Genomic DNA, 223,693 nt, shown 5'->3' on the forward strand with positions numbered 1-223,693 from the left:
ACCTCAACATAGCCTACCTGAGCACCCAGATAGGGTTCAACACCGTTGACATAATCGCCCTGGGAATACTCTTCACGTCCTTCGCGATGAAGTGCGGTTCCGTGCCGACCCACCACTGGGTTCCAGACGCATACACGGAGGTCCCGTCCGGCATCAACCCCACGCTCCTGGTGGCGACCTACGCGAGCCTCTACGCCCTCTTCAGGGTGAGTTTCAGCCTCTTCGGAAAGGTCAGCTCGGGGATGAGCAGCGTCGGCTGGATAATGTGCGTCCTCGGAGTGCTCACCATGTTCATCGGCGTTACGATGGCCCTCGTCCAGAAGGACGTCAAGAGGCTCATGAGCTACCACGCGATTTCGCAGACCGGCTACATGCTCCTCGGCGTTGGCGTTGGCTTAGCCGTCCTCAACGACCCGGCAAAGCTGGCAGCCTTCGGAAGGGACGCGATGGCCGGAGGCATCTTCCACATCATCAACCACATCATCTACAAGAGCCTCCTCCTCATGACCGCGGGAGCGCTGTTCTACGTCACCGGAACGAGGAACCTCAACGAGATGGGCGGCTTGGCGAGGAAGATGCCCTACACCACGATAGCCTTCATAGTAGGTGCCGCGGCAATATCCGGAATACCGCCCTTCAACGGCTTCGCGAGCAAATTCCTCATCTACGAGACGTCCTACCAGCTGAGCCCGATATTCGCGATATTCGCAATGGTCACGAGCGTACTGACGCTGGCTTCGTTCGTCAAGGTCTTTGCCTCGGCCTTCCTCGGACCGCCGGTCAAGAAGTACGAGGCGGTAAAGGAGGTTCCAAGGAGCATGGTAGTGGCAATGCTCATCCTGGCGGCGCTGTGTTTACTCTTCGGTCTGTTCCCGAACGTCGTGCTGGACAAGCTGGTCTACCCGGCGGTTGACGCACTGCTGAAGCTGGGCAGCTACCAGACGTGGGGTGGTATACCATGACGTGGATTGAGAGCCTTACGCTGAACTCCCCGTCGGGATTCTGGAACCCGATAGTCTGGCTGGCCCTCCTCATCGTCTTCGCGGTCATCGGCTACGTAATCTACTCCCGCGGAAACAGGAGCTACAAGCCGAACACCGACCAGGTGAAGCCCTTCCTGAGCGGCAACGAGGTTGAGGACGTGGAGGAAATCCGCGTAAGGGCCGGCGACATATACTGGGGTTTCATCGAGGCGCTGAAGGGCTACTACAACGTGCTCATGAGAATGCACAGCGGAGACCTCAGGGACTACATCCTGTGGTACCTCGGACTCGGTGCCATAATCCTGTTCATCCTCGTGGGGGGTGTGTGAATGGGGAAGCTGACCAACTTTAAACGCTCCCTCTGGGTTTTCCATGCCTCTGGAGGGAGCTGTAACGCCTGCGATATCGAGATCATAGCCGCGTTAACACCGCGCTACGACGTGGAGCGCTTTGGAATCAAGCTCGTCGGAAGCCCAAGGCACGCGGATGTCCTCCTCGTGACCGGGGCCATTCCAAGGGACTTCGCCGACAAGCTGAGGCGCATATACGAGCAGATGGCCGACCCGAAGGCGGTAGTGGTGGTTGGAAACTGCGGAACCAGCGGGGGAGTGTTCTACGACTCCTACAACATAGCCGGCCCGATAGACGAGATAATCCCGGTGGACGTCTACGTTCCCGGCTGCCCCCCGAGGCCCGAGGCGATAATAGACGGCGTTGTAAAGGCCTGGCTCAAGCTGGAGAAGCTGGAAAAGGAGCTGGAGGGGAAGAAAGAATGATGGAACCAATGAGCGCGGAAGAGGTCCTCAAGAGGCTCCAGGAGACGCTCGGGGAGGCCCTGCTATCCCACGAGATCAGGGAGTACACGATGGGCGTCAGGAGGAAGAGGACGTACCAAGAGCTCTGGATAGAGATAGACCCGAAGGCCTTCAGGAGAGCCGTCGAAGTCATGTTCGAGCTTGACTACCCGCACCTGCACTTCATAACCGGAGAGGATGACGGAGGCGACTCCCTGAGGATGGTCTACTCCTTCGGCCTGTTCTGGGCCATTCCCTGGGGGGAGCTCAGCGTCACCATGCGCTTCAACCTTCCGAAGGATAACCTAGTCCTGCCGACGATAACCGACCTGATGCCCGGGGCGGAGACCAACGAGCGCGAGATCAGGGAGATGCTCGGCGTTGAATTCGAGGGCCTGAAGAACAAGAGGCACCTCTTCCTGCCCGACGACTGGCCGGAGGGCAAGTATCCCTGGAGGAAGGACGAGTACGGCGTGGAGGACATGGTGAAACACACCCACAAGAGCGTGAACGAGATAAGGAGGGGTGAGTGATGGCGAAAACCCAGTACTACGTCCCGGTCGGCCCAATCCACCCGGCGCTGAAGGAGCCGATAAGGGTCGAGGCCAAGGTCGAGGGCGAGAGGATAGTCGATGTGGACGTCAAGAGGGGCTTTGCCCACAGGGGAATAGAGTACATGGGCATGAAGAGGAACGCCATACAAACCCTCTACCTCTCGGAGAGGATATGCGGAATCTGTTCGATATCACACCCCTATGCCTTCGTCATAGGAAGCGAGAAGGCCCTGGGAATAGAGGCCCCGCCGAGGGCCCAGTACATAAGGACGATAATAGCAGAGCTGGAGAGGATTCACAGCCACATACTATGGCTCGGTGTCGTGGCGCACGAGATGGGCTTCGACTCCCTCCTGTTCTGGACGTGGAAGGGCAGGGAAAAGGTCCTCGACATCCTCGAGCTCCTGACGGGGAACAGGATAAACTACTCCGTCTTCATGATAGGCGGCGTCAGGAGGGACATAACGGAGAGCCAGGCAAAGGCCGTAAGGGACATGATAAACTACTACAGGATATTCACGGAGGAAATGAAGGACGTCTTCCTGGCGGACCCCGTCTACAAGGCCAGGACGCGGGGAGTGGCACAGCTCTCAAGGGACATGGCGAAAAAGCTCAACGTATGCGGGCCCGTTGCCAGGGCGGCCGGACTGAGGATGGACGTCAGGCAGGACACCCCGTACGACGCCTACGCCGACATCGGGGTCAGGGCGGTGGTTCCCCAGGACATAGTCGGCGAGGCCAGGGGCGATGCCTACGACATCACCCTCGTCAGGATATACGAGATAGAGCAGAGCCTCGACATAATCGAGTTCTGCCTGGATAACATGCCAGAGGGCAAGTTGATGGCCATTCCGAACTACGTGGCGCTTCTGGCAAAGATAAGGAGGAGTGAGGGAGAAGCGATAGGAATGCACGAGGCACCGCGCGGTGAGGTCGTCCACTACTTCAAGTACGGGAACAAGCGTGACGGCCCGCTCGTCTGGAAGGTGGTAGCCCCGAGTTACAACAACATCAACACGTGGGGACCGCTCCTCCTCGGTGCCGAAGTGGCGGACATACCGATAGTCGTCGCGTACATAGACCCGTGCATGTGCTGCAACGACAGGCTCGCGGTGGTAAGGGACGAGAACGGCAGGCTAATCGACCCAGCGACGCTGCACCTGAAGGCGGTTGAAAAAACAAGAAAGCTTAGGGAAGAGCTGGGGGTGAGAGAATGAACGGCAGCATCGTCCATGAGGGGTGCATGGGGACAGCGACCACCCCAAAGGCTCGCATCTATCTCGCGTCCGGAGGACGCACTTTAAGGGCGAGCAAATGGACAACGGGCAGTATTGAGGCACCCACCAGCGGAAAAGCCAGTTTTGGAGTTAGTAACGTTCCGCCATCCGTCAAGGACGTTCGAACGACAGTGAGAACGGCGCTTGCGCAAGCAAGGGCTGAGGGGGTGAGGGCATGACCCCCGAAACGTTGCTGTACGCCCTCACGTTTCCCATACTGGGAGTTTTCCTCGGACTGGTCTACAAGGGTGTAGACAGGCGCGTCTCGGCCAGGCTGACCTCCAGGATAGGGCCGCCCATAAGGCAGCCGTTCTGGGACGTCGGCAAGCTGCTCCTGAAGGAGACCGTCGTTCCCAAGAACGCGGTGGCATGGATATTCAACGCGATGCCCATAGTCTCATTCGCGGCCTCAATGACCCTGCTCCTGTACATACCCTTCGGAGTGCTCAAAGCTCCGCTCGAGGGCTACGGAGACCTCGTCGTCATCCTGTACCTGCTGACCCTCCAGTCGCTGGCAATGGCCATAGGCGGCTTTGCATCGGGAAGCCCGTTCTCCTCGGTGGGTGCGCAGAGGGAAATGGTGCTCATGATGAGCTACGAGATGCCGCTGGCGACGGTCATAGTCGGCTTCGCCGTGCTCTACAAGAGCTTCTCACTGACGACCATAGCGAGCACACCGGTGTGGGGCGTCGCGGGTCCGCTCGCGGCCATGGGCGTGCTGCTGCTCTTCGTTGCCCTGCTCGTCGTCACGCCGGCCGAGCTGGCGAAACTGCCCTTCGATATAGCCGAGGCCGAGACGGAGATATGTGAGGGTATGCTCGCGGAGTACAGCGGGAGGAACCTCGCACTGTTCTACCTCTCGGACGCGGTCAGGGGCTTCGCCATGGCGGCGCTGGAGGTGGTGCTGTTCTTCCCGTTCACGCTGACGAGCATCCTCAACCTGAACCTAACGGGAACGCCCTACTACGTCGTCGAAGCCCTGTGGTTCCTCTTCAAGGTCATGGTAATCTACCTGCTGGCGATAACGCTGGTCAGGACATCGTTCGCAAGGTTCAGGATAGAGCAGGCGTCGAGAATATTCTGGGTCTACGTCAACATAATCGCCCTCGTCGGGCTCGCGCTGGTATGGCTGGGGGTGTGATGCATGGTAAACAAGATGATGTTCGTCCTCCTCAAGCAGCTCGTCAAGAAGCCGGCCACGAACCCATTCCCGGTCAAGCACGCGCCAGCGAACGTCACGGCTTTAATAGAGAAGGTCCAGAAGGGAGAGGTCCAGATAAACCCGCCCGTCCCGGTTCCCGAAGGGTTCAGGGGAAAGCTCGTCTACGACCCGGAGAGGTGCATAGGGTGCAGGCTCTGCATAATGGTCTGTCCCGCTGATGCTATGGAGTGGATACCCGAGCTCAAGAAGATACGGCACTATGTCTCGCGCTGCATGTTCTGCGCCCTCTGCGTTGACGTCTGTCCGGGCAAGAAGTTCCCTGGAGAGGAGAAGGCCGTCAAGGCGCTGAGAATGAGCGAGGAGTTCCTGATAGCGGACTACGACAAGTACAGCGACAACCTGATAGAGGAGCCTCCCGAGGCGAAAGAGATGCTCAAAAAAGAGGCCGAAAGCACGGCCCAGGTCGAGGAAAAAGCTTGAATTATCTTCTCTTTTTCAATTCTTCGTACCTCTCCAGGAGCATCTCGTAGTGTCCCCGCTCAACGTCGGCCAGTTTGGAGTAGAGCTCCCTCAGCCGCTCGTCGTCGACCCTCTCCGCGAGCAGCTTGTAGGATTCGTGGGCTATCAGCTCGCTCTCCATGGCAGCCTTCAAAACCTCCTCCAGCTGGTCGGCCCTCTCGAACTCCTCGAGGACCGGAAGAACCTCGAGCGGGGGGAGGTCGCTCCTCGGGGCGTTCCCGTAGGCCTCCCTGAACCGGGCCTCAAGCTCGGCGGCGTGGTTCAGCGAGTCCTCGGCCAGCTTCTCGAAGGTCCTCACCAGCTCCTCCCCGAGACCCAGGTCCCGGGCGCGTCTCGCGAGCTCGCGGTAGAATTCCGCCTCCTCCCTCTCACCCTCTACCCAGTACGCAAGGGCGTCCTTGTAACTCAACTTTGAAAGGGCCTCAACGACCTCGTGAACGTCGTACATTCCCATCCCCCCGTACGGGTAACACACGGGGCCTAATAAGTTTTAGGTTCATCTAACGAGCCATATCGCTAGGAACATGATGATGTAGGCTATCACGCTGATGACAATGTGGACCCTTATCCATGTCTCCCTGCGCTTCGAGAGGAATATCAGTGCCCCGCTGAGCATGGCCAGGCTCATGAGGGCAAAGGCAGCGTAACCCAGCGTATAATGGTCCAGGCTAACCACCGGGAACACCCACCGGGAATATGTACAGCGGAACGCCCCCGGCGCCTACTATCTCGGCAACCTGGTCATCGTAGAAGGCCCCAACCGCGACGGTTCCGAGGTTCAGAGCGGTCGCCTGGAGGTAGATGTTCTGGCCTATGTGCCCGGCCTCCATGTGGACGTACCTGACGCCCCTTTCACCGTAGTAGGAGGTCGTCCTGGAGTAGTACGCCACCAGGACGATGTCCACCGCCGCCCTCCCGACCCAAGACTGGTCCAGCGCGGCCTTCTGGAGGGCCTTCCTCCAGTCCCCCTTCCTCACCAGGATCAGCGTGTGGTTGAAGGGGTCGTAGCGGTAGATTCCCCCTTCGAGGCCCTCAACGTTTCCTACCACGACGTAAACCTCGAAGGGATAGGTCGCCCCTGCACTCGGGGCCGAGCGGTACTTCCTCGGGTCCGTTATTCCCTGAGCCGCCCACAGGAGCTGGGAAAGCTGCTCAATGGTCAGGGGCTCGTTCCTGTACGAGCGGATGCTCCTCCGCTTTGCTATGGCCTCCTCAACGCTCATCTCCCCAGTCAGCCTCGGCTCGGGAAGAACAACAACCTCACCGGAGATTCTCTCACCCCCCTCCCTCCAAATAACGTAGGGCTTGACGAAAAGAAGAACCGAGGAAACCACGACCAAGGCGATAACCAGGTACGAAACTCGCTTGACGTCCATGTTTATGAATTTGACTTCATCCTATTTTAGCCTTCACTCGACCACCTCGAAGCGGAGGAGCTCGCCCCTCCTCACCAGCCCGATGCCGGCCTTCTTCCCGAGGACCTCAACCACGAGGGTGTAATCCGGGTCGCTCAGGTTCACCCCGAGGCCAAAGCGCTCGACCACCAGGGAGCCGAGGCCAATCTCAAGCTCCCTCGCTGAGAGCTTCTTATTCCCACGAACCTTGGCGCGCACCGCGAAGGTTCCCTCTATTTTCTCCGCCAGTTGGAGGACGGCCCCTTCAATCTCCTCCTTCTTGGCTGGAACGATGAGGTCGAGGGGGACGACCCTCTGTATAGCCTGCGTCTCAAAGTTCCTCAGCCGTTCGAGGGCTTCGCCCTTCGACAGGGGTGTTTCGGCCAGGAGAACGCCCTTCCAGTCCGTTCCCCGGACCCGGACCTTCCCCAGCGCCCATTCCAGTTCAAGTATCCCATCACCCTCGCGCCCCCCTGGGGTCGTAACGAGAAGAATCGTCATCTCCGCTCACCGATGGACAAGTTTTTATATTTCGCGTTCCTAAACTATGCGGTGAGTTAAAATGGAAGCCGGTGGCCTTAAGCTTTATCCCTACCAGTCATACGAAGTTTACGGTCTTTCTCGAAACCCCTTCGAGCAGCTTGCGAGCGAGGGAATAGCCGACGTCGAGAGCATTCACGTCTATCAGGAGATAGACATGCGCCTTCAGATGATAATCTCCGAGGTTATCGGAAACAAGAGCTCGATAGCCATGAGCATCGTCGGCCCCCTCGGAATGGGCAAGACCCAGAGGCTCAAGACCATAGCCAAGGCCATAGAGGAGAACCGTGGGAAGGCCATATACGTCAAGGTTGACACGAACGACATCCTCAAGCTCACGCGCGACATCTTCTACGCCCTCAAACCGCCGAAGAGCAGAACGAACATATTCCTCGAGAACCTCTCAAGGAAGCTCGGGTTCATAGACAGGCTCGAGAAGATGCTGAGCAGCAGGGACGAGTACAAGAGCAGGGACATAGCCGAGCTTTTGACCGAGCAGATGGGCAAGTATCCATACTGCGCCCTTCTCCTGGACGAGCTGGAGAACATGCAGACCGCGAGCGAGAGGGAGAAGATACAGTTCTTCGAGATGCTCAGGCACTTCATCAGCAACATGCCCCAGGGATGCGTGGTTGCATTCGCCTGCGTTCCCGAGGCCTACGATGAGTACACGAAGATATTCCCGGCTTTCTTCATGCGCCTGCACTACGAGTTCAAGCTCAGACCGATGAGCATAGACGAGGCATACGAGCTGGTGAAAAAGAGACTCAACAGGGTCAGGATAAAGGACACGGACAACCCGCTCTACCCGTTCACGGAGGAGGCGGTAAAACTCATCCACGAGCTCGGAAAGGGCAACCCCAGGCAGATTCTCCGCCTGCTCCACTACGTTCTGAGCGAAGCCGCGAAGCACAAGTTCGACCCGATAGACGACTACGTGGTGACAACCATCCTCGAGGAGCCGAAGAGCCTTGAGGAGTACCTCACGAGGATTCCGAAGGAGTACAAGGACTTGGTGGAGGCGATAGTCTACGAGTTCAACGGCGGACCGGTGAGCTACATCCAGATAGCCAAGGTCGTCAAGAGGCCTGGAATACAAGTCTACGACCAGCTCAACGAGCTCATAAGGCTGGGGTTCCTGGTTGGAGACCCCAAGGGCAACTACAAGGTCCCCGAGTACGTGAGGAAGTTCCTCGAGGAGAGCGAAGAGGCCGAAGAAGGCGAAGAGTGATAGTCCATGCCGAACTACGACGTTCATCTCCTGAGCGGCATAGTTACCTATCCGCTCGCCGTTTTTATCGCGTTCATGATCCGGGACTACGCCGGAATCCCTTTCGTCCTCAGCACAGCGGCGATGGTCATAGGCTACGCTCTCTACGTCCTCGGCAGCGATCTGCCGGACATGGATCATCCCAACGCGCTGATACACCGTGGGACGAAGCCGATAGTGGCGGTGGCCGTGGGGAGCGCGGTCTTCGTACAGAGCGTTGACTCCGTGCACCTCGGCGAACCCTGGCTCAACATCACAGCGGCTTGGGGAATCGGGGCGCTGGCCGCTTTCGTGGCCTGGTTTGCCTTCACATGGATTATGCCAAGACACAGGGGAATAGTCCACTCACTGCTCTTCGCGGCGGTATACGGCCTCCTGGGCTACGCCCTCGTTGAGTTTGGCCTCGGAATGAGCACGGGGGAGGCCCTCTTCGTCGGTTTCGCGGCATTCAGCGGATACACCCTCCACCTGCTCCTCGACAGGGAGGTTTCCCTCCTTTAACCCACCACTTTTTGTCCCGAATTGGCACATGATTGTCCCGCAATGTTTTTAAGTGTCCAACCCAAGGTTAGGAACCGGAGGTGAGAGAGATGTTCAGCCTGGGAGGATTCTCACGCGGAGGCGAATACGAAAACAAGACCTGGGACGTGCTCATCATCGGTGCAGGTCCGGCGGGATTCACCGCGGCGATATACGCGGCGCGCTTCGGCCTTGAGACCCTGATACTCAGCAAGGACCTCGGAGGAAACATGGCCCTCACGGACCTGATAGAGAACTACCCCGGCTTTCCGGAGGGAATCAGCGGCTCCGAACTGACCAACAGGATGCACGAGCAGGTCAAGAAGCTCGGCGTTGAGGTCATCTTCGACGAGGTTGAGCGCATAGACCCGACGGAGTGCGCCTACTACGAGGGGCCGTGCAAGTTTGCCATCAAGACCAAGAACGGCAAAGAGTACAAGGCGAAGACCATAATCATAACCGTCGGCGCCGCGCCGAGAAAGCTCCACGTGCCCGGGGAGGAGGAATTCACCGGAAGGGGCGTTTCCTACTGCGCGACCTGCGACGGCCCGCTCTTCAAGGGCAAGAAGGTTGTCGTCGTCGGCGGCGGAAACACCGCACTTCAGGAGGCGCTCTACCTCAAGAGCATAGGCGTCGACGTCACGCTCGTTCACAGGCGCGACAAGTTCAGGGCCGACAAGATACTCCAGGACAGGTTCAAGGAGAGCGGCATTCCGGCGATACTCAACACCGTCGTGACCGAGATCAAGGGCGACGGCAAGGTCGAGGCCGTGAAGCTCAGGAACCGCGTGACCGGCGAGGAGACCGAGATGCCCGTTGACGGCGTCTTCATATTCATCGGCTACGAACCCAAGACAGACTTCGTCAAGCACCTCGGAATAACCGACGAGTACGGCTACATACCGGTCGATATGTACATGCGCACGAAGGTGAAGGGCATCTTTGCCGCGGGGGACATAACCAACGTCTTCAAGCAGATCGCGGTAGCTGTAGGTCAGGGAGCGATAGCGGCAAACTCCGCCAAGGAGCTCCTCGAGGAGTGGAACTCAAAGGTCGTGGAGTGATTTTCCACTACCTCTCGTTCTTTTCTCTCGGCGTTTTTCGGACTGCAGTTTTGGGAATCGAGGTATTCCCCGATTCTCTCGAAAATTCTTCGGTCAAAGATGTTCATTGATGAACATAGGGTTATATAGGATAAACCCCATCCCCCATCGGTGATGCACATGGTGGTTAGACCGAACGTTAAAGAACTCCCCGGACCCAAGGCCAAGGAGGTTATTGAGAAGAACTTTGAGGCCCTCGCAGTTACTACACAGGACCCGGAGACCCTCCCGATAGTCATCGACCACGGAGATGGAATCCTCGTTTACGACGTTGATGGAAACACCTTCTACGACTTCGGAAGCGGTGTCGGCGTTCTCAACGTCGGACACGCCCACCCGAGGGTCGTCAAGGCCGTTAAGAGGCAGGCCGAGAAGTTCACCCACTTCGCTCTGAACGACTTCTTTTACGAGAACGCCATAGTACTCGCCAACAAGCTCGCCGAGCTTGCCCCGGGCGACTTCCCGAAGAAAGTGGTTTACCAGAACAGCGGTGCAGAGGCCAACGAGGCCATGATGAAGCTCGTCAAGTACGGCACCGGAAGGAAGAGGTTCATCGCCTTCTACCACGCCTTCCACGGAAGGAGCCAGGCCGTTCTCAGCCTCACCGCCAGCAAGTGGGTTCAGCAGGACAGGTTCTTTCCGACCATGCCTGGAGTCGAGCACATACCCTACCCGAACCCCTACAGGAACCCCTGGCACATAGACGGTTACGCCGAGCCGGACGAGCTCGTCAACCGCGTTATCGAGTTCATCGAGGAGTACGTCTTCAGGCACGTCCCGCCCCACGAGGTCGGAGCCATAGTCTTCGAGCCGATACAGGGTGAGGGCGGCTACGTCGTCCCGCCGAAGAACTTCTTCAAGGAGCTCAAGAAGCTCGCCGACAACTACGGGATACTCCTCGCCGACGACGAGGTTCAGATGGGCGTCGGAAGGACCGGAAAGTTCTGGGCCATCGAGCACTTCGACGTTGCACCGGACACCATCCAGTTCGGTAAGGCCATAGGCGGCGGAATCCCCTTAGCGGGTGTCGTCCACAGAGCCGATATTGCCTTTGACAAGCCGGGCAGGCACGCCTCGACCTTCGGCGGCAACCCTGTTGCAATAGCGGCCGGAATAGAGGTCGTCGAGATAGTCAAGGAGCTCCTCCCGCACGTTCAGGAGGTTGGAGACTACCTCCACAAGCGCCTCGAGGAGCTTCTCGAGAAGTACGAGGTCATCGGAGACGCCAGAGGTCTCGGACTTGCCCAGGCGGTCGAGATCGTCAAGAGCAAGGACACCAAGGAGAAGAACCCCAAGCTCAGGGATGCCATCGTCAAGGAGGCCGTCAAGCGCGGGCTCATACTCCTCGGCTGCGGCGACAACAGCATAAGGTTCATACCGCCGCTGACCATCAAGGAGGAGGAGATAGACGTCGCGATGGAGATATTCGAGGAGAGCCTCAAGGCCGCTCTCCAGTGATCTCCTCCCTTTTCTCATCCATTTCCTATCAACCTCCCCAAAGTCGCGATCCCGAAAAGTCAAGTTTTTAAAGTTATAACTTGAAATTCTCTCGGTGGTGAACATGGTGGACCTGACCGAGATGCTCGAACCCTACGGTCACTACGTGCTCGGGGGCGCTGTGGTCATTTTCCTCGCGTACGTCTGGGCAAAGAGAAAGGAGTACCAGGCACCGGCGACGATAGCCCTCTCGGCCATCCTAGCGGCGGTCGTGGCGATAGCAACGAACCTGGTAAAGGTTCCAACACCTGCCACGGGAGGCTACATCAACTTCGGAGACACGATGGTCATGTTCTCGGCAATGGTGTTCGGCCCGGTCGTGGGTGTCTTCGCCGGAGGCGTCGGCTCGGCCCTCGGTGACATCATGGGCGGCTACGCGGGATGGGCCCCGATAACGCTAGTGGTTAAGGGCCTCGAGGGTCTTGCAATCGGATACATCGCCAGAAGGAGCGATAACGTCTCGACGATGGTCATAGCGGGCATCGTCGGCGGCATTATAATGGTCTCCGGCTACTTCCTCTTCGAGGCGTACATGTTCGGAGTCCCCGCGGCGCTCACCGAGGTGCCAGGAAACATACTCCAAGCCGTTACGGGAATACTCGTGGGCACGGGACTGGCAACGATAATAAAGAAGAGGTATCCGGAGGTCGTCGATTTAATTTAGACTTCCAGCCTCTTCAATTCTTCCCACATTTCGCTTTCCTTCAGGAGAGGCTCGACGGAGATTCTCCTGGATGCCCTCTTCATCTGCCCCAGGTATTTCGAATCGGCGACGACCGCGTCGTAGCCCAGTTCCTCGATTTTGTATATCCTCAGCCTGCAGTCCCTGAGCATTCCAGCAGCGTACTCGAGGAAGCCAGGTCCGACGAGGAGTATGTCGGGTTCGAGCCCTTCCGCCTGGAGCTCCTCAATGGCCCTGCCGAGGATGTCCTTGATCTCGTTAATTCCCTGCATCCCTAGCTCCCTCCACGATTTTTACTCCACTCGAAGTTCCAATCCTCGTTGCGCCGGCCTCTATCATCGCCAGGGCCTGCTCGTAGGTTCTGATACCCCCAGCAGCCTTGACCCCCATCTCCGGGCCGACGACCTTTCTCATGAGCCTGACGTCCTCAACGGTGGCACCGCCGGTTCCAAAGCCGGTGGATGTCTTAACGAAGTCCGCTCCAGCTTCTTTCGCCAGCTCACAGGCCTTTACCTTCTCCTCCTCGGTGAGGTAGCAGGTCTCTATGATCACCTTGACCTTCGCGCCCCTCTCGTGGGCAACCTTGACGACCTCGGCTATGTCCCGCCTGACGTAATCGTAATCGCCGTCCTTGAGGGCGCCGATGTTGATGACCATGTCCAGCTCATCCGCGCCGTCCTCCAGGGCCTTTCTAGCCTCTGCGACCTTCACCTCAGTCGGGGTCGCCCCGAGGGGGAAGCCTATGACGCTGGCAACCTTCACGTCGGCGTTCTTCCCGCTCAGGTAGTCCTTGGCGAGCTTGACCCGGTAGGGGTTGACGCAGACCGCGTAGAACCCGTACTCTATCGCCTCATCGCAGAGCTTCTTAATATCATCGGCGGTAGCATAGGGTTTGAGGTTCGTATGGTCAATATACTTGGCGACATCGATGTGATCACCCATAATCATCACCAATAACTACTTTCCCTGAAGGTATTTAGACTTTTTCTCCTCAAAAATGGGCAAATTATCGGAAAATCTGCAGAGTTTCATTGAATCTTCGCCGATTTGTTGGCAAAGTCTGCCATGGGATGAAGAAACCACATCATCGTGTGGAATCTCCAAGCCGCTTCAGGAACTCAACGAACCTCTCCGCAACAGCTTCATCGTCCAGGATGGGCTTCTCGTTCCCGGCGGCTATGCGTTCAAGAACCTCAACGGCGTTGTCCCAGTTCTCCTCAAGGCCCCTCCCCTTCGGAATCGGATTCCTCAGAACGTGCCATCTCCCAGTTGGCGGGTCGTAGAACAGCACCCTGGGGATGTAGTCCAAGTCCATGAACGTGTTGTCCAGGCTGAGCTCTATCCGGAGGCCATCGACCTCGACGAAGCCATCCTCACGCAGCAGTTTCTTCCAGTCCATGGGGGAAGGTTGGAGGGGGAGTTTAAAAGCTCATCTCCTCCCCGCGAAGGCAGCCAGCAACGCCAGCAGAACCACAACTCCAGGTCCGCATATTCCGCCGGATTCCCTGGGGGACGTTTGCGAGCCCGATGGTGGAGCCGTCGCCGTCGGGCCAAAGTACGCAGTTCCGTTCGGGAGGGCGTGCTCTGAGACCGTCCTCGAAAAGCACTTCACGAGAAGCGGATCCTTGCTCTCGTGGTACGGTATCCAGGCGTAGCTTCCGTTTTCGGTCTCGTACCACCCTATCTTCGAGTTGTGGCCGGCAAAGCCCCACTCAACAGTTTTGGCTATCTCGTCGACGTCTCCTTCATCCATTTTGACGACACCGCCCTCAATCAGCCACTCCAGCTCCGCCCGGATGGCCTTCGAGGCGTTCAACGCTCCGGGATCAACTCCGGGGACGAATTCCCCTCCCCCAATACTCTGGACAAAGGTCAGCTTCGGGTCGCATGTAATCCCGAAGGCCCCGAGGAAGTCCTTGAGGGCGGCTTCAATCTCCACATCCCCCTTGTTAACGGCAACAACGTCCACCCTCATAATCCCGGCGCGGATGACGGATGACGGATCAAGGCCATGCTCCCTTAGGCAGGACTCAAAGGCAGGGTTGGGCTTCCAGGTGCAGAGGCCGTTGACGCAGCCGCAGCTCGTCAGCGAGAGGCAGTCGTACCAAGGCTTGTAAACGCAGGGCGTCACTATCTCCCGGGCTTCCTCTTTGGGGGCGCAGACTTCCCCGGAGCAGCCTCCCGTGGCACAGTCGGCGTCGGAGGTGCACTCGTTGCCCATTACAGGAGTCAGCGCTATCGTGACCCCGCTTCTAACGAACGTGGTGTTGTCCCTGGTTTTCCACCCATCGGCAATGAGCCTCTCCACAGCGTCGGAGGTCAGGAAAATCGACGCGTTGAGCGCCGCGCGTGAGATGTTATAAGACTTCCACTCCAGAGGGATTCCAACCCTCACGTGGAGGCCGTCGCTTTCGTTCCAGACGAGGACGTAAAGCCTCCTATCGTAGTGGGAGCGGAAGACGAAGGTACCGTTTTCAGGGAGAACGTAATGGACAACCTTAAAGCGCCAGAGCTCGTAGGTTATCCCGGGCTTGTTCAGAACGACTTCGACCGCGTAGGAATCTGCCGGGGTCATGCATGCCCTCACAATGGGGGTCACCGTGAACATCAGAAGGATTATGAAAGCCATGATCCTCTTCATTTTTCTCACCGAATGGACTACGACGGCCAAATATATACGCCTATTCATCGCTTCGGCTCGGATTGAAGCTAAAACCTTTATATGCCCTGCCGGGAATATCACCCGAGGTGATTGAGATGGAGAATCCCTTTGAGATAACCGGAGTCGTTGCCAGGGAGATACTCGACAGCAGGGGAAACCCAACGGTCGAGGTTGAGGTTTACACGCCGATAAGCATGGGACGCGCTGCAGTCCCGAGCGGGGCCTCAACCGGCACCCACGAGGCCCTGGAGCTCCGCGACGGCGGGAAGCGCTACCTCGGCAAGGGCGTTAGAAGGGCCGTCGAAAACGTCAACAAGATAATCGCACCCGAGATAGTTGGTATGGACGTCACCTGGCAGAGGGACATAGACAGCCTCATGCTCGAGCTTGACGGTACCGAGAACAAGAGCAACCTCGGCGCGAACGCTATTCTGGGCGTTTCTCTGGCAGTCGCCAAGGCCGCCGCCAATGCACTCGGCCTCCCGCTCTACCAGTACATCGGCGGAACCAACGCCTACGTCATGCCCGTTCCGATGAGCAACGTCATCAACGGCGGAGTACATGCTGGCAACGAGCTCGACTTCCAGGAGTTCATGATAATGCCCGTTGGGGCCGGCTCCTTCAGGGAAGCCATAATGTGGGTTTCAGAGACCTACCACGTTCTCAAGGGAGTTATCGCCGATAAGTACGGCAAAGACGCCGTTAACGTTGGCGACGAGGGCGGCTTCGCCCCGCCGCTGAAGGAGCCCCACGAGCCGCTTGAACTCCTCATAAAGGCCATCGAGGAGGCCGGATACAAGCCGGGAGACGAGATTGCCTTCGCCATGGACCCGGCCTCAAGCGAGTTCTTCCACCCGGACATCGGCAAGTACGTCGTCAACGGCAAGGAGTACACCAACGCCGAGCTCCTCGAGCTCTACAAGGAGCTCGTCTCAAGCTACCCGATAGTCTCCATCGAGGACCCGTTCCACGAGGGCGACTGGGAAGGCTTCGTCATGATAACCAAGGAACTCGGAGGCAAGATACAGATAGTCGGCGACGACCTCTTCGTCACCAACCCGAAGAGAATAAGGAAAGGCATAGAAATGGGCGCAGCGAACGCGCTCCTCCTTAAGGTGAACCAGATTGGAACCCTCAGCGAGGCCATCGATGCCGCCTACACGGCTTTCCGCGCCGGCTACGGCGTCGTCGTCTCCCACCGCTCGGGTGAGACCGAGGATTCAACCATAGCCGACCTGGCGGTTGCCCTCAACGCCGGCCAGATAAAGACCGGTGCTCCAGCCAGGAGCGACAGGAACGCCAAGTACAACCAGCTCATAAGAATTGAAGAGGAGCTCGAGGGAATAGCGGTCTATCCGGGCAGGAAGTTCCGCAACCCCTTCCTCTGATTTCTTTTCTTTAATTTTGGTGGAGCCGATGGAGTTCAAGCCGGAGAAGCTCATAAGGCCCAGGCCGTTCCTCATTCTGGCTGAGTTATTCCTTCTGCTGGCGGCATTCGCCGCCACCGAGTCCTACAACGCCTCGATAGCCTGCCTCGGCGCTTCCACGGTTCTGTACTACGTAGGCATGACCGAGCTCGTGAGGGGAAGGCTCGGAAGGTGGGCGGTGAAGCGCTTCACGGTAGCGTATCTCCTCAGGGCGCTCTCGTGGGTTCTTATGCTCGCCTCGGCGGCCTACACCTACTCGGCGGCCATAGAGAACATCTTCCCCTTCGGCCCGCAGGAGTTCGTGATAACCTCCGTGGTGGCGCTCGTGGGAGCGGGAATAAACTACCTCGCGGTCGGGATAAGGAACAGCGTGCTCTGGAAGATTGAGGGGCTGAAGATGAGCCTCTGGATGTCGAGGCTGAACTCGATAGTGCTGTTCCTCATGGCGGCGGTTCCGTTTCTGCCGGCACTCGCCAAGGCCGGCGAGGTAACCTGGCTCTTGGCAGTCCTAGCGGCCCCGATACTCGGTTCCTTCACGGTTCTCGCGATACTCGGAAAGCTGTTCTACCTCAGGTTCCTCCTGACCTTCGAGGAAACAGAAACGTCCAGTCAGGGTTTTAAGCGGGAGGGCGGACTCCCGAAGTGGGAGGGAGACTGAATGACCAAAAAACTCAAAATTTACATTCCCGGTATCAAATTCCCCCCGCAGGACCGGGGGGTTTCACCCCCCACGTCCTTGCTAACCCCCTCCCCCCGAACGTGGGGCTTCGCCCCACATAAATCGGGAAACCACGTTTCCCAAACCCTTCCTTCTCCTTTAAACACCGGAGGGGGGCAAAGCCCCCTACAACCCCCTTTCTGAGGTGAGTTAAATGAAAAAGCTCAAAATCTACATTCCAGGCATCAAATTCCCCTCAATCTCTCTCACCGGTAACTACTGCGCGCTGAACTGCGCCCACTGCGGAAAACACTACCTTGAGAGCATGAGAAAGCCCACCAGAAAGAATCTGGTTGACTATTGCCTCAGCCTAGAGAGGGAGGGCTACACCGGATGCCTGCTGAGCGGTGGAATGGATTCGAGGCTCAAGGTTCCCATCGACAGGTACGCGGATGAAATCAGGGAGATAAAGCGAAGAACGAGCCTCAAGCTCAACGCCCACGTGGGGTTCATAGACGAGAACGATCTGGAGTGGGTCAGGTACGTCGATGTCGTCTCCCTCGACTTCGTGGGCGATAACGACGTCATAAGGCGCGTTTACAAGATAGACAAAACCGTCGAGGACTACCTGAGAATCCTAGACCTGCTCACGGGGGCGGGCGTCAGGGTGGCCCCCCACATAACCATAGGCCTCGACTTCGGCAGAATCGGCTGGGAGTACAGGGCGATAGACCTGCTGATGGAGTATCCGATAGACGTCCTCGTGCTGGACGTACTCATACCGACGAAGGGGACGGAGATGGAGAACGTTCCAAAGCCGGGCGTTGGGGATAGTCTGAAGGTCGTGAAATACGCCAGGGAGCGCTTCGACGGGGAGCTGAGCATAGGCTGCATGCGCCCGCTGGGCAGGTGGCGGGTTGACTTCGACAGGGGAGCGATTCTAGCCGGCGTTGACAGGCTGACGAATCCCCCCAGAAAAGTCATCGAATGGGCAAAGAGTGTGAGGGACGTTGAAATAATCTACGAGTGCTGCGTCATGTAGGGCGCCACGATAGTGGGCTCAGGAAACCTCGCATCATCATAAAATCAGAAAGGAGAACGTCAATCATCGCCCCGGGACTTCATAGTTCCTCCTTAACCGTAACGAAGGACACCATGGTTACGGTCTGTCCAACGCCCTTTATCTCTCTGAGCCGGTCCACGACTATCTTTCCAACTTCCTCCGAGCTTGGAGCACGGACTTTTATGAGGAGGTCCCACTCACCGGCTATTATGTGGACTTCGTAAACTCCCTCAAGGGCCGCTATCCTCTCAGCCACTTCCCTCTGGCTTAAACCGGAATCCGGCTCGTATCGGGCAAGTATGAACGCAGTGGTTCCAAGGTTGAGCTTCTTGTAGTTGGGTTTCACGGTGAACTTCTCTATCACGCCCTCCTCCACCAGCTTCTTGATGCGGTAGTGGACGGTCGTCCTGGGTATCCCCAGCTTTTTGCTCAGGCTCGCTATGTTCTCCCTGGCGTTCTCTTTGAGCTCCCTCAACAACCTCAAATCCGTGCCATCCAATGAAGCTACCATCGCGACCCCCTTCGTCATTCGTTCAATTATAACTGTTAACTTTGGAACGATAGCCTTATTTAAGGTTTTCCTTTAGCCACTCAGCGAAAGCCTTAAGGGCACGTCCCCTGTGCGATATGAGGTTCTTCTCATCTGTTGTCATTTCGGCGAAAGTCTCCTCGAATCCCAGAGGTTTGAATATCGGATCGAAGCCGAAGCCGCCACTTCCCCTCGGCTCGGCCGTTATCTCTCCATCAACCCTGCCGGTGAAGAGGTGGGCCTCGCCGTCCCAGTAGGCGATGACGCTTTTGAAGTGGGCCTTCCTGTTCTCGAGGCCCTCCATCAGCTTGAGTATTCCGTCTATTCCCAGCGTCCTGTAGACGTAGGCGGAGTAGACACCGGGAAAGCCGTCAAAGGCGTCTATGAAGAGACCGGAGTCGTCCAGGAAGAAGGGACCCTCAATCTTCCCGCTCAGCCATTCAACGCCGAAGAGGGCGACTTCCTCAAGCGTATCCGCCTGTATCTCGGGGTACTCCATCCTGAGCTGATAAACCTCAACGCCGAGGGGTTCGAAGTACTTCCTCGCCTCCTCAACCTTTCCGGGGTTAGAAGTGATAAAAGCCAGCCTCATGGAATCACCGAGGGGAAGTGGAAAAGAGAAATAAAAAGGTTTCAGTCGAACTTGTAGCCTATCCTCTCAACGAGCTCCCTGCGCTCCCTCTTGAGATCCTCATCCTCGATCCTGTTGGCGGCCTTCCCATCAACGACTCCGAGGACGCTCCTTCCCAGCTCGGTTTCAGCTATTATCACCTGGAAGGGGTTCTCGCTGGCGCCGTAGACCATCGCAACGGCCGGGTGGTTCTTGACGGCGTTGAGAACGTTTATCGGGAAGGCGTTCTTCATGAGTATCACGAAGACGTGGCCGGCACCGATCTTAAGGGCGTTTTTGGCTGCCAGCTTCTCAAGCTCCTCGTCGTTGCCCGTGAAGCGCGTCAGCTGCGGTTTGGCCTCGTTCATTGCCACACCGAACTTTATGCCCGGAACCGTCGTCAGAAGCGTCTTGGCGAGGTCGTCAACCGTGAAGATAGAGAAGTTTCCCTGGCCGATTATCACCTCGACCCCTTCGGGCTTCTCGATATCCACAACATCTATCTTTACCATGTTCACCACCGGAAGGGTTTAATATCCAATGATGATATAACCTTTTCGTGCGGCGGCATGGTGAGGTGAAATGGGCGAACCCATTATGGACGAGCTCGAATTCCTCGTTGAAATCCTCGAGAAACATCCCCTCGACAGCCTCAAAAAAATCGCCGAGGAGGAGGGTATAGACTACTACAGGCTTAAGAGGCTGTACGACAAGTACTACGGAAAGTACCTCACCGTGAGTGCGTTCATCAGCCTCAAGCGCCTTGGACTGCGAACCTACGTCGGATTCCTAACTGTTCCGTCGGACAGGCTCCTCGAAGTGGGCCTTCGAATGAGCCAGAATCCATTCGTTGGCTACATGAACCCGGCCTATGGATTCAAAAACGGCCTTTCGGTGATATTCTACACCCCCGACGACCAGAGGGACAGGATAGAGGAGTTCCTGTCCCAGTACTCGGAAGACTACGAGTACTACGAGGCCAGGGCATACCCGTACGACGGCGACGACAACTTTGGAGACTGGGATCTGAGCTACGATTACGCCATTCTGCTCGACATACTCAAGTGGGACTCAAGGATGCCCATAACCGAGATGGCACGGAACCTCGGAAAGAGCAGGCCCACCGTTAGATACATGATAAACAGGCTGAAGGAGGAGGGCATACTCCTCGACTTCGCGCCGGTGATAGACATGAACGTCCACGACAGGGCAGTCATAGGACTCACGAAAGAACTGGACGAGAAGGTTCTGGAGAGATTCAACGAGTACGAAATAATGGTGGGAGTCCTCCCCGGATACGGATACATTCTGGAGTGGTTCTTCTCCTCCAAGGAGGACCTGGGAAGCAAAGTTCTCGAGTTCAGCGCCCACGTCGAGAAGCTCCTCATAGAGTACTTCGACGAGACCTTCAAGGAGCTCAACGATAGAAACGCCAGGACCAGATATGCCAGGATGGTTAAAAAGGATGGGAGTGGCTACCGCTCCATGCTTGACTTCTAAAAGGCTATCTGACAGTATTCCAGGCCGTCTATCTCCCCACTCGCCTGGTACTCCAGCGCCCTGCAGTCGTGGCATATGTACTTAAACGGGCAGGTCCTGCAGGCATCGATATCGTCCTTCGTCATCTTCCAGAAGGCCTTGAGCCTCTTCTTCCTGAGCACCTTTTTGATCCCCAGTTCCTTCATGTCCCCAACGACGTAGTTCCTCAGCAGCGGGCACGGGAGGGCGTAGCCCTCGGCGGTTATCGCCATGGTGCCCGCGAGGCAGTCGTGGTACTTCTCAACGCTCGGGTTGAGTATCCTCTTGACCTCGATGACGTTGAAGTCCAGTCTCCTCGCCGAGCCCGGGAAAAGCACGTCAACGTAGATTTCTCCGGGGAAGGTGGTCTTGAGGCCCCTAAGTTCATCCAGGTGTGAGCCCTGCACCATCACCAGCGCCCCGTGGAGCCAGCTGTGGGCCTCAAGCTGGTGGAGGTTCTCGGGCGAGTACTCGAACTCGGCTATGAAACGAACACCCTCAATGGGTTCGATTGAATCCACGTCCTCAAGCCTAACGACGGCGTAAACCTCGGGAACACCTATTTCAGCCGCGTACGAGGCAACGCTGGTCAGGTATTCGACCCTGTCGTAGTTTGTGAGCCACAGCTCCTTTCCACCGATCTCCCTGAACTCCATTATCAGCTCCTTAACTCGCTCTGGACTCAGCGGCTCGCGGCGGAGCAGGAAGGAGTTGTTTCCTATGCAGCCTATGGAGCGGGGTATCCCACCCACTTCCGAGAATCTCCCCCTGCCGGCGCCGAGTTGAACGATGAGGCGCTCAAGCTTCCCGTTGTGAGCCCTGTGACTCCAAGGAGGCTTACCGATGGAAACTATGTTGAGGGCGGTCCCCACATCAACGGCATGAGACGCATCGTAAGCTACCTTCTCCATTTAGCCCTCACCATAGGAAGAAACGCCGGAATCGTATATATACTTTTTCTATTCCGATTTTGCACACTACTGGCAGTAGTCTGCAAAAAATGGAAAAATCCACGTGGCTTATTTCTCGGGCACCACCCTGTCACCCTCTATCCAAAAGGTCCCTTCGTCGGTAATCTCCCTCTTCCAGACGGGAACACGACGCTTCACCTCGTCTATGGCCCAACTGCACGCTTCGAATGCCTCCTTCCTGTGCCTCCCGCTGGCGATGATGAGTATCGTGTCCTCGCCGACCTCAAGCTCGCCGTAGCGGTGCCATATCAGCATGTCTAGGATGGGGAACCTCTCAAGGGCCTCCTTTCGAATCCTTTCCATCTCCGCCTCAGCCATCTCCTCGTATGCCTCGTATACGAGCTTCCTCACCCGCCTTCCGTGGCTTTCGTTCCTCACCCTTCCCAGGAAGAAGACGTAGCCCCCGGCCTCCGGGACGGCGATGTGTCCCAATGCCTCATTCAGGTCAAAGGCATCCTTGGTCATCCTAACCTTCATCCTCATCCCCCTAGAGACTAGGCCCAACCAAATTAAAAGCTGCCGGGTTAACGAAAAGGTTTAAGTGACCTCGATTCCAGGAACTGTGGGTGGTTGAAATGAAAAAATATGCCCTCATTCTCATTCTGATCCTGGTCACAGGACTCATGGCCGGCTGCCTTGGGGGCAACGGCTCAACGACATCGAGTCCGACGACGTCTCAGCAAACGGAGCACACTCCGTCCACGACCACAACGAGGAGCGTCTCCTCAACCACAACGACCCAGTCGCCGACGGGGACCCCCAGGGAGATCACGACGGACGAGCTCCTCGCGGGAGTTTCTGGGATAAGGCAGTTCACCTACACGGCCAACGCCGAGGTGTCCATGCTCGTCATCGTGAAGCAGGGAAACCTTACCCAGAGGGACAACGTGACGCTCGCGATAGAGGAAACCGGTTACATGGACTTTGAATCGTGGAGCGCCTGGATAAACACCACGACCATCAGCGTTCCAGACAACGCCTCCACGAACACGTCCAGAATCGTGGTCAACAACGTCACGTACATCATGACCCCGATGGGATGGGTAAAGGCCACCGATCCGGCGACTGCAGAGTTCATGTGGAGGTACAACTTGGTGAGCCTCGCGAGGGAGTACCTCAAGAGAACCCCGGACGAGAGGGAGAACGGAGAGAAGCTCGTGCTCAGATACTACCTGAACGACCAGGAGGTGGCCCCACTGGCCATGATGTACTTCGCCGCGACCCAGGACACCCAGATAAGCGTGAAGAACGGTGTCCTTGAGCTCTACTTCGACGGTGCCAACCTGATCGGGGGGAGGATAAGCTTCTCGGTCAGCACGAAGACCTCGATAGACGATCCGACGATAGGGAAGATGACGATAACCCAGGACGGTTCGTGGAGCGAGACAATAACCATAACGTCGGTGAACGAAAAGAGAAAGGTCACGGAGCCCTCTACCTGAGCTCAACGACGTCGAAGGTGTTGAAGGCCAAGTCAACTATGAGCAGCTTGTTGAGGAGCGGCTCGCCGATCCCGGTGAGCAGCTTCACAACCTCCATCGCCTGAATCGTTCCGATGACTCCAGCGGTCGCGCCGAGTATCGGGAACTTTCCGCTCTTTTCCCCCACATTTGGAAATATTTCCCTCAGGCTCTTCGTGAACCCAGGCACCACGGTGGTGACCTGCCCGAAGGTTCCCTCGACCGCGCCGTGAACCAGGGGGATTCTGGCCTTTTGGGCGTAATCATCGAGCAGGAACCTCGTTTCGAAGTTGTCGAGGCAGTCAACGATGACGTCAACGCCGTCCAGGACTTTTTCGATGTTCTCCGCCGTTAACCGACCAACGAAGGTCTTTATCCGTATGTCCGGGTTGAAGCGCTCCAGCTTCCACTTTGCGGAGATGGGCTTCGGGTTCTTTCCAATGTCCTCCTCCCAGTGGAGTATCTGCCTGTTGAGGTTGCTCAGCTCAGGCTTTTGCTCGTCCACGAGGAGGATGGTGCCTATCCCCGCCGCCGCCAGGTAATACGCCACCGGGCTCCCAAGGCCGCCGACGCCAACGACGGCTACCTTTGAGGCCTTAAGCTTCTCCTGGCCCTCCTCTCCAAAAATCATTATCTGCCTGTCGTAGCGCTCAAGCTCCCTATCGCTCAGCATCTCAACCACCACTCACCGGTGGAAACAAGGCCACCACATCTCCATCCTGCAACACGTCATCAAAACCCACGTAGCGGCCGTTTCGGGAGACGTTGACGTCCGCCAGGTCGTCATCTTCGGCGAAGACCTCCGTCCTGAGAACCGGGTGCCTCTCCTTCAGCAACTCTATGAGCTCCCTGACCGTTATGCCATTCGGAGCTTCCAGCTCCTCCTCCCCAGTACCAACGATGGAGCGGAATCTGGCGAAATAGCGAACCTTAATCCTCATGCACACCACCGAAAAGGGTTGGAGGGGAAGTTAAAAAGGATTGCTGGACGGCTCCCCTACCACGGCACGCTCTTCCAGCCCATTCTGTAGGCGAAGTAGTTTGCGCCCCAGTGGATGAAGGGCGAGACGACGAGGAGGAAGATTATCTGGCCAGAGCTCAGGGTCTTGACAGGATAGGCAAGTGCAAGGGCAGCTATGAGGAAACCCAGCTGATCCAGGCCTATGGCCGGGGCCCCGCGCGGCAGGTTCGCGCGTCTCTTGAGGAAGCTCCCGATTAAATCTCCCAGGAGGGCACCGAGGGCCAGGAGGAACGCAAGAAGGGCTGCCGTTTTCAGGTTTCCGTAAAAGTCCGGGGTTAAGAAGTACTGGACGAGTCCCGTCAGCGTGCCGCACGCCAAGCCTCCGAAGAAGCCCCTCCACGTCTTTCCGTCGCCAAGAATTCTCCGTCCATCGCGCCAGTTCCTGCCACCGTCTATCGGCAGCCCTCCCCCAAGCAACACCGGCGAACCGTTGGCAACGTAGGCGGGCAGTATGTACCAGAAGGCCCACAGGAGAGATGAGAGTGACGCCGTCATAATTTCACCCGATTTGATTATTGAAAGCCGGTTTTAAAACTAGCGATTTTCACCGGATTCGAGGCAGTTGAGCAGCCTCTCCAAGACCTCCTCGTCCTCGTGCTCGATGAGGAACCTAATAATCCTCTCGGCGAGCGCGTTCCTCCTCATCACTAACGTGATGCTCTCACGTATTGACTCCGCCTCCTCGCCTTCTTCGCCTTCGAGCTCCTTCAAAGCCCTCTCGAGGTTGGCCCTTGTCTGCTGTATGTCCTCCATTATCTTCCCGTAGTAGGCGGCCTGGCGCCATTCCCTCAGAAGCTTGGTGGCGCGGAAGTAGGCCTTCTTGTCGCCGGGCTTTTTGATCCTCACAACGAGCCCTATGCGCTCCATGAACTTGAGGGCGGTGCTCACGTGGGAGAGGGAATATCCAGTCGCCTCGGCGATCTCACCCAGGCTCATCGGTTCCCTAGCCAGAAAGAGAACCCCGTATATGTAACCGTAAAGCTCGTTGAAACCGAACCTTCTCGCGGCCCCTGCAAAATGATCCATGATTATCCTCTTAGCCTCATCCACACCCATGACCAACACCTCGATTTATACCATCGCCGAAACGGAGTATACCAATCAACTGACAAAAGGTTTTTAAGGTTTCGCATATTTAAAACTTTCGGAAGTTTCCGAAAGTTGGGGGAGAAAGCATGAAACTGCTGAGGGGCGCCGCGAGAGTCATCGTGAGGTACAGGGTGGCCTTTGCGCTAATCGCCATATTTCTGCTAGTCGTTTCGATATACGGCATCCAGAACCTCCGCTTTGAGAGCGACCTCAGAACCATGCTGCCCGAGAACCATCCTGCCATAACCGACTACACGACCCTCCAGAACGAGTTTCAGAGCGGCGACAGCACGCTGATAGTCGTCAAGGTGGACTCGATAGAACCCGGCGGCGTCTACGACATCCGCGACCCGAAGGTCATAGAGGCCGTTTACGAGCTCGAGCAGAGGCTCCGGCAAAGGGAGTACGTAACGGACACCATGAGCATCGCCGACATCTACATGCAGGTTCTCGGAAGGCTTCCAAAGACAGAGGAGGAGGCAAAGTTCGTCCTCGACATGCTCCCGCCGGAGGAGAGGTACCAGCTCGTCAGCAGGGACTACACGACGACAATAATAGCCGTGACGATAAGCAGGGAGAAGAAAACGGAGACCCTGGTGAGGGCCTACAAGGGCATAGAGGAGGACATAAACGACGTCAAGTTCCCGAAAAACGTTGAAGTCATCCAGACGGGGAACATCGGCATAACCTACCGCATACTGGAACTCCTCCAGAGCGACCTCAACAAGACGATGGCCATCTCCTTCATCCTCGTCATAGCCCTGCTCCTGTACTTCTACCGCTCTCCCGTCAAGGCCGTCATTCCGCTCATCCCACTCATCTTCGGTGTCACGATGACGCTCGGCTTCATGGGGCTGATGAACATCCCCCTCGATCTGGCCACGACCACAATAGGCGCGATGCTCATTGGAATGGGAATAGACTACGGAATCCACGTAACCAACCGCTATTACGAGGAGCGCGGCAAGGGAAGGAGCATAGAAGAAGCGGCCGAGGAAGCGGTCGCAGAGACCGGAAAAGCCCTCCTCGGTGCGGCGCTTACCACCATAGCGGGCTTCGCCGCGATGTACCTTTCCAGCCTTCCGATGCTCCACCACCTGGCCACCGCGCTGATTCTCGGTTTAAGTTTAGCCGCACTCAACGCCGTCGTGATAACCCCCGCCGTCATAATCCTCGAAGAGGACATCATGAAGAAACTGAAGGGACACTACGTGGTTCCGGAGGTTCGCTCGCACTCCGGCCTCGTGGGGAAGGTATTCCATAACCTCGGAGAGACCATCAGGAAAAAGCCGGTTGCATTTCTCGCGGCGGTGTTCCTGATAACCCTCTTCTTCGGCTACGGGATAACCCAGGTAACCACTGAGGTCAGACTCGAGAAGTTCGTCCCCAAGGGAATGCCGGAGATAGAGGCCCTCATGGACATCAGGAGTGACTTCGGCGGCCAGGACGAGCTGTACGTCCTGGTCAAGGCCAACGACGTCAGGAACCCCGCCATCGTCAGGGGCATCTACCGCTTTGAGAATCAGGTAAAAGCGGACTCATACTACAACGGCGTCTTCGACTCGGAGAGCATCGCCGACGTCGTGCATCGCGAGTACGGGTACATCCCAAACGAGGAGGGGAAGATAAAGGAGGCGCTCGGTGACTACCAGGGCGTCAGCATGGTCTCCAGCGACTACTCGATGACCATCGTCAAGTTCAAGGGGGACTTCGGGGGAGAGAGCATGGACGACTTCAGGAGGATAATGCGCTATTTCGAGGAGGAAACCGTGAGGGCGCAGGATACCGAGTTTCCACCGGGCACGAGGCTCTCTCTCACGGGGGACATATACCTGAACTACGTCCTCGACCAGCTCACGAAGGTCGAGATAAACCGCATCTCGATGTACGGAACCGTTTTCGTGGTGTTGATAGTGCTCCTCCTCTTCAGGCGGCCCAAGGTTTCGATGGCGATGATAACACCGATGTTCCTAGGCGCCCTCTGGACGGTTGGATTTATGGGCTGGGCCGGGATACCGTTCACTCAGAGTCTGGCCGGAGTCATCTCAATGATAGTCGGCCTGGGCGTTGACTACGGCATGCACCTCACCCACCGCTTCCTCGAAGAGATGAACGAGGGCAACCCCAGGCCGATAGTCACGTCGGTTGAGAGCGTCGGGCCGGGCATACTGGCCGGCGCCCTGACAACGGCCGGCGGCTTTCTAGCTTTGCTCGCCGGTGAGCTGCCGACCATACACGACTTTGGAACGACACTCGCCTTTGGAATATTCGCATCCATGTTTGCCGCTTACCTCGTAACCCCTGCGCTGCTGCAGGTCTTTTATGGAAGGAACATCGGAGGTGGTAGGGAATGAAAAAGATTGGACTGATCCTCGGACTGATGCTCATCACCGCAATGCTATCCGGGGGCGTGAGCGCATCAACCGGAAGTCCCCTCTTCGAGGGCTACCTGAGCAAGGGTGAGGCGATTCTCGTCGGCCCGCTGATAGTGACCCTCACGGACACCCAGAAGGACTACGGGAGCGGTGACTACTACGCCTTCCTCATGATAATGAAGGATGGAAGGATACTCAACGCTGAGTACAAGACGATACTCGTGCCCGATCCGCAGAAGATAAGAAGGCTTCTCCTCGATCCGGAGTTCCTCCTGGCTATGGCCGAAACCCAGGGCTACGACGTGACACAGTGCGAGCAGTACGTGAACAACACTGCCGAGTTTAACGCCTGTCTGATCTCAACGGCCTACGGATTCTACCAGTGGCTCAACTCGGCATCCCCGAAGGAGATAGGGGAGGCTGTCGTGAAGACAATAGAGGAGCACCCCGAACTTGGGATAAGCAAGGAAGACATCCTGATGGAGATAATGTACCCCAAGGTAACCCCCGTCAGGGAGGGGGAGACGGTAGAGGTCAACGTTGACAACCGAACGGTCTACGTGACGGTCAACGAGGTCTATCCGAACGGGGTCAGGATAAGCATGAGTGGGCCCCCCGAGTGGAGGGCAGCGACCGCCCCTGGAATGATAATCTCGAGCGTTGAGATGCCGAGCACGGTTCAGCCAGGTGATACTGTCACGATCAAGGTCCATCTGAGGAACGAGGGCGCCCTGAAGGTGCGCTACATCAACGTCTTCGTCACGCCCACGCCAATGAGCTTCAACGACAGCTCCTCAATAGCGAGCGCGGTCTCGATGGCCCTCAGCCAGAGCGGGGTGTCGCAGAGCGTCTTCTATCCTGAGGGAAGCGCCGTGCAGTACATCGAGTACCTCGAGGGCAAGGAGAATGCAACGATGACCTTCAGGATAAAGATAAACCCCAACGCCGACGTTGGAACGTACCCGCTCTACGTGGGGGTCATCTATTTCACCGGCCTGGGGGCGAACATGCGCATGGTGCAGAGCTACAACTTCGTGGCGCTCACAGTCAAGAAGCCCAGAGAAGCTTTCATCGAGATAACCAAGGTCGAGACCGAACCCATGGAGATAAGCCCCGGGGACACCTTCACCGTGCGCTTTACCCTTGAGAACACCGGGGCGGAGCCCGTTAAGGCCCTCAGCCTTAAGATAAGCTCCTATAAGGTGCCGGTCCAGGGCGAGATAAAGAACGTCGACCTCTCGGCGCTCTCGCAGCTCCCAATCCAGGGAAGCGAGCAGCTTACCGGAAGCCTCCAAGATGCGCTCAATCAGATAATGGCCCAGCTCGCCAAGCAGAACATAGAGGCCTTCCTGCCCATCGGGGAGGACAACGTGAAATATGTAGCCCAACTTCAGCCGGGGGGGAGGGTCACCCTCGAGTTCAGAATCAAGGCCAACGACAGGCTGGAGAACGGCATATACCCGCTCAGGATAGAGCTGAAGTACCTGACGGAGCCGAACGAGAAGGAGATAACCGACGAGAGGCTGGTCGGAATAGACGTGACCGGAAGGGCCCAGCTGATACTCTCAAAGGTCTCAACGTCGCCCGGCAAGATAATCCCCGGGACGGACAACGTCGAGGTCGACTTCCAGGTGGACAACGTCGGAACCGGGACTGCAAGGACGATAATAGTCAAACCCATGCCGCAGTGGCCCTTCTCGCTCAGCGAGAGCAGCGAGCAGGTCATCGGTCTGGGAAGCCTGGGAAAAGGCGACTCCGCCCAGTCATCCTTCAAGATAAACGTCGCCGAGAACGCCAGTTCGGGAACCTACGAGATACCCCTGCTCGTGACCTACACCAACGACCTCGGCATGGCGAAGAACATAACCCTCAAGGTCCCGATTATAATCGGCTCCAAGCCCAACATCGAGGTCGTCAGCGTGCGCTTCGACCCGGAACCGCTCCAGGGGGAGACGGTCAACGTCTACGTCAAGCTGAAGAACACAGGCGGTGAGAAGGCCACCAGCGTGCTCATCGAGGGAGTCGTGAAGGCCGACCAGCCATTCACGCTGGACAAGAGAACCGACTACGTCGGAGATCTCGCCCCTGGGGCAACCGGCGAGGGCGTGATCGTCCTGAGGATAGACGGAAACGCTATTCCAAAGGACTACAACATCCAGCTTCGCATAAGGGCCGTGGGCGATCCAACTCAGGGTGACGACAACGTCTACGTCTTCGAGAGAACCGTGACCGTTACGGTGGAGAAGAACACGAAGACGAGGACTAACCTCAGGAACCTCGCGATAGTCATCGGCGCCCTGGTCGTCATAGCGGTGGTCTACACATACAGGAAGAGGTCGGGATGACCCCAGCGGACGTTGGAAACCTTTAAACGCATTTCGAAGAATGAAACATTATGGTGAAAAGAATGAACTGGAAGCTGGTGATACTCGGGGTCGTGCTGATACTCATCGTCTGGATTGGATACGTGGTCTACGCCGCAGTGACGGCCCATCCCACGGTCCACGCCACCTGGGGCTACGTGGACGAGAAGACGACCGAAATATGGGTCGAGGCAAAGCTCAGCAAGCCACTGCTCGTTCCTGCTGAGATAGAGAACCTGAGCCTGAGCTTCATGGGGATACCCGTTGCCAGGGTCGCGAGGTTCGACTACGGGGCAACGAGAACCGACGTAAACATGGCGATAGTCATAGACAACGGAAATCTGGTGCGCTCCCTCGTGGCCTACCTGGACAACGGCCAGACCGGCGATGTCGAGCTCAAACTCAAGGGGAGCCTCCTCAAGGTTATCCCAATCAACGCCGACATAAAGCAGGTCATCAGCGAGGACATCCTCGCGTACCTCAACTTCACCGCAGACAGCAAGGAACTCGCGGGTGGACTCGTCAAGAGCCCCGCACTGGTCGAGACAACCTTCGACTGGGCCGGTGAGCAGGACGGGAAGGCAGTCCTAATAGCCCACATGAAGTTCTACAACCCCAACTCCTACAGGATTCCGATAGGGAACGTGAGCTTCGACATGTACGCCAACGACGTGAAAATCGGCTACGGAAAAACCGTCGAGACCGTGGTTCTCCCGCCCAAGGGCTACGCTACGCTGGACGTAGAGACCTTCATAGAGGAGGACGCCCTCCCAGAGGTCTGGGCCACCCACGTAAAGAACGGTGAGGTCAGCAAGGTCAGGGCGGACATATACCTGGACATCACCGTCCTCGGCAGGGAGTACAGCATCAAGCTGGCAAGCTACGAGGAGACCGTGCAGACCGACATCATGGGCGGCATCAACGACATGCTGGAGAGCCTCCTCTCCGGATGAAGGTTTTTAAGGCCCCCATCTTTTCCATTTCTGGTGAGAGAAATGAACGTGAGAGAGATTCACAAGTTCCTCAACGAGATGTGGGAGAGCATGTTCACCCTCAACGAGGAGCTTAAGCTCGAGCTCCCGAAGGAGGGCTTCAGGGTAGAGGACGTTGAGGAGGCCTTCGGTGCCTACATCTTCCTGGACGGCGAGTGGAGGCTAATGAAGTACCCCCACCCGGCCTTCGAGATAAAGCCCCAGATTGAGGTTGGCGCGACGCCGGAGAGCTACTACTTCGTGGTTGCGGTTCCGAAGGAGAGGATAAACGAGAACTTCGTCGGCCTGTTCATCGAGCTCTTTCCGAGGAGCTTCATATACGGCGCCCAGGACTTTCTCAGCGATGTATACAACTGGAGGCGCGACGGAAGGGTCTCCCCGAGGGAGATACTCGAGAAGATTGAAGCCAGCGATGAGAAGCTCTTCCAGTTCGAGGCGAACTTCGGCAGCGTCGAGGCGCTGAAGCGAGGGCTCATGAGACTCATAGAGACCGGCAAGCGCTTCGAAATCTTCGATCTCTGAGGTGTCCCCATGTACGCCGAGGCTTTCCCCGAGGAGCTGAGGGAGTACTACCGGAGGCTCTTCGGGGGCGAGGCTGAGGAGATCATGTCCTCGCTCAGAACGCCGGTGGAGAAGTACTACATCCGCGTGAACACGCTGAAGACGAGCAGGGGAAAGCTCATGGCGATACTCAGAAGGGAGGGCCTCAAGCCGAAGCGAAGCCCCTACCTGAAGGAGGGCATATACTTCGAGCGCGAGGGCCCGAACTTCCCCGATGACTACGAGCCCGGTCTACCGGTCGTCCGCGCCAACAAGTTCGCGAGCGAGAGCGTCTACCAGGGTGCGATGCTCTACGCTCCCGGCGTTCTCCAGGCGGACAAAAAAATCAAGCCCGGCGACGAGGTGGAGATACGCGACCCGAGGGGGCTTCTGGTTGGAATAGGCGTCGCCAGAATGAGCGCCAAGGAGATGATAATATCCACACGGGGTTTAGCTGTTGAGGTCACCCTGCCGAAGTTCAAGCTCCCCAGTCTGAGCGAGCTGGAGTCCTTCAAGGAGGGCCTCTTCTACGCCCAGAGCCTGCCGTCCATGGTGGTCGCCCACGTTCTGGAGCCGAGCGAGGAGGAGCTGATAGTGGACATGGCAGCCGCCCCCGGCGGAAAGACGAGCCACATAGCCCAGCTGATGCAGAACAGGGGCGAGATAATAGCGATGGACAAGTCCAAGAACAGGCTGAAAAAGATGGAGGAGGAACTGAAGAGGCTCGGCGTGAAGACCGTCAAGCCCATCCACATGGACTCACGGAAGCTCCCGGAGTTGGGAATCGAGGCGGACAAGATACTCCTCGACGCACCGTGCACGGCTCTGGGTATACGGCCGAAGCTCTGGGAGAGCAGGACGCCGAAGGACATAGAAGCCACCGCGCGCTACCAGAGGCACTTCATCAACGCCGCCATAAAATCTCTCAGGAGGGGCGGCGTTCTCGTCTACTCGACCTGCACGCTGAGTTATGAAGAGAACGAGGCCAACGTGAAGTACATTCTCGGCAAAGGTTTAAAGCTCGAAGAGCAGAGCATCTTTATAGGTTCGAGCGGTATGGGCATAGATGAGGTTCAGAGGTTCTATCCGAACAGGCACCTGACCCAGGGCTTCTTCATAGCCAGGTTCAGGAAGGTGTAGGCATGGACTGGAAGAAGTACTCCCTCCTGGGCCTCGGCCTGCTCATAATAATCTTCCTAGTCTGGTGGGCAGGATTAGAGGACGTCATCGAGATACTGAAGGGCGCGAGACTGGAGTACTTCGTGCTGGCAATTCTGGCCTACGTCGCGGCCGTCATCATGTGGGCGCTGCGCTGGCGCGTCCTGCTAAAGAGCCTCGGCATAGAGGCACCCTTCAGGACCATAGTGGCCGGTCTCTTCGTCGGAGTCTTCATAAACAACGTGACCCCCGGCGCCAGGGGCGGCGGCGAGCCTGTTAGGATGTACTACATCTCGAAACACACGAAGCAACCCTACGGCCACGTTTTTGCCACGATAATGATGGACAGGATAATGGACGTCATCCCGGTCGTAGTCATGCTCCTCCTCTCGACGGTCTACGTCTACAACCTCGGTTCGTTCTCGCTCACGCTGACACTCCTCCTCCTGGATATCTTCTTCGCCATAATAACCCTCGCCACCGTTGGAATACTCCTGAGCGAGAAGAAGACCAAGGGCATTCTCTACTGGTTCTATCGCCTCTTCGGGAGGATAATGCCCAAGAAGGCCGCCAAGTACGAGGAGAAGTTCGTCCATGCCGTCGAGGTTAGCGTTCCCCAGTTCCAGGAGAACTTCAAGCTCCTGATGAGGCACAAGGTGGCCTTCACGCTGTCGCTGATTTACTCATTCGCCTTCTGGTTCCTCGTTCTGCTCCGCTCCTACTTCATTTTCATCAGCATAAACAGCCCGATAAAGCTCCTCGACGTCATGGTCGTCCAGATGATAGGCATCGTCGTCGGGATGTTCATGATAATCCCGGGCGGAGCGGGAATAATAGAGGCCATAAACTCGGCAGTTTACGTTCTCCTGGGGATAAACAAGGAGATAGCGGTGACCGCGACGCTGCTGGAGAGGCTGATATCCTACTGGGCGCCGACGGCGATAGGGGCAGGCATAATGACACACTTCGGCATCAAGGTGAGCCAGGACAAAAAGAGGCTGGAAGCGGAGGACGACAAGGATATAAACGATGAACCCCAATAACGGGTTTGACGGTGTACATCATGGACTGGAAAAAAGCAGTTTTTTTCATCGGAGCGCTCATAGTCATAGGCGCCCTCATCAACTGGGCGGGAGCCCAGGGAATAGCCGAAATCCTCCGGGATTCGGACATTGAGTACTTCCTCCTCGCCATCCTCGTTTACGTTCTCACACTCGTTGCCTGGGCGCTGCGCTGGAAGGTTCTCCTCAAGGGGCTCGGGATAAAGGCCCCATTCAGGGCGGTTTTCTCGGCCATATTCGTCGGTATGTTCTTCAACAACATCAGTCCCGGCGCCAAGGGGCTGGGCGAGTTCATAAGGGTTTACTACCTCGCGAAGAGAGTGAAGAGCCCCTACGGCCCGATGACGGCGAGCGTTATGATGGACAGGATTCTTGACCTCGTTCCCATCGCCGTGATGATGGTCGCCGCGACCTTCCACGTCTACCGACTCGGCGAGACCGGCCTTACAATCCTCATAATAGTCCTCGATGCGGTTCTCATAGCCTTCTCCGCCCTCGTGATATGGCTCCTCATGAGCGAGACCAAGGCCCCCGGGGCAGTCTGGTGGATCTACAGGCTCTACCACAGGATATCCACGAGAAGGGCCGAGAAACGCAAGGCCTCCTTCCGGAACATTGCAGAGGTCACCATCCCGAGGCTCCAGTCGGACTTCAGAATTCTCTCACAGGACAAGATGGCGACCGCCGTGGCGCTCTTCCACTCCTTCGTGTACTGGGGGCTGACGATACTCCGCTACTACCTCGTCTTTCTGGCCATAAAATACCCGATAGCCCCGATGGACATAACCGTCGTCCTGGTAGTGTCCATGGTCGTCGGGATGTTCGCGATAGTGCCCGGAGGGGCCGGAATAATCGAGGCCGTTAACTCAGCGGTCTTCATAGCCCTCGGAATAAACCCTGAACACGCGGTCACCGGGGTCCTCCTGGAGAGGCTCATATCCTACTGGGGCCCAACGGTCATAGGCTCCTTCGTGACCGCCGGCTACGAGGCCGAGATTCCAGAGGAGGAGCTCCCACTCCCGGCCCCGGATGAGGGAACCCTGAAGAAGAAAATGGAAGAGAAGGGGGAAAGCGAAACATGAAGTTCGGGATAGTTGCCAGAAGGGACAAGAAGGCCGCACTCAAGCTCGCATACCGCGTCTACGATTTCCTAAAGGTCAGCGGGTACGACGTCTGCGTGGACAGCGAGACCCACAGGCACCTCCCGGAGTTCCAGGAGGAGGACGTCTGCCCGCTCGAGGACTTCGACGTGGACTTCATCATCGTCATCGGCGGCGATGGAACGATACTGAGGGTGGAGCACAGAACCAAGAAGGACATACCGATACTGGGCATCAACATGGGCACCCTGGGATTCCTCACGGAAGTGGAGCCCCACGAGGCCTTCTTCGCCCTCAGTAAGCTCCTTGAAGGGGATTATCACTTGGACGAGCGCATAAAGCTCAGGACCTACCTGAATGGGAGAAACATCGTTCCCGACGCTCTGAACGAGGTCGCGGTTCTGACGGGAATCCCCGGCAAGATAATCCACCTCAAGTACTACATAGACGGCGGCCTTGCCGACGAGATAAGGGCCGACGGACTGATAGTCTCGACGCCGACGGGCTCCACGGGCTACGCCATGAGCGTCGGTGGCCCTTTCGTTGACCCCCGGCTGGATGTGATGGTTATCGCACCAATAGCGCCGATAGCCCTCAGCTCGCGGCCAATGATAGTGCCCTCGTACAGCAGGATAGACATCAAGAACATAGCCCTCACGAGGGAGATAATCCTCGCCATAGACGGACAGTTCTACACCTACCTGGAACCGGGAACCGAGATAACAGTGAGGCTCTCCCCAAGAAAGGCCAAGTTCGTGAGGTTCACGAGGGAGGTGTACCCAAAGTACACGATGAAGATCAAGAGGAAGTTCTGATGAGCTCCTTCAGGTCCTTTACGGGAGCAAATTCTCTTTTCAGCATCATAAGCTCCCTATCCCCAACGGTTGACTGATCCACTATAAGGAGCACCGTCGAGCCGGCCTCCACCGCGTAGTCCCTGAGCGTCGAGAGGAACCGGAACACGGAGTGGAAGTCGTTGTAGAGTATCAGAACCTCAAGGCAGTCTATGACGACCAGCCTCCCCCCGCTCTGCAGGAACTTCACCGCGCTGTCCAGGATTACGTGGAGCTTCGTGGGGCCGACGCCGCTTTCACTAGCCTGGGTTATCCAGAGGGCCTGGACACGGTCGCAGAACTCTTTGTACTTCCAAGGGCTTCTTGTCACCACTAGCGCCGGAACCTCGCAACTTCCGAGAAACTCAAAGATCTCATCGCGTTCCCCTAGGTACAGAAAGCCTCCAGGAGGAAGGTTTCCGTCGCGGATTTCTCCGGACGGAAGGGGAAATATCCTCCGCTCAACACTACGGATGTAGTTTATGATGCCGTACGCGACCCCAACTATCGAGAAGAAGTAGAGCGCTCCCTCTAGCGGCGCGAAGGATTCCGGATTGGCAGCGAAGTCGTCAGCCACATCCATAAGTCGCCCGATGGATGCCAGGAGAAGGGAGAAGGCAGTGACGACCAGAAAACGGTTCAATGGCTCCTCGTAGCGGTTGATCCGCCTGAGGGCATAGAACGCTGCATAGCCTATCACCAAAAGGAGAATGACGTCCGAGATGAAGACCAGCGGGGGCACCATCAGCCCCATACAACATCCACCTCGTCGGTTCTGAACTTCTGCTTGACCACGGTGTCGTTGAGCGAGAAGCGCACCCCGCCGAGGTACATTCTCAGGCCGGTGTAGGCTATCATCGCGCCGTTGTCCCTGCAGAGGTCGTAGGGAGGAACGAAGAAGTCTATGCCCCTGTCCTCTGTCATGGCCTTCAGCATCTCGCGGAGGCGGTTGTTGGCCGCGACGCCGCCGACTAGAACGACCTCGTCCTTGCCCGTGTGGGCCACCGCCCTCTCCGTCACCTCAACGAGTGCCGAAAAGGCAGTCTCCTGGAAGGAGTACGCCAGATCCTCCACGCGGTACTTCCCGGTCCGGTACTTCCGAACCGCCTCCGTCAGTATCCCCGAGAAGCTCAAATCCATTCCCTTAACCGCATAGGGAAGCTCTATGTACCGCCCTCCCCTGAGGGCGAGCTTCTCAATCTTCGGCCCACCTGGAAAGCCTATTCCCAGCTCCCTCGCGAAGGTGTCTATCGCGTTTCCTATGCCTATGTCGAGGGTCTCGCCGAAGACGCGGTAGCGGCCGCCTTCAAGAGCGAGAACCTGCGTGTTGCCACCGCTGACGTAGAGACCAACGGGGTCCCTAACGCCGAACATCTTGGTTATCTCCACGTGGGCGATGCAGTGGTTAACGCCGACTATGGGCTTCCGGTACTTTATCGCAAGCGCCCTTGCGGCTGTCGCGACGACGCGGAGGCAGGGGCCAAGCCCTGGTCCCTGGGAGAACGCTATAACGTCAACGTCCTCCATGCCTATCCCGGCCTCGTCAAGGGCCTTGCTCAGGAGGGGCTTTAGGAGTCTAGAGTGATGCTCCGCCGCCTCCTTGGGGTGTATCCCCCCCTTTTCCGTCGTGAGAGTGTGGAATACGTTGGCCAGAACCTCTTTCTCGGTAACGATGCCTATGCCGAGTGTATGAGCAGTACCTTCCAAGCCTAGGGCTATCATCGTGATACGCTCCGGGAAGGTGTATAAAAAGTTGCCGGGCTACTCACTGGGGCGGTGAATCTTCTCCTCGAAGGTCACGAAGTCGGTCCACGATGCGTGGGCGAGGAAGCCGGCCTCGAGCCTGGGACTGTCCCCGCTGAAGGCGTCCCTCCTGTAAGAACTGCCCACGACCTCTCCGACGAACCAGGTGTGGTCCCCGTAGGTTCTCTCATCCACCAGCCTGCACTCAAGGTTGGCCAGGGCGTTTCCAATGCTCGGGGTTTCAATGGCCTTTGACGGGACCAGTTCTATGGAGGTTTCCCTCAGCTTTGAAGGGCCGTGCCTCGTCCCGACTATCCAGACGTCATCGAGCATCTCCAGATCCGGGACGCTTATCACGAACTCCCGGTGCTTCTTAATCAACCCCCAGGTGTACCTCTCGGGTGCCACCGCCACGCCGACCATGAAGGGCTCGGCGGAAACTATCGTGACCCAGTCAGCGGCCATGACGTTTGCTTCCTCACCCCTGCCGGCCACCACCAGATAGGTTCTCATCGGATAGAGGAGCCTGTAAGGCCTCATGGCATCACCAAAAATGAATCCGACTTCATGTTATAAAAAAGATGAGGCTCAGCACCTCGCGAGCCAGGCGAGGGCTTTGGCGGCCCGCTCGGGGGTCGGGAAGTTCTTGACCCCATGCCCCTCCAGCAGCTGGACCCCGTCCCTTACGAGCTCTCCGGCCATGAAGTTGACGATGACCGGCTTGTCGCAGTCGGCCTCGATTACCGCCCGGGCTATCTCCTCGCTGGGCAGGAATATGGGCGGCACGCAGATGACGAGGAGGGAATCCACGTTCCCATCCCTGCAAACGACCTCGATGGTTTTCCTGTACCTCTCGTAGTCGGCATCCGCTATCAGGTCTATCGGGTTCTTCACCGAGCACTGGGGCGGGAGGAAGGAGCGGAGTTCATTGACGGTTTCATCGCTCAGCCTGGCCATCTCAAGGCCCAATCTTTCGAGCTTGTCCGTTGCGAGAACGCCCGGGCCGCCAGAGTTGGTGATGACCACCACGCGCTTTCCGGCTTTGGAATACATCTCGAAGGCCTTCGCGGCATCGAAGAGTTCCTCCATCTCCTCAACCTCGATGGCGCCGGCCTGCTTGAAGGCCGCGCGGTAAATCTCGTAGCTCCCCGCGAGCGAGCCGGTGTGAGAAGCGGCCGCCCTGGCCCCGCCAGCGCTCTTGCCGGCCTTGAGGATTATGACGGGCTTTCTTTTAGTGGCATAGCGGAGCGCCTTCAAAAACCGCCGGCCATCTTTAACTCCCTCGATGTAGAGCGCTATCGCCTTCGTGTTCTCGTCGTCGGCGAAGTACTTCAAAAAGTCGCTCTCGTTCAAATCGGATGCGTTTCCATAGGAAACGAAGGCCGAAAAGCCGATGCCCTCGTCGTTGCCCATCGCCAAAGCCGCCCCTCCAAAGGCACCGCTCTGGCTGATGAGGGTCAGCCCTCCGAGCCTAACGCGAACCTCAAAGGAGCCGAAGAACTTCCCGTGGACACCGAAGATGCCGGCGCAGTTCGGTCCGATGATTCTGACGCTGTGCTTTCTCGCCTTTTCAACCAGCTCGCGCTCAAGATCAGCGTTCCCAACCTCCGAGAAGCCGGCGCTTATGACGACGGCGCCCTTGATTAGAGGGCCGATATCATCAATGAGCCCCGGCACGAACTTTGCCGGAATCGCGATTATGGCGGTATCAACGGGTTCCTCAAGCCCCCCACGGATTTCGAAGGTTCTCCCTGCGACCTCGACGGTTCCACCCTTCGGGTTGACCGGGATTATCTTTCCCTCGAAGCCGCCCTCGACGATGTTTCTTAGGATTTCGTACGCTATGGCCCCCTTTTTGAACGAGCCGAACACCGCGACGCTGGAAGGATAAAAGAAGAAGTCCATTCACTCACCTCCACCCTCATCTTCCTCAGGGGACTCCTGCTCCTCAGATTCGGGGGAAGGCTCTTCCTCCCCGGGCTCCTCAGGCTCGGTCTCCGTTTCTTCCTTGGTCCCCCGTCTCTTCACTACGATGAGGACGGCCACCACAACGAGGACAGCCGCGATTCCGTAGGCGTAGAACCGGTAGGTTGACTTCTTCTCGGTTACAGTTATTATGATGGTGTGGTCCGGAGCGACAACGTAGCTGCCGCCCACGACGGAGATGCTGTCGAATGCACCGGGGAGCTTCACCATCGCCTTCCATATCTTTTCAGAAGACGTCTCCTTGTAGGCAACCTCCGGCCTGGCGATGCCTATAACCACCAGGGAGCCGTTTTCCTGGCGGGTGTCGATGCTCATTATGTTCATCGTGGCCTTGAAGCTCGCGAGGAGCTGGCTGATTATCACGGGGGTCGCGTTGGCGCCAGTGAAGGTCGCGTTGAACTGGACGTAGCCCTCGTGGGGGTCGTACTGAAGGGATATCTCCTTCCTGGTGGCGTTTAGGAACCTAACGTACGAGTATACGCGGGTGTAGAGCTCTATCAGGGGGATAAAGTCCCCGTTGTTCCACACGGCAACGTTGTCGCTCAGGTCGTCCGGAACGGGAGCGAGGTTGGCTATCTCGTAGTCCTGCGGGAGGATGAGGGTGAGCCTGTTCCATGTGTAGTCGAAGACGTGGCCCTTGTACACGAAGTCCAGGTTTCCGGTAGCGGGACACCGGAGCGTCTTTCCATCGCTGACGAGGAAGTTCGTAACCGCGAAGGTCACGACGGCGGACCAGTTGTCAAGGACCTTAACAGGCCCCCCAGACGGGAGGTATATTGTGCTGCTTACGTTGGCCGCTTCGTATCTCTTCTCAAGGTTGTCCTTCATGTTGTCGTAGACCAGCTCCTTCACAAAGCTCTTGAACTCCTCGTTGGCTGCGGTTGTGTTGTTGGAGGCCAAATAGTCGAAGTAGGCCCTGTAATGCGGATCTGTGAGAACCACGTACATCTTGAACGTCCCGAGCCACGTCGAGGTGTTCTCAATGACAACTGGAGCAACCTTGATGGTCATGTCTATCTTGAAGAGAGGCTGGGCGTTGCCTGCGGCCCCGACCTCACCGGCGAGCGGAGTGAGGAGAAGAACGATGAGTATGAGCGCCACGAATCGCCTCATTCAATCACCTCCACGGGAATCTTCCACCGGCGATAAAAAAGCTTATTGGTTCCTCCGCCTAAGTTTTCCCCCATGGGGAGAAAATACCGAAAAGTGGTCGTCGGCGGAACCTTCGACAGACTCCACCTCGGCCATAAAGCCCTGCTGAGGAAGGCCTTCGAGGTTGGGAAGTACGTCTACATCGGCCTCACCTCCGACGAGATGATACGTGAGAAGCCGTACGCGGATAAAATCCTCCCGTACGAGCTACGGCTCAAGGATTTAATCAAGTTCTTCGAGGTAAACGGCTACTCCAACTACCGTGTGATTAAGATACACACTGCCATCGGCTTCGCAGACGATATGAAGAGCTTAGAAGCCATAGTCGTGAGCGAGGAGACCTACAAGGGCGCGCTCATTGTGAACAGGGCAAGGGAAGAGAAGGGTCTAAGACCCCTCAAGATAGTCACCATAGGCCTCGTGAGGAGCTCCCTCGGACCCAAAATCAGCTCATCACTCATAAGGGCCGGCCTGATAGACCCATTCGGAAGGCCGCTCTCCAGTGGAAACGAAACCCCGGAGGGAAAGGCGTTTAAGGGACAAAAACGTAACACCTACGGTGATACCTATGGAGAAACTGAAGGAGCCGATTATAGCGATTAACTTCAAAACCTACGCCCAGGCCACGGGTGAAGGGGCCCTGAGGATAGCCAAGGCCGCGGAGAAGGTCTGGAGAGAGACGGGCATAACCATAGTTGTTGCGCCACAGCTGGCCGACCTCTACAGGATAGTCCAGGAGGTCGAGATCCCGGTCTTCGCCCAGCACATCGACCCGATAACGCCGGGAAGCCACACCGGCCACGTTCTGCCGGAGGCCGTGAAGGAGGCTGGAGCCGTTGGAACGCTCCTCAACCACTCCGAGAACAGGATGATTTTAGCGGATTTGGAGGCCAGCATAAGGCGTGCTGAGGAAGTTGGGCTGATGACGATGGTCTGCTCCAACAATCCGGCAGTTTCAGCGGCGGTGGCAGCACTCGGGCCGGACTACGTTGCCGTTGAACCGCCTGAGCTCATAGGCACCGGCATTCCCGTCAGCAAGGCCAAGCCCGAAGTTATCACCGACACCGTCGAGCTGGTTAAGAGGGTCAATCCGGACGTCAAGGTTCTCACGGGCGCGGGAATAAGCACAGGTGAGGACGTCAAGAAGGCCCTTGAGCTCGGAAGCGTCGGAGTCCTCCTCGCAAGCGGTGTAACCAAGGCCAAAGACCCGGAGAAGGCGATAAGGGATCTAGTGTCGCTGATTCTCTGAGCCTTTTCTAACTTTTAAGCCCGGGGAGGCTTAAGATTTATAAGCTCGGACTCGGCTTTTCTATCGGGCAGCCCCGTGGTGTAGCGGCCAAGCATGCGGGACTTTGGATCCCGCGACCCGGGTTCGAATCCCGGCGGGGCTACCATAGAAACTTTTGCCAAGCAAAAGTTTCATCAAAGTTGGTAGCTCCTTTTGAAAGGCTGATTCCAGGTGATTTTTTTCTTTGAGTGGCTGTCTTGGAAGTGAGAACTTTCCTAGTTGTTTCCTAATTGAGGGTTTAACTTTAAAATCAACGCCTCTTGGGCGTCAAGAGAGAATAAACCCCATTTCAATAGACTTTTTCAGAGCGTTCTCGCCTGAAAATAGACATTTGACGTATAAAATCAGTCTGTATGGGGCGTTCTTTATGAGGAGTTACATGCTTTTGGTCAAGCTTTGCGCAAGCAAAGGTTGCTAGGGGTTAATGCCCCCACACCCCCAGAAACTTCACGAAGGCGAAGTTTGACCAAGTTGGTGATTCTTTTGTGAAGTGCTCTTTTGAGAGGTTTGCCTTTTTGAGTGTGCGGTTTTTAGTGAAGAATTCCTTTGAAAATGCCTTATTAAAGTGGGTTTACTTCCCCGCGCTCCGTTGGAGCGTTTTTAGAGTCAAACCCGCGTTTTCGAGGGGCTTTGAATCGTGAATTCCTGCTTGAAAATGCCTGTTGAGATTGCAAGCCTTTTCTCAGTTGGCTTTTTGGGAGGAATCGCAAACTTTGATGAAACTTTGCTAGGCAAAGTTTCTAGAAAGCAAACTCCTCCACGCTGAACTCTTCCATGACCCTCTCGAAGTCCGTCTCTGGAGCGTAGGTAAAGCCGCACGTGGTGCACTTCAAAACTCCGTTCTCCTCACTTAGCGGTGAGAAGCAGACGGGACAGCGGTACTCCTCACGGCTCAGCCCCTCGTAAACCTCGTCCTTCATGACGAGCAGGTTCAGCTCGGCCTCCCAGTCCTCGTGGAGCATCCCCCAGTAGGGAGTCTCCACAGGATAGAAGTCCTCAAGAATAAGGGCGTTTATTCCGATGCCCCTAATTCCAGGGGGGAGCTTGCCGGTTGGCTCTATGCTCACCACGTACTGGTCGTAGAACTCGATTCTCTCGGCCCTAACCGTCAGGCCGCGGGAGAGCCTTGAGCGGAGGGGAATCACCTGAAGGAAGAGGCTCTCCTTGTCAACGTCCCAGCTCGCGCTTATTGAAACGCTCCCCTTCGTGAAGAACTGAGTTATGTACCTATCATCGCGCTCCTCGCCGGCGAGGTGAAAGCCCAGCTTGCCCATGGCCCTTCCGAGGAAGTTCGGCCTTGGAAGCTTCCGATAGTTCACCAGATACTCACCTATCCAGCCGGCCAAGGGCATAGAATAGCCTATGAACGCCTGCCTCTGAACCCGCAGGTAGGCCACGCTGGGCAGTAATTTGAACCCTGAGTTCATCCCCATCAAAGAAAGAGCGACGTAATGATATATATGATTAACGGAAAGGCTAAGAACCGAAGAACTCGTCGAGGCTTATGCCCTTCTTTTTCTTCTTCATGGCCGCCTTTTCCTTCTTGACTGCTTTTTCAAACCCCTGTGAGGGCTTTATCTTCTTTTCAGAGCGCTTGGAGGTCTTCTTGGATTCCTTCTTTTTCTCGGTCTTAGCACTCTTCTTGAGTTTCCCGTTTGCCCTCAGCTCGTCGAGGTAGCCGTTCCTCCCGTTGGATTTGCCCGTCCTTTCCTTTATCATCTTCTCGCATACATCGGCTGAAAAGCCCATCAGGGTTCTCTGCCGCTCGGGGAAGACGTTCTCGAAGAGGGACTTTATGTCCTTCTCGGTCAGGCATATCCTCTGCCTCGTGTAGTCTAGGACGCTGTACTTCGTAACGAGCATCTTGGCGGTCGGAAGGTACTTCTCTATGGCGCCTTTGCTGACGGTAAGGACTATTTTACCGCCGCACTTGGGACACTTGCCGGTCAGCGGAGGCCTTCTGTATTTGGTGTTGCACTTCACACAGCGGAACTCCTGCCGAGTGAAGCTCCTCAGGTTGCCCCTCAAGTCCGGAACGAGGTGGGAGTTGATTATCGTCTCGGCCACGTGGTGCTCATCAACCGCCCTTATGCGTTCCGCCAGGGCCAACTGGCGCTCCACCTTCTCGACCATATCGCCGAGCTGTTTGTACAGGCTCATCTTCGGGCCGAGGCCGATGTCGTCCGTGTCGTGGGTAAACTTCAGGCCCTCGTACATCTCCGGCTTGCCTAGCCTGTCCTCCACACGCTCGATGAACTTAATCTCCTTCGGGGACTTCATCTCATAGGTGGCGCCGTAGAATTCCAGTGGATAGTAGCGGACGACGTCCATGTTGTGAACCTCACTGTCAACCTCGCGCGGGTCGAGACGGGTGGTGACGACCAGCGGCGCGTCCATCTTGCCGCCGCGCTTCTCAGGGAGGTAGTACTTGCTGAAGTTGAGCAGGGCATCGAGGAGGAGCATCACGGCATCTTCGTCGCCGTCGCAGTTCCTCCTCTTCGCCGCGTGATAATACGGGTGTGCATAACCTACGAGGACGTCGGAGAAGCCTATTATCCTGCCTATGATTCCAGCGGAGGTATGTGGAGCCAAACCGATAACGAGATGGCCGACGAGGTCTTCCATCTTCTCGGCGTTGTAGAACCTCGGCAGGCCGTAGAACTTCTCCAGGAGGTCGTCTATGAAGCGGGCCACCTTGAGGAGGTACCTTCCAGCCTCGTAGGGCAGTATGACGTCCTGAACGCGGAGCTCGAGTATCTGGTCGTCCCTCTCCAGGGGCTTGCCCTCGAAGTCGTGGGTGTAGCCGAGTTCGCGGAGCTTTTCAACGCTCGTGCCTATCTCCTTTGGCTTGAAGTGGGTTATCGGGGCGTCGGTGGCGTCGAAACGAATGGTGCCGTCTTTAAAGACGTAGACGTCGTTTTTAGCCCTCAGCAGGCCCTTCTCCAGGGGCTCGGCCATCTTGTAGCCCGAGGTCATACCCTGGACGCCCTTGAGCTTGTCGATGCCGTAGACCTTGACGTTCTCCATCGCCGCGCGGAGAAGTTCGGAGGGCTTTATGGTCCTCCTCGCGTAGGGCTTCAGCTCCATGCCGCACTTGGGACAGCGGAAGTCGAAGTTCTCGGCCTCGTCCTGGGAGTAGTCGACGTTGCACTTGGCACAGTGCCAGAGGAGTTCCTTCCTCGTTCCACAGCGCGGGCAGATGTGCTCCGGCCCGATGTGGCCGCAACTAGGGCACTTGAAGAAGGCTATCTCCACGCTCGTTACCTTTCCTTCCTCGGCGGCCTTCTTGATGTCCCTGCTCGAGCCGCCGGCGAGACCGATCGGGAAGAGAACCTGAACGGGCGGCTTCATCTTCCTCTCCTTGGCCTTCTCGGGCCGGCCCATGCGAGCTCCGATCCAGCTTATCCCCCTGTCACGGAGCTTTATCCGGTTGTTTTCGTTGATGATGTCTATGGTGGTGTGGAAGGGCTTCGCCTTGAACTCCCATTCGAGGTTGCCGAGAGGCGTGAGCAGGGCGGCACTCCACGGATAATCGACCACTATAACCTTCTTCCTGTCCCCAGTTCTCTCAAGCCTGTGGGGGAGGCCGAGAAGTTCAAGGTAGCGTTTGATTCTGGCGTCGTTCTCCAAAACTATTTTTCTCGCGAACTTGTTCTTCATGTGCTCGTCCCACTCGATCTGAGCACCGACCAGAGCCCTCTGGAGCTCCTCAACTTCCTCTGGCCCCAGGGTGTTCCAGTAGAGGGTGTAATAAGGGTGAAGGGGAACATCGAGAACCTTTGATATGTGTATGGCATCCTCGACGCTCGGCCTCACGCGGAGCGGGTCCCTCAGGAGGTTCCCGAGAAAGTCCGGATCGAGTTCGATGTATTCCGCGGCCTCCTCGATGGCGTCGCGCGGATTGTCTTCAAAGGGCCTGAGCTCAACCTCGTAGGTCTCGGCCATCGCCCTGGCGAACTCCTGGATCCACCATTCCTCGGCATAGTTGGCCGGGAGAAGCGTCTGGTTGTTCTCCACGAAGTCTCCAAAGTTGACCAGCGCGTCGCCAACGTAGAGTATCTCCTCGATTTTATCCCTTATTCTAAGGGCGGTCTGGTAATCGTCCACCCTTATCACGCTTCCGTCCTTGAGCTTGACTATGGGCCCCTCAACCGTCGTTGCGGGCGTCACTATACACCCCTTGCCCGGCCTTTCCGTCTTCATCTGAGTTCCAATCGCTATGAACTCGTCGAGGACGAGCATGGTGGCGGGATTGACGCTCCAGGTGGCGAATCCACTGACGCGAGAGCGGCCATATCTGAGCCTGAAGCCGCCGTTCCTCGACGGCTCGGCGAAGAGCGGCCTTCCACCGATTATCTCCTTCGTGTACTTTTTGTTGGGGGCTATGTTTGCCCTAAAGCGCTCATAGAGTTCGTAGTAGAAGCCCTTCTCAACTTTCTCCTCAATCCCTTCCTTTGCACCGAAATCCTCGGCCTTGGACTCTGTGGGCTTGGAATCCTCCGCCTTCTTGCCCTTCTCCTTGGCCTCGACGAACTCCTTTATCCAGTCCCAGCCGTCAACACCCATCTTGTCTATGTACTTGACGAGCTTCTTCGCCTTCTGAAGGACACCCTCGGCCAAGACGAGAATCGCACCGCCGCGAAGGTGGTTGGTCTCAACGCCAGGGACGTCCCTGTGGGAAACCTCAACTTTATCGGTCTCTTCGCCGGTTATCTCGATGGGAATGTTCTTCATGGCCAGCCTTACTTCATCCGCTTCCGGATGGTACTGCAGCCTCGTAACGGCGCGGTGATAGAGGTCTATCTCCTCTACCATCCTCTCTATGTGCTTCTCGCTGGGCTTGAAGCGGTCGAGGCCGAGCTTTTTGCGAACGTAATCCCCAACGAGGACGCTTAAAGCTTGAGCGGTTCCACCCGAACTCCTTATCGGGCCAGCGTAGTAGAGGGCCAGGTATTCGCTGTTGTCGGCCCACTCGTTGCGCTTGATTTTAACATCGGCTATTCCCTCCAGGGGGGCGGAAACGATACCCTCCGTGAGTATCGCGAGTGCCGTTCTCACCGCCTGCTCAGCATAGCGCTCCTTGCTCCCAAGGTCGCCGAACTTTCCGTCTATAATCTCATCAACGACCTTGAGGGCCGCAAGCTCCTTTCCGTACTCCTTGACGAGGACGCGTATCCTCTCGGCCACACCCTTCGGGCCGACGAGGCTCTCAACACGGCCGGCCATGTCGGTCGCCTGGGGCACTTCGACCTCGAGGCTGGGGTCCTTTCCCTGCTCGCGGGCCTTTCTCGCTATCTCGTAGGCCCTGTCTATCTCGCGCTGGAGGGATTCGAAGTAAGCCTTCATTTCAGGGGAATGTATCTCGCCCATCTCAGACACCCTCACAGTACTGGTCGAACCTTATGACCGCCCTCAGCCTGGCGGTCTCGATGTCGATTATCGGAACCCTCGCCGGTGTTGGGACTATGTTCACCATCTTCTGGAACTCGGTCTGGGCCTGCCAGGTGCCGGTGTTTATCAGAAAAACGCCGTTGTACATCTTGTACTGCATAACGTGGACGTGACCGGCCTGGAAGAGGTCGGGGACGGACTCTATGACGAGGGTATCCTCGGAGTCTGGAGCGATTGGAACCTTCTCACCGAAGGTCGGTGCGAGGTGCCTCAGCTTCAGCAGGTCGAGCATCGCCTCGGCCGGCCTGTGGTGGCTCCTGTTCGGGATGAAGTTGACGACGTCCTCGATTCCCCTTCCGTGGGCTATGAGGAAATCCCTTCCGTGGAGCCGTATCACGGCGGGGTTGCTTATTATGACAGCGTTCTTGAGCTTGAGAAGGGGTCTGGCGTATTCTTCGTAGAAGCCCGGCTGTGGGATGGCGGTTCTGGCGGCGTCGTGGTTGCCGGGACCGATGAACATGGTTATGTGATCTGGCACGTTGCTCAGCAGATTCGCGAGCGCCTCGTACTGGTCGAAGATGTCAGGAATTGCCAGCTCGTTGTACTGGCCGGGGTAGATACCAATGCCATCGACAACGTCACCCGCGATCACCATGTACTTTATTCTGCTCACGAACTCCTCCTCGGCCTTGTTATTGACATCGCCGTTGAGCCACTCGAGGAAGCGCATGAAAGCCTTCTCGCAGAACTTGTTTGAGCCTACGTGGATGTCGCTGAGAAGAACGGCGTAGACCTTCTCCTCGAGGGGCGGCTTCTCCCGCTTGAACTTGGGAACGTCGGGGAGGAATATCTTGTTGGCGAAGAATATGCCCCTACCGGAGTAGCGTCCACGGAAGGCTATAACAGCGTCAGGCATTATCTGGAAGAACTTCTTGCTCTCCTCGTTGTTGCGGTTTATAAAGACCTTGATGACGCCCGTGTTGTCCTCCACCTCGAACATGTAGCCCTTCGCAGTCTCACGCTTGCTGTTAACGAGGCCGATGATGGTTACCTCGTCCTCGCCCCTAACGTAGCCCAGCTTGGCTATGTCTATCACACCGCCAATCTCGGGGTTCTCGCGGAGGATTCTGCGCATCTTCTTGAGCCTGCTCCTGAAGTAGTCGGAGTAGACCTTGATTATGACTTCTCCCTCTTTACCCGCGGCGTTCTTGGCCTTTGGGAGGGCGAACTTAACGTTCTTCACGTCGAACGTTACCTCGTACTCGTCGGGAATCTCCTTTGCCCTGTAGTGGAAACCGTCTCTTGGAGAGAGCTTGAGATCTGCGTAAACGGAGTAGCTCTTCTCTTCCTCAGGGACCTCTTCACCCACGTACGCTATGGGAACACCGTAATCACCGTAGACTATCTTAGGCTTGACGCCGTTTCCATTTTCTTCCCCGTTCACGTAGCCGTTATCGTAGCCGTTGCCGTTCTCGGCCGGAACTTCCTCAACGGTAGTCTCACCTTCCATGGGAAGGACTTCCTCCGGAGCCTCGGAAGAAGTGGCCCCCTCAATCCCGGTTTCAGATTTAAAGCTCTCAACGGCCTCTTCCGTCTCAGCATCTCCAGTGGAAATGGAACTCTCCCCCTCAGAAAAACTGCCTTCTTCCCCCTCCAATGCAGGAATTTCAGATGTTTTCTCGCCGCTTTCAGTGGGAGTTCCAGTGGAAATGAACGTCTGGGAAGCATCGCTCGAAGAAGGAACGAATTCCGCCGTTTGGGTTGTTGAGGCAATCAAACCGCTGGATTCACCGGGAACAGACGTTTCCACAGGAGTTTCGCTAGCAGGAGGAACCTCCGGGGAGATGTGTTCTTCAACGGTGGGCGACTCCACGGCCAAAGACTCTGCGGGGCTTTCCATTGGAGGGGCACCCTTCTGCGACAGAAAATCTTTTGCCAGTGCGGAGTCTATCACGAAGGTTCCCTTTGCCTTTGCAAACTTTATGAGCTCCGCGAGCGTGAAGTCTCTCTTATAGGCATCGACGAGAAGGTAGTAAGCCGAAGGGGTGATTAGATAGTTATTGGACATCAGATCCTCGATCAGACCCATCAGAGCAGCCTCCTCTGGCGGGACATGCTCACGGTGAGCACGGTCTGAAGTTGGTGGTCATGACGGTATATGTTCTTAACCTTATAAGGGGTTACGTTCAGGCGAATCTCCTTGGTCCTTCCATAGCGGCCCTTGCTGACGACCTTGGCGTTGATGATGCCGAGCATGTCGAGCTCGTTTATCAGGTCACTCACGCGCCTCTGGGTTAGGGGTTCGAGGTCTATGTGATCGCAGAGGGATTTGTAAACCGAGTAAACGTCACCGGTGTTGGCCGGAAGCTCGCCGTTCTCGTCGAGGAGAACTATGGCGTAGAGGAGAACCTTCGAGTGGAGCGGGAGGGTCTTGATAACTTCCTCCATGGTATCCTGCTCTATCTTCTCCTGCGCCTTCCAGACGTGCCTCTCCGTGACCTTGCTTGCACCCTCGCGCTCGGCTATCTCACCGGCAACGCGGAGAAGGTCAAGGGCGCGCCGAGCATCGCCGTGCTCCCTCGCGGCCAAAGCCGCACAGAGGGGAACGACTCCGTCGTCCAGAACGCCCTCGTTGAACGCGCTCTCGGCACGCTGCATGAGTATGTCCCTGAGCTGATTGGCGTCGTATGGCGGGAAGACAACCTCCTCCTCGCTCAAGCTCGAGAGAACGCGCGCATCGAGGTACTCCTTGAACTTGAGGTCGTTGGAGATGCCTATTATGCTCACTTTGGCAAGGTGAAGCTCCGTGTTTATCCTCGTGAGGGAATACAGTATATCGTCGCCGCTCTTTTTGATGAGCTTGTCTATCTCGTCCAGAACTATTATGACGAAGCGCTCCTTGGCATCTATAACCTCTTTGAGCTTGGCGTAGACCTCGTCCGTCGGCCAGCCGACGAGGGGAACCTCGACACCGCTCTCGAGCTTGAAGTAGTTCACGATGTTGGCCAGAACGCGGTACTGGGTGTCAACTATCTCGCAGTTGACGTATATGACATCCACGGGGACGTTATATTTCTGGGATATCTTTTTGAGCTCCTCAGTCACGAACTTGATGGTTACGGTCTTACCGGTTCCGGTCTTCCCGTAGACAAAAACGTTGGAGGGGGTCTCACCGCGGAGAACGGGAACCAGGATATGAGCAAGGTTCTCGATCTGCTCACGCCTGTGAGGAAGCTCCTTAGGCGTGTAACTGTGCCTGAGAACCTCCTTATTCTTAAAGATCTTCTTGGCGTGAAGGTACTTCTCAAAGATTGAATCGAGGTAATTGTCGTCCATAGGAACCACCCACTCCACTGGAAATCCAGCCCCATCGCTGATTTTTATTCAGGTAATCTGCAATTTGTTGAATATGTGATAATTTTAAGATTTACAGTTGTCAACCAGCCAATTTAATCGAAGAGATCTTGAATGTCAAACATGTGCTCCAGAGGAAGCACCGGATGCAGAGGAAAGCATAGATAATCGAGCCAAGGGGTTTATATGCCTTGTTGAACAGGAGAATGTAAAAAGCCGAGGAGAAAATAGAAGAGATAATCAAAGAAAAGAAGGCAAAATCACTCTTCCCCGTCCGCAGGCTCCTCTTCCATAGCTTCAAGAACGGCGTCGAGAAGCTCCTTCGCGTCCTTCTCCGCGAGTCCAACCTTGACCGTGAGGAACTCCATGAGCTGCTCGTAGGTGTAACCCTTCTGAATCCTCTCAAGGAGCATGAGGACTATGCGGTCAAACATCCTGTCAACGAACTCCTCTTCGAGGCCTAGGGCGGAAACTCCGGAGAGAAGGCCAACCGCGAGGGCCGTCAGAGCGTCGTTGAACTCGTCCTTGCCGAGGGTCTTCTTGTCCAGATCAACCCGGATGTTAACTACATCGTTCGGCCTCCCGAGGCTGAACTTCATCATGTATATCCTGTCGTTCAGCTCAAGAAGCGTGTGGTAAACGTAGAGCCTGTCCTCGTCGTTCATGCCGTAGGTCTCAAGACTCGTCGGTATCACAAGGTGAACGAACTCGTCCGAGAACATAACCACTAGAGTGAACGGCATCTTCGGATGCTCGGCCACGTACATCGACTTGTCAACCGCCTTAACCTCCCACGGAAGGTCAACTATGTCGGCGGCATCCTCGCTGCCCGACCTAAGCCACTCAAGAACCTGGGTTTCAATATCAGTCACACAAATCACCTCAAGGTTCTAAATGAGAAAGAGTTAATAAAGGTATCGGCAATGAAAGATTCAAACATCGGGCTCAGAGGTTCTAAAAACGTATACATCGATACTCGAACATTTTAGATGTTGGAAAGAAAAATCCCAAAGAGGATCAGAAATAGCCAACGTCCTTTCCCTGCTCCTCCATCTCTTTCTTGACCGCAAACACCTCGTTGAGAAGGTTTTTGGCGTCCTCAACGCTCATGCCGACCTTAACTGTGAGGAACCTCATGAGCTCATCCCTGTTGGCGCCGCGTTCAACCCTCTCCAGCACCATCCCAACGATGCGGTCAAAGAGTTCCTTCGCAAAGGCCTCCTCCAGACCCAGGGCCGAAACCGCGGACATCAGACCTATGAGGAGCGCGGTCAGTGCATCGTTGAACTCCGCCTTGCCGAGGGTCTTCTTGTCCAGGTCAACGCGGAGGTAAACGTCATCGTCCATGCCCGAGAGAGTGAACTTCATGAGGTTCACCTGGTCGTTGAGACGAAGGAGGGTATGATACACCCTAAGTTTCTCGTCCTTCGTCATGGAGAAAGTTTCGAGGCCCAGAGGGACGAGCAGATGGATAAAGTCCTCCGAAAACGTCACCAGCAGCGAGAACGGCATCCTCGGGTGCTCCGCCACGTACATGCCGGACCCCATCCTTCGGATGGACCACGGGAGGTCAACTATGTCCTCGGCAGTATCGTTGCCTGCCTTGAGCCACTCCAGAACGAGGTTTTCGATCTCCTCCATGCGAACCACCAGTAGAAATTGGGCAAAGGGGTTAATAACGTTACACTCGAAACAGGTTTCCACCGGAAGCGAAGGGGTTTTCAGCACACTTCTGTACTCCGAAAGTTTCCATTTGTAAACGAACAGATGAACCCATTCGTCCACTTCCACTGAAAGGAGAATGAACATGAATGAACATCAAAAAGCATACATCATAGCCCATGAAAGGGCATTTTGGGAAAACATCAATGTTAACATTACGGCAAAAAGATTAACGAAATTAACCCCCAGGGAGTTTCGTTTCCTGTGGAGCGGGGTTATTGCTACTCCCCAATACTGCTTGTACTTTTGGTGAAACTCTCCCGTCTTCTCTACAACTTCTAATATTTATACATTTTCATGAACAATGTTCATAAAAAAGATGCAATTTAAAGTAGTGATGAAAGATAGTTCAGTAAGTCACCAACACTCTTTAAAAATTGTGAATTTGCTCTTTGTAATCTGCCTTATAAATCCCCCTTTCCATATCCATTGGCCTCAAATCCGTCCATAGTCAAAACTGGGTTCCAGTGGAAATGAAACTCTGGGGGGTCATTCAGATGGACATCGAAAAAGACCTCTGTTTCCACTGGAAAAATGAGTCCATCCGTGGATGTACTGGGACATGGGTGATAATTTTTTAAAGCAGGTGTCATAGTGTACACCATGATTCCGGTACCGCTCGTGCGAAGACTTCTCAGGATGAAGGTCAAGGTCAGCAGGAACCGGCTTCTCCAAATAGCGGCGCTTGTGCTCCTGCTGGCGATCATTTTTGCTTTCCTGTTCATGTATTTCGAGAACGTGGGATTTTATACAGCTTTTTACTGGGCGGTCATAACGATGGCCACAATCGGCTATGGGGATATAACGCCCCAGACCGAGGCCGGCCGCGCCGTGGCGATGGTCGCTGCCGTTGCCGGAATCTCGACTTTTACGGCCCTCGTTTCCATTCTGGCTGAATACTTCATTTCATCGTCTCTAAGGAGGATGATGGGCATGCACAGCGTTAGATATTCTGGACACTACGTGATAATCGGCCGCGGGAGCAGCATCCCGAGCTGCGTGGGTGAGCTCATGTCCGCGATTTCCAATGGAGAGGTAGAGATGAGGCCCATAGTGGTGGTCTTTCCCGACGAGAGCGAGAGGAAGAAGGTTGAGCTTCCAGAGGAAGTGGAGGTCCTCATAGGCGACCCCACGAATCCGGAAACGCTGGAACGCGCCCACGTGAGGGAGGCGTCCTACGTCATCCTCGCCCTGGAGGACGACTCGAAGTCCGTCTTCACGACCCTCATGGTGAAGCGCATGTCTAAAGCGAAGGTCTTCGTCGAGGCCCTCCGCGGGGAGAGCATGGAGCTGCTCAAAGGTGCTGGGGCCGACAGGGTGATACTCAGCAGGAGTCTCGCGGGGAGACTTCTCGCAAGCTCCGTTTTCGAGCCCGAGGTGGTGGACGTCATAGACGATCTTACCACGGCTGCCGGCGGCTACGATATCTCCGTTCTGGAGCGCAGAGACCTGTGGGGCATTCCCTACGTCGAGGCCATGAAGCGCCTCCACGACGAGGGCTACTTCCTCCTCGGTTACTACAAGGAAAAGCCCGTTCTCAATCCTGCACTGAATGAGGAGATTCCCGAAGGGTCCAAACTGATCGTCATAAAGCCCGGCTCTTCCAGTGGAAAAAGGTGATGGTATTGCCCCATCACTCTTGCTTCCGGATTGTGTATCCAGTCTAGATTGAAACGACCAAGTGGGGGCGCGAATTTGCACTATTTCCCAATACTCGGCAGTTTTGTCCTCCGCTCCACGGGAAAGAAAAGTATATAACCCTTCGGCTTTTTACCCCTATGAAAGGTAGCCGTAGCGGGTGAGTGAGATGCCAAGGAAGAAGGCTGAGGATGAAATAAAAGAGCTCGAAGAGTTTGAGGAGCTCGATGTCGTTGAGGAGTCCCCGTCAAGCTCAACCAAGAAAAAGAAGGAGAAGGAAATAAAGACCCTTGAAGACCTCCCAGGCGTTGGTCCTGCCACTGCCGAAAAGCTTCGCGAGGCCGGCTACGACAGCATCGAGGCCATAGCCGTTGCCTCCCCAATGGAGCTCAAGGAGATAGCGGGAATAAGTGAGGGTGCAGCGCTCAAGATAATCCAGGCCGCTAGAGAGGCCGCCAACATAGGAACCTTCATGCGAGCAGACGAGTACATGGAGAAGCGCAGAACCATAGGCAGGATTTCCACTGGAAGCAAGAGCCTCGACAAACTCGTTGGCGGCGGAGTCGAGACGCAGGCCATAACCGAGGTCTTCGGTGAGTTCGGTTCCGGAAAGACCCAGCTGGCGCACACCCTTGCGGTGATGGTTCAGCTCCCAGAGGAAGAGGGCGGCCTTCACGGTTCGGTCATATGGATAGACACCGAGAACACCTTCAGGCCCGAGAGGGTAAGACAGATCGCCGAGAACCGCGGCCTCGACCCCGAGGAGACGCTCAAGAACATCTACGTGGCGAGGGCCTTCAACAGCAACCACCAGATGCTCCTCATCGAGAAGGCCGAGGAGATAATCAAGGAGAAGGCCGAGACCGATAGGCCGGTAAAGCTTCTGGTCGTCGATTCGCTCATGGCCCACTTCAGGAGCGAGTACGTCGGCAGGGGAACCCTCGCCGAGAGGCAGCAGAAGCTGGCCAAGCACCTCTCTGACCTGCACAGGATAGCTGACCTCTACGACATAGCTGTCTTCGTTACCAACCAGGTGCAGGCTAAGCCCGATGCCTTCTTCGGCGACCCCACGAGGCCCGTTGGTGGCCACATCCTAGCCCACAGTGCAACCCTAAGAATCTACCTGAGGAAGGGCAAGGCCGGCAAGCGCGTAGCCAGGCTCATAGACAGCCCCCACCTCCCAGAGGGTGAGGCAATCTTTAGGATAACCGACAAGGGCATCGAGGACTGAGTTAGCTTTTTAACCCCTCTTCTTTACCCCATTTCATGTCAAAGGTTGAGGCCGTTCAGAACCCCTCCCGCGATGAACTCATGAGGATGGTCGATTCCGCCCTGTCGTCCGAGGCAATGCTGACGATATTTGCCCGCTGCAGGGTGCACTACGATGGAAGGGCCAAGAGCGAGCTCGGCTCCGGAGACAGGGTGATAATAATCAAGCCCGATGGCGCTTTTCTCATCCACCAGAGCAAGAAGCGGGAACCCGTCAACTGGCAGCCGCCTGGGAGCTTCGTAACGGTTGGGGAGCGCGATGGCGTAATCATCCTCCGCTCCGTGAGGAGGAAGCCGAAGGAGACCCTCGAGGTCGAGCTTGAGGAGGTCTATCTGGTCTCCCTGTTCAAGGCCGAGGACTACGAGGAGCTTGCTTTGACAGGCAGCGAGGCAGAGATGGCGGAGATGATATTTGGAAACCCCGAACTCATCGAGCCTGGCTTCAAGCCTCTCTTCAGGGAAAAGCAGATCGGCCACGGCATAGTGGACATCCTCGGACGCGACAGGGACGGCAACCTCGTCGTCCTCGAGCTGAAGCGCAGAAAGGCAGACCTGCATGCCGTCAGCCAGCTTAAGCGCTACGTTGAGGCCCTGAGCAGGGAGCATGGGAACGTTAGAGGGATACTCGTTGCCCCGTCCCTGACCTCCGGTGCAAAGAAACTCCTCGAAAAGGAGGGCCTTGAGTTCAGGAAGGTTCAGCCACCGAAGAGGGAAAAGCTCGGAAAAGGTCGGCAGAAAACCCTGTTTTAGCCTATGTCCATCTCCTGCGGCAGCATCTCACGGACTCTGACCACCAGCACCGTGTTCCTTTTCCTCACTTCAACTATTCTGCCGAGGCCGAGGAGCCTCACCTGCGCCCGGCACACGGTCACTTCCCTCTCGTCGCTCTCCTCCCATGGGATCCTCTGCTCCATGCTCTCCAGGCGGAGTATCTCCGCGAGAAGCCCCTCCGTGCCCACCGTGACATCCTGGAAGGTCTCGTAGGTGAGGAAGATCCTTCCGAGCTCGCGGGCCCTTTCGAGCGCGATAACGTTCCTCGCGCTCCTTATCTCCAGGGTCTTGTACGGGCTCCTCAAAAGCTCATCGAGAACCCGTCTCGCGATTCCGGCGAGAGTTATCGCCTCCATACTCTCACCTCACAGGTAGATGCTCTCGTACTGCTTCTCGGCCTTTCTCCTGGCCTGCTCCATCTGCTCGTGCATCTTCCTCAGCTGGGCCTCTATCATCTCCGCCTCCTTGAGCAGGGGCTCCGTTGAGACCTCTATCGGCGTCAGCTTCTTCAGAACCTCTATGACGTTCGCAGCTGCCCTCGGGTCGGGTCTGTCCCCGAAGGTCTCTCCCAACAGCACGTAGGCGTCGAGTTTTTCCTTGCTTGCCTCCCAAAGGAGCTTTCCACTCATTCCCATTATCGAACCGTACTGGAGGATTTTTACTCCCAGATTCTCGAGCTCCCTGTTCAGCTCTTCCTTGGCCCCAACTCCCCAGACGTCCATCTTCTCCTTGAAGAGGCCTATGCCTATGCCTCCGAGGGATACGATCTTGTCGGCCCTCATGTCCTTGAGGTACCTCACGAGCTCCCGGGCTATCTCGCTCACCAGGGTGGGCGGGACGTAGATGTCCGCCACGGCGAGTATTATGTTGTCCTTCCCGTAGAACCTGAGAGGAGGGTTGGGCTTTCCGTCGAGTATCAGCGCCATGGGCGGGATGAACGGGCTCTCCACGTAGCCTATCATCTCCATTCCAAGCTCCTTCGCTAGGAAGTTCGCCGCTATGTGGCCGACCAGGCCTATCCCGGGGTAGCCCTCTATCAGGATGGGGTTCTTTATCTCCGGGAGCACTATTTTCACCGGTCCCCCGTTGTCCATGCTCTCACCCCCACGAAAGGATTTAATTCCAAAAGGTTATTAAATTTTTGCCCTCTACCGGACGGTGCTCCCCTTCAGTTCCGCCTTTATCTTCCACTCGTACCAGATGAAGCCTCCGATTATCCAACCTACCATAAACGTCACAAACCAGCCGGCTGAGGGTCTAACTCCCGAACCCAGAAGATGGAACATGAGGAAAGTCCCCACGAACCAGCCGATGATGCCCGCGAACGTCCAGGATACGAGCCATCTGCCGAGACCGGCCGGCATTTCAAATCCCCGTATGCCCCTTGGTCTTCATCGCCTTAAGCTTTATTCCGAGTTTCATTTCCACTGGAAAAGCAACCCTTAAATAACTCGGGCTTTATTTTTACAGGGTGATGTCTATGGTGAAGATTGGTATCATTGGTGGTTCGGGCGTTTACGGCGTCTTCGAGCCGAAAGAGACAGTCAAGGTCCACACCCCCTACGGCAGGCCTTCGGCTCCAGTGGAAATCGGCGAAATCGAGGGCGTTGAGGTTGCCTTCATACCCCGCCACGGCAAGAACCACGAGTTCCCGCCGCATGAAGTGCCATACAGGGCGAACATCTGGGCTCTCCATGAGCTCGGCGTTGAGCGCGTAATAGGCGTTACCGCCGTTGGCTCGCTCCGCGAGGAGTACAAGCCCGGTGACATAGTGGTAACCGACCAGTTCATAGACTTCACGAAGAAGAGGGACTACACCTTCTACAACGGGCCCAGGGTTGCCCACGTTTCCATGGCCGACCCCTTCTGCCCTGAGATGAGGAAGATATTCTACGAGACCGCCAAGGATCTCGGCTTCCCTGTCCACGAGAAGGGCACCTACGTCTGCATCGAGGGGCCGCGCTTTTCCACGAGGGCAGAGAGCTTCATGTTCAGGCAGTACGCCCACATAATCGGAATGACGCTCGTCCCGGAGATAAACCTCGCCAGGGAGCTGGGTATGTGCTACGCGAACATCGCGACGGTTACGGACTACGACGTCTGGGCCGACAAGCCGGTAGATGCTCAAGAGGTCCTCAAGGTCATGGCCGAGAACAACTACAAGGTCCAGGAACTGCTCAAGAAGGCCATCCCGCTCATTCCTGAGGAGAGGAAGTGCGGCTGCGCCGACGTGCTGAAGAGCATGTTCGTCTGATTCCTTTTCTCCGACACCTTTTTAACTTCCAGGGGAAACACACCTTCTTAAAAGGTGATGCTCATGAGCATTCTCATCAAAAACGGGCGCGTTATCTACGGCGAGAACTTTGAGGTCGTTGAGGCCGACCTTCTCATAGAAGGAAACCGCATCGTCAAGGTTGCCAAGGAGGTAACTGAAGCCGCAGACACCGTCATCGATGCCAAGGGAAAGGTGGTTTCTCCAGGCTTCGTGAACCTGCACACCCACTCCCCGATGGGCCTCTTCCGCGGTCTCGCCGACGATCTGCCCCTCATGGACTGGCTCCAGAACCACATATGGCCGCGTGAGGCAAAGCTCACGAGGGAATACACCAAGGTTGGAGCCTACCTCGGCGCGCTGGAGATGATAAAGACCGGAACGACGGCTTTTCTCGACATGTATTTCTTCATGGATGCCGTTGCCGAAGTCGTGGAGGAATCCGGCCTCAGGGGCTACCTCTCCTATGGGATGATAGACCTCGGGGACCCCGAGAAGACCGAGAAGGAGATAAAAGAGGCCCTTCGCACGATGGAGTTCATAGAGAAGCTCGGCTCCGACAGGGTTCACTTCGTCTTTGGCCCTCATGCCCCCTACACCTGCTCGATAGCCCTGCTCAAGGAGGTCAGGAAGCTGGCGAACGAGCACGGAAAGCTTATCACCATTCACGTGAGCGAGACGATGGCGGAGATAGGCCAGATAACCGAGCGCTACGGAAAGAGCCCTGTAGTTCTACTTGATGAAATCGGCTTCTTCGGGAGTGATGTAATCATAGCCCATGGCGTCTGGCTCGACAGCAGGGACATACAGATTCTCGCGAGGCACGGCGTCACCGTCGCCCACAACCCGGCCAGCAACATGAAGCTCGCGAGCGGGGTGATGCCCCTCCAGAGGCTCCTAAACGCGGGCGTAAACGTCGGCCTCGGTACCGATGGTGCCGCCAGCAACAACAACCTCGATATGCTCGACGAGATGAAGCTTGCCGCTCTCATTCACAAGGTTCACAACCTCGACCCGACGGTGGCGGACGCCAAGACGGTCTTCAGGATGGCCACAGTAAACGGTGCCAAAGCCCTGCGCCTCAACGCCGGCGTCATAAAGGAGGGCTACCTGGCGGATGTAGCAATCATCGACTTTAACCAGCCCCACCTCCGCCCCGTGAACAACGTGGTCAGCCACCTCGTCTACTCGGCCAGCGGAAACGACGTCGAGACAACGATAGTGGACGGAAAAATCCTCATGCTCGACCGCGAGGTCCTCACGCTCGACGAGGAGAAAATCCTTGACGAGGCCGAAAAAACGATAGAGAAGCTGGCTTAGCTCAGAGGCTGGCCAGCCAGTCTGGGTTTACCTCAACGGGCCTTTCCTTTTCCACCCACACCCTGAGCTTTCTGTACATGGCTGCCCCAGCGACACCTGAGATTACGTTCGACAGGCCCGTTATGAGGCCGTCGATCAGGCCCGCCAGCAGGGCCCCAGTAAAGCCCCTGGCAACGAGGGAGGTCATGAAAACAAGCCCTCCGGCCGCGGCCCCGATGCCAACGATAACAGCTCCCATCATGGCCCCGAAGACGAAGACCTCCTTGGCGTTGTCCAGGGCGGTTCCGATTATTCCCAGTCCCTCCCCGAAATCCTTGGTCCATATGTACGCTGGAATCATCATGGTGATTATCCCCATCAGGAAGATCGCCGGGGGCAGTCCAAGCAGTCCCGCTATCACGTACCTCGTTGTTCCGGAGAGCGCGTAGTACGCCAGTATCGCGGGGAAGAGCATGAGACCGCCGACTATGAGGATGACGATTCCGTAAACGATGCCCACCAAGAGGGCCAGTATTCCCCCGGTTATGGACTCCTTAATGAGAGCCAACTCCTCGAAGGGTATGTCCTTTTTGTGGTAGTAGAAGGCCTTGGTGGGATAGTATATTACGGTGAGCCTGATGAGCAGGGCAATGAGGACGAGGAGAGCCGCAATGCCAAGGTTTAGATTGGGACTGTAATCCACAGGCCTCATATCAGTGTTGAATCCTGAGATGGCCAAGAGCACACCAGCTATCCCTGACGCCGTAACAGGATACCTCCATATCTTCCCGTCCTCGGAGATGGATGCAATGGTTTCCCCCAGCGCCTCGAACGCCCTCATTCCACCACCACAGTTCATAGGCTTCACTCGTATTTAACTGTTACTGTTTTAAGTTGTATGTTGTGAAAAGCTTGCTTAGTAATTGCTCGCGCAAGGGTTAAATTCCTCCCGAGTAATCCTTGGAACGGTGAGTCCGATGGTCTCCTTCGAGATTGCCCGTGGGGACATAACCCACTTCCCGGCTGAGGCTATAGTCAACGCCGCCAACCGCTATCTGGAACACGGCGGGGGCGTCGCCTACGCCATAGCTAAAGCGGCCGCTGGGAACGCCCGCGAGTACATCAGGATAAGTAAGGAAGCCATGAGGGAGCAGCTCGGAAAAAGCTCCATCGAGCACGGGGAGGTAGTTGTGACTCCTGCGATGAGGCTTGAGGAGTACGGAATCAGGTACGTCATCCACACGGTCGGGCCCTACTGCGGTGGCGTCTGGGACGATGATAAGAAAGAAAAGCTCAGAAAGGCAATTCTCGGTGCGCTGAGAAAGGCCGACGAGCTCGGCATCAAAACGATAGCGTTTCCGGCCATAAGCGCCGGCATCTACGGCTGTCCCCTCGAGGAAGTTGTTAGGACGTTCAAGGAGACGGTCGAGGAGTTCTCAAAGGAAGCTAAGGGCGTGGAGAAGGTCTATCTCGTGCTGTACTCCGGGAGGGATTACAGAACCGCAGTTGAAACCCTCGGCTTGCACTAGCACTTTAAACGTTATGTGGTGGAAAAATATATAACCCTGCAAGTTGAAACTTTGCTGGGACGTGCGATGTCGTGCGAAAAGATTGAGGAACTCATCAGGAGACTCGCTCTTGGATTTGTCACGCTATTCTTGGCTGGTTTTTTGGTTCTATACTATGCCATCAGAAAACTGATCTGTGCATCAACTGATCTATGTTCTCCGAGTCCTTGGCCAAGAACGTCGGACATAAGCAGTATTGACATGCTCGTTATGATCTTCGTCGTTTCCGTTGTTTTCTTTTCCGGCCTCTGGTATCTCTCGTCCAACAGAACGGAAAAATCTGATAGGAAATAGCGGGTGCATCGTCTATGGAACGTGAGAATAGTATGAGTGGAGGGAACAATCCTTCCCTTTCCCCTTGGCTGCCTTTCCTTATACTCTTCCGGCTCGGTTTTCGCTTCGTCACGCTCCTCGATCCCATCATCGGCATAGTGCTTTTCTACAACGCTCCCCTCTTGCTGCATCTTCCCAGATTCGTCGCCTTGGGTTACCCGCTCCTCATGGGCATCGCTGAGGTTTATCTTACGGTGGTTCTCAAGAGGGGGAAGTTTCCAGTCAGGCTACTTCTGGCGTATTTCATCATAGCCGTCGTCTTTGAGTTCCCCGCCGTCGTCATTGAGTCCTCCTACGTGGCGATTGAGAGTGGGGCAAGCGGGATTCTCATATTTGTCCTGATGTGGTACATCACGGCTCCCCTCGGCCTGCTCCTCGTCCTGACCTCGTATCGCTCATGGAAAACCCCTTAACCTTTGAGTCTGAAATTTCTCCGGTGGTGCTCATGCGCATTGAAGACGTTTACATCTGGGACATAAACGCCAAGTGGCTTGGGATTACGCCTTACCAGCTCATGGAAAATGCCGGCGCTGGAGTTGCCAGAACGATTGAGGAAAAGTTTGGGAAGGGCCTCAAGATAGCCGTCTTCTCCGGAACTGGCAACAACGGCGGCGACGGCTTCGTCGTTGCAAGACATCTCAGCTTCGAGAACGAGGTCACGCTCTTCCTCGTGGGGGACGAGGCAAAGATTAGGAGCGAGGAAGCCAGGCACAACTGGGAAATTCTAAAGGGTCTCGACTTCGTGAAAATCAAGGTTCTGAAGGACTCGGCCTACATAAAAGAGCTCGACCTGAGCGGTTACGACGTCATCGTTGACGCCCTTCTTGGGGCAGGCACAAAGGGCGAACCAAGGGAGCCGATACGCTCCGCGATAGATAAGATTAACGAATACGCGGGAAGGGCGAAGATAGTCAGCGTCGATCTGCCGAGCGGCTACCCCAGTGCCGTTCGCGTTAAGGCCGACTTCGCGGTGACCTTCCAGTGGGACAAGGAGGAGTACAAGGGCTTTGAAAGGATAATCGCCAAAATCGGCTATCCGAAGGAGCTCTACCACCTCGTCGGGCCCGGTGATGCCAAGTTCGCGCTCAGGAAGAAGGGCGAGCACAAGGGTCAGAACGGTAAGTTGCTCGTCATCGGCGGCAGTGAGGACTACTACGGCGCCCCATATCTCGCTTCCAAGGCCGCAAGCTACCTCGTCGATTTGGTTTATCTGGCAATGCCCTCTGAACCAGCGGAGAGAATAAGTGACCCCGATTTAATCCTCAGACCTATTGAAGGGAGGAACTTCTCGCCGGATCACGTCCATGAACTCCTGAGCATGGCTGAAAAGGCCGACGCCGTCGTTATCGGCCCCGGAATCGGCCTCGCCGAGGAGACGAAGGAGTTCGTGAGGGAATTCATAAAACGCTGCGAAAAGCCGATGGTCATGGACGCCGACGGCCTAAAGGCGGTGGCAGAAGATTTGAGCGTTCTCGATGGGAAGACCTTCGTCTTAACTCCGCACGCGGGCGAGTTCGGGATTCTCTTTGACGTGAAGCCCGAGGGTTCGCTCATGGAGAAGGCCAAGGTGGTGACGGAAAAGGCCGGCGAGGTCGGCGGCGTTATCCTTCTCAAAGGTGCCTACGACATCATCAGCGACGGAAGGACCTGGAAATACAACAGAACGGGGAACCGGGGCATGACCACCGGTGGAACCGGCGATGTCCTGGCAGGCCTCGTTGGCGCCCTGCTTGCGCTCGGCAACGAACCGCTCAGGGCCGCTTCAGTTGGTGCCTTCCTCAACGGCCTCGCCGGCGATATGGTGAAGGAGGAACTCGGCGAGAACTTCACGGCGTTGGAGGTTGCGAAGAAAGTTCCACATGCTGTTAAGTGGGTGATGGAGTTCTGAGGTGGTACGATGATAGGCCGCCTTTTGAAGGCCTTCCTTTTTATTTCTGTTTCTTGAATTGATGCTAGCAAGAACGAAACCTGTGTTCAACTTAAAACCACCGATGAAACTACATCACTGCTGATGTTAGAGGTAATATTGAATGGTAAGCAAAAAACAAAAATTCAGTCTGTTTGGGTAAGCTTGAATTCAAGATCAAACTCAACGCTGTCACTCATGGCAACGTTGTTGATATTTATGCCATATGAAGTCCAGTTTTCATCCCATCCTAAAATGAAGCCACTTCCCTTAAATGTAATCTCCATAAGTAGAGTTACATTCTCTCCAGGTCCAAGCACAATCCCTGTGGGGATGTAGGTGTTGTTGGGGATTGAGTAGGTAGAGCTGTAATCCGTGAATTGCTTAGAAAGGATTGTCCGCTCGTACCATTGATGCTCTCCATCGTCGTTCTCATCAACATAGACAGAAATCGATAGTTGATCCCATAATTCTCCATCCCCATAGTCTGAGGAATGCTTGTAATGCGTATACCTTTCCGTTACCTGCTCACCTTCTACATCTCCGTTCTCAATCTCGGGTTCGAGGAGACCGTTTTCGTGGCTAACTATGTTCAGAAACTTGAACGAAAGATTTCCAGGCAAAGTACCGCTGTTTTTTAGTTTGAATTTCCACGTTACTTTATCTCCGGGTGCCATGTTCGATACTTCAAAATGTATCACATTGGGATCGTCTACCCAGTGAGTTCCATTCCATACTTTCAAATCAAGAGTTCCGGCCGCGATAACGTTTCCTGAGCTGGTTTCTGTGTCACTAAAAACTGAGAACGTTCCTGCTCCTCCAAGAATACTGATGGCCAACACCGCTACAATAACCACCACGAGTGGAAATCTCCTCATAGGATATTCCTCCATAGGCTATATGTTATAGATCCGCCTTTTGTATTTACACACTTTTATTGACCAGCATGGTATATTTAACTTGTGTAATAAAAATCCGTAACAAACTTTCGAAACAAAGTTACGGTGTTGAGACTTAAAGATGCCAGAAGAACTTAGAACTCAACCAGCTCCTTTACCTTCTCTGCCTTTTCACAGAGCTCACAGCTCTGGAGGAAAACCAGCATGTTGAGGAGGTGGAAGAGTTCTATCTCTGTCAGGTCGATGCCCGCCTGGGATATCCTCTTAATCACCGGCTGGGAATTTAGTTCTATCTCGTTTAGAACATCCTTGGCAAGCTTCTTGAGCTTCTCCCGGTCCCCTATTTTGAATCCAGCCTTTTCCAGAACATCGACCAGCTTTTCGGCTTCCACCTGGAGGTAGGCCTGCCTGAACTCCTCGATGCTCTCGTCTGGGTCCGCCTTTATGAGGAACAGCCTGGCGCTCCTCGCGTAAACCCGCTCGTTCCCATGGACCTCAAGCTCTTCCACGAGGCCGGCGTTCTCCAGAATCTTTATGTGCCGGTATATCGTTGTCCTGTCCTTCCCTATGGCGTCGCTGAGCTCGTTGATGGTCATGGGGTGCTCTCTAAGCAGTTGAAGAATTTTAAAGCGGGTTTCATCGGAGAGCACCCTTACCCTTTCCGGCTCGGTTATTATGAGGACTTCCTTCACTCAATACTCCTCCAGCTTGTCCTGGGGAGTCTCTCCCTCTTCGACGATCTTCTTGCCGGCAGCCACCATGTCTATGCTGTGCACCACGCCGCCGAACTCCTCGATGGTCCTGACTATCTCGTCGTAGTCGAGGTTGTCGCCGACCATCGTTATCTTAACGTTCTCGGTTTCCTTGTCTATCTCGACGAGGGTTATGTTGACGCCGTCAACGCCCTCGAGCTCGCTTAGTCCGAGCGCCAGCTCCGTCACCATGGGCTGGTGCGGCTTAAGCACGTCCAGCACTAGAAGTCGTATACCCTTCGCCATATCCCATCGCTTCTCCTTTCGGCGTCATTTTTTAAGTATTTCTCCCAGCTTCTTGAGGAGCTCTAGGGTCTCCTCGTCCCGACCCATCCTGGCCATGGCCAGCCACTCGATGGCGTGGATGATGTCCTCGTTGGAGAAGTCCTTGAGGGCCTCTTCGTTGGCCTCTATCTCCTTCGATATCTCCGTCTTGTACTCGTGCTCCTTTGCCAGGAGGCTGTCCATGACGTCGAGCAGCTCCTCACCGTCGAACTCGTAGCCAAGGGCCTTGAATATCTCCAGCTTTATCTTGAGCCTTGAGCGGGCGAAGTAGCGGAGCTCCTCGTCTCCGAGGTACATGTTGATGTAGAACGCATCGGCCGTTCTTCCATAGTACTTCTCCACAAGGTTGCCCTTCATCTCCGTCCTCTTGACCTCGACCAGGCCGGCCTCCTTGAGCTTCTCGATGTGGTGGTATATCGTCTGGGGCGTCTTCCCCAGTATCTCGCTCAGCTGGGAGATGGTCATCTCCTTGTTGCGGAGCAGCCCGAGTATCTTCCTCCTCGTGTCCTCAAGCATCAGCTTTATAACTTCCGGGTCTGTTATGACCTTAACCTTCGCCATTTCCACCACCCAATTTAAACGTTCTAATGCCTCTTTTAACGTTATGGCATATAACCCTTTTGCTTCCCGCTACCTTTATATACGTAAAGGTCATGGTTCATTAGGGCCGTAGCTGGACAAAATATCCAGCACCCGGATGTACCCATCTGTGGAGGAAGGCTTAAATATGGGCTCCCGAAAAACCTTCGGAGGTGGACAAGATGGAGGCTCCAAGGCTCGATTTCCTGTTTTACCCAAGGAGTGTCGCTGTCATCGGGGCGTCAAACGTCCCCGGAAAGATAGGGAACTCGATAATGCGCTCGATAACGCTCAACTTCAGCGGAAAGGTCTACGCCGTCAACGTCAAGGGCGGTGAGGTCGAGGTCAACGGGAAGAAGTTCCCGGTTTACAGGAGCATTAAGGAGATACCGGACGAGGTTGACGTCGCGGTCATAGCGGTTCCGGCCAGGTTCGTTCCTGATGTCATAGATGAGTGCGGCGAGAAGGGGGTTAAGAGCGCCGTCGTCATCTCGGCGGGCTTTAAAGAGGCCGGAAGGGTCGAACTCGAGGAGGAGCTCGTCAGGCGCGCCAGAAAGTGGGGAATCCGCGTCGTTGGTCCGAACTGCCTCGGCGTTACGAATCTCGAGAACGGCTTCGACTGCAACTTTAACCCGCCGGAGAGGCAGGCCAGGCCGCCCTTCGGGAAGGTCGCCTTCATGAGCCAGAGCGGTGCCTTCGGCGCTGCAATCCTCGACTGGGCCGCCAGCCACAAGATAGGCATGAGCAAGTTCATCAGCCTCGGCAACATGGCAGACCTGGACGAGAGCGACTTCATAGCCTATCTCGGCGAGGATGAGAAGACCGGCGTCATCACCGGCTACATCGAGGGCGTCAAGGACGGAAGGAAGTTCTTCAACGTTGCCAAGGAGGTCACGCTCAAGAAGCCCATAATCATCCTCAAGGCGGGAAGGACGGAGGCCGGCGCCAAGGCTGCCGCAAGCCACACCGGTTCACTCGCGGGTTCCTTCAAGATATACGAGGCCGCCTTTGAGCAGACCGGCGTCCTGAGCGCCAAGAGCATGCGCCAGCTCTTCAACTACGCGAAGGTTCTCGCCATGCAGAAGCCGGCGAAGGGCAACAGGGTCGCGATAGTCACCAACGGCGGCGGTGCAGGAGTCATGATGAGCGACGGCCTGCTCGAGAAGGGAATGAAGCTCGCCGAGCTGAGCGATGAGACCAACCGGAAGTTCAGGGAGGCCATAGAGAGGGGTGAGCTTCCGGAGCACATGAGCTACAAGAACCCCATCGACATCATCGGCGACGCCCCGTCGAGCCGCTATGAGATAGCGATGCGCTACGCGCTGGAGGATGAAAACGTTGACGTCCTCGTCGTCATAGCGCTCTTCCAGAGCCCGGCCCTCGATGAGGGAATCGTCGAGGCGATGGCCAGGATGCAGGAGTACGGCAAGCCGATAGTCTTCGTGGCCCCAGGTGGAGACTACCCGCACAAGATGGCCAGGAACATTGAGCTCAAGGGCGTTCCCGTCTACGAGACCGTCGAGGACGGCGTCGATGCGGTCTATGCCCTCGTCAAGTACGGCGAGTGGCTGAGGGAGAACGGGAAGCTCTGATTCTTCTTAGCCTTTTCTCCCGTTTTCGCTATCTCTGACTACAATTCTCGTGATGGAATCCTTTGACCTTAACATTCGAAAGGTTAATTAACCCCTTCCTTCGAGTTACTATGGGCGGTTCGATGAGACTACTCCCTTTGGTACTCGTGCCGTTGCCTCTGATCCCCTTGGTCAGTGCCGGGCTGTACTACGGGGGAGAAAGCTTCAAGTACTCCACCAGCTTCATCGTGGAGAACGTTTCCGCTGTTACACTCCCGGGAGGAACTGCATGGGTGGAGGACAAGCACATCCGTATTTTTGAGGTACGAATCCTTCCCAGGAACCAGAGCCAGCTCATAGGCCTTACCATGAACCTTTCGTCCTCAGGGAGGATCTACTGGGTTGACTGCATCGTGAGCCAAGCGGCGGGGAACTACACATCACCGGCGATTCTGTACCGCACTTCCGAGGGCTACACGGCCTCGTGCGACTTCAGGAGTGTGTGGGGTGAACTGACCGATATTCTTCCAGTTGACCCGTCCTACCTTCGTTTCTTCAAGGGGAATGAGTTTAACGTTTCCTTGAAATTCATTGTGGGTGAAAACGCCTCAGTTCGCGTGGAGGGACTTAAAGCCTTCCTGTACCGCTCGAAGGAGCCAACGAATTTCGTTGTACTGGAAACCCCCGACGGCTACGAGCTGAAGATCGAGCCTGTGAAGTTCTCATCCTTTGTCATTCGGGCTTCCTTCAGAGAAGATGCCGTCCTGAGTTTTCTCGGAAGCAACGATGACTCCGACGGCATGAACCTCACGTTCCAGCGCTGCAACTGGAGCGACTACGGCGGTGTTATCGTACAGTTCATCTCCGATGATCCGCGCGTTCCTTACAAAGGCCGCCATTTACTGGTTGATACCTTTGACTGCTCAGAGATTGTTCAATCTCAAATTCCGGATTTCAAGAGAAGATGGGCGGTCTTTGATGGAATACACGTTCGGAAACTGGATGACGTCAGGAGTGTGTTCTTCGCGGGCACCCTTTACGATCCGCCGACCGGAAGGGAGGAACTGAGGTACTGGGGTGTTTGGCTTGGCCTTTCCCTTCTCATAGGGCTTGCAATAGGCATCGGCGTTGGATGGGTTCTCTGGAAAAGGCGGTGATTTGAAACCATCCAAAAACTTTAAATCCCCTTCTTCCCTTTCTCTTCCCATGCCCGGTGATTGCTTTTGGCCTTGGTGAAGCCTTGCTCTTCTGCCCCGGCTTAGCCTTGGGTTTCGTTTCCACTGGAAATGGAGGTGTTTTGAATGGACGACGCGTTTAAGGTCACCCCATGGGACGTTGAGGGAATGGTAGACTACGCGAAGCTGATAGAAGAATTCGGAACAAGCCCGCTGACGGATGAACTGCTTGAGAAAACTGCCAGGCTGACCACGAGTGAACTGCCCATCTACTTCAGGAGGAGGTTCTTCTTCTCCCACAGGGACTACGACAAGGTTCTGGAGGATTATGAGAACGGTAAGGGCTTCTTCCTCTACACGGGGAGGGGTCCGAGCGGCCCGATGCACATAGGCCACATCATTCCGTTCTTCGCCACCAAGTGGCTCCAGGAGAAGTTCGGCGTCAACCTCTACGTCCAGATAACCGACGACGAGAAGTTCCTCTTCAAGGAGAGGCTCACCTTCGACGACACGAAGAGATGGGCCTACGACAACATCCTCGACATCATAGCGGTCGGCTTCGACCCGGACAAGACCTTCATCTTCCAGGACAGCGAGTTCACAAAGATTTACGAGATGGCGATACCGATAGCGAAGAAGATAAACTACTCGATGGCCAAAGCGGTCTTCGGCTTCACCGAGCAGAGCAAGATCGGAATGATTTTCTACCCGGCGATTCAGGCAGCCCCGACATTCTTCGAGAGGAAGCGCTGTTTAATCCCGGCGGCAATTGATCAGGACCCATACTGGAGGCTCCAGAGGGACTTCGCCGAGAGCCTTGGTTATTACAAGACGGCGGCGATTCACTCCAAGTTCGTGCCCGGTTTGATGGGCCTCGAGGGCAAGATGAGCGCCTCAAAGCCAGAGACTGCAGTCTACCTCACCGACGACCCGGAGGAGGCCGGCAAGAAGATATGGAAGTACGCCCTCACCGGTGGGAGGGCCACCGCGAAGGAGCAGCGTGAGAAGGGTGGCGAACCGGAGAAGTGCGTCGTCTTCAAGTGGTTCGAGATATTCTTCGAGCCCGACGACAAGAAGCTCATGGAACGCTACCACGCATGCAAGAGCGGTGAGCTCCTCTGCGGCCAGTGCAAGCGCGAGCTGATCGAGCGCGTTCAGGCCTTCCTAAAGGAGCACCAGAAGAAGCGTAAAGAGGCCGAGAAGAAGGTCGAGAAGTTCAAGTACACCGGTGAGCTGGCGAGGGAGCAGTGGGAGAAGAGCATTCCCGAGCCGCTGAAGGGCTGAACTGGATTTTTAATCCATTTTCTCGAAACTTTTTTATACCTCCGGATGTTAACTTTTACTGGTGGGTTAAAGGTGAGAAAGACCCTTCTCGCCGTCTTGATAATCCTCGTGGTTCTCGTGAGCGGCTGCCTTGGAGGGGAGGCAACTACCGGCACTACCCCAACCGGATCGGCCTCGAGTACAGTCTCGTCCGTCCAATCCTCTGGCCCCCAGTACAAGGCTCCTCCTCTGAGGTTCATCTATCCCGAAGAACCGGCCAACGTAAACATGAGTCTTGAAGACCTGATTGAACTTCTCCAGGAGAACAGGATTGAATTGTCCAATAAACGGCATTCGGTTGTGTCCTACTCCCAGTATGGAAACATCAGCGTGAACTATACGGATGGCGTCTTCAGGGGCAGATACGACTTCGTCCTCACGAATTTCACGTCGGGACCGCTTTATCTTGCTGTCTTCGTCACCCCGAAGGACCCAATAACCCTCAACGTCACCATCGAAGGCGTTCCTTTGGATTTCTCAAGGATGAATGCTTACAGGTGGGTCAATGAAGATGGCGTTGGCTTTAAGATTTACGAGGTGAACGTCTCGACGAACCTCAGCGAGCTCCATGGAGTTGCCCACTACGAGTTCCGCTACCTTGAGAACGAGGACTACCTGCGTGAGATGTGGAGGAAGAACGTTCTCATTGGAACCGACTTCTCTTGGTGGGAGTTCGCCTCGAAGAACGCGACCATAACGGTAATCCCAACGTTCCCAGAGAACACGGTTTTTGTGCTGTCAGAGTGGGGCATAGTCCGTTCGGGCATGAAGGTCGTTTACAGCGGTTCCCTTAAGCCCTATGAGGGATTCACGCTCTACATTCCAGACATGGAGTGGAAGAGCTTTCACTGGAACGGGGTAAACTTCACCGTCTATTTCACTAGGGGAATATACAGCGATGAGGGTTTTGATTTGGTTAAGAAGGAGTTCACATTCGCCATGGGGCTGTACAGCAACCTGACGGGAGTTCTTCCCCTTGAGAGATTCGATGCCGTCTTTTTCCCCGGTTTGCAGAGGATGATGTACAAACGCTTCAGGAGAAAGCCTCTGGGGATGGACGTGGGGCACGTTATACTCGTGGAATGCCTCGTTGACATGAAAGACTCCGCGGTAAACTATGCCTCTCTAATTTTCCACGAACTCGCCCACGAGTGGGCCGGCTATTACGCGTCCTTCGGCCACTTCAACGAACCGCTGGCAACTTTTATGCAGATGGAGGCGTACGGAAGGTGGAACCCCGAGGACTACGTCTCATGGCTGAACCAAAACGAGTACACGACGCTGGAATACGGGGGTAGTGCGCCCTTCTACGATGTGGTGAATGACCCGAGGAAGTATCCCGGCTCATTCGTCATCCTCTACTGGAAGGGTGCCTTCGTGATCCGCTCCCTCAAGTTCATCCTGGGCGATGAAAAGTTCTCGGAAGGCCTTAGACAGCTCTTTGAGGAATGCCACGCCGCCCAGTGTAACGTCACATCGTTTGAAGAGATATTCGAGAACGTTTCTGGCGAAGATCTCGGCTGGTTCTTCGATGAGTGGTTCAACTCCACGCTCTTCCCGGACTACAACATCACAAACCTGAGCCTCTCACAGGCAGGGGACGGTTACAACCTGACCTTCACCATAGTTGACGCCAGCAACTTCGCGATGCCGGTTCCGATTAGGATTGTCATGGAGAACGGGGACTCTCTCGATACCCGGGTGTGGGTTAACAGGACCGCGGAGGTTTCACTCCGCCTCGAAGACCGGCCGGTCAAGATAATAATCGACCCCGAGGAGTTCATTGCGAACATAAATCGGAAGTTCGAGGTGAATGGAATAGCCGTGGAGGTTAACTGAGGTGATGGCATGAAGCGTCTCTTTGTTTTTCTCCTTGTTTTTATGGTTCTTGCGAGCGGCTGTCTCGACGGGAATACTTCAACGGGCACGCCTTCAAGCACTCCACCTGAAGTTGAAACCACTTCAACGACTTCTGTGAGGCAGGTTCCTCCTGTGGAATTCCTCTACCCGGAGAAGCCCGAGATCGTTAACCTGACGCTGGAAGATGCAACTGAGTTTTTCCAGGAAAGGTATTCGCGCGTTTCCTACTCCCAGTTCGGCAACATAACTGTCAACTACTCGGGTGGTGTCTTCACTGGAGTTTACCGCTTTGTGCTCACGAACTTCACGGACAGGACGCTCTACTTGGCCGTGCTTAAGACTGCAGATGAGCCGATAAAACTGAACATAACCATCGAGGGTGTTCCCCTAAACCTTTCCCGCGTTGACAGGTATATCCTGTTTGATGAAGGGGTTGGGATAGAGTTCTACGCTGTTAACGTCTCCACGAACTTGACGACCCTCAGAGGGGTTGCGCGCTACGAGCTCCGCCATCTGGGAAACGAGGTGTACATATCCCAAATGGCAAGTCGGGGTATTGACTTTGGAACCGACTTTTCGTGCTGGAGTTTTGCCTCAAAAAACGCGAGTATTACCGTGACTCTCAGCTTTCCCAAAGATACCGTCTTCGTACTGTTTAGGAACGGCGTTATCCACTCTGGAATGAAAGTTGTTTACACCTCCCCCCTTCGTCCATACGGGGGTTTTGTGCTGTACCTCCCGGATCTGGAGTGGAAGAGCTTTGAGTGGGACGGGGTCAACTTTACCGTGTACTTTGCTTCCCAGGATTACAGTGAGGCGGGCTTCGGTCTGGTCCAAAAGGAGCTGACCTTTGTGATGGAATTGTACAGCAACCTGACGGGGATTCTTCCGGTTCAAAAGTTCGACGTCTTTTTTGTCCCCAATCTCAATAGAATTTTGTACAAACGCTTTAGATGGGCCTCTGTGGGGACGAATCGTGGGCAGGTCGTACTTGTGGACTGTAGAGTCAATATTGAGGACTCTGCCGTCAACTATGCCTCCCTTCTCTTTCACGAGATTGCCCACCAGTGGGCTGGACATTACGCGTGGTTCGGCTATATCAACGAGCCACTAGCAACTTTCATGCAGATAGAAGCTTACGGAAGGTGGAACCCAGATGAATACCCCTTGTGGCTGAACAACAACGAGTACAGAACTCTCAAATATGGGAATGAAGTGCCCTTCTACGAAGTCCTGAAGGATCGTCACAGGTACTCTTACTACACTTCCTACTACACACTATACTGGAAAGGCGCCTTCGTGATACGCTCGTTGAAGTTCATGCTCGGTGACGAGAAGTTCTCGGAGGCCTTTAGAAAGCTATTTGAAGAGTGTCACACTTCCCCGTGCAACGTCACGGCTTTTGAGGGGATCTTCGAGAACGTAAGCGGGCACGAGCTAGGATGGTTCTTTGAGGAGTGGTTCAACTCGACTCTGGTTCCGAACTACACGGTTGAAAACCTGCAGGTTCTAGAAAGGAACTCCGGCTACAACCTAACCTTCACCATAGCCGATGCCAGCAACTTCACGATGCCGGTTCCGGTCAGGGTTTACCTTGAGAACGGCGATTACGTGGACGAAACCATCTGGGTGAACGGAACGGCAACGGTCGGCGTTGAACTTCCAGAAAGGCCCGTGAAAATAATCATCGACCCGGACGAGATAATGGTCAACGTAAACCGGAAGTTTGAGGTCGAGGGGATAGGGGTGGAGGTGAATTGAAGCGGGTTCTTACGTTCCTTTTCCTCCTTCTCCTCTTTGTTCCTGCCGTCTCGGCTCACTATTACGTCATTCTCGACGAAAACGTGAGCGGCCTGTACCCCTACGTCCGGGAAATTGCCGAGCTTCACAGCGGGACGGTGATCGTTTCGAACTTCTCCAACCTCGACTTTCTAAACTCCGACGACTACGCTCTTCTGGTAGTCAGTTACTCCAGGTTTAATGAGAGCTTTGTTTATTCCCTCTATGACCGCCTGGATTTTGATGGCGACGGCATTTACAACCCTGTAGTCGGTTTCCTGCCGGTTAGAGGCTCCCCCAACGTGGTCCCGCTCATGTACTCGCTCCGGGAGTTCAGACCGGATGGGGCGGTCTTTCTAAGGGCTGGAAAAGTTGATTACGATGAATACCTGAGGCTTTCGGAAAACGCATCCCTCATTTGGGTCGAAGGGCACGGTAGCCCCTTTGGGGTGAACATGGGATCGTGGGGTCTCTGCCCTTCACATCTTGGCAAACCGTCCGGAAAAGTCTTTGTTCTGGAATCCTGCGACGTTGGGAAGGTCTGGAAGACGGATGATTCCCTCGTGCTCGCCCTCCTCAGGAAGGGCTCCCCCGCCGTGGTGGCATCAATAGACATGGGGGGCGTCTCCTATCTTCCGGAGAGATTTTGGGCCTCAGGATATCCCATTGGAAAGCTCGTCCAGATAAGCAACGCCTACTTCATGAAACTCGGGGTTAAGCCGAAGGCCGTTCTCTTTGGCGATCCAGCACTCGTCCCCGTGAACTCGAGCGAGTATCCCCTCGTGAAAAGCCCTGCAACGGGGTTCTACTCCAAAATATTTCCCCGAATAAACGGCTACATCTACACACCCGGTGAACCTGGCCTGAAGGCGGTTTTCAGAGCCTATAATAACCTTTTCTCGGTAATTGATTTGTGGAGAGGCATATTCACGATGAGGAGTGTTGGGTTCATAGTCCTCGTGATAGCCTTCGCCGTGATTTTTGGCCGCATTCATCCGGGGAAGAAAACGCTGCTCAGGGCGTTGGTCTCGGCAATGGCCTCTTTTCTCCTCCTGGGTGCGGTCATGTACTACCCTCCTCTCAAGGTTTCCCTCCAGATAATATTCTTCTGGACTGCCGTTGCCATCTTCATGGAAAGAAAAGTCCTCTGGGGGCTTCTGACCCTTCTTCTGTCCCCGACGATAATAGCCTTTGTTGCCGTGCTCCTGGGGACGACAACGCCTTCTTACGGGTGCTTTTTGGTATTTGTGTCATTTCTAACCTCACTCGTTGTCCTGGTGCTTCTTTTTGTCTTCGGTAGGCTCTTCCATAGAGTTGTTAATCTCTAAACCCCCACTCCTCCTCGAACTCCTTTTCTTCCTCGATTTCCTCTCCCTTCAACTCGACCCTGAAGGTATCCTCAGCCCGCACGTCCGGCCTCAGTCTTATGTCCAGAATGCCACGGATTATGAACTCGCCGTGGCCGAGGATGACGGTTCCTCCACCGAGGCCATTACCCACCATCTTCGGCGTTATCGTGCCGTAGGAGCCGACCATGATGACTTTCTCCTCGGGGAGCATCCTCTCACGGAACTCGAAGCTCCGGCCCTTCCCCACGATCTTCTCGTACTCGAATCCTTCGGCGCTTATGGCGACCTTAACGGCCCTCGCCTTTGTGAGCGTTGAGTAGACCGTCCCCGCTATGAACTTCCCGTCCCCGCGGTAGTTTACCTGCGCCGAGTCGCTCTCGGTCGCCACTGTTACCGTGCCGGTGCCCCTGACCTTGCCCTCATCGGTGAAGAAGAGCACCACGATGTTTTTGTAGAGCTCATCGGTTATCCTCACGGCGGGAGCCTTTACGAAACCCGTTCCGTCTGAAGAAACGGCCACTTTGAACGGTGAGTCCATGAAGGGAACCCGCGAGGCCCTTTTCTTCTCCCCCGGGATGAACTTTCTCTCCACGTGGTAGCTCCGGTTCTTTCCGCTCCCGACCCAGTATCCCCTCATCTCAAGCGTTCCCGTCTCGAATTCAATCTCCTCCGGAAACGTTACCCCCGAGTTGGAGAATCCCACCAGGCTCGCGAAGTTCTCGGCGCGCCGGTATTCCCTACGCCTCCTGAGCAGGGAGTAGGCACCGAGGGACATCATCAGCAGGAAGAAGACGAAGAAGCCCAGTATGAACAGCCTCCCCTCTGGAACGTTGATGAGCATGTATATCAGCGGCAGCGTGAAGAGCACTATGAAAATCACAAGGAAAACGAAGACGAGAGTGCTTCCCCTCTCCTTGAGGACGACGAGCTTCATGGGTTTCACCGTTGAGGGTTTAGACAAAGTGGTTTATTACCCTTCCCGCGAGCGGTTTATAACCGAATCCCCGAACTATTCTTGGGTGCTCAAGATGATTCGCCTTCCATTCCGTGATGGCTTTTACGAGCTGAGGCCGAGCAAGATAATCTGCCTCGGCAGGAACTACGCTGAGCACGCAAAGGAACTCGGCCATGAGGTTCCGAAAGAGCCGGTGATTTTTCTCAAACCGCCGAGCTCCCTGATAAGCCCAAAAGAGGCCATAATCCTGCCGAGGAAGAGCAAGGAGGTCCACCACGAGGTTGAGCTGGCGGTGATAATAGGCAAACGCGGGAGGAGAATTCCAAGGGAGAGGGCAATGGATTACGTCCTCGGCTACACGATTCTGCTGGACATAACGGCTAGAGACCTGCAGTGGGAGGCCAAGCGAAAGGGCCTCCCCTGGACTGTCTCGAAGGGCTTCGACACCTTCGCCCCGGTTGGCCCGAGGGTGGTTGACAAACGTGAGCTGGACGTGAGCGACCTAGAGCTGGGCTTGAGGGTCAACGGCGAAATAAGGCAGCTCGCGAGGACGAGCGAGATGATATTCAAAATCCCGGAGATAATCGAGTACGTTTCGGGCATAATGACCCTCGAACCCGGCGATATAATAGCGACGGGAACCCCGGCCGGAGTCGGCCCTCTGAGGCACGGGGATAGGGTTGAGGCGTGGATAGATGGCATAGGAACGCTGGAGGAGGACGTCCTGGCCGAGGACTCGATACTGTGCTGAGAAACTTTTTTAAGTTTTCCTTATTTGACTATCTTCGGTGGTTCCATGAAGGGGACGCGTTGGGCGGTTGTCTTCCTGCTGATTCTCTCCGTTGTAGCCGCCGGTTGCCTGGACAACAACTTCGTTTACGTCAAGGGGAAGAGCGTTCCTGCAGGTGAGGCCAGGGAGTGGCCCTTCAAGGGTCCGGCCAATCTGACCGTAAAGTTGACCTCAAACCTTCCGGTGGAGGTGAAGGTGGTCTCGGCCGATGGGGAGGTTTTGGAGGATTTTGGAACCGTCAGGGAAGTAAACGAGGTCGTTGGGCTTCCAGATGGCAAGTGGAAGGTCGTGGTGAGGAACCCTGGCAACGAGACCGTGGTCATTGACGTGACGCTGAAGACATGAGCCTTCGTTTTTCTCGTTGCTTCTCCTAAATCGCTTCAGTCTTTTCAAGTTTCAACTAACCATCGTTCGGTGGATTAAACGGCCCAGTAAACACCCTTCGAGCCTCTAATGTCGTAATGTGCGTCAGTGCCCATTTGTTCATCTTCTTGATGAATTTTTATTCATGCTGAGACTAAAAACGGCATAAAGGCCTGTTTTAACTCGTTTCTGGTTTTAAATCCACGTTCTTGATATTTACAGGGCTGAAAAACTTTATATTTCAGAACGGGCCAATTTCCCAGGAATGCACATTCCCGAAGAACATGGACATGAATGCTCATAACTGTACAGGAGGTTAGGAGATGGCGGATGCCAACTGGAAGGTTGGAGAAGCGAGCTGGAAGCGTAAGGATTCGGACGAGACCTACCGCGAAGTGACGCCCGCCGCCATAATTCTCGGCGTCATCTGGGGCGCCTTCATGGCCGCCAGCTTCACCTACGCGGGAATGATAATGGGCTTCACCTCCGGCGGCTCGGCCATAGCTGCCATCGTCGGCTGGGGAGTCCTCAGGGGAATCCTCAAGAAGGGAACCGTCGTCGAGAACAACATCGTCCAGACCATAGCCTCTGCAGTCAACATCTCCGTTTCGGGAGTCATCTTCACCATCCCGGCGCTCTACATCATGGGCCTGCACCAGGAGATAAACACCACGTACTTCTTCCTCGCCACCGCGGCCGGAGCGATACTGGGAATCACCTTCATAATTCCGCTGAGAAAGCAGATGATCGAGATCGACAGGCTTCGCTTCCCGACCGGAACTGCCGTTGCCACCGTCCTCAAGACCCCTGGAAGCGGAATCGAGAAGGCCAGGCTGCTCTTCCTCGGCATGGCTGTCAGCGCGGCCGTCTACCTCGTCCAGCAGTTCCCGGTGCTCGGCCTCCCGGAGATAATTCCCGAATACGTTGACCTCGGTGCCATACTCCACCTCCCCGAGTGGGTCAGCCTTGCCATGGCCCTCTCGCTGATGGTCTTCGGAATGGGCCTCATCACCGGAAGGAACGGTCTCATAGTCCTCGCCGGTGGAATACTTTCCTACTACATCATCACGCCCATAGTTAAGACCCTCGGCTGGCTCCCGAGCGACGTCACCGGCGGAGCGATCAGCGGCTTCGTCTACGCCAACATGACCAGACCGCTCGGTATCGGAATGCTCCTCGGCGGCTCGATAGCGGGCCTCATACTCTCGATGCCCGTCATCATAGTCGCCCTCAGGAGCATAGCCAACGCGAGCAAGCTCGGAACCGGCAGGAACGAGGAGCTCCCGATAAAGTATCTCTACGCCGGAATAACCCTTGCCTTCCTCCTCCTGCTGGTCACCACCTACCAGCTGGGTAACCTTGGTATCGGCAGGAGCCTGCTCACGGCCCTCGTCGGCGTCGCCTGGATATTCGTGGCGGCCCTGCTCGTCGCCATGTCCACCGGAATGACCGACTGGAGCCCGGTTTCCGGTCTCTCCCTCGTGTCGGTCATGATACTCCTCTACCTCACCGGCAAGCAGGTCCCGCTCACCATACTCCTCGGAGCCACCGTCGGTGTCGCCATCTCCGGCGCCGCCGACATGATGCAGGACCTCAAGACCGGCCACCTCGTCGGTGGTATTCCCTCCAGGCAGCAGAAGGTTGAGCTCCTCACCGCCTGGATAGGTCCGATAATAGCCCTCACCGTCGTCGGCCTCATCTGGAAGGCCTACGGAATCGGAAACGAGACCGTTCCTGCCCCGCAGGCCATGGCCCTCAAGTCCATGGTCGATGCGATCCTCGGTGGCAACGTCCCGGTGGACAAGTTCATCGCGGGAGGAATCCTCGGCTTCGCCCTCTCCATGAGCGGAATACCGGGACTCGGAGTCCTCGTCGGTCTGTCGATGTACCTGCCGATGCTCTACATTCTGCCCTACGGACTCGGCTGTATCGTCCACGAGATAGCCAAGAGGAAGAAGGGCAACGAGTTCATAACCGAGAAGGTGCTCCCGATCGCGGCCGGACTGATGGTCGGAGAGGCGGCTATGACGCTCCTCTTCGCGGTCCTGACCGTCATGGGAGTGCTCCACCCGTGAGGTGATGGAGATGAAGAAGCTCGTTGGAAACGTCCTGCTCACGGTAGGCCTCGTTGCCGGCGCGATAACCGCCGCCAGGATGCCGCCCATGTGGGGCGGCTTGGCCGTTTCCCTGGCCGTCATGGGGGCTGGAATAGTCCTCAGGCGCCAGGGAGCCAAGGAAGAGCTCCACAGGGCGGCCCAGAGCGGAACCGGCGGTGTCAGGGAGCTCGAGAGACTCCTCACCGATGCCATCGGTAGAATCGAGAAGATAATGGACGCCCCCGCCGAGAAGGTCACGGCCGAGCTGACGAAGATACTCGAGGAGCTCGACGAGTTCGCCGAGAAGGCGCAGCCCCTCAGGATAGAGGGACTCATGACCTACGGAACCATCATGAGCGTCTTCAGCAAGGGCGAGAGAGCCCTCAACAGGGCCTGGAGTGCCTTCGCGGACGGCTACGAAGAAGAGGGAAGGAGATACCTCCGCTACGGCTACGACGACCTCAAGGAGACCCTCAGCGCGGTCAAGGCGCTGAAGGTCTGAACTCTGTTTTCCCTCTTTCTTTCAAAGTTTTTCAGCCTCCCATGAGTTTGTGGTTTTGTGGCAAAAGTCTTAAATAGTTATAGGCCGAGTATAATACCATGCCAATAACTTTCGTTGATAGGGAAAGCGAGCTCTCCTTCATGAAGGAGCTCTGGGAAAACGACAACTCCCTCCTCCCGATATACGGGCGGAGGAGGGTGGGGAAGACCCGCTTGGTAAAGGAGTTCATCAAAGATAAGCCGGCCGTATATCACCTTGCCAGAAACAGCACCTACCTCGACAACCTGAGGGACTTCGCGGGGGCGGTCCTTGAGAAGTACCCGAGCCCTTATCTGACTCCTGAGTCGTTCTCGAGCTTTGCGGACGTTTTCAGGTACCTGGGAGAGAAGGGGAAGATTTTGGTTGTGATAGACGAGTTTCCCTACCTCATTCAGTCCGACAAGAGGGTTCTCAGTGAGTTCCAGTACATAGTCGACGAGGTCGTGAGGGCTTCCAAGCTTCACCTGATCCTCGTCGGTTCGAGCGTTGGCATGATGGAGGAGTACGTCCTGAGTCAGAGGAGCCCCCTCTACGGCAGAAGGGACGGCCAGATAAGGCTCGAACCCCTCGACTTTTTCAGCTCCTGGAAGCTCCTTGGAGTTGACTTGGAGGAAGTGGTGAGGATATACGGCGTAACCGGAGGGATTCCGGCCTATCTAGTCCTCTTCAACCGCTTTGATGACGTTAAGAGGCTCGCGTTCAGCAAGCAGGGCTTCCTCTACGCTGAGGGGGATTTCCTCCTTTCGAGCGAGCTGAGGGAACCGAGGGTCTACAAGCTCATCCTGAAGGCAATAGCCGAGGGAAAGACTCGTTTCAACGAGATAAGCACCTTCACGGGGATACCGCGCTCGAACCTCTTCAAGTACATCGGAGTCCTTGAGAGGCTGGGCTTTTTGAGGAGGGAAACGCCAGTAACTGCCCCTCCGAAGACCAGGAACACTCGTTATAAAATAGCCGACAACTACATCCGCTTTTACTTCCGCTTCGTGGAGAGGTACAGGGACGAGGTGGAGCTTGAGAGTCTTGACTTCTGGGGGGAGTTCCTCGAAGGGTACAACTCCTACCTTGGCGGGATATTCGAAGATGTCGCGAGGCAGTTTTTGATCGAACTCAACAGGGCTGGAAGACTGCCGTTCCGATTCATGAAAATCGGGCGCTGGTGGCATAAGAACGAGGAAATTGATCTGGTGGCACTGAACGAGCGGGAGAAGAAGGCTCTCTTCGTAGAGGTGAAGTGGAAATGCCTGAGCGAGGAGGGAGTGCGGCGAGTTTTAAAGGGTCTGGAAAGGAAGGCAGAACTCGTTGGACTGGAAGGCTGGGAGAAGAACTATGGAATAGTGGCGAAGAAAATCGAAGATAAGGGGGGACTCATGAAAAACGGCCTCCTCGCGTGGGATTTAAGCGATTTTGCCGAGTTGCTCCCTTAGTTCCTCATTCTATCACGTAGGCATGAACCATGAGTCCGCCGTGGCCGATGAGGCGGTGATGTTTGATTTCAAAGCCGTTCTCGGTTATCGCTTTCTCTATCGCCCTTTTCTCCGTCGTTATGAAGACGCCGCGCTTCTCAAGAACCTTGGCGAGCTCGCTGAAAAAGTCCATGTAGAGCCTCGGAATGGCGCTTTTGCGACCTATTTTCAGCCCGTAGGGGAGGTTGCTGACGGCAAAGTCGACACTATCGACGTACTCGCTCAGCCTGGTGGCGTCGCCGAGTATGAATTCTATCCGCTCCAGAACCCCTGCGGAGAGGGCGTTCATCTCGGCCCCGCGCAGGTGTTTTCTATACTTCTCCAGGCCAATTATCCTTCCAGCGTAGCCCCTCAGGGCCAGCTCTATAGGAATCGTGCCGCTCCCGCAGAATGGGTCGATGAACGGGCTGCCGTCCGGCTTCGCCAGCTCAATCAGCGCGTTGGCTATGCTGGCCTTTAGGTGCGCTGGGTGGTCGTAAACGCGCCAAGGCCTCTTGTGGAGCGAGCTGTCGCCGGTTGTGTCAACCCCGAGGAAGAAAACCTCCCCTATCAGTTCGGCCCGAAATATGACCGCAGGATGGTCGAGGTTCACTCTTGGAGTTCCAAAGCGTTCCAAACGCTCGAATATCGCCTTGCCGACGGTCTTGGATACATCGATGCTTGTAATCCTGTGCTCGCCCTTTCGGAAGCTCCTCACGGCGAAGCTCTCGCTAACCTTGACGTACCGCTCCACCGGGAGTCCAGATACGAACTCCTCTATCCTCTTCAACGCCCTCTCGGGCTCTTCTTCACCTATCCCCTCAAACCTCCCGCTCGCTATCTCGACTATTACCCGGTGAAGGAGCCTCGAACGCTCGTTCAGGTAGGTTGAAACGCTCAGCTCCCTCTTCCGTCCCTTTTCGTCGGTGTAAAATGCCTCGCCGATCTCGGCGAGAACCCTGCCCTCGACACCGAGCGGCTTCTCCTCCACCCGAAACGGAACTCCAAGGCCCGAGAGCAGGCTCTCAAGTTCGGCCCTCGCTAAGTCCTCAATCCCCTGCGAAGTCGTCAGCAAAAGCCTCATACCTCATCACTCCATTATCACAACTACGCCCTTCCACTTCTTCCCGAAGCACTCGCTCGCCAGAACGTGCTTGCCGGTAAGCCTCTCGAGGAGCTTTATCCCCCCGTTGCACTTCTTGAAGCCCGTCGCTATTCCGACGGTAAAGCCCTCTATCTCACGTATCCCAACGCGCTTCCGGTTGTCGAGCTTTTCTCTCAGCTCGTCGCCGTACTTCCAGAGTATCCTTCTCGGATCGAGGAGGAGGTCCCTCTCTATTCCATCAAGAACGTCCTCAAAGTCCCAGGTAAAGTCCTCCCCTCCTTTTTCTTCCTTCCCGAAGAGGGTAAAGCGACCCGTCTGCCACTCCCTCAGGAACCACCTTGCCGTCTCTTCGATGTCAACCTCGCCTCCGGCCTTTATCAGCCCTCTTCTCTCGCCTATCATCCTCAGAATCTCCTCCTCGCTCTCGAATTTATCTATTCCGAACTTTTCTGTGAGGGCTTCTTTTCTGGTCTCAAGAATCCTGCTTATGAGCTTTAACGCGGGTTTGACGGGTTCGTCTATTTTGTCGGCCGGGAAGCCTCCTTTGATTACCAGCTCGTCGAAATCGTCTATTGGAACAACACCTGGCGAATCCAGGAGCCATATCTTCTTGCTGAGCCTTATCAGCTGCTTTCCCTTTGTGTAGCCCGGTATGGGGGCAGTGCCAACGGCCTTCTTGCCCTTTAGCGTGTTGATTATCGTGCTCTTGCCGACGTTGGGGTAGCCTATGAGTGCAACCTTAACCTTCTCCCTCTCGTCGAGCAGGGGTTTTGCGAGCTTCCTTATTTCCCTCCTCAGGATTCCAGTTCCCTTTCTCTCGCGGGCCGATATAAAGACGACCGGAAGGTCACTCTTCCTCTTGTATTCCTCCGCCCATTCCTTCGGCACTAAATCCGCTTTGTTCATGACTATGAGGAGCGGTTTGCCCTCCTCTTGGACGAGCCTCTCGAGCTTTCTGTTCCTCGTCCCGATCGGGTCCCTCGCGTCAACTACCTCAACGATGAGGTCGGCCTCGTCAACTACCTCCCTCACTATCCTCCACGCTTTCCTCTGCTTCATCTCTCACCACCGTTATCTCGAAGATTACAGTTCCACCGTCTGTATACGGCGGCCCGGGATCGAGGCACTGAACGTACGCTTTCTCTCCCCTGCCAAGGCCTAGTTCGCTGGGCTTAATACCCTTTCGCAGGGCGACTATGTATGGGAGCAGGGATGCAAAGGCGTGGGTGCAAATCGCATCGGTCTCATCGAGTTTGACGCTGGGCCCCTCTATGACGATTCTGTCCCCCAGGTTAAAAACGGGACATTTTCCCCGGATTTCTATTACAGCAATCTCTAACCGCTCCATACTTCTCACCGAAACCTAAATAAAGATTGAAGTTCAAAAAACTATTCGACATAAGAAGCTGGTTATGATAACGATTGATGGTGGTGCTCAACGTGTCCGAGGATATTGAGGCGAAAATCCGCCGTCTTAGAGAGCTGGGTAAAGCCAGCGTAGAGCCTGAGGCCCCCAAAACGGCCAAGCCCCCTGTCAAGAAACCTCCCAAGAAGCCCCGCCCCGTGGGCAGCATAAGGGAGAGGGAAAGGAAGAGACGCATTCTCATTGGTGCATCGATAGTCATAATCGTGATTTTAATAATCTCTATAGGCGCTTACATCTACATGGAGAACCGCGCCGCCGAGCAGCTCACCCAGGCTAAGAACAAAAAGCTCGCGGAGGTTAACTACTACTTCAAACCCGGGAGCGAGCTTATGAACACGACGTTTGGAAAGAACGCCCGGGACGATTTGATCAGAAAGATAAACGCGGCCCAGACTGTGGATGAGGTCGAATCAATAGACGTTAAAGCCGCATACCAGAGCGCCTGGAATCAGTATCAGGCTTACCTTGAGGAGCAGCACCGCCTTGAAATGGAGAGGCAGCTCAACCAGACCAAGAAGGAGAAGATAAGCCAGATTGAGGCACAGTTCAGCCAGCTCCTCGCGATGCCGCTGCCGGACAGCCTCAAGAAGAAGGTGGTTGATTCGATGAACAGCCTCGAGGAGCAGGTCATGAGCGCCACCAGCGAGCAGCAGGTCGAGGCTGTCAACGCGGATCCGTACCTTCTCGAGCTCTGGAGGGAGTACTACTACTACATCATCGACATAATCCCGACCCAGAACGTCATCCTGGAGAAGGACAACGTCAAGAAGATAGTCAGCAAATCCGACGCAAAGGCCGTCCTGGGCGGAATACTGGACTACAAGGAGCTGATACAGTACAGGGTCTACAAGGTTGAGTTCGTTGACATCGCCCTCGTCCTCTCAAGGGACAAGATAAACGGTGCCTTCCTTGCTCCGGGCGATGAGATCATGATATTCGCCAAGAACGCGACCAACGCGCCATTCAGGGAGATAGTGAACGAGGGTTACGTTGAGCTAGTCCTCCTCCCGACGGAGGCCGGAACGATTTCCGTCAACGAGGCTCAGAGCCAGACAAGCTCATCGAGCACCAGCTCATCAACCCAGTACTCCGAGCAGCACGACACCCAGTACACGCCGGGAGATGCGTCCATAACCAACGGCCAGGCGATAAGCGACATCTACTCCAACTCTCAAACCGCCAGCCAGAGCGCCTCCGCCAGCTACACTTACAACGTCGATCTGACGGAGATACTCAAGGCGATAGCGGCCGGAAAGATACAGGCCAGCGAGGACGTCAAGGAGCAGCTCAGGGCCTACGGCTGGGAGATAGTTGACCTTGAGAAGGAATCCGGAATGCTCGTGCTCGACCCGAACACCCAGTTCCTGGTCATAGTAAGGGTTCCCTCAATATTCGTGCCCGACATACTCTCCAACCAGCAGTACATTTACATCGCTAAAGTTGCCACCTGAGGTGATAGCAATGAAACGCCTCGCAGCATCTCTCTTTATTCTTTTGTTAGCTTCATCTCTGGTTAGTGCAGCAACCTATCGCCTTCCCGGCGATACCTACAACAACATAGGTATCATGGGGCAGGTCATGATAAATCTGAACGTTACCATGGTGAACACTGCCCCCTTCCCCAAGTTCATAGTGGTGAACCCGCGTTACGATTTCACCGTCTACAGGCTGGACAACAGCGAGACCATGAATGCCGTACTCGTTGGAGACACGGTTCTCCATAACATATCAAACGTTAAGAAGACCACCCTCAACTACTACACGGGCTTCTGGATAATGCCCTACGAAACCGTTGTCGTCAACTTCAAGATAACCTCTCACTACTCGTACATAGTCCCGACCATGGACTACGAAACGGTCTGCGGAGATACCGCTAAAATAACCACCGTTGAGTACAACGGGAGTAGCGTTAGCGGCGTGATAGAGGATCTGGATGATATTGGAATAATAAGCTGCGGGGTTATGTATCCTCAGCTCGTAAACACCCCCAAGGTTCTCTACCTGAGGAGCATGTTCCCAATGGTTGATGCCCACATCAAGATCCTCCAGTACGAGGGTGACGTTACCTTCCGCCTTACAAACGTTCCCAACGAGGCGGGAATCTTCAACACGTTCTTCGCCGCCTCGATACCTGTCATATTCGATGGTGCCAGCATGACAGACTTCACCCCCAACTATACAATGACGTACAGGGACTACATGGAGGAGTTCGTGTGGGAATACAAGGGTCTCAATCCGCCCCAGAAGAGCCAGCCGCAGCCGCTTCCAACGATGCCTGGAATGTTCCAGCTTTCGAGCAGTTTAATCAGTGGTGTTTCCGTTGGGATTCCCGAGATCAACCCGCCCAAGCAGGCAGGTTTCGACTTCCCCGTGTGGATAATATTCATGGGTAAGGGTGTTGATATAACCTATCACGTCAGCTGGAAGAATGAGGGGCGGTGAGCGTTGGTGCCGGATGAGAAGAAAAAGAAGAAGGAGAGCATCTCATGGATTGATGAGATACTGAGCGGGGAGGACGACCTCCTTGAGAACGTCCTCAAGGAGGATAAAAAGAAGGAGGAAGAGGAGGAGCACCTCCCCTTTGTGAAGGAGGAGGGGGGCGTTGATTTAGAGGAGATCCTCAGCAGGCCCTCTCCAGAGGAGGCCATCACTAACAGGCCCACCGGTGCCGATATTCTTGGAGAGATACTCACCAAGGAGGAAGAGGTCCCCAAGGAGGAGCCAAAACCCGCCCCCAAGCCCAAACCGCCCTCAACCCTTCAGGATATCCTCGGTTCATCTGTTCGTGCGGAGGAGACGACCTACGCGGGGAAGGCCGAGGTTCTGGATGCCTACGGAAACGTCCGCATCCTCCGCGTTAAGGGCGAACCCGTCCCCATATACGAGATCCGCCTTCCCAAGCTAAGCCGCGAGGAGGAGGAGCTCTTCAAGAGGATCAAGGACAGGGCGATAACCGAACTCCAGATAGACCCCTCTGCCTTTCCAGACTTGGAGGAGCGCAGGCGCGTCTTCATGAACGCCGTCAGGAGGATGATAAAGGACGAGGCTCCCCACTTCTCAGAGGGCAGGGTCGAGGTCCTCACCGAGATGATAGTCCAGTCCATGATAGGCTACGGCAAGCTCGATCCCCTCGTCCGCGACGACAACCTCGAGGAAATCATGGTCATAGGTACAGGCAGGCCCGTTTACGTCTGGCACAGGCGCTTCAACATGTGTAAGACCAACATAGTCTTCCCCGAGGAGAAGGAGATACTCAACATCATCGAGAGGATAGCGAGGGAAGTAGGCAGGAGAATCGACCAGCAGAGCCCGCTCCTGGATGCACGCCTTCCGGACGGAAGCCGTGTCAACGCAACCATCCCACCGATCAGCCTTGACGGCCCCACCATAACCATCCGTAAGTTCAAGAAGGACCCGCTCACGATAATCGACCTCATCAAGTACGGAACCATGAACACCGAGATAGCTGCCCTGCTGTGGATATTCGTGGATGGCCTGGGCGTCAAGCCCGCGAACGTTCTCGTTGCGGGAGGTACGGGTTCCGGTAAGACCACCACGCTCAACTCCCTTGCCATGTTCATTCCGCCGAGCGAGCGCGTGATAACGATAGAGGACACGGCCGAGCTTCAGCTCCCGGTTGAGCACTGGATCAGGCTCGAGACGAGGCCGCCCAACGTCGAGGGCAAGGGCGAGATAACCATGGACGACCTCGTTAAGAACACCCTCCGTATGCGTCCCGACAGAATCATCGTTGGTGAGGTTCGTGGTCCAGAGGCCAGAACTATGTTCACTGCAATGAACACTGGTCACGACGGCTGTATGGGAACCATACACTCAAACAGCGCGAGGGAAACCATAGTCCGTCTGGAGAGCCCGCCGATGAGCGTTCCCAGGATAATGATACCCGCGCTGGACATCATCATAATGCAGGTCAGGTTCCACAGCCGGAAGAAGGGAACCATAAGGCGCATCACCGAGATAGCCGAGATCTCGGGCATCGAGGCCGAGAGCGTTCAGCTCAACAAGCTCTACAAGTACGACCCGGCCAAGGATGAGCTGATCCCGACAGGAGTTCCGAGCAGGACTCTAAATACTCTAGCTCACCATACGGGTATGAGCATATCCGAGCTTGAGTTCGAGAAGGAGAAGCGCAAGATAATCCTTGACTGGATGATAGAACAGGGCATCAGGAGCATTGATAAGGTTGGCCACTACATAAGGCAGTTCTACATAGACGAGGAGGCGTTGCTGAAGAAGATTCAGGCCGAGAGCAGCATTGAAACCAGCAAGCAGGTTAAGAATCTGATCTAAGGGTGATAATCGTGGGCGTCGTTAAAGCCATCACCGACTTTTTGGAGCGCCTAGGGGGAAAGACGGTAGAGGTTGCCGAGAAACCCATAAGGAGAATCCCCCAGGGCAAAAGTGTTCAGGAGAGACTCCGGGCGCTCAAAGAACTGCAGAAGGAAATCGAGAAGGAGAGGGCAGAGGAAGAAAAGGAGAAGGAGATAGAGGAGATTCTGGAGTGGAGGAAGAAGGAGATCCAGAAGCCCTTCTCCGAGAGGCTTGCGGAGACGGTGCTCCGCTACTTCAAGGGACCGGTTCAATCACTCACGAACTCCCTCAAGGGCCTCGACCAGGAGCTCTACCGGGCGAGCATACTGATGCCCCAGGAGAAGTACGTCGCACTGATGCTGGCGGTGGCCGTGTTTGCGGGCATCTTTGGATTCCTGTTCGCGTACCTTCTATACATTCCCCTCGATATGTCAGCCCTCGTTGGATTCCTCGGCTTTGTGGGCGGCTTCATGTACATGAGGTACTACCCGCGAATGGTGTGGAAGCGCAGGGTTGTTGAAGTTGAGAGGGCGATGCCCTATGCCCTGAGGCACATGGCTTCTCTCCTCAGCGCCGGTGTTGGTATATCCGAGGCCCTGCTATCCGTTGCCCGCGCCGATTACGGCGTTATATCCGAGGAGTTTGAGCTCATCCTGAGGGATATGAGGACGGGTTCCTCCTTTGAGGATGCCCTCACCAAGTTTGATGAAAAGATGGGCTCCGAGAACGTCAGCCGTGTCGTCAAACAGATACTCAGGGCGATAAAGTTCGGTGGAAACCTCTCCGAGATACTCTACAAGCTGGCCGAGGACTTCGCCTTTGAGTACAGGATGAAGCTCATAGAGTACGTCCAGAGGGTCAACGGTATAGCGTTCATCTACATGTTCATGACAATAGTCATGCCTACCATGTTCGTCGTTGGAATACTCGCCGGCTCAGTGATGGCACAGCAGCTCGTACTGCCCCCGGAGACCCTCGCGGTTATACTGCTGTTCGCCTTCCCGGCGCTGTCGTTCATAGTGGTCAACATGATTAAGAAGGGAGAGCCGAGGTGACAATGATGGCGGGAGGATTGTCAGGAGCATTGATTCAGATCATTGAGAGGATGGTTCCCAAGCGGTGGATGAGGCGCTATGAGGTGTTCATATACTCCTCGGGAATAAACTTCCTCGCCGCCGAGTACCTCATCGTCTCCCTGCTGGTCGGAATAATCGGTGCCGTACTCGTTGATATGTTCTCCACAGCCGTCTACGCCGTCATAACCTTCTTGGCCCTCTTTGGAGCAATGGCCTTTGGTTACCCCTACTGGAGGATCAGTAAGCGTATTGAAGAGATGGAAAAGATGCTCCCGGATGCCTTCTTCTATCTGGCCAGCTCGCTCAGGGCGGGTATCTCTTTCTCGGAGGCCCTAGAGGAGTTGACAACAGCCAAATTCGGTTCGCTAACTGATGAGTTCAAGAAAACCGTCGCCGAGATAAAGAAGGGTCGTCCAACCGTTGAAGCCCTCAGGGCCTTTGCGATAAGGAACAGAAAGTCTCCCGTCATCTACCGTTCGATGATGATCATCATCGAGGCCCTCGAGAGGGGTGCCCCGATGAGCGACGTTCTTGTCTTCGTTGGAAACGATGTCAGGGAGATACTCAGGATAAAGCAGGAGAGGAAGGCCTCAACGGGCATGCAGGTGATGTTCTTCATAATTACCAGCGGCTTTATCGGACCCCTTATACTCGGCATAGTCGCCCAGGTAATGCTGGCTATGAGCACCGGCAACGTGGAGTTCCCGGTGGAGACCGTGAGGACCATACTGCTGGGATTCGTTGCCCTCCAAGCGATAGTTTCGGGCCTTGGAATTGGCGTTATAAGAGAAGGGAAATACTCAGCAGGCATAAAGTACAGCCTGCTGCTCGTAATAATGGGAGTGGCAGTATTCCAGGGAGCCTCAGGCCTCAACCTCGCCGTCTGAGGCCTCTTCTTTGGCTTTCTGAATGTCCACTATTTCTACCTCGAAGACGAGGGTCTTCCCGGCCAGCGGGTGGTTGAAGTCAAGGGTGACGTTCTCCTCACCGACTTTGGCTATCTTAGCGATTCCCGAGTCGGTCATGACGTACATGCCCTCGATGGGCTCTATGCCGACGTTTGAGAACTCCGTCTTTGCCACCTCAATGACGAGCTCCGGGTTGGGCATGCCGTAGGCCTTCTCCGGTGGTATCGTGACCGTCTTCTTCTCCCCAAGCTCCATGCCGACAAGGGCCTCGTCAAGGCCAGGGATTATCTCGCCAACGCCGACGTTGACACCAAGGGGACCGTACTCCCTCTCTTCCACGTATATCTCGTTCTCCTTGGCAATGTCCTCGTAACTGGTATCAAAAACTTCGCCGTTCTCGAACTTTCCGACGTAGTGAAACACCACAAAATCTCCAGTTTCAATCTTCATTTCCTTCAACTCCAAAATTCTCTTCAGGTGGGGCTTGACCCGGCGGTTTATAAAGGTTTGTACAAAAGTGGGAAAGAACGCTCATTCCTCGGGGAGTATGTAGTAAACGTAGTGCGGCCTGTTGGTCACCTCGTCTATGAACACGACCGTTCCCGTCTTGGGCGGCTTGATGTAGTGAACCTCTCCTTTTCTGGTGGTTATCGCCGCAAAGGCATCCCCCGTCCTCACCCGGTTCCCAACGTTCGCTATCAGGGTTTTCGTGTATCCTTCGACGGGAAGGATTAGCAGTTCATCGTCCCTCTTCAAATATATCCGTGTTCTTCCATCGGGAAGGACCAGGATGGCATCGGCAAGCATCTTGCCCTCCATTCTGTCAACGTAGAGGTAGAACCTGTCGTAAACTTCCTTCGCCAGGAATTTGGCCCTTTTGATATCAATGAAGTCCGGAACGCTCTCGTCCCTTTTCAGCCAGACCTCAACGTTCCCGCTGATGACCACGCAGTCTTTTTTAACCTTCCTTCCCTCAAGGCACTCCTCGGGAGGAGCCTCAACGTAGAGCCTTGGAACCCTCTCCACTTTCATCACCTGACCTTTACCTAGGGGTAAAAGTTTTTAAACCTGCCCTCTCTAAAACCCCTGATGGAAATGTCCACCAGGGTAAAATTACTGGTCCTCTCTGGACTGCTGTTTTCACTGATGGCCCTGATGGTCAACTACAGCGCGGCCACATCGGAGACCTCGAGGGGCAGCCCCGCCCAGTGGGCAGGTGTTCTCGTGATGATCCTCGCGATAGTTGGCCTGTTCGTTATCGTTGGTGTATTTCTGGGATGGAAGGACCCCTTTCAGAGACTTGATTCGGGCGGCCTCGCCCTTTTCGTCAGGTATATCATGCTGGCCCTGGGATTTTCCGGCCTTGTTCTCGTGATGTATCTGATTCGGGAAAATACGGCCGTAAAAATCCCCTCCAACAACAGTACTGCCTTAAACGCTTCCGTGAACGGTTCCGCGCCCGTTCAGACTTCTAGTCACTACAACGGCACCCAACTGGCCCCGACCAGGCAGTCCCTCCCCTCCCAGTACCTCCTCTATGCCGTCCTGCTCATTGTGATAGTGGTCTTTGCATACCTCGCCGTGATCCAGTACAGGACGTACCTGCGGAAGAAGGAACGCAAGGAGATGAAGCTCCGGGCCGAGCTCTTCGACAGGAAACTCGACGAACTCGGCCTTGAGATGTTTGAGAGCCCAAGGGAGGCCATTGTGGGTATATACAAGAACGCCGTTCTCTGGCTTGAGTACCTCGGGATGCCGTACCAGGAGAGCTGGACGCACTGGGAGCACGCGAAGCATGTTAAATACATGCACGATGCCTTCGTCAAGCTGACACGGCTCTTCGAAAAGGCCAAATACGCCCCCGAGAAAATAACATGGGATGATGCCCGGAGGGCCCTCGAGGTTTACCGCGAGATGAGGAGGGGCGTGAATGAGGTTTAACCGGTACGTGCTCGCGATAGCCGTGATACCGCTGCTAGTGGCCATAGTTGCCGGCTCCTATCTGGTTAGATGGCTCGCCGTTCTGGTGCTGGGCGCCCTTCTGGCCTTTCTCCTCTTTGGATTTGATATACATGTTCCCCTCCCCAGGAGGGAGAAACTGGAGAGGGTCGAGAGAAAAACCGACGTTGAGAGGGTTGTGACACTCATAGAGCGCGCCAAGAGGGGAAGGGTTGCACGCTCCCTCCTTGAGGAGAAGATAGCGGAAATATACGCTACCCTCTCCGAGGACTACAATCAAACGTTTCATTCGCTCACTTCCGAGCCGAACGAGGCCATTCAAGCCCTCCGTTCGGAGGGAGACTTTCTCGATAACCTTGAAAAGGCCTTAAAAATTGTGGAGGAGGATCTCTATGAAGATAGAGGAGGTAAGCTCCAAGGGTAACGCCGTTCTTGAGGAGGTCAAGAAGGCGATAGTCGGAAAGGACGAGGTGCTGAGGCTCATACTGACGACGATTTTGGCGGATGGCCACATACTCCTGGAAGACCTGCCCGGATTGGCCAAGACGCTCATGGCGAAGAGCTTCGCCACCGCGATGGGGGTGAGGTTCAAGCGCGTCCAGTTCACACCCGACCTTCTCCCCAGCGACATCCTCGGCGTCAGCATCTTCAACCAGAAAACGCTCGAGTTCGAGTTCAAAAAGGGCCCCGTCTTCACGAACATACTCCTCGCCGACGAGATAAACCGTGCCCCGCCCAAGACCCAGAGCGCTCTCCTAGAGGCCATGCAGGAGAGGCAGGTCACCGTCGAGGGCAACACGTACGAACTTGAGAGGCCGTTCATAGTCTTCGCCACTCAGAACCCAATAGAGCAGGAGGGTACTTATCCGCTTCCGGAGGCCCAGCTGGACAGGTTCCTCGTCAGGCTCCGCGTCGGTTATCCGAGCAAGAAAGAGGAGATAGAGATACTTCGCAGAAGGATGGCGAGGAAGAAGGAGGAGGTGGATATAACACCGATCCTGACCCCAGAGGAAGTCGTAGAGATGCAAAGGGCCATAGAGGACGTCTACGTCAGCGACGCAATCCTGGAGTACATAACCGAGATAGTCTTAGCCACGAGGGAGGACAAGAAGGAGATAGAGGTTGGGGCCTCGCCCAGGGGGAGCCTCGCCCTTCTCAAGCTCTCCAGAGCCTATGCCGCCCTAGAGGGTAGGGACTACGTCATCCCAGACGACATAAAGGCCGTCGCCGTTCCGGCGCTGAGCCACAGGCTCATCCTCAAGAGGGAGCTCTGGTACACGAAGGTCAGCCAGGAGAGCATAATGGCGAAGCTCCTTGAGCGCGTTCCAGTTCCCAAGTTTGAGTGAGGTGAAAAGGTGCAGGCCCAACCCCCGCTCTACGGGCACTCCGTTCCGGTTGAGGAGAGGGAGGAGCCCACGGGCAAAATGTACCCAACGGAGAAGGCAGAGGAGATACTCCTCGCCCTCTGGCTAATCGTCATGCTGGCCTTTCTCCTCCTGCGGTGGGAGCTCGTGTACCTGACGCTCCCGATAATATGGCTCCTCTTCGTGGCGGTGTTCTTCTTCAAACCGACCCTCAACGTTGAGATAGAGCGTGTAATCCCCCACAATCGCTTCCTTGAGGGAACCGAGCTGGAGATAATCCTTAGAATTAAATCGCACGAGAGGATACCTACCCTGAAGATCACAGAGGACATCCCGCCGGGCCTGGAGCTCGTGGAAGGGCAGAAAGAGCACGTTCTGTCGCTCAAACCCGGGGAGGAACGGGAGATACGGTACAGGGTTCGCGTTAAGAGGGGAATTCACGAGTTCAACTGGGTGAGGCTGAGCTACCGCGACCCCTTCGGCTTCTTCAAGGTTGACAAGGCGGTGGAGGTTTACAGCGAGATAGTGGGCGTTCCGATAATCACGGACGTCCCGACGCCGTACTCCACCAAGGGAACGAAGATAACCGTCGGCCCGCTCCCATCGCCGAGGGTGGGGGAGGGTGTTGAGTTCCACGCCGTCAGGGAGTATCAGCCGGGCGACCCTCTCAAGATAATCAACTGGAAGGCCACCGCCAGAACCGGCAGGATAATGGCCAACGAGTACGAGAGCGAGCGCAAGGTCGACGTCGTCTTCATAGTGGACGCCTCTTACACGGGGGATCTCGTCTTTGACCACCTCGTCCGTGCCGCGGCTTCCCTCATGCTCAACGCACTCAACAACGGCACGAGCTTCGGACTCCTACTGTCCGAGGAGGTCCCGCTCTGGATTCGAGTTGACTACGGTAAGAGGCACTTCTTCAAGTGCATCGACTTCCTGAGCACGGCCAAACCCGACAAGAACAACATGATAACCTACCAGGTCGAACACCTCATAAAGGCGCGCTTTCCGGCCAAAGCTCAGCTGCTGTACTTCTCCCCCCTCCTGACCGAGGAGAGCAGGGACGCCCTCAGGATAATGGCCCAGTACGGCTACAACGTCGTCGTCATAAGTCCCAACCCTTACACGGCGGTTGAGCCTAAGAACCGAGAGGAGGAGCTTGCGCTGAAGCTGCTGATGCTCCAGAGGCGCGCGATGCTCATGAAAATGTCCGCCTACGGTATCATCATCGACTGGGATGTCAGAAAACCCCTGGAGGCTGCGATAGCAGAGGTGGTGGGTCTATGAAGGTGAGGAGAAGGCTCTACTCCCTCATACCCCTGGTTCCACTCTTCGTCCTGCTCGGAACCCTCGATCCCAGAACCCTCCTCCTAATCCCGCTGGCCCTCATGGCGATCCAGTGGTACTTCGTCGGCACGCTATTTCTCCTGGCAACGGCGGCTTTCCTCATCTACACGAGGACGGGGGGTCTCTACGGCCTCGCTGTGATGGCGCTCGCCATCCTCGCCCTTGAAATGGGCTACCTCGACAGGGAGCGTGCCCCGAGGGAGCACTACCTCATTCTCCTCGCAGCGGTTGCGATGTCCTTCCCAACATACCTGCTGATGTCGACGCTCTCCCCCGCGCTCCCGAGGCTGGAGGTGACGGCCCTGGCGGCGCTGCTCCTGGTGGTGCTCTACCTCTTCGCCAGGCTCGCAACCTCTTAAACGCTCCAGCTTCCGGTTTTTTTCAGAACTTCCCTCGCCCTCTCCAGGCCCCGTCTCACACAGTCTTCGAGCGCCGCGCCTCTGGAGTACATCGCAAGAAATCCTCCCGCAAAGGCATCCCCCGCACCGGTGGGGTCGACTATCTCGTGGGGGGATATCGGAAGCGCTGGGAACTCCCTGAAATCACCGTCGTAGACGAGAACCCCCCTCTCGCCACGCGTTACCACGACCACCTTCGCTCCCCATTCGTACAGTACCTCAGCGGCTCTCTTCACGTCCCGGGCCTTGGTTATCGTTAAAGCCTCCCTCTCGTTTGGAAAGAGAACCTCGACCCGCGATGCTATCTCCCTCATGAGCTCGGTTCTCTTGGCGTAGTCCTCGATGTAGGTCGGGTTGAAGTCCAGGCTTATCCTCTTGCCCTCCAGCCTTTTCAGGGCCTTGAGCTGTTCCTCTGGTGGAATCGGGGCTATGTGAAAGATTTTGGCGTTCATGTACTCCTCTGGAATCTGGGTCTCCCCCATGTTACGGGCGACGCCCATGTCAACTGGAGCATCCACGGTTCCGTTCTCGTGGTAAATCATGTATATGTGAATCGTCCTGCCGGGCAGGATTTGAACGCCCCTCACGTCCAGAACGGAGGCGAGCTTTTCGAGCCATTCCCTGGGAAAATCCTCTCCAACTTTGGTTATCAGGCCAACCCTCGCGCCGGCCAAAGCTGCCGAAGTAGCCACGGCCGCGGCCGCACCACCGGGGTAGAGTATCTCATCCCTCCCCGGAAACCGAATGTGGTCTATCGAGACGTGGCCCAGTACAGCCAGGTCGAGTTCCATAGTCATCACCAGCACTCGTTCTTTCACGGACTTACGCTTCCCCCTTTAAGCCGTTTCCGGTGGAAGTAACAGACTTCTACCCTCCCGTTTAGATGAGCATCGAAAAGATTAAAAGCGGATGCCTGAAAGTTCTATCAAAAACAAGGGGTGGTTTCGATGGAAAGCGTCTTCCAGAACGAGACCGTCAGGGAGATACTCACGAGGTACAGGCGCATCTGGGCAATAGGCCACGCCCAGAGCGTCCTCGGCTGGGACATGGAGGTCAACATGCCGCGGGAGGGCATCCTCGAGAGGAGCGTCGCCCAGGGCGAGCTTTCCGTTCTCAGCCAGGAATTCCTCCTCAAGCCGGAGTTCATCGAGCTCGTCGAGAAGGCCAAGGGAATCGAGGATCTCAACGAGTACGAGCGCGGTGTCGTCAGGGTTCTTGACAGGAACATAAGGATAAGCCGCTCTTTCCCACCTGAGTTCCTCAGGGAGATGAGCGAGGTCACGAGCCAGGCAACGAAGGCCTGGGAGGAGGCGAAGAGAAGCGACGACTACTCCAAGTTTGAGCCGTGGCTCGACAGAATCATAGACCTCGCGAAGCGCGCCGCCGACTACCTCGGCTACGAGGACGAGCCCTACGATGCCCTGCTCGACCTCTTCGAGGAGGGAACCACGACAAAGGACGTCACAAGGATGTTCGACAAGCTCGAGAAGGAGCTCAAGCCTCTCCTCGAGAAGATAATGGAAGAGGGGAAAGTTCCCCAGAGCCACCCGCTTGAGAAGGAAACCTATGAGCAGGCCCAGATGGAGAAGGTGAACCGCTGGATACTCGAGAAGTTCGGCTTTCCACTCGGCGTTCGCTCAAGGCTCGACGTTTCGGCCCATCCCTTCACGACTGAGTTCGGAATAAGGGACGTCAGGATAACCACGCGCTACGAGGGCTACGACTTCAGGATGACCGTCCTCAGCACGGTCCACGAGTTCGGACATGCGCTCTACGAGCTCCAGCAGGACGAGAGATTCATGTTCAGTCCCATAGTCGGGGGCGTCTCCCTCGGAATCCACGAGAGCCAGAGCCGCTTCTGGGAGAACATCGTCGGCCGCTCAAGGGAGTTCGCGGGCCTCATCTATCCAACCCTTCGGGAGAACCTGCCCTTCATGTCCAAGTACACACCCGAAGACGTCTACCTGTACTTCAACATGGTGCGCCCGGACTTCATAAGGACCGAGGCCGACGTCGTTACCTACAACTTCCACATACTCCTCCGCTTCAAGCTCGAGAGGATGATGCTCAACGAGGGAGTCAAGGCCAAAGAGTTGCCGGAACTCTGGAACGACGAGATGGAGAACCTCCTCGGCATAAGGCCGAAAACCTACCGCGAGGGAATCCTGCAGGATATCCACTGGGCCCACGGAACGGTCGGTTACTTCCCGACCTACAGCATCGGAACACTCCTCTCGGCCCAGCTCTACTACCACATGAAGCGCGACCTCAACGTGGAGGAGCTGATAAGCGAGGGCAACTTCGGACCCATAAAGGACTGGCTCCGCGAGAGGATTCACAGGCACGGAAGCATATACCCACCCAAGGAGCTCCTTCAGAGGGCCATCGGTGAGGAGCTGAACCCGGACTACTTCATAAGGTGGGTGAAGGAGAGGTATCTGTGAGGTTTCTTTTTATTCACACCCTCATTTTCTTCCCGCTTTGGCGCCAATGAGCGCCCCAATCAAAAGCCCTATCCCCAAAATCGCCGGCAGCCTCCATGAAACTCCTGATTGGGCACTTGGCTCATTCTCTACTGGTCCGGGCCTGTTGCTTTCCCAATTTCCACCGTATAGGCTCAGGGCTATCAGAGCATAGGCATCGCCGTCAAATGTCATGGATTCTCTGGGGCCCGCGAGTTCGAGAAATTCGAGGGCCTCTTTGGTGCCCTCGTCCCTGCCAGCCATGTGGAGCCATATCAGGGCTATAGCCGTCGAGTAAACGTCATGATTCCAGGAACCGTCCAAGTGCGGGTTTTCAATCACCGCGTAGTTATCCCCATCCTTGAAATGGAAAACCGTCTTTTCTGCATACCCGCTCCCAATGAATTCTATATAGTTCTCCAGAAGCTCCGGATAGAACCTCATCTCCCCTTTGAAGAAGCCGGACTCGTTTTCGAGAAGGGCTTTCCCTGAGAGTATCAGGAAGGTACTTCCCCGGTCGGGAATTCCCAGGCTGACGTTTATCTCGGCCATTCTTCCGGTCCCATTCCAGGTTTTCTCCACTTCCCAGCCGTTTACTGTGTAAACCCTCTCCTCAACCGTGTAGTTGGTAATCCCCCTAAAGCTCAGCCTCAGCGTTGCGTTTCCGAGGTACTGCGTCCTTTCGAGAAGGGAGGCGATGAAATCGAGCGTCCCCTTCGGCGGTCTCATGTTCTCCTCCCTCAGGAAGAGCAACGGCAGGACTATGCTCTCGTAGGGGGGCCTAATATCGCGGTAGGGCATGGGAAAGATGAAACCCGTGAAGGTGTTGTCCAGATACGGGCTCACAAGCCTCTCCGGTGTTAGCCTCTCCTCCAGCCATCTCCACTCTTCCGAGACGTTGTGACCGAGTCTTGAGAGGGCGGCGATTGCATAAGCCGTGGCAACGATGCTCGGCGACTCATTGACTGCGTTGAGTCCCGTCTGCTCCCAGAACAGGTAGACCGTGCTCCCCCAGTGGTTCCCGCTCTCGTTCTTCAGGAGGAATTGGGCTGCCTTTTCTATCTCCATGGAATCGGGACTTTCACCCGCCTCAAGGAGAGCTAAAATCGCCAGTCCGGTTCCAGCCGATCTGGAGAGCTCCCAGTAAAACCACTCCGAATCTGGCTCTGGGTAGTCGTCAGTTATTATCGCCGGAAAGGAACCGTCCTCGCTCTGCTTTGACTTTATCCATTCAACCAGTCCCCTGAACTCCGTCGAGTTCCTTGGATAGCCGCTCCGCGCGAGGGCTATGACCTTGAGGCATGCAAGATAAAACGTCTCATTTTCCCTGAAGGCATCCCATCCGGAAACGCTTCCGGTGTTCCATGCATGGTTCAGGGTTCGGAGCTGGTATTCGTTTATGTAGTGCTCCGCATCTCTTCCCATTAATGAACTGGCTCCTGCGGGTGGCAATATGAAACCGATTATGAAAACCAGAAGGATAATGAGGAGGAGCTTCTTTCTCATATCTCACACCATGTTAAAATGGGAGAAGGGACTTTAACTTTTTGGTTGGGTAGTCATTCAATGGGCTCCCCAATCCACCCAACTGGCTCGACCTCTATTGCCGCCACCCCGTACTTTCCCTCCTTCTCCTCCGAATAAAAGCGGCGGTACACCTTAACGCCCTCTTCGATGCTCTCAACGCCGGGAAGGACGTTCTCAAGGCCCTCCTTCTCCAGCATCTCCCTGAAGGAGGAGTAAACCCTCACGTCCTTCACCACACACATCAGCTTGTTCTCGAAGATTATCGTGTCCCCTGGCCTAATTCCCTGCCTCTTCTCGTCGTACAGGCGCCCCTCGACCCTCTTCCTGCCCTCGGCTATAGCCCTGAGGTACTCCTCCTGAAGTCCCATCCTCCACGTTGCCATGGAACCACCTCACAGGAGGGTTCTGACTATGGCCGGGCTTATCTTTATCAGCCTTGCGAGGAGCTTTGGCCTCTTAAGGATTGCCTTCGCGGTCTTCACGTGGTCATCGAAGTCGGCCTGGCCCTCTATGACCTCCCTCGCCTCCGGACTTCCGAGGACCTCGAAGACCTTCTCGATGTCATCCTGGCTCAGGCCCAGAAAGACCTTTCTAAACTTGAGCCCGAAGCTTACCTGCTTCTTGACGAAGGAGCAGCCCTTCTCGTAGTCCTTGAGCCTTCCATCGAGAAGTGCCCTTCTGAGGACGTGGGCGCAGTACATTCCGTAGACTATTCCTCCAGCGGTGGTCGGCTTTATCTGCAGCGCCGCGTCGCCCACGAGCGCAACGTTGCCCCTGACCCAGGGTTTCTTTACGCCGAAGCCGACGCTTCCAGCTTTGAACTCGACTATCGAAGTTGGCTTCAGCATCCTTATCTTCAGGAACCTGTGGAAGGCATCGAGACTCCCGAACGTCCCAACCCTGGCAACTCTCTCGCTCACCGGGGCCACCCAGAAGAAGAACTCGGGGTTTATCTCCCTGTTCACCCAGACCTCGACGAAGTCGGGATTGAATTCTCCCACCACTTCAGCCTCGTAGCCGCTCAGGAATTCACCTTTCGTCTGAACCCCTATCGCCTTGGCTACGGTGCTGTTCACGCCGTCGGCGCCGATGTAGAAGTCCGCCTCGATCTCGATCCTCTCGCCGAGCCTCTGGAGGACGGCCTTTCCATCCCTGAAGGCAAGAAACGTGGTCGCCATGTAGTAGTCCACGCCCTTTCCCACGGCCCTCTCGGCCAGCCACCTCTCAAGGGCCTTCCTGTCCACGAGATACGCTTGAGGCGATTTTCTCCCTATCTCGAAGCTCTGTATCCGCGAGTAGAAAACCGCCCCACGGAGCTTGTTCAAAACTGCACTCTCCGGAAGGCCGAGCCTCTCATAGTTCTCGGCCCCTATTATGCCTGTGCAGGCCTTACCCCCGAAGGAGCCCTTTCTCTCCACAACGGCTACCCTGAAATCCCTCGCGAGCAGGTTGGCGAGGTAGTTGCCAACCGGTCCTCCGCCGATGATAAGAACGTCGTACCTCATTCTCACCCACCGAGGGGAGTGCGTTTTAAAACCTAAAAACCTAACCTTTCCGGTGATAGCATGAAAGTGCTCGTGACGGGATTTGAGCCCTTCGGCGGCGAGGAGATAAACCCCTCCTGGGAGGCCGTTTCGGGGCTTCCGGATGAGATCGAGGGGGCGGAGATAATAAAGCGCCAGCTCCCGGTGACATTCAACGGTGTCAGAAAGATTCTCCAGAAGTTGATCGTCGATGAGAAGCCGGATATCGTAATCCTAACCGGTCAGGCCGGCGGGAGGCCGAACATAACCGTCGAGAGGGTTGCGATAAACGTCATGGATTCAACGAAACCAGACAACGAGGGCTTTGCCCCGGAGGACGAGCCCGTCTTTGAGGGTGCTCCGGCTGCATACTTCGCAACACTCCCGATAAAGGCCATCGTGGAGGCTTTGAGGGAGGCAAAAATCCCAGCTGGAATTTCCAACACCGCGGGAACCTATGTCTGCAACGCGGCCATGTTCACAGCACTCCACACGATAGCCGTGGCTGGGATGGAGACCAGGGCTGGCTTCATCCACGTTCCCTTCAGCCATGAGCAGGCCTTGGAAAAGCCGAGGCCTTCAATGGCCGTTGAAACGATAAGGAAGGCCTTTGAGGTCGCCATCAGAACCTCCCTGAGGGGCTGATAAGCTTTTTAAATGGCCCCTCCAACCTTTCTACAGAACCCTTAGAGGGTGAGGCCTATTCTAATCCTCGGAGTAGACATAATAAGCGAGAGCCCCAAAAGGTTTGCCGTCGTGAGCTGGTTCAACGGCAGGCTTGAGAGAAAGGGTGAGTTCACCCTCTACCGTCTTATCCGCTTCATCCAGTCCAAGAGACCGGATATAGTGGCCATGGACAGCGTCACCGAGCTCGGCGACGACCTCAGGAAGTTCCTCCGGGCCCTCCCGAGCGGGACGAAGCTCGTCCAGGTAACCGGCCGCCCGGGTGAGCAGAGAACCCTTCAGAGCCTCGCGAGGGAGCACGGGATAAGGGTAACCGACAGGTTCGACCCCTACGAGGAGGCCAAGCTTTCCGCCCTGCTGGCCAGCAAAGGAGTCGGCTACGAGGTTCTTGCCTTCGAAGACGAGGTGATAATCAAGGTAACCCGGGGGAGAAGCCACGGCAAGGGCGGCTGGAGCCAGGACAGGTACAGGAAGCGCGTTCACAACCTCGTTCGCGATAAGGTGAGGGAGATAGAGGACAGACTGCGGAGGGCGGACATACCCTTCGACCTTGAGGCCGAGGAGAAGGACTACGGCTTGGCCAAGGGGGAGTTCAAGGTCTACGCCCGCAGGGAAGAGCTGGCTGGACTTATAAAGCCCATGCGCGGCGGGGACGTCGAGGTGAGGATTCAGCCGGTTGAAAGGGCCGAGCTCGGCTTCGCCCCCCTGAAGGGCGAAGAGGCCATACGCGAGAGGAGGAGCATCATAGTGGGCATAGACCCGGGGATAACGGTCGGCATAGCGGCCATAGACCTGAACGGGAGGATAGTCGCCCTCCACAGTGAGAGGAACATGCCGGTCGGCGAGGTCTTCCGGTTCATAAGCGACGTCGGGCATCCGGTTATCGTTGCTACCGATGTAAACCCTGCCCCGGGATTCGTCGAAAAAATTGCCCGCTCCTTCAAGGCCAACCTTTTCGTCCCCAGGGAGAGCCTCCGCGTTGAGGAGAAGAACGAGCTCCTGCGGAACCTGGGGATAAGCGTTGACGACGACCATCAGCGCGACGCTTTAGCCGCCGCCTACAAGGCCTACCTTCGCCTGAAGCCCAAGCTTGAGCACGTTGACGCCAAGCTCCGCGAGGCGGGACTCACGAGAAAGGCCGACGAGGTTAAAGCTTTGGTCATTCAGGGCTACAACCTCGGAGAGGCCATGCAGCGCGTTACACTGCATGAGAGGCCGAAGGAGGAAGGAGAAGCACCCGAGGAGCGGCCGAGTGTTGATGTTAGGCCTTACATAAGGCGCATCCGCGAGCTGGAGAGGAAGATAGAGTTCCTTGAGAGGGAAAATGAAGAGCTGAGGGAGGTTATAAAGGAGCAGAAGAGGGTAATCGGCCGGCTTGAGAGAAAGCTGGTTGACTACGACGAGGAGATCCGGAGGAAAGTTCTCCGCGAGAGGGAGCTGGAGGCGAAGGTGAAGCGCATAGAAATCCTTGAGAAGCAGCTCCGTGAAGCTAAGGCCGTCATAGAGCGCCTGAGCAAGGACTTGGTTCAGGTGAAGAGGATGAACGTTGTGGAGATACGTGGCAGCGCGGTTCCCCTCAAGGTCATGAACGTCCTCAGCTGGCGCGAGCTCCAGAGGCTGGAACGTGAAATAGGAATCAAGCGGGGGGACGTTCTCTTCGTCGTAAACCCCGCTGGGGCGGGTAGAGGTATAGCGGAGGAGCTGGTTGGGAAAGGAATACGCGCCCTCATCACCGAGAAGCCCCTTCCGGGGCCGGTCAAGGAAGTCCTCCGAGAGGCTCACCTACCATTCTTCACGAGCGAGGAGCTGGACGTCAAGAGGGTTGACGAGTTCGCCGTCGTTGAGAGGGAGACCCTTGAAAGGGCAATCGATGAGCTGCTGGCGAAATGGGAGGAGGAAGACCGCGAGAGGGAGGCAGAGAGGCTCCTCCGCCTCGTGGAGGAGTACAGGATAGAGCGCATGAAGGAGCTGAGGAGAAAGGCCGAGGAGGAAGCCAAAGCGGAGCATCGAAAGGCTTAAGTAGTTTGAAAATCGCCCAGGACTGGTGGTAGATATAAACCGGGAAGAGCGTGTTGTTCTGGTATCATTATTCGTGCTTCTCATCGGGTTTTTAACCGGCCTCTATTACCGAAGGGTTGACCACATACTGAGGACTTCGTGGATGATAGCCTACCTTCTCGCCCTCCTGTGGCTTCCCCGAAAGTACAAACGGCCGGAGGGGACCCTCGGGGCCCTTCTCAGCCCCTTCTACAACGAGGGTATCACTGCCATAACATCGATTTTCCTTGCCGTTCATGCATCCCTCGTAAACGTTCCGTTCACAAACGTGGACCTTTTCAACGTCTCCTGCCGGAACGTGGACATGATAAGCCACTCCCTGGGGGGACTCGTCCTCTGGCTCTTCCTCGTGAGCATCCTCAGGGAGCTTTTCAGTGAGATGCCGTGGAGAAAGATGCTCCTCTACTCCTTCGCGCTCCTGCTGGTAATCGGGGTGGGCTGGGAAATAGCGGAGTGGTTTGGAAGCCACTTCACGGAGGGCATACTGAAGGAGACGATACCGAACAAGATAAGGGACGTCCTGATGGAACAGCTGGGTGCCCTCTTCGGGCTCTGGATGGTCACGAAGAAGGGCTATCCATTCAGTCCTCCGCGGAAATGAGTGATAGCGCTTCCTTCAGGGCCCTCAAATACTCCCCGGTTTCCTTCGCTCCCCTCTCCGTTATTCTAACGGCCGTTCGAGGTCTGTCTGCGATAACCTTGTAAATCTCGATGTAGCCCGCCTTTTCGAGGGCCTTAAGGTGCGAATCAAGATTGCCCGGCGTTACCTCCAGAACCTTCAAGAGGTCCCGGAAGAGAACCCTCCCCCGCGGGAGCAGATAGAGCATCACCCCTAACCTAATCGGATTTCCAAGTGTATGGTTCCTGCTCAGCTCTCTGAGGGCCTCCATGGTATCACCGCTCTATTGCCATGAAGGCTGAGTGGAGGTACCAGAGGGTTGTGAGGCTGAAGCCCAGGGAGATTCCAAAGGCCGCCAGTACAGTTGCGTTGGAGACTGTGCTGTAGGCTAAGGGTATGAGGAGTGCCGGTATCCCAAAGGCTGGGATCATTTCCCTCTCCCTCGTAAGGGCGAACATTCCTCCCACGGAGAACGAGATGAACGTGAGAAGGGCAACACCTATCTCGGTATCGACAGGCTTGTTGAGGGCCAGCGGCACCACGATCCACCCGAGAAGTACGCCCGTAATCCATATCCCCATTATCACCGCTCCTTCCTTCCAGGAACTCCCCGATATTCCCGCCAGTCTGACGTACCTCTTCCACACGTTGCCCGTGAACTTCATGGCAACTATAAACGCCACCGGCCAGTATATCAGGTTGAACTGCCACGGTAAATTTAGTACACCCATCATGACGTAGTAGAGGCTCATGATGGCCAGCCACACCCCAAAGTTCATTGCTCCGTACATCTTTCCCGCCGCTATGAGCTTGCCCTCCACCCTCTCGAGGACTTCCCTCAGCTCCTTAACCTCTTCCATGCGTCTCACCGATTAAGAATAGAACCCCCGGCTATTTATACCGTGGGGTTTCTCTGAGTTTCAGAATTAGGGACAACTGGGAAATGCTTATCCGACTCTAAAGGTCAGTCCCTTCTCCCTCGCCTTCCTCTCGACCTGCAGGCGGAACTGACAGGCCTTGCATATCTCTCCCGTCGTTGGCTGGCCGCATATCTTGCAGCGGTTCAGCTCGCTCGTTCTCTTCGTGTAGGTCTTCGCTATGAGTGGGAAGAGCTTGTCGTAGCTCCTCAGTATCTGGTACTTGGTTCCGGGGTGTTCCTCCTCCATCTCGTTTATCCAGTCCCTTATCTCCGCTCGGAAGGCCTCGACCGCGTAGGGACACTCGCTGAGGTCAACCTCTATATCGTTGAGAACTGCATACAGGACTATCTCCTTCTCCGGAATCTCTCGGAGAGGCTTTATCCTGGGAACCAGCTCCGGATGGATTTCCTCGTAGTAGGGACCGGTTCTTCCCAGCCGGGCTATGTCACCGCGCAGGATGTTCATTATGAACATCTGCACCTCGTCGTCGAGGTTATGGCCGACAGCTAACTTATCCGCGTCAACGTCTTTTGCGGCGTAGTTGAGTAGCCAGCGCCTCCAGACGCCGCAGTAGGAGCAGGCCCCGACACGCTCGCCCTTTTCAAAGCTCCCCATTATCTCAACCGTCTCGTCTAGGGTGAAGCCGATGTATTCCTTGAAGGAATAAATCCTGTGCTCTATGCCCAGCCTTTCCGCGTTTCTCTTGGCTATCTCCACGCTCGGAGGTCTGTACCCTGCTATCCCCTCGTCGATCGTTATCGCGACCAGCTCGAAGGGAAATTTCTCGCGGAGCTTCGCCAGGAGATGCATCAGGACTACACTGTCCTTTCCGCCGCTCACTCCCACGGCTATCCTCTCGCCCTTTTCTATGAGCCGGTACTTCTTGACGGTCTCCTTGAACTTCTTCTCCACCATCTCGTTGAAGTGTTTCTTACAGTAATACCTTCCCGTGTAGCGCGCGTGATAAACTGCAGGTCTGTTGCACTTAGAGCACTTCATGGGCTCACCGATGAAAGGTCGGGACATCGTTTAAAAAGGTTGGTTCCTTAAACTAACTGAGTGGGGCGTATGGAGAATGAGATTATCAAAACCGGGATTGATGAGCTGGATACCATGCTCGGGGGCGGCCTCCTCGACGACAGCCTAGTCCTCGTCATCTACGACACGAACTCCTTCGGCTGGGTGCTGGGGGTTGAAATCTTCAGGAGCCTCGTCAGCAGGAACGGCTTCGGCGTTGTCACCAACTACTCATTCCCTCTTAGCCTGTTGCAGAAGTACGGCAAGATGCTCGGTTTTGACGTGAGAAAGCTCGGTGAGTCGAGGGATATGGCGATAATTGACGTTTTCAGTGCCGTCAATGGCATAGCCGCCGACCTGCCCTTCGTGTATTCTCCAGGGGAGATCGATGCCAGCACGTACCTTCCAAAGATGGTTTCGGTGTACTACGAGATACTCCAAGAAATCGGCGAGAGGAAACCCATTGGGCTCACGATAACCCTCGACGGCTTCGCGTACCTCTTCGGGGAGGAGTCCACGATGAAGCTTCTCCAGAAGAACTTGGTGATGAAAGAGTCCGCCCGAGTCGCGGAAAGGAGAAAGAGACCCGTCAACATCTTCCTCCTCAATCAGGATAGGGTCTCAAAGCGCTTTATATCGTGGATATCGCAGTACGCGGAGCATATAATAGAGTTCAGCCACAGGGAGGCACCAGGAGTCGAGAAGATGGTAGTGAGAAAGTCTCTGCTGCCAGATTTTGAACCGTGCACCGCTGAGTTCCGCTTCTCAAAGGGAAAAATAAGGATAGTCCCGGAGAGGCTGGAGATTTAGCTCAACCGACCAGATTCGCCAGCGCGGGCCACAGGTTGAGCGCCAGCAGGAACAGGCCGACGCCTATCGTGAAGTACCTCACCGGCTTGGCTACCCTCTCCGGCAGATACGCCTTAACCACGTCGTCCAGCATCCTGCCTCCGTCGAGGGGCACCAGCGGGAAGAGGTTCATCAGGCCGATTCCGATGTTGAGCACGTATATCCAGTAGAACGTGAAGAACAGCGGAAGTACTATGTTCTCGTAACCGATTTTTGATACCACATGCTGGGCGGGATAGATGCCGATGTAGCCCTTCTCCGGATCCTCAGGATGCGCACCGAGCTTCAGCTGGAGGTTCAGTTCCTCTCCGTTTCGTAGAACCGTAAGCGTCACGACTTGACCGGGTTTGGTCGTGTTCATGAAGTTGATGAAGCTATCCATGTCCCTTATCTGCTGCCCGTCCATTGCGATTATGATGTCTCCCTGCTGGAGAATGCCGAACGCTGGACCATCCTCCAAAACCCCAGAAACGAGGATCCCTGCGGGCTGAAGAACGGGTGTTATTGCGAAGTTTATTATTAGGAGGGCTATAAGGGCTGTTGCGACGTTCGCGAGGGAACCGGCGCCGTAAACCCTCAGTCTCGAGCGGAGAGGGGCTTTCTCAAGTTCCTCCTCGTCCGGCTCGACGAAGGCACCAGGTATCACCGCGAGGAGAACCAAGCCCACCGATTTTAGTGGCAGGTCTTCGGCCCTGGCTACTATTCCGTGGCTCAGCTCATGAACCACCATGACAACGGCGAGGGCTATGAGGCCGTACCAGAGGGGTATTGTGACACCGGGGATGACTAACTGAACCCCGGACTGCTCGCCGCCGGTTTGGATGGTTCTCATTGCAGTCTTAAGAAGGGCGTAGAATACGTAGGCCATTCCAGCGAATCCAAGGACTATTCCAACGTCCGCATAAACCTTCCAGAAGCGCTTGGCTTTCCCTGCGAGGCTGTCTATGAGCCCGAGTAGCCTCTTGGTTCTCCACATTGCGATGAACAGGTCAACGGTCAGGCCCTCTTCCTTCTCCTCCCTTCTACCGAAGAGGGCGTAGAGGATCATCCAGAATGCGGCGATGCCAATGATGACTATGAGGAGTGTGCTATTCATTTTCAACACCCTTCTTCTGCTGGGCTAACTTCATTAGATGGTCTTATAAACGTTAGCGAACAACCATGTGGCGATGGAGGGCCTCAAGATAACCTTCGTTTACGATGTAGTCTATCCCTGGGTCAAGGGGGGAGTCGAGAAGAGGATTTACGAGCTCGCGGTGAGGTTAGCTAAATCTCATGAGGTTCACGTCTACGGTTACCGGCACTGGGAAGGGAGCGCTGAAATCGAGCGGGATGGGATTTACTATCACGGTACCGTTCGAGTTGGCAAACTCTACGTGGGTTCGAGGCGTTCAATTATTCCCCCAATGCGCCACGCGGTTTCACTCCTTTCTCAGCTTAAGGGTGAGCGCTTTGACGTCATAGACTGCCAGGCAAGTCCATACCTCCCCGCCTATTCTCTCAGGACTCTTGGTTTGGAGAATGTCTTCATAACATGGCATGAGTTCTGGGGGGACTATTGGTTTGAGTACCTTGGAGAGGCAGGCTTTTTGGGAAAAACCCTTGAGAAGGGTCTCTTCTCCTTTGAACGGCACATCTCAGTATCCCAGAAGACGAGGCTTGACCTCCTGAGTGCCGGCCTGAGAAGGCCCGTTTTTCTGGTCCCAAACGGGGTAGACTACGGCTTCATACGTTCCGTCAGACCTTCAGAGCTTGAGTCAGACTTCGTTTTCATCGGTAGACTGATTCCAGAGAAGGGCGTTGATTTTCTGTTGCGCTCCCTTGCGTTGCTCAAACGCGAGTTCCCGGACTTCAGGGGGATTATAGCGGGCGACGGTCCCGAGAGGAAAAAACTTGAGTTCCTCGCGAGAGAGCTTGGGATCGAGAAAAACGTTACTTTTACGGGCTTTCTCAGGGATTACGCCGACGTTATTGCACTTATGAAGGCCTCGAAGGTCTTCGCTTTCCCCTCACGGAGGGAAGGGTTCGGCATAGTCGTCATTGAAGCTATGGCATCGGAAGTTCCCGTCGTCACTGGGGAGCATCCCATGAACGCCTCGGTCCATCTTGTAGAGGACGGCAAAACAGGTTTCGTGGTGCCTCTCGACGAAGAACTCTTTGCTCGAGCCCTCTTGTTAGCTTATGACAATTCGAAAAAGCTTGGCTCCGTAGCAGGAGAAAGGGCCAGACGCTACGACTGGGATGAGGTCGTGAGAGTACTCCTTTCGGTTTACAGGGGTGGTTGAATGAAGATCTGCTTAATCGTTAGACATCTGAGTGCTAAAGCTGGGGGGATAGCAGTATACACGCGGAACCTCATCCGTGCCCTTGAGCGAGAGGGGCATGCGATTGAGCTCTCCCCAGAGGAGAGGTTTTCATACCTTCTCTGGCAGTTCCTTAGAGTTCCTCTCTGGCTCGTTCGCTCGAAATGTGACGTCTATCATGCAGTTGGGATTATTGAGGGGATAACACTTCCCCTTTTCAGGCGGAGGGCCGAGAAACGGATAACAATTCACGACATTATTCCCTTGAAGCATCCTAGGAAGGGATTTAAGGGATTATTTGAGCGGTTCTTCATCCGCCTTGGCCTAATCTCTGCAAGAAAATGTGACGTTATCTACGCAGTTTCCCACCTCACAAAGGTTGACCTTGTCCGTTTGGCTGGAATTCCAGAGAATAAAATCAAGGTTGTTCATCAGCCGATAGACGAACGCTTTTTCAGGGAGCCACTGGGAGAAGGAAAGTTCAGGGAACCGGGTAAGTTCATGCTCGGCTACATTTCCAGAATGGACTACCACAAGAGACACGCCCTCCTCGTTGAACTCTTTAAGTGCTGGGATAACCCGAACGCGAGGCTTCTTCTTGCTGGAGCAGGAGAGGAGTTTGAGAGGGTCAGAAAGCTAGCCGAAGGGGACCCGAGAATAAGGCTTCTCGGCTTCGTTCCCGATGAGGAGCTGGTTGAGTTCTACGATTCGCTCGACGTCTACGTCCATACCTCCAAATACGAAGGTTGGGGATTACCAATCGCTGAGGCCCTGGGGCGGGGAAAACCTGTCATAGTTTTTGAGGATGCAGAGATTCCAAGGGAGGTTAAGGATCTTTGCGTTACTGCATCCAATAATTCGTTTTCTGACATCGTTGAAGGCTTATTCTGGAATCGGAAACTCCTGCGGAAACTTTCCAATAGGAGGTGTCTTGGTTGAGAATACTTCTCGTTAGCTCGGGTTATCCCCCTGAAAAGCTAGGGGGGGCAGAATTCTACGTTAAGCACCTCGCTGAGGCACTGGTAGAGAGACACGATGTTCACGTCTTCACTTCCGTTATCCCTGCTGGCAGAACCGACGTCAGAAACGGTGTTGTTCTTCATGGGTCGACTTCCCCACACCCGCTCGATGGCCTCTTTATCTCCAGGAGTTACTCTAATAGACGTATTGCAGTTGAGTTCTTGAATACCCTTAAAGAGGTGGAACCGGATGTTGTCCACTTTCACAATATCTGGGGTTTCAGAAACGGATTTCTGCCAGAGCTTGCCAACTCAGAGGGATATAAAACACTGATTACACTTCATGATTACTGGTTTATCTGCCCAACCAATGTTCTCATGTTTAAAAAGGTTGAACTTTGTTCGGGTCCTGAGTCGGTTAAGTGCTCTGTCTGCTGGAATCACATAGTTTCTTGGCTGGTTTCGAGAAAGTATGGCATTCCATCCGCGCTGGTTAGGGGTTTTATTTCCTCCTTCAATAGACCATCTCACTTCAGGAGGCGTTTGGCCCATCTTATCAATGTTCTGGCCTCAGTGGACTTTTTGATAGCCCCATCGAAGTTTCTGCGGGCGTTCTTTGTGTCCCATGGTGTTCCAGAAGAGAAAGTGATTCACATCCCTAACGGCTATCCTCACACTTCCTTCGAGGGATTCAGGAAGGAGAAAGATACGGATAGTATTGTTTTTGGCTTTGTTGGAGTCCCAAGTTACCAAAAAGGAACGCATGTTGCCATTAAAGCCGTTCGGGCAATTAGAGGTGACTTTGAGTTTAGAATTTACGGGGGTGGTGGAGACCCCGCGTACCTCGAGGAACTGAAGAAACTCTCGCAGGGAGATCGCCGGATAAAGTTCATGGGGAGGTTCTATAGGGTTGCTGAGCCATATTCAAAGATTGATGTCCTTGTATTTCCTTCTCTTTCCTATGAGAACTGTCCTCTGGTGCTCGCAGAATCTGCGTTGAGTGGGACGCCTGTTTTAGCGTCCAACATCGGCGCGATTCCTGAGTTCGTTGTTGATGGTAGGGATGGTTTTCTCTTTGAGCCTGGAAACTGGCGTCAGCTTGCAGGGTTGATGGAGAGGTTCGTTGAGGAGCCTTTCCTTGTTACAGAGCTCGTTCCCAAGTGGAAGCCTAAGGACATGAAAGACCACGTAAGGGATGTGGAAACCCTTTATTCGTGAAGCTCTATAGCCTTTTTTATGGCTTTCTCTATTGTTTTAGCTCCTTTAGAGATGTCAGTTAGCTTTTTTCCGGACTTCTTTGCGTGGACTTTAAGTTTTCTGAGGAGTTTTTTGTTTTCGACAAGATGCGCTAGTACTTCACGGATGGTGTTTGGGTTTCCCGGTTCGACAATAAAGCCGTTCTTCCCATTAACGACAGCATCTACTGCCCCTGCGGCGGTAGTAATAATTACTGGAAGGCCGTAATAGAATGCCTCGTTGACGACGAAGCCCCATGGGTCGTGAAGTGTTGGGAATACAAAAACATCTGAGTTGATGTATAACTGGGCCTTAAGTTCCCCGTCAACGTATCCTGGAAACTCAATGTTCCCGCATTCTTCGGCCTCTTCTTTAAGAGTCTTCTCATAGTCTCCGGACCCTGCGAGCGTTAGTTCTACTTCTTTCATTCCACATAGTGCTCTTATCAGGTGCTTGAACCCTTTCCTTCTCTCAAAGTATCCCAATGCTAGAGCCTGAAGCCGCCAGGTTTTTTTCACGTTCTTTTCTTTCCCCACTAGAGCTTCTGATAGTAATTCCTGGGGATAGTATTGAGTTGTCCCAGGAGCTATTTTATGTGGTTTCACCCCCCTCCTCACGAGGAAGTTTAGGCTTTTTGAGCTGTACACTACGAATGAGTTCCCCATACTATAAAGAAACCTTTTGAGAATCTCGTCAGCCTTTCTAAGGATAAATTTTCTCTCTTCTGTGTATTCGGTATCGAGATGACCGACCCAGAGGACCAAGGGTTTGCAGGCGAGTTTTGTAAACATCACTGAGATAAGAATGAGAGGGTATATATCCACATTGTCCGCTATCACTACAACATCGCTATCTTTTAGTTCCTTAAACAAGCCCCATGGGGCGTTGAGAACGTAGCTTCCGACTTTAATCTCTGGGAGAACTCTCCACCTAAACCTCTTTCCGAGAGGAATGTTCCACAGTCTCTTCGGATCTTTTTTTCTTCCAAATATCACCTTTGTTTTAAACCCTTTTCCGAGCTCATCGAAAAGAAAAATCCTGTAAGGGGCCATCTCGTTGTGGATTATTACGATTCTCATGGAATCGTCTCTCCTGTGTTGCATGGATCAAATTGTCTTCTTTGAATAGCGGGTGTTTTATATATGAATGCATAGTACATCATTGCTCCTAATGTTAGGGGCACAACAAGTAATAGGGTCAATATAGCTCCAATCAGGATTTTTGTTATCCTTTTAATAATTCTTTCGTTATATATAATGTGTATTTTGTTATCTTCTGTTGATAAGTTTATCGTCCATATACTTCCAAACAGAAGGAGTAAGTATCCCGCATGTGGTGTTAGGGGTTCCAATAGTATCAGTATTCTTGACCTGTGCTTGATTATCTCTGATATGTATTTTATTTGTTTTCTAATAGATGGTGTGTCTCTTATTTCTATAAACCTGTGTTTATCAAGTATTTTTGCTTTTTTAATTCTAGTTATTACCTCGGAATTTTTGTAGTATATAAATAGTGTAGCTTCCGGGCCATGTTTTTTGATATGATCAATATCAACAACATGCGAGGATTTGATTATCGGAAACTTATATGGGGCTTTTCCAAGTCTTTGGGTAAACGCATCGCGAATAGCTAACAAGAACGAGTTCGTGAATATTTTAGGGTTCATATATATTGTTGATAATGTAATATTAATAATTCCCCATGACAACAAGGTGTTGAATACATTCTTTGCTTTGTATATATCGTTATGTAATTTTGTAATAACAATGTAATTTCTTAATAGATAATAATTAGCTAAAGGACTTGGAATTATTTTTATGGGGTGATAATACCTAGAGTCAATTCTTGTTATCCTGTATCTTTTTTTGGAGATCCTAGTTGTTAATTCATAATCATCTGCCTTTAAAAACAAATTAAATATTGGTAGTCCGCAGTTTTCTAAGATATCCCTTGGAATACAAAGGTAATGAAGAGGAGACGTTGTTATTTTGGTCTTTTCTTTACTAAATCCGGTAATATTGCCTCCAAACAAATTGGTAGGTATAACAACGGCCTTTTCTTTAGTTGCTTTTTTTAAAATATCCTCTACAAGGGTTATATCTATTGGTTGGGCATCATTGTCTGATAAAATTATATAATCATATCCCTGCGAAAGTGCATATACTGCCCCAATATATTGAGCTCCACTACTTCCGTAATTTTTTTTAAGTTCTATGACAGTAACATCTGGGAATTCCCTTATTATTTTTTCAAATGTTCTATCATTAGATGCATTGTCGATAATAATAATCTCTGGAGATATCGTTTGTTTCTTGAGTAACTCAATTGTTTTTTTAGTTATATTATATTGGTTGTATGTTGGTATTACAATACAGCACATATTTTTTCTTTTCGGGGATTTATAAATCCTCTTGATGTATCCTTTGCACAAATTAAAATCCCACTTTGTGTTCATGGTTTATGCCCCCCTAATAATTTTGTTTTTAATTGTCCTTATTGTGTCAGAGATAGTCTCGTCCATATTCATGTATCTAAATTTTCCAAGTCTTCCGACAGTTATCACGTTTTTGAAGTTGTTAATTAGTTTAGTGTTATACTTTAAATTTTCTAATGTTTCAAAGGTTAATACTGGATAGGTATATGCCTCTTTCCACACATCCCAGTTTATTATATCCTCTTGGGATACTAGTCCTAATGATTCCAAAAACTGAGTGGTCCTATTGACTATTTCTGGATTGGCCATCTTCCACATCTTGGAATCTTTATTGATGTGATACTCTATTGTGATCCAAGTGTTCCCATGGTATTTATTTAATAGGGATGGTTGTTCAAATATTCTCGTAAAGGGATAGTTTTCCTCGTTGAGATATATCCAATTAGCCGGCAATATTGGAAATTCTCTATTTAACTCTAAAAATACTACAATTGAAGATCTAAATATCAGGGGTTTAGGTTTAGCTCCTAATTTTAATAACAATTCATCCAGCGGCATCGAGGATATTAAGATATCACAATCAAGCCTCACGATTTCGTTTGTGTTTTTATTGAGTACTCTTAGTTTATATGCCCCTCCAGTATTGGTTATGCTTAGCACTTCCGAATTAAAAAGTAGTCTTACTTTATTTTTGTGTCTTTGTATTTTTTCAAAAAGAAAATTCGTGATCTCTTTAATCCCATTTTTATGATAAACTTCCCATTCATTAACCCCAAAGAACGTTTTGTCATTGACTCTGAAGGATATCCTTTTAGGGGCCCACTCCGAAGGTATTTGGGTGGGAGAAATTCCCCATAATTTTTTTGTATATTTTTCAAAGAATATTTTATATAATGTATCCCCTACCAATCCGCGCACAAATTCACTAAAATTTGTAGCTTCATGTTTATTGTTAGGACATAGTTTGTACAGTTCTATTAATACCTTCCTTTGCAATTCTTTGGGCAAATTAAGGATACTATCAACTGACAATGGATAATCATAGAACTTTTTGTTCCAGTATGATTTTGCAATTGTTTTAATGTCGTAAAAGCCTCTCTCTTTAAGTTCTTGTTTCATTAGGGATAGTATTAACTCATCATGTGAATGAAATATATGCGGGCCAAAGTCATAAAACTTGTTACCTATGTATCTAGTATTGACAAGTCCTCCAACATGGTTTTTCTTTTCGATGATATGTATATCCCTGAATTCCTGTGGTACTTGCTCTAGTAACGTCCAAGCAGCAGTAAGCCCACTAATTCCCGCTCCAATAATGCATGCATTCATTTTTGCACCCCCCTGTGGTAATATTGGATAGTGGTCCTTAAGCCTTTAATAAGAGATACTTTTGGATTCCATCCCAATGCTTTTTTAGTCTCTGTTATATCTGCATAGAATCTTTCAACTTCATTTGTAGGCGAGTTTTCTTGAATTACAATATTACTGTTTGAGTTTGTTAATCTCACTATTAATTGCGCAAGCCTAATCAAACTTGTGCCATTGCCAGAACCGAGGTTTAAAGTGTATCCATTTATATTGTCGAATCTTTTAATAGCTTGGTCAAATGCAGATACTATGTCGTTAATATACACAAAATCAAGAATTTTGGATTTTCCTTTTATAATCAATGGCTCATTAGAGAGGGCATTTTGGATAAATATTGGGATTACTCTATCTTTATCTCCTGGTCCATATACATTAGCTATCCTAAAAATAATATATTTCAGATTATTTTTCATGCCCAGCTGTTTGATTATAAATTCACCCCATACTTTAGAAGCACCATATATATTGGCAGGGTTAAGGGGATGAGACGTTGATACTGGTAGTCGAAGTGCATTCCCATACACTTCTCTTGATGAAGCAAAAATCATCGGTTTGTGGAACTTATTACATAGGATTGCAACTATCGAGGTTCCTTTGACATTATAATCAAATGTTAGCTCTGGATTGTTATTCGCTTCGTTAACTCTTGAGATTGCAGCCAAGTGAATGACGAGATCAGTATTTTTTATTAATTGGCTCATTAAGTTCTCATTAGTTATATCCCCTATACTGGTTGCTTCTTTTAAAAATCTTGCACTGTCATCATTATTGTAGTATCTCTCAATCTCATTAAAGTTCCATCGATGTATATTGTCTATTATTTGTACTTCATACCCTGACTCTAGAAGGTGAAATGCTAAATATCTGCCTATGAAGCCTAGTCCTCCTGTTATTAATACTTTCATTCTCGGTGCCTCCTTGCTCTGAACCATTCTATGGTTCTCTTCAATCCATCCTCGAGCTTAACCTTCGGTTCCCAGCCGAGCAACTTCTTGGCCTTGGTTATATCCGGACACCTTCTCTGAGGATCGTCCGGAGGTAGTGGGTGGAACTCTATAGGCGAATCAGAGTTTGTTAATCTCTTTATGATGTGAGCCAGTTCAAGGATCGTGATCTCGCGGGGATTTCCCATGTTAACGACTTCGCCCTTAGCATTCTCCGCGATTGCAAGCTTGATCACCCCAGTTATCAAGTCAGTAACGTAGCAGAAGCTCCTCGTCTGATCACCCTCACCGAAGACCGTTATTGGCTTGCCTGCGAGGGCCTGGGTTATGAATCTCGGAACGACCCTACCGTAAATTCCATCGGCTCTCATCCTGGGGCCGTACGTGTTGAATATCCGGACTATTTTAGTATCAACTCCGTATTGCCTGTAGTAAGCCATTGTTACTGCCTCACCAAGTCTCTTGGATTCGTCGTAGCAACTTCTAATGCCTATTGGATTAACGTACCCCCAGTAGCGCTCTGGGGTAGGTACGACCTTTGGCTGACCATAAATCTCGCTCGTTGAGGCAAAAACAAACCTTGCGTTATATCTCCTAGCGAGTTCAAGCATGTTTCTCGTGCCGAGCGTGTTTGAGTCTATAATCTCGAGCGGATAGTGCTCGAACTCAAACGGAGAAGCCCTCGAAGCAAAGTGAAAGATAAAGTCAATCTTCTCATTTATAGTCAAAAGCTTGGAGACGTCGTGCTCTATAAACATGAAGTTCTCATTGCCCTCCAAGTGAGATATGTTCTCCCACAGACCACTTGCAAAGTTATCTACGCAGTAAACCGTTGCTCCCTTCTCTATAAGGGCCTCACAGAGCCAGGAACCTAGGAACCCAGCACTTCCAGTAACAAGCACAGTCTTTCCCCCGAACTCTGCATCCTTGGTTTCCCGGGTTATCTCTTTCACGTCCTCTTTAATCATCCCTACCACCCACCAGCGACAGCAATAACTCTCTGAGTCTCTCACCAACTTCTTCATCTTTCAAGGCAAGTTCAATATTTGCTCTCAGCCAGTCGAAGATATTTCCGATATCATATCTATTTCCTCCAAAGATATACCCATAGATGTCAATTCCATCCTTTACCATAAGCTCAAGGGCATCTGTCAGCTGGATCTCTCCTTTCTTATCGGGCTTGACTTTCTCAAGATACTCAAAAATTTCGGAAGTTAAAATATACCTCCCTAATATGGCAAGATTCGAAGGGGCACTTTTTACATCCGGCTTTTCCACAAGGGACTCTATTTTGAATATCTCTCCCGGCTCAGCCTTGCTCACAATTCCATAAAGTGACACCTTTTCCCAGGGTACTTCTTCCACAGCTATTAACGGGGCGTTGACATTTTCATACATCTCTATGAGTTCTGCTGTACACGATGGGATTGTGATGGTATCCCCTAAAATGAGAGCAAAGGGTTCATCATTGACGAAAGCCTGTGCGTATTTGACTGCATCACCCAGACCTTTTTGATATCTCTGCCTGATGTAATAAATGCTAACATCTTCAAGAATTTCATTCAGTTTTTCAAGGTATGTGTTGTTTACATTATGATCATACTTATCAAAGTGGTCTTCAATAGCCCTCTTGTGCTTTCCAGTGATAATCAAGATTTCTCTAATTCCTGCCGCATAAGCTTCTTCAACAATGTACTGAATCGTGGGTTTTCTTACTACTGGTAGCATTTCTTTTGGCTGGGCCTTTGTTAGGGGTAGCATCCTCGTTCCCAGTCCAGCCGCGGGAATGACGGCTTTTCTGACCCTCACCAGCACACCCCCTCGTAAATTTTCGCGTTCTTCTCTGCGGCTCTCACACGCCTCCCGTCGATTACAATCTTCCCCGAATAATCCAACTCCTCAAACTCCCCCCACTCTGTAACGATGAGAACAAAATCTGTGGCTCTGAGGACGTCCTCGGCGGACTCAGAGTACACAATTTTTTCTCCAACATCAGGGTAGGATTGCTTAAAGTTCTTCATCGCCTGAGGGTCGTAAGCTATAACTTTAGCTCCCTCGTTGAGGAGCTTCTTGATGATGGCATAGGCTCTCGTTTCCCTCACGTCATCCGTGTCCGGCTTGAAGGCCAGTCCCAGGACTCCAACGGCTTTCCCCTTAAGCTCTGGAACGTGCTTCTTGAGGAGTTCGATGAGTTTAAGCGGTTGCCTTTCGTTCACCTCCACGACGGCCTTCAGTATTACCGGCTCTTCACTGATTTCTTCAGCTTTATTGATGAGTGCTTTAACGTCCTTTGGGAAGCAGGAGCCGCCCCAGCCGATTCCAGTTCTAAAGAAGTGCGGACTAATCCGATGGTCGAGACCGACGCCTTCGAAGACTTTCCACGAGTCAATACCGAGCTTCTTACAGATGTTTCCAATCTCGTTGGCAAAACTGATTTTTGTCGCCAGAAAGGCGTTTGAAGCGTACTTAATCATCTCCGCGGTTTTAATGTCGGTGAAGAGTTTCGGCGCGTCTATCGGCTGATAGAGTTCCTCGAGAATCTCTCTCGTCCTCTCGTCCTGAACGCCGATGACGATTCTATCAGGGTTCAGGAAGTCCCTCAATGCAACGCCCTCGCGGAGGAATTCGGGATTCATTGCTAAACCAAAGTCTTTGAAGGCTTTTTTATCGGAGTGCTCTTCCAGAATCGGCTTTACGACTTCCTCGGTTGTGCCTGGCAGAACCGTGCTCTTGACAACGACAACGTGGTAGGAGTCCTTCTCCTTCAAAACCTTCCCGATTTCTTCGGCGGCTTGTTTGACGTAGGTTAGATCAATCGAGCCGTCTTCTCGTGAGGGGGTTCCAACGCAGATGAAAGTGACTTCAGAGTTGAGAATCGCCTCGCGATAATCGTTAGTTGCATGATAGCGCCCGTTAAAATCCTTCATTAGCTTGCCCAAACCTTCCTCGTAGATCGGTGGCTCTGCATTGTTTATCATTTCAATTTTTCTCTCATCAACGTCCACGAAAATAACTTCGTTTCCGAGCTTAACGAATCCCATGCCCGTGACGAGGCCCACATAGCCAGAACCCACAATGGATATCTTCATCAAGTTCCCCCCTAGTTACCTCCTGACGTTGTTTAAGTTGAGATAGATGTTTAAAACACTTGCTACTCCTTGGCTAACTACTGTTGCCATTGCTGCTCCAATTGCTCCATATTGAATTATTAAGAGATAATTAAGAGCAATGTTAAGAACTGCTGTAAACCCTGTTATCTTTGTGAATGTTAGTTCTCTGCCTATGGCATTCATATAACTGCCTAGGAGTGAATTAAGGAACATAAACGGTAGTGCAAACGCTAGGATTCTTAAGATAGGGATACTTGGTAAAAATGTTTTTCCAAAGACTATGATGATCCCCATCTTTGAGAAGACGTAATATCCAGTAGTTCCACCAATTCCCATAAGTGAAAGTATCTGGAAGCTCTTTTTAAACAGTACTCTTAGGGTTTCTCTGTCTTCTTTCCATAGTCTTGCCATTGAAGGCATAGTCGTTGAAACAACGATACTTGGAATAAAAAGGGAGACTTCAATTAGGGTATAAGCCGCGCGGTAAATTCCTGTCTCATAGTCTCCCTTCAGGAGGCTAAGCATCACCATATCTGTGCGATAATAAATCAGTGTAAATAGTCCGATAAGCCAGAAAGGATAAGATTTTTTCAGAAGTTTTCTCCATGTTACTGGATCAAAGCGAAGTGAGATCTTATTAATAAAGTGAAGTCCCCAAATGATCCTAAGGGACTCTCTCATAACGTACCCTCCAAGAAGAGCAATCACGAATGGTGAGAGAGACTTGAGTGTATATATGACCACCCCTCCGACGAAGAATGCCCAAAACCTCTCGATGGTCTTGGCGATTGCATCGTACTTTGTAACCTCGTGGGCATACATTATATTGACAAAAATCCCAGCGATCCAAGTCAACATGGCTTCCGCTCCGGCTAGAACGATAAGAACCTTCATCCACTCCGGCTTTGGGAGGAAAATCGTGAGTCCGACGATTATCAGGAAGTTGATGACTGCCAGAACTATCTTGAATCCGAGGACATCGGGAAGAAGCTCGGGAAGCTTCTCCTTGTCCCTCGCGACCTCCCTCATGAAATAGAACCCGACGCCCAGATCGGAGAATATCCCGAGGAGTCCCACGTAGTAGAAAATGAAGGAGTACTGGCCGAGTCCCTCCGGCCCCAGCGTCCTGCTCAAAAGGACGATTATACCGTACGCTAATATCTTTGAGATTACCTCCGCCCCAAACAGCCATCCCGCGTTCTTTATCAGGCGTAGTTTTAGCGTCTCCGGCATAGCCCTCACTTCCGAAACGGTGCAGGGTTAAAAAGCCTTTTTGGGCGGCAGTTATATCTTCTGCCGAACTTATAAATGCCGCCATATTTATAAGCACTGGGGTACAACGTTGATGAGGTGTTGGCGATGTTCGAGGACATCGATAACTTTGATGAGGCCTTTGAAAAGCTCCTCGAAGAGCTTGAATTCGACCTCTCGAATCCATTTGAGGAAGTCGAAAAGGTTCTGTGCATCGAGCCCCACCCGGACGACTGCGCCATAGGCTTGGGGGGCACGATAAAGAAGCTGACGGATGCTGGGATAGAGGTAGTCTACGTCTGCATGACCGACGGCTCAATGGGGACGCTCGATGATGACCTGAGCTCCCACGAGCTTGCCATCGTGAGAAAGCGCGAGGAAGAAGAGAGTGCGAGGATGCTCGGCGTCAAAAGGATAATCTGGCTTGACTACCGGGACACCGAGCTTCCCTACACGAGGGAGATCAGAAAAGACTTGGTAAAGGTAATCCGCGCCGAGAAACCGGACGCGGTTCTCGCCCCCGACCCCTGGCTCCCCTACGAGGCCCATCCGGACCACAGGAGGACGGGCTTCCTGGCCCTCGACGCCGTGGCCTTCTCCCAGCTTCCCAACTTCGGGAGCACCGACGTGGCGGCCGGCCTGAAACCCCACCAGGTCGAGGTCTTTGGCTTCTACTACACTGCAAAGCCCAATTACTTCATGGACATAACCGACGTCATGGAGCTCAAGCTGAGGGCGATACGGGCCCACAGAAGCCAGTTCACCGATGACGTCTGGGAGAAATGGGAGCCCTTCCTGAGGACGGTGGCCCTCTACTACGGTAAAAAGGCAGGAGTGAAGTACGCCGAGGGGCTGCGCTTCATGCCGGGTATGTTCCTGCACATAACGCCCTTCGCGGAGCTGATTTAACCCAGCTCCATCTTCACCATTATCTCAAGCTCCTTCAGGAACTTTTCTAGGGGCATCGTGTCCAGGCCGAACTGCCTGATGGATTCGTACCTCTTGGGATCGTCCGTGACGAGCAAACTGCCCGTGCAGATTGCCGTTGCCGCGGTAAGGATGTCCTCAAGGTCGAGCATCTTCCCCTTCTGGAGGAGCTGGGCCTCTATCTGGGCCGCTTTGACGAGTATCTCATCGTTCAGGGGAACTATTGTGTAGATGTCCCTCAGTACCTCCAGCTCCCTCTCGACGTTCTTCTTGAGGTACGCCCGAACCGAAAGGTAGCGGTAGAGCGTGATGGCCGAGAGCGAGACGGTGAACTTGGCCAGCGTTATCTCCAGCTGTCTCTTTCTGCCCGCGGTGTGCATCCTGAGGAGCGTCCGGCTGTCGAAGGTTATCTCAGATGGGAGCGGCATGATTCAACTCCCCTTCTTCTTTTCGAGCAGGTTGATGAGCATCTCGGCCTCTTCGTCGTCCATTATGACGTTGTCAACCTTCTTGTCGAGTTCGACGAGGTGCCAGGTCTCTATGAGCTTCTGGAGCACTTCATCGTAGGAGCGAGCGTCAAGCTTGTCTTTGAGGAGCTTTATCTTCTTCCAGGTGCTCTCATCAACTGCTATCGTTTTCATCTCCCAACCCCTCCGTGACGATTCTCCTATATGTCTCCACGCTCTTTCTACGCGGGATTCTCTCCTTGGTTATCAGGTCGACTTCGTAGAGGCCGAAGCGTATCTTGAACCCCATCGCCCACTCGTAGTTGTCCGTCAGCGCCCAGTGGAAGTAGCCTCTGACGTCAGCGCCGTTCTCAATCGCCCTGAACAGTTCCCTCACGTGGCTGACGATGTAGCGGGGTCTCAGTATGTCCTTGGAGTCTGCTATGCCGTTCTCGGTTATGTAGACCGGCTTCCCGTACTCCGCCCCTATCATCGTGGAGTCGTATATACCTTTCGGATAGACTTCCCAGCCGAAGTCGCTGGTCGGGTTGTTGTCGGGCGAGACCCCCATCGGATTTCCGGAATAGCCGTATCCCTCGGCACCCACGAAGCTGACTATCGGCAGCTCCTTGAACTTCGGCTCGACCCACCTAACAACCTCCCTGGTGTAGTAGTTGTTCCCTATCCAGTCGTTCCTGGCCAGGTGGTCTATTTTAACCTCCTCCCAGCTCAGCTCGAGGTCAACCCTGCCGTCGTTGAGGGCGTTGAGGAAGAGCCGGTTGTGGAAGTAGTCATAGTTTTCCGCGGCTTTAACGTCCCGCTCGTCCCTCGGGTTCAGAGGATAGGCGGGAATTATGTTGAGGATTATCCCTACCGGCGCCTTTGAGAACTCCTTTATCGCATCGTAGGCTCTCGCATGGGCGACCATCTGGTGAATTATGACCTTCTTCGCCGCGTTGGGGTTCAGTATCCCGGGCGGCCAGCCGACGTAGGGGGCGAGGTAGCCGAGCTCAACGGTAACCATCGGTTCGTCGAAGGTGGCCCAGAAATCCACCAAATCTGAGAACTTCCAGGCGATGTACGCCGAGAACTTAACGAACTCGACTATGCTTCTCTCGTCAACCCAGCCCCTTGCCCTTGCCCCTTCGAGGTTCCTCCTCACCTCGATGGGGTTATGGAGCCACACGGGGAGGGTCTGGTGGTTGAGCGTCACGAAGGTCGAGAAACCGAGCTTCTTGAGGTTCTTCAGCACTGCCCGGTAGTGGGCGACCTCGGAATGGTTGGCCAGCCCATCGAGCTCCTCCAGGGTTTCCTTCTTGATTTTAACGCGCTTTATCAGGCCGTAGGAGTCCCTCTCAACCTCGGCTTCGACGCCGAAGGTCGGACACGGGAAGATTCTGCTCCACTCTATCGTGAGCTGGTAGGCGTTCAAACCCAGGTCCTTGGCGAGCCTGTGGTCGATTTCGTACAGCTCATAATTGTTTATGCCGTCCTCGGGCAAATCACCGCTGACGAGGTCGTTCTTGATGTTGAAGGGATCGCGGACCCACTGCCACCAGTCGCTCCTCGCGTCTATTCCCCGTCTAAGGGGGTCACCCATCTCAAACTGAAAGGCCGACTGAACGACGCCCCAGTAAAATTCCTTCATCGGTTCCACCTAGGCATTTATAGATTTTGGTGTTTTTATAATTTTCCTACCATCGCCACCGTGACGTTGTGATGCACCGGTCGTGCCCGTCGCTCCTGTTCTCCTGGACTTTTATGTACACTGTGTACCCATCCTGTTCACCAAAAAGCTTATATAGATTTGGCTAGTGTTATAAAATTGACATTGTTTATAATGAGGTGGGAAACTATGAAAAGGCATCTTGCCGTAGCTCTGGTGGCTCTTCTGCTGGTAAGCCTCTGGAGCTTTGCCTCCGTACGCGCTGAGGACTTTCCCCGAAATGAAACGATATACACGGCCAACAGCGCTCCCCCGGCCAGCGCCAATCCCTTCCAGGGCGGCAACATTATCGGCATAGACGGTCTCGTCTTCGAGCCTCTCTTCATGCTGAACTTCATGACTACTGAACTCAAGCCTTGGCTCGCCGAGTACGGGAAGTGGATAGACAGCACCACCTATGAGGTGAAGCTCCGCGAGGGAACGAGGTGGCAGGATGGGAAGCCCTTAACCGCCGAGGACGTGAAGTTCTCCTTCGAGTACTACGAAAAGCTTGGCCTGAAGAAGTTCGAGGGCCTGAGCGAAATCAAGGTCGTTGACGACAGGACCGTCCGCTTTGTCTTCTCAGGCCAGCCCAACGTGTGGGTCTGGGACCAGAACCTCTACTCCGTTCTCATAATACCGAAGCACATCTTCGAGAACCTCGACCCCGAGAAGGTCAAGACCATGACCTTCACGGGCGACGACAAGAAATACCTCGTCGGTTCTGGTGCCTACAAGCTTAAGGAGGTCGTGGAGCAGCAGAAGTCAATCCTCGAGAGGAACGAGGACTGGTGGGGGGCGAAGTACTTCAACAAGCCCGCCGCCAAGTACATCATCCAGCTCTACGTTTCGAGCAACGATCAGGCAGCAAACATGTTCCTCAAGGGAGACCTCGACGTTGCCACCTACTACCTCGACATAGCCGAGCTCAAGAAGCAGAACCCCAACATCGTCAGCTGGCTCGACAAGGAGCCCTACTTCCCGCCGGTCGTTCCGGTGGTTCTCTACTTCAACACCCAGCGCGAGCCCATGAACATGCCCGCCTTCAGGAAGGCCATAGCGATGGCCATCAACCCGGAGCAGATCGTCCAGCAGGGACCGATAAGCGCGGTTCCGGACCAGACCCCGCTCGGACCCATCATGCAGGGCTGGAAGGACAAGATCGGCGCCAAGGACATCATCAACGAGTACGGCTGGAAGTACGGCGACCTCCAGGATGCCATGAAGATACTCGACCAGCTTGGCATCAAGGACACCGACGGTGACGGCATCAGGGAGTACAACGGAAAGCCCGTTGAGCTGCACTTCGTCACCTGCTCTGGCTGTTCCGACTGGATACAGGCGGGCGAGATAATCGCCAACCAGCTCAAGCCCCTCGGAATAAAGGTGGTCATCGACAAGGGTGACTGGACCAACTTCTTCATGCAGAAGCTCAACAGCGGCGACTTCGACCTCGCGCTCCACTGGGCCGGAACCTTCAAGCCCGACCCCTACAGCGTCTACTACAACCTCATGTACTACAAGAACGAAACCGACAAGGGCGGCGCCAACTTCGGCAACTATCACAACGAGAGGGTCAACGAGCTGCTCCAGAAGCTCGCAGCGACGCCCAATCAGGACGAGCAGATAAAGTACCTCAAGGAGCTCACGCAGATATGGCTCCAGGACGTCCCTGCGGTTCCAGTTTACACCGGAACCGTCTTCTACGAGGCTAACACCCAGTACTGGAAGAACTGGCCCAACGAGAAGAACCCCTACGGCGTTCCGATCTTCTGGCCCGGCTTTGGAACCTGGGGTACCGCGCTGGCGATGCTCGGAGTTCAGCCCGCCCAGGCGCCGACCACAACCACTAGCAGCCCGAGCGGAACCACGACTACAACCGGTGGCGGAGGTAGCACCTGCGGTCCGGCCGCCTTGATTCTACTGGCGGCGGTGCCTCTCCTTCTGAGGAGGAGGCGCTGATACCTTTTTCTTCCTTTTGACGATTTATAATCGGGAGGGAAAGCAATGGGGTTCAGGAAGTATCTCGCCAGGAAAACCTTCGTTTACGCGATAACTTTCCTGTTCGCGGTCACGCTTAACTGGCTCCTGCCCAGGCTCATGCCGGGCAACCCTATAGAGGCTATGATAGAATCCAACCTCAACCTCGCCCCCGGCGAGAAGGAGATACTGATTAAATTCTACGAGGAGCTTTACGGGCTCAACGAGCCCCTCTGGAGGCAGTTCGTGAACTTCTGGGTCAGGCTCTTCCACGGGGATTTGGGTTACAGCCTCCTCTACAAGGCCCCCGTGTGGGATTTAATCAGGCATGCCCTTCCCTATGATATCGCCATCCTCCTCCCGGCCATAGCGCTCAGCTGGCTGGTCGGAAACTGGCTGGGCGCGATAGCGGGTAAGAATAAGAGGTACGACCGCTACATGATGCCCATCTTCTACTTCCTTGCGAGCATGCCATACTTCTGGTTCGCCATGCTCCTCGTCTACTTCATCGGGGTCAAGGCCGGCTGGCTCCCCTACCAGGGCGCCTACGACCCCTCCCTGCTCCCTAGCTTCTCGTGGGAGTTCATAAAGAGCTTCATCTCCCACTGGATACTCCCCTTCCTGAGCCTGTTCATAGTCATGATCGGCAGCTGGGCCATAGGAATGCGCAACATGATAATCTACGAGCTTGAGGCAGACTACGTCCGCTACCTTGAGGCGCTCGGCGCGAGCGAGAAGCTGATGACTCGGCATGCCTACAGGAACGCCATCCTGCCCCAGGTTACCGGCCTGGCGCTTCAGCTCGGCCTGATGGTTGCCGGGGCGATAGCGACGGAGATAGTCTTCAACTACCCGGGAATAGGCATACTCCTAATGAACGCGGCGCTGAGCCAGGACTACTTCCTGCTTCAGGGGGCCTTCCTCATGGTCGTGGTCTCGGTTCTCGCGGCGAACTTTGTCATAGACATAGTCTACGCCTTCATCGACCCGCGCGTCAGGACGAGCTACACGGAGGGTTGAAGATGGCCAGGGAGAGCAAGCTCTACAAGTTCAAACTCGCAATGAGGAACAACAAGTTCCGCTTCGGCTTCGGGGTACTCCTGTTCTTCGTGGTATTCGCCATAATCGGCCCCCTGTTCACGGTGTTCTCAAGCGATGGCCTCTACTACGAGACCATACCCGGAACAAACATCACTGTGGCGACGTACTCCACCAAGACCCTTCCGCCGATGACGCGGGAGGTGCTCACGACCTACACCGGCAGGCAGGTGGAGGTTCTCCACATCCTTGGAACGGACAAGCTCGGAAAGGACCTCTATGCTCTCCTCGTCTACGGTCTGAGGACCAGCCTCTGGGTGGCGGTGCTGGCGGCTGTGATTGGAACCGCACTCGGAATCACAATAGGCTTCATCGCGGGCTACAAGGGCGGACTGACCGACGAGCTGCTCATGATGTTCGTCAACATAATGCTGGTCATCCCGTCGATAGTGCTCCTAATACTGGTCGCGGCCTATCTCGAAGCCAGAAGCCCCGAGGTTCAGGCGGTTATCATAGGTCTAACCGGCTGGCCCTGGGTTGCAAGAGCCGTTCGCTCCCAGACCCTCTCGCTGAAGAACCGCGAGTTCGTGAACCTGGCGAGGATAGTCGGCCTAAGCGACCTCAGGATAATCTTCGAGGAGATAATGCCCAACATGATTTCCTACATCTTCATGGTCGGAATCCTGCAGTTCAGCGGCGCGATACTCGCCTCGGCGACGCTCGACTTCATAGGCCTCGGCCCAACGACGGCGGTATCGCTGGGAACGATACTCCAGAAGGCGATAGCCCACAATGCCCTCCAGTTCGGCTGGTGGTGGTGGTTCATCCCGCCCGGGCTGATAATCACCCTCATCATCACGGCGTTGTTTTTCATCAACCTGGGCATGGAAGAGGTGTTCAATCCGAGGCTGAGGAGGGAATGACATGCTCACCGTTGAGAACCTTAAAATTTACTACGTAACCCCCGTCGGTCACGTAAAGGCCGTTGACGGCGTCAGCTTTGATGTCAAGGAGGGGGAGGTCTTCGGCATAGCCGGCGAGAGTGGCTGCGGGAAATCAACCCTCGTGCACTCCCTCATCCTCAGGAAGCCGCCGATGGTTCACATGGGTGGAAAGGCGCTCTTCAAGGGCAGGGACCTGATGAGGCTGAGCGAGGAGGAGGCGAGGAGGATACGATACAGCGAACTCTCAATAATCCCCCAGTACGCGATGAACGCCCTCAACCCGACCAAGAAAATCAGGGACATAGTCTGGGATCTGGCGAGGGAACACGGCCACACGGACAGAGAAGAGGTCGAGACGCTCCTCCGCGAGAGGCTGACGATGGTGAAGCTCAGTCCCAATGTGGCGAACATGTACCCCGTCGAGCTGAGCGGTGGAATGCGCCAGCGCGCCACCATGGTCGTCTCAACGCTCCTCAACCCGGATTTGCTCATAGCTGACGAGATAACCTCTGCCTTGGACGTCACGACCCAGCGCGTCGTCATTGAACTCCTCCATCACTTCATGGAGGAGGGCATAGTCAAGTCGATAATCTTCGTCACCCACGACCTGGCGATACTCGACAAGATAGCCGACAGGATAATGGTGATGTACGCGGGTAAGGTCGTCGAAATAGGCCCCACAGAGGAGATAATCAACAACCCGGTTCATCCATACACCCGGCTTCTCCTCAACTCCCTGCCGAGGATGGGCGTGCAGTACAAGCGGCAGAAGCTGAGTGGCATTCCCGGCTACCCGATAAGCCTGCTCAACCCACCGAAGGGCTGCCGCTTCCACACCCGCTGTCCCTACGCCCTCGAGAAGTGCCCCAGCGAGGAACCGCCGCTCCTGAGCGTTGGCAGGGACCACTACGTTGCCTGTCACGTCGCCGGGGGTGAGGGCCAATGAGTCTCCTCAAGGTCGAGAGGCTGACTAAGATATTCCGCTCCGGTCTCGTCGGCGGCTTTGAAATTCGAGCCGTTGACGACGTCAGCTTCGAGATTAAACCCGGGGAGATAGTTTCCCTGGTCGGCGAGAGCGGGAGCGGAAAGACCACGGTCGGAAAGCTCATCCTCAGGCTGATAAAGCCCACCTCCGGAAGGATACTCTTCGAGGGCCGGGATATAACCGAGCTGAGCAAGAAGCAGCTGAGGAGGGAGTACTACAAGGACGTCCAGGCGGTGTTCCAGGACCCCTTTGCGAGCTTCAATCCCCTCCACGAGATCGACAGGGCCTTTGACCTGGTCTTTCGATCGTTCTTCCCGGACGTTGGTCGGGACGAGCGTGACGAGATGATAAACGACGCGCTGACCCAGGTCGGCCTGAATCCGAGCGAGGTACGCGGCAAGTACCCGCACCAGCTCAGTGGTGGGCAACTGCAGCGCATACTCATAGCCAGGGCCCTCCTCGTGAAGCCGAAACTCCTAATAGCCGACGAGGCGGTTTCAATGCTTGACGCCTCAACGAGGATTGACATCCTCAACCTCCTCGGCGACTTCAGGGACAGGTACGACACCTCGGTTCTCTTCGTCACGCATGACCTGGCGCTCGGCTATTACATCAGCGACTCGACGATAATCATGTACCGCGGAACCATCGTCGAGATGGGGGACACGGAGAAGGTGTTCCACAACCCGCTTCATCCGTATACGCAGATGCTCCTGGAGAGCGTCCCTGATTTGAACGTCAAGTGGGAGTTCAGGGGGATCGAGCCCGAGAAGGAGGAGCGCGGCATCTACGAGATAGCCGGCTGCCGCTACGCGCCGAGGTGTCCGAAGGTTAAGGACGTCTGTTTCAAGGTCCGCCCCGAGCTCCGCGAGGTCGAGAAGAACCACTGGGTCGCCTGTCATCTCTACGGGGGTGGTTGAATGCACGCGACGCTGAGGGAGATACGGAAAACCCCAGAAGGGATACTCACCGCCCAGAGGGCCTTCGAGGACTTCGTAACATCTCACGACTTTCGGTTACCGAGGGAGATAGTTTACACTGGTTGCGGCAGCTCGCACTTCCTGTCGCAGCCGCTGGCCATGGCAACCACCCGCCTCGGGGGCAGGGGGCTCAGCGCCCCCTGCTCCGAACTTCTTTATTCGCGTGAATGGTATCCGATAGGAAACCCTGAACTTCTCGTCGCCATATCGCGCTCTGGCGAGACAACCGAGGCGGTTAAGGCCCTTAACACGCTCGACGTTCCCAGGTTCGCCCTCACCGCCTACGAGAGCACCCTGTCGAGAGAAGCCGACCACGCCCTAATCGTCCCGGCCCACGAGGAGAGCGTCGTCATGACCCACTCCTTCACGGCCTTCTACTTCGCATTCCTGCAGCTTCTCCTCCATTCGTACGGGTGGGAAACCTACGACGCGGAACTCGTCTCATCGCTAACGAAGGAAGTCCTGCGGAGCGAGGACTACATCAGGGAAATCGTTAGCGACTTCGACTTCAGAAACGTCATCTTCCTCGGCTCGGGGATACTCTATCCCGTGGCACTTGAGGCCATGCTGAAGATGAAGGAGATGGCCCTCTTCTGGAGCGAGGCCTATCAGACCTTTGAGGTCAGGCACGGCTTCAAGTCCATAGCAGACGAAGGAACCCTCGTAGTTCTGCTCGTGGACGAGCCCCTCGACTGGCACGAAAAACTCACGGAGGAATTCCAGGGGCAAAAAGCAAGGGTTCTCACCGTTGGAAGGCGCGACACTGGGGCAGATTACTTTATCGAGGTTCCGGAGCTGAGTCCACCGACCAACGTGGTTCTCTACCTGCCTGTTATCCAGCTCCTCGCCTACTACAAGGCCGTTGGGCGCGGACTCAATCCGGACAGGCCGAGGTTTCTGAGCAAGGTGGTGAAGTGGTGATGGTTATGAAGGTTGGGCACGACGGCAGGGTTTACCTTATCGATGGCGAGAGGGTGGTGATCTACGGCGGAACGCTCCAGTTCTTCCGCGTTCCGAGGAGACATTGGCGCGACAGGCTGGAAAAAATGAAGAGGCACGGCCTCAACACCGTCGATACCTACGTCGCCTGGAACTGGCACGAGCCCGCGAAGGGTAATCTCGACTTCACCGGGGAGACGAGCCCGGAGAGAGACCTGGTGGGCTTCCTTGAGCTGGTTCAAGAGATGGAGATGTACGCCATCGTCAGGCCCGGCCCGTACATCTGCGGCGAGTGGAGGAACGGCGGAATCCCCAACTGGCTCATCAACGAGCACCCCGAGATACTCGCCAGGGGGCCGGACGGGGACCTGCCGCGGGACATCTATTATCCACCCATCACGTACCTGCATCCGACTTATTTGGAGGCCGTCTCGGAGTGGTATGATGCGGTCCTGCCGGTAATTCAGGACTACCTCCACACCAACGGCGGGCCTATAATAAGCGTCTCGATCGATGACGAGCCCTCATACTGGGAAACGATATTCCAGCCGTTCCTCACCGATTACAACGATGTCGTCGTTAAACCCGGCGGCTTCTGGGAGGGATGGCTCAGAGAGAACTACTCCCTTGAGACGCTCGCGGAGCGGTACGGGGAAGAAATCTCGGACTACGGTGAGGTTAAACCCCCGACCGACCCATCGGAGCCCCTCACAAAGCTCCTCGACTGGCACCGCTTCAAGATATGGATGACCAACCGCTACGTCGAGACCCTCTACGACCACCTGAGGCGCTACGTTGATGTCCCGATAAGCATACTCGACCCCTACCTCCTCCTGGTGGCGTGGAAACACTTCTACCGCCACGTGAGAGAGAGGAACCTCGATATTCACCTCTGGACGGAGTTCTGGTACTCCTTCTACCGCTCCTTCGACTTCAAAGAGGACAGGCTCGGGCACATCTATTACAAGACCGGAATCTACCGCTTCTACCAGAAAAAACTCGGAACGCCGCCGCTGAGTATAGAGACCCAGGTCTCGCTGGCCCACACAATAGAGCCGGACGAGGCCGAGCTGCTCTACGCCCTTCTTCCGGCCCTCGGAATCCACAACATCAACTACTACCTCTACGCCGGCGGAGAGAATCCCGAAGGCTACGAGTCGCACAACGGAATAAGCTGGGACGTTTACTCGCCGATAGGCCTTGATGGAACTGAGAGACCGCACGTCGAGCCGATTAAATGGCTCGGCGAGTTCCTGAGGGGTAACCCCGGTTTCGTGGAAAGCCGGCTCAAGCCGAGGGTCGCCTTCGGGGGCTACGAACCCTACGAGCCCCTCGCGGTGTGGGGGCTTAGAGGCAACCTCAAGGAGAGCGTCAACCTCAACGAGTACCTCTTCGGCGAGCGTGGGCTTTTGACGCTCCTGGCGATGAGCAACGTGCCTTTCGACGTCCTTGACCTTGAGGAGGCGACCGTCGAGGAGATGTTAGCGTACGACCAGCTATGGGTCTACAGCCTCGATTTCATGGCTAAGGACGTTCAGAACAAGCTGGTAGAGTTCGTTGAGCGAGGCGGAAATCTTGTGGTCCTCCCGATGCTCCCCTATCTTGACGAGAACATGAAGCCGTACTCCGCCCTAGCAGACTATCTCGGCGTTGAGGTTGAGTTTGCAGAGGCGAGGGACAACTTCAGGCTCATCCCCTTCGTCAGCGTCTCCTCGGACGGGATTGACAGGATGGTAACCAGGAATGTTGCTAGGGAAGTCAGGGGTGGAACGCCGGTAGCCTTCGCCAACGGCAAGCCCGTCGGGGCGCTCGTTCGGAAGGGAAGGGGAAGCGCGATAGTGCTCGGCTTCAGGCTCCAGTACTTCAGCAGCCACCACGACCTCCACAGAAAGTTCGTTGATAAACTGCTGGCCCTTCAGGGTGTTACAAGAGATTTTGAGGTCACAGATAGCGACATGATAGCGATTCCCCGGGGGAACTATCTAGTTCTCGCCAATCCGCGCGGCCACAGGGTATTTGGGAAGGTCAGGTACAGAGGAATCGAGGTTCCAAAGCTCATGGATGGAATAGAGATGAAAAAGCGTGGCGTTCTCTTCCTGCCCTTCGGGGTCAGATACGGCGACGTTGAGGTCGTTTACTCCACGGCGACCGTTCTCGGCAGGAACGGCGACGTGCTTCGCCTCCGCAACCATCTCTCCGGCTTAAGTGAGGTGGCGCTGAGAAACGTTGAGGACGTCAGGGTCGTCGGCGGTAAAATCGTGGACGAGTCCCTCTCGGATGGTGTTCTTACCATAGTGGTCGAGCACAGGCCTGGGAACTTTGAGCTGGAGTTCTGACTCCGCTGCCTTCTTCACTATTTTTGGGCAACCGTTTTAAGCCCCTGCGAGAACTTGGGAACGCGATGATGAGTGATGGGCGAACCGATGGATGAGGAAGGAAAGGTGATCTCTGAGCAAACCCTTTTAAGGCCCATCTCCAACCTTTTTCGGGATGATGATTTCAGCCTTGTCTGAGGCTCGTGATGATGGAGTGACGGACTGACCGCGACGTTCCGTTCTGCTTTTTTCGATTAGCCTAACAAAATTGGAAAACCTAATAAGGTTTGGTCCCAACGCCGGTGTGGAAAGGTTTAAATATTGTGTGCATATGCACAAAATTGTGGTGGTACCGTGGAGGAGATATACAGACCTATATGGGTCAGCATCGTTGGCAACGTCCTTCTCGCTGTCCTCAAGCTAACCGTGGGTTTTCTGTATTCGAGCATAGCCCTCATATCCGACGGCGTTCACTCGCTGAGCGACGTTGTCACGAGCGTCATCGGCTACGCGGGAATAAAAATCTCCTCGAAGCCACCCGATAAAAGCCACCCCTTCGGCCACTCACGGTTTGAACCCCTGGTGGCCTTTCTAATCGGGGAGGCGCTGGTGATAGTGGCCTACGAGATAGGCCGCGATGCGGTCTACAGAATCATCCATGGGGGGAGGATAGAGGTAACTTCAACAATGCTTGCGGTTACGGTGATTTCAATCCTAGCGAAGGAGTTCATGTTCCGCTACTCCGTTCACGTTGGAAAAAGGCTCAACAGCCAGATACTTGTTGCGGATGCATACCATCACAGGAGCGACGCCCTGAGCAGCGTTGCGGTTCTTATCGGCCTCGGTACCCAGAGACTCGGCTTTCAGTACGGCGATTCTCTTGCGGGCCTCGTGGTTGCACTATTCCTACTGAAGGTTTCCCTGGATATAATCCTCGAGAACGTCGGCTATCTGACTGGCCAGGCACCGCCTTTTGAGATATGCGAGGAGATAAAGAATCGTGCGTTGGGCGTTCCCAACGTTCTCGGCGTCCACGACCTCCGCGCCCACTACGTTGGCAGCAGACTTCACGTCGAGCTCCACATAGAAGTTCCCCCAGAACTCACGCTGAAAGAGGCCCACGACATCAGTGAGGAGGTTAAGAAGCGGATAGAGGAAATCCCCGAGGTGGAGGTCGCCTTCGTTCACGTGGACATAAAGGGGGTCACCGAATAACTTCCCTCAAATCCCTCAGAAAAGCCTCCAGGTGCTCCCTCTTCACGTGGGGCATCATGACGATTCTGATGTAGCCCCTGTGGGCGCTTATGCCCCAGCCGCGCCTCTTCAGTTCCTCCTCGACTTCCTCAAGATTCTCGGTTCCGAAGGACACTATGTTGAGAACCGGTTCGCGGATGAGGTAAACGCCGGGAATCCGCTTCAATTCGGAGGCGAACCATCTGCTCAGCTCCATCGCGTTCCTGACGACCTCAGTGTAGCCCTCGAAGCCGAGGTGTTTTATCATCGCCCACACGGCTAAAGCGCTTGCACCCGGTCGGGTCCCTGTTATCGTGGCCTGCCACACCTTTCCACCGGCCAGATACGGCGCCGGAACGCTTATCGCCTCTAGAAACTTCTTCTCCCTGAAGATTATTCCTCCCGCGGGGATCGGAACCATCCCCATCTTGTGGGGGTCGATGGTTACGCTCTTCACGCCCTTCAGCCTGAAGTCGAAGTCCGGAATCTCGTAGCCTAAAGCTTTTGCGAAGGGTATCACGAAGCCTCCGAAGGCGGCATCCACGTGAAGGGGAAGGCCGTAGTCCAGAGCCAGGTCGCTTAGGGCCGGGATGTCGTCCACAACGCCGAGGCCCGTTGTGCCGGCTATTCCAACTATCCCAATCGTGTTGTCGGTAATCCTATCCTCGACGTTCCTAACGTTGACGGAATAATCCGGATTCAGCTCCGCCCAGACGAGCTTAACGCCGAGCATCTCGCTCGCCTTCAGGAACGAGAAGTGGGCGCTCTCGGGCAGAATGAGCTCAGGTTTCTCGACGCCCGCCATGTTCCGGAAGGCCCTCACGGCCAGGATATTGGCCTCGGTTCCGCCAGAAACTATGTGCCCGTAGCCCCTCTCCAGGCCGAGCAGGTTTGAAAGCATTCCGATGGCCTCTTCCTCGACCTTCTGGCTTCCGACGTGCAACCCAGGGTCGCCTAGGTTTCTGTCAATGTAGCGCCGGACGACTTCGAGGGCGAAGGGATGGGGGTATGTGCACATCGAACCGAGTATCCTCCCCGAATCAAAGGTAAGATCGGGGGCCGTTTTTTCCTCAAGCTCCACCAGAACCTCTTCCTCGCTCGCGCCTCTCCTCGGGAACATCCTCTCACCAGCCTGGCACTAGTCGTCCGGTATGAATTTAAGCTTTTGCCCTTTTGATGTAGGTCTTAAAGAACAGCGGCGTCGTCAGTGCAGTCAGCATCGAGACCACTATGACGCTGGCGAAGAGGACCTGGTCTATCAGGCCCGTCGTGAGGCCGAAGGTGAGTATGGCCAGCTCCAGGCTTCCCCTTCCGCCCATTCCGATTCCCACGAGGATTGAGTCCTTCCAGCCGAGGTCGAAGAGCCTGCTCCCCAGACCGCAGCCGAGGAGCTTTCCGAGGACGGCGGCTATGTAGAGGGCCGCTATGAGGGCCAGGCTTATGCTCGCCAGCGGCGGGTTGAACATCAGGCCTACGTAGATAAAGAACAGCGGTATGAAGAACTCGGTGAGGACCACCTGGAGGTCTTCGATCAGCTCGTTCAGTTTTATCCTCGTGACCACGAGCGGGTCCTTCCTCTCGCGGAGTCTGCTTATCGTGAGTCCCGCCAGGTAAGCGCCGATTATCTGGTTCAGGCCGACCTTCTCAGCTATGATGGCGAGGGCGAAGGTGAGGATGAGCGTGAAGGTGAAGAAGACGTTCAGGTTCCGGACGATCGAGTAGAACCACTTCGCCCTCTTGAAGACGTACTCCGAGATGAGAAGTGTGGCAGCTATGAAGGCGAATATCTTGACGGTCAGGATTCCGAAGGAGAGGGCATCCAGGCTTCCACCGGCCATCGCGGTTATGATGCCTATCAGGTAGACGGCCATTATGTCGTCGGCGAATGCCGCGCCCATGAGGATCGATGAGACCTCCCTCTTAACGCGCTCCTTAACGAGGATCCCGCTCGTGACCTCTATCGCGGTATTTCCAAGGGTTATTCCCACGAAGATGGCTGCCGTTGTTCCCTTGCCGAAGTACTCGACTGTTAGGAACCCCAGGATGAACGAGGCGGCAACTCCCAGGCTGGCCACGACGATGGCCTTCTTGGTATTCTGAGCTATCGCCGAGAAGTTGCTGGTGAGTCCCATGTAGAGCATCATCATTATCAGGCCGAACCTTGCCAGAACGCCCAGCTCTTCGGTTGGCTCTATGAGGCCCAGGACGAAGGGACCGAGGAGTATTCCCGTCAGCACGTGGGCTATTATCGGGTGTATCTCGACCTTTTCGAAGAGCCACTCGATGCTCTTCGCAACCACCAGGAGAATTGCCAGGGCCAGCAGGAAGTCCACGTCATCCCCTCCTCGCGAGTAGAGCCCCTATCACCCAGAGCGCCATGAGAATTATCGCCAGTATCATGGCTATTCCTGCGGCACCCCTGCTCGTTCCGAAGACTATCGGTATCGGTCCTATCATTATAACCCCGCCGCTCTCCACCTCACCTTCGCCGCCGAGGGCCGAGATGGCGGTTCCAATAAAGACTAGCAAGAATCCGAGCATTATCATTCCCATGCCCGTCATTATGAGCAGGCTTCCCTTGTCCATACGTTGGAGACTTTCCCGTCATCTTTTAAAACTTAACCCAAAGGATTTAAATCCCGGGGAGGGATTCTCTAATATGCTCGTGCTCGTTGACCTCGACGATACCCTGTGCAACACGTGGGAGGCCGGGAAGTATACGATACTCCGTCTCATACCCTTTCTGCTGAAACGGAGGAAGTTTAAGGCTTTCTTCTACATACTCACCGCCCGCTACCGCGAGCTGGAGCAGTCGCGTGAGTTCCACATGATGGACCTGGATAAAATCGTGGAGAACCTCCTGGAGAAGGTCTACGCCAAAATCTCTCCCAAGGAGCTTGAGGAGATGCAGGAGCTCATAGACAGGGTGTTCTTCTCTAACCTTCGGCTCTTCCCGGACGCGGTGCCTTTCCTTGAGGCGCTGAAACGCATGGGTGCCAAGGTGGTCCTCGTGACAGACTCCTCGACCCGGTGGCAGAGAAAGAAGCTCGAATACCTTGGCATAAAGGACTACTTCGACGCCCTCATAATAAGCGGCGAGACCGGCCACAGCAAGCTCGACCCCCACAACTTCCGCCTGGCCAGGCGGCTCTTTCCGCACGAGGACGAGGTTTATATGGTGGGCGACCGGGACGATACCGACATGAGGGGCGGGAAGGAGATAGGCGCGACCACGATACTCGTTGGCAGGGGATACTTCAAGGGGAGGCGCCCCAAGCACGCGGACTACGTGGTAAGGAACCTTATAGAGGCGCTGGAGGTGATAAGGAATGAGCATGAAAAGCGAGCTGAAGCGTAAGTCCCTCCACCTCACAGGCCTGCTGGTTCCGGTCTCTTACCTGCTCTTCGGGCGGGACCTCACGCTCACGTTCATTGGCCTGGCGTTCTTCATCTTCGTTGTGCTCGAACCCTTCAGGATAATCGAGGAGCTGAGGGACAACATAAAGAGGAGGCTCAAGATATACGTGGACAACGACGTCATGGAGCGCATGGAGGTTCTCGAGAAGCAGATCGACGAGATAACCAGGAGCCACGAGCGCTATCGCGTGGCGGCGCACATATACTTTGCCGCGGCGGCCTTCATAGTGGTCTACTTTTTCCCAGCCGAGATAGCCATCGGCGCCATCACTGTCGCCACGGTGGGGGATGCCCTGGCAGCTATAATCGGGAAATCCCTGGGCAGGCACCGATTCAGCAACGGAAAGAGCCTCGAGGGGAGTCTTGCCTACTTCATCTCCGGCGTGCTCATCTTGTACCCCCTGGTCGGTCCCCTTCTGGCGGTTATAGGCTCGTTAACAGGGGCACTGGTTGAGCTCTACGGTTTGCCCCCAGGATCAAATCCCACCAACCAGCTGGACGATAACTTCTCCAATCAGCTGGCGATAGCGGTAGCACTGTACCTTGCGGGCTTTATTCCCGTTTAACTTTTTAAGTAGTCACTTCGAGTGATATCAAGAAAAAGGTTTATATGCTTTTCTTTCCATATCACTGCTAGTGATAACAGGGGTGGTTGCCATGGTGAACTTCATATTTGGGATCCATAACCATCAGCCTCTCGGTAACTTCGGCTGGGTCTTGGAGAGCGCCTACGAGCGCTCCTACCGGCCGTTCATGGAGATACTTGAAGAATACCCGAACATGAAGGTCGCGGTTCACATAAGCGGTCCCCTCCTTGAGTGGTTGGATGAAAACCGACCGGAGTACATTGACCTTCTCCGCTCCCTCGTGAGGAAGGGACAGCTTGAGATAGTCGTCGCCGGCTTTTATGAACCTGTTCTGGCGGCGATTCCGAAGGAAGACAGGATAGAGCAGATTAAGCTCCTCAAGGACTTCGCCAAGAAGCTCGGCTACGATTCAAAGGGCGTCTGGCTAACCGAGCGCGTGTGGCAGCCGGAGCTCGTAAAGAGCCTCCGCCAGGCGGGCATAGAGTACGTGATCGTTGACGATTACCACTTCATGAGTGCCGGGCTGAGCAAGGAAGAGCTCTTCTGGCCGTACTACACGGAGGACGGGGGGGAGGTTATAGCGGTCTTCCCGATAGACGAGAAGCTGCGCTACCTCATTCCCTTCCGTCCCGTTGAGAAAACGATAGAGTACCTTCACTCCCTGGAGGACGGCGATGAGAGCAAGGTTGCCGTTTTCCACGACGACGGCGAGAAGTTCGGCGTCTGGCCGGGCACCTACGAGTGGGTCTATGAGAAGGGCTGGCTCAGGGAGTTCTTCGACCGGATTTCAAGCGATGAGGGGATAGACCTCACCCTTTACTCCGAGTACCTCTCAAGGTTCAAGCCACGGGGCATAGTCTACCTTCCGATAGCTTCCTACTTCGAGATGAGCGAGTGGTCTCTGCCGGCAGCGCAGGCAAAGCTCTTCGTCGAGTTCGTCGAAAAACTCAAGGAGCAGGGCCAGTTTGAGAGGTACCGCGTCTTCGTCAGGGGCGGCATCTGGAAGAACTTTTTCCTCAAGTACCCGGAGAGCAACTACATGCACAAGCGCATGCTCATGGTGAGCAAGCTGGTGAGGGAAAATCCAGAGGCCAGGCGCTTTCTCTTCAGGGCCCAGTGCAACGACGCCTACTGGCACGGCGTCTTCGGCGGCGTCTACCTCCCCCACCTCAGGAGGGCCGTCTGGGAGAACCTCATAAAGGCGAACAGCCACGTGAAGATTGGAACCTTCGTTAGGGACATAGACTTCGACGGACGGGACGAGGTCTTTCTGGAGAACGAAAGCTTCTACGCCGTTTTCAAGCCCGCCTACGGTGGAGCGCTCTTCGAGCTCAGCTCAAAGAAGAGAGCCCTCAACTACAACGACGTTCTCGCGAGGCGCTGGGAGCACTACCACGAGGTTCCCGAGGCGGCCACTCCAGAGGAAGGCGGTGACGAGGGCGTTGCAAGCATACACGAGCTGGGCAAGAGAATCCCCGACGAGATAAAGCGTGAAATGGCCTACGATGACCACTTGAGGGCAATCCTCCAAGACCACTTCCTACATCCCGAGACTACTCTCGATGGGTATCGCCTTGCGAGGTACCTCGAGATGGGCGACTTCGTGAAGGGGGCCTATGACTACGGCACATTTGATGGGGGCATCACCCTCTGGCGCAATGGTAGCGTTTCAGGGGGGCCTGCCCGGGTTGAGAAGTCCTTCAGGCTGGGTGAGGATGGCTTCGCGGTGGACTATACGGTAAAGAGTGATGTCAAGGCACTGTTCGGCGTTGAGCTTAACTTGGCCGTCCACAGTGTCATGGAAGAGCCAGGGGAGTTCGAGGCGGAAAGCTTTGAGGTGAACGACCCCTACGGCATCGGAAGGGTAGGGATAGAGCTTGACAGAAAGGCAAAGGTCTGGAAGTACCCGATAAAGACCCTCAGTCAGAGCGAGGCCGGCTGGGACTTCGTCCAGCAGGGCGTCAGCTACACGGTGCTGTTCCCGGTGGAGGGGGAGCTGAGGTTCAGGCTCTTCTTCCTGGAGCTCTGACTTTCCAACTTTCAAATTTTCTTGACTTCCAAAATTGTTTTAAACCCTTTTTACGAACTTGGGTGGGGGATCGTGGTGATAGAGGACGCCGCTAAAAACGCCGTCATTGGACAGATCATCCTCATGTTCTCCGCCCTATTGGGGGTTGTTTTTGGGTTCTTTCTGTGGCTCTTTGGCTTCGGGATGTTCCTCCTCGGTATGAGCGGTTTCTCGGACGTCTTTGGGGAGCCCAGGATATTCCGCTTCTCCCTCCTGGCGGGTGGTTTGGGCCTTTTCTCCGGGATTCTGCTTCTGAGCGGCCTGCTTAAGGCCGGCCTCGTGGTTCTGGGAATGACGTACCTCTTCGAGATAGCCGCCAACTACCTCCTCTACGTCGAATCGGGGGTTCCTGCTGTTATATGGGGCTACGTTCTGATGCTCATCGGCGTGCCGCTTCTCGCCGTTGGAATCGGGGCGCTCCTCATAATAGCCGGGAGGATAATGGTGATCTACGGCTACCACTCAATCCCCGAGATCTACAGGATAAAGAGAAAAGCCCGGGAGCACGTGGGGCTGGGCTGAGGACATTATTCCTGTAACTTTTGTCCCTCCCCACTTATCTTAAACTCCACCGGCTCCTCCAGCCCCCAGAACCGGCAGAACGAGCACACCTCTCCGCTCGATGGCATTCCGCATATCCTGCACTCCCTCAGCTCCGTTTCCTGGAGCTCGGCCTCGAAAAGCTTCTTTTTTCTTAGGTAACCCTTGACGAAGTTGATTTTGGTGCCTGGTCTCTTTTCCTCCATCTCGTTGAGTATGCCCTTGTACTCGATGGTCGGTGCCCCAACGGCGTGGGGGCATTCCTCGATGTGGTACTCTATGTCGTTCGCCAGGGCGTAGGCGACGACCTCCCTCTCGGTCAGCTCGTAGAGTGGCTTTATCTTCTTCACGAGCTTCCCGTTGAACTGCGCTGGAGTTATCGGCCCCTGCTTGGCGAGGTACTGCGTGTTCCAGTTCATCAGGTTGGCGAAGATGAAGCTCGCCTCGTCGTCGAGGTTGTGCCCTGTGGCGACGGCATCGAAGCCGTTGTCGTAGGCGAACTTGTTGAAGATGTAGCGCTTGGTCAGCCCGCAGTAGGAGCAGGTCGGTCTTCTCGTCCTCACCTCGCCGATGCCCCTTCCGAGGAGTTCCCTGACGCGGACGATGTGGAGGGGAACGCCGAGCTTCTCGCACTGCCTTTTGGCGTACTCCTCGCTCTTCTCGGAGTACTCGCCTATCCCCAGGTTTATGTGAAGGCACTCGATGTCGTAGCCGAGCTTCTTGAGGACGTGGGCGGTGACGGCCGAGTCCTTTCCCCCGCTCACAACGACCAGAATCCTCTCACCGGGCTTTATGAGCTTGTAGCGCTCTATTGTCCGCTTTACCTTCCTCTCGAAGTACTCTGTGAAGTGCTCCGGACAGAGGTACATCCTTGGATAGTGGAGCTTGATGAAGGCCGGCCTCTCGCAGAACTTGCATCTCATCGGCATCTTGGTCACCGGGTTAAAACGGGAGAGTTCGTTATATTAATTTAACCTTGCAGATTCCGTCTACACGGGTTCTAGGCTTGCCCCCTCGTTATCCTCGGGTGATTTAACTATCACCGTCTTTCCGTCGTCATCGGTCCTTATTACGCGTATGAAAGCCTCCTCTAGGAGCGCCACGTACCTTCTGTCCGCGAGGTCGGTGTTTACAAAGTAGAAGGTTTTTCTCGTGGGGTTGCCTATGAAAGCCACCCCCAGGTTGGCGAGGCTTATGATGAAGCGGGGGTTGTTGTTCTGGAGGGGAATGAGCTTCTCTGGGTTCATAACCACGCTGACGGTTCCGGGGTTCTTTGAGTAGTATCCATTGGCCCAGTTGGAGAAGCGACTCAGGAAAATGCCTGGGTCCTTGTGGGGGTCAACCTCGAAGAGCACCTCCCCCCATTCGGAGATTCCTCCGGCCTTTATCCTCTTTATGTGCTGGGGAACGGTAAATCCGGCCAACCTGAGCCACCTGATAACAGGCATGCTCGAGTCTAGGATGTCTATCAAAAGCACCCTCTCCCAGCCGTACGAGTTTCCTATTGCGTAGAACAGCCGGGGATAGGGAGATAACGAAGTATGCTCTATGAGGACGTTTTCGCCCTGCCCAATCCTGCTCAGATACTCAGAGAACCGCATATCCCACCCCTCCGGGGGATTTCAGGAGTTTGGCATCCTTCCCCACTACCTGGATTACGTAGTCAGAATCCTGTTCAAGCCCTTTTTTCAGGTATTCGGACGCTATGTCAACGTTCAGGAAAAGAAAGCTTATCCTTTCCTCGACCGGGAGGTAGAGTCTTGTTATCTTCTCGAAATACCTCTCAAGCTTCGGCGGGTCCGACATGAACGTGAAGGAGAACCTCTCCATCCCTAGGACGATTGTGTGGTTCCTGCTCTCCAGGGGGACCTCCTTGGCGAACTTGGCGTAGATGGCTAGGTGGTGGTCGAAATCCTCTATAACGTCCACGTTCCCCACGACGTTTCCAACCTTGACCGTTCCCTTCTCCTTTATCACGGGGACGTTCTCTATGGGGAGCTCAACGCCCTGAAACCGCAGGTTCTGGATAAAAACGTGGAGGGCATCGCCTATGTCGACTATCAGGGGAGTTATTCCCTGATTAATCCATTCCATGAATATCTCCGCCATGGCCCTCTCGGGATGATCCGTCGAGGAGTACTCAACGAGCACTATACCCTCCTTTATCCTTGGAAGCTGTCTCAATAGGCTCGTCATGGTATCATCTCACGTCTAATCTATTGCACTTCGACTAAATATACTTTTGCCAAGAAAATGGAAATATTTGAGGTTTTTATGGTTTGAGGTCTTCAATCTTTGCCTTCCAGTTGTCAGGCCTTCTGAATTCTTTCTCCGTGTAGAGGCCCTCCTTTTTGAGTATTCCCCTCGCCGCGAGCAGACCTGTAGCGGCGGCGTTCACGATGTCCCTGCTCAGGCCAGCGCCGTCTCCCGCCGCGAAGATGTTCTCAATGCTCGTCTCGAGATCCTCGTTCACCTCGACCTTCATGGCGTAGTACTTGATTTCCGGTGCGTAGAGCAGCGTATGGTCGCTCGCGACACCGGGCAGAACTCTGTCGAGCTTCTCAAGGCCCTCCAGAATGTTGGTGACGACGCGGTGGGGCAGGGCCATTGCTATGTCCCCGGGAGTAACGTGCTTCAGCGTCGGCTCGACGTCGCTCCTCCTTATCCTCTGCCAGGTGCTCCTCCTTCCGCGCCTCAGGTCGCCGAGCCTCTGGAGTATGGGCTTTCCGCCCCCTATCGTCGTCGCCAGCTGGGCTATGCTCCTGCCGTAGGCGGTGGTATCCTCAACCGGCTCGGTCAACTCTATCCTCGTGAGGAATGCGAAGTTCGTGTTGTTGCTCTTCTTCTCGTGCATGGAGTGACCGTTAACGCCAACGTAGCCGTCGTAGCGCTCTTCAACGACGAAGCCATTGGGGTTCGTACAGAAGGTTCTCACGAAGTCGTCATAGGTGTTTGTGTATATGTGGAACTTGGGGTCGTGGTTTATGCTCGTTATCGGATCCATGATTATCGCCGGCACCTCAACGCGAACGCCGACGTCAATAGGCCCGTGCCTGGCCTTAAGGCCTATCCTCTGGGCGACCCCGTGGAACCAGTCGGCCCCGCCGCGGCCGGGTGAAACTATCGTGTACCTGGTTTTTATCTCAAAAACGTCCTTTCCGCGCTTTACCCTCACCCAGCCCTTTCCGAATTCCAGAGCCTTGGTCCAGAGGAGGAACTCCACGCCCCGGCTTTCGAGGTGCTTTTTTATGTCTGCTATGACTTCGGGCGTCCTGTCGGAGCCGATGTGGCGCTGGATTATGGGTATGAACTTAACGCCTGCCTGGGCCGCTTTCTGCTCCCAGTACCTGACTTCCTCCGGGTTGCCCTTGAAGAGGTTTCTCGGCGCTTTGTGGTTCAGGAATATTTGGTCCACTTCCCACACCAGCTGCCACGCGTAGTTCTCGTCACCGGTAAGCTCGCTCAGGTCGCCGCCTATGTCTGGGCGGAGGTTTATCGTGCCGTCGCTGAGACCGCCGGCACCTCCCACGCCGCTCATGATGTGGCAGGGCTGACAACCGATGCAGTAACCCAGATCGTACATCGGACAGATTCTCTGCTCGATGTCTCCGCCCTCGTCAACTATCAGAACCTTAAAATCGCCCCTTTCGACCAGCTCGTAGGCCGCAAAAAGACCCGCCGGGCCGGCACCGATTATGACGACATCGTAGGTTTTTCCAGAAACCATATTTCCCTTGCCGATGTTTATGGGCAATGCCTTAAAAACTTTTTGGCAAATTTTTGGTTAATATGGCCTATTTATGCTCATTTGTTTAACATGATTTTGATTATTATTTTCCCGAAACCTTTAAACAGAATTGAGTAATAAAATCCTTAGTGGGAGCATGATGAGTGACAAATCGAAGAGCGCGAAGGCCAAGAAGATAAAGATAATCCACAGCAAGCGCAGAATGCTCCAGTTGAAGCGAAAGGAGGAGATGAGTCACAACATCCGCTACATCTCGAAGGTTCCGGTTAGGATAGTCATGGACAGGGAGTTCCTCACCTTGCATCCCGAGGACTCGATATCGAAGCTGGTGCAGAACCTCAGGGATGAGGAAAGCTCTGCCGTTGTCGTTGACGAGGAAGGCCGGCTCATGGGATTCATCACAATGAAGGACCTTCTCCACTTCTTCGAGCCGCCGAGGAGGTACTCAATCGTTGGAATAGGTCTTCTCAAGAAGTACTCGATAAGCCATGCCTCTCGCGTTGGGGACATAATGGTCCGCAAGCCCATAACCATTCACGTTGAGGATGACCTCGGACGGGCGATAAAGATAATGATTGAGACGGGAAAGCACCATCTTCCTGTTATTGACGAGAACGGCCACGTTCACGGCGTTCTGGAGGTCAAGGACATAATCCGCCTCATCCGCATAGTCTCGGCTTGAGTTGCTCAAAACTAACGCGGGATGATAATCATGGACGTCTTCCTGGAGCTGGCGCTGATACTCATAGTTGCGAAGCTGTTCGGCTACCTCACCCTGCGATTGGGCTTTCCAGCCGCCCTCGGCCAGCTCATCGGCGGGATTATCATAGGCCCTTCTCTGCTGGGTGTGGTAACGTACGATGAGGGAGTGAAGCTTGTTGCCGAGCTTGGAGTCGTCATGCTGCTCTTTCTGGCTGGCTTGGAGACCGATATTGACGAGTTCAAGAACGTTGGTATCTCCGCGTTCATAGTGGCAATTCTCGGTGTCATGATACCATTCATCCTCGGCTACGTTGGCGCTTTAGCCTGGGGCTATTCGGACATTCAGGCGCTCTTCCTCGGAGGAATCCTCACCGCCACGAGCGTCGGCCTCACGACGAGCATACTGATGGAGATGAAGAAGCTGAGGAGCCGCGTGGGAACGACGATTCTCGCCGCGGCGGTCGTTGATGACGTTCTCGGCATCATAATCCTAACTGTCCTCGTCGCCATGAACACCAAGGGGAGCGTCTATCCGATCGACGTCCTCATAATCCTCGGCGAGGTCACGCTGTTCTTTCTCCTCGGGCTCCTCCTCGGCAGTCCCGCCGTAAAGGAAGCCCTCCGCGTGTCGGAGAGGATAAACCTACCCGAGACTATAACGGCCTTCGCGATAGCCATAATGCTGATCTTCGCCTACATCGCCGAGCAGTTCCAGCTGGCGGGCATAACCGGCGCTTATCTGGCGGGCCTCCTTATAGCGGGAAGTGCCGAGGCCAGAGAGGTTACGGGCAAGACTCTGACCATCGGGTACTCCCTCTTCATTCCCGTTTTCCTCGTCAGCATAGGCGTCGAGACCGACATCCACGTTCTGGCCCACATCGGGGCGTTCGCTGGGCTCTACGCGTTTCTGGCGATAGTCGGAAAGATAGTTGGCTGCGGCATCGGTGGGCTGCTGACCAAGTTCAAGGGTAGGGAAGCCATCCAGATCGGTGTGGGAATGGTCCCGAGGATGGAGGTCGCTCTCATCATGGCCAACATCGCCCTCCGCGAGGGCGTCTTCGACAGGGGGACGTTTTCCATACCCGTAAGCATGGTGATAATAACAACGCTTGTAACTCCATTCTTCCTCAAATGGGCGTTTTCGAGGGAGTGATATGGAGATACTACTCCTGATGGCCCTGATGCTTGCAACGGCGAAACTGGTCGGATACATATTCGAGCGCATCGGTCAGCCCGTGGTTCTCGGCCAGATATTCGGGGGGCTCATTATAGGCATATTCTTTGACACCAACCCGATCATCGGGCAGTTCGCTAACCTCGGCGTTCTGTTGCTCCTCTTCATAGCGGGCCTCGAGAGCGAGCTGGAGGAGTTCAAGCGCGTTGGGCGTCAGAGCATGGTTGTGGCAGGCATCGGGGTTCTGATGGCTTTCATCTTCGGATTCTCCGTTGCCTACTTTTTCGTCCCCCTTCACGAGGCCGTCCTCTACGGCGCCATGATGACCCCGACGAGCGTCAGCATAACGGTGAAGGTGCTCATGGAACTGAGGAGGCTGAACACCCGGGAGGGGACGACGATTCTCGCCGCCGCTGTGGTTGACGACGTTCTTGGAATCCTAATCTTAACCGTGGCCATCTCGATGATAAAGGGTGGGGAGGTCAACTACGCGAGCCTCGCGGAGGTTCTTATTTCCGTTTCCTTCCTTCTCTTCTTCTTCCTGTACTTTGGACCTAGCCTTGCGGACAGGGCGTTCAAGCTGATCTCCCGCATTGACCTCCCGGAGGCGGAGACGGCATTCGCCCTCGTCTTTCTGATAGCCTTCGCCTACCTCGCCGAGCACCTGAACCTCGCCTCAATCCTTGGAGCCTACCTGACCGGTCTCGCCCTCGGCCAGAGCACCAAAAAGAAGGGCATAATGGATCACATGAACGTCCTCGGTTACTCGCTCTTCATACCGCTCTTCTTCGTTGAGGTGGGGATGAGGATTGAGCTGGGCTACATACTTCACGCCGGCCTCTTCGCAGTCCTGTACACCGTGGCGGCGATAACGAGCAAAATCCTCGGATGCGGCGCCGGTGCCAGGATGGTCGGCTTCGACTGGAACTCCTCCCTCAAGATTGGCGTTGGAATGGTGCCCCGCCTGGGTGTGGAGCTCGCCATGCTCGCCGTCGCCATGGCCAGCGGGATAATAGGGCCGGATGCGCTCACCGTGGCAATTCTCATGGTCTTCGTGACGACTGTAATAACGCCGCCGCTCCTCAAGTGGCTCTACTCCAGATGAGATGCACACTTTAGGGCATAGCTTTATAAAACCCTCACCGCAGTGGCGAACATGAGCGAGGCACTCTCTATACTCAGTTCGGCGCTGTTCATGCTCATCATGATAGACCCGAGCGACAAGATACTCCTGATCAGCCTCCTCCGCGAGGACTTTCACATAGAGGACATAAGGACCCTCATCGTGAGGGCGAACCTCATAGGCTTTCTCCTGCTCTTCCTGTTCGCCGTCTCGGGCCAGATAATCCTTCAAGAGGTATTCCACATAGACATCAACGCCCTCCGCGTCGCCGGTGGCTTTGTGCTCTTCAAGATAGGTCTCGAAGCCCTCGAGAGCGGAGGCATGATGACCCTCAAAAAGGAGAAGAATATACTCGCGCTGGCCGCGGTTCCGGTGGCGACGCCGCTGATAGCGGGTCCGGCCGCGATAACGACCGCGATAACCCTGACGGCAGAGAAGGGCCTCTACCACGCCACAGCCGCGATATTTATCGCCATACTGCTGACGGCCCTCGTGATGTTCGTCACGCTGTACGTCATCAAGAACGTGAGCAAGACCACCCTCGGCGTGTTCATCAGGATAATAGGTATGTTCACGATGGCGATCGGTGCCCAGATGATGGTGCAGGGTGTCGTTGGAATATATCTGCTCATGACATCCGCTGGATAAACGTCAAAGTTTCATGGGCTAACCTTTTAACCCCTTCCGCTTTTCCCAGGGAAAGGAGGGTTGGGAATGAAGGTCAGACTTGAGAAGGTTAAGGGAACGCGAGACTTGCTCCCGGAGGAGATGGCCAAGAGGAGATGGGTTTTCGAGAGAATCCGCGAGGTTTTCGAGCGCTATAACTTTCATGAGGTTCTCACCCCGACCTTTGAGTATACAACGCTCTTCCAACTGAGGAGCGGTGAAGAGGTCGTCGAGCAGCTCTACGCCTTCGACGACAAGGGCGGCAGGAACCTCTCGCTCCGCCCGGATATGACGTCGAGCGTGGCCCGTCTCTACGTCAACTCCTTCCAGAACGCCCCCAAGCCGATAAAGTGGTACTACACCGCCAACATGTTCAGGTATGAGGAACCACAGAGCGGCCGCTATAGGGAGTTCTGGCAGGCTGGGGTGGAGCTCCTCGGAAGCGATAAGGTGGAGGCCGATGCAGAGGTTATAGCCCTGTTCGTGGAAAGCTACCTTGCAACCGGCCTTGAAGACTTCACCGTCAACATAGGCGACCGCGTTCTGCTCGACGAGTTCGCCAAGATGCTCGGCGTCGAGGACGACGTTGGTCTCATGAGGCTCATAGACAAGAAGGACAAGATGAGCCGCGAGGACTTCATCGCCGCTCTGAGCGATTTTGGACTTGACGAGGAGGGAATCGAGAAGGTTCTCTCGCTTATCGAGATCAAGGGGAAGCCGGACGAGGTTCTTCCAAAGGCTGAGGAGCTTTTCACGAGCGAGGAGGCAAAGGCGGAAATCAAAAGGCTCTACGGGCTGATTGAGCTCCTCGACGCCTACGGCGTTAAAGAGAAAATCCTCATAGACCTCGGCATAGCGAGGGGCTTCGATTACTACACGAGCATAGTCTTCGAGGCCATAGCCCCCAACGACCTTGGCATTGGGTCGATAGGCGGCGGTGGGAGGTACGACAACCTCATAGAGGTCTTTGGAGGCAAGCCAACACCCGCGACAGGCTTTGCCATAGGCATCGAGAGGCTGATTCCAATCCTCGAGTGGAAGGGCCTCATTCCGAAGCCGAAGCTGAGACCGGACGTTTACGTGATTCCGATTGGAAAGGAGCCGGAGCTCAAAAGGGCCGCCATAGGGATAACCTCCTCCCTCAGAAGGGCCGGGGTCAAGGCCGATTACGAGCTGACCGGAAGGAAGCTGAGGAAGGCCCTCGACTACGCAGGAAAACTCGGCGTCCCGTACGTCGTCCTCGTTGGAAAGAGAGACCTCGCGGAGGGCAAAGTAACAATAAGAGACATGGAGAGCGGTGAGCAGAGGGCAGTAGGAAAGGAGAGGGTCGTTGAGGTTCTCTCCGAGCTGTTGAGAGCCTGACTACCTCTTCACCTCTACCCTGAACTCCCTCGCCTTCTTTTTCATCCTCCACTCCTCGAAGCGACGGACGAAGGGACAGCGGGAGCGCCACTTCAGGTAAGCTTTTCTCAGGGATTCGAGCATTTTTTGCACCCGTTGGGTTTCTGAATGGGACTTTAAATCCTTAGCGGATGCTCTCGAAGTATTCGATGAGTCTCTCAGCCAGCTCCTCCGAGGCAATCATCAGGCTGACCTCGTGGTTCCAGTATAGTGCACTCTCGCTCCAGTTGTGGCTCCCGAGGAAGACCAGCCTTCCGTCGATTACGATAACCTTCGCGTGGAGAGTCGTTTCGGGGGAGTCAAAGGAAACGTCGACGCCGTGAGAGCGCAGGTAGCTGTACGCCTCTTCGTTGCTCTCTATACCGTCTTCCAGCAGTACGTGGACGTCCACACCTCTGTTCTTTGCGGCAACGAGTGCCCGTATGAGATCATTCGCCCAATCAAAACTGTCGTCCGGGTCGTATTTCATGGAGAACATCATGACGTATATGCTGTCGCTTGCCTCTTCTATCGCTCTCAGGACTTCATCGTAGTACTCGCGATCCGTGAGAAGCTTGAACTCTGCTCCGTTTCTCGATTCGTTATCCAGCGCCAGCTGAAGCAGACAGGACGCGTACTTGGCTTTTATGTCTGCAAGTTCCGCCTCTCTCTCGCTTAGAGTCCGGTTCAAGTCGGATAGTCGTTCGGAGCATTCCGACAGGGTTTTGTTCAGCTCTTCGAGGGTCGTCTTGTTTTCCACCGTTACCGTCTGCGTGTAAGTCTCGGTCACGGTCCTGGTTGTGGTCTCCGTTAGCGCGATGGTGTGGTTCTGGGTGTGGGTGACTGCCGTTTGGGTTCCACCGAGGCAGCCCGCGGATAGAACCAGGAAAACAATGAGCAACACAATCCGCTTCATGGCCTCCACAAAAGCAAAAAGAGGAGGGGAATCTTAAAAATTTAATGCCACGTCACGACCCTGTGGGTGACCCTTCCGGCGATGGCGTCCTTCAAAGCCCGCTCCATTATCTCTAGACCCTTTTCAGCGAGCTCCTCGGTTATCACAAGGGGCGGCGTTATCCTGACCACGTTTCCGAACATGCCGTAGCTGGGCAGGATGAGACCGAGTTCGAAGGCGCGCCAGCACACCTTCCCGGTCAGCTCCGGGTCCGGCTTTCCGTCGGGTTTGACTATCTCCGCCCCTATCATCAAACCCTTTCCGCGAACGTCTCCGATTACCTCGTATTCCTCCTGCATCTCCCGCAGGCGTTTCTGAATGAACCCCCCGACGCGCAGGGCGTTTTGGAGGAGGTTCTCCTCCTCGATTATCCTCAGCGTCGCATATGCAGCTGCCGAGATCACCGGGTTCGCGGCGGGGGTTAGGAGCGCGGAGCCGCTCGTCAGGCCTTTCATCAGCTCTCCTTTCCCAATAACACCGCTCAGCCCCATGCCGCTGGCGACGCCCTTGCCGAACGCTAGGAGATCCGGCTCAACGCCGAACCATTCGCTGGCGAACCACTTCCCTGTCCGCCCCATCCCGGTCTGCACCTCATCCATCGCCAGGAGTATTCCATGCTCGTCGAGGAGCTTTTTGAGCTCGACGAAGAAGTTCTCCGGCGGAACAACTATTCCCCCATCGCCCTGGATGGGCTCGGCTATGAGGACGGCGGCCTCGTCGGGGGGGAGCACGTGGGCGAAGATGTAGCCCTCGAGGTAGTCGAGGAAGCGGTTTATCAGTTCGTCCGGCTCGTCGTAGCCGTTTATCCCCCAAACGTTCCTGTACGGGTTCGGATATGGTACCCACACGACGTTGGGAATCAGAGGGGACAGACCGCGCTTCTGGGAGCTCTGGAAGGCTGCTATTGAAGTGGCGCCGTAGGTCTGACCGTGGTAGGCGCCGATGAACGCTATCATCCAGGGCCTTCTCGTGGCGAACCTCGCCACCTGCATGGTCAAGTCCATCGCGTCGCTCCCGCTCATGCCGAAGAGTATCAGCGGCTCTTCCACGGGGGCTTTCTCCGCGAGTATCTCGGCGACCTCTATGGCCCTCTTGCTGTAGGTGTAGCCTATCATCGAGTGCTGTATCTTCTCCACCTGCTCCTGGACCTCCCTCACGAGCTTAGGATGCGCATAGCCGGTCGAGGCGGCCGCGGCGCCGGCGAGGAAGTCTATGAAGACGTTTCCGTCAACGTCCTCTATCAGCGCACCGTATCCCCTCTCCGGAACCACCGGGAAAAGCTTGACCCCCAGGCCGGGCGAGATAACCCTCCCTTCTCTTTCGATGAGCTCCTTCGCTTTTGGTCCTGGAGGCTTAACCACGATTTTTGGATACTCAGAAGTCATTTTCATCGCCTCAAAGAGCTAAAAAGTTGAAAAAAACGAAAGGTCACGGATTGGCCGCGACGAACTCGTCCGTCTTCTTCCTGACGTACCAGGAGAGAACGAGCAGACCTATCAGGTTCGGTATTGCCATGAGTCCGTTCATCATGTCCGAGAAGTTCCAAACGGTTTCCAGCTTGGTCACGGCGCCGATGTAAATGAAGACGACGAAGAGCAGGTTGTAGATGAGGTGCAACTTTGGATAGAGCTTGGCGAATTTCTCCGGGTCCTGCTCGAGCCACTTGGCGAGGTACATGACGTTCTGCCTGCCGTAGAAGGACCAGGCGAGTATCGTCGAGTAGGCGAAGAGGACGATGCCTATTGCGACCATTATCTCGCCAGCATGGCCGAAGGCAGCCGCGAAGGCCGCCTGGGTGAGCGGCGCACCGTTGAGCTCGGGGTTGAGGTAGGCCTCCGTGACGACTATCGAGACACCGGTGAGGGTACAGATGATCAGGGTGTCGATGAACGGACCGAGCATTGCGACGTGGGCCTGCCTTGAGGGGTGGTCGGTCTTAGCTGCCGCATGGGCGAGCGTTGCCGTACCGAGACCTGCCTCGTTGGAGAACAGACCCCTCTTGACACCCCAGAGGATGACCTGACCGATCGCACCGCCGGCCACGGCCTTTCCGGTGAAGGCGTCGTTGATGATAAGGGCGATAGCACTCGGGAGCTTTCCTGCGAACTTTATCCAGACGCCTATGGCGAAGAGGAAGTATACTATTGCCATGAACGGCACGAGCATCTCTGCGACTTCACCGATCCTCTTGATACCGCCTATGACGACTATGAAGGTCAGGACAGCCAGGGCTAGTCCCGTGGCCCACATCGGGATGTTGAAGGCCGTCCTCAGTGCATCGGCAACGGAGTTCGACTGGGTCATGTTACCTATTCCGAAGGCCGCTATGGATGCGAAGAGTGCGAACAGTATCGCCAGCACCTTTCCAAGCGTTGGGTAGGCGTCGTCTTTGAGCAGGAAGAGGCCGAGGATACCGAAGAGTATCGCGACTATTATTGCCCCTATCTGGGTGGCGCCGGCCAGCTTGGTGGCGTCGTAGCCAACGAAGAGTGCGAAGAGCAGGGTGAAGATCGCCGCTATGTACTTGCCGGTCTTTGGTATGTTCTCCATGGCAAAGCCCTTTTCGAGGAAGTTGAAGGTTCCTCCTATCATGGTTCCGTCTGGAAGGGTGTCCCTGAAGGCAACTCCAAGGAGTCCCTCAGAGTACCTCGTGGCCATTCCCACGAGTGCGGTTATCCACATCCAGAACAGGGCTCCGGGGCCACCGAAGTGGATTGCCGTTGCGACACCGGCTATGTTTCCGATACCGACGGTTCCTGAGATAGTTGCCATCAACGCCTGGAACGGGGTGATGTCACCCTTGCCGGTCTTCTTCCTGCCCTCGAAGAGGGTGAACTTGATGGACCAGCCCAAGCGCCTGAACTGTATAACTTTCAGAAACACTGTCAGGAGAATGCCGGTGCCCAACAGCAACACTATCATGGGTATGCCCCAGACTTCCCCATCGAGCCAGTTTATAAAGTCCACGATGGCGCTCATTTTCAACACCTCTCAGGCCAAACATGGGGGTTGATGGTATCCTACCGCGTATACTGCACATAACGTTACTGGCCAGTACATCTATGTGCTTTATCCTTTTAAAGTTTGACTTTGAGGTTGATAAAAGAAAAGTTTTTCACTTTTGAAAAAAATTCGCAGGGCAAAGGCTTATGAGCTTGGGCGCGTTACTGGTAGGGGATGATGAGTCTGGAGCCCCCTGAGTGGTGATGACGTTTCGCGGGGCTGACCGAGATGATACGAGAGCGCCTCTGCCGGGAATACCTGGAGGAAATCGAGCGCCTTGAACGCTCCATCAGGGAGCTGGAGGACGAGATAACGGAGCTCCGCATGCAGCTCAACCTGAAGGTGGACGAGGCCAACCGTCTGGCGATAGAGAACGCGAGTTTGAGGCACAAGCTGGAGATGCAGCGGCGCACCTACAATCGGATGGTCGAGCTGCTGAAGAAGATAAAATTCCCGATAATAATACTGAACGATGAGGAGATCGACGAGGAGTGATACTCTTTTACCCACGTGTGTTCTTGATTGACACCACTGTAAATCGTTGAAGTAAATACAAAGTTTTGTCAGATTGAAAGTAACATTGTTCAGTAACACGGTTACGGTGTTGTTGTTTCTATAAGATTTCATAGGCATACATCATTTTTCGGCAAACTTTGTTATGTTTTCTACAACATTAACGTTTTCCTCGGCATGTAAGAACTTGAAAAAGGTTCGAATAGTTACAAGATACGCAAAGCTTAAATAACATGACAAATTAGTCTAGATAGCGTTAACAATAACATGCCACAATCTGTTTTTGTATAATCCACTTGATTCAAATGTCTTCGATTGCATCTGTGGGGGTGTGTTTGGTATGCGGCGGTCGAAAGTTGAGATAATAGCCGATATCCTCCGCTCCACCAACGGCACCGGTGCCACTAAAACCCAGATCGTCTACAGGGCCAACCTGAACTTCAAGCTTGCGACGGGATACATCAGGTACCTTCTGAAGAAGGGCTATCTCGTGGAGGTCGTCGAAAACAACAGGAGGGTCTACAAAGCCACCGACAAGGGGCAGGCCTTCCTAAGGGAGTTCTTCACGATAGCCCGCGAGCTGGATGATATACTCAGTATAGAAAACGCCGTTTAGGCTCCAATCAGTTCTCAAATCACCTGAACTCTGTTCCGTAACATTGTTCCGTAACTTCACTCCGGAAAAGCGTTTCTTCTTGCTTAAATACTGGAAGGGCAATATTTACTAAGGGCCCTGGTACGAAGGGGGCCCTTCCGGAGGTGTTCGGAAATGAAGATGTTGGCAAGTTTGGTTTTGGTAGGGATTGTTCTGTTTGGCATTGGAGCAGGAACCTGGGCGCAGTTCACCGACACCGAGACAAGTACTGACAACTACATTGCAGCTGGAACCCTTGATTTGGTAGTGGGTGGAGAGAACCCATTATCCACGAGCCTCAACTACACGGACGAGTTTGGCTATGTGTACCCAGGTTGGGAAGACTCTACTTGGTTCTACGTTAAAAACGATGGAAGTATAGACGGTAAGCTATACCTCGATATAAGTTATAGTGACTCACCAGGATTGACCCCAGAGCCAGAGCAGGAATACTATGCCGAACATGGGGGTAGTGATGTAGGAGAACTCTCTCAATATCTCTATGTTGAGATATACTACAGCGACGACACGAACTTTGATGCTTCCAAGCTCGTCTGGAATGGCTATGTTAGCGAATGGCCTGGAGAGAAGGAGCTTGGGGAGCTACCAGCAGGGGAGATTAGGTACATCAAAGTTAAGGCTTCAATAGACAGCGACGTCGGGAACATAATCCAGGGAGACAGCCTTACCGTTAACGTCACCTTCACTCTAAAGCAGGACACTTGATTCCATTTAGTTCTTTACAGGGGTGACCAGCGATGCGGAGCATTGCAGTAACTTTCCTCCTCATCGGCCTGCTGGTTGCAGGGATGGGCTACGGTACATGGGCAGTCTATCACGACGAAGAGACCAGTACGGGAAACTACGTGCAGGCTGGAACTCTTGACTTGGTATTGACTGATAATACATCCTCCGCTGATGGACAATGGAACATTTGGGGGGGTTACCCAGGACAACCAGGATTGACTCAGGGAGATGGGGAAATACGTATCTACAACGTTGGAACCATTCCGGCAGGAAACGTCAGGATATGGTTCACCTTTGAGTGCCACGAGGACGACAATGGGAATCCAAACGATGGCTACAACCCTGGTCCTGAGTCTGACACGAATCTTACTGGGGTCGGATCGTGGCTCAAAGAAATAAAAGTTACTGAGATGAGATATAGTGAAAACAACGGCAGACCAAATATTAACATAGTGTATGACAATGGGAACTCTTGGGACAGTACGTATATACAGGATTTAGACGGTGATGACAGAATAACACTTTACGACCTCTCCCTTCAGGAGATTACTGGGTTATATGCTCCATACCCTAACGGCAATCCCGATAGCAACTCCGGATATACAGCATTTGAAATGAGCTTTAGGATCATTGACACAGGATCAGAGCAGAACTATTGGCAGGGTGATGTCTGCATAATGACAGTCCATGTGAAACTGGAGCAGGAAACATAAACACACAAGAGGAAATAGTACACGAGGTCTGAGGCCGATGAGGTCGCTCTCCATTATCTTTCTTTTTGTTCTCATGGGCTTCCTGCTCTACAGTTCCCTGATGATGGGGGCTAGTCAGAGCGCTCCGCTTGAGTCTCCCCTCGCGGGGGAGAATCGAAACCTGATGAACGCGCAGGGGGCGAACTCAAGGCTCAGCATCCCGAACTTCACCGTGTCGAACTCCTCAAGGATAGTGGCGCTGGCCGAGCGTCTCACGGTGAAGGAAATAAACTACGAAGAGATGCTCGGTGCGATAGAGCTCGCGGCAAAGCTGAGTCTCTTGGCGGTGGCACTTGCGATGTTCCTGTCCCTGGTCTCGACACTGGTGGTGAGATGAAATGAGGAAAATCCTGCTCATCCCTCTCATCATTGCCGTCTTTTCTCTCTACGTTTCCCAGGCGTCTTTTTCCTATTTCTCCGATACCGAGACCATAACCGCTGAACTGGCCGCCGCGATCCCGCCCTCCAGCGTCACCGTCCTGTACGAAAACGCCACCCTCACCTTCTTCTGCCACGTTCCCTGCTGCCATCACTGCGGGGATTCTGGCGCGTCCGATTTGAACGGGGTTATCTCCACGGCCGAGAAAAGTCCCGAGAGCCTGGAGCACGCCCCGCAGTGTTTCAGGAAGGTGTGTAGCAAGGCCGTCCTCGACGGAATTTATATAAAGAACGATGGAAGGGACGTGGTTCTCGAGAAGGTCATCGTCAGGTGGTGGTGCGGCGGAAAGCTTAACTATCTGAAGATAGATACCAGAACGTTCGAGTCCAACTCCACGTCCCCCGCGGAGGTTGAAGTCGGGGTGACGCTGGGGGGCGGGTACCACAGCGTTGAGCTGGGCTTCGAATCAATAATCTCTCCCGTCTTTGAAATAACCTTCATCTTCGACGACCACGTTGAGGAGGTATACTTCATACCGTGCGTCAAGTTCGAGTGGGTGTAGCGGATGAGGGTAAAATACCTCGTGCTCCTAATCCTCCTTGCCCCAGCCCTCCTTCTCCTGCCCAGCCTGAGTAGGCTCGACCTCCTCGTGGTTCTCAGCGGGAGCATGCAGCCCCTCTTCAATCCCGGCGACATGGTTGTAATCGAGAGCGTGAACCCGGACTCGGTGACCGTTGGGGACGTCATAGCCTTCCATCCCCCAAATGCTAAGGACGAGAAAACGCTGGTCACCCACAGGGTCGTTGAGGTGATAACTAACGGGAGCCGCAGGTACTTCCAGACCAAGGGCGACAACAACGAGGACCTCGATCCCTTTCTAGTGCCCTCAGAAAACGTCGTGGGGAAGGCGGTTTTCTCCCTACCATACCTCGGATACCTCACGAGGCACAACCCGAACAGAACCGTCAAGCTTGCCGCGTATATCCTCCTCATAGTTATCCCCGGCCTCGTGGTGCTCTACGGTGAGCTGTCGTACCTGCGGAACTACTCACCGAGAATCGAGAGGATGGAGGAGAGGCTGAAACGCTGGCGAGCTAGGACCGTCGAGGAGGTGCTTCCCCTGAGGGCCGCTGGTATATTCCTCATCTCACTGGTGGCGTTGACCCTGTTGTTTTACCCATCGCTTGAAAGAACCCCCGCGGGCATCGTTAACACCGGTGTGCTCCCGATCCTCCTCCTCAGAAACGACGTGCCCGACTACGTCTACCTTTCTCCGGGAGAAACCTACGATGGAAACTACGAACTGGCTGTTAACTCGGCTCTCCCGGTGATGTGGCTCGTCCGTGCCTATGAGGTCAACCCTTTTATAGTTAAATCGCTAAACGTTATAATATCACTCCTGCTGACGCTCGTAACGTTTCCCCTGTGGGTCAAAGAGTTCCCGGACATAAAAAGCCGGGTAAGGAGGCGGCACCATGGAACTCTGGGAGTATAATCTGCTCTCCATGGTAAAAAGGCGCTGGATTCCTCTAACAGTAATCTTCCTGCTTCTGACGGCTGGTTTTGGCTACGCCTACGGCACGACCCCCACGACGGTCACCACGAAGGCCACCGTTGCAAAGACCCTGTACCGTTGGTCCGGCTGGATTGGTGGAACGGGCGTTGTGAGCAGGCCGAACCAGATATGGGACGTTGGAAAAAGGGTGGAGCTTCCGATATACCCCGTTTCCATAATGCCTGTGGCGGAGATTGCGTTGGGCTTCAACGTGAGCGGAAAGGACGTTAACCTCGAGTTTGAGCGGGAGATGAGGGTCGTTTACTACATCTCCTACGACAAGGAGAGGGTGATTGAGAAAACCTACCTCTCGGTCTCCAACTCCTCGACAGGAGGTTCCTTTACCGATCACCTGCTTTTGAACGTCAGCGACGTTTTCACCCGCATAGAGATTGCCAGAAACATCCTGAAGCTTCCGAGGGAGAGCACCGGTGTTGAGATCATCGGAAAAATCAGGTACTCGGGCACGGTTGACGGAAAGCCGGTGAAGGGATCTCAGGAGTTCAAGGGGAGCATAAGCTTCCCCTACGAGGGCTTCTATAAAATCGAGGGTGATTCGAGGAACGGTACCCAGACGTTCACAAAGACCGTTACGGAGACCCGGGCTGTGAATCAGAGGAAGCGTGCCCTGTTCCTGTCACTGTCAGTACTCTTCGGAGTTCTCGCAGCCGCCACAGTCTTCATCGGCCGGAAGTTCGACCCCGGTGCGTACAGCGTGGAGGAGCTTACGGCCGAGCGGGAGCGGAAAAAGCTCGCCAAGTGGATAAGCTCCGGAAAGCTCCCCAAGAGCCTCCCCGCTAAGAGGATAGAGCTGGCCTCGCTTACCGACCTCGTTGAGGCGGCCATAGACATGAACAAGAGGGTCATCCACGACGCCGAAAAGGGCGTGTACTTTTTCCTGAACGAGGGGGTGCTCTACTACTTCCAGGAAAAGACCTCCGAAGGGGAGAAATGAACTTCAAACGAAAGTCTTTTTTAGCATCACCGTAGGATAGGCTTAGGAGTAAGAAGGTGAGGATTATGAGCATGGACATGACGACCAGGATGTTTAAGGAGGAAGGATGGATTAGAAAGCAGTGCCCGAAGTGCGGGAAGTTCTTCTGGACCCTCGACCCGGACAGGGAGACCTGCGGCGACCCGCCCTGTGACGAGTACGCCTTCATAGGAAAGCCCGGAATACCGAAGAAGTACACCCTCGAGGAGATGCGCGAGAAGTTCCTGAGCTTCTTCGAGAGACACGGCCACGGAAGGGTCAAGCGCTACCCGGTTCTGCCGCGCTGGAGAGATGACGTTCTCCTCGTTGGGGCGAGTATAATGGACTTCCAGCCGTGGGTCATAAGCGGCGAGGCCGACCCGCCGGCCAACCCGCTCACGATAAGCCAGCCCTCGATTCGCTTCACGGACATAGACAACGTTGGAATAACCGGCAGACACTTCACGATATTTGAAATGATGGCCCACCACGCCTTTAACTATCCTGGCAAGCCTATTTACTGGATGGACGAGACGGTGGAGCTGGCCTTCGAGTTCTTCACCAAGGACCTCGGAATGAAAGGCGAGGACATAACCTTCAAGGAGAACCCATGGGCCGGTGGAGGAAACGCCGGACCGGCCTTTGAGGTGCTCTACCGCGGTCTCGAGGTGGCAACGCTCGTTTTCATGCAGTACAAGAAGGCCCCCGAGAACGCGGACCCGAGCCAGGTCGTTGAGATTAAGGGCGACTACTACGTCCCGATGGAGACGAGGGTCGTAGACACCGGCTACGGCCTCGAGAGGCTCGTCTGGATGAGCCAGGGAACGCCGACGGCTTACGATGCCGTCCTCGGCTACGTCGTCGAGCCGCTGAAGAAGGCGGCAGGGATAGATAAAATCGACGAGCGCATCCTCATGGAGAACTCCCGCCTGGCGGGAATGTTTGACATCGAGGACATGGGCGACCTCAAGGTTCTCCGCCAGGAAGTCGCAAGGCGCGTTGGCATAAGCGTCGAGGAGCTGGAGAGGGCCGTCAGACCCTACGAGCTCATCTACGCGATAGCCGACCACACGAAGGCCCTGACCTTCATGCTCGCCGACGGCGTGATTCCCTCCAACGTTAAAGCCGGCTATCTGGCGAGGCTCCTCATAAGGAAGAGCATAAGGCACCTCCGCGAGCTCGGACTGGAGATGCCCTTGGCGGAGATAGTTGCCATGCACATCAAGACCCTCTCCCCGACGTTCCCGGAGTTCAAGGAGATGGAGGAGGTAATCCTCGATATAGTCAACGTCGAGGAGAAGCGCTATCAGGAGACCCTCAGGCGCGGAAGCGACCTCGTGAAACGCGAGATTGCCAAGCTCAAGAAGTCCGGCAGGGACGAGATACCCCTCGAGAAGCTCATCCTGTTCTACGAGAGCCACGGCCTAACCCCTGAGATAGTCGCGGAAGTCGCCAAGGGTGAGGGGATTAAGGTTCACATCCCGGACAACTTCTACACCCTCGTCGCCAAGGACGCCGAGAAGACCGCGAAGGAGGAGGCCGCCAAATACGTCGTTGACTTCGAGCTCGTCAAGGACCTCCCGGACACAAGGACGCTCTACTACGAAGACCCCTTCATGAAGGAGTTCGATGCCGAGGTTCTCAAGGTCATAGACGACTGGGTGGTCCTCAACCAGACTGCCTTCTACCCGGAGGGCGGCGGTCAACCCTGCGACCTCGGTGAGCTGAACGGAGTGAAGGTTCTGGACGTCCAGAAGGTCGGAAAGGTTATTCTCCACAGGGTGGAGAAGCCCGAGGCCTTCAAGGAGGGTCAGACCGTCCACGGGAAGATCGACTGGGACAGGAGAATCCAGCACATGCGCCACCACACCGGAACCCACGTCCTCATGGGGGCTCTGGTTAGGGTTCTCGGCAAGCACGTCTGGCAGGCCGGTTCACAGCTCCACACCGACTGGGCCAGGCTTGATATAAGCCACTACAAGCGCATAAGCGAGGAGGAGCTCAGGGAAATCGAGCGCCTCGCCAACCGCGCCGTCATGGAGAACAGGAAGGTCACCTGGGAGTGGCTCCCGAGGACCGAGGCCGAGATGAAGTACGGCTTCAGGCTCTACCAGGGTGGAGTCGTCCCAGGAAGGGTCATCAGGGTTCTCAAGATCGAGGACTGGGACGTTCAGGCCTGCGGTGGAACGCACCTGCCCAACACAGGCCTAATAGGTCCGATCAAGATTCTGAGAACCGAGCGCATACAGGACGGCGTTGAGAGGATAATCTTCGCCGCCGGAGAGGCCGCGGTTGACTGGATGCAGGAGACCGAGAGGCTCCTCAAGAGAACCGCCGAGACCTTCCGCGTCCCGCCCGAGAAGGTGCCGGAGACTGCCGAGAGGTTCTTCAACGAGTGGAAGGAGGCGAGGAAGGAGGTCGAGAAGCTCAGGAAGGAGCTGGCCAAGCTCCTCGTCTATGAGCTTGAGAGCGAGGCCGAGAAGATCGGTGAGGTTGAGTTCATCGGGGCCGTGGTAGAGGGCACCATGGACGACCTCCGTGAGGCCGCCAACAAGCTCAGGAAGGAGGACAGGGTCATCGTCCTCATCAGCAGGGAGGGCCACTTCGTCGTTGCGGTTGGTGACGGCATCGACCTCAAAGCTGGGGAGCTGGCGAAGATAATAACCTCCGTCGCCGGCGGTGGCGGTGGCGGAAGGAAGGAGCTCGCCCAGGGCAGGATAAAGAACCCGCTCAAGGCCGAGGAAGCTATAGCCGAGTTGAAGAAGAGCCTCGGCTGATTCAAAACTTTTTTGGGTGGTTGGAATCAGGGTGAAGGCCCTAACCAAGGAAGCTGCAGAGATAGCCGGTGAAATGGGGCTCACGGCCGTTCCCGAGTATCGCACGGCCGACGGAACGAGGATAGACCTCGCGATATTGGACGATGGACGGAAGCTTCTCGCCATCGAGTTCGAGAACTCCTACAAGTGGATCCGCCAGAGGCTGCTCTACAACATTGTTAAGGCCTCTCGTGCCGGTTTCTCGGAGCTCTGGGTAGTGTATCCGTTTCAGGTGCCCTCCCTCGGCTGGATAAACGAGTACGCCATGGAGCTCGGCGTCGAGCTGAGAATCCTCGGGCCGGAGGAGTTCAGGGAGAAAATAAGGGGCATCAGAGCCCAGTAGGCTCGTCTATGAAGAAAACATCCACCCCAAACTTTTCTTTTACGACCTCCATCAGGGCCTTGACTCCCAAGGTTTCCGTCTTGTAGTGTCCGGCGACGGCAACGCTTATCCCCAGGTCTAGTGCGGTGAGGTAATCCGCGTGAGTAAATTCGCCGGTTACGAAAAGGTCAACGCCCTTCCTCTTACCCTCTTCGAGTGCAAAGGCTCCGGCGCCGGTTATGGCTCCAACGACCCTTATCTCCCTCTCCCCGAACTCGTAGGTTCTGACGGTCGTGCCGAGCCTCTCGGCCAGAACCTGGGCGACCTTTTCTATGGGCTGCGGCTCCTCGAACTCCCCGAGGAAGCCGATGGTTGTCCCCTTGTACTCTCCAAAGGGCTCCTTCGGCTCAAGACCGAGCAGTTTCAGAAGCTGAACGTTGTTCCCGACCTCGGGATGGGCGTCGAGGGGAACGTGTGCCGCGTAGAGGTTTATGCCTGCGTCAAAGAGCGCCTTCAGGCGCCTGTAATGGATTCCGGTGATGTAACTCAGCCCGCCCCATATCATGCCGTGGTGGACGATGAGCATGTCCGCCCTTCCCCTGGCGGCCCTCTCGATTGTTCTTAGCGTCGTATCGACGGCGAAAGCTACCCTCTCGACTTCCGCCTTCCCCTCCACCTGGAGGCCGTTGCTCGACTTGTCGGGATAGGCGAGGATGTTGAGATATTCATCGAGGAAGGCAACGAGCTCGTCGCGGTTCATGGTTATCACCCGGTTGTATTCGCTACTCCAATATGTCCGGCAAACCCTTTTAAAACCGAGCCTCAACTCCAGCCGAGAGGTGTTGAGATGGGTGAGGATTTCCGAAAGGCCGTCGAGGAGCTCGCGAGGGCCGTCATGAAAGGCGAGATAAAGAGCCGTGAGGAGCTCAACAGGTACAAGATAGCCGTATCCAGGAAGTATCATCTCTCGAAGATTCCCGGTAACTCTGACATCCTCAAGGCCATCCCGGAGGACAGGCGGGAGGAGTTCAGGGACCTGCTTAGGAGAAAGCCGACGAGAACGATAAGCGGCGTCGCCGTGGTTGCCATGATGACCAAGCCCTTCCCGTGTCCCCACGGGCGCTGCATCTACTGTCCCGGGGGACCGAGCGTCGGCTCCCCCCAGAGCTACACCGGAAAAGAACCTTCCGCCCTGAGGGCCGTTCAGAGCGCCTATCATCCATACATCATCATGATGCGTAGGTTAAAGCAGCTCACAGACATAGGGCACGACGTGGACAAGGTGGAGGTCATAATCCAGGGCGGAACCTTCCCGGCCGTTGATCTGGACTACCAAGAGTGGTTCGTCAAGTGCGCCTTCAAGGCGATGAACGACTTCCCGCACTTTAAGGATATCGAGAACCTTGAGGAGAAGCTCGTCAGGCTGATAGTGAAGAAGGATGAGTCCGTCTTTGAGGAGGACCCGAAGTTCAAGGAGGCATGGGAGAAAACCCACTCAAAGCCCTACTACTACCTCGAGGACGAGCAGAGGAAGAACGAGAGGGCCAAGGTCAGGATGGTAGGCCTTACCATCGAAACCCGCCCGGACTGGGCCTTCGAGAGGCACATAGACAGGATGCTGAAGCTCGGAACGACGAGGGTTGAACTTGGAGTGCAGACCATATTCAACTTCATCCACGAGAGAACCAGAAGGGGGCACGGCGTCGAGGAGATAGTTAAAGCCACTCAGCTTCTCCGCGACGCTGGACTGAAAATCAACTACCACATAATGCCCGGCCTGCCCGGAAGCAACTTTGAGAGGGACCTCTACACATTCAAGGCGATTTTCGAGGATCCCCGCTTCCGTCCGGACATGCTGAAGATATATCCAACGCTCGTTACCGCCGATGCTCCCCTCTACCGCTGGTGGAAGGAGGGCAAGTACCGCCCCTACCGTACTGAGGAGGCCGTTGAGCTTCTCGTCGAGGCCTACAAGCTCTTCCCGAAGTGGGTTCGTGTGATGAGGATCCAGCGCGATATACCCGTTCAGCTCATCGTTGATGGGGTGAAGCACTCCAATCTGGGCCAGCTCGTCTTCAACGAACTCGTGAAGAGGGGCATAAGGCCGAGGGAGATCCGCTTTAGGGAAGTCGGCCACATGATGGAGAAGTTTGGAGTCGAACCAGAGGTAGAGCACATCAAACTCCTCCGAGAGGACTATGGGGCGGCTGGAGGCAGGGAGATTTTCCTCAGCTTCGAGGACGTTAAGAACGACATTCTGATAGGCTTCCTCCGCCTCAGAATTCCGAGCGAGAAGGCCCACAGGAGGGAGATAAACTGCTGTCCCTCGGCGATAGTCAGGGAGCTCCACATTTACGGCCCGCTCGTGCCCATTGGGGGAAAGCCCCGCTACGAGTGGCAGCACCGCGGTTACGGAAGGGAACTCCTTGCGGAGGCCGAGAGGATTGCCCGCGAGGAATTCGATGTGAAGAAGATGCTCGTCATCAGCGGTGTCGGCGTCAGGAACTACTACAGAAAGTTCGGCTACCGGAAGAACGGGCCGTACGTGGCAAAGCGGCTCGATAAGGGCTACGCTGACTTCGAAACCCGCGGACACTTCGACGGCCACCTGAACACCTGAAAGGTGTTTCCTTTTTCCTCAACTTCGGCTTATTCCCATCACCCGGTTCGGAGGAAAAAACCTTTTCTCATCAGTAAAACTTTTAAGCACTGATGAACAATTGTGGACTGAGGTGAGCCGGAGTGGCGAAGGGTGGCAGGTCAAGAATATCTTACGAGACGACCTTTAGAGCCAAGGTTCTCATACTGGCGGTCATCTTTGGAATCGTTATATTCATGATAGTGTATTACCCCCTGCTGAGCCATCAGACCAACCCCTGGGGAGTTGCCGCCCCGAAGGGCCAGATAATACTGGCCCAAAACTTTTCAATCAACGGAGTTAACTACACCAATGCCGTGCCCTTCACATCGAAGAACAACGCCCTCGTCCTCAAGGGTAACGACGACGCCGGGGAGACCCTGACGGTCAGCGTTTCCACGCCCGGCTGGTGCGTTGACCTGTGGGTTTGGGGAGGCTCCTCAAAGGGCTGGGTGAGAAAGTACGACTGCGCGAGGGAGTTTCAGATGAGCCAGTACGCCTTCAAGAGACTCCCCACCCATGAGGCGAGGGAGATACTCTACTGGTACCTCGAGCCCGGATACATCCTCGTGTTCCACAAGGACGGGGAGGTTAACAAGTACGAGCTGGTCAACTTCACCGTAACCTACGGCGGGGAAACGGATTGGGGGGCATTCAAAGTGTCCATTGGAAAGTCGTGAGGTGGTATCATGAGGTTGTCCTACGAAACGGCGTTTCGGCTCAAGGTTCTCTTCATAGTCCTCGTTTTTGGGATTCTCATCTTCAGGATAGTTTACTATCCCCTCCTCACCCACAAAGTCGTTCCGTACGGCGTTGCCGCTCCGAAGGGCCAGATACTCCTCCTTGAGAACATAACACTCGGCAACTACACATGGGAGAACGCCGTTGACATGCAGGGACACCTGATACTGAAGGGAAACGATGACTACGGGGACTCCGTGTTCCTTAAGATTCAAACGCCCGGCTGGTGTGCCGACGTTGCCTTCTGGGATGGACAGAAGTTCATCGTGAGCGAGAAGTGCGTGAGGGAGCTGACGATCTCCAAGTACTTCTTCGTGGTAACCCCGGCCTTCTACTGGTACGTCGAGCCCGGATATCACCTAATCTTCTACAAGCCGGAAGGAAACCCGGAGAAGTACGAGCTGATTAACTTCACGGTGACATACGGCGAGAAAATCGACTGGGGCGCCTTCAAGGTCGCCTACGGAAAAAGCTAAAGGGGATTAAACCCCCGTTTCGGCTTCCTTTTTCATTGACCTTGCGCCGAGCGAGATGGCAATGAAGCTCGCCCCGGCGACGATCAGCTCCACCGCGACGAAGATTCCTATGACCCAGGGGCTCCACTCCGGCCAGTTGGCCAGTATCATGGCGCCGATGAAGAAGTCTATGACGCCGGAGAATATGACCAGTCCACCGTTCTGAACCTTGAAGCCCATCAGCACCTTGACGATACCGAAGATGAAGAACGCTCCACCGAGTATGAAGGTCAGTATCTGGGCCGATATCAGCGGCTCCTCGATCATGGTGACGCCCACCGCCAAGTAGAGAACCGCCAGCAGCAGCTGGAATATTCTCGTTCCCCCGGTCTCGCCGCGGCCGAAGAGTCCCGCGAATATGAGCATTATACCGCCGACTATCAGGAACACTCCGAAGACGGCTATGCTGGCGAGCGTTACGAACGGGAGCATTCCCAGACCGACGATACCGAGAACGGTCAACACTATACCGAGGATCAGATACCAGGGCCAGTGGGCCATGACGCTGGCCATCTGCTTCTTGGCCATCTCCTCCTTGTACTCCTCGTACTCCTCCGGGGTCATTGGTTTCTTCTCTCCCTCGACCCCAGAAGGTTCCTTAACTTCATCCATAGGTACTACCTCCAAAACGCTTTTTTGCAAATAAGGTATCCACTTCGAACCCATAAAAACCTTTCGTCGAATAGTTTTCGAAAATATTCCGATGCATTTTTAACCAGATCCCTGAATTGAATTCCATGAGGTTCGAACCGAGACCCTTCATCCAACCGGTGCCCTTCAGGTGTCTCTACTGCCTCGACTGCTGCCGCGGGAGACACGTGTACCTGACGCTGAGGGACATAGAGAGAATAGCGAGGGCCGGCCACGACCCACAGGACTTCGTGACGTTCTCCGTGGAGGGGAATAGAATCCGCTTCGTTCTGGCCGTGAGAGAATGGGACCTCGGCTGCGTCTTCCACGACCCCGAAACCGGGAAGTGCCGGATTCATGAGGTTAACCCGATAATCTGCAGGATATATCCCTTCATGGTTTCGCGCAAACCGCTCGGGGTCGAGGGCGAAAGGCCGTTCCAGTACAAGGGCCAGAGGCTCTGGCTCTACTACGATGCATCCTGTCCCGGGATAAACGCCGACGAGCCGGAGACCCTAATAACCCCAGAGGAGATCGCCGAGCTCGGCCTTGAATTCGAGAGGGAACTCGAGAGAACCGACATGGAGGGCCTCGCGAGGCTCATGGATGAGCTCGAAAGGTAGATATACCATAGGCGGCTATTTGGAAACATGAGGAACTGGAAGCTCCCCCTCCTGCTCGGTTGCTTCATCGTTCAATTGGTCATCAATCTGATTTTCTACGGCTTTCCGGCCATAATGTTCTCGGGGATAGTTCCGGAGTCCCTCTATCCAAAGATTGCTTGGAGTCTGCCCGTTCTCATCATTGTCTACTTTCTCCTGGCGATGGCGTCCCTCTACTACCTGGGAATCTCCCCGAGGCCAAAACGGGGCAGGCTACTCGGCTCGGCGTACTTCGCATTCGGCGCCCTCGGTTCAGCCTGGGTGATACTGCAAACCCTCACCAGTACGGAAACTCCCCTCCTCCCCATAGCCTTCGGCATCTGGTTCGTCTCATCCATCGGGGGAATTGTCTCCCTCTGGCTGCTGGAGGAGAAGGTTCCCGATGCCGTTGCCGCCGCGATAATAGCTTTCCTGGGCATCTCGGCCTTCATCAGTGCCGCAACGGCCCAGTGGGTGGTCACCGACTACTACATCCACGTCCACATGAACGAGAGCATCCCGAGGAACGCCACGATTGTCGTGGAGCACCCGGTTGAGATGCCTCCCCCGAACCTCACCAACTCAAGCTGAGCTAAGCCTTTTAAGGAATGCCTAAGACTCCCAACCGGTGGGTTCATGGAGGGCGAGCTGAGGTATAGGCGGGCCTCGTCCTGGGAGTACGATTTGATCCTTCGCGAGGCCGAGAAGTACGGCGAGCTGGAGCATCACTTCTTTGCGATAGTCGAGGGGAAGTTCCGCGACGTTTACGCCGTTAACGAGAGGGTGTGGGCCGAGATTGAGGGGATGAAGGTCAAGCCCTACGCCTACGGAACCTTTGTCGGCACGATAAAAGTGGACAAAAACCTGGTCGAGAAGTTCTACCCCAACGTCGAGTTCTTCTACTTCGTGAGGGTTGAGAAGAACTACGCGGTTCTCAGCCCGAAGGCGGGCTTCCTCTTCACCACCGGAAAGGACGTGCCGAGAAGCGGTGTGAGAAAATACAACTGGCAGGGAACGAAGAAGCTCGTTATCTACGACGAGAACGGGATCATCCTCGGCATCGGCAGGATAAACCCCGAGAGCAGGAGAAAGTTCATCCTGAACGTCACGGACATAGGGGAGTTCATAAGGAGGAAGCGGTAGCGCTGGTGGTGTGGAGAACAGAAAAAGAAAAAGTTCCCGGTTCTTAGTTCTTGCCGTTGTTGGTTCTCTCGAGCTTCTCCTCCCACGTGAGTATCATGTGGGTGAAGGTCTCGTCCTCTTCCTCTATTCCGCGCTTTATCTCGGAAACGTGGGCGTACTGGGCGCGGAGCTTGTCGAGGATGTAGTCAACGGCCTTCTCCGGGTCGGCGGTGGTTCCGCAGGTGTAGACGTCCAGGGCGGCGTAGCCCTTTTCGGGCCAGGTGTGTATCGAGATGTGGCTCTCGGCGACGATGACCATGCCGCTGACGCCCGTGGGCGAGAACTTAAAGAAATAGCTCGCCTTGACCTCCATTTTACCAACCTTGGCGGCCTCTAGGAATATCTCTCTTATCTTGTCAGCGTTACCGAGGATTTCGGGATCGCAACCTGCGGCCTCAACAACGTAGTGGAACCCGATCGTCTCTATCTCAGCCATGGCTCTCACCTCTTGTTGCTCCTATTACGAACCCTTTTTAAAGTTAAGCCCTAAAGTGGAGAGCTGTGAACGGACCGTTCTGGTGTTGAACTGCTCTTAATTGGCCTGGAATGCATTGAACGGTTATTTCCTGGTCGTTATCGAAATTTTCCGAAAGCTTATGGTGGTTTCCTCCCAAGCCCGATTTGAAGGCTCTTTCATGGATTAAATCCCTTCTCCGCCTCGTTTAATCCTGCTCACCGATGGCCTTTTTTAAGCGTGAACCACTAATTTTAAAACTCATACCTCCAACTAACGACAAGTTTACGAAAACTCACGAAGGGGTGAAGGTATGTCGAAGTCTAAACCGAAGTCCAAGCCCTCCACTAATTCCGTGAGGGCAAAGAAACAGGAAAAACTGAGCTTTCTAGCGCGGATGGAGTACAGGAAGATGATAATGTACCCCCTCGCGGTCTTCGTGATAGCACTGATACTTCTCGCGGTCAACTTTCCAACGCTTGGAATAGACCTCCGCGGCGGTGTGGTCGTCACCGCCTACGGGGTGGATGCGAATCCTGATGAACTCGGCAAGTACATAAGCGATAAAATCGGGGTGGACGTCAGGGTCGAGAGCTTCACAGGCGTGAAAGCCAGCGGTGTCAGGGTTTACGCCCCTATAGGCACCGATCCGCTCAAGATAATCGATGCCATGAAGGATGAGTATCCAAACGCCGAATACACCCACAGCGAGGTGCAGCCCACCTTTGGAGAGATAGCCCAACAGCAGGGAATAAGGGCGCTGGTGTTTGCGTTCCTCGCCATGGCGGTCGTGGTCTTTCTGTTCTTCAGGAACCTCGTGCCGTCCCTCACGATAATATTCTCCGCTCTCTCGGACATGACGATAGCCGTTGCCCTGATGGGCATCTTCGGAATCGAGCTCACCACCGCCACGATAGCGGCCCTGCTCATGCTCATTGGTTACACCGTCGACAGCAACATCCTCCTGACGACTAAGCTCCTCAGGAGAAAGGAGGACTCCATAGACAAAGCCTACCTCTCGGCCGTTTCAACGGGCTTCACCATGAGCACCACTACCCTCGGTGCCCTGCTGATCCTCTGGATAATCTCGACCTCACAGACCATAGACAACATCGCCATAGTCCTCATCTTCGGTCTGCTCGCGGACTTCATGAACACCTGGGTTCTCAACGCGGGCGTGCTCAAGTGGTACCTCACCAGGGAAGCTGCCAGGGGTGGTAAGGCATGAAGAGAAGAACCAAAAAGCTCCTCCGGAACTGGAGGATAATCCTGCTCACGCTCTTCCTCATAGGCTCGATAGCGACCCTTGCGCTCAAACCGCTCACCTTCGGTATAGACATAAGCGGCGGTGTTGCGCTCGTTGCCCAGACGGAACATCCCGTCGACACCAAGACCATGCAGCTCGTCGTCGATTCGCTGCAGAAGAGGCTGAACACCCTCGGTCTGAGGGACATAACAGTTGAGGCTCAGGGGGACCAGATAGTCCTCATCAAAGTTGCCAACGTCACGTCCCCCGAGGAAGCAAACCAGATAAAGAGCGTCATCGAGAGCCAGGGTGTCTTTTACATGGAGTTCACGGGGACGGTTTTCGGAACTGGCAGCGACGTCGAGTACGTTGGCATCTACAAGATAAACCCCGACAACAGCTGGAGCGTTCCCTTCAGAATCTCCAAGAGCGCCGCGGAGGAGTTCGCCGAGCTGGCCTACGGTAAGAAGGGCTGGCCCGTTGACATGTTCCTCGACCCGCCGGTCAACTCCCTGATGGTCGTTCCCGAGAGCGTTTACAAGGCAATGAACAGCTCGGAGTTCAACGCCGAGGCCCCGGAGGCGCCGACGCTCCTGGAGAGGATAGGCAAGGCCTTCAACATAAGCGTCGTCGCCTACGCCAACCAGAGCGCCGACGAGATAGCCAAGCTCGCCCAGGGCAAGGAGAAGATAGTCCTCGTTGACGTTCCAGGGGAGCTTCAGACCGAGCTTGAGGGGATGAACCTCACGGTCAGGTACGTTCCCAGGGCCCAGGGCGAGAGCGACCACGCACTCATAGTCAGGGTTCTCGGTCTCTACGGTCCGTACTCCCTCGGTGAGGGTCTCACGGTTGGAGAGCCCCAGCAGGACGTCCAGATAACCGGAAGCGCACCCGACAGGCTCACGGCCGAGCAGGAAGCCAGCACCATCTACACCGTCCTCAAGAGCGGTTCGCTTCCGGTCAAGCTCAGCGTCGTCGGCATGGAGTTCATCTCCCCGAGGCTCGGTGAGGGCTTCAGGACGCAGGCCGTCTATGCGGGCATAGGCGCGCTGATAACGGTTCTCCTCATCGTCTACTTCCACTACAGGAAGTGGAGGATAGCCATACCGGTTGCCTCCACCAGCCTCTTCGAGGCGATAATCATCCTGGGCTTCGCGGCGCTGATCAAGTGGAACCTCGACCTCCCGAGTATAGCAGGTATCATCGCGGCCATAGGTACCGGTGTCGACCAGCAGATAGTCATAACCGACGAGCTCCTCGGTGGGGAAAAGACCACGAAGATAAGCAGGCGTTCCAGCGTGCTCAAGAGGATGGGAAGGGCGTTCTTCGTCATCTTCGCCTCGGCGGCAACGACGATAGCTGCCATGAGCTTCCTGCTGGTCTACTTCGTCGGAACGCTCAAGGGATTCGCCTTCACGACGATACTGGGCGTGCTCATCGGAATCCTGATAACAAGGCCAGCCTACGCTGAAATAGCCAAATACCTCCTCGGTGAGGACTGATGTTCGTCGTTATAATGGGTGCCGGAAGGGTTGGCTACCTCGTGGCCAAGATGCTGGAGGAGGAGGGACACGACGTCACCATAATAGAGATGGACAAGGAGCGCGCCAAGGAGCTCTCCCTCCTCATCAACGGTCTGGTCATCGAGGGCGATGCCACCGATCCGAAAACGCTTGAGGAGGCCAACATAAAGCAGGCCGACGCCTTCGCGGCTTTGACGGGCAAGGACGATGCCAACCTGCTCGCCTGCATACTGGCGAAGCACCTCAACCCCAAGATCAAGACATCGCTCAGGATAAGCAACCCACAGAACAGGCGCATATTCGAGGAGGTCACCGACCTCAAGCGCTACTTCGACTTCGTGATTTCGCCTGAGGAAATAGCCGCGGAGTACATCAGCAGGAACATAGTCACGCCGGGCTTTGACAGGGTGCTCTTCCCGAAGGAGGGTGCCGAGATAGTCCGCTTCAGCATAAACGGGGACAGCGAGATAGCCGGCAAGCTGGTCAAGGACCTGAAGCTGCCGAGGGACGCGCTCATGGTGGCGGTTTACGACGAGAAGGGCAACCTCATAATTCCGTCAGGCGATACAAAGCTCCCGGAGCGCGGTCAGCTCATAATATTCGCCAAGAACAGCGTTCTGGACGATGTGAAGAAGCTCCTGGAAAAGAAAAAACCTGAGAACGAAAGTTAATATGACATTTTTTTCAACTTTCATGTCCATTTTTGTTCTTTCATCGTCAAATCCTCGGTTTGTGGGCCAAAAACTATTTAAACCGATTAGGGAAGCCAAAGGTGGCGTGAGGATCACCTGTTTTCGGTGTCATTGGGGGGCTAATCATGGAGGACGTCATCAAGCAGATTGTTGATGCAGAGAAGCAGGCCGAGGAGAGGATCGAGAGGGCCAAGGAGGAGGCCAAGGAGATAGTCCTCAAGGCCCGCGAAGAGGCCAAGCTTCTCGAAAAGAGCATAGTTGAAGAGGCCGAGAAAAACGCAGAATCCCTCATCGAGAAGGCCCGCCTCGAGGGCGAGGAGGAGGCCAGGAGAATACTCGAGGAGGGAAACTCCGAGATCGAGGAGCTCAAGGTCAAGGCCACGAACAACTTCGAGAAGGCCATCTCTGCGGGAATAGCACTCGTGAGAGGGAGCTGAAATGTTCAAGCCTGAAGAGATGGTCAGGGTAGAAGTCATTACGCTCAACCGCTACAAGGACAGCCTTCTAACGTATCTCCACGAGAACGGCATGGTTGAAATAAGGGAACTCGACGTCGAGATAGCCCAGAAGGATTCACCCAACGAGTACCACAGGAAGGCCGCCTCGTACAGCATAACCATCTCAAGGCTCGTTGATTTTCTGAAGGCCTACCGAAAGTCCACCGGGGGCGGCATAAAGGAGTTCATCTTTCCGAAGGAGAGGGCGAGGAAGAAGTACAGGTACGAGGGAATCGAGAAGCTCATCAAGGACGTTGAAGACTTTCTCAGCGCCGTCGAGCCGGAGATAAAGGCGGTTGAGGGCAAGATAACCGCCACCCAGACTGAAATCGAGAGGATAAAGGGCGACATAGCGATACTGGAGCTTCTCTCGGCGCTCAACCTTGACGTTTCATACCTCAAATCGACCGACATGCTCGAAATCGTCGTTGGAACCGTTGACAGGAACAAGTTCAAGCCCCTCGTTGAGGAGGTAACCAGGGCCACGGAGAACAGGGCGGTCATAGTTTCCAAGGATCTGAAGGACAAGGTTCTGGCCGTTTTCGTCTTCCTCAAAGCCGACTACGACAGGGCCAACCCGATTCTGGCCAAGTACTCCCTCGAGAGGCTGGAGGTTCCCGAGGGAGAAGGGACCCCGAGGGAGCTCATAGCGGTCTACGAGGAGAAGCTCCGTGCCAAGGAGGAGGAGCTTGAGAGCGCCAAGAAGGACGCGGAGATGCTTGCCGAGAAGTACTACGAGGACGTCGTCTTCTACCAGGAGCTCATGGAGAACGAGCGCGACAAGTCAACCGTGCTGCCGATGCTCGCCAGAACCAACATGACCTTCGCTTTAACCGGCTGGCTTCCAAGGAGCGATGTCCCCAGGGTCCTTGAGGGTATCAAGAGGGTGACCAACGGCACGGCCTACATCAACATCAGGGAGCCGACCGAGGAGGAGCTCGACGAGATTCCGATAAAGCTCAAGAACCCCGGCTGGGCGAGACCCTTCGAGATGCTCACCGAGATGTACGGCGTCCCCAAGTACAACGAGATAGACCCGACGCCGATAATAACCTTCACCTACTCGTTCTTCTTCGGATTCATGCTCACCGACTTCATGTACGGTCTCATAATAGCGATAATAGCCGCGCTCCTCGTCAAGGGACACAAGAAGTTCAACGACGGCACCTACAAGTTCGCCTACACCCTCCTGGTAAGCTCGTTCTTCACGATGGTGATGGGAGTTATCTTTGGCAGCTACTTCGGCAACGCCTTCGACCTCGCGGGATTCACAGTTCCGCGCGTCTGGGACACCTTCCAGGATGCCCTAGTGGTGCTTCAGCTGGCCCTGGCGATAGGTATAGCCCACCTCTTCACCGGCTACACCGTCGGCTTCATAGTCAAGCTCAGGAACGGCGAAACCAAGGATGCGATACTCGACCAGCTCTCGTGGATGCTCATAATACTCGGAATAACCTTCCTGTTCCTTGCCAGTAAGAACCAGTCCCTGAGCATGCCTGGCAAGGCGCTCTTCGGAGTTGGCCTGGTGCTCTTCATACTCAGCGAGCTCAAGAACGGTGCACTGGCGGTTCTCCTGGTCATCTCGGACTTCTTCGGCTTCGTGGGCAGCTGGCTCAGCTACGCGAGGCTCATGGCACTCGCCCTAGCGACCGCAGGAATAGCGATGGTCATCAACATCCTCGTGCAGATGGTCTGGGGCGTGAGCCTCGGCCCCGTTCCCATAGGCATACTCATCGGAATCATACTGTTTGCAGGCGGCCAGCTCTTTTCGGTCGCCATCAACGCCCTCGGAGCGTTCGTTCACTCGCTCCGTCTCCAGTACGTTGAATTTTTCGGTACGTTCTATTCAGGTGAAGGTAAACCCTTCCAGCCCTTCAGGGCAAAAAGAGAAGTTTCCGAGTTGGAGTTTGAAGCTTAAGGAGGTGCATGAAAGATGGACCCGATAGTTTACGTATCCCTCGGTGCGGCCCTTGCCGCAGGAATAGCTGGAGCAGCTTCGGCCTTTGGTGTCGGTATAGCCGGTGCCGCAGCGGCCGGAGTCGTCGCCGAGGATGAGAGGAACTTCAAGAACGCCCTCATCCTTGAGGGTCTGCCAATGACCCAGAGTATATACGGCCTCATTACGCTGTTCCTCATCCTGATGGTCTCCGGAATCCTCGGTGGCGGCTTCAAGTTCACCGACCCGAGCAGCATGGACAACATCGTTAAGAGCGCCATCCTCCTCGGTGCTGGTCTCACCGTCGGCCTCACCGGTCTCTCGGCAATACCGCAGGGAATCATCGCCAGCGCGAGCATCGGTGCAGTCGCCAAGAACCCGAAGACCTTCACCCAGGGAATCATATTCTCCGCTATGGCGGAGACCATGGCCATCTTCGGTCTCGTCGGCGCTCTGATCATGATAGTCACCGGAGTCGGCTTCTGACTCCCGCAAACTTTCTTTATAGGCCAAGGAGGAAGGAGGATGGATGGAGCAGAGCTGATCATCCAGGAGATAAACAGGGAAGCGGAGCAGAAGATACAGTACATACTCAACGAGGCCCAGAAGGAGGCAGAAAAGATTAAGGAAGAGGCGAGAAAGAGGGCCGAAGCGAGAGCCGAGTGGATACTCAGGAAGGCCCAGACCCAGGCCGAGACGGAGAAGCAGCGCATAATAGCCAACGCGAGGCTTGAGGTCAGAAAGAAGCGCCTTGAGGTTCAGGAGGAGCTCATCCAGGAGGTAATAACCGCCCTCAGGGAAAGGCTTGCTGAGCTTCCCGAGGAGGAGTACTTCCCGATGCTCGTTGACCTCACCGTCAAGGCCCTCGAAGAGCTCGGCGGGGAGGCTTGCATTATTCGCTCCAACGTTAAGACCCTGAAGCTCCTTGAGAGCAAGCTCGGGGAGTTCAGGAAGACCGTTGCGGCAAGGCTCGGAAGGGACGTGGAGATAAGCCTCGGTGAGCCGATATCGACCATAGGCGGCGTCCTGGTTGAGACCCCCGACAGCTCTGTTAGGGTGGACAACACCTTCGAGTCAAGGATAGAGAGGTTTGAGAGCGAGCTCAGGGCAGAGATAGCCAAGGCTCTCTTCGGGTGAGGTTAATGGAAGCAGGAGCCGTAAGCGGAATCCTCAACACGACGCTGGCTGTAGTATTCGTGTGGGTGGGATACAAGACGGCCAGGATAGTCTGGAAATACACTCCCTACTCGTACCCCAACGCCAGGATAAAGGCCATGGAAGCGAAGCTCCTCACCGAGCAGCGCTTCAACGAGCTGGCCGAGAGCAGAACGCTGCAGAACTTCGTCGTTAGCCTAGAGGACACCGACTACAAGGACTACCTCACCGACGTTTCGAGCTACACCGTCGAGGAGATAGAGAGAGCCCTGGAAAAGGCCCTTGCCGGGACCTACGAGCTGATGATTAAGATCCTCCCGAAGAGGGTTAGCCCGTTCTTCAGGTTCATGCTCGAGGAATGGGACGTCAGGAACATAGCCAGCGTGGTTAAGGCCAAGTTCGCCGGCGAGGTTGCGGGCGACTACGTCATGGAGATCGGTCCGATGCTCCCCAAGGTCAAGGCCATGGCAGAGGCAAAGACCATGGAGGAGATACTCGTAATCCTTGAGGGCACCCCCTACGAGGAACCCTACCAGAGACTGCTCCTCGGGGAGATATCGCTCCAGGAGTTTGAAACCGAGCTCTACAGGATGCACTACGGAAAGCTCCTCAGGTATGCTCTCTCGAGGAAGGACGACGAGCGCGTTATCCTCGAGGAGTTCGTCAGGCTCAAGATAGACAAGACCAACATACTCACCGTCCTCAGGGCAAAGTCGGCCGGAATGACCGCGGAGGAGATAAGGCCGCTGATAATCCCCGGCGGAAGCGTAAAGCTAGACCCGCTCCTCCACGTCGACGACCTGAGCATGGCTTTGGCCGAGCTGGACTCAACGAAGTACGGAAAGGTCATCAGGGACGTCAGGGAGGAGGTCGAGAGGGATCTCAGCGTCCTCGAGAGGGCCCTTGAGAGGCACATCCTCGAGAGGATGAACGAGCTCAACAGGTTCTACCCGCTCAGCGTTGCCGCACCGCTCAGTTACATCCTCCAGAGGGAGAGGGAACTCAGAAAGCTCAGGGCGATAGCGAAGCTCATCGAGGACGGCGTTCACCCTGATAGGATAAAGGAACTCGCGGGTGATGTTGCATGAAGATAGCCGTGCTTGGCGATAAGGACACCGCGCTCGGCTTCAGGCTGGCCGGTGCCCATGAGGTTTATTCCTTCGACGACACCCCGCTTGATATGGAGAGGCTCCGGAACAAGCTGAAGGAGCTCGTCGAGAGGGACGACATCGGAATAATCCTGATAACCGAGAGATTCGTTGGGAAGGTTGAACTTCCGGAGGTTACCGTTCCAATCATTCTTCAGGTGCCGGACAAGTCCGGCTCCAAGCTTGGTGAAGAGGCGATCAAGGAGATAGTTAGAAGGGCAATTGGTGTTGAGCTGAAGAGGTGAAGGGAAATGGGAAGGATAATTCGTGTTACCGGTCCGCTCGTCGTTGCCGACGAAATGAAGGGCTCCAAGATGTACGAAGTGGTTCGCGTCGGCGAAATGGGACTCATAGGAGAAATCATCCGCCTTGAGGGCGATAGAGCCGTCATCCAGGTCTACGAGGAGACCGCAGGTATAAGGCCCGGGGAGCCGGTCGAGGGAACCGGCGCCTCGCTGAGCGTTGAACTCGGTCCCGGACTGCTCACCGCAATGTACGACGGTATCCAGAGGCCGCTCGAGGTCCTCAGGGAGCTGAGTGGTGACTTCATCGCGAGGGGTCTCACCGCCCCCGCTCTGCCGAGGGACAAGAAGTGGCACTTCACGCCCAAGGTCAAGGTCGGGGACAAGGTCGTTGGCGGCGACGTCCTCGGTGTTGTTCCCGAGACCAGCATCATCGAGCACAGAATCCTCGTCCCGCCCTGGGTGGAGGGCGAGATAGTAGAGATAGTCGAGGAGGGCGACTACACCATCGAGGAGGTCATAGCCAAGGTCAAGAAGCCGGACGGGAGCATTGAGGAGCTCAAGATGTACCACCGCTGGCCCGTCCGTGTCAAGAGGCCCTACAAGAAGAAGCTCCCGCCCGAGGTTCCGCTCATCACCGGCCAGAGGACGATAGACACCTTCTTCAGCCAGGCGAAGGGTGGAACCGCGGCAATTCCCGGTCCGTTCGGTTCAGGAAAGACCGTCACCCAGCACCAGCTCGCCAAGTGGAGTGACGCGCAGGTCGTCGTTTACATAGGCTGTGGCGAGCGCGGAAACGAGATGACCGATGTCCTTGAGGAGTTTCCCAAGCTCAAGGACCCGAAGACCGGAAAGCCGCTCATGGAGAGGACGGTTCTCATAGCCAACACCTCGAACATGCCGGTCGCCGCGCGTGAGGCTTCAATCTACACCGGAATCACCATAGCGGAGTACTTCCGTGACCAGGGCTATGACGTGGCTTTGATGGCCGACTCGACGAGCAGGTGGGCGGAAGCGCTCCGTGAGATTTCTGGCCGTCTCGAGGAGATGCCCGGTGAGGAAGGTTACCCGGCATACCTCGCGAGCAAGATAGCGGAGTTCTACGAGCGTGCCGGTCGTGTCGTTACACTCGGAAGCGACGAGAGGATTGGAAGTGTTTCCGTCATCGGTGCGGTCTCACCGCCCGGTGGAGACTTCAGCGAGCCGGTCGTCCAGAACACCCTCCGCGTCGTCAAGGTCTTCTGGGCACTCGATGCCGACTTGGCCAGGAGGAGGCACTTCCCGGCCATCAACTGGCTGAGGAGCTACTCCCTCTACATCGACGCCATCCAGGACTGGTGGCACAAGAACGTTGACCCCGAGTGGAGGAAGATGCGCGACCAGGCAATGGCGCTCCTCCAGAAGGAGGCCGAACTTCAGGAAATCGTCCGTATCGTCGGTCCGGATGCGTTGCCGGACAGGGAGAAGGCCATACTCATCGTGACCAGGATGATACGTGAGGACTTCCTCCAGCAGGACGCCTTCGACGAGGTCGACACCTACTGCCCGCCGAAGAAGCAGGTCACCATGATGCGCGTTATGCTCAACTTCTACGACAAGACCATGGAGGCCGTCGACAGGGGAGTTCCGGTTGACGAGATAGCCAAGCTCCCGGTCAGGGAGAAGATAGGCCGTATGAAGTTCGAGCCCGAGATAGAGAAGGTCGCGGCGCTCATCGATGAGACGAACGAGCAGTTTGAGGAGCTCTTTAAGAAGTACGGAGCGTGATGCCGATGCCGGGAATGGAGTACTCAACCGTTAGCAAGATTTACGGGCCGCTCATGATCGTCCAGGGCGTCAAGGGCGTCGCCTACGGTGAGGTCGTTGAGATTGAGACCGAGAGCGGTGAGAAGAGGAAGGGACAGGTTCTCGAAGCCAGGGAGGACATGGCAATCGTCCAGGTCTTCGAGGGAACGCGCGACCTCGACGTCAAAACGACGCGCGTCCGCTTCACCGGTGAGACCCTCAAGGTCCCGGTCAGCATGGACATGCTCGGCAGGGTCTTCAACGGTATCGGAAAGCCGATCGACGGAGGCCCGGACATAATCCCCGAGGACAGGCGCGACGTCCACGGTGCTCCCCTCAACCCCGTCGCCCGTGCCTATCCTAGGGACTTCATCCAGACCGGTGTCTCCGCCATAGACGGAATGAACACCCTCATCCGCGGTCAGAAGCTGCCCATCTTCAGCGGTTCTGGATTGCCACACAACATGCTCGCTGCCCAGATAGCTAGGCAGGCTAAGGTCCTCGGTGAGGAGGAGCAGTTCGCCGTCGTCTTCGCGGCGATGGGTATCACCTACGAAGAAGCTAATTTCTTCAAGAAGAGCTTCGAGGAGACCGGTGCTATCGAGAGGGCGGTCCTCTTCCTGAACCTCGCCGACGACCCGGCCATCGAGCGTATCATCACCCCGCGTATGGCACTCACCGTTGCGGAATACCTCGCCTACGACTACGACATGCAGGTCCTGGTTATACTCACCGACATGACCAACTACGCCGAAGCTTTACGTGAGATTTCCGCCGCTCGTGAGGAGGTTCCCGGAAGGCGCGGTTATCCAGGTTACATGTACACCGACTTGGCGACAATCTACGAGCGTGCCGGCCGTGTCAGGGGCAGGAAGGGTTCCATCACCCAGGTGCCCATCCTGACGATGCCGGACGACGATATCACCCACCCGATTCCAGATTTGACCGGTTACATCACCGAGGGACAGATAGTTCTCAGCAGGGAGCTGCACAGGAAGGGTATCTACCCGCCCATTGACGTCCTTCCGAGCCTCAGCCGTCTGATGAAGGACGGTATCGGTAAGGGAATGACCAGGGAGGACCACCCGCAGCTCAGCCAGCAGCTCTACGCGGCATACGCCGAGGGACGCTCCCTGAGAGACCTCGTTGCAGTCGTCGGTGAAGAGGCCCTCAGCGAGACCGACAGGAAGTACCTCAAGTTCGCGGACAGGTTTGAGCGCGAATTCGTCGCCCAGAGGTACGACGAGGACAGGAGCATCTTTGAGACCCTCGACCTCGGCTGGGAGCTTCTCGCCGAGCTTCCGGAGAGCGAGCTCAAGCGTGTCAGGAAGGAATACATCCTCAAGTACCACCCGAAGTACAGGAAGAGGGAGGGCTGACCTCCCTTCAACCCTTAGGTGGTCGAGATGGCAGAGCTGCTCAACGTCAAGCCCACCCGTATGGAGCTCCTGAACCTCAAGAGGCGCATTAAGCTGGCCAAGAAAGGTCACAAACTCCTCAAGGACAAGCAGGACGCCCTCGTCATGGAGTTCTTCACGATATACGACGAGGCCCTGAGCCTCCGCGAGGAGCTGGGCATGAAGATGGCCGAGGCCTTCGCGGCCCTTCAGGCGGCGGAGATAGACGTCGGAACGCTGCGCCTCAGGGAGATAGGCCTCTCCGTGAAGCCCAACAGGGAGGTCGAGATAAGAAGGAGGAACGTAATGGGCGTTCCGGTTCCTCTCATCGAGGCAGAGTCCTTCAGGAGGAGCACGAACGAGCGCGGCTACGCACTGGTGTCGAGCTCGGCCAAGGTGGACCTCGCCGCCGAGAAGTTTGAGGAGGTTCTCGACCTAGCCGTCCGTCTCGCCGAAGTCGAGGAGACCCTCAAGAGGCTCGCGAAGGAGATAGAGGTCACCAAGAGGCGCGTCAATGCCCTCGAGTACATCATAATCCCGCGCATGGAGGCGACGGTGAAGTTCATCAAGCAGCGCCTCGACGAGATGGAGCGCGAGAACTTCTTCAGGCTCAAGAGGGTCAAGGCGTTGATCGAGGCCAGAACCCAGGCTGAGGGTTCGTGAAGCAACAACCCTTTTATTTCCAGTCTCCCTTTTCTTCTTGGTGGTGACATGACGGAAAAGCTGTTCTACAAGAACGCCTACCTCTGGGAGGCCGGCGCGAGGGTTGAGAGGGTCGAGAAAAGGGGCAAGAGAGTGAGAATCCTACTCGACAGGACGATTTTCTATCCGGAAGGTGGGGGCCAGCCCTCCGACAGGGGGATAATAGCCGGCGAGGGCTTCAGGATAACCGTCGAAAAGGTCGAGGGGAAGGACGAGATATGGCACGAGGGAAAACTTGAGGGCCGCCTTCCCGAGGCGGGCGAACCGGTGAGGCTAATCCTCGATGCCGAGTGGCGCTACGAGAACATGCGCCAGCACACGGGACAGCACATACTCTCGGCGGTTTTCAAGGAGCTCTACGACGCCAACACGACTGGCTTCCAGATATTCGAGGGATACAACAAGATAGAGATAGACTATCCGGGCGAGCTTACGTGGGAGATAATTCTTGATGTTGAGAGAACCGCCAACGGAATCGTCTGGTCGGACCTTCCGGTTGAGGTGGAAGTTTACGAGAATCTTCCCGATGAACTCAGAAAAAAGCTCCGGAAGGAGCTCTCCGATAAAGTCAAGCCCCCGATAAGGATAGTCTCAATTCCGGGGGTTGACGTCATTCCCTGCGGCGGAACGCACGTGAGGAGCACGAGAGAAGTTGGCATCATAAAGGTCGTTAACTTCTACCGGAAGAGCAGGAAGCTCTGGCGCATCGAGTTCGTCTGTGGAAACAGGGCTCTGAAATATCTGGACGAGCTTATGGCGGACTACTGGCAGAGTCTCGATGAGATGCCGAACAAGAATCGCCCGCTCGTCGAGCGCGTGAGGGAGCTCAGGGCCGAAATCGGGAGGCTTGAGGAGGAAAAGGACGGCCTTAGAAGGGAGCTCTGGAGATGGAAGGCCAAAGCCTTGCTGAACAACGCCGAGGAAATCGACGGGGTGAAGGTGGTCTCGTACATCGAAGACGCCCCCATGAAGGACGCCCAGGCCTTCGTGGTTTACCTCGTTGACAAGAACCCCAAGACGGTAGCCCTCGTGGCCGGCGAGAACTACGTGATATTCGCCAAGAACCGGGAGGTTGAGGGTCTCTCAATGAACGACCTCCTGAAGGCGGTTCTGTCCGAGGTCGGGGGCGGTGGCGGCGGCAGTGAAACCCTCGCGAGGGGTGGGGGGTTCAAGGTGTCACCGGAGGATGTCCTAAACCTCGCCCGCAGACTTGTCGGGGATTACATTGAGTGACGTTCTTTTCCCCTTGTTTTTCAGACTTTAGAACTTGTTGCGCATGGCTTTAATTAAAAGTAAAACTTTTTAAGCGTTGTCGAGAATTCTTACTGACGCTCGTTAGCGATGGTACGTGTCTCCCTGTTGGGGGGTCGGTGGTTGTCCCTGCGGAGAATAGTGCTTAGATACGCCATTGTAACCCTGTTCATTGCCCTCGTCCTCGGTTATGCAATAAAGGGGGTTGAGGAGAGGCTGGCTTATTACGAGGCCGTTGGCTTCTTTCAGTTCAATCCAAACGCCGGGAAGGTGATAGCTGCAGCGGAAAAGGTGGGCATGGACCCGATTGAGTACTACGTCAAATATATTGCCCCAAAGAACCATCCTGAGCTTGCCATGTCCTCCCTCCACGTGGGTTTGGATTACATGGCGATCATAGTGAAGAACCTCTTTGGACTCTCCACACAGGAGTCCGGGGGTCATCTCTACGGCTTTGAGAGACTGGGCTGGGATCACATCTACCGCACGTTGCTTTTCTTAGTCCTTGCGGATGTTTCCGTGGTGCTCTTGGCTCTCCTCCTGTCATTTAGGGCCGTGAGGAGCGAACGCTTCTACGGCTTCCTGCAGATGGCGGCGAGAACTTTCAACGGCATCCCTGTTTGGTTCTTCGTCGTCCTCTTCTTCCTGCTCATAATCTACTCCCCGATACCGTCGGACCTAGCGAACGGCATCAAGGGCTCGGGTTTGGGAATGCTCGTTTACTTCGCCTTCCCAGTTCTCTCGATACTTCTCGTCGCCTCGTGGGGGCTTGCCGAGGGGATAACCGTCGTCATGAAGGAGGAGTTCGACCAGCCCTACGTTGAGGCCAAGAGGGCAATGGGCCTCTCCGAGATGAGGGTCAAGAGGCACGTCATCCGGGCATCGATAGTCCCGGTGATGTACGTCTGGTTGCAGAACTTCATCGAGATACAGACGCTCATCCTGGTCGTGGATTACCTCTTCAGGCTCAACGGCCTGGGAACCCTGCTCGCATCGGCCCTCGTGATAACCCCAGACAACGTGTTCTTCTACTCCAGGACTTTTGCGTTTGTGGTCGTGGTTCTGGTGCTTTTGAACTTCTTGGTTTCAGTTGTGGTGGAGCTACTCGCGATACAGCTGGAGCCGAGGGGGACGGCATGAGGCGGAGAACGCTCGGTGCGCTGATACTGGCTACATTTCTCCTTTTCACCGCTGTTTCCTACGCCACCCTCGACAGGGAGAGGCTCACCAACTGGGACAACTACCTGTTCTGGCTTGATTATCCCAGGGGTGCCAGGCCCGTGTGGCTCGGCGATTCCTCCAAGTCGGTTGAATTCAGCGGGCAGGTTGAGTACCCCGTAACCGAAAAGGCACCGGTTAACCTGATACTCCACGGAAACGGTGAGGTTTCAATCACGATATTTCGGCCGGACGGTAAGGTAGTTCGCCTGAGCGCCGAAATAAACGGAACCACCAGCGTGAACTCAAACACCGAGCTGGCCCTCCAGGCTAGACGCTTTGCCATTGAGGACCTCGGTCTCAGGAGGGAGGATCTGGCCTTCATAACCCCGACGCAGGCCCTCTTCATGGACGAAAATAGAAATCCCCTGCCCGGAAAATACACCATCCAGATACACCCGAGGAGCGTCGAGGCACAGCTCATCGGAGATACCTATGCCCTCCTTGGAACCGACTACAAAGGCAGGGACCTCTGGGTTGGCTTCGTCGGCTCGACCGTGAACACGCTGATTCTCGCGCTCCTCACGACGGTTCTCGTCATCTTCCTGGGAATCCTCCTTGGAATAGGATCCGGCTACTACGAGACGAGGCTCGGTGATGCCGTATCGGTGATTCTCGAGGCCCTCAACTCGATCCCCTACCTACCACTGGCGATAGCGATAATATTCGTCCTCTCCTCCACGGGCTTTCACGGCAAGCTTGAGATGGGCGTGTTTGAGCTTGCACTAATACTCGCCCTCCTGCTCGTGGGCAAGTTTGCCAGTGCCGTTAAGGGCATCGTCATGCACGAGAAGGTTCAGGAGTACATAGAGTCGGCGAGGGTTCTCGGGGCGAGCGACCTGGGAATAATCCTCCGCCACATAATGAGGGCGGTCCTTCCCTACGCGCTCTCCTACTCCACCCTGCTCTTTGCCCAGATGATAGCGGTCATCTCGATACTGGGCCTCTTCCAGATAATCCCTGGAGCCAACTGGGGTTCCTTCGTGGCCGAGGCCTTCACCCAGAACGCCATCTATTCCCTCTGGTGGTGGCCGCTCTCGCCTTCGATGGCGATAGTTCTAGTGAGCGTGGGACTAACGCTCCTATCAGGTAAGTCTTAGTTATTTGCAGCTTATTCCAAGTTTTTCAAAGACGAGCTTCCTTTGCCACGTTGGGACAGTTGGCTTTGAGAGCTCTCTCTCGGCCTTCTCCCTGTCCATGAGACCGTAGCGGACGAGGGCGGCTATTCTCCTATGCTCGAAGCTATGGCCGTGCCTCTCCCAGTAGCGCTCCAGTGCGGGCCCGAGGACGAGACAGTTGGTTGTGTAGCCCGGCAGCTCCGGGAACTCGAAGGGGAGCCCCTTGAGAACCTCGATCCTCTCGCTCTCAGGCATTAGGGAGAGGAGTCTTATCTGGATTATTCCCCCTTTCATGAGCCTGTATGGGTGGTGGCCGAAGGGGAGCTCGTGGCCGGTTATGATGTAGCGGTAGCCGTTCTTAAGGGCGTATTTCCTCAGCTTCTCCATCGTTCTCTTCGAGCAGCGCCTGCACGGAGACTCCGCCTTCAGAAGGGCATCGCGGAAGATGTCGGAGTAGTCATAGCGGAGGATCTTAAAGGGAACTCCGAGGTGCTCGGCGATTCTCCCGGCGTTCTCCACCGCCTCCTCAGCCATGAGTCCGTGGTCTATCATAACCGCCTCAAGCTCCGGAACCTTGTAAACCTCTTTGGCCAGGTATAGGGCAACTACGCTGTCTTTGCCGCCGGAATAGGCAACGATTGCCCTCTCGACGTTTTCCATGAGCTCTTCGAGCTCCTTCCTTATCCCCTCGCGGTCGAAGGGATGCCTCAGGTAGACCTGGCACTCCCTGCAGAGGGGCTTTCCGTCTATGATGTCTATCTTTGCCGTCCTCTCGTCGTGGATGCAGAGCGAGCACTTGAGCATGGTCGAAGGAAAGAAAGGCCCCTTAAAAATGCTACCGTCCAAGTTTGGGTATCTTGGACTTGGCCTTTCCTATGGTTTCATCCGTCTTCTCCTTGCCCTTTCTCGTTGCAAAGAAGCCAACCGTCGCTATGGCGTTCTGGAGGAGTATTCCGCGGTTGTTCCTGGCTATGAACCAGCCGAAGAGCAGACCGAACGCCAGCCCCCCAAGCCAGAGCGAGAGAATGAACGTGTTGGCGCTCATTCCGTTTGGGCTGAGTGTTACGGAAAACGCCTTGTACGCCAGGGCGAAGGCCACCACGAAAACCGTTTCCAGCAGTATCGAAAGTTTGGTTGCAGTTCCAATGATGCCGAGCACCCTGCTCTCCTCGGTGTACTCGCCTATGAGCCTCTGGTCGTGGAGGCCGTAGACGAGGGTTTTGGTTATGTTTGCCCCGCTCCTGAAGGCCAGAAATCCGAACAGTGCCGCGGTCCATGCGGCCCCCCAGAGCTTCCAGAAGGCCCAGATGCCTACGGCTATCCAGACAACGGTGTAGATCCTTTCAACGCCCTTCTTTTCGTTTTCTGGGATATCTAGCCTCAGGGCCTTTCTCCAGGTCATTCCGGCGAGGCTTCCGAAGGCCCTCATGAGTATCAGGGATAGGTTGATGAACAGAAAAGCGGTTAGGAAGAAGAACGCGAGCATCTCCCGTATCATGTCCATCCCTCCGAAGGGCCTAAAATAAAAGTGGAGTTGGAATATTTAACGCTTGTCGCCTACCTCTCCAAGAAGCGCCTTTCTATGTCCCTAGCTATTGAAACAAACGCTATCGCCAGGAGTGCGAGAGCTACTCCCACAGGCAGAATGTGCCACCACGATACCCTGTAGGCGGTGTTCTCCCTTATGCTCTGGCTCATCAGTGTTCCCCAATTGAAGCCCGGAACGACGTTGAAAAAGCCGAGAAGTGTTATCAGAGCTATTATTCCTGGGACGGCGAGGGCAAGCTGATAGAGGGAGTAGGGAACGAGAACTTTTGAGATATGTTTCCGGAGAATCCACAGTGCGTTTCCACCAACGACCTTGGCTGATTCAACGTATTCCTTTCTCAGCTCCTCTTCCACCATCGAGCGGACGTTCCTTGAGACCTCACCCACACTCAAAACGCCGAGTATTATGGCCAGTAGCAGGGGATCGGTGAATATAGCGTAGGTGTTGTCTTCTATGTCGGAGGCTATTATTATCAGCCCTATCGCCGCCGGAAGAAGTGGTATGACCGTTATTATCTGGGATACCAGGTCAAAAAGGACTCCAAGCTTGCTTGAGATAACGCTCAGGGTTCCAAATACCAGTGCCAGTCCAATAGCAACGAATGCTCCGACGACCGAGATTACTATTGTTTCTCTCATACCCCAGAGAAAGCCTGCCCAGAGGTCCCTTCCAACGTTGTCCGTCCCCATGACTCCGTAACTCTTTCCAAGGATGTACACCTTGGGCATCTTCGAGCTTCCGGATTTTGGGGTGACCACTATTGCGTACGTTCCCTTTAATGTATCGGGGTTTGTTATGCAGTCCTCCTTGGGCTTTGAGAACACAGCATTTAGTGCGTTTTTAAAGATGATGTCTCCGGCGTTTATATCGGGACTGCACTTCTCGTGGGCTATTTCTATCAGCGCCCCTGATTTTCCCAGATTGAGTTCGTTGGGTATTGGACTGTCCCAGAGGACGTATTCTTCTCCGTCGGGGGAGACTATGGAAACCCTGTACGTTTCGAACGAATCCGTCATGACGATTATGTCCTGGGGAGCGGTGTCGTAGTGGAAGTTATAGGGAAATACATACGAACCGTTTTCCGCTCGTCCGTGAAGCCACTCCGTCTTGGGGAGTCCGGTAAGCCTCCCGAACCATTCGGGGGGCACATTTTTAGGATTGAGGCGCCAGTAGAGGGTGTTGTCCCAGTTGTAGATATCATCGGGATTAACCAAGGTCGGAGCAACAATCGACATCAATACGAGCGTGATTACTATGATGGCCGAGAGGAGGACGCTCCTTTCACGCAACATTCTGCCTCACCCTCGGGTCCAGTCTTAAATACAGAATTTCCATCACCGATGAGTTTACGAAGTACAGGAACGCCATGACCAGAGCGACAAAAAACAGTAGCTCCCCCTTGAAGACAAATGTGAAATCAACAATGTGAATCTTTCTTAAAGGATCCCACACGTAGTCGTACTGCCTTCCAGCGGACGTTGCAAAGACGTAGCCTATTCCGTTGACATTGAAGAGCTTTTCAACGGCCATTCCGTTTATCAGCAGGTTCAGGAAGTTATAGCTTGTGAAGGTCAAGAACGAGGGTAGAACCGTTCTCAGGAGCTTTTTCATTATTTTTCTGTCTGGCAGCCCCTTCAACACGTCCGCAAAGAAATGCTCTTCATGCATTTCCTTCTTTACGAGCGTTCTCACGTTGAAAGCGTAGATTACGACGTTGGCAAACGTTAGCGTGAGGACCGGAATCAGCAGGGCGTTGAGGTAAGTTCTGATTCCCAACTCGTCGTTGAGCCTCGCCCTGGCTATGTACGTCATGTAGTCTATCGTGGCTAAATTCGTTCTCCACCAAACAGTCCAGATAAGGACTATTGCCCAGAACCAGCCCGGAATCGCTGAGAACACCGGGGCAAGGGTGGTCAGGATTCTGTCCGATCGTTTTCCGTTGTATCCCGCCTTAAGCCCCCAGTAGAGGCCGAGGACGAACACGAGCGCCATTGTGAGAGCGAGTACAACCATCGTCGTGAGGATGGCCCCCTCGGGGCTTATTTTGTAGACCTCTATAAACTGCTTCCTGGACTCTCCTTCCTTGAACAGGGAGAGGGAATACTTGAAATACTCCGCAGTTTTGTTGAGGCCCTCCTTAAGTGTGAATGGCCTTGTCTGGATGAACGTGTGCCTGCTCCTCCACTCCCATACCCTGTGCTCTGCTCCGGCAATTATCATCCCGGTTATGATGATGGCAAGAAAAAGCACACCGATGTTACGAGCTATGTATTTAACAGCCCGTGACATTATATCACCTGAGAAGATACACAGGTTCGAGATTTAAACTTTTCGCATGCATGGCGTAATAAGTTGCCTGAAGATTAACTTAATCTTCCCTTTCCCTCTTCATCGCCGGTGCCACATCCCGAGCGACGCGCCTCGCGCTGAAGAGCGTCAGCGGGTCCATCGTCCGATACACCGCCAGCTGGCAGCCGCTTATGCGAACGTCTATGTGCTCCTTTGCCTCTATGGCCGCCTTCAGGTACTCCCTCACGCTCTCCGCCCTCTCGAAGTCGAGGCCAGCCTTTTTCAGCCGTTCCACGTTGAGTTCATGAATCGTGAGCGGCTGGAGCATCATTTCGTCTATTCCGAGGGAGGCGGCAAGCTCCGCTATCTTTGGTATGTCATCGTCATTGATGCCGGGCATGAATATCGTCCTTACAACCGAGCGGACGCTCTCATCTCTGCCCACTATCCTGAGGGCGTTGACGACGGCATCGAAGGTGTCCGCGTTGGTTATCATCAAATGCTTCTCCCTGCTCGCCGCGTCGAGGCTTATCATGACCAGGTCGAAGTCGAGCTTCTCCCACAGCTCCTCCGTCAGCAGTGAGCCGTTGGTCTGAAGGTCGAGTCTCGCCTTTGGAAACCTCTCCCTAAGCATTTTGTTCACTTCGACTATACGGGGGCTTATCAGCGGCTCGCCGTACTGAGAAACGGTTATCGCGTATGGATCATCCCAGCCGTAGTAGCCGGGCTTCGGAGCCTTCCCGAGTTTTACCGCAACGTTCGAGTAGCAGAAGATGCAGTCGTGGTTGCAGGCGGGGGTAAGTTCATAGCTCGGGTGGTGAACGGGATTTGGGTTGCTTAAATCAAGTCCCTGGCAGCCCTGACAGTGGGTGGGGAACTTCAAATCCATGACGAACTTCTTCAGGAGTCTGGCCTCCCTGTTCTCAAGAATCTGGGGCTCGACACCCATGCTTCTCGCAAACTCCTCCCAGCTCATCTTCCTCATTCTCTCACCGGCCGAAGCGGAGAAAAGGGGTTTAAAAAGCTCACTGGTCAGAGCAGTCCCCTCAGCTGGAAGCCGTCGAAGACCGGCCCGTCCCTGCAGACGAGGTACTTTCCGAGGTTGCAGGAGCCGCAGACGCCGATTCCGCACTTCATGTAGCGCTCGGCCGATACCTGGACGTTTTCGTAGTCCATGACCCCGAGGACGGCTCTCAGCATCGGCTCCGGGCCGCAGGCATAGACCCGGTCAAACTCTTCCTTCCTCTCGGCGAGAACCTCCGTCGGGAAGCCCTTTCTCCCCGCGGAGCCGTCGTCGGTGGTGATTACTACTTCGTCCACGTAGTTCTCGATGTCCATCAGCGCCAGCTCTTCCAGGTTTCTCGCGCCATAGATGAGGGTTATCCTTTTGAACTCACCCCGATGCTGCCTCGCGAAGGCGTAGAGCGGGGGAATTCCTATGCCGCCGCCCACGAGGGCTATCCTAGCTCCCGCAGGTTCGAAGCCCCTGCCGTATGGCCCGCGGATCCAGAGGTAATCTCCCTCTCCCAGCTCGAAGAGCCTGCTCGTGAAAGGTCCAACGCGCTTGACGACTATCAAATCGTTCCAGGCCAGGCTGAAGGGCTTCTCACCAACACCCGGGAGCCATGCCATTATGAACTGTCCCGCATTGAATTCGAGTTTTTTGTCGAAGCGAAAGGCTTTGACATCCTTAGCGACGTCCCAGACTTCTCTAATGCTCACCCTCTGCAGCATTTATCCTAACCCCCTGGGGCTTTCCGAAGATTTCATCGTCCTCCATAACGATTTCTCCATGGAGAATCGTCATTACGACCTTCCCCCTCAGTCTTCTGCCCTCCCACGGGCTCCATTTTGCCTTCGTGTAGAACTCCTCCGGCTTAACCACCCACTCTTCCTTGAGGTTCACCACCGTAAAGTCGGCATCTTTGCCAACTTCGAGACCCTTGTTGCGCATTCCAAATATCCTAATAGGATTATTGTGCATCTTCTCCACGATATCCGAAAGCTCCAGCATGCCCCTGTTAACCGCATCGAGGAGAAGGGCCACCTCAGTCTCCAATCCGGGAATTCCCGCTGCGCCGGATTCCTTATCCTCTGGCGTGTGGGGCGCGTGGTCGCTGGCTATGAGCGGAATCTTGGAGAAGTTCCTCCAGAGCGCCCTTCTGTGTTCCTCGTCCCTCAAAGGAGGATAAACCTTGAGGAGCGGGTTCCTCTCGTAGTCCTTCCTGCCAAGGAAGAGATGGTGCGGGGTTACCTCAAAGCTTACCCATGGGAGGTTCGCGGTCAGTATTGCATCTATTCCACCGGCGGTGGAGACATGGCAGATGTTAAGGGGCTTTCTGAATTTCTCGACGGCTTTCAGGGCGCGTTTTATGGCGGTTATCTCGGCCTCTGGCGGTCTTTCAGGTTTTTTCTGGATTATTCCCGCGTCTTCGGCATGAACGCTTACAACCCCTGGGACACAGCGATAGTCGCCCTCAAAATCCTCCGAGAAGAGACCTCCCGTCGAAGCACCCATGAAAATCTTGTAGAAATCCGCGTTCACCCTCTCGGCCTCTGTGCAGTTGTCTCTGACGAGAAAGCTCAGGGCGTAGTCCGAGTACGCTTTCCCCTTAAACAGCTCCCCCCTTCTCTGGAAAGTCCCGAAGTCGATTATGGGCGGATCTGTGTTGGGCATATCGAAAACCGTCGTTATCCCGCCGTGTATCGCCGCCATGGTTCCAGTTTTCACTGTTTCCTTTCTCTTCTGCTTAAAATCCCTCAGATGGACATGAACGTCTATGAGTCCCGGAAGGATGAGGTTTCCACGGCCGATTTTAATCTTTTCCTCTCCCTTCAATTCGCCGAGAGATATTCGAGAAATTTTCCCGGCAAGAATACCTACGCTTCCTTCTATCACTTTCCCATCCTTTAATAGCTTCCCTTTCAGGACAAGGTCGTACATAGCGCCCGCACTGGAATGGATGCTAGCCCATTTTAAGTTTTTTGATCATCTCAACTTTTGTCATTATGACAAAAAGCCTGCTAACGATTTTTGGGGCTTTCCCCAACTGTTTACTATCTTTGTATCGCCCTATCTGCCATATGTGCGGGGAGTTGAGTCTTCGCATTGTTTTTAACAACGCAATGCTGTAATTAACATGTCAAATGCTTCTACGTGGGTAATCATGGATTGTGGTGGCTCTGTTAAGCGCACTACTTTTACAAGAACGTAACCCTTAAATAGGCTTTCAATGTATATCTTCATGCCATTATACACCATATGTGGCAACATTGCCAAAAAGTGAAGGAGGCAGTGGAGTATGAAGAAGGCTTTGGGATTGTTTATTATGGGTTTGATGTTGTTTAGTTTGTTTGCTATCCACCCAGTTAGTGCAGCAGACTACACTCCGAAGGACATTCCGCTGAATAGCGACGAGGCCACGGCCCGTTTCAAGGCCGACCTCCAGTGGTACCTCAAGTACGGCCACTTCGTCATCAGCAACGGTCCGTACATGCTCGTCATGTACTCCCCGGAGAACCTCTACCTCAAGCTTGAGAAGTACACCGGCCCGAGGAAGATATTCACCGACACCCTTCCGAAGGACGGTCACTCAGACATTATCGAGTACCAGGGTGTCCAGAACCCTGAGAACGTAATTCTCCAGATCGCCAAGGGCGAGTACGACATGGGTATGTTCTCGTTCCCCGCTGGAAAGTACCAGGGTCTTGGTGAGGATGTTCTTGCCAACCTCGACCTGTACAAGAGCGCCAGCTCATACAACGAGCTGACTTTCAACACCTACCACGACCCGGACAAGGACGCTCCGCTCGTCACCGTCGGCGACAAGGTTTACTTCAACCCGTTCGCCATTAGAGAAGTCAGGTTCGCCATGAACTGGCTCGTCAGCAGGGACTACATCGTTCAGAACATCTACCAGGGAAGCGGTGCTCCAATGCTCGGATGCATAAGGCCCAGCCACCCGGCCGACAAGTACTTCGAGCCGGTCTACAAGGCCCTCGGCCTCAGCGGCGCCGGCAACGAGGAGATTGCCCTCAAGATAATCGGCAACGCCATGCAGGAGGCCGCCCAGCAGGTTGCCAAGTACGGGCACACCCTCGAGAAGAAGGAGGGAACCTGGTACTTCGACGGCGAGCCGGTTACCGTTAAGTTCATCATCCGTATCGAGGATGAGAGGCACGAGATTGGTCTCTACGTTGCAGACCTCCTTGAGAAGAAGGTTGGCTTCAAGGTTGACAGGCTCGAGTGGGACAGGCAGAAGGCCGGTCAGGTCGTCTTCGCCAAGCCGCCCAGCAACTACGAGTGGAACATCTACACCGGTGGATGGGGTACCAGCGGTATCCCGAGCGTCTGGATTGACGACTACACCGCTTGGTTCTACGCCGCCTGGTACGGATACGTTCCTGGCGCCGTTGATCCGAAGCACATAAACACCGTCACCGTTGAGGACGCCCTCAAGTACCTGGGCGACGGTGACGTTGACGCCGGTCTCGCCAAGATTGGTGCCGAGTACTACAAGAGCGGCGACAGCCTCGGCCCGATGCTCAAGTGGACCGAGGAGGAGCTCACCTTCCTCTTGACCTACTTCACCACCGCGGGCGCCAAGGGCACCCCATACATCCACGACGACCTCATACCTGACGAGCCGATCAAGATAACCACCAAGGAGCAGTACTGGGACCTCCAGAAGATAAGCATGCTCATAGGCATCCTCGAGAGCGAGAGGATCTTCATGATCGAGACCTGGGAGTTCTACCCGGCCAACAAGCAGAGGGTCGTTAAGATCACCCCGGAGGCAAGCACCGGTATCGGCCAGCGCTGGAGTGTCATGACGGCCGAGACTCCGGACAAGCACCTTAAGATCGCCCAGTTTGCCTCAACCGGTGCCATGTTCATGAGCGCCTTCAACGAGGTCGGTGGTTTGAGCGACGTCTACAGCGTCCGCGTCTGGAACCTCATCAGGGACTACGGTGCCACCACCAACTTCGACGGTATCGTAACCCCGTACAGGTGCAAGTGGGAGCTCGAGCGCGGCCACTTCACCGTTCCGGACGATGCGGTCATCTACAACCAGACCCAGGGATGGATCGCCGCCAACGCTGGTAAGGAGGCCGTCGTCAAGGTCAAGGTCACCTGCGACTTCGGCGAGTGGCACAACGGCGTTAAGGGCAACATCGACGACCTCAAGTACTACATCGCGTTCCTCTACACCTGGGCCTACCAGGACGGCCCCGACGACCCGTACTACGACAGCTCACTCGGTGGAACCGCTGGATCACTTTCCAACATCCTCGGATGGCAGTGGACCGATGACGGCTACGTCGTTTACGGTACCTACGAGCACCCGCTCGCCGACGACATGACCGCTGGCTTCTACGTGTTCTACCCGCACCACCCATGGGAGCTCTACTGGGCCATGGGCGAGCTCGTCGCCAACGCCAAGGAGTACGGCATTGACAAGACCTACTCCTTCAGCAGCGGTGCCGAGGGAGTCCTCTGGCTCGACCTCCTCACCAAAGAGCACGTCGACGACCTCGCCAAGGTCATGCTGAAGATCTCAGGCCTTACCTGGGACGACATAACCAAGACCACGACCACCCAGCCGCCCACCACGACCACCACGACCGGTGGCGAGACCACCACGACCACTGAGACTCCGGGCGGCGGAGGCAACACGACCACCTACGTCGTCGTCGGCCTGGTGATAATCATCATCGCTGCGGCCGCTTGGTACTTCACCAAGAAGAAGTGAAGTAGTTTCGTTCTTTCCCCTCTTTTTTGAAATTTTACCCATGTTTCTGACGGTTCTTTCCAAGCTTCATAGTGCACTTCTATGAAAATGTGCACATCTATGCAGTAAGATATATAAAGCCAGTTTTACAATGCTGAAAAAGATACATTAAACACGAGCAACCTACGTGGGGGTGGAAAAATGGGGTATCTAAAGTACCTGGTGTTTAGGATCCTGAACGCCATTCTCGTTCTACTGATAGTGACGTTTATTATCTCGGCACTCTTCGTCAAGGTTGCCGAGGAAAGCAACAGGTCCAAGATGTACGAAGAACTGATGATGTGGGAAAGAACCGAAGGTGCTAAAATCAAGCAGAGCCAGGGATTGGAGGCCTTTGAACAGGCTAAGGCCGCAAAGCAGGCGTCCCTTGAAGAGAAGTACGAGCTGAACATCCCCTACTGGCAGAAGGTCTATAATAAGGCCCTACGCACGTTGAAGCTGGATTTTGGAACGACGAGCATGCCAATCTTCGGAACCAACAACGTCTCTGACATCATCAAGGTCGCCGTTCCCAGGAGCATCCTGCTCTTCACGACCGCGACCATAATAGTTATCATACTGGGTATATTCCTCGGAGTCAGGGCCGCCAGGCACGCCGGCAGTGTCTTCGACAGGGGTCTCTCCATCTTCGCACTGCTCACCTACAGTCTGCCGATGTGGTGGACAGGAATGATGTTCCTCCTGATATTCGCATTCAAGCTCGGCTGGTTCCCGCTCAGCTCGATGTTTGACCCGCAGCTCACCGGTTGGGAGCACGTTAAGGACGTTATCTGGAAGCTCGCCCTTCCGGTCTTCACCTACGTCTTCGTCGTCTTCGGTGGCTGGGCTTGGACGACCAGGAACATCATGATCGGTACCCTCCAGGAGGACTTCATTATGGCCGCCAAGGCCAAGGGTGTCCCCGAGCACAAGATCATCTACGGCCACGCCCTCCGTGCCGCTGCCCCGCCGATAGTCACCATGATCATCTTCGCCCTCCTCGGTTCGCTCGGAGGTGCCATCATCAGTGAGCTCGTCTTCAACTACCCGGGAATGGGCAGGCTCTACTGGGTCGCCCTCCAGCAGAACGAGACCAACCTCCTCATAGGACTGACGTACTTCTTCACAGTGCTCTACCTTGCGGGAGTTGTCCTAGCGGACATGGTCTACGGATTCCTCGACCCGCGTGTCAAGGTCGGTGCTTCCGCCAAGATGTGAGGTGATTCACGATGAGATGGGTCGACGTCAAAGAAGGATTTAAGGAATTCCTTGAAGAGTTTAAGAGGGAGAAGACCGGCATAGCCGGTGTCGTTCTCCTCATCATCCTTGTCTTGGTTGCACTCACGGCTCCATACACCACCATGCCCGACCTCCCCGAGAAGTGGAGGAGCTCCGCCTACTGGGAGGACAACCCCAAGAACGTTCCTCCCGAGTGGTACAACATGTTCACCTCCCAGAAGCTCGTTCCACAGCAGGTTTACTACGCCAACAATCTCAAAATCAGCCACCCGAGCGATACCGTGACCATGATTGAGGCCGATTATCAGTTCCCAGATGGGTACTACCTCGGACCCCAGGGAATAATCATAAGGGGCCTGAACGTCACGCTGAACGCTCCATCTCAGGCACCAACCATGGACATATACCTCCTGAGGCCAGACGGAAAGACCATTCCGCTCCTCACCAACAAGCAGCTCAGCTCTAGCACCACCATCTCCATCGGTAGGGACAGCACCATCTCGGCCAATGTGTACATCTGGCTCGTGAACGTCACCGAGGGCAGGGAGATAACCATGTTCGAGGTTCCCCTCGAGACGATACTCATCAGCGACATGGTTGCTCCGATGTTCGCCAAGGTCGAGCCGGGAATGAACGTGAGCGACATAATAGGCAACCCACAGCCGCTCAACGGCCAGTACAAGCTCATACTCAAGATCAACAACCCCGCTCCCAAGTACAACCAGGTCGTCTACGACAACCTCAAGGTCACCTTCCTTGGAAGGAGCTATGGAACCATGGGTACCGACTACCTCGGCAGGGATCTCTGGGCCGGAATCATCTGGGGTAGCAGGGTCTCCCTCGTCATCGGTATACTCGTTTCAGTCCTCAGCACCGTCATAGGCCTCATCTACGGAGTCACCAGTGCCTACCTCGGAGGAAACGCCGACGAGTTCATGATGCGTATCAACGAGATATTCGCCTCAATACCGAGCCTGCCGATACTTATCCTCATAGGAGCCACACTCGGTCACGTAACCCTGATGTTCATAGTGCTGCTGTTGGTCATCTTCGGATGGATGGGAATAGCGAGGATTGCGAGAAGTATGGCACTCCAGATCAAGGAGCAGACGTACATCGAGGCCGCCAGGGCCCTTGGCGCCGGCAACGGAAGGATCATATTTAAGCACATCCTTCCGCAGCTGCTGCCGTACGCCTTCGCGGTTATAGCCCTCAGCGTTCCGGGTGCGGTTATCGCCGAGGCTTCCCTGAGCTTCCTCGGTATCGGTGACCCGAGCGCGGTAACGTGGGGACAGATACTCAACGCGGCACAGGCGCAGTCGGCAACAACCAAGGGTTACTGGTGGTGGGTCCTCCCGCCCGGGCTCGGTATCGCTGTCGTCGGCCTTACCTTCGTCCTCATCGGTACGGCCCTCGATAAGATACTCAACCCAAGGCTCAGGAGGCTGTGAGGTGGTATAAATGGCTAAGAATGTACTCGAAGTTAAGGACCTCAAGATGTATTACTTCACCAGCAAGGGTGTCGTCAAGGCCGTCGACAACCTCACCTTCAACCTCAAGAAGGGTGAAGTGCTTGGACTTGCCGGTGAGAGCGGATGCGGCAAGTCCTCCCTTGGTTTTACCCTTATGGGAATGCCAACCCCACCCGGCAAGATAGTCAGTGGAAGCGTGAAGATCGACGGAAGGGAGATAGTCGGCCTTCCCGAGGACGTCCTCAGGAAGGAGATTCGCTGGCAGAAGATATCCATGATATTCCAGGGTGCAATGAACGCCCTCAACCCGGTCTACACCGTCGGCTACCAGATGACCGAGCCGCTCATGCTCCACAAGGGAATGAGCAAGGAGGAGGCCCTTGACAGGGCCCAGAAATACCTCGAGCTCGTCGGTCTTGACCCCGAGATCGTCTACCGCTACCCGCACGAGCTCTCAGGTGGTATGAAGCAGCGTGTCATCATCGCAACCGCCCTCCTGCTTGAGCCTGAGGTCGTCATCGCGGACGAGCCGACAACGGCACTCGACGTCGTCGTTCAGGCGCAGATCATCAACCTCATGAAGAAGCTGAAGAAGGAGCTCGGCCTCTCGATGATATTCATCACCCACGACCTCAGCATCCTCGCCGAGATCAGCGACAGGGTCGCGATAATGTACGCCGGTAAGATAGTCGAGATAGGTGACAGCGAGAAGGTCTACTATGAACCGGCCCATCCCTACACCCAGAAGCTCCTCGCGGCAATACCGAGGCTCCACGAGGACGTTGAGAAGCTGGAGTTCATCCCTGGACAGCCGCCCAACCTCATCACGCCGCCGAAGGGATGCCGCTTCCACCCGAGGTGCCCCTACGCAATGCAGGTTTGTAAGGAGCAGGAACCCGAGCTGAAGGAAGTTGATAAGGACCACTATGCCGCATGCTGGCTGCTGTGAGGTGTGAGAAATGACCGAGCCGGTACTTAAAGTTGAGAACCTTAAGAAGTACTTCCCGATCAAGAGGGGATTCATAGACACGATCAAGGGTGCCCCGCAGAAGAAGGTCCACGCGGTGGACGGCATCAGCTTTGAGATATACAAGCAGCAGGTCTTCGCACTCGTCGGTGAGAGCGGTTGTGGTAAGTCCACCACCGGAAAGCTGATCGTCAAGCTCCTCGAGCCCACTGATGGCAGGATATACCTCGAGGGCAAGGACGTCACTGACATCAAGACCAAGGATGAGATCCTTGATTACAGAAGAAAGGTTCAGATAATCTTCCAGGACCCGTTCAGCTCGATGAATCCGAGGTTCAGGATATTCGACATCCTTGAGGAGCCGCTCCTCATACACGGCATAGGTGAAACCAAGGCCGAACGTGAGGAGCTCATCTACAAGGCCCTTGAGATGGTCAAGATAACCCCGCCGGAGGACTACGTCGGCAGGTTCCCGCACATGCTCTCTGGTGGTCAGAGACAGCGTGTCGCTATAGCCAGGGCCCTCATCCTCAACCCGACCTTCATCGTCGCCGACGAGCCGGTCTCGATGCTCGACGTTTCAATCCGTGCCGAGATCCTCGAGCTGATGAAGGAGCTCAAGGAGAAGATGGGCGTCACCTACCTCTACATCACCCACGACATGTCAACAGCGAGGTACTTCGCCGACTGGATGGCGGTCATGTACCTCGGAAGGATAGTCGAGATGGGGCCGGTCGAGAAGGTCATCGACAATCCGCTTCACCCGTACACCAGGGCACTGCTCGCGGCCGTTCCAGAGCCGAAGCCTGAGCGCAGGAACATCATCAAGGAGCTGCCGATCAGGGGTGAGGTGCCCAACGCCGTTGACATCCCGCCGGGATGCCGCTTCCACCCGAGGTGCATCTACGCCCAGAAGGGACTCTGCGACACCAAGCACCCGCAGCTCGTCGAGTACGAGCACAACCACTGGGCCGAGTGCCACCTCGTTGGCAAGTACTGACCCCTTCTTTTCTTTCTCTAGGTGATGCCGATGGGAACGCTCAGGGACGCTATGGGATATCCTCTTCTGAGGGCCGGACTGATAATGCTCATCCTTGCCCTGCTCATATCCATCGCGGGTTTCTACCGCGTTGATAAGTCCTACTCCGCGAGCGGGACCCTCGGGGAGGGCATGCACTACCTGGGGGACGACAAATTCGAGAGTGAGTACCTGTACCACAACAGAACCCTCGTTCTCTATTCCTCCAACGCGAACCTCTCCCTCCTCCAGGGAACCGAGATGACCAACTACACGCTGGTGAACCGCGAGATAACGCTCCATCCAACGGAGAGACCGGTGATATATGTTTTTAACGGGAGCGTGAATTATACTTACAGTGCAACCGCCGTTGACTACCCCTACGCGGTCTACTCCCTCTTTGCCTTCGTGCTGATGCTGGTGGGGGTCGTCATGGCGTTCCTGGGGTACTCCCAGTTCCTGAGGGACGTGAAGGAGGGTAAGAAATGAGGGAGCTTGATTACGGCGCCGTCGTTGAGAGAATAAAGGAGTTCATCCGTGAGAAGGTCGAAGAGGCCGGTGTGGGTGGAGTCGTCGTTGGTGTAAGCGGGGGCATAGACAGCGCCACCGTCGCATACCTCGCCGCAGAGGCCCTTGGGAGGGAGAGAGTTCTCGGCCTGATAATGCCCTACTACGAGAACCGCGACCTCGACGACGCCAAGCTCGTCTGTGAGAGCCTGGGGATTGACTACAAGGTGGTCAACATAAAGCCCATCGTGGACGAGTTCGAGAGGGCCGTTGGAGGACTCGACACAAAGAGCAGGGGAAACGTCATGGCCAGGACGAGGATGGTCCTGCTGTACGCCCACGCCAACGCCATGAACCGCCTCGTCCTCGGAACCAGCAACAGGAGCGAGGTTCTCACTGGATACTTCACGAAATGGGGCGACGGTGCCAGCGACTACGCTCCGCTCATAAACCTCTACAAGACCGAGGTCTGGGAGATAGCAAAGCTCCTCGGGGTTCCGGAGAGGATAATCGAAAAGAAGCCGTCGGCCGGCCTGTGGGAGGGGCAGACGGACGAGGACGAGCTCGGGATAAGCTACCGCCTCCTCGACGAGATACTCTGGCGTATGATCGACCTCGGAAAGGAAAAGGCTGAAATAGCAAGGGAGCTTGGAATTGACATCGAAACCGTCGAATACGTCGAGAGACTTGTGAAGGGCAGCGAACACAAGAGGCGCCTCCCGGTTGGTCCCGTCTTCTGAGGTGAGTCCATGAAGCGAGGTTACATTTTCGTTTTTCTAGCCGCTTCCATGTGGGGGACGCTGGGCATATTCGCCAAGTACCTCGACGGCTTCGGGCTGACCCCCTTCACCATGGTGTTCTACCGCGTTTTCTTCGCCATAGTTCTGCTGGCGGCCTACCTTCGCCTCAGGGGCATAGGGTTCTCCCTCGAGCGCTCCCGCCTTAGGTTCTACGCCCTCTACGGCTTCTTCAGCATCTTCCTCTTCTACACGCTGTACTTCTACACGGTAACGATATCGTCGGTGTCCTTCGCCGTTCTGCTCCTCTACACCGCCCCGGTGTATTCGATAATCCTGGGCAGACTTGTGTTCAACGAGCCCCTGATGAGGGAGAAAATCGCCGCCCTAGCGATGGTTATGCTGGGCGTTCTCCTAGTGAACTGGGGGGACATGCAGTTCTCCACCAAGGCACTGATATTTGGACTGCTGACCGGCCTGACCTACGCGCTCTACGGCGTTCTTGCGAAGTTCGCCGTCAGAGACGATGAGCCGGAGAAGGTACTCTTCTACACGCTCCTCTTCGGCATGCTGTACCTCCTGCCCTTCACGGACTTCTCGGTGCCCTCGGGCGCGGTTCCGTATCTCTTTGCCCTGGCGTTCTTTCCGACGTTCCTTGGATACGTACTCTACAACCATGCGCTGAGGGAGATTGAGGTCAGCAGGGCCAGCATAGTCGCCACGATTGAACCGGTGGTTGCGATAACACTGGCGTTCCTGCTCTTCGGTGAGACCCTCACCCTCGAACAGCTAATCGGGGCTGCCCTCATAATAGGCGGCTCGACGTTGGTGCACCTGAGGGAGAAAGAAAAGCCCGAGGAAACGGTCCTCGAGGAGGTGCTCGAAGAGATCCACTAGACGTGGAAGTACCTTTCCAGCTCCCACTCGGTTACCTTCTTTGTTCCCTCCGGGAGACCCTTGGCGCCGAGGTACTCTAGGTATCCCTCCCACTCGCGTTCCTTGTAAGCCATGAAGTTCCTGTACGCCCCGCCCAGGGCTTTCCTGACAACTTTATCTTCCTTCAGCCACTCCAGGGCCTCTCCGAGGCTTTTGGGGAGCGTGTCTATGCCGAGGCTCTCACGCCTGGAGTCGTCCATCTCGTAGACGTTCTCCTCCACGTAGGCTTCGGGTTCGATTTTCCTTTTTATACCGTCCAGCCCGGCCATCAGTATCGCGGCAAAGGCCAGGTAGGGGTTTGCGCTTGGGTCCGGGCAGCGGTACTCTATCCTGGCACCGTTGCCCCAGAACGCCGGAACCCTTATCAGTGTGCTCCTGTTCCTGTATCCCCAGCTTATGTACACCGGGGCCTCGTAGCCTGGAACGAGGCGCTTGTAGCTGTTCACCGTCGGGTTCGTTACCGCCGTCAGGGCTTTTGCATGGGCGAGTACACCCCCGAGGAAGTGGAGCGCCGTTTCGCTGAGTCCATCGTCGCCGATGAACGCGTTCTTCCCGTCCTTCCAGAGGCTTATGTGGAGGTGCATTCCGTTGCCGGGGAATCCGTAGAGGGGTTTGGGCATGAACGTGGCGTAGAGGCCGTGGGCCTCGGCGGTCGCCTTCACTATGTGCTTGAAGCTGATGATGTTGTCGGCCGCCTTGAGCGCCTCGTCATAGCGGAAGTCTATCTCGTGCTGGGCCTTCCCGACCTCGTGGTGGAGAACCTCCGGAACGAGCCCGAGGGCCGGCATGTGGAGCGCTATCTCCCTGCGTATACCCCTGGCTTTGTCGAGGGTCACCAGGTCGAAGTAGCCGCCGCTGTCGGGTATCTGAAGCTCCCAGGAGCCGTTCTTCCTGAAGAGGTAGAACTCGGGTTCTGGCCCTATGTACGCCTTGAATCCTGCCTTTTCAAGCTCTTCAAGGGTATCCCTGAGGACGCCCCTGGGGTCCGCGGGATAGGATTTATCTCCCTTGTATATGTATCCGTAGACCCTGGAGACGCCTTCCCATGGGACTTCGGCGTAGGTTGAGGGGTCCGCTTTGAAAATTAAATCGCTGTCCTCTATTCCCTCGAATCCCGGAATCGAGGAGCCATCGAAGGCTATGCCGCCCTCTATAGCTTCGTCGTATCTTCCTATGGGAACCTCCATGCCCTTCGGAACGCCGTTGATGTCCACGAAAATGAGCTGGATGAACATCATCCTCTTTGATTCAAGTCCGTGCCCCACGCCGGACATGCTCAAATCGTTCATCTTTATCACCTATTATTGCTTAAATGTTCAGCATTAACGCCATCTTATTGAACGATTAATCCAATAAAAGCCTTTTCACTGGATTTTTGTCATTATGACGACGGTGCGCTTGAATCCTCCCTCGATTGACAAGAAACTGTTATTTTATCTGCTCTTCCTGACGATTTTTAACAAATTAATGTTAAGCAAAGGTTTATTGGATTCGCGAGTAGGCACGAACATGCCGAAGGCAGAGGACATACTAAACAGGGAGATAGCCAGGGTGAACCTCCACCTTCCCGCCAGCAGGCCCACGCTGGGGGAGCTGCTCAACGAGGATGAGCCTAGGGTCAGACTGCGGGATGGGAGCTACCACTACTTCAAACGCTCCGAGCTGGAGTACCTTCTCTCCCTCCTCGATAGGGGCGAGGAGGAGCGTCTCAGGATACCGATAGTACTCGAGATAAGCACCCTCTACAGGGGGTACTTCAGGGTGAGGGGCCGTATTGAGGTTAAGGTTATGGACAAAATCCTCGGCACCTACGATATCCTGGAGGAGAAGGCGGAGGAGCTGTACCCCAGGTACCTCCTTCCGAAAATCAGAAAAGCCCTCCCGACGACAACGACCTACGCCTTCATAACGGAGTGATGGGTATGGACGAAGACCTCAAGGTTTTAAGGGACTACCTGGCCTTCACGGTTCCCCACGTCACGGTGCTTGCAGGAGCGCTCCTGGGGGTTCTCCTGATACTGGGGATTAACGTTAACACCGCCCTGGGAATATTCGCGATATTCTACGGCTTTATGCTCTTCGTGCTCGGTCTCGTCATAGGGCCCCACCTCTCCAGGCTCCTCTGGTACAGGCTCATGATGGCCGCCTTTGCCGGTTTGATGGTTGTGGGTGCCCTTATTCTGGTCTATGGAGAGTAGCCTTTATATGGGTGAAAACACAACTATTGGTGGTGGGAACGCATGAGAAAGACAGCGGTTGCGTTTATCCTTTTGATGCTGGTCATGGCGCTTCTCCCCCGGTCCTCGGCTCAGTTCGTCAGTTTCACGACGAACGATGAGATAACCCTGCTGCGCGGCGACTACAGCAGCGGGACGATAATGCTGACGAACGCCGGCGGCTTCAGCTTCAAGGTGGTCAGCTACCAGAAGTTCTGGGTCGAGGATGCGGACGGAAACAAGATTCCGGGCTTCAATCTAACTATCAAGCCAACGATATTCACCGACTGGACATCCCAGAAGACATACTCCGTGTCGTACAACATATCCTGCGTCTCCAACGTCTCCGGCGGAACCTACACCCTCTATCTGCGTTTTCTGGCGTACACCGCCGACAACTCGATGTACATAGTTCACGCCACGGTTCCGCTCCACATAATCGAGAGCGCCCTGAACTTCGGGGTTGCCGACGCCTACGTGAAGGAGAGGCCCGGCTCGTCCTACGCCCTCAACGGAGAAACCGTAGTGGTGTTCTCCCACGTCGACAACATCGGCCACTCGGACGTCACTGTTGAGGCCTCCGTTTCCCTGTCCTCGAACGGCAAGGTCTACTTCTTCGAGAACAGAACGCTGGCTATGAAGCCCGGGGACAACCTGGTACGTTTCGAGGTTCCCGTTGGCTACGACCTCCCGGAGGGAACGTACAGGCTGGAGTACCGCATCGGGTACGACGGCGGAAGCTACAGGTACTCCCGCGAAATCCCGGTTCGTTTCGGGGTTAAACTCGTTGGCCTCTCCCTCCAGTCGGACGTCGTGAAGCTCGGTGAAAAAAACAGGGCCTACCTCACCCTCCTGTCGGAGAGGACGGTTGGCCTCAACCTGACCGTGGAGACCTACAGGAACGGAAGCCTCGTCTCGAACACCACGACACCGGTTACCGTTAAGGGCGGCACGGACGTGATTGAGGCGGAACTTCCGACCAACGTATCAGGAAACCTGACCTCTGTCATAGAGCTGACCTTCGATGGGAGGGTCATTGGAAGCGGTAAGGTCTCCTACAAGGTGCAGGCCCCGCCGGTCATCCGCAACGTGACCTACGAGAGGGTCTCTGACGAGGAGGTCCTGTTTAAAATCACGATGGAGAACCCCAACTACGAGGAGGTTCAGGGCGAATTCGGATACAGAATCGTCGCCGATGGCAACGTCCTCTACAAGGATTCGCTCCAGAGCGTGCTGAAACCGGGAACCAACGAGGTCTCCCTGAAGTTCGAACTGCCCGTGGGGAAGGTCGTCGAGTACGAGTTTACCCTGAGCGCGATGGGCGAAACCAGCACGTCCAAGGGAGAGCTGTACCTGCAGCCCCCTGCGCCCCCAACGACAACCACTACCACCACGACCACCACCGCTTCGAACACCACGACGACAACCCCGTCGGGAGCCTCCGGAGGCCTGTGGATAGGCCTCGTCATCGTGGCCTTCCTCCTGCTCGTCGCCGGGGCTTTCTACTACACCCGCGAGGGCGGAAAATCCAAAAAACGCACCAGGCCCAAACCGAAGAGGCGCTCGCCCCTCGGAAGGTTCAGGAGGCCCAAGGAGCCCAAGTTCAAGGAGAACAAGGAACTCCCCAAGAAGAAGTGAATACCAAACTTTTTTATCCCTCCTTTTCTAACTCCCCTTCGGCGAGGGGGTCGGGGACTCTCGGGGCACTCCCGAGGAAGTTCCGCCCACCGCACCGGGGCCGCGGTGCCGCAAGGCACCTCCCGAGAGGGAGGGCAACGGCGCAGAAACGACACGTCCCGGCGGGCATGGGGATGAAAGCGGCGAAGGGCCCGGCGACGGTGCCCGAGCTAACCCGCAGACGACCCGTCGGGGACCGGTGAAACGGCCGTCCCGCGGGGTGCAAGGCCGAGGAAGGGGCGATGAGTTCCCGGTGGGAGCCCCGTGGTAGGCCGCTCAGTCGAATGTCCCCTTGAGACAGAAGGCGGGCTACGACCCCCTCGCCTTGATATCCAGCAGGGATGCAAGGAGTATCAGGGTCCCTCCAATCGCGGTTCTTATTCCCGGAACCTCCCCGAATATTAAAAAGGCGTAGACTATCGCGCTCATGGGGTCTAGGTAGCTCAGGAGTGCCGCCTCGTTGACCTCGACATCCTTGAGCCCGTCCATGTAGAGGAACAGCGCCAGAACTGTGTGAACCGCAACGAGAATGAAAATCGCCCACCAGGCAGGTTCTCCGGCGCCCGAGAGGGCCATAAACGGAGCGAGCACGAGCGATGCTATCGCGAGCTGGAGGAAAGTCAGCGTTTTGCCTTCGATTCCACGCAGGAACCTTCCGAGGTTCGGTATCAGGGCGTAGAAGAAGGCCGCCACCAGGGCGAGCAGAATCCCTATGAAGTCCCTGTCGCCCAGGTCAACGTTCTGGCCGCTCATGATCAGGATAAGCCCGGCGAAGGCAGTGCCTATAAGGAGCCAGCTCTTCAGGCTCAGTTTCTCCCCCAGGAACTTCCACGAGATAACCGTCGCTATTATCGGGGCCAGGTAGTAGACGAGAACCGCGTTGGCTATGGTGGTGTAGTTAAACGCCGTGAACAGGAAGACCCAGTTCAGGGCGAGGGAAACGCCCAGAGCCAAGAGGGGCTTCCACCTGGCCTTCAGGAGGGGGAGGAGTGATTGGAGCCATTCCCTCTTTCTCAGGAGGATGGCGAGGAGCAGGAGGGCGCCCAGAGACACTCTGAAGAAGGCGACCCCTAGGCCGGATAGGTTCGAGAAGCGTGCGAATATCCCCACGCTGCCCCATATCAGCATCGCCGTGGCTATCTTTATCCTTCCGTTCACAGTTCATCCCCGTGCTCTTCCAGCCACTCCCCGTAGGCTTCCCTGACCTCTTTCCTTCTGAATCTGGGAACCGCATCCTCGAATGGGTTGAACCGCTCAAGTTTTTTCTCGTCCGGGCCGATGTAGGTCGTTACGAGGCCGACTTTGGAATGGAGGCTCGATGGGAGGCGCAGGATTCTTTTAACATCAACAGTGACCCTTCCGTCAAAGTATGCCTTTGAGAACGTACTTGATGCATTGAGGAGTATCATGAGGCCACTTCTTTTTTCGCCCTTTCGTGGAGGTCTTTTAAGGGAGCCAGGAAAAGACACGTTGGGAGATTTCGCGTTTAGTACAAACTCCTTGTAGATCTTTTCTGTGTTCTCAAGGATGTCCTGAATCTGCTTTGGACTTAACCCAAAGTTCTCTAAGTGGTTTTTGTTAATTCTTTTTATGAAGTATCCAAACCTCAGCCGAAACACTCGGTGGTAGCCGGAGGAGAGCATTATCATATTACTTTCAATGTCCTTCTTGTAGTTTAACTCTTCTGCGGCACTGACGTAAGCCAGCACCTTCTCCCTGGCCTTTCCGTCAAGACCCAGTGCCCATTCATCCAGAACGCGGATGTGGTAGCCTCTCCCGGAGTATATCACGTGGACGTTCTCGAAGCCGAAGTCCTCCTTGAGAACCACCAGGGTGTCCCTCGCCAGTTCCTTTGCGTCCTCGAGGCATATCGGGCACACCTGGCCGTGCTCGTGAAGGTGGGAGCACCTCCTCAGCGGCAGGTCCTTCGCGTCTATGTCGAAGACGAGTTCGGCTCCCAGCCAGCCGCTCATGCCCTTGGGCTCCTCGTAGAGGGCGACGCTGGAGTATATCGCGTACGGGGCCGTTGCTCGTATGTAATCGCCCAGATCGCGAACATCAAGGAAGACGTTCTTTCTGTCGCTCGGTCCCTCTCCGGTGTGGTCGAAGCCGAACTCCCTGTTCTCCAAGGTTTCGACTATGAAGTCCGGGAGTTTCGCGGGGCTCCATTCCTTCGAGTAGTAGAGTTTCCGCTCCTTCAGCGTGGCCTCCCTGAACAGCTCAGCCATTCTCCTCACCGCCCTCGACGCTTTCCTTCTCGCCGGCTTTTCCTCTGTTTTCAAGGTAGAGACGTCTCAGATAGTACGTCAGCGGGTTCTTGATGTTCCTGCAGTGTCTGTCCGGCTTACAGAGCTGCGGGGCGTTTGCCCGTATCTTAGAGCAGTTTGGCGGGAAGTACCACGTGGAGTTTCCGCTGTCCTCGAGGGTTGGCTTGTCCGTCAGGCCGAAGCCGAGGTGATACCAGATGTTCTTGACCTCGTGGGGCTGGTCCTCGAAGAGTGGCGGGCTGCAGCGGTTGCCAGCCTCGATTATCACAGGAAGTATCTCCTTCTCAACGATGCTCAGGTCGCTCACGCAGTCCCTTATCCTGACGTCCCTCCTGGGGGGATTGGGGCACAGCCTCGCGTAGCTCAGGAAGCTCGTGAGGAGAACCGTTATAGCGTAGTTCCTCAGTCCGGATGGAACGCCCCCGAGGGCGATTTTAACGCACGGAGGGAAGAGGTCAAAGCGCAGCGGCTGAGCTTCTGCCGAGCCCATCCTTTCGAGCCTTTCCTTGAAGTGCTCCCTCGCGACCTCCCCGAGTCTCTCGTAGAGCCTGAGGTAGTACTCCGGAAGCTCGTCCCTCACCTCATAGAGCAGGTTCACCGCCCTTTCAAAGTTCCTCTCGAAGGACCTCTCCCACAGCCTCAGTCCCTGTTCCTCCGTGAGGTAGGCGTAGCCTCTCCTGATGTACACCTCCTTGAGGCTGCCGTCCCACAGCTCCAGAAGCTTTCCGAGGGGTATTTTGTACTTCAGCCTGAGCCTCTCCCTCTCCCCCGGTGGGAGTTCCTGGTGGTGGGTTCTCTCAAGTATCGTTCTGTCCCTGGTGGGTATCTCAGCTGTATCCACGCTCTCCAGGGCGATTGAGGTTCCCCTTATCCTCCCCGCCCGTCTAAGTCTCTCGGAGTATATCTTAGCGTTGCTCTCCTTTACGAGCTCCATCTCTATGCCGTAGGGTGAAAACGCAAGGGCTCCCAGAAGGGCGTAGAACGTCAGCAGGTCCTGAACGTCTCCAAGTCCGAGAATCTCCTCCGGAATCTCGCCCGATTTCACCCACGAGACCCTCTCTATGGCCTGGTCTATTCCCACGTAGGAGGGGATGATTGAGAGCAGTTCGCTTATTCCACCGAACTCCTCCTTGACGAGCCGCTTGGCTCTATCTCCGAAGGGATCAAGCATGGCTTCACCTCTCATCGATAGGTGGATGTTGGAGCATAAAACGGTTTCCGTGGTGGTTGTGGATTATACATTTCCCAACTACGGATTCTCCAAAAACCCTTAGGGCGGCCGTTTGTGGCGCTTGCAGCCCCAAATAGCGCGAACTTCCGAACAATCCCCGGGATATATCGATTTAAACGTGAGTGGCCACTTGCACCCCAAAAGTTTTATATCTCTTTGGTTCCAGATGTTATATTAGACAAAGGAGAGAGTTCGTAAAGATTTCACGGGTGATTTGGATGGTCATGAAATACACCGTCAAAAGAGTAAAAAGCGGTATCCCTGGTTTTGACGATTTAATCGAGGGTGGTTTTCCCGCGGGGACGACCGTCTTGGTTACAGGGCCAACTGGAAGCGGTAAGACTACTTTTGGAGTTCAGTTCGTCTACAAGGGTGCCGCTGAGCATAACGAACCCGGAGTCATAGTCACCCTTGAGGAGAGGGCGCAGGACCTTAGAAGGGAGATGCTTGCCTTCGGATGGGACCTTGAAAAGTACGAGAGGGAGAGGAAGATAGCCATAGTGGACGGCGTCAGCGCGGTTGTCGGGCTACCCTCCGAGGAGCAGTACGTTCTCGAGGGCAACCTCAACGCCGAGGACTTTCTCCGCTACATATACCGTGTCGTCAAGGCGATAAACGCCAAGAGGCTGGTGATAGACTCGATCCCCTCCATAGCCTTTAGACTCCAGGAGGAGGGCAAGATAAGGGAGGTTCTTCTCCAGCTCAACACGATACTCCTCGAGATGGGCGTCACCTCGATACTGACCACCGAGGCTCCCGACCCTAGCAGGGGTAGAATAAGCCGCTATGGAATGGAGGAGTACATAGCAAGGGGCGTCGTCCTCCTGGACTTCGTTGAGAAGGAGGTCGAACTGAAGCGCTACCTCCTCATCAGGAAGATGCGCGAGACCAAGCACTCCATGAAGAAGTACCCATTCGAGATCAACGAGGAAGGCATCGTCGTCTACCCGAGCGGCGAGGTCTACTGACCCTCTTCTTTTCCACCCCCACCGTTAATGGGGTAAGTTTTTAAGGTCCAATTCTTACTACCAAACATGGTGACAAATAAAAGACTGACAGTTGTTCTGTTGATTGGTTCGTTAGTGGTTCTGCTGGTCATGGCCCACATCGGCGCAACCACGGGAGGCTCCGACGAGTTCACCGGCGTCTGCGTGTACTCCTCGGGCTCCTTCTCGCTCCTGAGCGATGGACGGACCACGGTGGGAGTGTACGCATCCCTTCAGGAGGGTCGGGTTTACCGGGCCGTGGGGAGGATGTACAACACGACCTCTGGAGCAAGGCTCAGGGATGCCCGAATAGAGCCGGCCGAGCCGGACTTTCCCCTCTCCACCGTGGAGGGCGCCTACTGGCCGTCATCGGACCTTTACATATTGACGCCCGAGAGGGTGAGGCTGGCGGTCGCTCTCCCCGTGGAAAAGGGTCGAATCGTGAGGATCGAGGGCATCTGGTATCGAAACAGGTTCTATCCCCTCAGATACAGGGTTCTTGGGTTTCCGGGGAAGCCCAGAGAGAGCATGCCATGGGTCGTCGAGGGAACCGTGATTTACAACGGCTCAAGAACCGTGATCTGGAACGGAAGCGAGGAGGTTGTTCTCTACCTCCCCTACGGCACAAGCCTCGAAGTTGGGGAGCGCGTGAGGGTGGTGGGAATAGTCAGGTTCTACTCAAAGCTTTCCCTCATCGTTGATTCGCCCGATGATGTTGTCGTAACGGGCCGCGCGGAGCGGGTTCCGGTTTCAGAGGCGTCCATCGGGGACATCGCCGTCGGTAACTGCACCGTAATTGCAGCCGGTCGCTCCCTGAAGCTCGACTGCACAGGGTTGAGGCTCCACAACTTCCGGGCCAGGGTCGGTGACAGGATTCACTTTGAGGCCGTCAGGAGGAGGTCTTCACTCCACTGCCTGAAGTGCGAAGTCATCGAGCCCAGGGAAGGGCTGCCCAACGGGATATGCTCCTTCTCTGACGGGGCCTTTGCAAGGATAGCCGGATGGGTTGAATGGCTCAGGGTTTACAGGAACGGCTTTGGACTGGCGAACGTCACCAACGGCGACTGCTGGGTTCTCCTCAAACTCAGGAAGTCACTCAACGTCTCCCTCGAGGCTAACGAGCCAGTAACGGCCTACGGATTCTTCACCACCTACAGGAACATGCCCGCCTTTGAAGTTGCTTCGGGTGATGACCTTTGCTCCGGGAACTGCTGAGCGGAGTCCTCGCGGGAACCATTAGCGGTATCCTCCCCGGAATCCACGTGAACACCCTTGGAGCTTTTTTAGCGACCGCGGGGATAGGCGGGAACCTGCTGCTCTTCTCGATGGGTTTAACCCATACGTTCCTGGACGTCGTTCCGTCGGCTTTCCTCGGCGTTCCTGACGAGGGAACGGCCCTTGGAATCCTGCCGGCGCACAGGCTCGTTCTCCGCGGAAGGGCCATGGAGGTCGTTAGGATAGCGCTGTGGGCGAGCTTTCTGGCGGTTTTCATGACGATTCTCCTCTCCCCCGTCTATCCCGTGCTGGCGGGCGCTTACAATCCAAAAATTGGGAGGGCGGTCGTATGCTTTCTGGCCCTTCTCCTGATCCTCACCGAGAGGGGCCTGAAAAAGCTCCACGCGGCTCTGGTGTTCATTCTCTCCGGCCTTCTGGGAGTCCTAGCTTTCCGGCTCCCCCTGAGGCAGCCGTACTACCACCTATTCACGGGGCTCTTCGGTTTGCCTGTGCTCGTTATGGCGATCGTGAATGGGACCTGGAGCCTATCGGGAGGCGATGGAAAAATCAGAATGGACTTGAAACGCTTCATGGGCTTCTCCTTTCTGGGAACCCTCCTTGGGATGATGGCCTCGCTGATCCCAGCGTTCACCGCCTCTCAGGCGGCTCTGATTGGCTCTTTTCTCTCCAGGGACGAGCGCTCGTTTCTGACGGTCGTTTTTTCCGTCAACACCGCCAACTTCCTGTTTTCGTTCGTGAACTTCCTGGAAACCGGGAGGGTGAGAAACGGCATCGTGGCGCTCATGACCCCCGATGCCGTGGGATTCCTGCCGTACTACGCCCTGGCGGCCCTCTTCGTTTCCCTTCTGGTTCTGAGTTACGGCGAGCCGCTGGCGGCCATCATACTCAAGGCCCTGTCACGTGTGCCCTACAGGCTCCTGAACGGTACGGTTGTGGTTGCCCTCCTGCTTCTCTCCCTGTACTTCGACGGCCTCCTGGGACTCCTCGTCCTTACGGGGGGAGCCATGATAGGGCTTCTGGCAATGGCCCTCGGCGTCAAAAGAACGAACTGTATGGGGGTTCTCATGCTCCAAATAATAATCGGATAAGAAGAGGAATCAGGGAGATTTCTCCTTCAGAATCCTCTGGAGTTCGTTGTAGTCCGTTACTATTCTCTTGTCGTCCAGCGTAGTGAAGTACGCCTTCTTGACCCGAATCTTCTTCGTACTTACGTACTTCTTCTCGGGCGGATCGTAAGAACCGGGCTCGACGACCTCGTCTTCGATCGTGTACATGCCGAGGTCGGGTTGGCCGACGTATTTCCAGACTTCGTAGAAGACCTCCGGCTCAAGGTGGATTTCGCCGTCAATCTCTATCCAATCCGCCCCTATTTCCTCGAGAAACTCTTTCACTACCTCGAAGTGCATAGAATCACCGGCATAATATAGGACGCTAAGGGTTATATACCTATCGCCGAACTTCAACCGGTGGTGAGAGATGGCGAAGGTGATAGTTGACGCCCAGGCCGCGAGGGCGATAGGAAAAGGCGCGATGATAGTCTTCAAAAAGGGTGTTGTGAGAACCGAGGGCGAGTTTTCACCCGGCGACGTTGTCGAGGTGTACACTCGGGGCGGCAAGTTCCTTGGAAAGGGATTCGTCAACCCCAACTCCAACATCATGATCAGGCTCGTTACCAAGGACAGAGACGTTGAGATAAACAAGGAGCTCTTCCGCGAGAGGATTAGGAGGGCCAACGAGTACAGGAAAAAGGTCCTCGGCTACGACAGGGCATACCGTATGGTCTACGGCGAGGCGGACTACCTCCCCGGCCTTATAGTTGACCGCTTCAACGAGATAGCCTCGCTCCAGATTTCGAGCATCGGGATGGAGAAGTTCAAGCTCGACTTGGCCGAGGCCATCATGGAGGCTGAACCTGAAATCGAGACCGTCTTCGAGAAGAACACGGGGAGGAGCAGGCGCAGGGAGGGCCTGCCAGAAATCGAGCGCGTCCTCCTCGGCAAGGAGAAGTACAGGACGATAATCAAGGAGGGGAAGGCGAGATTCATCGTCGATATGCGCGGCCAGAAGACGGGCTTCTTCCTTGACCAGAGGGAGAACCGTATTGCCTTAGAGAAGTACGTTAAACCCGGAATGAGGGTTCTCGATGTATTCACCTACACTGGCGGCTTCGCGATACACGCCGCCGTCGCCGGGGCGGATGAAGTTGTCGCCGTCGACAAGTCCCCCTGGGCAATCAACATGGTGAAGGAGAACGCCAAGCTCAACGGCGTCGAGGATAGGATGAAGTACGTCGTTGGCTCGGCCTTCCCGATCATGGAGGAGATGATAAAGAGGGGCGAGAAGTTCGATATAGTGATCCTCGACCCACCTGCATTCGTCCAGCATGAGAAGGACCTCAAGCGCGGGCTTAGGGCATATTTCAACGTGAACTATGCCGGTTTACAGCTGGTGAAGGAGGGTGGCATACTCGTCACGGCATCGTGCTCCCAGCACGTTGACATGCAGGCCTTCAAGGATATGGTGATAGCGGCCGCGGCCAAGGCGGGCAAGTTCCTCAAGCTCATTGAACCCTACAGAACGCAGGCTCCCGACCACCCGATACTCATGGCCTCGAAGGACACAGAGTACCTCAAGGCGCTCTTCCTCTACGTTGAGGACATGAAGTAGCCGCTCCGTCCGTGGGCGTCTCAGCACTCACGCCGGTCTCAGAGGAGGTGCTTTCTCTTCATCGCGGCCGTTAAAGATTGGGGGTTCACAATTAATGCTTTTTCTACCCCCAACTTTATAGTGTTCACCGACAATCCTTAACCATGTCCCTCCGGGTGTTGGTCTTCGATAGCGGCGACCCAAAGTTCGACCTGGCCTTTGAGGAGGCCCTGGCCAGATTGCGGGCTAGGGATAAGATTCCCGACACCCTTCGCCTCTGGAGGACTTCACGCTCCGTCGTTCTCGGGTACTTCAGAAGCGCCGAGGAGGACGTCAATCTCGACGTGGCCAGTAATGAGGGAATCCCCCTCATCAGGCGCTTCAGCGGTGGGGGTACCGTGTACCTAGACCGGGGCTGCGTGAACTACTCAATAGTCATGAAGAGAGAGGTTGAGTTCCCCATATCGTACCTCTACGGGACCGTCCTCCAGGGCACGCTCACCGCCCTCGAGTCCCTGGGCCTCTCCCCTTACCTCAGGAACACGAACGACGTTGTCGTGAACGGAAGAAAGGTTTCGGGAACCGCCGCGAGCATCAGGTGGGGTGTTCTCTTTCTACACGGCTCTGTCCTGGTTGATGCGGATTTAATGACACTCCGGGCTCTACTCAGGGTCCCGGGGAGACTCAAGCCCTCCGTTGACCCTGTGAAGTACCGCGTGGCAAACCTCCTTGAGTTCGTTGAGGGACTCGATGTGGATAGTGTCATGGATGCTCTGATTGGAGGGTATTCCAAGGTGCTTTCGGAGGACGCTTACGTGGATGAGCCGTCGAAGGAGGAGCTTGACGTTGCCAGGATTCTCTACCGCTTCAAGTACTCTCACGAAGAATGGAACCTCAGGCTCCCCTCATCTCATCTGGCGAGTATTGAGGAAAACGTAGAAACGGAACTGAGAGGGCTGGGCCTCTAACCCTCGAAGAAACCCCTCTCCGCCGCGAGCCTGAGGGTTTTCCTGTAGTCTATCACCCTCGGTCCCGTTCTTGTGAGTCTGGCGGTTATCTCGCCCTCCATCTCGACCTCCCTCTCGCCATCGAGGGCGAAGAGGGTTGGAGTGGTGCGTATCTCAATCTCCTCCCCGAGGGCTACCTCCCTGACCTCACCTATAAGAACCCGCTTGAAGACTCCCGGTGCTATCGGAGCCTTTACCGGTCTGCCCTTTCCTATCTCAAGATACAGCCCGAAATCGTCCTCCTCCTTTACCTCCCTTAGGATTCCGGCGATGGAGCTGAGTCCGATGTTTGAGGGGGAGCAACGGCTGACCACGAGTTCCCGGAGATACTCCGGCTTCCACACGGCCTTTGAGCCGACAAAGGAGTGAGTCGTTGCGGCCGCGTCTACCAGGGCTATGTCCCTCAGCTCGCCGTTTTCGAAGAGCTCTATCCTCTTCGTCCTGTAGGTTCCTTCCTCCGGCGTTACGACTCCGGTCGCTATCGCCGCCACGGCTTCTCCGGCTATCGTGGCCTCTATCATGTATGGGAAGACGTTGTTGGTTCCAGTGGAGATGGGCATTATCGGCGTGTCCCCGCAGGCCTTCGCCACTATCCTGTTGGTTCCATCGCCACCTATCACCACGATGACCGACGCCTCCTCCCTGAGGTTTTCGGCCGCTTTGTAGGTGTCGCGCCAGTCCCCGAATATCTTCATATCCATCAGCTCGACCTCGATGCTCAGGTGCTCCTCCACGGCCCGCTTTGCGCCGGGGATTATCCCGAAGGTCTCGGGCATGCCGATTACCTTCTCCACCCCCAGCTCCTGGAGTATAAGGAGGAGCCTCTCGACTATGCTGACCTTCTCCATGTTGTCGAAGACGCTGGCGTGGGCGACCAGCCGCCTTATGTCCCTTCCGGATTCCGGATTGGCTATTATCCCGACGACTCCTTTCTTCATGCTTCAGCCCCTCACAGGTCTCCGAAGACTTCTTCGGGGTTTTCCAGGTAGTGCTTCACCCGTCCCAAGAACCTCGCTGCTGGAGCACCGTCTATCGCCCTGTGGTCGAAGCTCAGGGACAGGGTCATGACCCTGGCCTTTTTTATCTCTCCGTTCCTCACAACCGGTTTTTCGGCTATTCTATTGAGGCCCAGAATCGCCACTTGGGGTGGGTTTATTATCGGGGTGAACGAGTCAACCTCCAGCATTCCCAGGTTCGTGACCGTGAAGGTCCCCCCGACGAAGTCCTTTTCCTTCAGGAGGCCCTTCTTCGTCCGCTCCACGAGGTCGGAGTACTCATCGAGAAGTTCCTCAAGGCTTTTCTCGTCAACGTTCCTGATTACCGGAGTTATCAGTCCTATCGGGCTGTCTATGGCCACATTTATGTTGATGTCGTCGTAAACCGTTATCTTGTCCCCGTCCATCGTTGCGTTCACGTCTATGAAGTCCCTGATTGCCTTTGCCATGCACTTCAGCATGAGCACGGTGTAGGAGGGCTTCCTCCCGAGCTTTTCGGTAAGTTTTTTTCTCATCTCAACGAGCCCGTCCATCTCCACCTCCATGTTGATTGTGACGTGGACTGCCTCTCGGTAGCTCTCGGAGAGCCTTCCCGCTATCACCTTCCTTATCCCGATGAGCTTGACCTCTCTCAGAACCTTCGGGTAGAAGTGCTCTTTGATGTACCTCTCAAGGTCTTCGAGGGTTACCTCGCCACCCGGTCCGGAGCCCTCAAGCTTCGAGAGGTCTATCTCGTACTGCTCCGCTATCATCCTGACCTCTTCGTCCGTCATGCGATCACTCTTCCGCCTCTATTATGGCTATAACCTCCCCGACGGGCACTTCTGCACCCACGTCGTGGAGTATCTCCACCAGGCGGCCGTCTTCGGGTGCCTCTATCTCACTGGTGAGCTTCTCGGACTGAACTACCGCGATGACCTCTCCTTTCTTGACGTGTTCACCGGCTTTCTTTTTCCATTCCACGATTTCTCCCTTCTTCATGGTCATGCCGAGCTTCGGCATTATTACGTTTACTTTTTTCATAATATTACCTCCAAAATTTACAGATTACAAGGGCAATAGCTGGATTAACCTATATAATACTTGCGAAATACGTATATAGAGGTTTTTTCATTAGTATAGTGTTCAAATCTCTTCTTGGAAATAACCTGGTGAGTAATCTACGTTTTGAAGGAGGAAATGCCATGCCGGTTGAGGAAATACCTAGGGAAACCCTGCTGTGGATGTACGAGACCATGGTGAGGATAAGGGTCCACGAGGAAAGGGTTGCGGAACTCTTCGCCCAGGGCAAGGTACCAGGCTTTGTACACCTATACGTCGGGGAGGAGGCCGTCGCCGTCGGTGTGATGGCCAACCTCCGGAGGGAGGACTTCATAACGAGCACCCACAGGGGGCACGGCCACTACATAGCCAAGGGCGGAGACGTGAAGGCCTCGATGGCAGAGCTGTTCGGGAAGAAGACAGGAAGCGGAAAGGGAAAGGGCGGTTCGATGCACATAGCCGACCTCGACGTCGGCGAGCTGGGAGCCAACGGCATGGTTGGGGGAGGAATCCCACATGCCGTAGGCGCTGGCCTGGGAATAAAGCTCAACGGCCTCGATAACGTCGCCGTTGCCTTCTTCGGTGACGGTGCCTCGAACCAGCAGAACTTCCACGAGGGAATAAACCTCGCCGCCATCTGGAAGCTGCCCGTTGTATTCGTCTGTGAGAACAACCAGTACCAGATATCCCTCTCCTACGACAAACAGCAGACGATAAAGAGCGTGGCCGAGAGGGCCAAAGCCTATGGAATCCCCGGTGTAAGCGTTGACGGACAGGACGTTCTGGCGGTCTACGAAGTCGCCAAGGAGGCCATCGAACGCGCCAGAAGGGGCGAGGGCCCCACCCTGATAGAGGCCAAGACCTACAGGTTCAGGGGCCATTTCGAGGGCGACCCGCAGGTCTACAGGTCAAAGGAGGAAGTAGAGTGGTGGAAGAAGAACAAGGACCCTATAAAGCTCTTCGAAGAGAAGCTTCTCGCCAAGGGGATCGCCACGAGAGAAGAGCTCGATGCAATCTGGGAGAAGGCCCGGAAGGAAATCGAGGAGGCAGTTAAGTTCGCTGAAGAAAGCCCGTGGCCGTCGAAGGAGGAGCTCCTTGAAGACGTCTTCTCCACGCCCACCAAGGGGGTGCTCGTATGGCAGTGGTGAGGGAGATAACCTTCGCACAGGCGCTCAACGAGGCCTTGGACTACGAGATGGGAAAGGATGAAAAGGTCGTCGTGATGGGCGAGGACGTCGGACTCTACGGGGGAATCTACGGGGTGACGGCTGGGCTCTACGAGAAGTACGGGCCCGAGAGGGTCAGGGACACACCGATAGCAGAGAGCGGCTTCGTGGGCACCGCGGTTGGCGCCGCGGCGACGGGTCTGCTGAGGCCGGTCGTGGAGCTGATGTTCATAGACTTCCTCGGAGTTACCTATGACCAGATATACAACCAGGCCGCGAAGATGAGGTACATGTTCGGCGGAAAGGCGAGGATACCCATGGTTCTCAGAACAACGTGCGGTGCTGGCTTCTCAGCCGCTGCCCAGCACTCTCAGTCGCTCCATGCCCTCTTCATCCATGTTCCTGGACTCAAGGTTGTCATGCCGTCCACGCCCTACGATGCGAAGGGACTGCTGATCTCGGCGATAGAGGACGACGATCCGGTAATATTCATAGAGCACAAGGGGCTCTACGCGGTTAAGGGTCCGGTTCCGGAGGAGCCCTACTCGATACCCCTCGGCGAGGCGGACGTGAAGAGGGAAGGAAAGGACGTGACGATAGTGGCAACGGCCGCAATGGTCCACAAGTCCTTGGAAGTTGCAGAGAAGCTCGCGGAGGAAGGTGTGAGCGTCGAGGTCGTTGACCCACGGTCGCTTGTACCCCTAGACACAGACACTATCTTGAACTCCATCAAGAAGACCGGAAGGCTGGTCGTTGTTGACGAGGGCTACCCGAGGGCGGGCTTCGCCACGGACATAGCGGCACTCGCCGCCAGCAGGGCCTTTGAGCACCTGAAGGCGCCGGTCAAGATAATCACACCGCCGGCGACCCCCGTTCCATTCAGCCCAGCCCTCGAAAACGAGTGGATACCCTCCGCAGAGAGAATAGAGAACGCGGTCAGGGAGGTTCTCTGACCTTCCCTTTTTTTTGGAGGCGAAACTATGCTGAAGGCCGCTTTCATGTTCGTTGCACCTGAAGCAAACCCTAGAGAGCACAGAGCGATCATTAGGACTCCAATGGTGGAACTCCACGTTGTCGGCGTCAAAAACTACGACGAGGCCTGTGAAGTTGCAAAAAAGCTCGTTGAGGATGGGATTGCGGCAATAGAGCTGTGCGGAGGTTTTGGTCATATCGGTGTTGCCAGAGTCGTTGAGGCCGTAGGAGGAAAGGTTCCTGTGGGGGTCGTGAGGTTCGACGTTCACCCCGGTTTGGAGGGCAAAAGCGGGGATAGTATCTTCGGGTGATAGTCTTGGAGGAATGGACGTTCTACGTAACCGGGAAGTCCCTCTCGGACACGAAACTGCTCGCGAAGGTCAGGGATTTTGAGGTTCTCGTTGACGAACCCGCCGAGATAGGGGGAACGGATGAGGGGCCGAATCCCGTCGAGTACCTCCTCGTGGCGTTGGCTGGCTGCCTAAACGTTACCATCAGGGGAATCGCAGGGGAGAAAGGGATATCCGTGGAGTCGCTCGAGCTGGCCATCACCGGAAAGCTGAACCCTGCAAAGTTCCAGGGTGTCTCAGAAGAGGGACGTGCAGGCTTCACCGAAGTGACGGTCTCGGTTTATCTGAAGACCGATGCCCCTAAGGAAAAGATTGAGGAGCTTTTGAAGGAAGTAGAGGAGCGCTGTCCTGTCACTGACAACCTAAAAAACAAAACTCCGATTCGGATAGTGCTGAAGGAGTGATCTTTTCTTTTTGCTCTTGTCCAGCTAAAATCAACGGAAAAGGCAGGTGAGAGAATGGGAGTTGAGGAGATACCTAAGGAAACCCTGCTGGAGATATACAGGACTATGCACAAGATTAGGACGTACGAAGAGACGCTGGCGAAGTGGTACTACGAGGGAAAGAGTCCGCGCTTTGACATCTCGGCCGGTCCGATTCCCGGAGAGCTACATCTATCCTCAGGTCAGGAGTCGGCGGCCGTTGGCGTGTGCGTACACCTCAAGGACGAAGATGCGGTTATAGGAACCCACAGGGCCCACCACTTCGCGATAGCGAAGGGGGTCGACCTGAAGAAGATGACGGCCGAGATATTCGGCAAGGCCACCGGCCTATCGGGGGGCAAGGGCGGCCACATGCACCTCTTTGACGCGGCCAAAAACTTCAGCTGTAGCGGTATAGTCGGTGCGAGCTTCCCGCAGGCCGTTGGGGTTGGCATCGCGGCCAAGCTGAAGGGTGAGGACTACGTGGCGGTTGCAGTCGGCGGCGATGGGGCGGCCAACCAGGGAACTTTCCACGAGGCGCTCAACCTTGCAGCCGTCTGGAAGCTACCGGTTATATTCCTGATAGAGGACAACGGCTGGGCGATCTCCGTTCCGAAGGACAAGTCAACGGCCGTCGCCAAGAACAGCGAGAGGGCTAAGGCCTATGGTATTCCGGGGGTCAGCGTTGACGGTGCCGATGTTATAGCGGTCTACGAAGTTGCCAAGGAGGCCGTTGAAAGGGCGAGGCGCGGAGAGGGGCCGAGCCTCATAGAGGTCAGAACGTACAGGCTTAGAGGGCACTTCGAAGGTGACCCGCAGCTCTACAGACCGAAGGAGGACTTCGAGCTGGCGAAGGAGAAGGACCCGTTGGCCAACTTTAAGAAGTTGCTGCTCGAGAAGGGCATCGCCACGGAGGAAGAGCTGGCGAGGATCGAGGAAGCGAACGAGAAGGAAGTTCAGGAGGCCATAGACTTCGCCCTCAACAGCCCGTATCCTGAGCCGGAAGAAGCTCTGAAGGGCGTTTTTGCGGGGGGTGAGTGAAATGGCGAGGAAGCTTCCCATGTACAAGGCGATAGCCGAGGCGATAGCGCAGGAAATGGAGCGCGATGAGAACGTCTTCGTTATGGGCGAGGACATCGGTGCCTACGGTGGAATCTTCGGTGCAACTAACGGGCTCCTTGAGAAGTTCGGCCCCGAGAGGGTCAGGGACACGCCTATAAGCGAATCAGCTTTCATAGGCGCCGCCCTCGGAGCCGCATCGAAGGGCATGAGGCCGATAGTCGAGCTGATGTTCGTTGACTTCTTCGGTGTGGCGATGGATCAGATATACAACCACATCGCCAAGGCGCACTACATGTCGGGCGGACAGGTTAGGATGCCCATAGTCATAACCACAGCCATCGGCGGAGGCTACAGCGACGCGGCTCAGCACTCCCAGTGCCTCTACGGTCTGTTTGCCCACGTTCCGGGACTCAAGATAGTAATTCCATCCAACTCCTACGACGCCAAGGGACTCATGATATCCTCCATACGGGACGACAATCCGGTCATGTACTTCTTCCACAAGGGACTCATGGGGCTCGGATGGATGCCTTCCCCTGATGAAGCCGCGGTTGAAGTGCCCGAGGAGCCCTACACAGTCCCCATCGGTGAGGCCAAGGTCGTGAGGGAGGGTGACGATGTGACCATAGCGACGGTATCTCGCATGGTCTACGAGGCCCTGTGGGCGGCCGAAGAGCTCGAAAAGGACGGGATAAGCGCCGAGGTCATTGACCTGAGAACCCTCGTTCCCCTCGATAAGGAGACCCTCGTAAACTCCGTCAGGAAGACCGGAAGGCTTCTCGTCGTGGACGAGGACTACATGAGCTACGGGATGAGCGGCGAGATAATAGCCACCGTCGTCGAGAGGATAGGGAACGAGCTCAAAGCCCTGCCGAGGAGGATAGCCTACCCGGACGTTCCGGTTCCGTACAGCAGGGTGCTGGAGAGGTTCGTTCTTCCTGACAAGGAGAAGATAGTGAGAACAGTGAAGGACATGGTCGGGTGAGGGGCAGAATGGAGGTAGAGGTCAGGGTACCCCGGACGACGAAGGAGGAAAAGACCGGCGTCCTGCTGAGCTGGTACAAGAACGATGGCGATCCCGTCGAGGAGGGCGAGGAGATAGCGGAGGTCATGATAGAGAAAGTCACCGTGCACGTTAAGGCCCCGGCGAGCGGGAGGCTTAAGATCCTGGTGAAGGAGAACGAGGAGGTGGCTCAGGACCAGGTGATAGGCCTTATAGTGACCTGACCTTTCATTTTTTCAGTATCAAACTGTGCCTCCACCGCGTTCCAGCTTTAAAGCGGACGTCCCTCACGGAGTAGCCCAGTTCTTCTCCCTTTTCTGTTATGGCCTTTATCAGCGGCTTTTTGTTCGGAAGAAAGAGAGCTACCTTTCCCCGGGGCTTCAGGTATTCCAGAGCCTCCTCGATGAGCCTTACAGAGAAGGCCTCGCCGTGTTCACCCCCTCCAACACCTTCCCTCTCCGTTAGAACGCCTTTTGTTGGTCTCTCGTAGTAGGGCGGGGCGGAGAAGATGGCGTCAAAGCGCTCGCCCTCGGGAATTACCCCCCTGATTACCCCTCCGTCGCTCCTGATGAGCTTAACTCCGGCTCCGTTCCTCTCGATGTTCCTCCTCGCGTAATCAAAGAACTCCCCGTCGAGCTCCGTTGCGGTAACATCGCAGTTGAAGAGCTTCTCGGCCATGAGGGCCATCATGGCGGTGTGACCGGTTCCAATCTCCAGAACTCGCTCGCCGCCACGGATGAAGGTTTTCAGAAAGAGGTATCGGGAAACAGGCGTTGTCACGAGCCCGCGGGGATGGTACTCTATCTCCAGCCCGAAGACCGCCTTCGCTATAGCCCTGTTGTAGAGTATCCTCGCTTCTCTGTTTGAGAAGTCGAGCCTTCCGCGTTCGTCAAGGTAGTCCTTCAGCTCCGGAAACAGCTTCACGGCTTCTTTTACCGGCAGTCCGAGCTTTCCATCCTTCCATGCTGGCATGAAAAGAGTTGGGGGTGGGGGGCTTAAAAGCTCAACCCCTCGGGTCCATCAGCCTGCCCATGAAGAGTACCGCCCCCGTTTCCCTGTCCACTATGAGGAACAGGAACGGATGGTCTGCTTTGAATACTTTGTACTCCGGCTCTTCCCCGGGTGCGGAGGCGGCCGTAATTATAACCGCCGTCGCCGCGGCCGCCTCGGTACCGTTCTCGGCAACGCTTATGAAGGTCTTGTGTATCACGTCGCTTATGAAGAGCCTCTCGGCGTCGGTGATTCCCGAGAAGTTCGCCCCACCGCTGAAGGCCTCCCCCATGCCCATGTCGATGAGCGGCTTCTTCAGCGAGTAGCTCGCTTCAAACCTGAACTTGGGAACCGTCACGTCGACGAGCTCCGGCTTCATGCTCTCCCTGAGCTCCCGGATGAACTCCGGCGTGAGCTTTCCCTCGATGCCTGTGGGGGAGTTGTCCCGGGGCAGTATTATCAGCATACTCAGCCTTCCCCCTTCGTAGGGCATCTCGAGGGCCTGGAGCTCGTCGTTCTCGGTGTAGTTGAAGGTTCCCCTCTGGTGCATCATGGGCGCGATTACTTTTTCGCCCGAGGCGAGGGTGAAGCTCTCGTTGGCCGTGTCCCCCGGGTCGAACCTCCTCGACCAGTTAGCCCTGAAGTATATCGCGTTGGTTATCACGAGCCTTGTGTACTCGTTCAGCACTCCTTTCTGGATGAGGTCCTTTATCCTGCCCCTCGTCCGCTCCTCGGCCCAGCTGTTTATCTCCTCCGCCGCTCCGTCCGGGTCCCTAACGAAGTCCACGTTCCTCACGTCGCCCAGGTAAAACTCCCTGATTATCCAGAGGTACCGCTCGTTCACGGGGTAGCCCTTCTGCACCCAGAGCGCGTTGGCGGTGCTGAGGACGTAGGGCCCATTCGATGGATTAAGGGAGAGTATCAGGTATCTGAAGCCCGTCCACCTGGCCTCGTCGTCCCCGGGCAGGTGCAGGACCCTTTCCATCTCCTCCCGCGTGCTCCCGTTCGCCCCCTCGTAGGCCATCGCCAGGGCGACCTCCACGCTGTAGGGCGAGAAGAATACGTTCCCCCCATCTGCGCTCAGCTCGCGGTACAGGTCGAAGGTAAAAGCATTTAGGCCCTCAACAACCGCCTTTTCCTGCCCCTCTTTCAGAACGTCGTTCCCGGTCATCGGAGGGGTAAACGTCTCGCTTGAGGAGTTCTGGGGGATGGTTGACGTTCCGTTACCCCCGCCGGCTATGCAGCCGGACGCAACGACCATAAAGATGACCAGGACTGCCAGTACGTATCTCATGCGGTTCACCCTGGGTTATGTTGGGCGGGATGA

The 223,693-nt window shown here is 55.1% G+C and carries 227 protein-coding genes, 1 tRNA gene, 1 other RNA gene and 1 pseudogene (1 of these 230 running past the window's edge); 138 read left to right on the forward strand and 92 right to left on the reverse strand.

All coding sequences use genetic code 11. The features are described 5' to 3' along the window. From A3L10_RS08270 to A3L10_RS08305, 7 genes are all read left to right on the forward strand, one after another. A protein-coding gene (locus A3L10_RS08270; protein ID WP_088867162.1) for a proton-conducting transporter transmembrane domain-containing protein crosses the window boundary here: on the forward strand, positions 1-962 show its 3' portion. 592 nt of this gene lie to the left of the window's left edge; only the last 962 of its 1,554 coding nucleotides appear in the window; the start codon falls outside the window, past its left edge; the stop codon is at positions 960-962. After that, positions 959-1,312 carry a hydrogenase gene (locus A3L10_RS08275; protein WP_088867163.1) on the forward strand — a complete coding sequence of 118 codons (354 nt, stop codon included), beginning with the start codon at positions 959-961 and terminating at the stop codon, positions 1,310-1,312. Before A3L10_RS08270 ends, A3L10_RS08275 begins: the two co-directional genes overlap by 4 nt. Then, on the forward strand, positions 1,313-1,759 hold the full coding sequence (locus A3L10_RS08280) for an NADH-quinone oxidoreductase subunit B family protein (RefSeq protein WP_088867164.1): 447 nt from the start codon (positions 1,313-1,315) through the stop codon (positions 1,757-1,759). Next, positions 1,759-2,310 carry an NADH-quinone oxidoreductase subunit C gene (locus tag A3L10_RS08285; RefSeq protein WP_232460966.1) on the forward strand — a complete coding sequence of 184 codons (552 nt, stop codon included), beginning with the start codon at positions 1,759-1,761 and terminating at the stop codon, positions 2,308-2,310. Before A3L10_RS08280 ends, A3L10_RS08285 begins: the two co-directional genes overlap by 1 nt. Beyond that, on the forward strand, positions 2,310-3,548 hold the full coding sequence (locus A3L10_RS08290) for a hydrogenase large subunit (protein ID WP_088867166.1): 1,239 nt from the start codon (positions 2,310-2,312) through the stop codon (positions 3,546-3,548). The genes A3L10_RS08285 and A3L10_RS08290 overlap by 1 nt, the downstream gene beginning before the upstream one ends. Positions 3,549-3,783: 235 nt before the next feature. After that, positions 3,784-4,749, forward strand: a complete 966-nt coding sequence (locus tag A3L10_RS08300) for a respiratory chain complex I subunit 1 family protein (RefSeq protein ID WP_088867168.1) — start codon at positions 3,784-3,786, stop codon at positions 4,747-4,749. 3 nt (positions 4,750-4,752) lie between these two features. Next, a complete protein-coding gene (locus A3L10_RS08305; RefSeq protein WP_088867169.1) occupies positions 4,753-5,250 on the forward strand; it encodes a 4Fe-4S dicluster domain-containing protein in 498 nt (165 codons plus the stop codon). A gap of 1 nt (position 5,251) precedes the next feature. Here the strand turns inward: A3L10_RS08305 and A3L10_RS08310 are convergent, their stop codons facing one another. Genes A3L10_RS08310 through A3L10_RS08325 form a run of 4 tightly spaced genes read right to left on the reverse strand, consistent with a single transcriptional unit; the run spans position 5,252 to position 7,184 of the window. Next, positions 5,252-5,743 (reverse strand): ferritin-like domain-containing protein, encoded by a 492-nt coding sequence (locus A3L10_RS08310; protein ID WP_394335100.1) that lies wholly within the window; start codon positions 5,741-5,743, stop codon positions 5,252-5,254. A 42-nt stretch (positions 5,744-5,785) separates the two neighbouring features. Beyond that, positions 5,786-5,965: a hypothetical protein gene (locus A3L10_RS08315; protein ID WP_088867171.1), complete on the reverse strand. Its 180-nt coding sequence runs from the start codon at positions 5,963-5,965 to the stop codon at positions 5,786-5,788. After that, entirely contained in the window at positions 5,958-6,665 is a 708-nt protein-coding gene (locus tag A3L10_RS08320) for a SagB/ThcOx family dehydrogenase (RefSeq protein WP_088867172.1), read from the reverse strand. The genes A3L10_RS08315 and A3L10_RS08320 overlap by 8 nt, the downstream gene beginning before the upstream one ends. Positions 6,666-6,698: 33 nt before the next feature. Next, the gene (locus tag A3L10_RS08325) at positions 6,699-7,184 is read right to left on the reverse strand and encodes a THUMP domain-containing protein (RefSeq protein WP_088867173.1); all 486 of its coding nucleotides are present in this window, start codon (positions 7,182-7,184) and stop codon (positions 6,699-6,701) included. Positions 7,185-7,245: 61 nt separating this feature from the next. Here A3L10_RS08325 and A3L10_RS08330 point away from each other — a divergent pair, with 61 nt between their 5' ends. From A3L10_RS08330 to A3L10_RS08350, 5 genes are all read left to right on the forward strand, one after another. Further along, on the forward strand, positions 7,246-8,454 hold the full coding sequence (locus A3L10_RS08330) for an AAA family ATPase (protein ID WP_088181264.1): 1,209 nt from the start codon (positions 7,246-7,248) through the stop codon (positions 8,452-8,454). A gap of 6 nt (positions 8,455-8,460) precedes the next feature. Then, positions 8,461-8,994, forward strand: a complete 534-nt coding sequence (locus A3L10_RS08335; RefSeq protein ID WP_088867174.1) for a metal-dependent hydrolase — start codon at positions 8,461-8,463, stop codon at positions 8,992-8,994. 89 nt (positions 8,995-9,083) lie between these two features. Next, complete coding sequence (trxB, locus tag A3L10_RS08340) at positions 9,084-10,076, forward strand: thioredoxin-disulfide reductase (RefSeq protein WP_088867175.1); 993 nt, start codon at positions 9,084-9,086, stop codon at positions 10,074-10,076. A gap of 159 nt (positions 10,077-10,235) precedes the next feature. Then, positions 10,236-11,573: an ornithine aminotransferase gene (locus tag A3L10_RS08345; protein ID WP_088867176.1), complete on the forward strand. Its 1,338-nt coding sequence runs from the start codon at positions 10,236-10,238 to the stop codon at positions 11,571-11,573. 103 nt (positions 11,574-11,676) lie between these two features. Continuing rightward, positions 11,677-12,276, forward strand: a complete 600-nt coding sequence (locus A3L10_RS08350; RefSeq protein WP_088867177.1) for an ECF transporter S component — start codon at positions 11,677-11,679, stop codon at positions 12,274-12,276. Here A3L10_RS08350 and A3L10_RS08355 read toward each other — a convergent pair. The 4 genes from A3L10_RS08355 to A3L10_RS08370 all read right to left on the reverse strand — a co-directional run bounded on the left by A3L10_RS08355 (position 12,273) and on the right by A3L10_RS08370 (position 14,935). Beyond that, positions 12,273-12,566: a family 4B encapsulin nanocompartment shell protein gene (locus A3L10_RS08355; RefSeq protein ID WP_088867178.1), complete on the reverse strand. Its 294-nt coding sequence runs from the start codon at positions 12,564-12,566 to the stop codon at positions 12,273-12,275. The two genes, A3L10_RS08350 and A3L10_RS08355, sit on opposite strands and share 4 nt — an antisense overlap. Continuing rightward, a complete protein-coding gene (gene deoC / locus A3L10_RS08360; RefSeq protein ID WP_088867179.1) occupies positions 12,553-13,236 on the reverse strand; it encodes a deoxyribose-phosphate aldolase in 684 nt (227 codons plus the stop codon). Before deoC ends, A3L10_RS08355 begins: the two co-directional genes overlap by 14 nt. 142 nt (positions 13,237-13,378) lie before the next feature. Then, positions 13,379-13,693, reverse strand: a complete 315-nt coding sequence (locus A3L10_RS08365; RefSeq protein WP_088867180.1) for a hypothetical protein — start codon at positions 13,691-13,693, stop codon at positions 13,379-13,381. A 30-nt stretch (positions 13,694-13,723) separates the two neighbouring features. After that, complete coding sequence (locus A3L10_RS08370) at positions 13,724-14,935, reverse strand: CGP-CTERM-anchored Cys-rich protein (protein WP_088867181.1); 1,212 nt, start codon at positions 14,933-14,935, stop codon at positions 13,724-13,726. Positions 14,936-15,051: 116 nt separating this feature from the next. Here A3L10_RS08370 and eno point away from each other — a divergent pair, with 116 nt between their 5' ends. From eno to A3L10_RS08385, 3 genes are all read left to right on the forward strand, one after another. Next, positions 15,052-16,344: a phosphopyruvate hydratase gene (gene eno / locus A3L10_RS08375; protein WP_088867182.1), complete on the forward strand. Its 1,293-nt coding sequence runs from the start codon at positions 15,052-15,054 to the stop codon at positions 16,342-16,344. A 28-nt stretch (positions 16,345-16,372) separates the two neighbouring features. After that, positions 16,373-17,041, forward strand: coding sequence for a hypothetical protein (locus tag A3L10_RS08380; protein WP_088867183.1), 669 nt, complete (start codon positions 16,373-16,375; stop codon positions 17,039-17,041). A gap of 214 nt (positions 17,042-17,255) precedes the next feature. Beyond that, positions 17,256-18,083: a radical SAM protein gene (locus A3L10_RS08385; protein ID WP_088867184.1), complete on the forward strand. Its 828-nt coding sequence runs from the start codon at positions 17,256-17,258 to the stop codon at positions 18,081-18,083. A 79-nt stretch (positions 18,084-18,162) separates the two neighbouring features. Here A3L10_RS08385 and A3L10_RS08390 read toward each other — a convergent pair whose 3' ends face one another. From A3L10_RS08390 to A3L10_RS08400, 3 genes are read right to left on the reverse strand one after another with little or no spacing between them, the layout of a single operon-like run. Then, positions 18,163-18,615 (reverse strand): Lrp/AsnC family transcriptional regulator, encoded by a 453-nt coding sequence (locus A3L10_RS08390; protein WP_088181277.1) that lies wholly within the window; start codon positions 18,613-18,615, stop codon positions 18,163-18,165. Between the two features lie 55 nt (positions 18,616-18,670). After that, the gene (locus A3L10_RS08395) at positions 18,671-19,225 is read right to left on the reverse strand and encodes an XTP/dITP diphosphatase (protein WP_088867185.1); all 555 of its coding nucleotides are present in this window, start codon (positions 19,223-19,225) and stop codon (positions 18,671-18,673) included. Between the two features lie 41 nt (positions 19,226-19,266). Beyond that, on the reverse strand, positions 19,267-19,755 hold the full coding sequence (locus A3L10_RS08400; protein WP_088867186.1) for an adenosine-specific kinase: 489 nt from the start codon (positions 19,753-19,755) through the stop codon (positions 19,267-19,269). Between the two features lie 70 nt (positions 19,756-19,825). Between A3L10_RS08400 and A3L10_RS08405 the strand changes: the two genes are divergently transcribed. Further along, the gene (locus tag A3L10_RS08405) at positions 19,826-20,743 is read left to right on the forward strand and encodes an Lrp/AsnC family transcriptional regulator (RefSeq protein WP_088181280.1); all 918 of its coding nucleotides are present in this window, start codon (positions 19,826-19,828) and stop codon (positions 20,741-20,743) included. On the opposite strand, the gene A3L10_RS08410 is transcribed toward A3L10_RS08405, so the two are convergent. Together A3L10_RS08410 and A3L10_RS08415 are read right to left on the reverse strand one after the other, a co-directional pair. Beyond that, positions 20,740-21,672, reverse strand: a complete 933-nt coding sequence (locus tag A3L10_RS08410) for an SPASM domain-containing protein (protein ID WP_088867187.1) — start codon at positions 21,670-21,672, stop codon at positions 20,740-20,742. The genes A3L10_RS08405 and A3L10_RS08410 overlap by 4 nt on opposite strands. Before the next feature lie 108 nt (positions 21,673-21,780). Then, positions 21,781-22,209 (reverse strand): molybdenum cofactor biosynthesis protein MoaE, encoded by a 429-nt coding sequence (locus A3L10_RS08415; protein ID WP_088867188.1) that lies wholly within the window; start codon positions 22,207-22,209, stop codon positions 21,781-21,783. A 98-nt stretch (positions 22,210-22,307) separates the two neighbouring features. Between A3L10_RS08415 and A3L10_RS08420 the strand changes: the two genes are divergently transcribed. Next, positions 22,308-23,174: a hypothetical protein gene (locus tag A3L10_RS08420; RefSeq protein ID WP_088867189.1), complete on the forward strand. Its 867-nt coding sequence runs from the start codon at positions 22,308-22,310 to the stop codon at positions 23,172-23,174. On the opposite strand, the gene A3L10_RS08425 is transcribed toward A3L10_RS08420, so the two are convergent. From A3L10_RS08425 to A3L10_RS08440, 4 genes are read right to left on the reverse strand one after another with little or no spacing between them, the layout of a single operon-like run. Then, on the reverse strand, positions 23,167-23,865 hold the full coding sequence (locus A3L10_RS08425) for a ThiF family adenylyltransferase (protein ID WP_088867190.1): 699 nt from the start codon (positions 23,863-23,865) through the stop codon (positions 23,167-23,169). The two genes, A3L10_RS08420 and A3L10_RS08425, sit on opposite strands and share 8 nt — an antisense overlap. A gap of 1 nt (position 23,866) precedes the next feature. Beyond that, positions 23,867-24,133: a ubiquitin-like small modifier protein 1 gene (locus A3L10_RS08430; protein ID WP_088867191.1), complete on the reverse strand. Its 267-nt coding sequence runs from the start codon at positions 24,131-24,133 to the stop codon at positions 23,867-23,869. Between the two features lie 56 nt (positions 24,134-24,189). Further along, positions 24,190-24,708, reverse strand: a complete 519-nt coding sequence (locus A3L10_RS08435; protein WP_088867192.1) for a CDP-2,3-bis-(O-geranylgeranyl)-sn-glycerol synthase — start codon at positions 24,706-24,708, stop codon at positions 24,190-24,192. Positions 24,709-24,747: 39 nt separating this feature from the next. Then, on the reverse strand, positions 24,748-25,269 hold the full coding sequence (locus A3L10_RS08440; protein ID WP_088867193.1) for a GbsR/MarR family transcriptional regulator: 522 nt from the start codon (positions 25,267-25,269) through the stop codon (positions 24,748-24,750). A gap of 119 nt (positions 25,270-25,388) precedes the next feature. Here A3L10_RS08440 and A3L10_RS08445 point away from each other — a divergent pair, with 119 nt between their 5' ends. Genes A3L10_RS08445 through A3L10_RS08480 form a run of 8 tightly spaced genes read left to right on the forward strand, consistent with a single transcriptional unit; the run spans position 25,389 to position 35,706 of the window. Continuing rightward, positions 25,389-27,656 carry a hydrophobe/amphiphile efflux-3 (HAE3) family transporter gene (locus A3L10_RS08445; protein ID WP_198362069.1) on the forward strand — a complete coding sequence of 756 codons (2,268 nt, stop codon included), beginning with the start codon at positions 25,389-25,391 and terminating at the stop codon, positions 27,654-27,656. Continuing rightward, entirely contained in the window at positions 27,653-30,022 is a 2,370-nt protein-coding gene (locus tag A3L10_RS08450; protein WP_088867194.1) for a COG1361 S-layer family protein, read from the forward strand. The genes A3L10_RS08445 and A3L10_RS08450 overlap by 4 nt, the downstream gene beginning before the upstream one ends. Positions 30,023-30,072: 50 nt before the next feature. Further along, a complete protein-coding gene (locus tag A3L10_RS08455) occupies positions 30,073-30,993 on the forward strand; it encodes an LEA type 2 family protein (RefSeq protein ID WP_232460967.1) in 921 nt (306 codons plus the stop codon). Between the two features lie 42 nt (positions 30,994-31,035). Next, on the forward strand, positions 31,036-31,554 hold the full coding sequence (locus A3L10_RS08460; protein WP_088867196.1) for a DUF3201 domain-containing protein: 519 nt from the start codon (positions 31,036-31,038) through the stop codon (positions 31,552-31,554). Between the two features lie 9 nt (positions 31,555-31,563). Beyond that, positions 31,564-32,712 (forward strand): RsmB/NOP family class I SAM-dependent RNA methyltransferase, encoded by a 1,149-nt coding sequence (locus tag A3L10_RS08465; RefSeq protein WP_088867197.1) that lies wholly within the window; start codon positions 31,564-31,566, stop codon positions 32,710-32,712. A gap of 2 nt (positions 32,713-32,714) precedes the next feature. After that, complete coding sequence (locus tag A3L10_RS08470) at positions 32,715-33,773, forward strand: lysylphosphatidylglycerol synthase transmembrane domain-containing protein (RefSeq protein WP_088867198.1); 1,059 nt, start codon at positions 32,715-32,717, stop codon at positions 33,771-33,773. Positions 33,774-33,793: 20 nt separating this feature from the next. After that, a complete protein-coding gene (locus A3L10_RS08475) occupies positions 33,794-34,873 on the forward strand; it encodes a lysylphosphatidylglycerol synthase transmembrane domain-containing protein (RefSeq protein WP_088867199.1) in 1,080 nt (359 codons plus the stop codon). Beyond that, positions 34,870-35,706, forward strand: coding sequence for an NAD(+) kinase (locus A3L10_RS08480; protein ID WP_088867200.1), 837 nt, complete (start codon positions 34,870-34,872; stop codon positions 35,704-35,706). The genes A3L10_RS08475 and A3L10_RS08480 overlap by 4 nt, the downstream gene beginning before the upstream one ends. On the opposite strand, the gene A3L10_RS08485 is transcribed toward A3L10_RS08480, so the two are convergent. The 5 genes from A3L10_RS08485 to A3L10_RS08505 are packed head-to-tail and all read right to left on the reverse strand — an operon-like array spanning position 35,690 to position 40,566. Further along, complete coding sequence (locus A3L10_RS08485; protein WP_088867201.1) at positions 35,690-36,478, reverse strand: DUF835 domain-containing protein; 789 nt, start codon at positions 36,476-36,478, stop codon at positions 35,690-35,692. The two genes, A3L10_RS08480 and A3L10_RS08485, sit on opposite strands and share 17 nt — an antisense overlap. Further along, the gene (locus tag A3L10_RS08490; protein ID WP_088867202.1) at positions 36,469-37,446 is read right to left on the reverse strand and encodes a bifunctional N(6)-L-threonylcarbamoyladenine synthase/serine/threonine protein kinase; all 978 of its coding nucleotides are present in this window, start codon (positions 37,444-37,446) and stop codon (positions 36,469-36,471) included. Before A3L10_RS08490 ends, A3L10_RS08485 begins: the two co-directional genes overlap by 10 nt. 39 nt (positions 37,447-37,485) lie before the next feature. Then, complete coding sequence (locus A3L10_RS08495; protein WP_088867203.1) at positions 37,486-38,007, reverse strand: flavin reductase family protein; 522 nt, start codon at positions 38,005-38,007, stop codon at positions 37,486-37,488. 48 nt (positions 38,008-38,055) lie between these two features. Further along, positions 38,056-39,372 carry an acetate--CoA ligase family protein gene (locus tag A3L10_RS08500; protein WP_088867204.1) on the reverse strand — a complete coding sequence of 439 codons (1,317 nt, stop codon included), beginning with the start codon at positions 39,370-39,372 and terminating at the stop codon, positions 38,056-38,058. Beyond that, positions 39,373-40,566 carry a hypothetical protein gene (locus A3L10_RS08505; protein ID WP_088867205.1) on the reverse strand — a complete coding sequence of 398 codons (1,194 nt, stop codon included), beginning with the start codon at positions 40,564-40,566 and terminating at the stop codon, positions 39,373-39,375. 72 nt (positions 40,567-40,638) lie between these two features. Between A3L10_RS08505 and coaD the strand changes: the two are divergent. The 3 genes and pseudogenes from coaD to A3L10_RS08520 all read left to right on the forward strand — a co-directional run. Next, positions 40,639-41,103 (forward strand): annotated as a pseudogene (gene coaD / locus A3L10_RS08510) (phosphopantetheine adenylyltransferase); the annotation flags it as partial. A gap of 70 nt (positions 41,104-41,173) precedes the next feature. Beyond that, entirely contained in the window at positions 41,174-41,854 is a 681-nt protein-coding gene (tpiA, locus tag A3L10_RS08515) for a triose-phosphate isomerase (protein ID WP_088867207.1), read from the forward strand. A 69-nt stretch (positions 41,855-41,923) separates the two neighbouring features. After that, positions 41,924-41,999: transfer RNA gene (locus A3L10_RS08520), tRNA-Gln, on the forward strand. A 634-nt stretch (positions 42,000-42,633) separates the two neighbouring features. On the opposite strand, the gene A3L10_RS08525 is transcribed toward A3L10_RS08520, so the two are convergent. The 6 genes from A3L10_RS08525 to A3L10_RS08550 all read right to left on the reverse strand — a co-directional run bounded on the left by A3L10_RS08525 (position 42,634) and on the right by A3L10_RS08550 (position 52,279). Beyond that, positions 42,634-43,320: a hypothetical protein gene (locus A3L10_RS08525; protein ID WP_088867208.1), complete on the reverse strand. Its 687-nt coding sequence runs from the start codon at positions 43,318-43,320 to the stop codon at positions 42,634-42,636. Between the two features lie 49 nt (positions 43,321-43,369). Further along, complete coding sequence (locus A3L10_RS08530; RefSeq protein WP_088867209.1) at positions 43,370-47,263, reverse strand: DNA-directed DNA polymerase II large subunit; 3,894 nt, start codon at positions 47,261-47,263, stop codon at positions 43,370-43,372. Between the two features lies 1 nt (position 47,264). Further along, entirely contained in the window at positions 47,265-49,373 is a 2,109-nt protein-coding gene (locus A3L10_RS08535) for a DNA-directed DNA polymerase II small subunit (protein ID WP_088867210.1), read from the reverse strand. Beyond that, entirely contained in the window at positions 49,373-50,620 is a 1,248-nt protein-coding gene (locus A3L10_RS08540) for an ORC1-type DNA replication protein (RefSeq protein WP_088867211.1), read from the reverse strand. The genes A3L10_RS08535 and A3L10_RS08540 overlap by 1 nt, the downstream gene beginning before the upstream one ends. 278 nt (positions 50,621-50,898) lie before the next feature. After that, entirely contained in the window at positions 50,899-51,510 is a 612-nt protein-coding gene (locus A3L10_RS08545; RefSeq protein WP_088867212.1) for an HU family DNA-binding protein, read from the reverse strand. A gap of 145 nt (positions 51,511-51,655) precedes the next feature. Then, the gene (locus A3L10_RS08550; RefSeq protein ID WP_088867213.1) at positions 51,656-52,279 is read right to left on the reverse strand and encodes a DNA-binding protein; all 624 of its coding nucleotides are present in this window, start codon (positions 52,277-52,279) and stop codon (positions 51,656-51,658) included. A gap of 684 nt (positions 52,280-52,963) precedes the next feature. On the opposite strand from A3L10_RS08550, the gene A3L10_RS08555 reads away from it, so the two are divergent. From A3L10_RS08555 to nucS, 3 genes are all read left to right on the forward strand, one after another. Next, positions 52,964-53,980 carry a potassium channel family protein gene (locus tag A3L10_RS08555; protein WP_088867214.1) on the forward strand — a complete coding sequence of 339 codons (1,017 nt, stop codon included), beginning with the start codon at positions 52,964-52,966 and terminating at the stop codon, positions 53,978-53,980. A gap of 187 nt (positions 53,981-54,167) precedes the next feature. After that, complete coding sequence (radA, locus tag A3L10_RS08560; RefSeq protein WP_088867215.1) at positions 54,168-55,229, forward strand: DNA repair and recombination protein RadA; 1,062 nt, start codon at positions 54,168-54,170, stop codon at positions 55,227-55,229. Positions 55,230-55,264: 35 nt separating this feature from the next. Then, positions 55,265-56,017, forward strand: a complete 753-nt coding sequence (nucS, locus tag A3L10_RS08565) for an endonuclease NucS (protein WP_088867216.1) — start codon at positions 55,265-55,267, stop codon at positions 56,015-56,017. On the opposite strand, the gene A3L10_RS08570 is transcribed toward nucS, so the two are convergent. From A3L10_RS08570 to A3L10_RS08580, 3 genes are read right to left on the reverse strand one after another with little or no spacing between them, the layout of a single operon-like run. After that, positions 56,014-56,394 carry a DUF473 domain-containing protein gene (locus A3L10_RS08570; RefSeq protein ID WP_088181311.1) on the reverse strand — a complete coding sequence of 127 codons (381 nt, stop codon included), beginning with the start codon at positions 56,392-56,394 and terminating at the stop codon, positions 56,014-56,016. The two genes, nucS and A3L10_RS08570, sit on opposite strands and share 4 nt — an antisense overlap. A gap of 9 nt (positions 56,395-56,403) precedes the next feature. Continuing rightward, positions 56,404-57,132, reverse strand: a complete 729-nt coding sequence (locus tag A3L10_RS08575) for a proteasome assembly chaperone family protein (protein ID WP_088867217.1) — start codon at positions 57,130-57,132, stop codon at positions 56,404-56,406. Positions 57,133-57,186: 54 nt separating this feature from the next. Continuing rightward, positions 57,187-57,402 (reverse strand): hypothetical protein, encoded by a 216-nt coding sequence (locus A3L10_RS08580; protein ID WP_088867218.1) that lies wholly within the window; start codon positions 57,400-57,402, stop codon positions 57,187-57,189. 116 nt (positions 57,403-57,518) lie between these two features. On the opposite strand from A3L10_RS08580, the gene A3L10_RS08585 reads away from it, so the two are divergent. Together A3L10_RS08585 and A3L10_RS08590 are read left to right on the forward strand one after the other, a co-directional pair. Further along, a complete protein-coding gene (locus A3L10_RS08585; RefSeq protein ID WP_088867219.1) occupies positions 57,519-58,292 on the forward strand; it encodes an S-methyl-5'-thioadenosine phosphorylase in 774 nt (257 codons plus the stop codon). Positions 58,293-58,355: 63 nt separating this feature from the next. Then, positions 58,356-59,630: an amidohydrolase family protein gene (locus A3L10_RS08590; protein ID WP_088867220.1), complete on the forward strand. Its 1,275-nt coding sequence runs from the start codon at positions 58,356-58,358 to the stop codon at positions 59,628-59,630. Between the two features lies 1 nt (position 59,631). Here the strand turns inward: A3L10_RS08590 and A3L10_RS08595 are convergent, their stop codons facing one another. Beyond that, on the reverse strand, positions 59,632-60,450 hold the full coding sequence (locus tag A3L10_RS08595; RefSeq protein ID WP_232460968.1) for a hypothetical protein: 819 nt from the start codon (positions 60,448-60,450) through the stop codon (positions 59,632-59,634). A 136-nt stretch (positions 60,451-60,586) separates the two neighbouring features. Here A3L10_RS08595 and A3L10_RS08600 point away from each other — a divergent pair, with 136 nt between their 5' ends. The 3 genes from A3L10_RS08600 to A3L10_RS08610 all read left to right on the forward strand — a co-directional run bounded on the left by A3L10_RS08600 (position 60,587) and on the right by A3L10_RS08610 (position 63,398). Next, complete coding sequence (locus A3L10_RS08600; RefSeq protein WP_088867222.1) at positions 60,587-61,138, forward strand: [protein ADP-ribosylglutamate] hydrolase; 552 nt, start codon at positions 60,587-60,589, stop codon at positions 61,136-61,138. Positions 61,139-61,485: 347 nt separating this feature from the next. Beyond that, a complete protein-coding gene (locus A3L10_RS08605; protein WP_157726917.1) occupies positions 61,486-61,923 on the forward strand; it encodes a hypothetical protein in 438 nt (145 codons plus the stop codon). A 32-nt stretch (positions 61,924-61,955) separates the two neighbouring features. Next, on the forward strand, positions 61,956-63,398 hold the full coding sequence (locus A3L10_RS08610) for an NAD(P)H-hydrate dehydratase (RefSeq protein WP_088867224.1): 1,443 nt from the start codon (positions 61,956-61,958) through the stop codon (positions 63,396-63,398). Between the two features lie 164 nt (positions 63,399-63,562). Here the strand turns inward: A3L10_RS08610 and A3L10_RS08615 are convergent, their stop codons facing one another. The 4 genes from A3L10_RS08615 to A3L10_RS08630 form a co-directional block, all read right to left on the reverse strand. Further along, a complete protein-coding gene (locus tag A3L10_RS08615; protein ID WP_157726919.1) occupies positions 63,563-64,294 on the reverse strand; it encodes a TasA family protein in 732 nt (243 codons plus the stop codon). A gap of 155 nt (positions 64,295-64,449) precedes the next feature. Beyond that, positions 64,450-65,007 (reverse strand): ArsR/SmtB family transcription factor, encoded by a 558-nt coding sequence (locus A3L10_RS08620; RefSeq protein WP_088867226.1) that lies wholly within the window; start codon positions 65,005-65,007, stop codon positions 64,450-64,452. Further along, positions 65,008-65,313 carry a DUF211 domain-containing protein gene (locus A3L10_RS08625; protein WP_014788876.1) on the reverse strand — a complete coding sequence of 102 codons (306 nt, stop codon included), beginning with the start codon at positions 65,311-65,313 and terminating at the stop codon, positions 65,008-65,010. It lies immediately after the preceding gene. 24 nt (positions 65,314-65,337) lie between these two features. After that, complete coding sequence (locus A3L10_RS08630) at positions 65,338-65,913, reverse strand: winged helix-turn-helix domain-containing protein (protein ID WP_088181321.1); 576 nt, start codon at positions 65,911-65,913, stop codon at positions 65,338-65,340. A 200-nt stretch (positions 65,914-66,113) separates the two neighbouring features. Between A3L10_RS08630 and A3L10_RS08635 the strand changes: the two genes are divergently transcribed. The 6 genes from A3L10_RS08635 (at position 66,114) to A3L10_RS08660 (ending at position 74,967) form a co-directional block, all read left to right on the forward strand. Further along, entirely contained in the window at positions 66,114-67,523 is a 1,410-nt protein-coding gene (locus A3L10_RS08635) for an acetate--CoA ligase family protein (protein ID WP_088867227.1), read from the forward strand. 122 nt (positions 67,524-67,645) lie between these two features. Further along, complete coding sequence (locus A3L10_RS08640) at positions 67,646-68,659, forward strand: hypothetical protein (protein WP_157726921.1); 1,014 nt, start codon at positions 67,646-67,648, stop codon at positions 68,657-68,659. Positions 68,660-68,803: 144 nt separating this feature from the next. Next, positions 68,804-69,961, forward strand: coding sequence for a tryptophan--tRNA ligase (locus tag A3L10_RS08645; RefSeq protein ID WP_088867229.1), 1,158 nt, complete (start codon positions 68,804-68,806; stop codon positions 69,959-69,961). Positions 69,962-70,033: 72 nt separating this feature from the next. Continuing rightward, on the forward strand, positions 70,034-71,839 hold the full coding sequence (locus A3L10_RS08650) for a M1 family aminopeptidase (protein ID WP_088867230.1): 1,806 nt from the start codon (positions 70,034-70,036) through the stop codon (positions 71,837-71,839). A gap of 9 nt (positions 71,840-71,848) precedes the next feature. Beyond that, positions 71,849-73,621, forward strand: coding sequence for a M1 family aminopeptidase (locus A3L10_RS08655; protein ID WP_088867231.1), 1,773 nt, complete (start codon positions 71,849-71,851; stop codon positions 73,619-73,621). After that, positions 73,618-74,967, forward strand: a complete 1,350-nt coding sequence (locus A3L10_RS08660) for a hypothetical protein (protein WP_088867232.1) — start codon at positions 73,618-73,620, stop codon at positions 74,965-74,967. The genes A3L10_RS08655 and A3L10_RS08660 overlap by 4 nt, the downstream gene beginning before the upstream one ends. On the opposite strand, the gene A3L10_RS08665 is transcribed toward A3L10_RS08660, so the two are convergent. Next, a complete protein-coding gene (locus A3L10_RS08665; protein ID WP_088867233.1) occupies positions 74,957-75,922 on the reverse strand; it encodes a hypothetical protein in 966 nt (321 codons plus the stop codon). The two genes, A3L10_RS08660 and A3L10_RS08665, sit on opposite strands and share 11 nt — an antisense overlap. Positions 75,923-76,016: 94 nt before the next feature. On the opposite strand from A3L10_RS08665, the gene A3L10_RS08670 reads away from it, so the two are divergent. The 5 genes from A3L10_RS08670 (at position 76,017) to A3L10_RS08690 (ending at position 81,160) form a co-directional block, all read left to right on the forward strand. After that, on the forward strand, positions 76,017-76,694 hold the full coding sequence (locus tag A3L10_RS08670; RefSeq protein ID WP_088867570.1) for a fumarylacetoacetate hydrolase family protein: 678 nt from the start codon (positions 76,017-76,019) through the stop codon (positions 76,692-76,694). A 45-nt stretch (positions 76,695-76,739) separates the two neighbouring features. Further along, positions 76,740-77,078, forward strand: a complete 339-nt coding sequence (locus tag A3L10_RS08675; protein WP_088867234.1) for a hypothetical protein — start codon at positions 76,740-76,742, stop codon at positions 77,076-77,078. Positions 77,079-77,419: 341 nt separating this feature from the next. Next, positions 77,420-79,171 carry an OPT family oligopeptide transporter gene (locus tag A3L10_RS08680; RefSeq protein ID WP_088867235.1) on the forward strand — a complete coding sequence of 584 codons (1,752 nt, stop codon included), beginning with the start codon at positions 77,420-77,422 and terminating at the stop codon, positions 79,169-79,171. Positions 79,172-79,175: 4 nt separating this feature from the next. Further along, positions 79,176-79,694 (forward strand): BREX-1 system adenine-specific DNA-methyltransferase PglX, encoded by a 519-nt coding sequence (locus tag A3L10_RS08685; RefSeq protein WP_232460969.1) that lies wholly within the window; start codon positions 79,176-79,178, stop codon positions 79,692-79,694. Between the two features lie 98 nt (positions 79,695-79,792). Next, positions 79,793-81,160 (forward strand): ATP-binding protein, encoded by a 1,368-nt coding sequence (locus A3L10_RS08690; RefSeq protein ID WP_088867237.1) that lies wholly within the window; start codon positions 79,793-79,795, stop codon positions 81,158-81,160. Positions 81,161-81,164: 4 nt separating this feature from the next. Here the strand turns inward: A3L10_RS08690 and trm14 are convergent, their stop codons facing one another. Genes trm14 through A3L10_RS08705 form a run of 3 tightly spaced genes read right to left on the reverse strand, consistent with a single transcriptional unit; the run spans position 81,165 to position 83,631 of the window. Further along, positions 81,165-82,262 (reverse strand): tRNA (guanine(6)-N2)-methyltransferase, encoded by a 1,098-nt coding sequence (trm14, locus tag A3L10_RS08695; protein WP_088867238.1) that lies wholly within the window; start codon positions 82,260-82,262, stop codon positions 81,165-81,167. Between the two features lie 6 nt (positions 82,263-82,268). Further along, positions 82,269-83,342 carry a GTPase gene (locus tag A3L10_RS08700; RefSeq protein WP_088867239.1) on the reverse strand — a complete coding sequence of 358 codons (1,074 nt, stop codon included), beginning with the start codon at positions 83,340-83,342 and terminating at the stop codon, positions 82,269-82,271. Beyond that, entirely contained in the window at positions 83,299-83,631 is a 333-nt protein-coding gene (locus tag A3L10_RS08705) for a TIGR04076 family protein (protein WP_088867240.1), read from the reverse strand. The genes A3L10_RS08700 and A3L10_RS08705 overlap by 44 nt, the downstream gene beginning before the upstream one ends. Before the next feature lie 92 nt (positions 83,632-83,723). Here A3L10_RS08705 and A3L10_RS08710 point away from each other — a divergent pair, with 92 nt between their 5' ends. Genes A3L10_RS08710 through A3L10_RS08730 form a run of 5 tightly spaced genes read left to right on the forward strand, consistent with a single transcriptional unit; the run spans position 83,724 to position 90,004 of the window. Then, entirely contained in the window at positions 83,724-85,160 is a 1,437-nt protein-coding gene (locus tag A3L10_RS08710) for a DUF515 domain-containing protein (protein WP_088867241.1), read from the forward strand. 10 nt (positions 85,161-85,170) lie between these two features. Continuing rightward, positions 85,171-86,151, forward strand: a complete 981-nt coding sequence (locus tag A3L10_RS08715) for a hypothetical protein (protein ID WP_088867242.1) — start codon at positions 85,171-85,173, stop codon at positions 86,149-86,151. Between the two features lie 6 nt (positions 86,152-86,157). Continuing rightward, a complete protein-coding gene (locus tag A3L10_RS08720) occupies positions 86,158-88,020 on the forward strand; it encodes a CpaF family protein (RefSeq protein ID WP_088867243.1) in 1,863 nt (620 codons plus the stop codon). A gap of 11 nt (positions 88,021-88,031) precedes the next feature. Further along, on the forward strand, positions 88,032-89,096 hold the full coding sequence (locus tag A3L10_RS08725) for a type II secretion system F family protein (RefSeq protein WP_088867244.1): 1,065 nt from the start codon (positions 88,032-88,034) through the stop codon (positions 89,094-89,096). A gap of 2 nt (positions 89,097-89,098) precedes the next feature. Continuing rightward, positions 89,099-90,004 (forward strand): type II secretion system F family protein, encoded by a 906-nt coding sequence (locus A3L10_RS08730; RefSeq protein WP_198362093.1) that lies wholly within the window; start codon positions 89,099-89,101, stop codon positions 90,002-90,004. On the opposite strand, the gene A3L10_RS08735 is transcribed toward A3L10_RS08730, so the two are convergent. Further along, the gene (locus A3L10_RS08735) at positions 89,981-90,475 is read right to left on the reverse strand and encodes an FKBP-type peptidyl-prolyl cis-trans isomerase (protein ID WP_088867246.1); all 495 of its coding nucleotides are present in this window, start codon (positions 90,473-90,475) and stop codon (positions 89,981-89,983) included. The two genes, A3L10_RS08730 and A3L10_RS08735, sit on opposite strands and share 24 nt — an antisense overlap. Before the next feature lie 81 nt (positions 90,476-90,556). Beyond that, a complete protein-coding gene (locus A3L10_RS08740; RefSeq protein ID WP_088867247.1) occupies positions 90,557-91,051 on the reverse strand; it encodes a DUF2118 family protein in 495 nt (164 codons plus the stop codon). Between the two features lie 63 nt (positions 91,052-91,114). On the opposite strand from A3L10_RS08740, the gene A3L10_RS08745 reads away from it, so the two are divergent. From A3L10_RS08745 to A3L10_RS08765, 5 genes are all read left to right on the forward strand, one after another. Then, complete coding sequence (locus tag A3L10_RS08745; RefSeq protein ID WP_232460970.1) at positions 91,115-91,966, forward strand: DUF4129 domain-containing protein; 852 nt, start codon at positions 91,115-91,117, stop codon at positions 91,964-91,966. Continuing rightward, entirely contained in the window at positions 91,956-92,408 is a 453-nt protein-coding gene (locus tag A3L10_RS08750) for a hypothetical protein (RefSeq protein ID WP_088867249.1), read from the forward strand. Before A3L10_RS08745 ends, A3L10_RS08750 begins: the two co-directional genes overlap by 11 nt. Further along, positions 92,377-93,330 carry an AAA family ATPase gene (locus tag A3L10_RS08755; RefSeq protein WP_088867250.1) on the forward strand — a complete coding sequence of 318 codons (954 nt, stop codon included), beginning with the start codon at positions 92,377-92,379 and terminating at the stop codon, positions 93,328-93,330. Before A3L10_RS08750 ends, A3L10_RS08755 begins: the two co-directional genes overlap by 32 nt. A 78-nt stretch (positions 93,331-93,408) precedes the next feature. Next, entirely contained in the window at positions 93,409-94,635 is a 1,227-nt protein-coding gene (locus A3L10_RS08760; RefSeq protein ID WP_088867571.1) for a DUF58 domain-containing protein, read from the forward strand. Further along, the gene (locus tag A3L10_RS08765) at positions 94,632-95,054 is read left to right on the forward strand and encodes a hypothetical protein (RefSeq protein WP_088867251.1); all 423 of its coding nucleotides are present in this window, start codon (positions 94,632-94,634) and stop codon (positions 95,052-95,054) included. Before A3L10_RS08760 ends, A3L10_RS08765 begins: the two co-directional genes overlap by 4 nt. Here A3L10_RS08765 and A3L10_RS08770 read toward each other — a convergent pair. Continuing rightward, on the reverse strand, positions 95,051-95,884 hold the full coding sequence (locus tag A3L10_RS08770) for a carbohydrate kinase family protein (protein ID WP_088867252.1): 834 nt from the start codon (positions 95,882-95,884) through the stop codon (positions 95,051-95,053). The two genes, A3L10_RS08765 and A3L10_RS08770, sit on opposite strands and share 4 nt — an antisense overlap. A gap of 156 nt (positions 95,885-96,040) precedes the next feature. On the opposite strand from A3L10_RS08770, the gene A3L10_RS08775 reads away from it, so the two are divergent. Next, positions 96,041-97,537 carry a carboxypeptidase M32 gene (locus A3L10_RS08775; protein ID WP_088867253.1) on the forward strand — a complete coding sequence of 499 codons (1,497 nt, stop codon included), beginning with the start codon at positions 96,041-96,043 and terminating at the stop codon, positions 97,535-97,537. A gap of 21 nt (positions 97,538-97,558) precedes the next feature. Here the strand turns inward: A3L10_RS08775 and A3L10_RS08780 are convergent, their stop codons facing one another. Genes A3L10_RS08780 through A3L10_RS08790 form a run of 3 tightly spaced genes read right to left on the reverse strand, consistent with a single transcriptional unit; the run spans position 97,559 to position 100,587 of the window. Beyond that, the gene (locus A3L10_RS08780) at positions 97,559-99,061 is read right to left on the reverse strand and encodes a prenyltransferase/squalene oxidase repeat-containing protein (protein WP_088867254.1); all 1,503 of its coding nucleotides are present in this window, start codon (positions 99,059-99,061) and stop codon (positions 97,559-97,561) included. A 53-nt stretch (positions 99,062-99,114) separates the two neighbouring features. Continuing rightward, complete coding sequence (locus tag A3L10_RS08785; protein ID WP_088867255.1) at positions 99,115-99,465, reverse strand: ASCH domain-containing protein; 351 nt, start codon at positions 99,463-99,465, stop codon at positions 99,115-99,117. Positions 99,466-99,474: 9 nt separating this feature from the next. After that, positions 99,475-100,587: a geranylgeranyl reductase family protein gene (locus tag A3L10_RS08790; RefSeq protein ID WP_088867256.1), complete on the reverse strand. Its 1,113-nt coding sequence runs from the start codon at positions 100,585-100,587 to the stop codon at positions 99,475-99,477. A 60-nt stretch (positions 100,588-100,647) separates the two neighbouring features. Between A3L10_RS08790 and pcp the strand changes: the two genes are divergently transcribed. The 3 genes from pcp to A3L10_RS08805 are packed head-to-tail and all read left to right on the forward strand — an operon-like array spanning position 100,648 to position 103,948. Next, positions 100,648-101,250 (forward strand): pyroglutamyl-peptidase I, encoded by a 603-nt coding sequence (gene pcp / locus A3L10_RS08795; protein WP_088867257.1) that lies wholly within the window; start codon positions 100,648-100,650, stop codon positions 101,248-101,250. A 48-nt stretch (positions 101,251-101,298) separates the two neighbouring features. Continuing rightward, positions 101,299-103,308 (forward strand): DUF460 domain-containing protein, encoded by a 2,010-nt coding sequence (locus A3L10_RS08800; protein ID WP_088867258.1) that lies wholly within the window; start codon positions 101,299-101,301, stop codon positions 103,306-103,308. Positions 103,309-103,333: 25 nt separating this feature from the next. Then, positions 103,334-103,948: a hypothetical protein gene (locus A3L10_RS08805; protein ID WP_088867259.1), complete on the forward strand. Its 615-nt coding sequence runs from the start codon at positions 103,334-103,336 to the stop codon at positions 103,946-103,948. Here A3L10_RS08805 and A3L10_RS08810 read toward each other — a convergent pair. From A3L10_RS08810 to A3L10_RS08820, 3 genes are all read right to left on the reverse strand, one after another. Then, a complete protein-coding gene (locus A3L10_RS08810; RefSeq protein WP_088867260.1) occupies positions 103,929-104,237 on the reverse strand; it encodes a transcriptional regulator in 309 nt (102 codons plus the stop codon). The genes A3L10_RS08805 and A3L10_RS08810 overlap by 20 nt on opposite strands. A gap of 4 nt (positions 104,238-104,241) precedes the next feature. Further along, positions 104,242-104,826 carry a hypothetical protein gene (locus A3L10_RS08815; protein ID WP_088867261.1) on the reverse strand — a complete coding sequence of 195 codons (585 nt, stop codon included), beginning with the start codon at positions 104,824-104,826 and terminating at the stop codon, positions 104,242-104,244. A gap of 87 nt (positions 104,827-104,913) precedes the next feature. Continuing rightward, positions 104,914-105,885 carry a TIGR00269 family protein gene (locus tag A3L10_RS08820; RefSeq protein ID WP_088867262.1) on the reverse strand — a complete coding sequence of 324 codons (972 nt, stop codon included), beginning with the start codon at positions 105,883-105,885 and terminating at the stop codon, positions 104,914-104,916. 69 nt (positions 105,886-105,954) lie between these two features. On the opposite strand from A3L10_RS08820, the gene A3L10_RS08825 reads away from it, so the two are divergent. Beyond that, a complete protein-coding gene (locus A3L10_RS08825; protein ID WP_088867263.1) occupies positions 105,955-106,713 on the forward strand; it encodes a hypothetical protein in 759 nt (252 codons plus the stop codon). A 1-nt stretch (position 106,714) separates the two neighbouring features. Here A3L10_RS08825 and A3L10_RS08830 read toward each other — a convergent pair whose 3' ends face one another. Continuing rightward, a complete protein-coding gene (locus A3L10_RS08830; protein ID WP_088867264.1) occupies positions 106,715-107,848 on the reverse strand; it encodes a site-2 protease family protein in 1,134 nt (377 codons plus the stop codon). A 73-nt stretch (positions 107,849-107,921) separates the two neighbouring features. Between A3L10_RS08830 and A3L10_RS08835 the strand changes: the two genes are divergently transcribed. From A3L10_RS08835 to A3L10_RS08845, 3 genes are read left to right on the forward strand one after another with little or no spacing between them, the layout of a single operon-like run. Continuing rightward, positions 107,922-109,037: a glycosyltransferase family 4 protein gene (locus A3L10_RS08835; protein ID WP_088867265.1), complete on the forward strand. Its 1,116-nt coding sequence runs from the start codon at positions 107,922-107,924 to the stop codon at positions 109,035-109,037. Continuing rightward, the gene (locus A3L10_RS08840) at positions 109,038-109,994 is read left to right on the forward strand and encodes a glycosyltransferase family 4 protein (protein WP_088867266.1); all 957 of its coding nucleotides are present in this window, start codon (positions 109,038-109,040) and stop codon (positions 109,992-109,994) included. Continuing rightward, a complete protein-coding gene (locus A3L10_RS08845) occupies positions 109,991-111,232 on the forward strand; it encodes a glycosyltransferase family 4 protein (protein ID WP_198362070.1) in 1,242 nt (413 codons plus the stop codon). The genes A3L10_RS08840 and A3L10_RS08845 overlap by 4 nt, the downstream gene beginning before the upstream one ends. Here A3L10_RS08845 and A3L10_RS08850 read toward each other — a convergent pair. Genes A3L10_RS08850 through A3L10_RS08885 form a run of 8 tightly spaced genes read right to left on the reverse strand, consistent with a single transcriptional unit; the run spans position 111,223 to position 120,339 of the window. Then, a complete protein-coding gene (locus A3L10_RS08850) occupies positions 111,223-112,329 on the reverse strand; it encodes a glycosyltransferase family 4 protein (protein WP_157726923.1) in 1,107 nt (368 codons plus the stop codon). The genes A3L10_RS08845 and A3L10_RS08850 overlap by 10 nt on opposite strands. Next, positions 112,326-113,705: a glycosyltransferase gene (locus tag A3L10_RS08855; RefSeq protein ID WP_088867269.1), complete on the reverse strand. Its 1,380-nt coding sequence runs from the start codon at positions 113,703-113,705 to the stop codon at positions 112,326-112,328. The genes A3L10_RS08850 and A3L10_RS08855 overlap by 4 nt, the downstream gene beginning before the upstream one ends. A 3-nt stretch (positions 113,706-113,708) precedes the next feature. Further along, positions 113,709-115,013, reverse strand: coding sequence for an FAD-dependent oxidoreductase (locus A3L10_RS08860; protein WP_088867270.1), 1,305 nt, complete (start codon positions 115,011-115,013; stop codon positions 113,709-113,711). Beyond that, entirely contained in the window at positions 115,010-115,984 is a 975-nt protein-coding gene (locus A3L10_RS08865; protein ID WP_088867271.1) for an NAD-dependent epimerase/dehydratase family protein, read from the reverse strand. Before A3L10_RS08865 ends, A3L10_RS08860 begins: the two co-directional genes overlap by 4 nt. Beyond that, a complete protein-coding gene (locus A3L10_RS08870; protein WP_232460971.1) occupies positions 115,954-116,964 on the reverse strand; it encodes a UDP-glucuronic acid decarboxylase family protein in 1,011 nt (336 codons plus the stop codon). Before A3L10_RS08870 ends, A3L10_RS08865 begins: the two co-directional genes overlap by 31 nt. Continuing rightward, positions 116,957-117,805, reverse strand: a complete 849-nt coding sequence (locus tag A3L10_RS08875; RefSeq protein ID WP_088867273.1) for a UTP--glucose-1-phosphate uridylyltransferase — start codon at positions 117,803-117,805, stop codon at positions 116,957-116,959. Before A3L10_RS08875 ends, A3L10_RS08870 begins: the two co-directional genes overlap by 8 nt. After that, complete coding sequence (locus A3L10_RS08880) at positions 117,802-119,085, reverse strand: UDP-glucose dehydrogenase family protein (RefSeq protein ID WP_088867274.1); 1,284 nt, start codon at positions 119,083-119,085, stop codon at positions 117,802-117,804. Before A3L10_RS08880 ends, A3L10_RS08875 begins: the two co-directional genes overlap by 4 nt. A 15-nt stretch (positions 119,086-119,100) precedes the next feature. Next, positions 119,101-120,339 carry a flippase gene (locus tag A3L10_RS08885; RefSeq protein WP_088867275.1) on the reverse strand — a complete coding sequence of 413 codons (1,239 nt, stop codon included), beginning with the start codon at positions 120,337-120,339 and terminating at the stop codon, positions 119,101-119,103. A 126-nt stretch (positions 120,340-120,465) separates the two neighbouring features. Here A3L10_RS08885 and A3L10_RS08890 point away from each other — a divergent pair, with 126 nt between their 5' ends. Next, positions 120,466-121,266 carry a PIG-L deacetylase family protein gene (locus A3L10_RS08890; protein WP_088867276.1) on the forward strand — a complete coding sequence of 267 codons (801 nt, stop codon included), beginning with the start codon at positions 120,466-120,468 and terminating at the stop codon, positions 121,264-121,266. Here A3L10_RS08890 and A3L10_RS08895 read toward each other — a convergent pair. The 3 genes from A3L10_RS08895 to bgaS are packed head-to-tail and all read right to left on the reverse strand — an operon-like array spanning position 121,263 to position 123,378. After that, positions 121,263-121,712, reverse strand: a complete 450-nt coding sequence (locus A3L10_RS08895) for a type II toxin-antitoxin system VapC family toxin (RefSeq protein WP_088867277.1) — start codon at positions 121,710-121,712, stop codon at positions 121,263-121,265. The two genes, A3L10_RS08890 and A3L10_RS08895, sit on opposite strands and share 4 nt — an antisense overlap. 3 nt (positions 121,713-121,715) lie before the next feature. Next, positions 121,716-121,925, reverse strand: a complete 210-nt coding sequence (locus A3L10_RS08900) for a hypothetical protein (RefSeq protein WP_088181373.1) — start codon at positions 121,923-121,925, stop codon at positions 121,716-121,718. Beyond that, a complete protein-coding gene (gene bgaS, locus A3L10_RS08905; RefSeq protein WP_088867278.1) occupies positions 121,906-123,378 on the reverse strand; it encodes a beta-galactosidase BgaS in 1,473 nt (490 codons plus the stop codon). The genes A3L10_RS08900 and bgaS overlap by 20 nt, the downstream gene beginning before the upstream one ends. 207 nt (positions 123,379-123,585) lie before the next feature. Between bgaS and A3L10_RS08910 the strand changes: the two genes are divergently transcribed. From A3L10_RS08910 to A3L10_RS08945, 8 genes are all read left to right on the forward strand, one after another. Then, the gene (locus A3L10_RS08910) at positions 123,586-125,397 is read left to right on the forward strand and encodes an ABC transporter substrate-binding protein (RefSeq protein ID WP_088867279.1); all 1,812 of its coding nucleotides are present in this window, start codon (positions 123,586-123,588) and stop codon (positions 125,395-125,397) included. A gap of 45 nt (positions 125,398-125,442) precedes the next feature. Further along, the gene (locus A3L10_RS08915; protein WP_088867280.1) at positions 125,443-126,435 is read left to right on the forward strand and encodes an ABC transporter permease; all 993 of its coding nucleotides are present in this window, start codon (positions 125,443-125,445) and stop codon (positions 126,433-126,435) included. A gap of 2 nt (positions 126,436-126,437) precedes the next feature. After that, positions 126,438-127,376, forward strand: coding sequence for an ABC transporter permease (locus A3L10_RS08920; protein WP_088867281.1), 939 nt, complete (start codon positions 126,438-126,440; stop codon positions 127,374-127,376). 1 nt (position 127,377) lies between these two features. Then, positions 127,378-128,343 carry an ABC transporter ATP-binding protein gene (locus A3L10_RS08925; RefSeq protein ID WP_088867282.1) on the forward strand — a complete coding sequence of 322 codons (966 nt, stop codon included), beginning with the start codon at positions 127,378-127,380 and terminating at the stop codon, positions 128,341-128,343. Next, complete coding sequence (locus A3L10_RS08930) at positions 128,340-129,302, forward strand: ABC transporter ATP-binding protein (RefSeq protein WP_088867283.1); 963 nt, start codon at positions 128,340-128,342, stop codon at positions 129,300-129,302. Before A3L10_RS08925 ends, A3L10_RS08930 begins: the two co-directional genes overlap by 4 nt. Beyond that, positions 129,303-130,283, forward strand: a complete 981-nt coding sequence (glmD, locus tag A3L10_RS08935) for a glucosamine-6-phosphate deaminase (protein ID WP_088867284.1) — start codon at positions 129,303-129,305, stop codon at positions 130,281-130,283. Positions 130,284-130,288: 5 nt separating this feature from the next. Further along, the gene (gene glmA / locus A3L10_RS08940; protein ID WP_088867285.1) at positions 130,289-132,637 is read left to right on the forward strand and encodes an exo-beta-D-glucosaminidase; all 2,349 of its coding nucleotides are present in this window, start codon (positions 130,289-130,291) and stop codon (positions 132,635-132,637) included. Positions 132,638-132,970: 333 nt separating this feature from the next. Continuing rightward, positions 132,971-133,831 carry a cation diffusion facilitator family transporter gene (locus tag A3L10_RS08945; protein WP_088867286.1) on the forward strand — a complete coding sequence of 287 codons (861 nt, stop codon included), beginning with the start codon at positions 132,971-132,973 and terminating at the stop codon, positions 133,829-133,831. Here the strand turns inward: A3L10_RS08945 and mfnA are convergent. The 3 genes from mfnA to A3L10_RS08960 are packed head-to-tail and all read right to left on the reverse strand — an operon-like array spanning position 133,821 to position 136,435. Further along, the gene (mfnA, locus tag A3L10_RS08950; RefSeq protein WP_088867287.1) at positions 133,821-134,969 is read right to left on the reverse strand and encodes a tyrosine decarboxylase MfnA; all 1,149 of its coding nucleotides are present in this window, start codon (positions 134,967-134,969) and stop codon (positions 133,821-133,823) included. The two genes, A3L10_RS08945 and mfnA, sit on opposite strands and share 11 nt — an antisense overlap. Positions 134,970-135,006: 37 nt before the next feature. Further along, positions 135,007-136,182 (reverse strand): cation:proton antiporter, encoded by a 1,176-nt coding sequence (locus A3L10_RS08955; protein ID WP_088867288.1) that lies wholly within the window; start codon positions 136,180-136,182, stop codon positions 135,007-135,009. 1 nt (position 136,183) lies between these two features. Further along, positions 136,184-136,435, reverse strand: a complete 252-nt coding sequence (locus A3L10_RS08960; protein WP_088181385.1) for a TIGR00304 family membrane protein — start codon at positions 136,433-136,435, stop codon at positions 136,184-136,186. A gap of 73 nt (positions 136,436-136,508) precedes the next feature. Between A3L10_RS08960 and A3L10_RS08965 the strand changes: the two genes are divergently transcribed. The 4 genes from A3L10_RS08965 (at position 136,509) to A3L10_RS08980 (ending at position 140,443) form a co-directional block, all read left to right on the forward strand. Next, positions 136,509-137,207 carry an HAD family hydrolase gene (locus tag A3L10_RS08965; RefSeq protein ID WP_088867289.1) on the forward strand — a complete coding sequence of 233 codons (699 nt, stop codon included), beginning with the start codon at positions 136,509-136,511 and terminating at the stop codon, positions 137,205-137,207. Then, a complete protein-coding gene (locus A3L10_RS08970; protein WP_088867290.1) occupies positions 137,179-137,832 on the forward strand; it encodes a diacylglycerol/polyprenol kinase family protein in 654 nt (217 codons plus the stop codon). The genes A3L10_RS08965 and A3L10_RS08970 overlap by 29 nt, the downstream gene beginning before the upstream one ends. Before the next feature lie 91 nt (positions 137,833-137,923). Continuing rightward, on the forward strand, positions 137,924-139,882 hold the full coding sequence (locus tag A3L10_RS08975; protein WP_088867291.1) for an alpha-amylase/4-alpha-glucanotransferase domain-containing protein: 1,959 nt from the start codon (positions 137,924-137,926) through the stop codon (positions 139,880-139,882). Between the two features lie 75 nt (positions 139,883-139,957). Next, positions 139,958-140,443 carry a hypothetical protein gene (locus A3L10_RS08980; RefSeq protein WP_157726925.1) on the forward strand — a complete coding sequence of 162 codons (486 nt, stop codon included), beginning with the start codon at positions 139,958-139,960 and terminating at the stop codon, positions 140,441-140,443. A gap of 5 nt (positions 140,444-140,448) precedes the next feature. Here the strand turns inward: A3L10_RS08980 and ttuA are convergent, their stop codons facing one another. The 4 genes from ttuA to A3L10_RS09000 all read right to left on the reverse strand — a co-directional run bounded on the left by ttuA (position 140,449) and on the right by A3L10_RS09000 (position 144,188). Further along, the gene (gene ttuA, locus A3L10_RS08985) at positions 140,449-141,384 is read right to left on the reverse strand and encodes a tRNA-5-methyluridine(54) 2-sulfurtransferase (RefSeq protein ID WP_088867572.1); all 936 of its coding nucleotides are present in this window, start codon (positions 141,382-141,384) and stop codon (positions 140,449-140,451) included. A gap of 66 nt (positions 141,385-141,450) precedes the next feature. After that, a complete protein-coding gene (locus tag A3L10_RS08990; RefSeq protein ID WP_088867293.1) occupies positions 141,451-142,062 on the reverse strand; it encodes a DUF257 family protein in 612 nt (203 codons plus the stop codon). After that, a complete protein-coding gene (locus A3L10_RS08995; RefSeq protein ID WP_088867294.1) occupies positions 142,049-142,657 on the reverse strand; it encodes a DUF257 family protein in 609 nt (202 codons plus the stop codon). The genes A3L10_RS08990 and A3L10_RS08995 overlap by 14 nt, the downstream gene beginning before the upstream one ends. A gap of 76 nt (positions 142,658-142,733) precedes the next feature. Continuing rightward, the gene (locus A3L10_RS09000) at positions 142,734-144,188 is read right to left on the reverse strand and encodes an NAD(P)/FAD-dependent oxidoreductase (RefSeq protein ID WP_088867295.1); all 1,455 of its coding nucleotides are present in this window, start codon (positions 144,186-144,188) and stop codon (positions 142,734-142,736) included. 157 nt (positions 144,189-144,345) lie between these two features. On the opposite strand from A3L10_RS09000, the gene A3L10_RS09005 reads away from it, so the two are divergent. The 5 genes from A3L10_RS09005 (at position 144,346) to hisS (ending at position 149,236) form a co-directional block, all read left to right on the forward strand. Then, positions 144,346-144,891, forward strand: coding sequence for a CBS domain-containing protein (locus A3L10_RS09005; protein WP_394335101.1), 546 nt, complete (start codon positions 144,346-144,348; stop codon positions 144,889-144,891). Positions 144,892-144,921: 30 nt separating this feature from the next. Next, on the forward strand, positions 144,922-146,064 hold the full coding sequence (locus A3L10_RS09010; RefSeq protein ID WP_088867296.1) for a cation:proton antiporter: 1,143 nt from the start codon (positions 144,922-144,924) through the stop codon (positions 146,062-146,064). A gap of 1 nt (position 146,065) precedes the next feature. After that, entirely contained in the window at positions 146,066-147,190 is a 1,125-nt protein-coding gene (locus A3L10_RS09015) for a cation:proton antiporter (RefSeq protein ID WP_088867297.1), read from the forward strand. 51 nt (positions 147,191-147,241) lie between these two features. Beyond that, entirely contained in the window at positions 147,242-147,856 is a 615-nt protein-coding gene (locus A3L10_RS09020; RefSeq protein WP_088867298.1) for a MarC family protein, read from the forward strand. Between the two features lie 66 nt (positions 147,857-147,922). Beyond that, positions 147,923-149,236: a histidine--tRNA ligase gene (gene hisS / locus A3L10_RS09025; RefSeq protein WP_088867299.1), complete on the forward strand. Its 1,314-nt coding sequence runs from the start codon at positions 147,923-147,925 to the stop codon at positions 149,234-149,236. Here the strand turns inward: hisS and A3L10_RS10395 are convergent, their stop codons facing one another. From A3L10_RS10395 to A3L10_RS09040, 4 genes are read right to left on the reverse strand one after another with little or no spacing between them, the layout of a single operon-like run. Then, positions 149,237-149,359 (reverse strand): hypothetical protein, encoded by a 123-nt coding sequence (locus A3L10_RS10395; RefSeq protein WP_257789363.1) that lies wholly within the window; start codon positions 149,357-149,359, stop codon positions 149,237-149,239. A 40-nt stretch (positions 149,360-149,399) separates the two neighbouring features. Beyond that, positions 149,400-150,158, reverse strand: coding sequence for a phospholipase D-like domain-containing protein (locus tag A3L10_RS09030; protein WP_232461030.1), 759 nt, complete (start codon positions 150,156-150,158; stop codon positions 149,400-149,402). A gap of 53 nt (positions 150,159-150,211) precedes the next feature. Continuing rightward, positions 150,212-151,594, reverse strand: coding sequence for an acetyl ornithine aminotransferase family protein (locus A3L10_RS09035; RefSeq protein ID WP_088867301.1), 1,383 nt, complete (start codon positions 151,592-151,594; stop codon positions 150,212-150,214). 43 nt (positions 151,595-151,637) lie between these two features. After that, positions 151,638-153,188 carry an alanine/glycine:cation symporter family protein gene (locus A3L10_RS09040; protein ID WP_088867302.1) on the reverse strand — a complete coding sequence of 517 codons (1,551 nt, stop codon included), beginning with the start codon at positions 153,186-153,188 and terminating at the stop codon, positions 151,638-151,640. Between the two features lie 252 nt (positions 153,189-153,440). Here A3L10_RS09040 and A3L10_RS09045 point away from each other — a divergent pair, with 252 nt between their 5' ends. The 10 genes from A3L10_RS09045 to A3L10_RS09090 all read left to right on the forward strand — a co-directional run bounded on the left by A3L10_RS09045 (position 153,441) and on the right by A3L10_RS09090 (position 161,924). Next, positions 153,441-153,707 (forward strand): hypothetical protein, encoded by a 267-nt coding sequence (locus A3L10_RS09045; protein ID WP_088867303.1) that lies wholly within the window; start codon positions 153,441-153,443, stop codon positions 153,705-153,707. Between the two features lie 358 nt (positions 153,708-154,065). Next, positions 154,066-154,341 (forward strand): winged helix-turn-helix domain-containing protein, encoded by a 276-nt coding sequence (locus A3L10_RS09050; RefSeq protein WP_088867304.1) that lies wholly within the window; start codon positions 154,066-154,068, stop codon positions 154,339-154,341. Positions 154,342-154,494: 153 nt separating this feature from the next. Beyond that, complete coding sequence (locus A3L10_RS09055; protein WP_088867305.1) at positions 154,495-155,085, forward strand: TasA family protein; 591 nt, start codon at positions 154,495-154,497, stop codon at positions 155,083-155,085. A gap of 32 nt (positions 155,086-155,117) precedes the next feature. Beyond that, positions 155,118-155,819, forward strand: coding sequence for a SipW-dependent-type signal peptide-containing protein (locus tag A3L10_RS09060; RefSeq protein ID WP_088867306.1), 702 nt, complete (start codon positions 155,118-155,120; stop codon positions 155,817-155,819). Positions 155,820-155,856: 37 nt separating this feature from the next. Beyond that, a complete protein-coding gene (locus tag A3L10_RS09065) occupies positions 155,857-156,195 on the forward strand; it encodes a hypothetical protein (RefSeq protein ID WP_088867307.1) in 339 nt (112 codons plus the stop codon). A gap of 1 nt (position 156,196) precedes the next feature. Then, positions 156,197-156,799 (forward strand): hypothetical protein, encoded by a 603-nt coding sequence (locus A3L10_RS09070; RefSeq protein ID WP_088867308.1) that lies wholly within the window; start codon positions 156,197-156,199, stop codon positions 156,797-156,799. Positions 156,800-156,802: 3 nt separating this feature from the next. Next, positions 156,803-157,732, forward strand: coding sequence for a signal peptidase I (locus tag A3L10_RS09075; RefSeq protein ID WP_088867309.1), 930 nt, complete (start codon positions 156,803-156,805; stop codon positions 157,730-157,732). Next, the gene (locus A3L10_RS09080) at positions 157,713-158,747 is read left to right on the forward strand and encodes a DUF5305 family protein (protein ID WP_088867310.1); all 1,035 of its coding nucleotides are present in this window, start codon (positions 157,713-157,715) and stop codon (positions 158,745-158,747) included. Before A3L10_RS09075 ends, A3L10_RS09080 begins: the two co-directional genes overlap by 20 nt. A gap of 65 nt (positions 158,748-158,812) precedes the next feature. Next, a complete protein-coding gene (gene alaS, locus A3L10_RS09085) occupies positions 158,813-161,542 on the forward strand; it encodes an alanine--tRNA ligase (protein ID WP_088867311.1) in 2,730 nt (909 codons plus the stop codon). Between the two features lie 16 nt (positions 161,543-161,558). After that, complete coding sequence (locus tag A3L10_RS09090) at positions 161,559-161,924, forward strand: hypothetical protein (RefSeq protein ID WP_088867312.1); 366 nt, start codon at positions 161,559-161,561, stop codon at positions 161,922-161,924. Here A3L10_RS09090 and A3L10_RS09095 read toward each other — a convergent pair. Then, on the reverse strand, positions 161,911-162,663 hold the full coding sequence (locus tag A3L10_RS09095; RefSeq protein WP_088867313.1) for a Nif3-like dinuclear metal center hexameric protein: 753 nt from the start codon (positions 162,661-162,663) through the stop codon (positions 161,911-161,913). The two genes, A3L10_RS09090 and A3L10_RS09095, sit on opposite strands and share 14 nt — an antisense overlap. Positions 162,664-162,750: 87 nt before the next feature. Here A3L10_RS09095 and A3L10_RS09100 point away from each other — a divergent pair, with 87 nt between their 5' ends. The 3 genes from A3L10_RS09100 (at position 162,751) to A3L10_RS09110 (ending at position 165,758) form a co-directional block, all read left to right on the forward strand. Continuing rightward, entirely contained in the window at positions 162,751-164,523 is a 1,773-nt protein-coding gene (locus A3L10_RS09100; protein ID WP_088867314.1) for a tRNA uridine(34) 5-carboxymethylaminomethyl modification radical SAM/GNAT enzyme Elp3, read from the forward strand. Between the two features lie 122 nt (positions 164,524-164,645). Then, positions 164,646-165,221 (forward strand): hypothetical protein, encoded by a 576-nt coding sequence (locus A3L10_RS09105; protein ID WP_232460972.1) that lies wholly within the window; start codon positions 164,646-164,648, stop codon positions 165,219-165,221. Between the two features lie 9 nt (positions 165,222-165,230). Then, positions 165,231-165,758 (forward strand): hypothetical protein, encoded by a 528-nt coding sequence (locus tag A3L10_RS09110; protein ID WP_088867315.1) that lies wholly within the window; start codon positions 165,231-165,233, stop codon positions 165,756-165,758. Between the two features lie 6 nt (positions 165,759-165,764). On the opposite strand, the gene A3L10_RS09115 is transcribed toward A3L10_RS09110, so the two are convergent. Continuing rightward, positions 165,765-166,409 (reverse strand): HdeD family acid-resistance protein, encoded by a 645-nt coding sequence (locus A3L10_RS09115; RefSeq protein WP_088181416.1) that lies wholly within the window; start codon positions 166,407-166,409, stop codon positions 165,765-165,767. A 125-nt stretch (positions 166,410-166,534) separates the two neighbouring features. On the opposite strand from A3L10_RS09115, the gene A3L10_RS09120 reads away from it, so the two are divergent. The 3 genes from A3L10_RS09120 to A3L10_RS09130 are packed head-to-tail and all read left to right on the forward strand — an operon-like array spanning position 166,535 to position 168,211. After that, on the forward strand, positions 166,535-167,050 hold the full coding sequence (locus A3L10_RS09120; RefSeq protein ID WP_088867316.1) for a YkgJ family cysteine cluster protein: 516 nt from the start codon (positions 166,535-166,537) through the stop codon (positions 167,048-167,050). A gap of 27 nt (positions 167,051-167,077) precedes the next feature. Next, positions 167,078-167,659: a hypothetical protein gene (locus A3L10_RS09125; protein WP_088867317.1), complete on the forward strand. Its 582-nt coding sequence runs from the start codon at positions 167,078-167,080 to the stop codon at positions 167,657-167,659. A 45-nt stretch (positions 167,660-167,704) separates the two neighbouring features. Continuing rightward, the gene (locus tag A3L10_RS09130; protein ID WP_088867318.1) at positions 167,705-168,211 is read left to right on the forward strand and encodes a PUA domain-containing protein; all 507 of its coding nucleotides are present in this window, start codon (positions 167,705-167,707) and stop codon (positions 168,209-168,211) included. Between the two features lie 43 nt (positions 168,212-168,254). Here the strand turns inward: A3L10_RS09130 and speD are convergent, their stop codons facing one another. Beyond that, positions 168,255-168,686 (reverse strand): adenosylmethionine decarboxylase, encoded by a 432-nt coding sequence (speD, locus tag A3L10_RS09135; RefSeq protein WP_088181420.1) that lies wholly within the window; start codon positions 168,684-168,686, stop codon positions 168,255-168,257. 331 nt (positions 168,687-169,017) lie between these two features. Between speD and A3L10_RS09140 the strand changes: the two genes are divergently transcribed. The 15 genes from A3L10_RS09140 to A3L10_RS09210 all read left to right on the forward strand — a co-directional run bounded on the left by A3L10_RS09140 (position 169,018) and on the right by A3L10_RS09210 (position 184,596). Further along, positions 169,018-169,932, forward strand: coding sequence for a protein translocase subunit SecF (locus A3L10_RS09140; RefSeq protein WP_088867319.1), 915 nt, complete (start codon positions 169,018-169,020; stop codon positions 169,930-169,932). Next, entirely contained in the window at positions 169,929-171,452 is a 1,524-nt protein-coding gene (locus tag A3L10_RS09145; protein WP_088867320.1) for a preprotein translocase subunit SecD, read from the forward strand. The genes A3L10_RS09140 and A3L10_RS09145 overlap by 4 nt, the downstream gene beginning before the upstream one ends. Further along, positions 171,452-172,144 (forward strand): potassium channel family protein, encoded by a 693-nt coding sequence (locus tag A3L10_RS09150; protein WP_088181423.1) that lies wholly within the window; start codon positions 171,452-171,454, stop codon positions 172,142-172,144. The genes A3L10_RS09145 and A3L10_RS09150 overlap by 1 nt, the downstream gene beginning before the upstream one ends. A 146-nt stretch (positions 172,145-172,290) precedes the next feature. Then, positions 172,291-172,602 (forward strand): V-type ATP synthase subunit H, encoded by a 312-nt coding sequence (locus A3L10_RS09155; RefSeq protein ID WP_088867321.1) that lies wholly within the window; start codon positions 172,291-172,293, stop codon positions 172,600-172,602. Position 172,603: 1 nt separating this feature from the next. After that, positions 172,604-174,580, forward strand: coding sequence for a V-type ATP synthase subunit I (locus A3L10_RS09160; protein ID WP_088867322.1), 1,977 nt, complete (start codon positions 172,604-172,606; stop codon positions 174,578-174,580). A 15-nt stretch (positions 174,581-174,595) separates the two neighbouring features. Continuing rightward, positions 174,596-175,084, forward strand: coding sequence for a V-type ATP synthase subunit K (locus A3L10_RS09165; RefSeq protein ID WP_088867323.1), 489 nt, complete (start codon positions 174,596-174,598; stop codon positions 175,082-175,084). 39 nt (positions 175,085-175,123) lie between these two features. Further along, entirely contained in the window at positions 175,124-175,735 is a 612-nt protein-coding gene (locus tag A3L10_RS09170) for a V-type ATP synthase subunit E (RefSeq protein WP_088867324.1), read from the forward strand. A 5-nt stretch (positions 175,736-175,740) separates the two neighbouring features. After that, complete coding sequence (locus A3L10_RS09175; RefSeq protein ID WP_088867325.1) at positions 175,741-176,841, forward strand: V-type ATP synthase subunit C; 1,101 nt, start codon at positions 175,741-175,743, stop codon at positions 176,839-176,841. After that, positions 176,838-177,146, forward strand: coding sequence for a V-type ATP synthase subunit F (locus A3L10_RS09180; protein ID WP_088181429.1), 309 nt, complete (start codon positions 176,838-176,840; stop codon positions 177,144-177,146). The genes A3L10_RS09175 and A3L10_RS09180 overlap by 4 nt, the downstream gene beginning before the upstream one ends. Positions 177,147-177,152: 6 nt before the next feature. Beyond that, positions 177,153-178,910 carry an ATP synthase subunit A gene (locus A3L10_RS09185; RefSeq protein WP_088867326.1) on the forward strand — a complete coding sequence of 586 codons (1,758 nt, stop codon included), beginning with the start codon at positions 177,153-177,155 and terminating at the stop codon, positions 178,908-178,910. 5 nt (positions 178,911-178,915) lie between these two features. Then, positions 178,916-180,307 carry an ATP synthase subunit B gene (locus tag A3L10_RS09190; protein ID WP_088867327.1) on the forward strand — a complete coding sequence of 464 codons (1,392 nt, stop codon included), beginning with the start codon at positions 178,916-178,918 and terminating at the stop codon, positions 180,305-180,307. A gap of 27 nt (positions 180,308-180,334) precedes the next feature. Next, on the forward strand, positions 180,335-180,988 hold the full coding sequence (locus tag A3L10_RS09195; RefSeq protein WP_088867328.1) for a V-type ATP synthase subunit D: 654 nt from the start codon (positions 180,335-180,337) through the stop codon (positions 180,986-180,988). A gap of 48 nt (positions 180,989-181,036) precedes the next feature. After that, a complete protein-coding gene (locus A3L10_RS09200) occupies positions 181,037-182,260 on the forward strand; it encodes an alanyl-tRNA editing protein (RefSeq protein ID WP_088867329.1) in 1,224 nt (407 codons plus the stop codon). A gap of 141 nt (positions 182,261-182,401) precedes the next feature. Then, positions 182,402-183,418, forward strand: a complete 1,017-nt coding sequence (locus tag A3L10_RS09205; protein ID WP_157726927.1) for an ABC transporter permease subunit — start codon at positions 182,402-182,404, stop codon at positions 183,416-183,418. Continuing rightward, on the forward strand, positions 183,415-184,596 hold the full coding sequence (locus A3L10_RS09210; protein ID WP_088867331.1) for an ABC transporter permease: 1,182 nt from the start codon (positions 183,415-183,417) through the stop codon (positions 184,594-184,596). Before A3L10_RS09205 ends, A3L10_RS09210 begins: the two co-directional genes overlap by 4 nt. Here A3L10_RS09210 and A3L10_RS09215 read toward each other — a convergent pair whose 3' ends face one another. The 7 genes from A3L10_RS09215 to A3L10_RS09245 form a co-directional block, all read right to left on the reverse strand. Beyond that, positions 184,597-185,418: an ATP-binding protein gene (locus A3L10_RS09215; RefSeq protein WP_088867332.1), complete on the reverse strand. Its 822-nt coding sequence runs from the start codon at positions 185,416-185,418 to the stop codon at positions 184,597-184,599. Positions 185,419-185,449: 31 nt separating this feature from the next. Continuing rightward, positions 185,450-186,118, reverse strand: coding sequence for a hypothetical protein (locus A3L10_RS09220; RefSeq protein WP_232460973.1), 669 nt, complete (start codon positions 186,116-186,118; stop codon positions 185,450-185,452). A gap of 53 nt (positions 186,119-186,171) precedes the next feature. After that, positions 186,172-187,455, reverse strand: coding sequence for an ABC transporter permease (locus A3L10_RS09225; RefSeq protein ID WP_088867334.1), 1,284 nt, complete (start codon positions 187,453-187,455; stop codon positions 186,172-186,174). After that, a complete protein-coding gene (locus tag A3L10_RS09230) occupies positions 187,445-188,452 on the reverse strand; it encodes an ABC transporter permease subunit (protein WP_088867335.1) in 1,008 nt (335 codons plus the stop codon). Before A3L10_RS09230 ends, A3L10_RS09225 begins: the two co-directional genes overlap by 11 nt. A gap of 79 nt (positions 188,453-188,531) precedes the next feature. Continuing rightward, positions 188,532-189,437 carry a radical SAM protein gene (locus tag A3L10_RS09235; protein WP_088867336.1) on the reverse strand — a complete coding sequence of 302 codons (906 nt, stop codon included), beginning with the start codon at positions 189,435-189,437 and terminating at the stop codon, positions 188,532-188,534. Between the two features lie 47 nt (positions 189,438-189,484). Then, positions 189,485-190,186, reverse strand: a complete 702-nt coding sequence (locus A3L10_RS09240; RefSeq protein ID WP_088867337.1) for a dihydroorotate dehydrogenase electron transfer subunit — start codon at positions 190,184-190,186, stop codon at positions 189,485-189,487. Next, on the reverse strand, positions 190,164-191,396 hold the full coding sequence (locus tag A3L10_RS09245) for a dihydroorotase (protein WP_088867338.1): 1,233 nt from the start codon (positions 191,394-191,396) through the stop codon (positions 190,164-190,166). The genes A3L10_RS09240 and A3L10_RS09245 overlap by 23 nt, the downstream gene beginning before the upstream one ends. A 385-nt stretch (positions 191,397-191,781) precedes the next feature. Here A3L10_RS09245 and A3L10_RS09250 point away from each other — a divergent pair, with 385 nt between their 5' ends. The 8 genes from A3L10_RS09250 to A3L10_RS09285 all read left to right on the forward strand — a co-directional run bounded on the left by A3L10_RS09250 (position 191,782) and on the right by A3L10_RS09285 (position 201,060). Beyond that, entirely contained in the window at positions 191,782-194,205 is a 2,424-nt protein-coding gene (locus A3L10_RS09250) for an ABC transporter substrate-binding protein (protein ID WP_449353734.1), read from the forward strand. 180 nt (positions 194,206-194,385) lie between these two features. Beyond that, positions 194,386-195,441: an ABC transporter permease gene (locus tag A3L10_RS09255; protein ID WP_088867340.1), complete on the forward strand. Its 1,056-nt coding sequence runs from the start codon at positions 194,386-194,388 to the stop codon at positions 195,439-195,441. Between the two features lie 11 nt (positions 195,442-195,452). After that, positions 195,453-196,913: an ABC transporter permease gene (locus tag A3L10_RS09260; RefSeq protein ID WP_088867341.1), complete on the forward strand. Its 1,461-nt coding sequence runs from the start codon at positions 195,453-195,455 to the stop codon at positions 196,911-196,913. A gap of 10 nt (positions 196,914-196,923) precedes the next feature. Next, entirely contained in the window at positions 196,924-197,883 is a 960-nt protein-coding gene (locus A3L10_RS09265; RefSeq protein ID WP_088867342.1) for an ABC transporter ATP-binding protein, read from the forward strand. A gap of 10 nt (positions 197,884-197,893) precedes the next feature. Next, the gene (locus tag A3L10_RS09270) at positions 197,894-198,901 is read left to right on the forward strand and encodes an ABC transporter ATP-binding protein (protein ID WP_088867343.1); all 1,008 of its coding nucleotides are present in this window, start codon (positions 197,894-197,896) and stop codon (positions 198,899-198,901) included. Between the two features lie 24 nt (positions 198,902-198,925). Then, entirely contained in the window at positions 198,926-199,408 is a 483-nt protein-coding gene (locus tag A3L10_RS09275; RefSeq protein ID WP_232460975.1) for a hypothetical protein, read from the forward strand. Beyond that, on the forward strand, positions 199,405-200,166 hold the full coding sequence (locus A3L10_RS09280; protein WP_088867345.1) for an NAD+ synthase: 762 nt from the start codon (positions 199,405-199,407) through the stop codon (positions 200,164-200,166). Before A3L10_RS09275 ends, A3L10_RS09280 begins: the two co-directional genes overlap by 4 nt. Positions 200,167-200,175: 9 nt before the next feature. Beyond that, positions 200,176-201,060: an EamA family transporter gene (locus tag A3L10_RS09285; RefSeq protein WP_088867346.1), complete on the forward strand. Its 885-nt coding sequence runs from the start codon at positions 200,176-200,178 to the stop codon at positions 201,058-201,060. Here the strand turns inward: A3L10_RS09285 and glnA are convergent. Then, on the reverse strand, positions 201,057-202,388 hold the full coding sequence (gene glnA, locus A3L10_RS09290; RefSeq protein ID WP_088867347.1) for a type I glutamate--ammonia ligase: 1,332 nt from the start codon (positions 202,386-202,388) through the stop codon (positions 201,057-201,059). The two genes, A3L10_RS09285 and glnA, sit on opposite strands and share 4 nt — an antisense overlap. Before the next feature lie 220 nt (positions 202,389-202,608). Here glnA and A3L10_RS09295 point away from each other — a divergent pair, with 220 nt between their 5' ends. The 4 genes from A3L10_RS09295 (at position 202,609) to rnpB (ending at position 205,316) form a co-directional block, all read left to right on the forward strand. Next, positions 202,609-203,016 carry a DUF61 family protein gene (locus tag A3L10_RS09295; RefSeq protein ID WP_088867348.1) on the forward strand — a complete coding sequence of 136 codons (408 nt, stop codon included), beginning with the start codon at positions 202,609-202,611 and terminating at the stop codon, positions 203,014-203,016. Beyond that, complete coding sequence (locus tag A3L10_RS09300) at positions 203,016-203,297, forward strand: hypothetical protein (protein ID WP_232460976.1); 282 nt, start codon at positions 203,016-203,018, stop codon at positions 203,295-203,297. Before A3L10_RS09295 ends, A3L10_RS09300 begins: the two co-directional genes overlap by 1 nt. 42 nt (positions 203,298-203,339) lie before the next feature. Then, positions 203,340-204,953 carry a COG1361 family protein gene (locus A3L10_RS09305; RefSeq protein ID WP_088867350.1) on the forward strand — a complete coding sequence of 538 codons (1,614 nt, stop codon included), beginning with the start codon at positions 203,340-203,342 and terminating at the stop codon, positions 204,951-204,953. A 41-nt stretch (positions 204,954-204,994) separates the two neighbouring features. Continuing rightward, positions 204,995-205,316, forward strand: an RNA gene (gene rnpB, locus A3L10_RS09310) — RNase P RNA component. Here the strand turns inward: rnpB and A3L10_RS09315 are convergent. From A3L10_RS09315 to priL, 3 genes are read right to left on the reverse strand one after another with little or no spacing between them, the layout of a single operon-like run. Then, a complete protein-coding gene (locus A3L10_RS09315; RefSeq protein WP_088867351.1) occupies positions 205,302-206,150 on the reverse strand; it encodes a DMT family transporter in 849 nt (282 codons plus the stop codon). The two genes, rnpB and A3L10_RS09315, sit on opposite strands and share 15 nt — an antisense overlap. Then, positions 206,147-207,220 (reverse strand): DNA primase catalytic subunit PriS, encoded by a 1,074-nt coding sequence (gene priS / locus A3L10_RS09320; RefSeq protein WP_088867352.1) that lies wholly within the window; start codon positions 207,218-207,220, stop codon positions 206,147-206,149. Before priS ends, A3L10_RS09315 begins: the two co-directional genes overlap by 4 nt. Continuing rightward, a complete protein-coding gene (priL, locus tag A3L10_RS09325) occupies positions 207,213-208,430 on the reverse strand; it encodes a DNA primase large subunit PriL (protein ID WP_088867353.1) in 1,218 nt (405 codons plus the stop codon). Before priL ends, priS begins: the two co-directional genes overlap by 8 nt. A gap of 278 nt (positions 208,431-208,708) precedes the next feature. Here priL and A3L10_RS09330 point away from each other — a divergent pair, with 278 nt between their 5' ends. The 3 genes from A3L10_RS09330 to A3L10_RS09340 all read left to right on the forward strand — a co-directional run bounded on the left by A3L10_RS09330 (position 208,709) and on the right by A3L10_RS09340 (position 211,800). After that, the gene (locus A3L10_RS09330) at positions 208,709-209,458 is read left to right on the forward strand and encodes an ATPase domain-containing protein (protein WP_088867354.1); all 750 of its coding nucleotides are present in this window, start codon (positions 208,709-208,711) and stop codon (positions 209,456-209,458) included. A 66-nt stretch (positions 209,459-209,524) separates the two neighbouring features. Further along, entirely contained in the window at positions 209,525-210,691 is a 1,167-nt protein-coding gene (locus A3L10_RS09335) for a hypothetical protein (protein WP_088867355.1), read from the forward strand. Continuing rightward, a complete protein-coding gene (locus A3L10_RS09340; RefSeq protein WP_088867356.1) occupies positions 210,673-211,800 on the forward strand; it encodes a tripartite tricarboxylate transporter permease in 1,128 nt (375 codons plus the stop codon). The genes A3L10_RS09335 and A3L10_RS09340 overlap by 19 nt, the downstream gene beginning before the upstream one ends. A gap of 9 nt (positions 211,801-211,809) precedes the next feature. Here A3L10_RS09340 and A3L10_RS09345 read toward each other — a convergent pair whose 3' ends face one another. Next, positions 211,810-212,118, reverse strand: a complete 309-nt coding sequence (locus A3L10_RS09345; RefSeq protein WP_088181461.1) for a DUF5748 family protein — start codon at positions 212,116-212,118, stop codon at positions 211,810-211,812. A gap of 70 nt (positions 212,119-212,188) precedes the next feature. Here A3L10_RS09345 and A3L10_RS09350 point away from each other — a divergent pair, with 70 nt between their 5' ends. Both A3L10_RS09350 and A3L10_RS09355 read left to right on the forward strand, forming a co-directional pair. After that, positions 212,189-213,379, forward strand: coding sequence for a class I SAM-dependent rRNA methyltransferase (locus tag A3L10_RS09350; protein ID WP_088867357.1), 1,191 nt, complete (start codon positions 212,189-212,191; stop codon positions 213,377-213,379). Between the two features lie 143 nt (positions 213,380-213,522). Further along, positions 213,523-214,326: a lipoate--protein ligase family protein gene (locus tag A3L10_RS09355; protein ID WP_088867358.1), complete on the forward strand. Its 804-nt coding sequence runs from the start codon at positions 213,523-213,525 to the stop codon at positions 214,324-214,326. Here the strand turns inward: A3L10_RS09355 and A3L10_RS09360 are convergent. From A3L10_RS09360 to A3L10_RS09370, 3 genes are read right to left on the reverse strand one after another with little or no spacing between them, the layout of a single operon-like run. Next, positions 214,323-215,303, reverse strand: a complete 981-nt coding sequence (locus A3L10_RS09360; protein WP_088867359.1) for an NAD(+)/NADH kinase — start codon at positions 215,301-215,303, stop codon at positions 214,323-214,325. The genes A3L10_RS09355 and A3L10_RS09360 overlap by 4 nt on opposite strands. Before the next feature lie 11 nt (positions 215,304-215,314). After that, complete coding sequence (locus A3L10_RS09365) at positions 215,315-216,133, reverse strand: dihydrolipoamide acetyltransferase family protein (RefSeq protein ID WP_088867360.1); 819 nt, start codon at positions 216,131-216,133, stop codon at positions 215,315-215,317. A gap of 4 nt (positions 216,134-216,137) precedes the next feature. Continuing rightward, positions 216,138-216,383, reverse strand: coding sequence for a biotin/lipoyl-containing protein (locus A3L10_RS09370; protein ID WP_088867361.1), 246 nt, complete (start codon positions 216,381-216,383; stop codon positions 216,138-216,140). Between the two features lie 161 nt (positions 216,384-216,544). Here A3L10_RS09370 and A3L10_RS09375 point away from each other — a divergent pair, with 161 nt between their 5' ends. Genes A3L10_RS09375 through A3L10_RS09405 form a run of 7 tightly spaced genes read left to right on the forward strand, consistent with a single transcriptional unit; the run spans position 216,545 to position 221,600 of the window. After that, positions 216,545-217,549 carry a thiamine pyrophosphate-dependent dehydrogenase E1 component subunit alpha gene (locus A3L10_RS09375; RefSeq protein ID WP_088867362.1) on the forward strand — a complete coding sequence of 335 codons (1,005 nt, stop codon included), beginning with the start codon at positions 216,545-216,547 and terminating at the stop codon, positions 217,547-217,549. Continuing rightward, positions 217,537-218,520 (forward strand): alpha-ketoacid dehydrogenase subunit beta, encoded by a 984-nt coding sequence (locus A3L10_RS09380; protein ID WP_157726929.1) that lies wholly within the window; start codon positions 217,537-217,539, stop codon positions 218,518-218,520. The genes A3L10_RS09375 and A3L10_RS09380 overlap by 13 nt, the downstream gene beginning before the upstream one ends. A 27-nt stretch (positions 218,521-218,547) precedes the next feature. Next, positions 218,548-218,850 carry a DUF6506 family protein gene (locus tag A3L10_RS09385; RefSeq protein WP_088867363.1) on the forward strand — a complete coding sequence of 101 codons (303 nt, stop codon included), beginning with the start codon at positions 218,548-218,550 and terminating at the stop codon, positions 218,848-218,850. Beyond that, on the forward strand, positions 218,847-219,293 hold the full coding sequence (locus A3L10_RS09390) for an OsmC family protein (protein WP_232460977.1): 447 nt from the start codon (positions 218,847-218,849) through the stop codon (positions 219,291-219,293). The genes A3L10_RS09385 and A3L10_RS09390 overlap by 4 nt, the downstream gene beginning before the upstream one ends. Positions 219,294-219,347: 54 nt before the next feature. Further along, entirely contained in the window at positions 219,348-220,352 is a 1,005-nt protein-coding gene (locus A3L10_RS09395; RefSeq protein ID WP_088867365.1) for a thiamine pyrophosphate-dependent dehydrogenase E1 component subunit alpha, read from the forward strand. Between the two features lies 1 nt (position 220,353). Continuing rightward, on the forward strand, positions 220,354-221,358 hold the full coding sequence (locus A3L10_RS09400) for an alpha-ketoacid dehydrogenase subunit beta (protein WP_088867366.1): 1,005 nt from the start codon (positions 220,354-220,356) through the stop codon (positions 221,356-221,358). Positions 221,359-221,366: 8 nt separating this feature from the next. Next, a complete protein-coding gene (locus A3L10_RS09405; RefSeq protein ID WP_088867367.1) occupies positions 221,367-221,600 on the forward strand; it encodes a lipoyl domain-containing protein in 234 nt (77 codons plus the stop codon). A gap of 4 nt (positions 221,601-221,604) precedes the next feature. On the opposite strand, the gene A3L10_RS09410 is transcribed toward A3L10_RS09405, so the two are convergent. Then, complete coding sequence (locus A3L10_RS09410; protein ID WP_088867368.1) at positions 221,605-222,348, reverse strand: methyltransferase domain-containing protein; 744 nt, start codon at positions 222,346-222,348, stop codon at positions 221,605-221,607. 31 nt (positions 222,349-222,379) lie between these two features. After that, a complete protein-coding gene (locus A3L10_RS09415) occupies positions 222,380-223,660 on the reverse strand; it encodes a serpin family protein (protein WP_088867369.1) in 1,281 nt (426 codons plus the stop codon). Between the last annotated feature and the right edge of the window lie 33 nt (positions 223,661-223,693).

Origin of the sequence: Thermococcus radiotolerans (genome assembly GCF_002214565.1) — an archaeon.
In the GTDB taxonomy this organism is placed as follows: Archaea; Methanobacteriota_B; Thermococci; order Thermococcales; family Thermococcaceae; genus Thermococcus; species Thermococcus radiotolerans.

Bases quoted from the DNA above. Each gene is read 5' to 3' on its own strand.
- A3L10_RS08885 (WP_088867275.1), bottom strand. From the start codon at position 120,339: ATGCCGGAGACGCTAAAACTACGCCTGATAAAGAACGCGGGATGGCTG.
- A3L10_RS08755 (WP_088867250.1), top strand. From the start codon at position 92,377: ATGAAGATAGAGGAGGTAAGCTCCAAGGGTAACGCCGTTCTTGAGGAG.
- A3L10_RS09065 (WP_088867307.1), top strand. From the start codon at position 155,857: ATGAGGTCGCTCTCCATTATCTTTCTTTTTGTTCTCATGGGCTTCCTG.
- A3L10_RS09365 (WP_088867360.1), bottom strand. From the start codon at position 216,133: ATGACGGACGAAGAGGTCAGGATGATAGCGGAGCAGTACGAGATAGAC.
- A3L10_RS09260 (WP_088867341.1), top strand. From the start codon at position 195,453: ATGAGATGGGTCGACGTCAAAGAAGGATTTAAGGAATTCCTTGAAGAG.
- A3L10_RS09250 (WP_449353734.1), top strand. From the start codon at position 191,782: ATGGGTTTGATGTTGTTTAGTTTGTTTGCTATCCACCCAGTTAGTGCA.
- A3L10_RS08890 (WP_088867276.1), top strand. From the start codon at position 120,466: ATGTTCGAGGACATCGATAACTTTGATGAGGCCTTTGAAAAGCTCCTC.
- glmA (WP_088867285.1), top strand. From the start codon at position 130,289: ATGAAGGTTGGGCACGACGGCAGGGTTTACCTTATCGATGGCGAGAGG.
- A3L10_RS08330 (WP_088181264.1), top strand. From the start codon at position 7,246: ATGGAAGCCGGTGGCCTTAAGCTTTATCCCTACCAGTCATACGAAGTT.
- A3L10_RS09360 (WP_088867359.1), bottom strand. From the start codon at position 215,303: ATGAAGAAAGGAGTCGTCGGGATAATAGCCAATCCGGAATCCGGAAGG.
- A3L10_RS08485 (WP_088867201.1), bottom strand. From the start codon at position 36,478: ATGGGGCTGATGGTGCCCCCGCTGGTCTTCATCTCGGACGTCATTCTC.
- A3L10_RS08635 (WP_088867227.1), top strand. From the start codon at position 66,114: ATGGAGGCTCCAAGGCTCGATTTCCTGTTTTACCCAAGGAGTGTCGCT.
- A3L10_RS09230 (WP_088867335.1), bottom strand. From the start codon at position 188,452: ATGTCACGGGCTGTTAAATACATAGCTCGTAACATCGGTGTGCTTTTT.
- A3L10_RS08840 (WP_088867266.1), top strand. From the start codon at position 109,038: ATGAAGATCTGCTTAATCGTTAGACATCTGAGTGCTAAAGCTGGGGGG.
- A3L10_RS09070 (WP_088867308.1), top strand. From the start codon at position 156,197: ATGAGGAAAATCCTGCTCATCCCTCTCATCATTGCCGTCTTTTCTCTC.
- A3L10_RS08420 (WP_088867189.1), top strand. From the start codon at position 22,308: ATGAAAAAATATGCCCTCATTCTCATTCTGATCCTGGTCACAGGACTC.
- A3L10_RS09005 (WP_394335101.1), top strand. From the start codon at position 144,346: ATGATGAGTGACAAATCGAAGAGCGCGAAGGCCAAGAAGATAAAGATA.
- A3L10_RS08640 (WP_157726921.1), top strand. From the start codon at position 67,646: ATGAGACTACTCCCTTTGGTACTCGTGCCGTTGCCTCTGATCCCCTTG.
- A3L10_RS09335 (WP_088867355.1), top strand. From the start codon at position 209,525: ATGGTGACAAATAAAAGACTGACAGTTGTTCTGTTGATTGGTTCGTTA.
- A3L10_RS08810 (WP_088867260.1), bottom strand. From the start codon at position 104,237: ATGGAGGCCCTCAGAGAGCTGAGCAGGAACCATACACTTGGAAATCCG.
- A3L10_RS08715 (WP_088867242.1), top strand. From the start codon at position 85,171: ATGAAACGCCTCGCAGCATCTCTCTTTATTCTTTTGTTAGCTTCATCT.
- A3L10_RS08645 (WP_088867229.1), top strand. From the start codon at position 68,804: ATGGACGACGCGTTTAAGGTCACCCCATGGGACGTTGAGGGAATGGTA.
- A3L10_RS09130 (WP_088867318.1), top strand. From the start codon at position 167,705: ATGGAGGGCGAGCTGAGGTATAGGCGGGCCTCGTCCTGGGAGTACGAT.
- mfnA (WP_088867287.1), bottom strand. From the start codon at position 134,969: ATGTTCCCGAGGAGAGGCGCGAGCGAGGAAGAGGTTCTGGTGGAGCTT.
- A3L10_RS08850 (WP_157726923.1), bottom strand. From the start codon at position 112,329: ATGAGAATCGTAATAATCCACAACGAGATGGCCCCTTACAGGATTTTT.
- A3L10_RS08745 (WP_232460970.1), top strand. From the start codon at position 91,115: ATGGAAATGTCCACCAGGGTAAAATTACTGGTCCTCTCTGGACTGCTG.
- A3L10_RS08920 (WP_088867281.1), top strand. From the start codon at position 126,438: ATGGCCAGGGAGAGCAAGCTCTACAAGTTCAAACTCGCAATGAGGAAC.
- A3L10_RS08820 (WP_088867262.1), bottom strand. From the start codon at position 105,885: ATGAAGTGCTCTAAGTGCAACAGACCTGCAGTTTATCACGCGCGCTAC.
- radA (WP_088867215.1), top strand. From the start codon at position 54,168: ATGCCAAGGAAGAAGGCTGAGGATGAAATAAAAGAGCTCGAAGAGTTT.
- A3L10_RS08570 (WP_088181311.1), bottom strand. From the start codon at position 56,394: ATGGAGGCGATAACTCTCGCCGGAATCGCGAGACGGGTTCTCGATGAG.
- A3L10_RS08550 (WP_088867213.1), bottom strand. From the start codon at position 52,279: ATGGAGGAGATCGAAAACCTCGTTCTGGAGTGGCTCAAGGCAGGCAAC.
- A3L10_RS09100 (WP_088867314.1), top strand. From the start codon at position 162,751: ATGGGTGAGGATTTCCGAAAGGCCGTCGAGGAGCTCGCGAGGGCCGTC.
- A3L10_RS08700 (WP_088867239.1), bottom strand. From the start codon at position 83,342: ATGAAGCAGAGGAAAGCGTGGAGGATAGTGAGGGAGGTAGTTGACGAG.
- A3L10_RS10395 (WP_257789363.1), bottom strand. From the start codon at position 149,359: ATGCTCGAATCCCTGAGAAAAGCTTACCTGAAGTGGCGCTCCCGCTGT.
- A3L10_RS08975 (WP_088867291.1), top strand. From the start codon at position 137,924: ATGGTGAACTTCATATTTGGGATCCATAACCATCAGCCTCTCGGTAAC.
- A3L10_RS08625 (WP_014788876.1), bottom strand. From the start codon at position 65,313: ATGGCGAAGGGTATACGACTTCTAGTGCTGGACGTGCTTAAGCCGCAC.
- A3L10_RS08730 (WP_198362093.1), top strand. From the start codon at position 89,099: ATGATGGCGGGAGGATTGTCAGGAGCATTGATTCAGATCATTGAGAGG.
- A3L10_RS08555 (WP_088867214.1), top strand. From the start codon at position 52,964: ATGATTCCGGTACCGCTCGTGCGAAGACTTCTCAGGATGAAGGTCAAG.
- bgaS (WP_088867278.1), bottom strand. From the start codon at position 123,378: ATGAAGGAATTTTACTGGGGCGTCGTTCAGTCGGCCTTTCAGTTTGAG.
- A3L10_RS09150 (WP_088181423.1), top strand. From the start codon at position 171,452: ATGTTCGTCGTTATAATGGGTGCCGGAAGGGTTGGCTACCTCGTGGCC.
- A3L10_RS08470 (WP_088867198.1), top strand. From the start codon at position 32,715: ATGGACTGGAAGAAGTACTCCCTCCTGGGCCTCGGCCTGCTCATAATA.
- A3L10_RS09400 (WP_088867366.1), top strand. From the start codon at position 220,354: ATGGCGAGGAAGCTTCCCATGTACAAGGCGATAGCCGAGGCGATAGCG.
- nucS (WP_088867216.1), top strand. From the start codon at position 55,265: ATGTCAAAGGTTGAGGCCGTTCAGAACCCCTCCCGCGATGAACTCATG.
- A3L10_RS08530 (WP_088867209.1), bottom strand. From the start codon at position 47,263: ATGGGCGAGATACATTCCCCTGAAATGAAGGCTTACTTCGAATCCCTC.
- A3L10_RS08430 (WP_088867191.1), bottom strand. From the start codon at position 24,133: ATGAGGATTAAGGTTCGCTATTTCGCCAGATTCCGCTCCATCGTTGGT.
- A3L10_RS08465 (WP_088867197.1), top strand. From the start codon at position 31,564: ATGTACGCCGAGGCTTTCCCCGAGGAGCTGAGGGAGTACTACCGGAGG.
- A3L10_RS08880 (WP_088867274.1), bottom strand. From the start codon at position 119,085: ATGAAGATATCCATTGTGGGTTCTGGCTATGTGGGCCTCGTCACGGGC.
- A3L10_RS08915 (WP_088867280.1), top strand. From the start codon at position 125,443: ATGGGGTTCAGGAAGTATCTCGCCAGGAAAACCTTCGTTTACGCGATA.
- A3L10_RS09305 (WP_088867350.1), top strand. From the start codon at position 203,340: ATGAGAAAGACAGCGGTTGCGTTTATCCTTTTGATGCTGGTCATGGCG.
- A3L10_RS09055 (WP_088867305.1), top strand. From the start codon at position 154,495: ATGAAGATGTTGGCAAGTTTGGTTTTGGTAGGGATTGTTCTGTTTGGC.
- A3L10_RS08435 (WP_088867192.1), bottom strand. From the start codon at position 24,708: ATGACGGCGTCACTCTCATCTCTCCTGTGGGCCTTCTGGTACATACTG.
- A3L10_RS09165 (WP_088867323.1), top strand. From the start codon at position 174,596: ATGGACCCGATAGTTTACGTATCCCTCGGTGCGGCCCTTGCCGCAGGA.
- A3L10_RS08500 (WP_088867204.1), bottom strand. From the start codon at position 39,372: ATGGACTTCTTCTTTTATCCTTCCAGCGTCGCGGTGTTCGGCTCGTTC.
- A3L10_RS09160 (WP_088867322.1), top strand. From the start codon at position 172,604: ATGTTCAAGCCTGAAGAGATGGTCAGGGTAGAAGTCATTACGCTCAAC.
- A3L10_RS09045 (WP_088867303.1), top strand. From the start codon at position 153,441: ATGATACGAGAGCGCCTCTGCCGGGAATACCTGGAGGAAATCGAGCGC.
- glnA (WP_088867347.1), bottom strand. From the start codon at position 202,388: ATGAACGATTTGAGCATGTCCGGCGTGGGGCACGGACTTGAATCAAAG.
- A3L10_RS08370 (WP_088867181.1), bottom strand. From the start codon at position 14,935: ATGAAGAGGATCATGGCTTTCATAATCCTTCTGATGTTCACGGTGACC.
- A3L10_RS08415 (WP_088867188.1), bottom strand. From the start codon at position 22,209: ATGAAGGTTAGGATGACCAAGGATGCCTTTGACCTGAATGAGGCATTG.
- A3L10_RS08385 (WP_088867184.1), top strand. From the start codon at position 17,256: ATGAAAAAGCTCAAAATCTACATTCCAGGCATCAAATTCCCCTCAATC.
- A3L10_RS09145 (WP_088867320.1), top strand. From the start codon at position 169,929: ATGAAGAGAAGAACCAAAAAGCTCCTCCGGAACTGGAGGATAATCCTG.
- A3L10_RS08760 (WP_088867571.1), top strand. From the start codon at position 93,409: ATGTACCCAACGGAGAAGGCAGAGGAGATACTCCTCGCCCTCTGGCTA.
- A3L10_RS09415 (WP_088867369.1), bottom strand. From the start codon at position 223,660: ATGAGATACGTACTGGCAGTCCTGGTCATCTTTATGGTCGTTGCGTCC.
- A3L10_RS08690 (WP_088867237.1), top strand. From the start codon at position 79,793: ATGCCAATAACTTTCGTTGATAGGGAAAGCGAGCTCTCCTTCATGAAG.
- A3L10_RS08785 (WP_088867255.1), bottom strand. From the start codon at position 99,465: ATGGCAACGTGGAGGATGGGACTTCAGGAGGAGTACCTCAGGGCTATA.
- ttuA (WP_088867572.1), bottom strand. From the start codon at position 141,384: ATGAGATGCAAGTTCTGCGAGAGGCCGGCCTTCATCAAGCTCCACTAT.
- A3L10_RS09295 (WP_088867348.1), top strand. From the start codon at position 202,609: ATGCCGAAGGCAGAGGACATACTAAACAGGGAGATAGCCAGGGTGAAC.
- A3L10_RS08410 (WP_088867187.1), bottom strand. From the start codon at position 21,672: ATGGAGAAGGTAGCTTACGATGCGTCTCATGCCGTTGATGTGGGGACC.
- A3L10_RS09095 (WP_088867313.1), bottom strand. From the start codon at position 162,663: ATGAACCGCGACGAGCTCGTTGCCTTCCTCGATGAATATCTCAACATC.
- A3L10_RS08615 (WP_157726919.1), bottom strand. From the start codon at position 64,294: ATGAGGAGATTTCCACTCGTGGTGGTTATTGTAGCGGTGTTGGCCATC.
- A3L10_RS08990 (WP_088867293.1), bottom strand. From the start codon at position 142,062: ATGCGGTTCTCTGAGTATCTGAGCAGGATTGGGCAGGGCGAAAACGTC.
- A3L10_RS08365 (WP_088867180.1), bottom strand. From the start codon at position 13,693: ATGGACTGGAAGAAACTGCTGCGTGAGGATGGCTTCGTCGAGGTCGAT.
- A3L10_RS08575 (WP_088867217.1), bottom strand. From the start codon at position 57,132: ATGGACAACGGGGGACCGGTGAAAATAGTGCTCCCGGAGATAAAGAAC.
- A3L10_RS08285 (WP_232460966.1), top strand. From the start codon at position 1,759: ATGGAACCAATGAGCGCGGAAGAGGTCCTCAAGAGGCTCCAGGAGACG.
- A3L10_RS09060 (WP_088867306.1), top strand. From the start codon at position 155,118: ATGCGGAGCATTGCAGTAACTTTCCTCCTCATCGGCCTGCTGGTTGCA.
- A3L10_RS09140 (WP_088867319.1), top strand. From the start codon at position 169,018: ATGTCGAAGTCTAAACCGAAGTCCAAGCCCTCCACTAATTCCGTGAGG.
- A3L10_RS08455 (WP_232460967.1), top strand. From the start codon at position 30,073: ATGGTGAAAAGAATGAACTGGAAGCTGGTGATACTCGGGGTCGTGCTG.
- A3L10_RS09235 (WP_088867336.1), bottom strand. From the start codon at position 189,437: ATGAGGAAGATGAGCTGGGAGGAGTTTGCGAGAAGCATGGGTGTCGAG.
- A3L10_RS09405 (WP_088867367.1), top strand. From the start codon at position 221,367: ATGGAGGTAGAGGTCAGGGTACCCCGGACGACGAAGGAGGAAAAGACC.
- A3L10_RS08775 (WP_088867253.1), top strand. From the start codon at position 96,041: ATGGAAAGCGTCTTCCAGAACGAGACCGTCAGGGAGATACTCACGAGG.
- A3L10_RS09000 (WP_088867295.1), bottom strand. From the start codon at position 144,188: ATGGTTTCTGGAAAAACCTACGATGTCGTCATAATCGGTGCCGGCCCG.
- A3L10_RS09270 (WP_088867343.1), top strand. From the start codon at position 197,894: ATGACCGAGCCGGTACTTAAAGTTGAGAACCTTAAGAAGTACTTCCCG.
- A3L10_RS08590 (WP_088867220.1), top strand. From the start codon at position 58,356: ATGAGCATTCTCATCAAAAACGGGCGCGTTATCTACGGCGAGAACTTT.
- A3L10_RS08790 (WP_088867256.1), bottom strand. From the start codon at position 100,587: ATGAGGTACGACGTTCTTATCATCGGCGGAGGACCGGTTGGCAACTAC.
- tpiA (WP_088867207.1), top strand. From the start codon at position 41,174: ATGGAGAAACTGAAGGAGCCGATTATAGCGATTAACTTCAAAACCTAC.
- A3L10_RS09080 (WP_088867310.1), top strand. From the start codon at position 157,713: ATGGAACTCTGGGAGTATAATCTGCTCTCCATGGTAAAAAGGCGCTGG.
- A3L10_RS08325 (WP_088867173.1), bottom strand. From the start codon at position 7,184: ATGACGATTCTTCTCGTTACGACCCCAGGGGGGCGCGAGGGTGATGGG.
- A3L10_RS09050 (WP_088867304.1), top strand. From the start codon at position 154,066: ATGCGGCGGTCGAAAGTTGAGATAATAGCCGATATCCTCCGCTCCACC.
- A3L10_RS09195 (WP_088867328.1), top strand. From the start codon at position 180,335: ATGGCAGAGCTGCTCAACGTCAAGCCCACCCGTATGGAGCTCCTGAAC.
- A3L10_RS08580 (WP_088867218.1), bottom strand. From the start codon at position 57,402: ATGCCGGCCGGTCTCGGCAGATGGCTCGTATCCTGGACGTTCGCGGGC.
- A3L10_RS08490 (WP_088867202.1), bottom strand. From the start codon at position 37,446: ATGATAGCCCTAGGCTTGGAAGGTACTGCTCATACACTCGGCATAGGC.
- A3L10_RS08665 (WP_088867233.1), bottom strand. From the start codon at position 75,922: ATGAAGCTCGTCGTCCTCAAGGAGAGGGGAAGCACTCTCGTCTTCGTT.
- A3L10_RS09410 (WP_088867368.1), bottom strand. From the start codon at position 222,348: ATGCCAGCATGGAAGGATGGAAAGCTCGGACTGCCGGTAAAAGAAGCC.
- A3L10_RS08685 (WP_232460969.1), top strand. From the start codon at position 79,176: ATGGAGATGAAGAAGCTCGTTGGAAACGTCCTGCTCACGGTAGGCCTC.
- A3L10_RS08705 (WP_088867240.1), bottom strand. From the start codon at position 83,631: ATGGAGCGGTTAGAGATTGCTGTAATAGAAATCCGGGGAAAATGTCCC.
- A3L10_RS09220 (WP_232460973.1), bottom strand. From the start codon at position 186,118: ATGGACATGATACGGGAGATGCTCGCGTTCTTCTTCCTAACCGCTTTT.
- glmD (WP_088867284.1), top strand. From the start codon at position 129,303: ATGCACGCGACGCTGAGGGAGATACGGAAAACCCCAGAAGGGATACTC.
- A3L10_RS09245 (WP_088867338.1), bottom strand. From the start codon at position 191,396: ATGTACGACCTTGTCCTGAAAGGGAAGCTATTAAAGGATGGGAAAGTG.
- A3L10_RS09370 (WP_088867361.1), bottom strand. From the start codon at position 216,383: ATGAAAAAAGTAAACGTAATAATGCCGAAGCTCGGCATGACCATGAAG.
- A3L10_RS09350 (WP_088867357.1), top strand. From the start codon at position 212,189: ATGGCGAAGGTGATAGTTGACGCCCAGGCCGCGAGGGCGATAGGAAAA.
- A3L10_RS09240 (WP_088867337.1), bottom strand. From the start codon at position 190,186: ATGCTGCAGAGGGTGAGCATTAGAGAAGTCTGGGACGTCGCTAAGGAT.
- hisS (WP_088867299.1), top strand. From the start codon at position 147,923: ATGAAGGTCAGACTTGAGAAGGTTAAGGGAACGCGAGACTTGCTCCCG.
- A3L10_RS08445 (WP_198362069.1), top strand. From the start codon at position 25,389: ATGAAACTGCTGAGGGGCGCCGCGAGAGTCATCGTGAGGTACAGGGTG.
- A3L10_RS09255 (WP_088867340.1), top strand. From the start codon at position 194,386: ATGGGGTATCTAAAGTACCTGGTGTTTAGGATCCTGAACGCCATTCTC.
- A3L10_RS08670 (WP_088867570.1), top strand. From the start codon at position 76,017: ATGATTCGCCTTCCATTCCGTGATGGCTTTTACGAGCTGAGGCCGAGC.
- A3L10_RS09125 (WP_088867317.1), top strand. From the start codon at position 167,078: ATGAGGAACTGGAAGCTCCCCCTCCTGCTCGGTTGCTTCATCGTTCAA.
- A3L10_RS09075 (WP_088867309.1), top strand. From the start codon at position 156,803: ATGAGGGTAAAATACCTCGTGCTCCTAATCCTCCTTGCCCCAGCCCTC.
- A3L10_RS08400 (WP_088867186.1), bottom strand. From the start codon at position 19,755: ATGGTAAAGATAGATGTTGTGGATATCGAGAAGCCCGAAGGGGTCGAG.
- A3L10_RS08300 (WP_088867168.1), top strand. From the start codon at position 3,784: ATGACCCCCGAAACGTTGCTGTACGCCCTCACGTTTCCCATACTGGGA.
- A3L10_RS08275 (WP_088867163.1), top strand. From the start codon at position 959: ATGACGTGGATTGAGAGCCTTACGCTGAACTCCCCGTCGGGATTCTGG.
- pcp (WP_088867257.1), top strand. From the start codon at position 100,648: ATGAAAGTGCTCGTGACGGGATTTGAGCCCTTCGGCGGCGAGGAGATA.
- A3L10_RS08855 (WP_088867269.1), bottom strand. From the start codon at position 113,705: ATGAACACAAAGTGGGATTTTAATTTGTGCAAAGGATACATCAAGAGG.
- A3L10_RS09110 (WP_088867315.1), top strand. From the start codon at position 165,231: ATGAGGTTGTCCTACGAAACGGCGTTTCGGCTCAAGGTTCTCTTCATA.
- A3L10_RS08345 (WP_088867176.1), top strand. From the start codon at position 10,236: ATGGTGGTTAGACCGAACGTTAAAGAACTCCCCGGACCCAAGGCCAAG.
- A3L10_RS08525 (WP_088867208.1), bottom strand. From the start codon at position 43,320: ATGAACTCAGGGTTCAAATTACTGCCCAGCGTGGCCTACCTGCGGGTT.
- A3L10_RS09185 (WP_088867326.1), top strand. From the start codon at position 177,153: ATGGGAAGGATAATTCGTGTTACCGGTCCGCTCGTCGTTGCCGACGAA.
- A3L10_RS08970 (WP_088867290.1), top strand. From the start codon at position 137,179: ATGAGCATGAAAAGCGAGCTGAAGCGTAAGTCCCTCCACCTCACAGGC.
- A3L10_RS08505 (WP_088867205.1), bottom strand. From the start codon at position 40,566: ATGAGGCGATTCGTGGCGCTCATACTCATCGTTCTTCTCCTCACTCCG.
- A3L10_RS08460 (WP_088867196.1), top strand. From the start codon at position 31,036: ATGAACGTGAGAGAGATTCACAAGTTCCTCAACGAGATGTGGGAGAGC.
- trm14 (WP_088867238.1), bottom strand. From the start codon at position 82,262: ATGAGGCTTTTGCTGACGACTTCGCAGGGGATTGAGGACTTAGCGAGG.
- A3L10_RS09285 (WP_088867346.1), top strand. From the start codon at position 200,176: ATGAAGCGAGGTTACATTTTCGTTTTTCTAGCCGCTTCCATGTGGGGG.
- A3L10_RS08655 (WP_088867231.1), top strand. From the start codon at position 71,849: ATGAAGCGTCTCTTTGTTTTTCTCCTTGTTTTTATGGTTCTTGCGAGC.
- A3L10_RS08475 (WP_088867199.1), top strand. From the start codon at position 33,794: ATGGACTGGAAAAAAGCAGTTTTTTTCATCGGAGCGCTCATAGTCATA.
- A3L10_RS09175 (WP_088867325.1), top strand. From the start codon at position 175,741: ATGGAAGCAGGAGCCGTAAGCGGAATCCTCAACACGACGCTGGCTGTA.
- A3L10_RS08675 (WP_088867234.1), top strand. From the start codon at position 76,740: ATGAAGGGGACGCGTTGGGCGGTTGTCTTCCTGCTGATTCTCTCCGTT.
- A3L10_RS08540 (WP_088867211.1), bottom strand. From the start codon at position 50,620: ATGGACGACAATTACCTCGATTCAATCTTTGAGAAGTACCTTCACGCC.
- A3L10_RS09375 (WP_088867362.1), top strand. From the start codon at position 216,545: ATGCCGGTTGAGGAAATACCTAGGGAAACCCTGCTGTGGATGTACGAG.
- A3L10_RS08630 (WP_088181321.1), bottom strand. From the start codon at position 65,913: ATGGCGAAGGTTAAGGTCATAACAGACCCGGAAGTTATAAAGCTGATG.
- A3L10_RS09170 (WP_088867324.1), top strand. From the start codon at position 175,124: ATGGATGGAGCAGAGCTGATCATCCAGGAGATAAACAGGGAAGCGGAG.
- A3L10_RS08395 (WP_088867185.1), bottom strand. From the start codon at position 19,225: ATGAGGCTGGCTTTTATCACTTCTAACCCCGGAAAGGTTGAGGAGGCG.
- A3L10_RS09190 (WP_088867327.1), top strand. From the start codon at position 178,916: ATGCCGGGAATGGAGTACTCAACCGTTAGCAAGATTTACGGGCCGCTC.
- A3L10_RS08735 (WP_088867246.1), bottom strand. From the start codon at position 90,475: ATGAAGATTGAAACTGGAGATTTTGTGGTGTTTCACTACGTCGGAAAG.
- A3L10_RS09395 (WP_088867365.1), top strand. From the start codon at position 219,348: ATGGGAGTTGAGGAGATACCTAAGGAAACCCTGCTGGAGATATACAGG.
- A3L10_RS08895 (WP_088867277.1), bottom strand. From the start codon at position 121,712: ATGCCGCTCCCATCTGAGATAACCTTCGACAGCCGGACGCTCCTCAGG.
- A3L10_RS08605 (WP_157726917.1), top strand. From the start codon at position 61,486: ATGGAACGTGAGAATAGTATGAGTGGAGGGAACAATCCTTCCCTTTCC.
- A3L10_RS08765 (WP_088867251.1), top strand. From the start codon at position 94,632: ATGAAGGTGAGGAGAAGGCTCTACTCCCTCATACCCCTGGTTCCACTC.
- A3L10_RS09115 (WP_088181416.1), bottom strand. From the start codon at position 166,409: ATGGATGAAGTTAAGGAACCTTCTGGGGTCGAGGGAGAGAAGAAACCA.
- A3L10_RS09120 (WP_088867316.1), top strand. From the start codon at position 166,535: ATGAGGTTCGAACCGAGACCCTTCATCCAACCGGTGCCCTTCAGGTGT.
- A3L10_RS08925 (WP_088867282.1), top strand. From the start codon at position 127,378: ATGCTCACCGTTGAGAACCTTAAAATTTACTACGTAACCCCCGTCGGT.
- A3L10_RS09225 (WP_088867334.1), bottom strand. From the start codon at position 187,455: ATGTTGCGTGAAAGGAGCGTCCTCCTCTCGGCCATCATAGTAATCACG.
- A3L10_RS08310 (WP_394335100.1), bottom strand. From the start codon at position 5,743: ATGGGAATGTACGACGTTCACGAGGTCGTTGAGGCCCTTTCAAAGTTG.
- deoC (WP_088867179.1), bottom strand. From the start codon at position 13,236: ATGGGTGATCACATCGATGTCGCCAAGTATATTGACCATACGAACCTC.
- A3L10_RS09035 (WP_088867301.1), bottom strand. From the start codon at position 151,594: ATGACTTCTGAGTATCCAAAAATCGTGGTTAAGCCTCCAGGACCAAAA.
- A3L10_RS08595 (WP_232460968.1), bottom strand. From the start codon at position 60,450: ATGAGGGCGTTCGAGGCGCTGGGGGAAACCATTGCATCCATCTCCGAG.
- A3L10_RS08965 (WP_088867289.1), top strand. From the start codon at position 136,509: ATGCTCGTGCTCGTTGACCTCGACGATACCCTGTGCAACACGTGGGAG.
- A3L10_RS08480 (WP_088867200.1), top strand. From the start codon at position 34,870: ATGAAGTTCGGGATAGTTGCCAGAAGGGACAAGAAGGCCGCACTCAAG.
- A3L10_RS08770 (WP_088867252.1), bottom strand. From the start codon at position 95,884: ATGGAACTCGACCTGGCTGTACTGGGCCACGTCTCGATAGACCACATT.
- A3L10_RS08900 (WP_088181373.1), bottom strand. From the start codon at position 121,925: ATGAAAACGATAGCAGTTGATGAGAGCACCTGGAAGAAGATAAAGCTC.
- A3L10_RS08450 (WP_088867194.1), top strand. From the start codon at position 27,653: ATGAAAAAGATTGGACTGATCCTCGGACTGATGCTCATCACCGCAATG.
- priS (WP_088867352.1), bottom strand. From the start codon at position 207,220: ATGGCTGAGCTGTTCAGGGAGGCCACGCTGAAGGAGCGGAAACTCTAC.
- A3L10_RS08830 (WP_088867264.1), bottom strand. From the start codon at position 107,848: ATGAATAGCACACTCCTCATAGTCATCATTGGCATCGCCGCATTCTGG.
- alaS (WP_088867311.1), top strand. From the start codon at position 158,813: ATGAGCATGGACATGACGACCAGGATGTTTAAGGAGGAAGGATGGATT.
- A3L10_RS09275 (WP_232460975.1), top strand. From the start codon at position 198,926: ATGCCGATGGGAACGCTCAGGGACGCTATGGGATATCCTCTTCTGAGG.
- A3L10_RS09385 (WP_088867363.1), top strand. From the start codon at position 218,548: ATGCTGAAGGCCGCTTTCATGTTCGTTGCACCTGAAGCAAACCCTAGA.
- A3L10_RS08380 (WP_088867183.1), top strand. From the start codon at position 16,373: ATGGAGTTCAAGCCGGAGAAGCTCATAAGGCCCAGGCCGTTCCTCATT.
- A3L10_RS08585 (WP_088867219.1), top strand. From the start codon at position 57,519: ATGGTGAAGATTGGTATCATTGGTGGTTCGGGCGTTTACGGCGTCTTC.
- A3L10_RS09200 (WP_088867329.1), top strand. From the start codon at position 181,037: ATGACGGAAAAGCTGTTCTACAAGAACGCCTACCTCTGGGAGGCCGGC.
- A3L10_RS08350 (WP_088867177.1), top strand. From the start codon at position 11,677: ATGGTGGACCTGACCGAGATGCTCGAACCCTACGGTCACTACGTGCTC.
- A3L10_RS09345 (WP_088181461.1), bottom strand. From the start codon at position 212,118: ATGCACTTCGAGGTAGTGAAAGAGTTTCTCGAGGAAATAGGGGCGGAT.
- A3L10_RS08860 (WP_088867270.1), bottom strand. From the start codon at position 115,013: ATGAATGCATGCATTATTGGAGCGGGAATTAGTGGGCTTACTGCTGCT.
- A3L10_RS08930 (WP_088867283.1), top strand. From the start codon at position 128,340: ATGAGTCTCCTCAAGGTCGAGAGGCTGACTAAGATATTCCGCTCCGGT.
- priL (WP_088867353.1), bottom strand. From the start codon at position 208,430: ATGCTTGATCCCTTCGGAGATAGAGCCAAGCGGCTCGTCAAGGAGGAG.
- A3L10_RS09180 (WP_088181429.1), top strand. From the start codon at position 176,838: ATGAAGATAGCCGTGCTTGGCGATAAGGACACCGCGCTCGGCTTCAGG.
- A3L10_RS08320 (WP_088867172.1), bottom strand. From the start codon at position 6,665: ATGGACGTCAAGCGAGTTTCGTACCTGGTTATCGCCTTGGTCGTGGTT.
- A3L10_RS08870 (WP_232460971.1), bottom strand. From the start codon at position 116,964: ATGATTAAAGAGGACGTGAAAGAGATAACCCGGGAAACCAAGGATGCA.
- A3L10_RS08600 (WP_088867222.1), top strand. From the start codon at position 60,587: ATGGTCTCCTTCGAGATTGCCCGTGGGGACATAACCCACTTCCCGGCT.
- eno (WP_088867182.1), top strand. From the start codon at position 15,052: ATGGAGAATCCCTTTGAGATAACCGGAGTCGTTGCCAGGGAGATACTC.
- A3L10_RS08355 (WP_088867178.1), bottom strand. From the start codon at position 12,566: ATGCAGGGAATTAACGAGATCAAGGACATCCTCGGCAGGGCCATTGAG.
- A3L10_RS08865 (WP_088867271.1), bottom strand. From the start codon at position 115,984: ATGGTTCAGAGCAAGGAGGCACCGAGAATGAAAGTATTAATAACAGGA.
- A3L10_RS09010 (WP_088867296.1), top strand. From the start codon at position 144,922: ATGGACGTCTTCCTGGAGCTGGCGCTGATACTCATAGTTGCGAAGCTG.
- A3L10_RS08440 (WP_088867193.1), bottom strand. From the start codon at position 25,269: ATGGGTGTGGATGAGGCTAAGAGGATAATCATGGATCATTTTGCAGGG.
- A3L10_RS08425 (WP_088867190.1), bottom strand. From the start codon at position 23,865: ATGCTGAGCGATAGGGAGCTTGAGCGCTACGACAGGCAGATAATGATT.
- speD (WP_088181420.1), bottom strand. From the start codon at position 168,686: ATGGCTGAGATAGAGACGATCGGGTTCCACTACGTTGTTGAGGCCGCA.
- A3L10_RS08835 (WP_088867265.1), top strand. From the start codon at position 107,922: ATGGAGGGCCTCAAGATAACCTTCGTTTACGATGTAGTCTATCCCTGG.
- A3L10_RS08535 (WP_088867210.1), bottom strand. From the start codon at position 49,373: ATGGGTCTGATCGAGGATCTGATGTCCAATAACTATCTAATCACCCCT.
- A3L10_RS09280 (WP_088867345.1), top strand. From the start codon at position 199,405: ATGAGGGAGCTTGATTACGGCGCCGTCGTTGAGAGAATAAAGGAGTTC.
- A3L10_RS09015 (WP_088867297.1), top strand. From the start codon at position 146,066: ATGGAGATACTACTCCTGATGGCCCTGATGCTTGCAACGGCGAAACTG.
- A3L10_RS08750 (WP_088867249.1), top strand. From the start codon at position 91,956: ATGAGGTTTAACCGGTACGTGCTCGCGATAGCCGTGATACCGCTGCTA.
- A3L10_RS08280 (WP_088867164.1), top strand. From the start codon at position 1,313: ATGGGGAAGCTGACCAACTTTAAACGCTCCCTCTGGGTTTTCCATGCC.
- A3L10_RS08815 (WP_088867261.1), bottom strand. From the start codon at position 104,826: ATGGAAGAGGTTAAGGAGCTGAGGGAAGTCCTCGAGAGGGTGGAGGGC.
- A3L10_RS08910 (WP_088867279.1), top strand. From the start codon at position 123,586: ATGAAAAGGCATCTTGCCGTAGCTCTGGTGGCTCTTCTGCTGGTAAGC.
- A3L10_RS09210 (WP_088867331.1), top strand. From the start codon at position 183,415: ATGAGGCGGAGAACGCTCGGTGCGCTGATACTGGCTACATTTCTCCTT.
- A3L10_RS09380 (WP_157726929.1), top strand. From the start codon at position 217,537: ATGGCAGTGGTGAGGGAGATAACCTTCGCACAGGCGCTCAACGAGGCC.
- A3L10_RS09020 (WP_088867298.1), top strand. From the start codon at position 147,242: ATGAGCGAGGCACTCTCTATACTCAGTTCGGCGCTGTTCATGCTCATC.
- A3L10_RS08610 (WP_088867224.1), top strand. From the start codon at position 61,956: ATGCGCATTGAAGACGTTTACATCTGGGACATAAACGCCAAGTGGCTT.
- A3L10_RS08825 (WP_088867263.1), top strand. From the start codon at position 105,955: ATGGAGAATGAGATTATCAAAACCGGGATTGATGAGCTGGATACCATG.
- A3L10_RS08995 (WP_088867294.1), bottom strand. From the start codon at position 142,657: ATGACGAGCCTATTGAGACAGCTTCCAAGGATAAAGGAGGGTATAGTG.
- A3L10_RS09330 (WP_088867354.1), top strand. From the start codon at position 208,709: ATGGTCATGAAATACACCGTCAAAAGAGTAAAAAGCGGTATCCCTGGT.
- A3L10_RS09155 (WP_088867321.1), top strand. From the start codon at position 172,291: ATGGAGGACGTCATCAAGCAGATTGTTGATGCAGAGAAGCAGGCCGAG.
- A3L10_RS08680 (WP_088867235.1), top strand. From the start codon at position 77,420: ATGGCGGATGCCAACTGGAAGGTTGGAGAAGCGAGCTGGAAGCGTAAG.
- trxB (WP_088867175.1), top strand. From the start codon at position 9,084: ATGTTCAGCCTGGGAGGATTCTCACGCGGAGGCGAATACGAAAACAAG.
- A3L10_RS08390 (WP_088181277.1), bottom strand. From the start codon at position 18,615: ATGGTAGCTTCATTGGATGGCACGGATTTGAGGTTGTTGAGGGAGCTC.
- A3L10_RS08780 (WP_088867254.1), bottom strand. From the start codon at position 99,061: ATGAGAAAGAAGCTCCTCCTCATTATCCTTCTGGTTTTCATAATCGGT.
- A3L10_RS08335 (WP_088867174.1), top strand. From the start codon at position 8,461: ATGCCGAACTACGACGTTCATCTCCTGAGCGGCATAGTTACCTATCCG.
- A3L10_RS08495 (WP_088867203.1), bottom strand. From the start codon at position 38,007: ATGAGGCCTTACAGGCTCCTCTATCCGATGAGAACCTATCTGGTGGTG.
- A3L10_RS08960 (WP_088181385.1), bottom strand. From the start codon at position 136,435: ATGGACAAGGGAAGCCTGCTCATAATGACGGGCATGGGAATGATAATG.
- A3L10_RS09040 (WP_088867302.1), bottom strand. From the start codon at position 153,188: ATGAGCGCCATCGTGGACTTTATAAACTGGCTCGATGGGGAAGTCTGG.
- A3L10_RS09355 (WP_088867358.1), top strand. From the start codon at position 213,523: ATGTCCCTCCGGGTGTTGGTCTTCGATAGCGGCGACCCAAAGTTCGAC.
- A3L10_RS08405 (WP_088181280.1), top strand. From the start codon at position 19,826: ATGGGCGAACCCATTATGGACGAGCTCGAATTCCTCGTTGAAATCCTC.
- A3L10_RS08305 (WP_088867169.1), top strand. From the start codon at position 4,753: ATGGTAAACAAGATGATGTTCGTCCTCCTCAAGCAGCTCGTCAAGAAG.
- A3L10_RS09215 (WP_088867332.1), bottom strand. From the start codon at position 185,418: ATGCTCAAGTGCTCGCTCTGCATCCACGACGAGAGGACGGCAAAGATA.
- A3L10_RS09300 (WP_232460976.1), top strand. From the start codon at position 203,016: ATGGGTATGGACGAAGACCTCAAGGTTTTAAGGGACTACCTGGCCTTC.
- A3L10_RS09265 (WP_088867342.1), top strand. From the start codon at position 196,924: ATGGCTAAGAATGTACTCGAAGTTAAGGACCTCAAGATGTATTACTTC.
- A3L10_RS08290 (WP_088867166.1), top strand. From the start codon at position 2,310: ATGGCGAAAACCCAGTACTACGTCCCGGTCGGCCCAATCCACCCGGCG.